Source organism: Myxococcus eversor, assembly GCF_010894455.1.
In the GTDB taxonomy this organism is placed as follows: Bacteria; Myxococcota; Myxococcia; order Myxococcales; family Myxococcaceae; genus Myxococcus; species Myxococcus eversor.
Genome location: NZ_JAAIXY010000010.1, coordinates 26,024 through 236,839, shown reverse-complemented (window position 1 = coordinate 236,839; position 210,816 = coordinate 26,024). Strand labels below are relative to the sequence as shown.

General features: G+C 68.1%; 170 protein-coding genes and 5 pseudogenes. 100 read left to right on the top strand and 75 right to left on the bottom strand.

Annotated features, from left to right (window positions below; all coding sequences use genetic code 11):
• The 3 genes and pseudogenes from G4D83_RS21820 to G4D83_RS47260 form a co-directional block, all read left to right on the top strand.
• Window positions 1-540 (top strand): serine hydrolase (locus tag G4D83_RS21820; RefSeq protein ID WP_240356490.1); only part of this gene is annotated, 540 nt, incomplete at its 5' end.
• Window positions 541-549: 9 nt separating this feature from the next.
• Entirely contained in the window at window positions 550-732 is a 183-nt protein-coding gene (locus tag G4D83_RS46295) for a hypothetical protein (protein ID WP_240356489.1), read from the top strand.
• Window positions 733-934: 202 nt separating this feature from the next.
• Window positions 935-1,009 (top strand): annotated as a pseudogene (locus G4D83_RS47260) (DUF5953 family protein); the annotation flags it as partial.
• A gap of 16 nt (window positions 1,010-1,025) precedes the next feature.
• On the opposite strand, the gene G4D83_RS21815 reads toward G4D83_RS47260, so the two are convergent.
• Both G4D83_RS21815 and G4D83_RS21810 read right to left on the bottom strand, forming a co-directional pair.
• Window positions 1,026-1,715 (bottom strand): hypothetical protein, encoded by a 690-nt coding sequence (locus tag G4D83_RS21815; protein ID WP_163866732.1) that lies wholly within the window; start codon window positions 1,713-1,715, stop codon window positions 1,026-1,028.
• Between the two features lie 64 nt (window positions 1,716-1,779).
• Entirely contained in the window at window positions 1,780-2,232 is a 453-nt protein-coding gene (locus G4D83_RS21810; protein ID WP_163866731.1) for a hypothetical protein, read from the bottom strand.
• A 348-nt stretch (window positions 2,233-2,580) separates the two neighbouring features.
• Between G4D83_RS21810 and G4D83_RS21805 the strand changes: the two genes are divergently transcribed.
• Window positions 2,581-5,790, top strand: coding sequence for a serine/threonine-protein kinase (locus G4D83_RS21805; RefSeq protein ID WP_240356488.1), 3,210 nt, complete (start codon window positions 2,581-2,583; stop codon window positions 5,788-5,790).
• Here G4D83_RS21805 and G4D83_RS21800 read toward each other — a convergent pair.
• Window positions 5,771-7,045: an ADYC domain-containing protein gene (locus G4D83_RS21800; protein WP_163866729.1), complete on the bottom strand. Its 1,275-nt coding sequence runs from the start codon at window positions 7,043-7,045 to the stop codon at window positions 5,771-5,773. The two genes, G4D83_RS21805 and G4D83_RS21800, sit on opposite strands and share 20 nt — an antisense overlap.
• A 358-nt stretch (window positions 7,046-7,403) precedes the next feature.
• On the opposite strand from G4D83_RS21800, the gene G4D83_RS21795 reads away from it, so the two are divergent.
• From G4D83_RS21795 to G4D83_RS21765, 7 genes are all read left to right on the top strand, one after another.
• Window positions 7,404-8,675, top strand: coding sequence for a sigma 54-interacting transcriptional regulator (locus G4D83_RS21795; protein ID WP_240356487.1), 1,272 nt, complete (start codon window positions 7,404-7,406; stop codon window positions 8,673-8,675).
• A gap of 1,166 nt (window positions 8,676-9,841) precedes the next feature.
• On the top strand, window positions 9,842-11,227 hold the full coding sequence (locus tag G4D83_RS21790) for a sigma 54-interacting transcriptional regulator (protein ID WP_163866727.1): 1,386 nt from the start codon (window positions 9,842-9,844) through the stop codon (window positions 11,225-11,227).
• Window positions 11,228-11,245: 18 nt separating this feature from the next.
• Entirely contained in the window at window positions 11,246-12,355 is a 1,110-nt protein-coding gene (locus tag G4D83_RS21785) for an ADYC domain-containing protein (RefSeq protein ID WP_240356486.1), read from the top strand.
• A complete protein-coding gene (locus G4D83_RS21780) occupies window positions 12,352-16,101 on the top strand; it encodes a bifunctional serine/threonine-protein kinase/formylglycine-generating enzyme family protein (RefSeq protein ID WP_163866726.1) in 3,750 nt (1,249 codons plus the stop codon). The genes G4D83_RS21785 and G4D83_RS21780 overlap by 4 nt, the downstream gene beginning before the upstream one ends.
• 177 nt (window positions 16,102-16,278) lie before the next feature.
• Window positions 16,279-16,713: a hypothetical protein gene (locus tag G4D83_RS21775; RefSeq protein WP_163866725.1), complete on the top strand. Its 435-nt coding sequence runs from the start codon at window positions 16,279-16,281 to the stop codon at window positions 16,711-16,713.
• Window positions 16,714-16,941: 228 nt separating this feature from the next.
• Entirely contained in the window at window positions 16,942-18,087 is a 1,146-nt protein-coding gene (locus tag G4D83_RS21770; RefSeq protein ID WP_240356484.1) for a serine hydrolase domain-containing protein, read from the top strand.
• A gap of 609 nt (window positions 18,088-18,696) precedes the next feature.
• Entirely contained in the window at window positions 18,697-20,034 is a 1,338-nt protein-coding gene (locus G4D83_RS21765) for a hypothetical protein (protein ID WP_163866724.1), read from the top strand.
• A gap of 284 nt (window positions 20,035-20,318) precedes the next feature.
• On the opposite strand, the gene G4D83_RS21760 is transcribed toward G4D83_RS21765, so the two are convergent.
• The 3 genes and pseudogenes from G4D83_RS21760 to G4D83_RS47250 form a co-directional block, all read right to left on the bottom strand.
• Window positions 20,319-21,599, bottom strand: coding sequence for a hypothetical protein (locus G4D83_RS21760; RefSeq protein WP_163866723.1), 1,281 nt, complete (start codon window positions 21,597-21,599; stop codon window positions 20,319-20,321).
• Between the two features lie 83 nt (window positions 21,600-21,682).
• Window positions 21,683-22,018, bottom strand: a complete 336-nt coding sequence (locus G4D83_RS47255; protein WP_420826652.1) for a transposase — start codon at window positions 22,016-22,018, stop codon at window positions 21,683-21,685.
• A pseudogene (locus G4D83_RS47250) lies at window positions 22,012-22,638 on the bottom strand (ISL3 family transposase); the annotation flags it as partial. The gene G4D83_RS47255 and the pseudogene G4D83_RS47250, both read right to left, overlap by 7 nt.
• Between G4D83_RS47250 and G4D83_RS21745 the strand changes: the two are divergent.
• Window positions 22,637-23,119 carry a GNAT family N-acetyltransferase gene (locus tag G4D83_RS21745; RefSeq protein ID WP_163866720.1) on the top strand — a complete coding sequence of 161 codons (483 nt, stop codon included), beginning with the start codon at window positions 22,637-22,639 and terminating at the stop codon, window positions 23,117-23,119. The pseudogene G4D83_RS47250 and the gene G4D83_RS21745 overlap by 2 nt on opposite strands.
• 170 nt (window positions 23,120-23,289) lie before the next feature.
• Here the strand turns inward: G4D83_RS21745 and G4D83_RS21740 are convergent, their stop codons facing one another.
• Complete coding sequence (locus tag G4D83_RS21740) at window positions 23,290-24,774, bottom strand: tetratricopeptide repeat protein (RefSeq protein ID WP_163866719.1); 1,485 nt, start codon at window positions 24,772-24,774, stop codon at window positions 23,290-23,292.
• 858 nt (window positions 24,775-25,632) lie between these two features.
• On the opposite strand from G4D83_RS21740, the gene G4D83_RS21735 reads away from it, so the two are divergent.
• Entirely contained in the window at window positions 25,633-26,211 is a 579-nt protein-coding gene (locus G4D83_RS21735; protein ID WP_163866718.1) for a hypothetical protein, read from the top strand.
• 219 nt (window positions 26,212-26,430) lie between these two features.
• Here the strand turns inward: G4D83_RS21735 and G4D83_RS21730 are convergent.
• Window positions 26,431-26,982: pseudogene (locus G4D83_RS21730) on the bottom strand (hypothetical protein); the annotation flags it as partial.
• Between G4D83_RS21730 and G4D83_RS21725 the strand changes: the two are divergent.
• Window positions 26,981-27,124: a hypothetical protein gene (locus G4D83_RS21725; protein WP_163866594.1), complete on the top strand. Its 144-nt coding sequence runs from the start codon at window positions 26,981-26,983 to the stop codon at window positions 27,122-27,124. The pseudogene G4D83_RS21730 and the gene G4D83_RS21725 overlap by 2 nt on opposite strands.
• A gap of 508 nt (window positions 27,125-27,632) precedes the next feature.
• The gene (locus tag G4D83_RS21720) at window positions 27,633-28,118 is read left to right on the top strand and encodes a hypothetical protein (protein WP_163866717.1); all 486 of its coding nucleotides are present in this window, start codon (window positions 27,633-27,635) and stop codon (window positions 28,116-28,118) included.
• Between the two features lie 55 nt (window positions 28,119-28,173).
• Here the strand turns inward: G4D83_RS21720 and G4D83_RS21715 are convergent, their stop codons facing one another.
• A complete protein-coding gene (locus tag G4D83_RS21715; RefSeq protein WP_163866716.1) occupies window positions 28,174-28,773 on the bottom strand; it encodes a hypothetical protein in 600 nt (199 codons plus the stop codon).
• A 73-nt stretch (window positions 28,774-28,846) separates the two neighbouring features.
• A complete protein-coding gene (locus G4D83_RS21710) occupies window positions 28,847-29,065 on the bottom strand; it encodes a transposase family protein (RefSeq protein ID WP_240356482.1) in 219 nt (72 codons plus the stop codon).
• 418 nt (window positions 29,066-29,483) lie between these two features.
• On the opposite strand from G4D83_RS21710, the gene G4D83_RS21705 reads away from it, so the two are divergent.
• Both G4D83_RS21705 and G4D83_RS21700 read left to right on the top strand, forming a co-directional pair.
• A complete protein-coding gene (locus tag G4D83_RS21705) occupies window positions 29,484-30,404 on the top strand; it encodes an SGNH/GDSL hydrolase family protein (RefSeq protein WP_240356481.1) in 921 nt (306 codons plus the stop codon).
• Window positions 30,401-31,252 (top strand): NmrA family NAD(P)-binding protein, encoded by an 852-nt coding sequence (locus G4D83_RS21700; protein ID WP_163866715.1) that lies wholly within the window; start codon window positions 30,401-30,403, stop codon window positions 31,250-31,252. Before G4D83_RS21705 ends, G4D83_RS21700 begins: the two co-directional genes overlap by 4 nt.
• Window positions 31,253-31,256: 4 nt before the next feature.
• On the opposite strand, the gene G4D83_RS21695 is transcribed toward G4D83_RS21700, so the two are convergent.
• From G4D83_RS21695 to G4D83_RS21685, 3 genes are all read right to left on the bottom strand, one after another.
• The gene (locus G4D83_RS21695; RefSeq protein ID WP_163866714.1) at window positions 31,257-31,862 is read right to left on the bottom strand and encodes a TetR/AcrR family transcriptional regulator; all 606 of its coding nucleotides are present in this window, start codon (window positions 31,860-31,862) and stop codon (window positions 31,257-31,259) included.
• Between the two features lie 154 nt (window positions 31,863-32,016).
• The gene (locus G4D83_RS21690) at window positions 32,017-33,753 is read right to left on the bottom strand and encodes a hypothetical protein (RefSeq protein ID WP_163866713.1); all 1,737 of its coding nucleotides are present in this window, start codon (window positions 33,751-33,753) and stop codon (window positions 32,017-32,019) included.
• A 266-nt stretch (window positions 33,754-34,019) separates the two neighbouring features.
• Window positions 34,020-37,322, bottom strand: coding sequence for an Ig-like domain-containing protein (locus tag G4D83_RS21685; protein WP_163866712.1), 3,303 nt, complete (start codon window positions 37,320-37,322; stop codon window positions 34,020-34,022).
• 151 nt (window positions 37,323-37,473) lie between these two features.
• Here G4D83_RS21685 and G4D83_RS46285 point away from each other — a divergent pair.
• The 4 genes and pseudogenes from G4D83_RS46285 to G4D83_RS21670 all read left to right on the top strand — a co-directional run.
• Window positions 37,474-37,608: pseudogene (locus tag G4D83_RS46285) on the top strand (IS3 family transposase); the annotation flags it as partial.
• A 287-nt stretch (window positions 37,609-37,895) separates the two neighbouring features.
• Window positions 37,896-39,266: a hypothetical protein gene (locus G4D83_RS21680; protein ID WP_163866711.1), complete on the top strand. Its 1,371-nt coding sequence runs from the start codon at window positions 37,896-37,898 to the stop codon at window positions 39,264-39,266.
• Between the two features lie 240 nt (window positions 39,267-39,506).
• A complete protein-coding gene (locus tag G4D83_RS21675; RefSeq protein ID WP_240356480.1) occupies window positions 39,507-41,216 on the top strand; it encodes a DUF1592 domain-containing protein in 1,710 nt (569 codons plus the stop codon).
• Window positions 41,213-42,637: a DUF1552 domain-containing protein gene (locus G4D83_RS21670; RefSeq protein ID WP_163866710.1), complete on the top strand. Its 1,425-nt coding sequence runs from the start codon at window positions 41,213-41,215 to the stop codon at window positions 42,635-42,637. The genes G4D83_RS21675 and G4D83_RS21670 overlap by 4 nt, the downstream gene beginning before the upstream one ends.
• Before the next feature lie 57 nt (window positions 42,638-42,694).
• On the opposite strand, the gene G4D83_RS21665 is transcribed toward G4D83_RS21670, so the two are convergent.
• On the bottom strand, window positions 42,695-44,023 hold the full coding sequence (locus tag G4D83_RS21665) for a M12 family metallopeptidase (RefSeq protein WP_205522682.1): 1,329 nt from the start codon (window positions 44,021-44,023) through the stop codon (window positions 42,695-42,697).
• A 465-nt stretch (window positions 44,024-44,488) separates the two neighbouring features.
• Here G4D83_RS21665 and G4D83_RS21660 point away from each other — a divergent pair, with 465 nt between their 5' ends.
• The 7 genes from G4D83_RS21660 (at window position 44,489) to G4D83_RS21630 (ending at window position 52,636) form a co-directional block, all read left to right on the top strand.
• Entirely contained in the window at window positions 44,489-46,885 is a 2,397-nt protein-coding gene (locus tag G4D83_RS21660; RefSeq protein WP_240356479.1) for an FG-GAP-like repeat-containing protein, read from the top strand.
• A 175-nt stretch (window positions 46,886-47,060) separates the two neighbouring features.
• Window positions 47,061-47,615 carry a dihydrofolate reductase family protein gene (locus G4D83_RS21655; RefSeq protein WP_163866708.1) on the top strand — a complete coding sequence of 185 codons (555 nt, stop codon included), beginning with the start codon at window positions 47,061-47,063 and terminating at the stop codon, window positions 47,613-47,615.
• A 133-nt stretch (window positions 47,616-47,748) separates the two neighbouring features.
• On the top strand, window positions 47,749-48,870 hold the full coding sequence (locus G4D83_RS21650) for an epoxide hydrolase family protein (protein WP_163866707.1): 1,122 nt from the start codon (window positions 47,749-47,751) through the stop codon (window positions 48,868-48,870).
• Between the two features lie 13 nt (window positions 48,871-48,883).
• On the top strand, window positions 48,884-49,576 hold the full coding sequence (locus tag G4D83_RS21645) for a helix-turn-helix transcriptional regulator (RefSeq protein ID WP_163866706.1): 693 nt from the start codon (window positions 48,884-48,886) through the stop codon (window positions 49,574-49,576).
• Window positions 49,577-49,874: 298 nt separating this feature from the next.
• Window positions 49,875-50,609 (top strand): hypothetical protein, encoded by a 735-nt coding sequence (locus G4D83_RS21640; RefSeq protein WP_163866705.1) that lies wholly within the window; start codon window positions 49,875-49,877, stop codon window positions 50,607-50,609.
• 42 nt (window positions 50,610-50,651) lie between these two features.
• Window positions 50,652-51,326, top strand: a complete 675-nt coding sequence (locus tag G4D83_RS21635; RefSeq protein WP_163866704.1) for a hypothetical protein — start codon at window positions 50,652-50,654, stop codon at window positions 51,324-51,326.
• On the top strand, window positions 51,323-52,636 hold the full coding sequence (locus tag G4D83_RS21630; protein ID WP_163866703.1) for a nitrilase-related carbon-nitrogen hydrolase: 1,314 nt from the start codon (window positions 51,323-51,325) through the stop codon (window positions 52,634-52,636). Before G4D83_RS21635 ends, G4D83_RS21630 begins: the two co-directional genes overlap by 4 nt.
• A gap of 108 nt (window positions 52,637-52,744) precedes the next feature.
• On the opposite strand, the gene G4D83_RS21625 is transcribed toward G4D83_RS21630, so the two are convergent.
• Window positions 52,745-53,395 (bottom strand): TetR/AcrR family transcriptional regulator, encoded by a 651-nt coding sequence (locus G4D83_RS21625; RefSeq protein ID WP_163866702.1) that lies wholly within the window; start codon window positions 53,393-53,395, stop codon window positions 52,745-52,747.
• Window positions 53,396-53,732: 337 nt separating this feature from the next.
• Between G4D83_RS21625 and G4D83_RS21620 the strand changes: the two genes are divergently transcribed.
• A complete protein-coding gene (locus tag G4D83_RS21620) occupies window positions 53,733-55,664 on the top strand; it encodes a c-type cytochrome (RefSeq protein ID WP_163866701.1) in 1,932 nt (643 codons plus the stop codon).
• A gap of 304 nt (window positions 55,665-55,968) precedes the next feature.
• Here G4D83_RS21620 and G4D83_RS21615 read toward each other — a convergent pair whose 3' ends face one another.
• Genes G4D83_RS21615 through G4D83_RS21605 form a run of 3 tightly spaced genes read right to left on the bottom strand, consistent with a single transcriptional unit; the run spans window position 55,969 to window position 63,823 of the window.
• A complete protein-coding gene (locus tag G4D83_RS21615; protein ID WP_163866700.1) occupies window positions 55,969-57,168 on the bottom strand; it encodes a cytochrome P450 in 1,200 nt (399 codons plus the stop codon).
• Complete coding sequence (locus tag G4D83_RS21610) at window positions 57,165-58,679, bottom strand: condensation domain-containing protein (RefSeq protein ID WP_163866699.1); 1,515 nt, start codon at window positions 58,677-58,679, stop codon at window positions 57,165-57,167. The genes G4D83_RS21615 and G4D83_RS21610 overlap by 4 nt, the downstream gene beginning before the upstream one ends.
• The gene (locus G4D83_RS21605) at window positions 58,676-63,823 is read right to left on the bottom strand and encodes a non-ribosomal peptide synthetase (protein WP_163866698.1); all 5,148 of its coding nucleotides are present in this window, start codon (window positions 63,821-63,823) and stop codon (window positions 58,676-58,678) included. The genes G4D83_RS21610 and G4D83_RS21605 overlap by 4 nt, the downstream gene beginning before the upstream one ends.
• 233 nt (window positions 63,824-64,056) lie before the next feature.
• Here G4D83_RS21605 and G4D83_RS45595 point away from each other — a divergent pair, with 233 nt between their 5' ends.
• The 3 genes from G4D83_RS45595 to G4D83_RS46895 are packed head-to-tail and all read left to right on the top strand — an operon-like array spanning window position 64,057 to window position 65,278.
• Complete coding sequence (locus G4D83_RS45595; RefSeq protein ID WP_205522680.1) at window positions 64,057-64,206, top strand: hypothetical protein; 150 nt, start codon at window positions 64,057-64,059, stop codon at window positions 64,204-64,206.
• Between the two features lie 21 nt (window positions 64,207-64,227).
• Complete coding sequence (locus tag G4D83_RS46900) at window positions 64,228-64,746, top strand: CapA family protein (protein ID WP_275902386.1); 519 nt, start codon at window positions 64,228-64,230, stop codon at window positions 64,744-64,746.
• Window positions 64,721-65,278, top strand: coding sequence for a CapA family protein (locus G4D83_RS46895; protein ID WP_275902384.1), 558 nt, complete (start codon window positions 64,721-64,723; stop codon window positions 65,276-65,278). The genes G4D83_RS46900 and G4D83_RS46895 overlap by 26 nt, the downstream gene beginning before the upstream one ends.
• Before the next feature lie 27 nt (window positions 65,279-65,305).
• Here the strand turns inward: G4D83_RS46895 and G4D83_RS21595 are convergent, their stop codons facing one another.
• Entirely contained in the window at window positions 65,306-65,758 is a 453-nt protein-coding gene (locus G4D83_RS21595; RefSeq protein ID WP_163866697.1) for a DUF1801 domain-containing protein, read from the bottom strand.
• A gap of 407 nt (window positions 65,759-66,165) precedes the next feature.
• On the opposite strand from G4D83_RS21595, the gene G4D83_RS21590 reads away from it, so the two are divergent.
• The 3 genes from G4D83_RS21590 (at window position 66,166) to G4D83_RS47245 (ending at window position 67,514) form a co-directional block, all read left to right on the top strand.
• On the top strand, window positions 66,166-66,735 hold the full coding sequence (locus G4D83_RS21590) for an imm11 family protein (RefSeq protein WP_163866696.1): 570 nt from the start codon (window positions 66,166-66,168) through the stop codon (window positions 66,733-66,735).
• A 120-nt stretch (window positions 66,736-66,855) separates the two neighbouring features.
• Window positions 66,856-67,149: a hypothetical protein gene (locus G4D83_RS21585; protein ID WP_163866695.1), complete on the top strand. Its 294-nt coding sequence runs from the start codon at window positions 66,856-66,858 to the stop codon at window positions 67,147-67,149.
• A complete protein-coding gene (locus G4D83_RS47245) occupies window positions 67,047-67,514 on the top strand; it encodes a helix-turn-helix domain-containing protein (protein WP_420826647.1) in 468 nt (155 codons plus the stop codon). Before G4D83_RS21585 ends, G4D83_RS47245 begins: the two co-directional genes overlap by 103 nt.
• On the opposite strand, the gene G4D83_RS21575 is transcribed toward G4D83_RS47245, so the two are convergent.
• Entirely contained in the window at window positions 67,468-68,034 is a 567-nt protein-coding gene (locus G4D83_RS21575; RefSeq protein WP_163866693.1) for a DUF1993 family protein, read from the bottom strand. The genes G4D83_RS47245 and G4D83_RS21575 overlap by 47 nt on opposite strands.
• 161 nt (window positions 68,035-68,195) lie before the next feature.
• Here G4D83_RS21575 and G4D83_RS21570 point away from each other — a divergent pair, with 161 nt between their 5' ends.
• Window positions 68,196-68,939, top strand: coding sequence for a hypothetical protein (locus tag G4D83_RS21570; RefSeq protein WP_163866692.1), 744 nt, complete (start codon window positions 68,196-68,198; stop codon window positions 68,937-68,939).
• A 652-nt stretch (window positions 68,940-69,591) separates the two neighbouring features.
• On the top strand, window positions 69,592-69,798 hold the full coding sequence (locus G4D83_RS21565) for a hypothetical protein (RefSeq protein WP_163866691.1): 207 nt from the start codon (window positions 69,592-69,594) through the stop codon (window positions 69,796-69,798).
• 34 nt (window positions 69,799-69,832) lie between these two features.
• On the opposite strand, the gene G4D83_RS21560 is transcribed toward G4D83_RS21565, so the two are convergent.
• Window positions 69,833-70,438: a TetR/AcrR family transcriptional regulator gene (locus G4D83_RS21560; protein ID WP_163866690.1), complete on the bottom strand. Its 606-nt coding sequence runs from the start codon at window positions 70,436-70,438 to the stop codon at window positions 69,833-69,835.
• 89 nt (window positions 70,439-70,527) lie between these two features.
• Here G4D83_RS21560 and G4D83_RS21555 point away from each other — a divergent pair, with 89 nt between their 5' ends.
• Window positions 70,528-71,436 carry an oxidoreductase gene (locus tag G4D83_RS21555; RefSeq protein WP_163866689.1) on the top strand — a complete coding sequence of 303 codons (909 nt, stop codon included), beginning with the start codon at window positions 70,528-70,530 and terminating at the stop codon, window positions 71,434-71,436.
• A 329-nt stretch (window positions 71,437-71,765) separates the two neighbouring features.
• Window positions 71,766-72,695, top strand: coding sequence for a hypothetical protein (locus G4D83_RS21550; RefSeq protein ID WP_163866688.1), 930 nt, complete (start codon window positions 71,766-71,768; stop codon window positions 72,693-72,695).
• 244 nt (window positions 72,696-72,939) lie between these two features.
• Here the strand turns inward: G4D83_RS21550 and G4D83_RS21545 are convergent, their stop codons facing one another.
• Window positions 72,940-74,118, bottom strand: coding sequence for a metallophosphoesterase (locus tag G4D83_RS21545; RefSeq protein ID WP_240356478.1), 1,179 nt, complete (start codon window positions 74,116-74,118; stop codon window positions 72,940-72,942).
• On the bottom strand, window positions 74,115-74,537 hold the full coding sequence (locus tag G4D83_RS21540; RefSeq protein ID WP_240356477.1) for a putative quinol monooxygenase: 423 nt from the start codon (window positions 74,535-74,537) through the stop codon (window positions 74,115-74,117). The genes G4D83_RS21545 and G4D83_RS21540 overlap by 4 nt, the downstream gene beginning before the upstream one ends.
• A gap of 34 nt (window positions 74,538-74,571) precedes the next feature.
• On the opposite strand from G4D83_RS21540, the gene G4D83_RS21535 reads away from it, so the two are divergent.
• Window positions 74,572-75,477, top strand: a complete 906-nt coding sequence (locus tag G4D83_RS21535) for an AraC family transcriptional regulator (protein WP_163866687.1) — start codon at window positions 74,572-74,574, stop codon at window positions 75,475-75,477.
• 51 nt (window positions 75,478-75,528) lie between these two features.
• Here G4D83_RS21535 and G4D83_RS21530 read toward each other — a convergent pair whose 3' ends face one another.
• Entirely contained in the window at window positions 75,529-76,128 is a 600-nt protein-coding gene (locus tag G4D83_RS21530) for a hypothetical protein (protein ID WP_163866686.1), read from the bottom strand.
• 36 nt (window positions 76,129-76,164) lie between these two features.
• Window positions 76,165-76,989, bottom strand: a complete 825-nt coding sequence (locus tag G4D83_RS21525) for a helix-turn-helix transcriptional regulator (protein WP_163866685.1) — start codon at window positions 76,987-76,989, stop codon at window positions 76,165-76,167.
• A gap of 286 nt (window positions 76,990-77,275) precedes the next feature.
• Here G4D83_RS21525 and G4D83_RS46890 point away from each other — a divergent pair, with 286 nt between their 5' ends.
• Window positions 77,276-78,727 (top strand): zinc-dependent metalloprotease, encoded by a 1,452-nt coding sequence (locus G4D83_RS46890; RefSeq protein ID WP_275902383.1) that lies wholly within the window; start codon window positions 77,276-77,278, stop codon window positions 78,725-78,727.
• A 212-nt stretch (window positions 78,728-78,939) separates the two neighbouring features.
• Here the strand turns inward: G4D83_RS46890 and G4D83_RS21515 are convergent, their stop codons facing one another.
• Window positions 78,940-79,515 carry a hypothetical protein gene (locus G4D83_RS21515; RefSeq protein ID WP_163866684.1) on the bottom strand — a complete coding sequence of 192 codons (576 nt, stop codon included), beginning with the start codon at window positions 79,513-79,515 and terminating at the stop codon, window positions 78,940-78,942.
• Window positions 79,516-79,730: 215 nt separating this feature from the next.
• Between G4D83_RS21515 and G4D83_RS21510 the strand changes: the two genes are divergently transcribed.
• The 3 genes from G4D83_RS21510 to G4D83_RS21500 all read left to right on the top strand — a co-directional run bounded on the left by G4D83_RS21510 (window position 79,731) and on the right by G4D83_RS21500 (window position 83,167).
• Window positions 79,731-81,179, top strand: coding sequence for an FAD-binding protein (locus G4D83_RS21510; protein WP_163866683.1), 1,449 nt, complete (start codon window positions 79,731-79,733; stop codon window positions 81,177-81,179).
• Window positions 81,180-81,297: 118 nt separating this feature from the next.
• Entirely contained in the window at window positions 81,298-81,594 is a 297-nt protein-coding gene (locus G4D83_RS21505) for a hypothetical protein (protein WP_163866682.1), read from the top strand.
• 106 nt (window positions 81,595-81,700) lie between these two features.
• Window positions 81,701-83,167 carry a hypothetical protein gene (locus G4D83_RS21500; protein WP_163866681.1) on the top strand — a complete coding sequence of 489 codons (1,467 nt, stop codon included), beginning with the start codon at window positions 81,701-81,703 and terminating at the stop codon, window positions 83,165-83,167.
• Window positions 83,168-83,244: 77 nt separating this feature from the next.
• Here the strand turns inward: G4D83_RS21500 and G4D83_RS21495 are convergent, their stop codons facing one another.
• Complete coding sequence (locus G4D83_RS21495; protein WP_163866680.1) at window positions 83,245-84,114, bottom strand: alpha/beta fold hydrolase; 870 nt, start codon at window positions 84,112-84,114, stop codon at window positions 83,245-83,247.
• 133 nt (window positions 84,115-84,247) lie between these two features.
• Here G4D83_RS21495 and G4D83_RS21490 point away from each other — a divergent pair, with 133 nt between their 5' ends.
• Window positions 84,248-85,279 carry an AraC family transcriptional regulator gene (locus tag G4D83_RS21490; RefSeq protein ID WP_163866679.1) on the top strand — a complete coding sequence of 344 codons (1,032 nt, stop codon included), beginning with the start codon at window positions 84,248-84,250 and terminating at the stop codon, window positions 85,277-85,279.
• Window positions 85,280-85,306: 27 nt separating this feature from the next.
• On the opposite strand, the gene G4D83_RS21485 is transcribed toward G4D83_RS21490, so the two are convergent.
• A complete protein-coding gene (locus tag G4D83_RS21485) occupies window positions 85,307-86,086 on the bottom strand; it encodes an SDR family oxidoreductase (RefSeq protein WP_163866678.1) in 780 nt (259 codons plus the stop codon).
• A gap of 211 nt (window positions 86,087-86,297) precedes the next feature.
• Between G4D83_RS21485 and G4D83_RS21480 the strand changes: the two genes are divergently transcribed.
• Together G4D83_RS21480 and G4D83_RS21475 are read left to right on the top strand one after the other, a co-directional pair.
• Window positions 86,298-86,681: a winged helix-turn-helix transcriptional regulator gene (locus tag G4D83_RS21480; protein WP_163866677.1), complete on the top strand. Its 384-nt coding sequence runs from the start codon at window positions 86,298-86,300 to the stop codon at window positions 86,679-86,681.
• A gap of 93 nt (window positions 86,682-86,774) precedes the next feature.
• A complete protein-coding gene (locus G4D83_RS21475) occupies window positions 86,775-87,134 on the top strand; it encodes a YciI family protein (protein ID WP_163866676.1) in 360 nt (119 codons plus the stop codon).
• Window positions 87,135-87,469: 335 nt separating this feature from the next.
• Here the strand turns inward: G4D83_RS21475 and G4D83_RS46270 are convergent, their stop codons facing one another.
• Window positions 87,470-87,628 (bottom strand): hypothetical protein, encoded by a 159-nt coding sequence (locus G4D83_RS46270; protein ID WP_240356476.1) that lies wholly within the window; start codon window positions 87,626-87,628, stop codon window positions 87,470-87,472.
• On the opposite strand from G4D83_RS46270, the gene G4D83_RS21470 reads away from it, so the two are divergent.
• The gene (locus G4D83_RS21470; protein ID WP_240356475.1) at window positions 87,627-88,907 is read left to right on the top strand and encodes an SH3 domain-containing protein; all 1,281 of its coding nucleotides are present in this window, start codon (window positions 87,627-87,629) and stop codon (window positions 88,905-88,907) included. The two genes, G4D83_RS46270 and G4D83_RS21470, sit on opposite strands and share 2 nt — an antisense overlap.
• Window positions 88,908-88,915: 8 nt before the next feature.
• On the opposite strand, the gene G4D83_RS21465 is transcribed toward G4D83_RS21470, so the two are convergent.
• Entirely contained in the window at window positions 88,916-89,632 is a 717-nt protein-coding gene (locus G4D83_RS21465) for an SDR family oxidoreductase (RefSeq protein WP_163866674.1), read from the bottom strand.
• Between the two features lie 61 nt (window positions 89,633-89,693).
• Here G4D83_RS21465 and G4D83_RS21460 point away from each other — a divergent pair, with 61 nt between their 5' ends.
• The gene (locus G4D83_RS21460; RefSeq protein ID WP_163866673.1) at window positions 89,694-90,596 is read left to right on the top strand and encodes a LysR family transcriptional regulator; all 903 of its coding nucleotides are present in this window, start codon (window positions 89,694-89,696) and stop codon (window positions 90,594-90,596) included.
• A gap of 150 nt (window positions 90,597-90,746) precedes the next feature.
• Entirely contained in the window at window positions 90,747-91,547 is an 801-nt protein-coding gene (locus tag G4D83_RS21455) for a hypothetical protein (protein ID WP_163866672.1), read from the top strand.
• A 91-nt stretch (window positions 91,548-91,638) separates the two neighbouring features.
• Here G4D83_RS21455 and G4D83_RS21450 read toward each other — a convergent pair whose 3' ends face one another.
• Window positions 91,639-92,241: a TetR/AcrR family transcriptional regulator gene (locus G4D83_RS21450; RefSeq protein WP_163866671.1), complete on the bottom strand. Its 603-nt coding sequence runs from the start codon at window positions 92,239-92,241 to the stop codon at window positions 91,639-91,641.
• Window positions 92,242-92,373: 132 nt separating this feature from the next.
• Between G4D83_RS21450 and G4D83_RS21445 the strand changes: the two genes are divergently transcribed.
• A complete protein-coding gene (locus tag G4D83_RS21445; RefSeq protein ID WP_163866670.1) occupies window positions 92,374-92,787 on the top strand; it encodes a nuclear transport factor 2 family protein in 414 nt (137 codons plus the stop codon).
• Between the two features lie 147 nt (window positions 92,788-92,934).
• Here the strand turns inward: G4D83_RS21445 and G4D83_RS47240 are convergent, their stop codons facing one another.
• A complete protein-coding gene (locus G4D83_RS47240; protein WP_163866669.1) occupies window positions 92,935-93,672 on the bottom strand; it encodes a PPC domain-containing protein in 738 nt (245 codons plus the stop codon).
• On the opposite strand from G4D83_RS47240, the gene G4D83_RS47095 reads away from it, so the two are divergent.
• Entirely contained in the window at window positions 93,574-93,807 is a 234-nt protein-coding gene (locus tag G4D83_RS47095) for an aromatic-ring hydroxylase C-terminal domain-containing protein (protein WP_420826651.1), read from the top strand. The two genes, G4D83_RS47240 and G4D83_RS47095, sit on opposite strands and share 99 nt — an antisense overlap.
• 308 nt (window positions 93,808-94,115) lie before the next feature.
• Entirely contained in the window at window positions 94,116-95,594 is a 1,479-nt protein-coding gene (locus tag G4D83_RS21430; protein ID WP_163866668.1) for an FAD-dependent monooxygenase, read from the top strand.
• Between the two features lie 45 nt (window positions 95,595-95,639).
• Here the strand turns inward: G4D83_RS21430 and G4D83_RS21425 are convergent, their stop codons facing one another.
• Window positions 95,640-96,491 (bottom strand): NmrA family NAD(P)-binding protein, encoded by an 852-nt coding sequence (locus G4D83_RS21425; protein WP_163866667.1) that lies wholly within the window; start codon window positions 96,489-96,491, stop codon window positions 95,640-95,642.
• Window positions 96,488-96,916 carry a nuclear transport factor 2 family protein gene (locus tag G4D83_RS21420; RefSeq protein WP_163866666.1) on the bottom strand — a complete coding sequence of 143 codons (429 nt, stop codon included), beginning with the start codon at window positions 96,914-96,916 and terminating at the stop codon, window positions 96,488-96,490. The genes G4D83_RS21425 and G4D83_RS21420 overlap by 4 nt, the downstream gene beginning before the upstream one ends.
• Window positions 96,917-97,009: 93 nt before the next feature.
• On the opposite strand from G4D83_RS21420, the gene G4D83_RS21415 reads away from it, so the two are divergent.
• Complete coding sequence (locus G4D83_RS21415; RefSeq protein WP_240356474.1) at window positions 97,010-97,975, top strand: AraC family transcriptional regulator; 966 nt, start codon at window positions 97,010-97,012, stop codon at window positions 97,973-97,975.
• Between the two features lie 100 nt (window positions 97,976-98,075).
• Here G4D83_RS21415 and G4D83_RS21410 read toward each other — a convergent pair whose 3' ends face one another.
• From G4D83_RS21410 to G4D83_RS21400, 3 genes are all read right to left on the bottom strand, one after another.
• Entirely contained in the window at window positions 98,076-98,921 is an 846-nt protein-coding gene (locus G4D83_RS21410; RefSeq protein ID WP_163866664.1) for a C-type lectin domain-containing protein, read from the bottom strand.
• Between the two features lie 317 nt (window positions 98,922-99,238).
• Window positions 99,239-100,174, bottom strand: coding sequence for a serine hydrolase domain-containing protein (locus G4D83_RS21405; protein WP_163866663.1), 936 nt, complete (start codon window positions 100,172-100,174; stop codon window positions 99,239-99,241).
• An 83-nt stretch (window positions 100,175-100,257) separates the two neighbouring features.
• Entirely contained in the window at window positions 100,258-100,791 is a 534-nt protein-coding gene (locus G4D83_RS21400) for a hypothetical protein (protein WP_163866662.1), read from the bottom strand.
• Between the two features lie 282 nt (window positions 100,792-101,073).
• Between G4D83_RS21400 and G4D83_RS21395 the strand changes: the two genes are divergently transcribed.
• Window positions 101,074-101,502 carry a YciI family protein gene (locus G4D83_RS21395; protein WP_163866661.1) on the top strand — a complete coding sequence of 143 codons (429 nt, stop codon included), beginning with the start codon at window positions 101,074-101,076 and terminating at the stop codon, window positions 101,500-101,502.
• 50 nt (window positions 101,503-101,552) lie between these two features.
• Here the strand turns inward: G4D83_RS21395 and G4D83_RS21390 are convergent, their stop codons facing one another.
• Entirely contained in the window at window positions 101,553-102,581 is a 1,029-nt protein-coding gene (locus tag G4D83_RS21390) for a hypothetical protein (protein WP_163866660.1), read from the bottom strand.
• A gap of 283 nt (window positions 102,582-102,864) precedes the next feature.
• On the opposite strand from G4D83_RS21390, the gene G4D83_RS21385 reads away from it, so the two are divergent.
• The gene (locus G4D83_RS21385; RefSeq protein ID WP_163866659.1) at window positions 102,865-103,449 is read left to right on the top strand and encodes a hypothetical protein; all 585 of its coding nucleotides are present in this window, start codon (window positions 102,865-102,867) and stop codon (window positions 103,447-103,449) included.
• A 164-nt stretch (window positions 103,450-103,613) separates the two neighbouring features.
• Here the strand turns inward: G4D83_RS21385 and G4D83_RS21380 are convergent, their stop codons facing one another.
• Window positions 103,614-104,771, bottom strand: coding sequence for a serine hydrolase domain-containing protein (locus G4D83_RS21380; protein ID WP_163866658.1), 1,158 nt, complete (start codon window positions 104,769-104,771; stop codon window positions 103,614-103,616).
• Window positions 104,772-105,054: 283 nt separating this feature from the next.
• Here G4D83_RS21380 and G4D83_RS21375 point away from each other — a divergent pair, with 283 nt between their 5' ends.
• Window positions 105,055-105,504 carry an ATP-binding protein gene (locus G4D83_RS21375; RefSeq protein WP_163866657.1) on the top strand — a complete coding sequence of 150 codons (450 nt, stop codon included), beginning with the start codon at window positions 105,055-105,057 and terminating at the stop codon, window positions 105,502-105,504.
• The gene (locus G4D83_RS21370) at window positions 105,492-105,839 is read left to right on the top strand and encodes an STAS domain-containing protein (RefSeq protein WP_163866656.1); all 348 of its coding nucleotides are present in this window, start codon (window positions 105,492-105,494) and stop codon (window positions 105,837-105,839) included. The genes G4D83_RS21375 and G4D83_RS21370 overlap by 13 nt, the downstream gene beginning before the upstream one ends.
• Before the next feature lie 83 nt (window positions 105,840-105,922).
• On the opposite strand, the gene G4D83_RS21365 is transcribed toward G4D83_RS21370, so the two are convergent.
• Window positions 105,923-109,015 (bottom strand): hypothetical protein, encoded by a 3,093-nt coding sequence (locus G4D83_RS21365; protein ID WP_163866655.1) that lies wholly within the window; start codon window positions 109,013-109,015, stop codon window positions 105,923-105,925.
• A gap of 211 nt (window positions 109,016-109,226) precedes the next feature.
• Between G4D83_RS21365 and G4D83_RS21360 the strand changes: the two genes are divergently transcribed.
• Window positions 109,227-110,123 (top strand): LysR family transcriptional regulator, encoded by an 897-nt coding sequence (locus G4D83_RS21360; RefSeq protein ID WP_163866654.1) that lies wholly within the window; start codon window positions 109,227-109,229, stop codon window positions 110,121-110,123.
• Between the two features lie 73 nt (window positions 110,124-110,196).
• Here G4D83_RS21360 and G4D83_RS47405 read toward each other — a convergent pair whose 3' ends face one another.
• Together G4D83_RS47405 and G4D83_RS21350 are read right to left on the bottom strand one after the other, a co-directional pair.
• A complete protein-coding gene (locus G4D83_RS47405) occupies window positions 110,197-110,832 on the bottom strand; it encodes a putative quinol monooxygenase (protein ID WP_240356473.1) in 636 nt (211 codons plus the stop codon).
• Window positions 110,833-110,994: 162 nt separating this feature from the next.
• Window positions 110,995-112,191, bottom strand: a complete 1,197-nt coding sequence (locus G4D83_RS21350) for a hypothetical protein (protein ID WP_240356472.1) — start codon at window positions 112,189-112,191, stop codon at window positions 110,995-110,997.
• A 603-nt stretch (window positions 112,192-112,794) separates the two neighbouring features.
• On the opposite strand from G4D83_RS21350, the gene G4D83_RS21345 reads away from it, so the two are divergent.
• On the top strand, window positions 112,795-114,489 hold the full coding sequence (locus G4D83_RS21345; protein ID WP_163866653.1) for an LVIVD repeat-containing protein: 1,695 nt from the start codon (window positions 112,795-112,797) through the stop codon (window positions 114,487-114,489).
• Window positions 114,490-114,609: 120 nt separating this feature from the next.
• Here G4D83_RS21345 and G4D83_RS45575 read toward each other — a convergent pair whose 3' ends face one another.
• Window positions 114,610-114,759: a hypothetical protein gene (locus G4D83_RS45575; protein WP_205522678.1), complete on the bottom strand. Its 150-nt coding sequence runs from the start codon at window positions 114,757-114,759 to the stop codon at window positions 114,610-114,612.
• Entirely contained in the window at window positions 114,756-114,908 is a 153-nt protein-coding gene (locus G4D83_RS45570; RefSeq protein WP_205522677.1) for a hypothetical protein, read from the bottom strand. The genes G4D83_RS45575 and G4D83_RS45570 overlap by 4 nt, the downstream gene beginning before the upstream one ends.
• A 230-nt stretch (window positions 114,909-115,138) precedes the next feature.
• On the opposite strand from G4D83_RS45570, the gene G4D83_RS21335 reads away from it, so the two are divergent.
• Window positions 115,139-116,284 (top strand): acyltransferase family protein, encoded by a 1,146-nt coding sequence (locus G4D83_RS21335; RefSeq protein WP_338041937.1) that lies wholly within the window; start codon window positions 115,139-115,141, stop codon window positions 116,282-116,284.
• A gap of 134 nt (window positions 116,285-116,418) precedes the next feature.
• On the opposite strand, the gene G4D83_RS21330 is transcribed toward G4D83_RS21335, so the two are convergent.
• Window positions 116,419-117,777, bottom strand: a complete 1,359-nt coding sequence (locus tag G4D83_RS21330; protein ID WP_163866652.1) for a GON domain-containing protein — start codon at window positions 117,775-117,777, stop codon at window positions 116,419-116,421.
• 284 nt (window positions 117,778-118,061) lie between these two features.
• Between G4D83_RS21330 and G4D83_RS21325 the strand changes: the two genes are divergently transcribed.
• Window positions 118,062-119,657, top strand: a complete 1,596-nt coding sequence (locus G4D83_RS21325) for a sigma 54-interacting transcriptional regulator (protein WP_163866651.1) — start codon at window positions 118,062-118,064, stop codon at window positions 119,655-119,657.
• A 54-nt stretch (window positions 119,658-119,711) separates the two neighbouring features.
• Window positions 119,712-120,284, top strand: coding sequence for a hypothetical protein (locus G4D83_RS21320; RefSeq protein WP_163866650.1), 573 nt, complete (start codon window positions 119,712-119,714; stop codon window positions 120,282-120,284).
• A 6-nt stretch (window positions 120,285-120,290) separates the two neighbouring features.
• Here the strand turns inward: G4D83_RS21320 and G4D83_RS21315 are convergent, their stop codons facing one another.
• On the bottom strand, window positions 120,291-123,899 hold the full coding sequence (locus G4D83_RS21315) for a serine/threonine-protein kinase (RefSeq protein WP_163866649.1): 3,609 nt from the start codon (window positions 123,897-123,899) through the stop codon (window positions 120,291-120,293).
• A gap of 134 nt (window positions 123,900-124,033) precedes the next feature.
• Here G4D83_RS21315 and G4D83_RS21310 point away from each other — a divergent pair, with 134 nt between their 5' ends.
• Entirely contained in the window at window positions 124,034-125,125 is a 1,092-nt protein-coding gene (locus G4D83_RS21310; RefSeq protein ID WP_163866648.1) for a hypothetical protein, read from the top strand.
• A gap of 86 nt (window positions 125,126-125,211) precedes the next feature.
• On the opposite strand, the gene G4D83_RS21305 is transcribed toward G4D83_RS21310, so the two are convergent.
• From G4D83_RS21305 to G4D83_RS21290, 4 genes are all read right to left on the bottom strand, one after another.
• Complete coding sequence (locus tag G4D83_RS21305; protein ID WP_163866647.1) at window positions 125,212-126,465, bottom strand: serine hydrolase domain-containing protein; 1,254 nt, start codon at window positions 126,463-126,465, stop codon at window positions 125,212-125,214.
• Window positions 126,466-126,715: 250 nt separating this feature from the next.
• The gene (locus tag G4D83_RS21300; protein WP_163866646.1) at window positions 126,716-127,075 is read right to left on the bottom strand and encodes a DUF1048 domain-containing protein; all 360 of its coding nucleotides are present in this window, start codon (window positions 127,073-127,075) and stop codon (window positions 126,716-126,718) included.
• Between the two features lies 1 nt (window position 127,076).
• Window positions 127,077-127,406, bottom strand: a complete 330-nt coding sequence (locus G4D83_RS21295) for a PadR family transcriptional regulator (RefSeq protein ID WP_163866645.1) — start codon at window positions 127,404-127,406, stop codon at window positions 127,077-127,079.
• 138 nt (window positions 127,407-127,544) lie between these two features.
• On the bottom strand, window positions 127,545-128,516 hold the full coding sequence (locus G4D83_RS21290; RefSeq protein ID WP_163866644.1) for a LysR family transcriptional regulator: 972 nt from the start codon (window positions 128,514-128,516) through the stop codon (window positions 127,545-127,547).
• Between the two features lie 57 nt (window positions 128,517-128,573).
• Here G4D83_RS21290 and G4D83_RS21285 point away from each other — a divergent pair, with 57 nt between their 5' ends.
• The 3 genes from G4D83_RS21285 (at window position 128,574) to G4D83_RS46260 (ending at window position 130,558) form a co-directional block, all read left to right on the top strand.
• A complete protein-coding gene (locus G4D83_RS21285; RefSeq protein ID WP_163866643.1) occupies window positions 128,574-129,443 on the top strand; it encodes an aldo/keto reductase family oxidoreductase in 870 nt (289 codons plus the stop codon).
• Window positions 129,444-129,667: 224 nt separating this feature from the next.
• Window positions 129,668-129,799, top strand: a complete 132-nt coding sequence (locus G4D83_RS46885; RefSeq protein WP_255203136.1) for a hypothetical protein — start codon at window positions 129,668-129,670, stop codon at window positions 129,797-129,799.
• A gap of 111 nt (window positions 129,800-129,910) precedes the next feature.
• Window positions 129,911-130,558, top strand: a complete 648-nt coding sequence (locus G4D83_RS46260; protein ID WP_240356471.1) for a hypothetical protein — start codon at window positions 129,911-129,913, stop codon at window positions 130,556-130,558.
• Here G4D83_RS46260 and G4D83_RS21275 read toward each other — a convergent pair.
• Window positions 130,507-131,136, bottom strand: a complete 630-nt coding sequence (locus tag G4D83_RS21275) for a DUF2306 domain-containing protein (protein WP_240356470.1) — start codon at window positions 131,134-131,136, stop codon at window positions 130,507-130,509. The genes G4D83_RS46260 and G4D83_RS21275 overlap by 52 nt on opposite strands.
• A 199-nt stretch (window positions 131,137-131,335) precedes the next feature.
• On the opposite strand from G4D83_RS21275, the gene G4D83_RS21270 reads away from it, so the two are divergent.
• Entirely contained in the window at window positions 131,336-132,466 is a 1,131-nt protein-coding gene (locus tag G4D83_RS21270) for a M12 family metallopeptidase (protein WP_163866642.1), read from the top strand.
• A 472-nt stretch (window positions 132,467-132,938) separates the two neighbouring features.
• Window positions 132,939-133,217, top strand: a complete 279-nt coding sequence (locus G4D83_RS21265) for a hypothetical protein (RefSeq protein ID WP_163866641.1) — start codon at window positions 132,939-132,941, stop codon at window positions 133,215-133,217.
• Between the two features lie 20 nt (window positions 133,218-133,237).
• Here G4D83_RS21265 and G4D83_RS21260 read toward each other — a convergent pair whose 3' ends face one another.
• Window positions 133,238-134,146, bottom strand: a complete 909-nt coding sequence (locus G4D83_RS21260; protein ID WP_163866640.1) for a LysR family transcriptional regulator — start codon at window positions 134,144-134,146, stop codon at window positions 133,238-133,240.
• A 91-nt stretch (window positions 134,147-134,237) separates the two neighbouring features.
• Between G4D83_RS21260 and G4D83_RS21255 the strand changes: the two genes are divergently transcribed.
• Window positions 134,238-135,116 carry an aldo/keto reductase family oxidoreductase gene (locus G4D83_RS21255; protein ID WP_163866639.1) on the top strand — a complete coding sequence of 293 codons (879 nt, stop codon included), beginning with the start codon at window positions 134,238-134,240 and terminating at the stop codon, window positions 135,114-135,116.
• Between the two features lie 49 nt (window positions 135,117-135,165).
• Here G4D83_RS21255 and G4D83_RS21250 read toward each other — a convergent pair whose 3' ends face one another.
• Window positions 135,166-136,332 carry an FAD-dependent oxidoreductase gene (locus G4D83_RS21250; protein ID WP_163866638.1) on the bottom strand — a complete coding sequence of 389 codons (1,167 nt, stop codon included), beginning with the start codon at window positions 136,330-136,332 and terminating at the stop codon, window positions 135,166-135,168.
• A gap of 107 nt (window positions 136,333-136,439) precedes the next feature.
• Between G4D83_RS21250 and G4D83_RS21245 the strand changes: the two genes are divergently transcribed.
• The 9 genes from G4D83_RS21245 to G4D83_RS21205 all read left to right on the top strand — a co-directional run bounded on the left by G4D83_RS21245 (window position 136,440) and on the right by G4D83_RS21205 (window position 148,413).
• Window positions 136,440-137,111: a TetR/AcrR family transcriptional regulator gene (locus G4D83_RS21245; RefSeq protein ID WP_163866637.1), complete on the top strand. Its 672-nt coding sequence runs from the start codon at window positions 136,440-136,442 to the stop codon at window positions 137,109-137,111.
• Between the two features lie 207 nt (window positions 137,112-137,318).
• On the top strand, window positions 137,319-137,636 hold the full coding sequence (locus tag G4D83_RS46255; protein WP_240356469.1) for a zf-HC2 domain-containing protein: 318 nt from the start codon (window positions 137,319-137,321) through the stop codon (window positions 137,634-137,636).
• Window positions 137,611-138,420 carry a protein kinase domain-containing protein gene (locus G4D83_RS46250; protein WP_240356468.1) on the top strand — a complete coding sequence of 270 codons (810 nt, stop codon included), beginning with the start codon at window positions 137,611-137,613 and terminating at the stop codon, window positions 138,418-138,420. The genes G4D83_RS46255 and G4D83_RS46250 overlap by 26 nt, the downstream gene beginning before the upstream one ends.
• Before the next feature lie 1,163 nt (window positions 138,421-139,583).
• On the top strand, window positions 139,584-141,149 hold the full coding sequence (locus G4D83_RS21230; RefSeq protein ID WP_163866636.1) for a pyridoxal phosphate-dependent decarboxylase family protein: 1,566 nt from the start codon (window positions 139,584-139,586) through the stop codon (window positions 141,147-141,149).
• On the top strand, window positions 141,146-142,930 hold the full coding sequence (locus tag G4D83_RS21225; RefSeq protein ID WP_163866635.1) for an IucA/IucC family protein: 1,785 nt from the start codon (window positions 141,146-141,148) through the stop codon (window positions 142,928-142,930). Before G4D83_RS21230 ends, G4D83_RS21225 begins: the two co-directional genes overlap by 4 nt.
• Window positions 142,927-143,514: a GNAT family N-acetyltransferase gene (locus G4D83_RS21220; protein ID WP_240356467.1), complete on the top strand. Its 588-nt coding sequence runs from the start codon at window positions 142,927-142,929 to the stop codon at window positions 143,512-143,514. The genes G4D83_RS21225 and G4D83_RS21220 overlap by 4 nt, the downstream gene beginning before the upstream one ends.
• A complete protein-coding gene (locus G4D83_RS21215; RefSeq protein ID WP_163866634.1) occupies window positions 143,511-144,947 on the top strand; it encodes a lysine N(6)-hydroxylase/L-ornithine N(5)-oxygenase family protein in 1,437 nt (478 codons plus the stop codon). The genes G4D83_RS21220 and G4D83_RS21215 overlap by 4 nt, the downstream gene beginning before the upstream one ends.
• Window positions 144,944-146,533 (top strand): MFS transporter, encoded by a 1,590-nt coding sequence (locus G4D83_RS21210; RefSeq protein ID WP_163866633.1) that lies wholly within the window; start codon window positions 144,944-144,946, stop codon window positions 146,531-146,533. The genes G4D83_RS21215 and G4D83_RS21210 overlap by 4 nt, the downstream gene beginning before the upstream one ends.
• Entirely contained in the window at window positions 146,530-148,413 is a 1,884-nt protein-coding gene (locus tag G4D83_RS21205; RefSeq protein WP_163866632.1) for an IucA/IucC family protein, read from the top strand. The genes G4D83_RS21210 and G4D83_RS21205 overlap by 4 nt, the downstream gene beginning before the upstream one ends.
• Before the next feature lie 81 nt (window positions 148,414-148,494).
• Here G4D83_RS21205 and mxcH read toward each other — a convergent pair whose 3' ends face one another.
• From mxcH to G4D83_RS21175, 6 genes are all read right to left on the bottom strand, one after another.
• On the bottom strand, window positions 148,495-150,978 hold the full coding sequence (gene mxcH / locus G4D83_RS21200) for a TonB-dependent siderophore myxochelin receptor MxcH (protein WP_217911006.1): 2,484 nt from the start codon (window positions 150,976-150,978) through the stop codon (window positions 148,495-148,497).
• Between the two features lie 113 nt (window positions 150,979-151,091).
• The gene (locus tag G4D83_RS21195; RefSeq protein WP_163866631.1) at window positions 151,092-152,642 is read right to left on the bottom strand and encodes a PepSY-associated TM helix domain-containing protein; all 1,551 of its coding nucleotides are present in this window, start codon (window positions 152,640-152,642) and stop codon (window positions 151,092-151,094) included.
• Entirely contained in the window at window positions 152,639-152,914 is a 276-nt protein-coding gene (locus G4D83_RS21190) for a hypothetical protein (protein ID WP_240356466.1), read from the bottom strand. Before G4D83_RS21190 ends, G4D83_RS21195 begins: the two co-directional genes overlap by 4 nt.
• The gene (locus G4D83_RS21185) at window positions 152,911-153,240 is read right to left on the bottom strand and encodes a hypothetical protein (RefSeq protein WP_163866630.1); all 330 of its coding nucleotides are present in this window, start codon (window positions 153,238-153,240) and stop codon (window positions 152,911-152,913) included. Before G4D83_RS21185 ends, G4D83_RS21190 begins: the two co-directional genes overlap by 4 nt.
• Before the next feature lie 61 nt (window positions 153,241-153,301).
• Window positions 153,302-154,540, bottom strand: a complete 1,239-nt coding sequence (locus G4D83_RS21180) for an MxcI (protein ID WP_163866629.1) — start codon at window positions 154,538-154,540, stop codon at window positions 153,302-153,304.
• Between the two features lie 162 nt (window positions 154,541-154,702).
• Window positions 154,703-154,834 carry a cadherin-like domain-containing protein gene (locus tag G4D83_RS21175; protein WP_163866628.1) on the bottom strand — a complete coding sequence of 44 codons (132 nt, stop codon included), beginning with the start codon at window positions 154,832-154,834 and terminating at the stop codon, window positions 154,703-154,705.
• Between the two features lie 32 nt (window positions 154,835-154,866).
• On the opposite strand from G4D83_RS21175, the pseudogene G4D83_RS46880 reads away from it, so the two are divergent.
• The 4 genes and pseudogenes from G4D83_RS46880 to G4D83_RS21155 form a co-directional block, all read left to right on the top strand.
• Window positions 154,867-154,974 (top strand): annotated as a pseudogene (locus G4D83_RS46880) (PEP-utilizing enzyme); the annotation flags it as partial.
• 22 nt (window positions 154,975-154,996) lie between these two features.
• The gene (locus G4D83_RS21165; RefSeq protein WP_163866627.1) at window positions 154,997-155,575 is read left to right on the top strand and encodes a TMEM175 family protein; all 579 of its coding nucleotides are present in this window, start codon (window positions 154,997-154,999) and stop codon (window positions 155,573-155,575) included.
• Between the two features lie 349 nt (window positions 155,576-155,924).
• Entirely contained in the window at window positions 155,925-157,415 is a 1,491-nt protein-coding gene (locus G4D83_RS21160; RefSeq protein WP_163866626.1) for a glycoside hydrolase family 5 protein, read from the top strand.
• 190 nt (window positions 157,416-157,605) lie between these two features.
• Window positions 157,606-157,980, top strand: coding sequence for a hypothetical protein (locus tag G4D83_RS21155; RefSeq protein WP_163866593.1), 375 nt, complete (start codon window positions 157,606-157,608; stop codon window positions 157,978-157,980).
• 50 nt (window positions 157,981-158,030) lie between these two features.
• Here G4D83_RS21155 and G4D83_RS21150 read toward each other — a convergent pair whose 3' ends face one another.
• On the bottom strand, window positions 158,031-159,731 hold the full coding sequence (locus G4D83_RS21150) for a discoidin domain-containing protein (protein ID WP_163866625.1): 1,701 nt from the start codon (window positions 159,729-159,731) through the stop codon (window positions 158,031-158,033).
• A 221-nt stretch (window positions 159,732-159,952) separates the two neighbouring features.
• Here G4D83_RS21150 and G4D83_RS21145 point away from each other — a divergent pair, with 221 nt between their 5' ends.
• On the top strand, window positions 159,953-161,059 hold the full coding sequence (locus tag G4D83_RS21145; protein ID WP_163866624.1) for a helix-turn-helix transcriptional regulator: 1,107 nt from the start codon (window positions 159,953-159,955) through the stop codon (window positions 161,057-161,059).
• Between the two features lie 49 nt (window positions 161,060-161,108).
• Here the strand turns inward: G4D83_RS21145 and G4D83_RS21140 are convergent, their stop codons facing one another.
• Window positions 161,109-161,669, bottom strand: coding sequence for a DapH/DapD/GlmU-related protein (locus G4D83_RS21140; protein ID WP_240356465.1), 561 nt, complete (start codon window positions 161,667-161,669; stop codon window positions 161,109-161,111).
• Window positions 161,670-161,747: 78 nt separating this feature from the next.
• Window positions 161,748-162,299 carry a TetR/AcrR family transcriptional regulator gene (locus G4D83_RS21135; RefSeq protein ID WP_163866622.1) on the bottom strand — a complete coding sequence of 184 codons (552 nt, stop codon included), beginning with the start codon at window positions 162,297-162,299 and terminating at the stop codon, window positions 161,748-161,750.
• Between the two features lie 104 nt (window positions 162,300-162,403).
• Between G4D83_RS21135 and G4D83_RS21130 the strand changes: the two genes are divergently transcribed.
• Window positions 162,404-163,318: an NmrA family NAD(P)-binding protein gene (locus G4D83_RS21130; protein WP_163866621.1), complete on the top strand. Its 915-nt coding sequence runs from the start codon at window positions 162,404-162,406 to the stop codon at window positions 163,316-163,318.
• A gap of 36 nt (window positions 163,319-163,354) precedes the next feature.
• Here the strand turns inward: G4D83_RS21130 and G4D83_RS21125 are convergent, their stop codons facing one another.
• Window positions 163,355-163,588, bottom strand: coding sequence for a hypothetical protein (locus G4D83_RS21125; RefSeq protein WP_163866620.1), 234 nt, complete (start codon window positions 163,586-163,588; stop codon window positions 163,355-163,357).
• A gap of 158 nt (window positions 163,589-163,746) precedes the next feature.
• Between G4D83_RS21125 and G4D83_RS21120 the strand changes: the two genes are divergently transcribed.
• Window positions 163,747-164,082 carry a putative quinol monooxygenase gene (locus G4D83_RS21120; RefSeq protein WP_163866619.1) on the top strand — a complete coding sequence of 112 codons (336 nt, stop codon included), beginning with the start codon at window positions 163,747-163,749 and terminating at the stop codon, window positions 164,080-164,082.
• Between the two features lie 116 nt (window positions 164,083-164,198).
• Window positions 164,199-164,573 carry a hypothetical protein gene (locus G4D83_RS21115; protein ID WP_163866618.1) on the top strand — a complete coding sequence of 125 codons (375 nt, stop codon included), beginning with the start codon at window positions 164,199-164,201 and terminating at the stop codon, window positions 164,571-164,573.
• Between the two features lie 96 nt (window positions 164,574-164,669).
• Here the strand turns inward: G4D83_RS21115 and G4D83_RS21110 are convergent, their stop codons facing one another.
• Together G4D83_RS21110 and G4D83_RS21105 are read right to left on the bottom strand one after the other, a co-directional pair.
• Complete coding sequence (locus tag G4D83_RS21110; protein ID WP_163866617.1) at window positions 164,670-167,219, bottom strand: response regulator; 2,550 nt, start codon at window positions 167,217-167,219, stop codon at window positions 164,670-164,672.
• A gap of 1 nt (window position 167,220) precedes the next feature.
• Window positions 167,221-167,967: a sensor histidine kinase gene (locus G4D83_RS21105; protein WP_163866616.1), complete on the bottom strand. Its 747-nt coding sequence runs from the start codon at window positions 167,965-167,967 to the stop codon at window positions 167,221-167,223.
• A gap of 347 nt (window positions 167,968-168,314) precedes the next feature.
• Here G4D83_RS21105 and G4D83_RS21100 point away from each other — a divergent pair, with 347 nt between their 5' ends.
• Window positions 168,315-168,743: a response regulator gene (locus G4D83_RS21100; protein ID WP_163866615.1), complete on the top strand. Its 429-nt coding sequence runs from the start codon at window positions 168,315-168,317 to the stop codon at window positions 168,741-168,743.
• A gap of 55 nt (window positions 168,744-168,798) precedes the next feature.
• Entirely contained in the window at window positions 168,799-171,459 is a 2,661-nt protein-coding gene (locus tag G4D83_RS21095) for a GAF domain-containing protein (protein ID WP_163866614.1), read from the top strand.
• A gap of 40 nt (window positions 171,460-171,499) precedes the next feature.
• On the opposite strand, the gene G4D83_RS21090 is transcribed toward G4D83_RS21095, so the two are convergent.
• Entirely contained in the window at window positions 171,500-172,243 is a 744-nt protein-coding gene (locus G4D83_RS21090) for an SDR family oxidoreductase (RefSeq protein ID WP_163866613.1), read from the bottom strand.
• Between the two features lie 190 nt (window positions 172,244-172,433).
• Between G4D83_RS21090 and G4D83_RS46875 the strand changes: the two genes are divergently transcribed.
• The 3 genes from G4D83_RS46875 to G4D83_RS21080 all read left to right on the top strand — a co-directional run bounded on the left by G4D83_RS46875 (window position 172,434) and on the right by G4D83_RS21080 (window position 176,849).
• Window positions 172,434-172,568 (top strand): hypothetical protein, encoded by a 135-nt coding sequence (locus tag G4D83_RS46875; RefSeq protein WP_255203130.1) that lies wholly within the window; start codon window positions 172,434-172,436, stop codon window positions 172,566-172,568.
• Between the two features lie 122 nt (window positions 172,569-172,690).
• Window positions 172,691-173,437 carry a hypothetical protein gene (locus G4D83_RS21085; RefSeq protein WP_163866612.1) on the top strand — a complete coding sequence of 249 codons (747 nt, stop codon included), beginning with the start codon at window positions 172,691-172,693 and terminating at the stop codon, window positions 173,435-173,437.
• A gap of 508 nt (window positions 173,438-173,945) precedes the next feature.
• On the top strand, window positions 173,946-176,849 hold the full coding sequence (locus G4D83_RS21080) for a PQQ-dependent sugar dehydrogenase (RefSeq protein ID WP_240356464.1): 2,904 nt from the start codon (window positions 173,946-173,948) through the stop codon (window positions 176,847-176,849).
• A 61-nt stretch (window positions 176,850-176,910) separates the two neighbouring features.
• On the opposite strand, the gene G4D83_RS21075 is transcribed toward G4D83_RS21080, so the two are convergent.
• Window positions 176,911-177,735: a helix-turn-helix domain-containing protein gene (locus G4D83_RS21075; protein ID WP_163866610.1), complete on the bottom strand. Its 825-nt coding sequence runs from the start codon at window positions 177,733-177,735 to the stop codon at window positions 176,911-176,913.
• 133 nt (window positions 177,736-177,868) lie between these two features.
• On the opposite strand from G4D83_RS21075, the gene G4D83_RS21070 reads away from it, so the two are divergent.
• The 3 genes from G4D83_RS21070 to G4D83_RS21065 all read left to right on the top strand — a co-directional run bounded on the left by G4D83_RS21070 (window position 177,869) and on the right by G4D83_RS21065 (window position 179,564).
• Window positions 177,869-178,606 (top strand): SDR family oxidoreductase, encoded by a 738-nt coding sequence (locus tag G4D83_RS21070; RefSeq protein ID WP_163866609.1) that lies wholly within the window; start codon window positions 177,869-177,871, stop codon window positions 178,604-178,606.
• 86 nt (window positions 178,607-178,692) lie between these two features.
• A complete protein-coding gene (locus G4D83_RS46240; RefSeq protein WP_240356463.1) occupies window positions 178,693-178,833 on the top strand; it encodes a hypothetical protein in 141 nt (46 codons plus the stop codon).
• The gene (locus G4D83_RS21065) at window positions 178,830-179,564 is read left to right on the top strand and encodes a DUF3592 domain-containing protein (protein ID WP_240356462.1); all 735 of its coding nucleotides are present in this window, start codon (window positions 178,830-178,832) and stop codon (window positions 179,562-179,564) included. Before G4D83_RS46240 ends, G4D83_RS21065 begins: the two co-directional genes overlap by 4 nt.
• A 3-nt stretch (window positions 179,565-179,567) precedes the next feature.
• Here the strand turns inward: G4D83_RS21065 and G4D83_RS21060 are convergent, their stop codons facing one another.
• Entirely contained in the window at window positions 179,568-180,380 is an 813-nt protein-coding gene (locus G4D83_RS21060; protein WP_338041935.1) for a helix-turn-helix domain-containing protein, read from the bottom strand.
• Window positions 180,381-180,483: 103 nt separating this feature from the next.
• On the opposite strand from G4D83_RS21060, the gene G4D83_RS21055 reads away from it, so the two are divergent.
• On the top strand, window positions 180,484-181,266 hold the full coding sequence (locus G4D83_RS21055) for an SDR family oxidoreductase (protein WP_163866607.1): 783 nt from the start codon (window positions 180,484-180,486) through the stop codon (window positions 181,264-181,266).
• 80 nt (window positions 181,267-181,346) lie between these two features.
• A complete protein-coding gene (locus G4D83_RS21050) occupies window positions 181,347-182,381 on the top strand; it encodes a DUF3592 domain-containing protein (RefSeq protein ID WP_163866606.1) in 1,035 nt (344 codons plus the stop codon).
• A 42-nt stretch (window positions 182,382-182,423) separates the two neighbouring features.
• On the opposite strand, the gene G4D83_RS21045 is transcribed toward G4D83_RS21050, so the two are convergent.
• On the bottom strand, window positions 182,424-182,678 hold the full coding sequence (locus tag G4D83_RS21045; RefSeq protein WP_163866605.1) for a hypothetical protein: 255 nt from the start codon (window positions 182,676-182,678) through the stop codon (window positions 182,424-182,426).
• A gap of 83 nt (window positions 182,679-182,761) precedes the next feature.
• A complete protein-coding gene (locus G4D83_RS21040) occupies window positions 182,762-183,484 on the bottom strand; it encodes a TetR/AcrR family transcriptional regulator (protein ID WP_163866604.1) in 723 nt (240 codons plus the stop codon).
• A gap of 121 nt (window positions 183,485-183,605) precedes the next feature.
• Here G4D83_RS21040 and G4D83_RS21035 point away from each other — a divergent pair, with 121 nt between their 5' ends.
• Window positions 183,606-184,475: an SDR family oxidoreductase gene (locus G4D83_RS21035; protein WP_163866603.1), complete on the top strand. Its 870-nt coding sequence runs from the start codon at window positions 183,606-183,608 to the stop codon at window positions 184,473-184,475.
• 82 nt (window positions 184,476-184,557) lie between these two features.
• On the opposite strand, the gene G4D83_RS21030 is transcribed toward G4D83_RS21035, so the two are convergent.
• The 5 genes from G4D83_RS21030 to G4D83_RS21010 form a co-directional block, all read right to left on the bottom strand.
• Window positions 184,558-191,709: an RHS repeat-associated core domain-containing protein gene (locus G4D83_RS21030; protein ID WP_163866602.1), complete on the bottom strand. Its 7,152-nt coding sequence runs from the start codon at window positions 191,707-191,709 to the stop codon at window positions 184,558-184,560.
• Window positions 191,710-191,941: 232 nt separating this feature from the next.
• Complete coding sequence (locus tag G4D83_RS21025; protein ID WP_163866601.1) at window positions 191,942-192,511, bottom strand: hypothetical protein; 570 nt, start codon at window positions 192,509-192,511, stop codon at window positions 191,942-191,944.
• Window positions 192,512-192,562: 51 nt separating this feature from the next.
• Window positions 192,563-194,236, bottom strand: coding sequence for a DUF6923 family protein (locus G4D83_RS21020; RefSeq protein ID WP_163866600.1), 1,674 nt, complete (start codon window positions 194,234-194,236; stop codon window positions 192,563-192,565).
• Between the two features lie 272 nt (window positions 194,237-194,508).
• A complete protein-coding gene (locus G4D83_RS21015; RefSeq protein WP_163866599.1) occupies window positions 194,509-196,479 on the bottom strand; it encodes a TonB family protein in 1,971 nt (656 codons plus the stop codon).
• 203 nt (window positions 196,480-196,682) lie between these two features.
• Window positions 196,683-197,771, bottom strand: coding sequence for an alkene reductase (locus tag G4D83_RS21010; RefSeq protein WP_163866598.1), 1,089 nt, complete (start codon window positions 197,769-197,771; stop codon window positions 196,683-196,685).
• A 158-nt stretch (window positions 197,772-197,929) separates the two neighbouring features.
• Between G4D83_RS21010 and G4D83_RS21005 the strand changes: the two genes are divergently transcribed.
• On the top strand, window positions 197,930-198,535 hold the full coding sequence (locus tag G4D83_RS21005) for a TetR/AcrR family transcriptional regulator (RefSeq protein ID WP_163866597.1): 606 nt from the start codon (window positions 197,930-197,932) through the stop codon (window positions 198,533-198,535).
• A gap of 561 nt (window positions 198,536-199,096) precedes the next feature.
• A partial coding sequence (locus G4D83_RS21000; RefSeq protein WP_163866596.1) for a non-ribosomal peptide synthetase occupies window positions 199,097-210,816 on the top strand: 11,720 nt, incomplete at its 3' end.

Here is a 210,816-nt window from a genome sequence, read left to right as displayed (position 1 = left end):
CACACCAGCGGCATGCCGGGGATGTTGCCACTGCAAGTGAATGAGGTGTTGAGGGACTTCACTGCGCATGCCACCCCGGCAAAGCTCAATGCCGCCTATGCGGACTACGGGCAGCCGCGGTTCTGGCAGGACCTGCACACCGTCAGCATCAAGGGCCCGCTCGGCAAGGACTATGCTTACTCGAGCGCCGGCACCGAGTTGGTCGCGCACACCCTCGAGAAGATCCACGGGGCTCCCTACGAGTCGTTGCTCGCGGAGTTCCTGGCGCGGGAAGCCGGTATGCACGACACGTGGCTGCGCCTGCGTGCCCAGGACGCCAACCGCCTGGCTCCTGGCTACCACAGCGACAACCCGGTCGGCACCACGCCGATGCCTCTCCTGCCCTGGGGCGCGGCGGGAGCATTGAAGGCGACGATGCCGGAGATGGTGAAGTACTTGCGCTTGCAGTTGAGCAACCATCCCGCGGTGACAGAGTCACACAAGCCGCTGGTGCGCTTCGCGGAGGACTTCAGCATTGGCTATTTCTGGAACATCGGCTAGAGCAGCCAGTTGGGCACCCACTACGTGCATCACGGCGGCGTGCCTCGCGCGCAATGCTATCTCTACCTCGTGCCGAAGTATCAGTTGGGGGTGTTCATCATCACCAACCAGAGTGGCGATGCGACCGCCAATGCCATGGAACGCGCGCTGGCGCCCCTCTTTGACAGGGTCGAATCCATGCAGGGTCGCTAGCACGGCGAACAACAGGGAGTGAGTACGCGTCGAGCCCGCGCAGACTTCTCTCAGCTCGACAAGTCGTCGGAGAGCATGTGGAGCAGGGAGGCCGCGCGCAGGTTCCCAGCCCCCTCGCGGGAGGTGGGCCTGCTCACTCGGTCGCGGCGCACGGCCTCGGGGGTGGGTCGTATCGCTCACCGATGCGCCGCTCGACCTCGACAACGCTGCTCACCTGGACGCACTCCCGCGGGCCGATGAGCGCGTCCCTGAGCTCGGCGGGCGCACAGCGCTTTGACGTTGGTTCGTGGTGACTACTGGAGGGCCTGCGCGTCATCGCCCCCTGGGGAGAGCAGCCTCTCCATGGGGAGCTCCACTCCCTCTCGCGCCAGGTACGTGATGGTGACGACCTTGTTGTCGGTCGAATCCACACCGCGCACCGTCACGAACGCCGCGTTCCACACCTGCCGCTCCGGAGCCATGAAGGCCGTGCGCACGAAGTTGAAGGACTGCTCGTTGTCCCCATGTTCCGTCTCGATGCGGCACAGGCTGGCCCGGCACTCGATGGACCTGAGCTGCGAGGGGTCTGGCAGCGCGGCCCTCACGCCGTCCTTCGCTTGCCGCTCGGCGCTCCGCGCCCACGCGGTGTCGAAAGGCTCGTCTCCGAAGTAGGCCTCGAGGCGCTGTCTCACCTCCTCCGTGGAGGCGGACGAAGGGGCGGGCGTCCCCCCAGCCTTGGGTGTCGCGGCGGCGAGCTCGGGTGTCGAGGCAACGGGCTCGGGTGCCACGGGCGAGGGGACGGGGACCTCGACGCGCGCTTCACGGAGACGGGCGGGCGGCGTGGGCTCGGGCGCGGAGGCCGGCCCCTGCCTCGCGGTCGCGAGCGGCTCCGCCATGGAGGCGCGTCGAAGGAGCTCGTCCCTGTCATGCCGCTGCTGGAAGAACATCACGGTGGCGCACGCGCAGGCGAGGGCGCCTCCCGTCAAGAGATGTCGGGGCTTCATGGTCATGACCTCGGTGGAGGGAGCCGCCGCTCCCCGAAAGCCGGGGAGCGGCGGCTCGACGGGACTACTGGTACCAGTAAACGCTGTTCACGCGTCCGCCCGGGTTGAGGTCGCACGCGAGGTTCAGGGTGCCGCCGACAGGCACGTACACCGGGCCGAGCGCGACGCTCACGTTGGCGCCGAAGCTCGGGAGGTAGGTGACGGGCACCGACCACATCTGCGTCGCATCACGGCTGAGCGCGAAGAACCGGCAGCCGACGTTGTTGGCGGAGCTCGCGCCATAGGCATTGAAGGTGACCCGGTAGTTACCGGAGTCGTCGACCTGGAGCGGGTAGAACAGCCCGACCGTCCTGGGGCAGTTGTTCGTCTGCGTGGTCCACGACTCGCCCAGGCAGGCGCCATCCGCTTGGAGCTGGGGCTTGCCGTGCCACCCGGAGACGGTGCGGGCACTGGCGGTCCCCGCCACGCTGCCGAGCACCACCGCTGAAGCAATGAGGATCCTCTTGTAATGGGCCATCGGTTCGACTCCTTGGAGTGAAGGTGCTTCGAGGCGTGTGAGAGTGTTTGCCGGAGCCGGCCCCTCGGCTCGGCGGCATGAGCGTGGAGGTGTGGAGTCGGTGCTTCGGTCGTGAAGGCCTCTCCATACGTCCTCGTCGGATGCATGGCTTTGCAGCTCACATGCCGTTCCAGTCGCCGCGCTCCTCGGACGCATCTGCCTCGGAGCGCACCTGACCGAGGCCCAGGAAGGCACACCACGGACACAGCGCCGCGCGGTGCCAGGCACACCGTTTCGCTGTGTCGGATGGCCGGGGGCCGGGTGTCTGGGTAGACCATCATGGGCTACCATGACGGGAGGGGGGAAGCCGTGGACGATGACCGGGACGTCACGCCGGAGGTGGCACAGCTCACCGTGGGGACCAGCCTCGTGCCGGACGGCTCGCCCGGAGCGGGGTCGGGCCCGCTCCACGGAAACGCTTCCGTGGGGCACTACACGTTGCTGGAGCTGCTCGGCCACGGCGGCATGGGAGAGGTCCACAGGGCCTGGGACAGGCGGCTGAGCCGCACCGTCGCGCTGAAGTTCGTGCGAGGCGCGGACCCGGACCGGGTGATGCGCTTCCTGCAAGAGGCCCGGATGCAGGCGCGAATCGACCATCCGAACGTGTGCGCGGTGTACGAGGTCGGTCATGCGGAGGGCCGGGACTACATCGCGATGCAGCTCATCGAGGGCCAGCGGCTCGACCAGGCCGCGGCGGGGCTGTCGCTCCCGGAGAGGGTCCAACTGATGCGAGAGGTCGCCTCCGCGATGCACGAGGCGCATCGGCTCGGCGTCATCCACCGCGACCTCAAGCCGGGCAACATCCTGGTGCGACGGCAGGAGGACGGGCGCCGCGCCCCGGTGGTGATGGACTTCGGTCTGGCGCACGAACCCAGCCTCGAGCAGGGCATCACCCGGTCGGGCGCTGTGATGGGCACCCCCGCGTACATGTCACCGGAGCAGGCCCGAGGGGAGACGCGGGCCGTCGACCGGCGCTCGGACGTCTATTGCCTGGGCGCCACCCTCCACGAACTGCTGACCGGCGCTCCTCCGTTCTCGGACAAGACGCTCGTCGGCACCCTCAACAAGGTGCTCCACGAAGAGGCGCCGCCCGTGCGCACGCTCGTGCCTCACCTGCCCGGCGACCTGGAAGTCATCGTCCTCAAGTGCCTGAGCAAGGACCCCGGGCAGCGCTACCCTTCGGCGCGAGCCCTGGCCGAGGACCTGGGGCGCTACATCGACGGAGAGCCCATCCTCGGGCAGCGCCCGGGGCCGCTCTCCCGGCTATGGCGCCGCGCGCGCAAGCACCGGACCCTGGTGGCGAGCTCCGCCGTGTCACTCTCGCTCATCCTGGTGCTCTCGGGCCTGGGCATCACGTCCAGGTGGGACGCGCGACAGGCTCGACTGCAATCGGAGGGGCGTGCGCGGATGGCCGAGCAGCTTGGCCAGCAGGTGAAGGACCTCGAGTGGTTCCTGCGATTCGCATACACGGCCCCCCTGCATGACACCCGTCGAGAGCAGCAGCTCGTGCGCGAGCGCATGGCGCGCATCGCCGCCTGGCCGCACACGCTGGGGGCACCGGGAGATGCGCTCGTCCAGTACGCGCTGGGACGTGGCCATCTGGCGATGCAAGAGCTGGAACAGGCGCTCTCCGCGCTGACGCGCGCGAGGAGGCTGGGGCTGGACTCGCCAGAGCTCCATCATGCGCTGGGAAGGGGCCTCGGCGAGCGCTACCACCAGGAGATGGAAGCGGCGCGGCACGGGGGCGACCCGGCGTGGGTCGCGGCGCGGCAGCGCGCCCTCGAAGAACAGTACCTCCGGCCAGCGCTCCAGTCGCTCGAACGCAGCCAGGTGCTGGAGCTGGAGTCCCCCCAATATCTGGAGGGATTGATTGCCTTCTATCGCCACGACTACGACGCGGCGGCTCGGGCGGCGGCCCTCGCCGAGACCCAGGCGCCGTGGCTGTACGAGGCCCGGAAGCTCGCGGGCGACGTGGCCCACGCGCGAGCGATGGAGCAGTTGGAGCGGGGCCACTACGACGCGGCCCGCTCGGGCCTCCACGAGGCCCGCCGCCTCCATGAGCGCGCCGTGGAGCTGGGACGCAGTGACGCCCGGAGCTACGAGGCGCTGGCGGAGGTGGGGTTGCAGGAGGCGGAGTTGGACCGGCGCGAGGGGCAGTCTTCCGGGGCTTCGCTGCAGAGGGCCCTGTCCGCGGCGGAGCAGGGTCTCCAGGCCGCGCCGTCTCGCGGGGCTGGCTACACCCGGAAGGCCTTCATCCTCCTCAATCGGTACCGCGCCGCGAACCCGGGCGGTGAAGAGGTGGACCCGAAACGACTCCTCACCGACTGCATCGCGACCGCGTCGCGCGCGGTGGAGTTGTCTCCCCTGGACGTCCAGGCACACGACATCCTGGGCGTCGGCTATTTCTTCCGGGGGCTCCAGGCGTCCTGGGAGGGAGGAGACCCCGAGCCGTCCTGGCGCGAGGCCATCTCCCGGCTGGGTCGGGCCCTCGAACTCCAACCCCAATACCCCTGGGGACTCAACGACCTGTCGCTGGTGCATCGTTGGCGAGGCAATCGCCAGCGCGAGCGCGGTGAGGACCCATCCACCTCCTATGCCGAGGCGGAACGCCTCCTGCGTCTGGCCGTGAGGTACGACCCGAAATACGTGTTCGGGTACTCGAACCTGGCGGAGCTGTACAACGCGATGGCGGCTCAGCGGCTCGCGCGGGGGATTGATCCGGAGCCGGAGGTGCGAAAGGCCATCGCGGCGGGTGAGGCAGTGCTCGCCATCAACGGCAACTACCACTCCGCGCTGAACAAGCTGGGGCTCTCGGAGCTGCTTCGCGTGGAGTACCTCGTCGCCTCGGCGGCGGATGCACGGGCTCCGTTGGCGCGTGCCGCTCGCTGGTTCGAGCGCTCGCTCGGCATCAATCCGACCTTCGCGCGGACCCACTTCTTCCTCGCGACAGGGCACGTGTTCGCGGCGACCCAGGCCGTGGTGGAAGGTCGCGCCCCCGATGTCGCGCTCGAGGCGGGCCGACATGCCCTGCGGGACGCGACGCGAGGGGATGCGAGCTGCGCCGACTGTCAGGTCCTGAGCGCGCGGCTGGCGCTCGTGGAGGCCACCTGGGTACGACGCAACGGCGGCTCCGGACTCCGACTCCTCCAACTCGCGCGCGCCGAAGCGAGGAGCGCGGTGGAGATACAGCCCTACAACGACTCCCACCAGGAGCTGGCGAGGGCCTGCCTGCGTCTGGCGGAAGCGGTGTCTCCCCGCGAGGCCCCTGGCTTCATCTCCGAGGGCCTCGCGCAAGTGGACCGGGCGCTCACGCTGGACCCGAAGCTGGCTTCGGCTCATGCCGTCCGGGGAGGGTTGCTGTTGCTCGAGGCACGGCTGGCACGCGCGGAGGCGGCGCGCGCCGAGCATCTGCGTCAGGCCCGCGAGTCACTGGTGAAGGCCCTCGTCTTCAATCCACTGCTGCGGCGGGAGTACGCGGAGGCGCTCCGCGAGGCGGGGCTCAGTCCGGCGCCGGGGTGAACGTGCCCGTGGCGAGTTTTCCCGTCGGTGTCCATGTGGGCGGCCTGGCGCAAGGCGGCACACCGAGCATGCCGGCGGGCGGGGCGATGCCGGGGACCCGGCGGTTCTCGGGGTTGAGGCAGACCGCGCCTTGGGGACTCCAGAGGGCCTCCAGCGTCCGAAGCTCTTCGACCTGGTTGCTCGCGTCCCTCCCCAGTCCGAACTCGTCGCGCTTGTTGATGCGCGTGCCATTCCGGGTGTAGCTCTTGAGGTCTCCGCGGCCGACGAAATACGCGGCGCGCTTGGCCTGCAGGCACGAGCCGAAGAGATGGCCGCGAAGCGTGTCGTAGACGCCTGTGTCGGGGTTCCAGGGGGCGTAGCCCCAGTCGAGACAGCTCACGATGGCCCCCGACTCACAGCCGATGGTGGTCCACGTCGGGACGGGCTCGACGGCTGCGTTCACGCTGTTGATGCGCAGCCCTGGCAGGAAGGAAGTTGCGTCCCTGTCGGAGGCGATGACGCCCCCCAGGTCGCAGTGATGCACCCAAGTCCCCCTGGCCTCCCGGTAGAGGACGTCATAGCCGCGGACCCGGGTCGAAGCCCCGAGGCGGGGCGTCACCGCCACCTCGAAGGTCGCCGCTCTTTCGGGCCCGCCGTCATCGGCTGGGAGCGAAACCCCGAGTCTCAGCCGGTGGAGGTCCTCGTCTTGAAGTTGAAGAACCTGGGTGTCGGTGCAGGTGCTGGACATGGGACAGTAGTTCACGGTGAACCGGGTGCCCTCCGCCTGGATGCTGTGAATCCTGACGGACTCGCCTGTGCCGGATGTCCGGGGATTCTGTAGCACTCCCGTCACGGTGTATCCGCCGAGCAGGTCGCCGGGCGTGCTGGGGACTCGGCCCATCAAGCGGACAGAGGGGCGGGGTGCGCTGGCCGAGGCCGGGATGTTCGCGAAGGCTTCGGGACAGAAGCGGGGTCTCCCATTCACCTGGAAGCAGTAGGTGCCGCCCTCGACGACGAAGATGCCCAGCCCGTTCGTCTCCGGAGGTCGGCAGCTGGGTTGCCCGGTCGGACATTCCCATGGCGACAGGGGTATGGCTTCCGGGGGGAGGACACAGGTCTCCGAGCGGCAGTCCCGGACGGGCAGGCTCTCGTTGAGGTCGGGCTCTCCGGGGGGCGTGGGCCTCACGCAGGACTTGCTCCCGGGGAACAATACACAGCACCCGCTGACCCCCATGGCCAGGAACAGCATCACCACGTACTGGAGCCTTGCGCTCACTCGCGAGCCGAGTCCGGGAGGGCGGAGGCACTGCTTCGTTGTCATTGCCAGTCCATTCATCGTGCGGCTTGTATAGCGAACGTCGTGCCAGAGCGGGCCGCGTGAACAGGGTTCCCCGCGCCGCGAGGAGTCTCGATGACTTGCGAAGCGACGCGGGCCCGCGGTGGTGGAGCGAGGGTCCGTGGCACAGGAAGAGGCACCGCCTGACGTGTGCCCGTGGCACAAGCGTATGATGGCAACCATGGAACGGGAACTGGAACGGTCGACGGTGCGCTCCAGCAGGGATGTCGCTGGCGCTCATGCGAGCGATGCGGCTCGTGTCCCAGGGCTGCTGCGCCTCTTCGGAGGAGGCCGGGCAATGGCCGTGGCGATGCCCTCGAGTGGGGAGGTCCTGGAGTTGGGGCGAGGCGCCACCGCGCTGGGTGAGGTCCAGGACGCGAAGATGTCGCGGCGTCATGCCCAGGTCCGCTTCGATGGGCGGAGCTTCTGGGTCACCGACCTGGGCAGTCAGAATGGCACGTTCGTGGACGGTGAGGCTTTTCCCAAGGGGACGGTCCATGAGGCGAGGCGTGTGGTGCGCATGGGGGACTCGCTCTTCGTTCCCTGCCAGGACCTACGGCCGTTCCAAGCCGAGGGGGTCCAACTCGTGGAGGGGTTCGTGCGGGGGCCGGCGATGCAAAGGCTGCTCGCGGAAGTCTCCCAGGCGGCCAGTCTTGGCTTTTCGCTGCACATCCATGGGGAGAGCGGTACTGGCAAGGAAGGCGTGGCGCGCACCTTCCACTTCCACTCTCACCGGCGAAGTGGCCCTTTCATCGCCGTCAACTGCGCGGCCATTCCCCTGAGCATCGCGGAGCGACTGCTGTTCGGCGCTCGGCGGGGAGCGTACTCAGGGGCCGACGTGGACGCCCCGGGTTACCTCCAGTCCGCAGATGGAGGCACCTTGTTCCTCGACGAGGTCGTGGACCTGGACCTGTCGGTCCAGGCCAAGCTCCTGCGGGTACTCGAGAGCAGGGAGGTGCTCCCGTTGGGGGCTTCGAAGGCACAGCCGATAGACTTGCAAGTCTGCTGCGCCAGCAACAAGGACCTGCGCGCCCTGGTGGCCAACGGGCAATTGCGCGAGGACCTGTACTTCCGCATCGGCCGACCGGAGGTCACGCTGCCGCCGTTGCGCCAGCGCCCCGAGGAGATTCCCCTGCTGCTCGAGCAGGAACTCCAGCGGTTCTCGCCCGGGATGGGCCTGCACGTCTCGCTGGTCGAGGAGTGTCTGCGGAGGCCCTGGCCCGGTAACGTCCGCGAGTTGCTGGTCGAGCTGCGCGGCGCGGTACAAGCCGCGCTCATGCAAGGCGCGTCTCGTGTCGAGGCACGTCATCTCGGTCCTGGCGCCGGAGCGAGCTTCGGGCCGGCCTTGTCACGGGCTCCCGAAGCGCAGCGAGAACCTCCTCGGCAGCGGGCGCCATCGAAGGCAAAGCCCCTGCCTCCCGACGAGCGTGCCCGCATCGAGCAGGCCCTGCTCCAGAACGGAGGCAACGTGACCGCCACGGCGCGAGCGCTCGGCATCCATCGCACGCAGCTCCGGAGGCTGCTCGAGCGCCACGCACTCACCCCTCCCGATGCGGACGAACAGGAGTGAGTCAGGGAGACGGCCGCCCACCTCGAAGGCTCTATCGACGGAGGGGCGCTGGGGCCGGATGCATCCTCCTCTGCTCATGAAGAGGCTTCGGCTGGAGCCGAAGCGGCAGGACGATGGGAGCGCTCCACTTCGCGGCATGAGGGAGGCTGCTCTTCCGTAGGGCTGCTGGGGCGCGGTGCTCGTGGACTCGCGAGGATGCATGGAAGGACTGGCCGGGCAGGCGCTCACCCCACCCGCCAGCCGCGTTTCCTCCAACTGTCTCTGGGGTGTGCGGACCGCCGTCCTGACTGCTCCGACTTGCGGTCCGCTTGGCCGACCCCGCTACGAACAGCTTGGGTGACCCGCCTGCGATCCATTACCCCGGTCCGTCACAACCCGGCGGGCTCGGTGGGCCTCGCGCGCTGAGACAGAGCACTCGAATCGGCAGCGCGACGGCCCTCCTGTATGCAGCCTTCGACTGCTTGTCTCCACCTGTAACGCTGACTGGTAGCGTCTCGGAATGAAAGCCATCTGTAGCGTCGTATCCGCCACCCTCTTCAGCGTGTCTCTCTCCTGCGCCCACGCCCCCGACCGTGGCGCCTCGAAAATGCCCGGTGAGGGTCAATCACGGAAGAGAGCCGAAAGCATCTGCCGAGTGCCATCGATGCCCGCGGAATTGAAGCGGGAATGGCCGGGGCTTGAGTACCCCCTATCCGGAAGCGCTCCTGTCGTGTCGTGCAACGACAATCAAGCAAAGTTCGAAGAAGGATACCGCTTCAAGCTCTTCGCCTCCCCCAATAGCGATGTGAGACTTGATTATCTTGGAACACCCGAGGAAATGCGAAATGCGTGCTGGAATGCCTGCATCGAGCAGCAGAAGGTCTGCCACAAACGCTTCGCTGTCGTGGCAACATGTTCGCGCTTTCAAAGGGCTGCCCGGTGCACCGTCACAGCACTCGAGAAGCTCTGTGATTCCCAGCTCCGCGACTGCAAGAACTCCAACGAGGCCCCTTTGGATGATTCCTGCACCACATACGGCGAACCCTGACAGTCCGCGCTGGCCTCCGGTGAGGCGCGGCGCTCCCTCCTACAAGGCATCTTCCCAGGTCCGCAAGGCCTGTAAAAATACGGCAAATCCAGCTCTTTCCGGAAGGCCATCACCTGCCATATGACAGGCATCGGCCCCGATGACCGACGACACCCTCAGCGCCGAACACGCCCCCTCGTTTGAAAGTGGAACCGGTGCGGCGACGCTCTTCCTTGCCTATACGCGCAACGCGTTCATCGAGGATGAGCGTCATGGGCTTGGCGGCGGCGCGACGCTCCTGGGGCGTGGCGCCCCCCTCTTCCCCCGGGTCGCCCTGGACGACGCCCGGCTCTCCCGGGGCCATGCGCGCATCGAACACGCCGGGGGGACCTGGTTCGTGGAGGATTTGGGAAGCCACAATGGCACCCATCTCAATGGACGACCGCTCACGGGACGCGCTCCCCTCGCGTGGGGGGATGTCCTGCGAATGGGGGACACGTTGTTTGTCTTCGCCGAGCCCTCCGAGGCCCCCCATGACGAACACCCGGTTGACGGACTGGTGGGCAGGAGCGCCGCGCTGACGCGGCTCCACCGCGACCTCGAGCGGGCGGCGCGGCAGGTGCAATCCGTGCTCATCCTGGGGGAGACCGGGACGGGCAAGGAAGTCGCCGCGCGCGCTCTCCATGAACGAAGCGGCCGAGAGGGGCCCTTCATCGCGCTCAACTGCGGAGGCGTCGCGGAGAGCGTGCTGGACAGCGAGCTGTTCGGGCATGTGCGCGGCGCGTTCACGGGCGCCGCATCCGCCCGGGACGGTCTTCTGCGCGAAGCCCATGGGGGCACGCTGTTCCTGGACGAGTTGGGTGAGATGCCGCCCATGCTCCAGGTCAAACTGCTCCGCGTGCTGGAGACGCGGCGGGTCCGCGCCCTGGGAGGAACGCAGGAGGTCCCCATCGACGTGCGGGTGCTCGCGGCCACGCACCAGGACCTCGTCTCCCAGGTGAATGAGGCCGCCTTCCGCGCGGACCTCTACGCGAGGCTCGTGCAATGGCGCCTCCTGATGCCCCCCCTGCGCGAGCGCCGCGAGGACATCGCGCCCATCGCGCGCCACCTGCTCGGACGCATGAAGGCCGAATCCCGCCCCATCGACGTGAGCCTCGCCGAGGCGCTGCTCCTGCACGACTGGCCGCTCAACGTGCGAGGCCTGCTCAACGTGCTCTCCATCGCGGTCATCGCTTCAGATGGCGGGTCGTTGAAGTGGGGCGTGCAGGTGGAGCATGAGCTGGAGGCGGAGCGGCGGATGCGGACAGCCCGGCCCTCCACGCAGCCGTCCGTGGCGGAGGTCTCCTCCCAGCCTCCTGCTCCGCGTCCGGCGCGCGCCGTCGATTCCACCCCCCAGGAGTTGGAGACCCACCTGCGCGCGCACCAGGGGAAGGTCGCCGAAGTGGCCCGGCACCTCGGGTGCTCGCGGCAGCAGGTGTATCGGTGGATCGAGGACTTCGGACTCGAACTGGACCATTACCGCGCGCCCCCGCCGCGCCTCAGCTGAGACTTCCCAGAGGGTCCCATGCGTTCTCTCCTCCCCCTGACGATGATGGCCTGGATGGCGACGCTGAGCGCCGGGGACTGCGTTGCGCCCATGGCCTTCGAGCCGCGGGCCCAGGAGTCCCGCGAGGCCCCGCTCCCCCAGCCCGAGCACGTCAATCCTCAGGCACCCGGCCTTACCGGCTGGACCGGCGTCGATGGCGGCAGTGTCTTCTTCCAGAGACAGTTCGACGGAGGCGTCAGCGACTGGGTGGGAAGCGATGGCAGGGCCTATCAAATCCGCGAGAGCCCCCCCGCGGACCCGTGCCTGCCCGCGCTCCTGAAAGACGCGGGCGCCCAGCTCAAGCTCTATACCGTCACCGATGTCGTCCTGAAACACAACGTCTGCGCGGGCCAGGGCTACGTCACGCGGAACCCCCAGGAATGCTCACCGCCCACGAGCCACTTCTATGAAGGGAAGGCGGTCGTCATTCCCGGCTGCTGGATGCCGGATGGAAGCTTCAACGACGGAGGCGGCGACACGCCCTGCTTCACGGCGAGCTGCACGACGGGCGCGGTCGGCGTCTGCGCGCACTGGGGCTACCTCCCCAACCAGGAGTGGGATGGCGGGCCCCCGCTCGCGCGGCTGTTCCAGGCGTGTGTGCGGGCCGCGCGCGCCGACTACAACGGCGACGGAGAGCCCTTCACGTGCCAGGGCACCTACGTCGACTTCGTCGATGGCCATGGCATCCAGACCCAGGACACCTTCTCCGGAGGGCTTCCGCCGTTGCTCTTCGAGGCCGCCTGGAATGAGCACGGCGCCCTGCCCTTCGGCGTGACGCCGCACGGGGAGAGCTGCGTGCGGCCGCGTTACGCCCCCACCCTCCTCTCGAAAATCCGAGGGGCGCCAGGAGCCCCGGTGAAGGCCAGCTACGACTGCCGCCAACCCGGTGACGTGGGGACCCCCTTGAAGGACTACTTCGACGGGGGCGTGCCCTTCCTGCTGCTGACCCAGACCTGGAAGAACGAGTACTGCGTCACGGACGATGGAGCGGGTGGAGGGCTCCGCACCCAGTGCCCCGTGTGCACGGGGGAGCCCCTGGGGCCAAGGACCTGTCATGGGGGGAGCTGCGTGCCCCCTCTGTTGCCTTGAGCGCCCCCACGCCAGGGGGTTGGGAGCCGCCCCCGGCCTTCGACGAGTACCGCCTCATCCGCCTGCTGGGCCAAGGAGGAATGGGCCGCGTCTACCTGGCCGAGGACACGGCGCTCCAGCGGAGAGTCGCCATCAAGTTCATCGGCGCGGAGCGGTCCGGCCCGGGACAGCGGGACCGGCTCTTCGCCGAGGCCCGGGCGCTCGCCCGCCTCCGCCACCCGAACGTGGTGACGGTGTACCGGGTCTCGGAAGTGGGCGCCCAGCCCTATCTGGTGCAGGAGTTCCTCCCCGGCGTCTCCCTGCGGGACCTGGACACGCCGCTCCCGCCGGAACGAGTCCTCGCCATCGCGCTGGGACTGGGACGGGGACTGGCCGCCGCGCACCGCGCCCATGTGCTCCACCGCGACATCAAACCGGACAACGTCATGGTGCTCCCGGAGGGCGAGGTGAAGCTCGTCGACTTCGGGCTCGCGCTCTCCTGGGCGGCGGAGCAGGCAGACGCCGCGGCCAGGGCCACGGTCCCCCTCGCCGGCACCCATGGGTACATGGCTCCGGAGGCGCTGCGTGGCGAACCGCCCGGCCCCCGGGGAGATGTCTATGGGTTGGGAATGGTGCTTCACGAGCTGCTGGAGGGCCATCGCCCCTTCGACACACCCACCGCGAGCGGCGCGGTGGACGAACCGGGGACGCCCGAAGCGCGTCCTCCCCGTCTGGAACCCTCCGGAAGCGGGCTCGGCGTCCGCCTGCGCGCCGTCATCCTCCGGTGTCTCGAATACGATCCGGCGCGGCGCTTCGCCTCCGCCGACGCCCTGTGCGCGGAACTCGAGCGTCTGAACGAGGACCGCGATGCGGCGCCGGTTCCTCCCGGCAATCCCTATCGCGGGCTGCGGGCCTTCGACGCGGAGCACCGGGCCGTCTTCTTCGGACGTGGCGCGGAGGTCCGCGCCATCCATGAGCGGCTTCGCGCCCAGGCGCTGGTGCTCGTCGCGGGGGACTCGGGCGTGGGCAAGTCCTCGTTGTGCCGGGCGGGCGTGTCGCCGCTCGTCATGCTCGCGGGGCTCGACGACGGCTGTGCGTACACCGTGCTGCCGCTCATGCCCGGGCGCCGGCCCTTCACGGCGTTGGTCGCCGCGGTGGCGGGACGGCTCGGGCTGTCCGAGGAGACACTGGCGGCCCAGGTGCGGCAAGAGCCCGCGGCGATGGCCCGGACGCTGCGCGCCGCCGGGCCCACGCGAGGCACCCTGCTGTTCATCGATCAGCTCGAGGAGCTGTTCACCCAGAGCGAGTCGGACGAAGCCGCCGCCTTCACGCAGGTGCTCGGGCACCTGGCCATCCTGGCCCCAGGTGTGCGCACGCTGGCCACGGTGCGAGGCGACTTCTTCACCCGGCTGGCGGCGCTGCCAGGGCTGGAGGATGAAGTGGCGCGCGCCCTCTTCCTCATCAAGCCGCTGGGCCCGGAAGGGACGCGCGAGGCCGTGGTCGGTCCGGCGCGCGTGACAGGCGTCGCGTTCGAGACAGAGGCCCTGGTGGACACGCTCGTGGCGTCCTCCGCCCACGCTCCGGGAGGACTGCCGCTCCTCCAGTTCACGCTCGCCGAGCTGTGGGATGCCCGCGACCGGGCGAACCAGCGCATCCAAGAAGCTTCGCTGGAGGCGCTCGGGGGCGTCGTCGGAGCCCTGGGTCGTCACGCGGACGGAGCGCTGGCGGCGCTGGCACCCGAGGCGCGCCGGGCGGCTCGCGACCTGCTTTCGCGCCTCATCAGCCCGGAAGGCGCCCGGGTCCGACGGACCACCGGGGAGCTGGGTGCGGAGACCTCCGCGAATCGCATCGCGCTGGAGGCCCTGGTCCGGGCGCGGCTCGTCGTGGTGAGGCAGGACGGTGAGGCGCACGTCCACGAGGTGGCGCACGAGGCGCTGCTCCAGGGTTGGTCCACCCTGCGCGGATGGCTCGAAGCGGCCCGGCAGGAGCGGCAGGTGCTCGAACGGGTGAGGCTCGCCGCGGCAGGATGGGAGCGCGCGGACCGCGCCACCTCGGCGCTGTGGAATCGGCGTGAACTCGACGCGGTGACCGCGGCGGGCGAGCTCGCGCTGACGCGGCAAGAAGTGGCTTTCCTCAAGGCCTCGCGGAGGGCGCTCCGGCGCTCCTTCGCGCGGCGCCTGGGGCTGGGGCTGGCCCTGCCCCTCACCGCGCTGGTGGCGGGAGGCGCGGCTTGGATGAAGGGCCGCCACGCGCTGGAGCGCACCGTGCAGGAGCACCTGGATGAAGCCCGGGTGTCTCTCACCGAAGCCCGCGCCCACCATGCCGAAGCGGAGGCAGCGCGCGCGGACACCTTCCAACGCCTGGACGCGCGTGGGGAGCGCGTCCTCACCGGCGCGCTGGCCAAGGCAGACGCAGGGGAACCCGAGGAGGCCTGGACCCAGGCACGAACGAGCGATGGCCTCGCGGACGAGGCCTACCAGCGCGCCACGCAGGCACTCGACACCGCCCTGCTGCTGGACGGCTCGCGGAGGGAGGCCCGCGGACTCCTCGCGGAGGTCCTGACCGGGCGCATGGAGTTGGCGGAGTGGTTCTTCCGTCCCGGACAGCGGCGCGAAGCCCTGCGCAGGCTGGCGGGCCTCGATGACGACGGTGACGGGCGACGCAGGCTCCTCGCTCCGCCGGTCCTGGAGCTCGCCACGGAGCCCCCGGGAGTGGAGGTGCTGCTTCAGCGTGACACGGGCCTGCCCGGAACACCCAGACTGTCCGAAGGCATCTCCCTGGGCCCCACGCCCATCGCGTCGCATGCACTCGATACGGGCCCGGGGTCCTATGTCCTCACCTTCCAGGCACCGGGCCTGACGCGCGCCGTCCTGCCGGTGGTGTTGTCATCGGGAGAGCGCCTCCAGGCGCGCATCCCCCTGCCGCGGTCGGCCGACATCCCGGAGGGCTTCGTCTACATCCCGCCGGGCCGTTTCCTCTTTGGCAGCAGCGACGACGAAGCCCTGCGACGCGAATTCCTCCAGGCGCCCCCGCTCCGGCCGGTGATGACCGAGGGTTACCTCATCGCCCGCCATGAGGTGACGTTCGCCGAGTGGCTCGCGTTCCTCGATGCATTGCCACCGGACGAGCAGCGGCGACGGACGCCCGGCGTGAGGTCCACGGCCGGCGCCCTGGCGCTCACTCGGGAGAAGACGGGCTGGCGGCTCATGCTCCAGCCCACGCAGCATCCCCTCTCCGCGCGCAGCGGCGAGCCCATCCACTACCCAGGCCGCACGCACAGGGCCGTGCAGGACTGGTTGCGGTTTCCCGTCTCGGCCATCTCGCTGGAGGACGCGCGGGCGTACCTCGCGTGGCTGGACCGCTCCGGGCGCGTCCCGGGAGCCCGGCTGTGTTCCGAATACGAATGGGAGCGCGCGGCACGTGGCGCGGACGCCCGCCTGTTTCCCATGGGCGACCTGCTCGCGCCGGACGACGCGAACTTCGATGAGACCTATGGCCGCCAACCGCTGGGCTTCGGTCCCGACGAGGTGGGTGCCCACCCTGCTTCCGCCAGCCCCTTCGGGGTGATGGACCTGGCCGGCAACGCCATCGAATGGGTGCAATCGGTCCGCGCGCCCGGAGAGGCAGTGGCCCGCGGAGGGTCCTGGTACTACGACCGCATCTCCAACCGCTCCAACACCCGAATGCCCAACGAGCCCTGGCTGAGGGACATCCGCGTGGGCCTCCGCGTCTGCGCGCCCGACACGGGTTCGCATCACGCCCCGTGAGGTGACTGGAGCCGTCCGCGTCCGGACATGTCCGGACATGTCCAGGACAGGCGCCCGCACACGACCGCGCCACCACCGCCCCCGCGGACACCCCCTCCGTGCGGGCTGGCACAACGCGTGCTCAAGGGGAGGTCCGAGCCCACGCAGGGCTCCTCGACCCCCAGAGAGGTTTCACTCATGCAGCAGAGCAAGCTCTTCGGCCTCCTCTTCGTCCTTCCGATGCTGATGCTCAGCACCTCCGCCCACGCCTTCGACATCAATGGAACGTACAAGTCCGAGAACGGTGAGTTCGTCCTGAACATCACCCACTCCAGCGATTTCGACGGCTCCTTCAGCGGGACCTACGACACCTACTTCACGCCAGTCGGACCGTTGAGCATCCCCGTCTCCGGGACCTTCCATTTCGTCCACAACCCCGACGGGAGCCTGGTGCCGCTCGCCCTCGAATTCTCCGCGGTGACGCGGCCTGGTGACTGGTCCTATGTGCTGGCGGACTCCTGGTCGGGCATTCTCACGAAGCCCGGCGTCATCTCCGCGACGGGCGTGAGGTCCTACCTGCCCGCTGGAGGCACGGGCGTACTGTCGAGCCTCGGAACCCATACGTTGCAGTAACGCTTCAAGTCTGCCCACCACAGCCCCATGGGATTGAAGCCATGCGCTGTGGGTGGGCAGCTGGGGTCCTCACGATGCTGGATGGGAGGGTGGCGGCGGGAATCAAGTCGAGGTGACACCGAGAACTTCTCGTGTTCCAGGCTATGCGCATGAGCCGGTGCTACCGCGAGGGGGCCTCGCGTGTCTGGCTCCGACCTGGGGGGGCGTGCGAGAGTGCCCGTCCCCTTTATGCGCCTGATGAACAAACGCTCCGTAGCCATTGCTGGAATGATGCTGGTGCTGGCCGCTTGCAAGACGACGGGCCCTGCACCCGCCCGCGATATCCCCACGGCAATGAACCAGGCCGCGACGACCCTGCTGCGGTCACGACTGCTGCACGCAACGTCGATCGCCGTGGTCTATCGCGGCGAGGAGTTCATCCTGCATCGGGGTGAGCTGGAGACCGGCAAGTCCAATCCGCCCGATGATTCGACCCTCTATGAGATAGGGTCGGTCAGCAAGACCTTCGTCGGACTGCTGTTGGCAAACGCTGTCCTCGAAGGCAAGGCGACCCTCGACGACCCGATACAAAAGTATCTGCCGTCCGCCTATCCGAACCTTCAGTCAGACGGCGGGCCCATCCGTCTGCGCCACCTGGTCACACACACCAGCGGCATGCCGGGGATGTTGCCACTGCAAGTGAATGAGGTGTTGAGGGACTTCACTGCGCATGCCACCCCGGCAAAGCTCAATGCCGCCTATGCGGACTACGGGCAGCCGCGGTTCTGGCAGGACCTGCACACCGTCAGCATCGAGGGCCCGCTCGGCAAGGACTATGCCTATTCGAGCGCCGGCACCGAGCTGGTCGCGCACACCCTCGAGAAGATCCACGGGGCTCCCTACGAGTCGTTGCTCGCGGAGTTCCTGGCGCGGGAAGCCGGTATGCACGACACGTGGCTGCGCCTGCGTGCCCAGGACGCCAACCGCTTGGCTCCTGGCTACCACAGCGACAACCCGGTCGGCACCACGCCGATGCCACTGCTGCCCTGGGGCGCCGCGGGAGCTTTGAAGGCGACGATGCCGGAGATGGTCAAGTATTTGCGCTTGCAGTTGAGCAACCATCCCGCGGTGACAGAGTCACACAAGCCGCTGGTGCGCTTCGCGGAGGACTTCAGCATTGGCTATTTCTGGAACATCGGCCAGAACAGCCAGTTGGGCACCCACTACGTGCATCACGGCGGCGTGCCTCGCGCGCAATGCTATCTCTACCTCGTGCCGAAGTATCAGTTGGGGGTGTTCATCATCACCAACCAGAGCGGCGATGCGACCGCCAACGACATGGAACGCGCGCTGGCGCCCCTCTTCGACAGGGTCGAATCCATGCAGGGTCGCTGACGCTCCGACGGCTCGCCATGGCCGGAACGGCTGCTCGGCTTGAGCTGGAATGCGTGCTCACCTTCACCGGAATACGCATGGGGGAGTCCAACGCTCATCCCCTATGAAGATCAGACCCCTCAGATCACGTCAACCGTGCCCTGGGTTAGCCCAACCCCCGAGGGCGCGCGACACATAGACTGGCATTCCTTGGCGGTGAGGCGGAAGCGGGAGATCAGGAGTGCCGCAGCGCTCCGAGACATGCCATCCGATGACAGGTGTACATCGTAGGTGAATGAAGGATGACTCCTCGAGCAGGGCCGGACCTGGACATCAATCACATTCTCACTCAAGCTCCGAACCTTCCCATCCCAGGAGCATTCAATGAGAGGAATCTCTTCATCGGTCCTCGCGCAAACACTCGCGCTCGTGACCATGCTGACGACATCCAGCGCCCTCGCACAGAAGACCATTACCTACAACAGCTCGAGCGGACTCTCGACCGGCATTTGTAACGTCTTCAATCTCTCGACGCCTGCGAAAATCAACGACATCGTTCATTACTCGGTCTCTGGAGGGGCCAGATTCAACGGCAGCGCTGTCATCCTCGAAGCTCAGTCAGGAAACACCTTGGCCTCGAACCTGGGAACGGCCTATGCCCTCAAGGTCGGCTTCAAGGCCGGACGCAAGTACACCCTCGCGGTGACTGCGTCGAAGACCTCGGATGATCCTGTGTCCAGCCCCCATCTCAGCTTCTCCGTGCGCACGTCGCTCCCCGCGCCCGCTGAGACTCAACCCTCGGGCTGCGGGCCCGTTGGACAGGAGTACTGGGCGATGTTGCTGAATGACGTCGTGGGGGCAACCTACATCAGCTCGGCAACCACCAAGGACTACTCCCTCACCGAGTGGACCGCCAGCGAGGACCTGGACTACCTCTTCGTCCTGGCGACCCAGGGCTCCAACACGAAGTCGACGCAGGTCTTGATCAGCAAGCTCTCCATCACGGAGACCCTACCTCCCGTGTTCTCCCTCACCCCTGAGTCCGTCGCCCTGGCGTGTGGGGACACGTCTGCGCGAACCTTCACCGTGAACAACCTCGGAGGAATCCCGAACGTCACGGCGTACGAGTGGGACCTCGGCTCGGCGAGCAATGGCTGGCTCCATCAGGGCGGACCCGCACCGGCCACGCTGACGACCTCCGAAGCGTCCCTCACGTTGACTCCCAGCTGCGGCGCCGCTCAGTCGGGCATCTCCGTCTCGGTGAAGGCAGGGAGCACCACTCATGGGCCCTATCGGTCCAGCGTCGCCAACTCCGGCTACCCCACGATGGCCATCACAGGCCCCGACATCCTCTGCGCCGCGACCCCCCAGGAGTATCGAGTCACCGGGCTGCCCTGTGGCGCTTCCGTCATCTGGAGCTCGAGTGACGCGACCCTGGCGACGGCGACCACCCTTGGCAACAACACCGGGACGCTCACGCGAGGCCCTCAGATCGGCGATGTCGACCTGACCGCGACCGTCTCCGGCGCCTGTGGAACCACGACCCTCACTAAGAGGGTCCGTTCTGGCCCCTACTCGTTGACCCGGCCCTACGGAACCCTCACTTTCGAGACCAATGCCGGCTCCTACAAGACGGTGGAGTTGGTGACCGGGACCGACTTCCACGGCTGGACCTACGGCACGAATGGCTTGCTGCTGCGCGCCTCCGTGACCCGCCCAGGCATTAGCGGGTATTGGCTCCTGAATGAGCCCACGGGCTCGAGCGCCGAGGTCTTGTCGTTCCAAACGACGGATCTAGGCAGGACCGCCATCGTGCGATTCAACCCCTTTGCGCCCGGGGACAAGTTCGTCAGCATGACGTTCTACACGACCGCCAATGGCTGCGGCAGTGGCGGCGCCAACAGCCACTGGCTCTTCTACCGAGGAAGCAGCGGCCTCGCGCCGGCGGGCACGTCTCCCCCCCGGTGACGAGTGGGGCGCAGGTGTGCCTACCCAAGACTCGGTCGCTGCGTCATGGACGCGTCAAGGCCGCCTTCGGCAGTGCGTCAATGCGAGCGAGGCGCGCACGGTCGTCGGTCTGCCTGGTGCCTGGGTCGACGATGCGAAAGGGCGGAATCATCTTTCGTCGAGTGGCTGAAGCCAGCTCCGGCTGGATGGATGCGCCTATCGCTAGTCCACGCCCTTCCCCAACTGCCCAGTGAGTCCCCACGACACCTACAGCTGATGCACCAGCCGCGTCTGCTGGACTCATTTCAACGGTCGAGGAAGCGCCGAACTCGGTCATCGGAATACAGCCAGACAGCCGGCGCTTCCTGGATGGAGATGAGCTGGCCCTGACCGTCAACCGCCTCCCAGGCGAGCTTCAGAGTGAGCCACTGCCCCGATGGGGTGAGGAAGTCGTAGTCCCAGTCCTCTGTCCGGTGGAACGTCCCGCCTATTTCTCGCGACGGACTCAGCACATCGTCTGGCGAGCCCAGCAGTTGGAGGACCTCACCGGCCGACATGTTCTCGTGTAGCGCCGCCGCCCGCGCGCGCCGGTCTGTCACGGGTGCCAGCATGGGAAGGCGACACTCGTCGTCCCCACCATCAAGGAAATGGTACGTCGCATGGCCTTCGGGCTGAAGCCCCAGCACCCGGAGGGCATGCTGGACGACGGGGCGGAATGTTTGCCTTTCAAGCCACGTCGAGTACCCGTCGCCGAACGCGAGGCTGCTCTCGATAGAGTAGGGGCGGTCCACCTCCTCCCAGCGCCGGAGGTGCGGCACGCACGACTCGATACGATGCACACCCACCAGATGGAGCCCGGCCACGATGCGCCCCAGTTTCTCCTGCGACGCATCCCTCACAATCTCTGCCCGTCGCTCCGTCAGCTCCGCCAGCAGCGACTCCACGCCGCGCCGCTCCGCATCATCCAGTTCGCGGGAGAGCGCGGGCCACTCGGGGGTATCCTCCCCAACGAGGGCTGCCCCGGAGAGGTCGAGAACGAGGCGCTGGCCCATGGACGTCCGGCAGACGAAGAGCGACAAGCCCTCGCGTGAGTGAAAGTAGGACCACGAATTCCGGGCCCAGGTATCCCCCTCGGCAGGCCCCGAGTCGTAGTTGCGTGCCCGCCACACTCGCCCACGGGGCTCATGCGCTTCCCAGTCTTCCAGTTCCGCATTCCCACGGATGACGCGCACCCGGAATACCTCGCGCCCGGACGGCTCGACAGCAACGACCTGAGGAGGGAAACCGTGCAATCGGAGAACCACCCAACCGTCATCCGACACCCACAGGCCCAGGGGCGGCAACTCGCCTCTCCCCTGCCTCCGCACCCAGACGACACGCGGCTCCGCAGCCCCGGGCACATGCTCGACTAGCCGGTAGCCGAACCCACACTGGTCCTCGCGGTACTTGGCGAAAGAGTCGTCCTCCAACCGTGCCCCCCCGTCTTGGTGGCGGTCCATCCCCCAGTTGTGAGAGGAGCGCGCCTCCAAAGTGAACCGCCCCTCCGGGGACATTGCGGCACGGTCGCGGAAGACGATGATGGACACGGCCCCACTCTACAGCAGCCGCCGGGCACCTTGGGGCGTGGCCCGGTTCAGTGGCTCTCCCGCACTTCGTATGGACCGTAGGCTCAGATGGTGAGCAGCACTCGGCGGCGGAACAGGTCGAAGTTGGCGCGGCCATACATCTGACGCTTGAGAAGCTTGAGCTTCGTGATTTGGTCTTCGGCCTGGGCGTCGCGCCAGGGAGTGGTCAGCGCTGCCCGGACGGCAGCGCCGTCCTGTTCGAGGCCCTCCGCAAAGGTTTCCACCGCGCTGACTTCGCACGCACGCGCCTCGCCCAACCACGCTTCGAAGGACCTGCAGGACCTCGTTGGCCTTGCTCGGTGTGACGACGTGCGGGAGGAGTGTCTGCGCTCGAAACGGCTGGTAGCGCTCGAAGGCGGAGGTGAGCGCTGGTCATCCAGCTTTGCATCATTTGCCGTCCATTCAGCAGCAAGTGCCAGCGGTCCGCTACCTGCTGGGCCTCTGGAGCGCCCAGTGCCGCTGCTCGTGCGTACTCAGTCGACCGGTCTCTGGCGATGACTTCCACGCCGGGGTGCTGGTGCAGCCAGGTGCTCACCGTGTGAGTTGAGCGGTCTGGCAACACGTCCCGCACGCAGTGCGCTTCCAGGTCGACAAGGATGGAGCCGTAGGTGCGCCCCTTGCGCAGCGCCCAGTCGTCGAGGCCCAGGACGCGAGCGGGGCTGGGAGGAGGCAGAGGAGCACGGCGAATCAGCCGCAGGAGGGTACCGGGACTGGTGGGCATGGCCAGGGGTTTGAGCAGCCTGGCCCCAGCCTCTGCTCCGGCTGTGATTGCAACGGCGCACTGCGTGGTGGCCAGCCGCCGTGTCCGCTGAGCCTGAGCGGCCAGCAGGCGCACCGGCCGCTCCGCGAACGTGCGGCGGGAGCAGTCCGGGTTTCGGCAGCAGAAGCGCCGCACACGCAACTCGAGTCGCACGACCAGAGAGGAACCACACGAAGTGCGGGAGAGCCACGGAACCGGAGCACGCCCACACGGCCCTTGCCCGCGGTAGACTCCCGCCATGCTCATCAGGAGAGCCGAAGCCGTTGATGCCGCGGGCATTGCAGCCATCATCCTCCCCACCATTCGCGAAGGCACCACGTACGCGCTCGACACGAACATGAGCGAAGCGGACGCGCTGGCCTATTGGATGGGGCCGGACAGGGAGACGTTCGTCGCGGAGGAGGACGGCGTCATTGTCGGCACCTATTTCATCCGTCCGAACCAGGCCGGTGGCGGACGGCACGTCTGCAACTGTGGCTACATGACCAGCGCGGCCGCGCTGGGCCGAGGCATCGCGCGTCGTATGTGCGCGCACTCGCTGGAGCATGCGCGCGTGCGTGGCTACCGCGCCATGCAGTTCAACTTCGTCGTCAGCACGAACACGCGGGCCGTGAAGCTCTGGCAGGCGCTCGGGTTCGACATCGTCGGGCGGCTGCCGCTCGCGTTCCGGCATCCCACCGCGGGCGACGTCGATGCATGGGTGATGTACCAGCAGCTCTGACGCGCCTGCTCGATACTTCGTGGACCTGTGCCTACCCAAAACTCGGTCGCTGCGTCATGGACGCGGCAAGGCCGCCTTCGGCAGTGCGTCAATGCGAGCGAGGCGCGCGCGGTCATCGTTCTTCCTGGGTCGGCAATGCGCGAGGCGGGCTCGTGGCACCAGACTGCGGCTCAGTGAACCAGGCGCTGGCCGGTTCCCGAGTGGAGCAGGACCCGCGCCATTGCCGCGGCGACCAGGTTTCCCCCAGGCTCCATGGCCTCGTGGATCATCCTGTCCCGGTCCGCCGAAGGCGCGGCATCGGCCGCGGACTCGATCAGCAGACGCGAGCGGATGTCTGGCTCCTCCGCCTGTGCCAACCCCACCTCGAGCGCCTCCCGTGCCTCGTCCTTCCGGTCGAGCGCCGTGAGCTGCCGGCCCAGTTGCAGTTGAAGCTCGGGCACTCCCGGTGCCTCGCCGATGGCCTGGCGCGTGAGTCGCAACCGGTCCTCCGCGCCCAGGTTCGGAAGCTCGAGCGTGCGCATCACGGTGAAGGCCCCGTATGGAATCCTTCCGGCGGCGATTCCAGCGGCCAGCCAGCGCTCGGCGCGACACCGGTACCAGCCCGGCGCAAGCGCCTCCACCTCGTCGTACCAGGCCACGGCCTCGCTCGCGCGCTGGAGGTGGAGGAGCGTGACGGCCCCTTCGTAGCGGGGCTCGGGCGAGTAGGAGTCGATACGCCGTGCCTCCTGGAAGAGCTCAAGCGCCTCCCCGTAGCGGCCCTCCCCGCCCAGCTCACGGCCTCGCTCGACCAGGGCCGTGGTGCGCGCCAGGTCGAGTCGATTGCGGCAGAAGATGAATTGCAGCCTCCCCTCAATGAGCGCGGGCAGCTCGTCCAGTTCGAGGGTGACGCTGTCGAGTTGCGCCACCACCCGATTGAGCGGCTCACCGGCCCGGACGATTTCGGCGACGTTCCGGATGCGGCGGGCCCGCGAATCCTGGCCCACCTGCTCCAGCGCCACCGCGAGTTCCCTGGCCACGCCTGCCGCATCCCCTCCCTGTCCCAGGTAGCGGTGCGCCTCGAAGCTGTTTTCCAGGTAGACGACGACGCCCTCGTTGTCACCGGCCCTCCGGCACAGGTCAATCGCCTGCCGGAAGAGCGGAAGCGCGGTCTCCGCCCGGCCCTCCTGGTAATGACACGCGGCCATCTGCCCGGAGGTCATGGCCTTCATGGACTCGGCGTTTCCTCCCGACAGGCCCTGGATTCGCTCCGCCTCGGGAGTGAGCAGCGATAGCGCACCTTCGAAGTCCAGCCCGCGCATGAGCGTGTTGGCGCGCTCCCGTGTCTCCTGCCAGCGCACGATGGCGTTATCGGCGGGAGTCCCCATCATCCGCTGGAACATTTCGGGCCGGTTCCGAGTCTGCGCGAGGCACTGAGCGATGCCGATGAGCCCCTGGCCATAGCGCTGGAGGTGTGTCGGCTCCTTGCGGACGCTCTCGGGAACCGTCAACCAGGCAGGGTAGTGCTCGAGGAGCAGGGCTTCGTGCTCGGCACAGAGCCGGATGAGCGCGGCGTCATCCTGTGATTGCACGGCATCGAAGAGGAGCTCGCGCACAGCCTCGGGCGAGGTGGGTGCCGGCCTGACCACGCGACCGAAGAGGCGATTGAAGAGGCCCATGAAGCAAGGATACGCGAGCGAGACCCTTTCACGACACTCCGATGCACTTCTTTCCTCCCCGTGCCGACCCAACCTCGGCCGCTGCGTCCTGAGCGCGTCACGGCCTTGTCGAACCGTGCGTCAATGCGAGCGAGCGAGGCGCGCACGGCAGAGGCGACAAACTTCCTGACACAGGGGGGGTAGCTGGCCCGCCCCTCACATCAGCGCGAGATCCGTCGAACGCATACGGTACACGCTCTCAGCTCGTTGCCAAAAGGCCACAGGACGGAGGGGCCACGCGCCCCTCGTGGGAGGAAAGAGCGAGCTGAATGGCACTGTGTTCGAGTCCTCCGACTTCCTCCGCATCCGATGGGCCTTCACCGTCCCGAAGGCCCGAGCGAAATTCCGCTACTCTCCGACAGATTTCACCCTGTCGAAAGACTACGCGGTGAAGGTGACGGACTGGCGCGCCGTCCCGAATGGGAGCGACTGGCGGCCCGCCCCGACGTACGACCTGAAGCGGTACGGAGTCTGGGCAAAGTCAAACATCCGGGCCCCGGCGTCCTCCATCCCACACCGACACCGGGCCTTCTTTGACAGAGGTTGCCGACTCCCTATCCAGGTGTCAGGATTCACAATCCGTGAAGGAGAGGGTTTCCGGCAGGACCCGCCTGAGGCATCCGACCTGGAAACCCAGAGGAGAACCCCGTGAAGAGAATCCGATGGAGTGTCGCCGCACTGCTGCTGGGCCTCGTGGGTTGTGGAAGCATTGAGGAGGAGGCCCCCGCCGACGCGCTCCGAACGCAAGCAGCCACGCTCCGGAGCTGTTCGAGCGACCTCAACTGCAGCAGCTATTGTCAATGTCGAAGCGGCGCCTGCGTGCCGGCGGACGTGATCCCCGGTCCGCCTCCTCCCACCATCGACTGCGACGCGCCGCCCCTGCGAACCTGCTCCACGGGCGCGGATTGCATCACCGGCTGTGGATGCCAAAGCGGCGTCTGCACCAGGAACGTCCCCTCGTCCAATGCCAACTGTCTGCTGGTGCCCCCGGACGCCTTCGAAAACGACGACACGCACCTCACTGCCTCCGCGTACGGGGCGCCGCAGCTCAAGCACACCTTCCACCGGGTGGGCGACGTGGACTGGATCCTCGTCTACACGCCGGTCGCCCAGGTGATGACAGTGCAGGCCTACAACGTGGGCTTCTATCAAGGGCTCCGTGTGGAGCTCTACGCCTACGATTACAATAACCGCACCCTGGGCGCGCGGCTGGCCAGCGGCCAGGGGCCTTCGTGTGATCCGTTCTATCCCCAGTGCCGCAACGTCACCATCACGGGTAATGTCGCGGCCCAGGGCGCCTACGTGGTGAAGGTGACCGACCTGCGCACTTTACCGCAGGGGGACTACGATACCCTCACCCCGGGAAACGAGCCGCGGTACGACCTGCGAATGTACTGACCGCCCCGCCTTCGCTACCGCGTCAGAGGCGGAGCGGCACCTCTTCAGCCGTTCCGCCGATGAGGCGCTTCGCGATGGTGAGGGAGAAGCCCGCGCGAGCAAGCGCTGCCAGCTCCCACTGGCGGTTGTCCGCGAGCTTGCCGACGCTTCCTGGCTCCGCCAGCTTCTGCCTCGCCCATTCCTCGCCCGGATGCTGCCGTCAGGCTCGAATACGCCCAGTCAGGTCCGGTACCGCTCCGCTTCATGGAAGAACTGCGTGAGCGAATAGTCCAGCAGCGACTGGCGGGACGGCAGGTACCGGCGAGCACGGAGGAAGGGCAGCCAGATTCGCTTGCCCACTCGCACCTGGGACGCTTCCATCTTCTGCCTCAGCGCCCACGTCCCTCCCAACCGCCGAACCAGCATGCCCCCTTGGTAGGCGCCTGACGCCGGTATCGTGTGTCCGTCGAGGACGTCGCGCGTGTAGCGCTCGGGAAAGTGGGTCTTCCAGAAGTGGCAGTCGAGGTCCGTCAGGAACTCAGGCGTCTCCTTCATGATGGAGGGCACATCCATCTGAAGCACGGCCACGAGACCTTCGGACAAGTCTCCGTAGGATTCGAGGACGCGCTCCGGATTCGACACGTCCGAGAGATGGGCGACAGGGAGCCACTCTTCTTGCACAGGAGGCCGGAAGGCGTTGAGTTCGGCAATCTTCCATTGTCGCTCGCTGATGGCGAACTCGTCCAGCAGTCGCGAGAGGAACGGCGCCACGTCGGGGTGGAAGCGCGGCGTGAAGCTGATTGCTCCACACCGCCGGGGCCGCAAGCGCAAGGCCACGCAGGATGGGTGCAAGCTGCGGCGCTACACGCGACGCTGGAAGGTGGAACGCTTCTTCGCGCGGCTCCACTTCTTCCGTCGCGTCGTCACTCCCTGACACAGGGAGAGTCCTCCGCCGGGACGTTCGGCGGCACATGAAGCTGATAGGTCCTCGCGCCATTGAGCCAATCGCCTCTTCCGTCCTGGAAAGCGGCCGAGCACTGCGAGCCAGCGCCGACGACTGGTAGCGAGGCCGCCGCGCTCGCGCTCGTGGCCTGATAGGTGAGAGGTCAGCACGCGGAGAAGGCCGCCTGCGGCGCTGACTGGCGCGCTCTTTGGACATGGGCGAAGTGGGTGGTGCTGTCCCTGACACCACCCACTTCGCAGGCATGACAGCACCTGACGCAAGTCAGGGCTGATCTGGCCGTTAGCAAGGGGCATCCTCAGATCAAGCCGCCACAGCCAGCCAAGACCTGGCAAGCAGACGGACTCGAGGACCTCATCCCGCTGTCCACCGGACAATCTTCACATCAACCTGAATTGATGGCTATCCAAGAATTTCATAGAAATCATGTCGCTGCCATGGTTGGCGGTCACTCGCATCCAGTACTTGAAGGAGTCTCGACATGAGGAATCGCACTGCTCTGCTGGGATGGGTTCTTGCCGCCGCGTTGGGAGGCGCCTGCGGTGCTGGCGGAGATGAACCCTCCACCCCGGAGTCCATGGGAACCACCGAGTCGTCGCTGGCGCCCGTTGAGCTCAACCAGGCTTCTGGAAGCTGCGACTTGGGGAACTACGTCACCATCGGCTGGGACAGGGGAGAATACGGCAGGGGATCATACAACAAGGCCACCGACAACTTCTGCATCTGGGATGAGAGGGAGGACAGCATGCGCGTCGGCGTCCACTGGAAGCTCGGGGACGGCTCCCGCCAGGGCATCTGTTACTTCACCGGCGGGAATGGGAACAGCGGGCGATGCAACAAGGATCTTCCCGAAGGAAAGCATCTGGACATGCGCATCGGTCGCTGCAATGGCAGCATCTACCCTTGTAACGCCCCCTCTGGCGCCGGCTGGCAGTGGGACCCCTCGGACAGTGGCACGTCGACCTGACCGGGCATGAGCACGGGCTGGAGGGTGCGTGGCATCCTCCAGCCTGGCGGCTGCGTCAGTCGCAGTGAACACGGAGGACGTCGACACTTGCCACTGAATTCTCGACGCCAAAACCCGCGGACAGATCCAGGCACTTCCCTGCCGAGGGCTTGGAGTAGACGGGACCGGCGTAGGTCGTGAACTGGCCAAAATCGAAGTCATCCCAGCTGCCGGACGTGCTGGAGACCCGGATGGAGACAGTGCGGTTCATCTTCACGCCGCAGTTGGTGTAGCACTCCGCTACGCCGCAATTACGCGTCCCGTTGTAATAGAGATTGTAGTGACCCTTCACGGCCCCCTTGTTGTTCTTCATCGGGTACGTATCGATGAGGCGGTAGCCAGCACCACACAGGTTGGTCGCCGCCTGCTGGACGCTCCCATTGGAGACTGCGGTCTCCGCTTCCTGCTCCTCCGGTCCGCAACCGCTTGTCACCAGAAGGCAAGCCGTGGAGAGGGAAAGGATCGCTGCGAGGGCATTCATTCTCATGGAGATTTCCTGAAGGAAGGTGGAAACCTGATCATACACATACCTCATGACTTCCAAGAAAAATCCCTGACGCGCGAGCCGTTCGGCTGCATCGTCAACAGTCCATGCTTTTGCAAGTCCTGGGTTCATGGCGAGGAGCCTGTGCCTACCCCAAATTCAGTCGCTGCGTCATGAGCGCGTCAAGGCTGCGTCAAAACGCGCGTCATGACGTGAGCAATTCGCATGACGAGCCATGGGTCTTCCCTTCCGTTTGACAGAGGTCCGGGTTTCGGCAGCAGAAGCGCCGCATGCGAAGCTCGAGTTGCACGGCGCTCCCTGCGGCGGGCAGGTCCGCCGGACGCCGGACATCGCTGCCATGCACCCAGGTACTGGGCGTCTGGCAGGAGGGACACCGGGCACCAGTGCCCTCCAGGTGAACCATGAGGACAACGTCCGTAACACCGCCGCGCGCCCCCCGCTCCACGCGACAGCCAGGAAGGAAGTACAGCGTTTCCATGCCCAGGGTGTATTCGCCCTGTTGGCCGCCTGCTGCGTCTCCCTATGCCTCCGAGGGGGACCACACGAAGTGCGGGAGAGCCACCAATGAGGGTGCCGCTCAAGGCCCCGAGCTCGATGTCGAGCCCGAGGCCTGCCTTGTCCCCGAGGGGACGCGCACGGCATGAACCAGAGCGGTGTCCCGCACCTGATCGCCGCGACGGCCAAGGACCTACGTCTCATTCCCCAGTGACGGCGGATGGCCTGACTCTCACGGGCCTCCACGAGCACGACCACCGCGCGTGTGGGCGTGGAACCTGAGCAAGTCACCCGCCGCCGCGTAAGGAAGGAGTCATTTCAAGGGTTTGGCCGCGGGGCAACGCGAGCTGACCGTGCGGCCCCTGTCCGGTACCTCTATGCATCCCCAATCACCGGAGATGGAGCACATGGAATGGTCCACTGGACAGAGGCGCTGGCTCGTGAAAGTCCTTCAACCGGAGAGGACCGTCTCGTCGCTTCCGGGCGGCGGCAAGGTATCCGCCGAGACGTGCGCCGCCTTGCTCGGCCTCGAGCCGGAGACGTACCGCGCCGAACTCGCTCAGAGCCAGAAGGGCGCAAGAGAAGCCGCACAGGGGCTGCTCGCGGAACCCGAGTTCAGCCGGATGCTGGAAGAACTACCGTTGCGCAAGCGCGCACGCATTGTCACGTTCGGCGACAGTCACACGGCGGATCCTCAATCCTGGGCGGTCATCCTCCAGGAGCTGGTGGCTGCTCAGCGTCCCCATGATGAGGTCTCGGTCGCCATCAACGCTGTAGGCGGTGAGACGACCACGCATGGGTTGGTGCGGATAGGGAACGCCCTCATCCAGGCGCCGGATTGGCTCATCTTCTTCATCGGCGTGAATGACGCGCGGACTCAAGGCCCGAACGCGGGCAAGACTCTCGTTGACGCCCGTGAGACCGCGCGCAACCTCGAGGAGCTTCGCTCCCGTGCCGCACAGGGGACGCAGGCACGTCGCCTGTGGATGACGCCTCCCCCGGTCCTTGAGGAGCGCGTGGCGAAGCACTGGGGGCTGTCCCGCTTCGGAGTCCACTTCCGCAACGAGGACGTCCGCCGTGTCGCGGAGGCCATCCGTGCCCTCGAGGAGCCCACGGTCGACCTCTTCGCGGCCTTCGGCGCATCTCCACCGCCTGAGCTCTTCACGGAGGATGGCCTGCACCTTTCGCTCGCCGGTCAGCGAATGGTCGTCCTTGAGCTCATGCGAACCTGGAGCCGCGCTCAATGACATTCCTGGTGACTGGCGCGACAGGTCATATCGGCTCTCTCGTCACCCATCGCCTCATCAGAGGTGGGCATCGTCCCCGCGTCTTTGTCCGGGATGCAGCCCGAGCACGGGCGCTGTTCGGCGACGAGGTGGACATGCACGTCGGCGACCTGGCCAGGCTAGGCCCCGCGCTACGGAAGGCACTCGCCGGCAGCGACGGCGTGTTTCTCCTCAACAGCGGGCCACGCCTCGCCAGTCGGGACCGAGCCGTCGTTCAGGTCGCCGTGGATGCGGGTGTCAAACACATGGTGAAGCTCTCGACGCTGGACGTCCGGACCGGGGTGGGGACCGGCCCATGGCACGCGCGCGGCGAGGACGCGGTCCGGCAGAGCGGTATGCCGTACACGTTCATCCAGTCAGCCGCTTTCATGTCGAACGTGCTCGGTTGGGCGCAGTCGATTGCCACGGAGGGGGTCCTCCGTTCCTCTACCGGGCAAGGGAGGAGCGCCTTCATTCATCCCGACGACCTCGCCGACGTCATCACCCACGCACTCACGACGGGCGAGCACATGGGAGAGTCACTGGTGGTCACCGGACCCGAGGCGCTGAGCTACGCAGCCATGGCGGCCAGGATTGGCGCTGTCATTGGGAAGAAGGTCCGCTACGAGGAGCTCTCAGACGAAGAAGCCCACGAGGCCGCACTCAGATACGGGGGTGGCCGGCGGTATGCGGACGCTCTTGTGGACATCTGGCGTGCCATCCGAGAAGGCAGACTGACGACTGTCTCTGACGGCGTTGAGCGGCTCCTCGGCCGCAAGCCCCTCGCCTTCGACCGCTGGCTCAATCAGAACGCCGAAGCCTTTCAGTGAGGAGTCATGGCCGGTCCAGGAAATGGAGGACCGTCCGGATGACTTCGCCCTTGGCGCGAGCAACCGTGAAGGGAGGGCGCGCCTGGGGCACGGCGTGTACCAGCGACTCGACCAGGTGAGGCATGACGAACAACATCCGGTCGCCCGCATGCGGGCGGGACGTGCCGACCTCGGGCGATGGAATCACCCGCTCGAATGCCATCTGAAGGGCTTCCTTGAACCCGAGCGAGGAAGCCGGGACCGCGGCGGAGACCATCTCGTGGAGCTCCGGTTCTACGATGTGGGCATCCACCAGTCCTTCCACCAGGCAGGCCGCGAACTCGTCGAGGGTGCTCGAGGCGCATTGTGCGACGGCACGCTCCATTCTGTGCTTCACATCCTCCACATGGCGCTCATGAAGCGCATTGAAGATGGCCTGCTTGTCCGGAAAGTACTGGTACAGAGAGCCGATGCTGACCCCCGCCACCTCCGCGATGCGGTTGGTGGTGACCGCTCCTGCTCCGTGCCGCTTGAGCACCCTGGGGACGGCATCGAGGACGGCCTCCACCGTCTGCCGCGAGCGCTCCTGCCGCGGCTGGCGGCGACTCTGCGTGCTCTCTTCGTTTTTCATCCGCGGACCTGTTCAGAAACTACCACGCCAGGGACGGCTCAAGCCACGGAGGCGGGGGACTCTCACCGCGCTCATCACGTCATTTGTGCTCAAGCAGGAGAAGGGACCTGTCTGAGCGTGCCGTGCCCCGCCTGTCGTGGGGGCCACTTCAGAGTCAGAGAAACGGCGCCCAGAGCGAGGGCCCCACGGTGTTTCGAGAGAGCCACTCGGCGGCCCCCCCTCCTCGTACTCGCTCGTAGTCGGGTGGGCTCAACGGAACCAGGAGCAACAAGCGAACGCCGGGGCCTCCGCCCATCTCCACCTGGCCCCCGTCCGCGAGCACGAAGCCCCCCATCCCCCGCTCATGATTCGGCGTGGCCACCGTGTCGCACGGCTTCCACCCGACGGTCGACTCATGCACGCCGCTCGCGACACCACCGACGAACCGCAGCAGTTCGAAGGAGTGGTCCGGCAGCCACGCCCCAATCTCCACGCGCGGACAGTCCACGCACCCGGCATCCCCCTGGGCGAGCCGCCCGAAACCATTCGTGACGAGGAGAAAGCCCTGGCCATCGTGCCGCTCGCGCACCTCGACGGAGTGAGGAGTCACATCGGGATTGTTCGAACGGACGTCGACCCGGAGCTCGCTCGGAAGCAGCGTGTCGAGCCCCCGGTCGAACAGCGCCTGATAGGCATTGAGCGCGAGCCTGGCGTCCGGCTCGCGCCAGGCCAGCTCCGGGTGTTGCTCCTCCTCCGGCACGAGCACCAGCTGCTCTCCGTCGTCGGACACCTCGTAGGAGATGACATCCGATTCCCACGAGATGTCCAGCGGCCATGCGCCCACGCGGAGCCGCAAGGGCACATGGAGGTGCTCCCCCGCCCGCAGCTCCCGGTTCTCTCGAATCATGCGGTACGCGGCGAAGAGGACCGCTTCATGTCGCCGCTGCCTGCTCCATGGGTCATCGGCCTTCACGGAGACGGCGACATCGGGGAGGCCAAACACGTCCATGCCGAACGTGCCATAGAAGGTCGTACCCTCGTGGGTGAAGGGCCCCACGGCCAGCCAGGCACTGAAGGGACGGCACTCGTCGTCGTCCAGCTCCCCGAGCATCCTCACGAACTGCTCCGCCGGAACGACGAGGTTCCCCGCGCGGTGCAGCACCACGCCCGAGCCATGTTCCAGGAGCCATTGCGTCAGCATGCTGAGCTTGCGCGCTTCGCCCTTCGGAGCCCACACGTCCCACGCGTTCCCCACGATGAGCCGCTCCTGGCGATGCACTCCTGGAAGGCCGATTCCCAGCCCGATGAAGGCGCACCCGAAGTCGAAGTCCTCCGGCACGTCGGTCGTATCGAGCCCCTCCGTCGGAAACGCGCCACGCCCCGCATAGGTGAGGAACTCCGTCCCCTCGACGAGGAAGGACAGGTCGCGCTCGGTCCTCAACGCGAAGCCCTCGGGCAGGCCCCGCTCCCGCGCCCACGCCTTGAGCGCGAGGTTTCCCTCGGGTAGCGGCGTCCGCAAGAGCACCGTGACGCTGGCGAGGCTCCGAGCCGCCGCGGCGGCCGCCGCGACTCCCTCCACGCGAGCCGGCAGACCCAGGCGCTCATCCCTCGCGGAGAGCAGGCCGTCATAGCTCGGGTCAGCGGAGTCCAGCGTGACACGACTCGCCCGCCAGGCACCGAGGCGCTCGGACACCTCCTCCAACAGGACGGACGCGCCGACGACGGGTACGAAGTCCTCGCATGCGGTCCTTCCGAACGGCAACTTCTCACCACTCTCCAGTTCCAGCAGACCCACTTCGTCCGCGAGCTCGAACGAGAGGATCCGCGCCTTCGCGGGAACCCTCGGGGCCGGAGGCAGCTCCACCGCGGGCGCGGTCTGCCTGGGTTTGAAGAAGCGATCGAAGAGTCCCATCGTGTCCGTCCTCGACTCCAAGCCTTCCGGCGTCACCCATCGCGAAGGCTCGCCGCCCGGCGCGCACGTGCCAGTCTCGCGGGCTGACGATGTAGCCGAGAATCGATTGAAATTGCCACTGTGCCGTACCCAGACGCATTCAAGGCGCGGAGGGTGAAGCGGACAATGGGCCCGAACGTGGTGAAGGCGGCGAGGGCCGCGCGCCCCCCAAGCCCCTCGGCCGGCAACCATGCGTTGCCGGCCGAGGCGGACGCCCGAATCAGTCGCTACAGGTGACAACTCAGATACTGCGCCGTGGTCGAAGCCGTGTTCACGGCGCAGAACAACACCTTGCTGGCGGTGTTCCCCCAGGAGTCCTTGACAGTGACTGAGAACGGCAGGTCCGTCTGGATGGCCCCGGTGCCCGAGATGCTCCACTGATAGGAATAGGGCGCCTGGGTCAACGTGACGTTGAAGCCGGGAATCACCCCTCCTGAGAGCACGACGGACTGGACGCCGCGGGGGTCCGCCACCGTCCCCGCCGAAACGAGGTACGAGCGGCCCGCGCCGAACACCGTGAGGTTGTACGAGGGCGGCGTGTTGTCCGCCGTCACCGTGCGCGTCTCCGGCGCACTGGAGACGCCATTGACGTCGGTGCACTGGAACAGCACCGTGGAATCGCCGTCCACCCGAGCCGTGGTGTCGACCACGAACTCGTAGGGCGCGGTGGTGTCCAACTGGGTGACGAGACCATTCTCACGCAGCTCCACGTGGTGCACGCCCTCCGTGTCGGTGCACTGCACGGTGAACTTCGGCTTCTTCGGCTGGCTGTCGTCCCGGGTGATGGCCGTGATGACCGGCGGGGTGAGGTCCTTGATGAACGCCGTCTGGAAGTTCGCCGGGTTGCCGCACGCATCACTCACCAGGGCCTGGAAGGTATGCGCGCCCGCGGCCATGGCATCGCCGAACTCCAGGACGAAGCTCGGTGTCGTGGGCTCCGCCACCCGGTTCCCATCCACGTACAGCGCATACGGATACGTCAGGCCGCAGCCGTCGGAGACTCCCACGGTCAGCCGCACCAACGAGCCCACCTGCGTCTTCGTGAAGGTCACCTGGGGCGGACGACGGTCGAGCGGCGCCCCCCAGGACGTCGTGCCCTTGTTGCCGAAGACGTCCGTCACCTCCACGATGAGGTTGTGGGCCAACGGGTCGGTGGGCGTGTAGCTGGCCTGGTACGTCGTCGCCGCGTTCGTCCGCGTGGCGAACACCAGGCCGTCCACCTTGAAGTCCACCCGCGCCACCGCCGAGGCGTCCGTCACGGTGACGTTCACCAGGAAGGGCGCCTCGTCGCCGGAGCCCACCGTCATCGCCACGGTGGGCGGCGTGTTGTCCACCTTCAACGCGTGGTGGAGGACCGTGACGTTCATGTACTCGTCGTAGGCGCGGATGTTCAGGTCGTGGGTGCCATCAGTCCAGGTGGAGGTGTCCAGCGTGGCCACGTAGGGCGGGACGAACAACCCGACCAGGTATTGGCTGCCATCGGTGAAGTCCACGATGCGGATTCCAGCGGGGTCCGTCGCGGTGACCGAGATGCGAGGTTGCTTTGGTGCGCCGGAGACGATGAAGGATGCAACGGGTGGAGCCTTGTCCAGGGAGACCGTCACCATCCGGGTGGCCAGGTTCTGCCAGTAGTCCCACGCCTGCAACTGGACGGTGTGGTTGCCACTCGCCAGGGCGGCGCCTGGCAGCGTCTGCGTGAACTGCCAGCCGGACAGCGTCTTGATTTGCGTGCCGCCGTCCACCACCAGGCGCGGCGCGGTGGTGTACTGCCCTGGGACTTCCGCGTCGGTGATGGTCCCCGTGCATTCGATGTCCTGGAGCACCTGCCGACAGCTCAGCGTGGTCTGCGGCGGCACGGAGTCCGGCTTGAAGCCGACGTTGACGGCCGCGAACGCCCGGGCCACGGCCAGCATCCGGGGTCCTCCCTGGACGCCGTCGCGCGAGGTCGCCGCCGCGAGCGCCGCCTGGCGGGCCTGCACATAGTCCGTGCCCACGGGCATCAGCTGCACCGCGAGCGCCCAGATGCGCAGCGCCTCCGTGGGGCCCACGCCGGTGAACCCCTCGGGAACCCGGGGGCAGTACCACGCGCTCGTGGACTGGGTGCCACAGCCATATGAGAGCAACAGGAACATCCGACTCAGCGGGCCCGCGGAGTGGTGCTCATCCTCGAAGCCGATGCCGTCGAACCACTCCTTGAACGGGGGCGACAGGAGGTCGCGGGACGCGGTGCCCGTATCTTCCCCCACGGTGAGGTTCGACGCCTTCACCACCACCCCGTCGATGTTGGTCGACGACGGCGAGATGCGCCTGGCGTCCCGCAGCAGCTCGGTGACGAAGCCGAAGATGTCCCCCGTGCCCTCGTTCAACCCGCTCTGCTCCGAGCGATCAGACGGAACGTCCGCGGGGTCCCCCGCCAGCTCCCGGGCGAAGAAGTCATGAGCCAGCTCATGGGCCACGATGTCCGTGGTCGTCATCGGGCTCTTGGGATTGGCCGTGAGGCTGCGATAGCCGAACCCCACGGCGGGCGAACGTGCACTCGGGTAGTAGAAGGCGTTCTCCGCTTGCACGTGCAGCCGGACTTCGAAGCCCGCTTTCCCAGCCGGGCCATTGCGCCCCAGGAAGGTCTCGTAGACGGACCACGCCAGTCCCACGGCGTGGTAGGCGTCCACCGCCGCCGTCTCCCCATTGGCGCTGAGGGTGCCAGCGCCGCCATAGCGCAGCCCGTCGCCGAAGGTCGAGTCCGCGCTGAGGTACTGCTCGTAGCCAAAGCTCCGGGGCGGCACCCGGATGAGGCCGACGTACTCGTTGTTGTATATGTCGGTCAGCCAGGAGGCCGCTTCCACGGAGTCATACAGCACGGAGAGGGTGACCCTGCCCGCGTAGTAGCCGTTGCCGATGCCCTTCCGGCGTGTCTGGGTCGCGGCGGTGCGCTCGAGCGGTGCCAGGTGCAGCACCTCGCCGGAGCGGGCATCCACCTGCGCCATCCAGCGACGCCGGAAGCCTCCTTCCTCTCCATCGGTGAAGAGATTCACCCGGTAGACGAGCCGCAGCCCCGTCACCACCCGCTCGAAGTCCTCGGCGTTGCGCGCGCCGGTGAAGCTCGGGGCGGCATCCTTGCGCAACCGGCGCTCTTCGCGGGGCAAGAGCACGAGCCGCGAGGACTCCACGCTCGCGGTGGCGTCCCGCATGGCCGCGAGGGCCGCGTCCCGGGCCTGGGCCTCGGTGAGCCGGGCCTCCGTCTCCACCGCGCTCGTGGCCTCGAAGCGGACGTTGGAGAGCAGGGCCTGCCCCTGCGACGTCTTCGCCTCCAGACCCCAGATGGGGACGCCCCGGAAGTGGAGCGCGTGCCGCACCCCCTCTCCTTCTGGGACTACAGACACCTCCCGCAGGTCGAAGCCGCGCTCCACCGCGAGCCGCTCGACCCGGGCTTGCGCCGGAGCCTTGTCAGGCGCCGGTTCTTCCGGCGACGTCGGACCACAACTTGAAACAATCAGAAACAGGCCGCTGAGCAGCCCTTGGCGCAACCGCATGGCACTTCCCCCTCTGTTGCTGGGGACAAGTGTCCCCATGTATGGGATTGCCTGAATGTTTCCGTTCTGGCAACCCCGTCCACGGCGTGACGCGGCCCGACAGGGTGCCGCATCACTTCGCACGAGAGCGGGTCGTGACCCACCTCTCCCGCGTGAGTCCGCGAAGGCTGCCTTGTTCGAGTTCATCGAGGTGTTCCACAACCGCCAGCGGCGGCACTCCGCGCCTGGCTCCGTCAGCCCTGTCGGGTTCGAGAAGACCGCCTCACAGGTGCCGCTGGCTGCTTGACCCTCCTGCCCACCCAACCCGAGCAAGCGCAACTGCTGGTGCGCTGGGAGAAGCCGCGAGGACACCTCTCTGGGAATGCCGCGCCTCGCGGTGGGCATCATCACCTGATTCCGCACGCTCCTCCCGAGATAGGCTCTAAGCTCCAGGATGTTGGCCCCTCAATTGCTTTGGGCCGAGGCAGCCCCCCGTCTCGTCACTGGAAGCCGAGCACCCATGCGTTCCCGTCCCTTCGTCCCTGTCCTCCCGGCCGCTTCCACCTCGTCTGTCCGCCCCAAGGAGGTGGCCCTGTGAGCCGCATCGCGGGATGGGTGTTGCTGGTGCTGGCGCTGTTCGTGTCGTACCGCCCGGCCGAGGCCGCGCAGGCGAAGAAGACGCAGGCGCAGAAGAGCAAGGTCGCGGTGCTGCGCCCGGAGGGCCGCCAGGCGGATGCGCTGCGCAGGGTGCTGACGCAGGAGCTGGGCAAGAAGGGACGCGGGCGAGAGGTGCTGCCCGCGAAGAAGGTGGATGCCCAGGTGAAGCTCATCCGCGGCGGTCCGAAGACGGATGAGCAGCGGCAGGCGCTGGCGAAGAAGCTCGGCGCGGACGTGCTGGTCCTCGCCTCGGTGAAGGGGACGAAGCGCTGGGACGTGGAGGTCCGCGCCTACTCCGGCAAGGACGGCACCCTCCTCGCGGAGGAGCGTTGGGACGTCCGCACCCAGCCCGCCTTCCCCGACGTACGGCGCGAGCTCGAGCCCAAGCTGGGCGCGGCCCTGAAGGCGGGCCCGGAGCAGCGCCTCCCGCCCGCCGCCGTCACGCCTCCGACGCCTGTCTCCGAACCGGAGGTCGCGCCCCCTGCCCCCATCGCGGAGGCACCGCGCCCGGCGGTGGTGAAGCCTCCCCCGCCCACCGTGAAGAACGACGAGCCGCCGGTGAAGCCCGAGCCGAAGGCAGCCGGCCCTCTCAACCTGGACGGCCCCATCCTGGAGGCGCTGCTGTCCGGACAGGGGCTGTTCCGCCGCTTCAACTTCTCGGGCAACAACGCCAGCGAGCTGCCCGACTACAGCCTCAACAGCGCCGCGGCGGTGAGCCTCGCGGTGAGCTACTTCCCGCTCTCCCACTTCACGGATGGGGTGGTGCACAACCTGGGTATCGTGGCGCGGGGCTCACGCTCGCTCGGGCTGTCCACGCGGCTCCCGGATGGCTCCAGCTACGGCACCACCGCGCAGCTCCTGGAGGGAGGCCTGCGCTTCCGCCTGCCGCTGCGGTGGCTGGAGGTCTCCGTGGGCGCGCTGTACGGCACCCACTCCTTCGCGATGGAACTCCCGCCGGAGAGCACCTTCGCCCTGCCCGACGTGGACTACCGCTTCGCGCACGTGGAGCTGGGCCTGCGCAAGGCGCTCACCGAGCGATGGGCCATCGCCGCGCGCGTGGGCTACCAGCACGTGCTGAGCGGCGGCGAGCTGTCCTCGGACGACTACCTCCCGGAGCTGAGCGGCTCCGGACTCGATGGCGAGCTCGCCGTGGAGTTCGCCCTGACGCGCATGCTGGGTCTGCGGATGGGCGGAGAGCTGCGGAGCTACTCCTTCACCGCCGACGCCGCGGAGGGAGCCCCGGTCTTCGCCAGCGGCGCCAAGGACCTGTACTTCAGCGGTCAGCTCGGCGTTTACCTGCGGCTGTAGCACCGGCGCATTGAGGGGGTCTGTCCCCCACGCATGTGGCGCCTCCTCCACACTTTCGCGCGAGGCCCGCACGAAAAGTCGGGCCTGATGAAACGCGGATGCACGCGTGACACGAGTTTTTCAGTATCCGTGTCATCGGGCCATGTGACCGACGCGCGTGCGAGTCACGGCTACATTGACAGGAACGCGCAATCCATCCGATTGCTATGTCTCCCAATCATGGAGGCCCTCGTGCCGAGGATGCGGTCACAACGGTTGTCACGAGAGCCAGTGGAGCGGGGACGGTGGTGGCGCCCGGTGGTGCTCGGGCTGGTCTTGAGCGGGGCTGCTGGCTGCGAAGGAACCATCTCCAACCCGGAGGGCCCCGGTGGAGGGCCCGGCCCCGGCACGCCCACCGTCATCGAGAAGCCAGCCCCGTCGGTGCGGATGGCGCGCCTGACGCACGTGCAGTGGACGAACAGCGTGCAGGAGCTGCTCAGGCTGGACGCACCGCCCACCCCGCTGGCGGGCACCTTCCGCGCGGACCCCGCCCAGAGCGGCTTCCTCTTTGACAACGATGCGCGCGCCCTCTCCGTCGACGAGGCCCTCTGGGGCGCCTACCAGCGCGCCGCCGCGGAGCTCGCCGGCCAGGTGACGACGGACGCGACGAAGCTCGCGCGCCTCTTGCCTCCGTCGGCCGCCACCAGCGAGGAGCGCGCCCGCGCCTTCGTGGAGTCCTTCGGCCGGCGCGCGCACCGGCGCCCGCTGACGTCCGAAGAGGTGGAGAGCTACCTCGGGCTGTACCGCAAGGGACCCCAGGCCTACGCGGACATGGCGGCCTTCGAGGGTGGCATCCGGCTGGTGCTCGAAGCCTTCCTCCAGTCGCCCCACTTCCTCTACCGCGTGGAACAGAGCACCCAGGCCGTGCAGGACAGGGTGCCGCTCGACGACTACGAAGTGGCTTCGCGGCTGAGCTACGGCCTCTGGAGCGCCATGCCGGACGACGCCCTGTTCGCCGCCGCGAGCGAGGGCACCCTGCACTCCCGCGAGGGCGTGGCCACACAGGCACGGCGCATGCTCCAGGACGCGCGCTCGAACAAGGTGGTGGAGGCCTTCCACCGCACCCTCTTCGACGTGCCCCGCTACGCCGCCATCCGCCCCTCCCTCACTCGCTACCCCCAGGTGTCCGAGCGGCTCGGGGAGCACGCGGCCCGGGAGACGACCCTGTTCGTCCAGGACGTCGTCTTCTCCCGCAAGGGCGGCTACAGCGACCTGCTCACCTCGCCGGCCACCTTCGTCAACGACGAGCTGGCGCGCGTCTATGGGCTGAGTGGCACGTTCACCGCCGACTTCGTCCCCGTGACGCTGGACTCGCGCGAGCGCAAGGGCGTGCTCACCCAGGTGGGCTTCCTGGCCGCGCACGCGACGTCGGTGGACCCGGACCCCATCCACCGCGGCGTCTTCGTGTCCGAGCGCATCATCTGCCGGAAGATTGGCGCGCCGCCGGCCAACATCCCGCCGCTGCCCGCCCCCCAGGGCCGCACCAATCGCGAGGTCGTCGCCTCGCACACCGAAGCGCCCGGGTCCGCGTGCGCCAGCTGCCACTCGAACCTCATCAACCCGCTCGGCTTCCCCTTCGAGAACTTCGACGCCATCGGCGGCTACCGCACCACGGACAACGGACATCCGGTGGACGCCAGCTCGACTCCCAACATCAACGGAGAGAGGGTGCCGGTGCGCGACGCGCTCGACCTGGCGGACGCACTCGCGGCCAATGAGTCGGTGCATGCGTGCTACGCGCAGCACTGGGTGGAGTACCTCCACGGGCGCCCGCTCTCCCACGAGGATGGGCCGCTGGTGGAGCGGCTCGGAAAGCGGTCGAAGGCGGGCAACCTGTCCATCGTCGACCTCGTCGTGGAGGTCGTCACCAGCGAGGGCTTCGTGAATCGCCACCCGGAGGAGCTGCCATGAAGCTGAGTCGCCGGATGGTGTTGAAGGGCCTGGGCGGGACGATGCTGAGCCTGCCGTTTCTCGAGGGGCTGATGCCGAGGACCGCCCGCGCGGCGGACTCGGGGGCACGGCCGTACGCCATCTTCTTCCGGCAGGCCAACGGCGTCGCCTCGGCCCAGACGACGTCGGAGCTCGGCGCGGAGCCGGAGCGCTTCTGGCCGCGCACCCTGGGGGCGCTCACCGCGGAGAGCATCGCCGGGCGGGCCGTGGGCGTGCTCGATGACCACCGCGCGCACCTGCTGCTGGTGCGCAACGTCAACATGAAGGACTACAACTACGGGGACGGCCACGCCCGCGGCGCCATGCAGGGGCTGACCGCGCGGGGCCCCGTGGTGGAGGGCGCGGGCGGCGGCTCCGAGTCCGGAGGCGAGTCCATCGACCACCGCATCGGCCGCGAGCTCAATCCGCAGCAGCGTGACTCGCTCGTCTTCTACGCGGGCCGGCGTGGCGGCTGGCTCGGGGGGCCCTGCCTCTCCTACCGGAGCAGCAACGTGCGCCGGGCCGCGCTGCATGACCCGTGGAATGCGTACCAGACGATGATTGGCGGCCCGGGAGGACTGACTCCCGAGGCTCGCGAGCAGCTCCTCGTCCGGCAGCGCAGCGTGAATGATTTGGTGAAGGCCCAGCTCCAGGCGCTCCAGCAGCGTCCCGAGCTGAGCGCGTCAGACCATGAGCGCCTGGACCTGCACCTGTCCAATGTCCGGGACCTGGAGGTCGCCCTGAGCTGCCGCATGCGCGCGGACCAGGAGCTCCTCCTCCAGCAGCAGGCGCCCGGCTATGACAGCACGGACGGCACCGAGGTGCTCGCCACCGCCAGGCTGCACATGGACATCGCGGTGATGGCGATTGCGTGCGGCACCAACCGCGCGGCCGTCATCCAGGTGGGCAACGGCAACGACGGCGACACGCGCTACCGCGACCCGGGCACGGGGCAGTTGATGGAGAACTTCCATTACGTGTCCCACCGTCGCTCGTCGCACGACGCCAGCGGCGGCATCATCACCGGCTCGGACCTGCTGCATCACCACGTGGACGTGCAGTTCGCGAGCGCCTTCAAGCACCTGCTGGACCGGCTGGTGGCCTACCAGATGCCGGACGGAAAGCGACTCATCGAGCACGGCGTGGCGGTCTGGTACAACGACCTGGGCAACGGGCCGGCTCACTCGGCGCGCGATGTGCCCTTCGTCCTGGCGGGGAGCTGCAATGGCTTCCTCAAGCAGGGCGTCTACGTCGCGGCGTCGGGCGGCGGCAATCCCAACCACAACCGGATGCTGAACACGATTGGCACCGCCGTGGGGCTGAAGAACGCGGCCGGTGGAAACCTGGACGACTTCGGCGACCCGGCGCTGACCAAGGGCGTGCTCTCCGAGCTCATCGCCTGAGGGGACGATTGCGCCCTGCTCCAGCGTCCGGCGCTGGAGCAGGCCCTCCCCCGTCCCTCAGTAGAAGGTGATGGTGAACTGCTCCCATTGCCCCACGGATGCGCCGGCGGCATACACCCCGCCGTCGCCACCGTTATCGGCATACAGGTAGCGGGGGTTGAGGAGATTGTTCGTCGACAGGGCCACGGTGTCTCCGGTGCCGATGGTGAGCAGGCCCGTGCCGGCGATCTTCGAGATGCGGAAGGTTTCATAGCTGCCAGGCGCCGTGGGGGTGGCTGTCACCTCCGCGCCGCCACCGTTCACGGCCATGACGTAGTTGCCGTTGACCGTCTGCAGGTGGATGAGGTCGCCGGTCTGCAGTTCGAAGCCGTTGCGGTCCACCAGTTGGAACTTCTCCCAGGGACCCACGGCGCCACGATTGGCGTTCACCGCGCCGCCGCCGCCGCCCTCGGCCACCACGTAGTGGCCGCGCAAGGCGCGCAGGGAGATGGTTCTCGAGTAGAGACGCGCCACGGTTGCCGCGTCCGTGATGCTCAGCGCATCGCGCTGCCCGATGGCCTGCCCCCCCAGTGGCTCGATGGTGGGGAGCCCATTCTTCGAGAACGCCGTCCTCGGGTAGTGCATGATGGAGCCGTAGTCATAGGCGAGGATGTCGTCACCGTCGGCGATCTGCTGGTTGAAGTTCTGCTCATAGCCCGCGGTGATGTTCTCGGGCCGGACGAGCACGTAGGTATTGCGGTCCTCGCGCGACTGCTCGTGCCACAGCCCCAGGGCGTGTCCGATTTCATGGATGACGTTGCCCGTGCTGCACCCGGCCTCCAGCCACACCCCTTGCCTGCCACCAATCCGTCCCACGTTGGAGCTGCACCCGGTGCCCGTCTGGAAGTTGACGTAGTTCGGATACAGCGCCGCGTTGAGCACGGTGCGTTGCACGAAGCGCAGGTGCGTACGCTGTTGCCAGTGAGTGATGGCGTCCGTGATTCGCACCTGGTTTGGCACAGCCGCGTCGATGGTGTAGGGCACCTCTGAGTTGGCCCAGCGATAGTTGGCTCCGGTGATGGCCACGCCCTGGGCGTGGACTCCCGGGGCGTCGAGACCTCCCCGGGCCTTCACCTCGCGCACGCGCGCCTCCATCTCCTCCACCGTGCCGAGAATCATGTCTCCCTCGAGGATGGCCAGTCCATCCACCTCGGCGTACTTCACTGGCACCAGCTTCCCTCTCGCGGCATTCCAGGTGTAGCCCTCGCGAACCGGGGCGCCAGCCGGCACCCGGGCCATCTCCGGGTCCAGGGCGGGACGCGACTCCAGTCCCTCACCACAGGCGGTGAGCAGCAGGCTGGGGATGAACAGTGCAACCAGCGCGGACTTCAATGTGCGTCGAAGCATGGTGCCTCCTTTCCGGAAGGCATTCCGGGAAACAGGAGACAACCACATCAGTCTGACATTTGTCGTTTGAAATAGAGAACCCTCATCAATTCGTGACTTGCCCCGGCGCAAGGGAGCCAGCAGAAGGCGTGGGAGGCATTTCAGCGCTTTTTGGGGCTCCAAGCATCTGCGCTCCTGGGACCTACAAGCGCTGTCGGCGGTGCGGGGCCCCTCTCCATCATGGCCCGTCGATTGCCGTGAGGGCAAATGCATCTCATGGGCATTTTGTCCATGGCCCTCGAATGCTTGTCGGCTGGTCGCCGGAGAATCTCGCGAATCCGTCTGTTGCGCGCCGAGCAATTGGGAGTAAGGAATGGCGTCGTTCATTCCATGGGGGGGACGTCCATTCCGGGCTTCAGCCTGCTCCTCGGAGAGAGACACTCAATGCAAAGCCGTCCTGGTGCGCTGTGGTCGTGGGGACTCGGCGTGACGCTGGTCTTGTCGCTCGGAGCATGTGGTGTGGAGTCCCTTCCTCCCGCGGATGAGGTGCCGCAAGAGGACAACGGGGCGGTGACGAGTGAGCCGCTGGAAGCCTCCTTGACGTGGGACCCGTATGCGGATGCTGTGGCGCCGGGCACCAATGCGGCGGTGCTCAACGCGAGCGCGGCGCTGGGCGCGCCGGACGGGCATGCCGCGACCCTGGTGGGCTTGCTCAACGCGGCGCTGGTGCTGGACCTGGGTGCGGGCGAGGAAGGCACCGGCGACCTGCGTGTCTATTACAAGGGCTTGTCATTGGCGCTGGTGGCCCAGGTGGACTTCCTGAAGGCGGATGGGACGCTCATTGGCTCCAGCTCGCTGCACCTGGTGGAGCTGGGCCTGGGGACGCATGTGGCGGTGGCGCTCTACCCGGGAAACAAGCCCTATCGCTACGTGCGCCTGAGGGGCGCGGTCGCGATCTACCTGGTGGACGCGGTGGAGACGTCGCTGCGGGCCATCTGTGGTGATGGGGTGCTGGGCGGATTCGAAGTCTGTGACGACGGCAATCAACTCTCTGGCGACGGCTGTAACAGCGTCTGCCAGGTGGAGCCGGGCTACACCTGCACGGGACAGCCGACGGTGTGTACCGACATCGACGAGTGCGCCGCCGGTACCGACAACTGCGACGAAAACGCCTCCTGCACCAACAGCGGGGGCTCCTTCACCTGCGCCTGCAATGCGGGGTACGAGGGCGACGGCGTGACCTGCACCGACATCGACGAGTGCGCCGCCGGTACCGACAACTGCAGCGAAAACGCCTCCTGCACCAACAGCGAGGGCTCCTTCACCTGCGCCTGCAATGCGGGGTACGCGGGCGACGGGGTGACTTGCACCGACATCGACGAGTGCGCCGCCGGTACCGACAACTGCAGCGAAAACGCCTCCTGCACCAACAGCGGGGGCTCCTTCACCTGCGCCTGCAATGCGGGGTACGAGGGCGACGGGGTGACTTGCACCAACATCGACGAGTGCGCCGCGAGCCCCTGCCTGAACGGTGGCGCCTGCATCGACGGCGTGGGTAGCTACACCTGCAAGTGCGCGCCCACCTACGAGGGGAACATCTGCCAGTCTTGCTCCGGCACCCTCGCGGACTGTAACGCGAACTCGTCCGACGGCTGCGAGGTGAACGTCCAGAGCGACGCCGCCAGTTGCGGCGCCTGCGGCATCGTGTGCTCGACGGGGCAGATCTGCTCGAACGCCACCTGCCAGGCCATCCCACCCGGCCAGGTCCCCGGCACGCCGGTCAGCTCCCCCGCGAACCACAGCCCGCTGGCCCCGGCGGTCGCCGATGTGAATGGCGACGGCAAGCTCGACATCCTGGTGGCCAACGCCGAATCCGGGTCGACCCAGACTCCCTCTGGCTCGCTCTCCGTCTTCCTGGGCAACGGCGACGCCAGCGTCCAGTCGGAGGTCAACTACGGGAGCGCCTCGCTCTCCAGCAACGCGGTCGTGGCCGTGGACGTGGACGGCGACGGGTGGCTCGACGCCGTCACCGTCGACGGACAGACCAACCTGCCCCTCATCAACGGAAACATCAGCGTCTACAAGAACCTGGGCTCGAGCGCGCCCGGGACCTTCGGCGCGCCGACGAGCTTCACCACGGGCACCCCGGGCTCCGTCCACCTCTGCACCGGTGACTTCGACAACGACGGGGTGGCTGACATCGCCACGACCAGCGTGACCCAGAACCAGGTGAGCGTGCTCTTCGGCACCGGCGCGGGCAACTTCGGCGCGCCCACGTTCATCGGCATCCAGAGCACCGGCGGCGCTCAGTCGAGCATCGCCTGCCGTGACCTGAACAGCGATGGCTTCTCCGATATCGTGGTGACGAGTCCCGCCAGCGCACGCCTGTCGGTCCTCATCAACCAGGGAGACGGCACGTTCGCCGCACCCGTCGCCTACAGCAATTCCGCCAGCGGCCAGACGGCGGGCATCGCCTTCGGCGACGCCAACGGCGACGGCACGCTCGACATCCTCTCGAACGGCGCGGCCGGCCGGTTCCTCTTCTACTTCAGAGGGAACGGCAACGGCACCTTCGCGAGCGGCGCTCAGTCAACCGCCGCGACCAATACGGCCGCCAACTCGGCGCTGGGCGTCGTGGCCGGTGACTTCAACGGCGATGGCAAGCTCGACGCCTACATCCTCGTGACAGCGGCCTCGGGCGGCGTCCGCCCGATGACCGGCAACGGCAGCGGAGGCTTCACCGCGGGCACCGTCGTCACGACCGGCGCCTCACCTGGCCTCAACGCCATCGCCACCGCGGACATGGACGCGGATGGGTACGCCGACCTCATCCTGACCAACAGGGGCTCCGGCACAGTGACCGTGGTCCCCAACGGACTCTAGGTCGCTGTCCGCGATGGGACGGTGTGCCCTGATTTCAGCGCGGTCTCGGTAGGAGAATCGGTGCGCCGCGTCCTTCGCGCGCGGCGCACCGAAAGTCGCGCAGCCGCCTGACGGGCATTGCGTCGCTGGCTCGGACTGCTGCGCGCTGGGCGCGCTTTGCGTAGAATCCCACGCCATGAACCTCCTCACTTTCGGTCTCAACGTCACTTTGGACGGGTGCATCGACCACACCCAGGGCATCGCGGACGACGAACTGCACGACTATTGGACGCAGCTCATGGATCAGAGCGGTGCGATGCTCTTCGGGCGCACCACCTACGAGCTGATGGAGGAAGCCTGGCCCGCGGTGGCACACGACGAAAAGGCGCCGCGCGCGATGCGCGAGTGGGCACAGAAGCTCGAGGCGAAGGCAAAGTACGTCGTGTCAGGCTCGCGGAGCGACTTTCCGTGGCGGAACACAATCAAGGTGGAGGGTGACCTTCGCGAGGCGATCTCCGCGCTGAAAGCGAAGACCGAGCGAGGTGTCCTCGTCGGAGCGCCCAAGCTCGCGACCGCGCTCGAGGAGTGGGGACTCATCGACGAGTACCGCATCGTCGTTCATCCCGTCATCAGTGGCCGCGGGCCGACGTTGTTCCATGGCCTGTCGAGTGCGCGGCAGCTCGAGCTCCTTTCGACGCAGCGGTTCAAGTCCGGCGCGCAGGCGCTCCACTTCCGTCGCAAAGCGGGATGAGCGTGGAAGGACCCGAGCGCTTCACCAGCGGCTGACTGTGCGGCGGCGTCGGCTGGGCGAGCGTGTGACTGAACACTGCTGACACGCCCTGTCAGCACACCTCGGGCACAACCTTGGGATGCACAAACGCACGATGAGCCCATTCACCCTTGCCATTTCCGATTCCGAGCTCGCCGACCTTCGGGCGCGGCTGAAGGCCACTCGCTTCCCCGCGGCGGTCGAAGGCGTCGGCTGGGACGATGGCACCGACGCTGAGCTGCTCAGGCGGTTGGTCACCCACTGGGCGGAGCGGTTCGACTGGCGCACCGCCGAGCAGCGCCTCAACGCGATTCCGCAATTCATCGAGGAGATCGATGGCGAGCGGGTTCATTTCGTTCATGCGCCGGGTCAGGGCGAAACCCGCGTTCCCATCGTCCTCGCCAATGGCTGGCCATCGAACTTCGTCGAGTTCCTGCCTCTCATTCCGCTGCTCACCGCCGAGCGAAACGGGGTGTCGTTCGACGTCATCATTCCCTCGATGCAGGGCTTCGGCTTCTCGGGCCGGCCGACGAAAAAGGGCATGAACATGAGTCGCATGGGTCATCTCTGGGCCGAGCTGATGACCCGGCTGGGCTACGAGAAGTTCCTCGTTGCGTGCTCGGACCTGGGCTCCGGGGTCTGCTTCAGCCTGGTCCGCAACCATCCCGGCCGTCTCATGGGTGCACACTACCTCAACGTCTTTTCGGGGTACCCGCGGCCGGAGGCGCCGACGCCCGAGGAAGTGGACTACTTCCGGCGCGTCGACCTGTGGACCCTCACGCAGGGCGCCTACATCATGCTTCACGGAACCAAGCCGCAGACGCTCGCCGTCGGCCTCAACGACTCACCCGCGGGCCTGGCGTCGTGGATCATCGAGAAGTTTCACGGCGGGAGCCTGCTGCGGGACGGCCGCCTCGAGTCGGTCTATTCGCTCGACGACCTCTGCACCCTGCTCTCGGTCTACTGGTTCACCCAGACGATTGGTTCATCGGTTCGGCTGTACAAAGAGGCCTTCGCCGATCAGGAACTGCTGATGCCGATGCCCCGCCACGACGTGAAGCATGGCGTGCTGGTGCCCGCCGACGTCGACAATCCCGCGCCGCGCGCCTGGGGTGAACGGCACTTGCAGAACCTTGTCCACTGGACCGAGGCGCGGCAGGCCGGGCACTTCCCAGCACTCGAGGCTCCGGCGCACTACGCGGCCGATATCCGGGCGTTCCATGACACCCTGAGGTGAGCCGCGCGCACGCATGGACAAGACCGAACGCCTCTTCGCAGTCATGGACGCGCTTCGCCGGCACCGCCGCCCCGTCACCGCGGCGGCGCTGGCCGAGGAACAGGGGGTTTCCGTGCGCACGCTCTATCGCGACGTGCGGACGCTCATCGGTCTTGGCGCGCCCATCGTTGGCGAGGCGGGCGTGGGCTATATGCTGAAGCCGGGCTTCTTCCTGCCGCCGCTGATGTTCACGGCCGAGGAACTCGAGGCGCTGGTGCTCGGCTCCCGCTGGGTCGAGGCCCAGCCGGATGCCGGCCTTGCCGGGGCGGCGCGCAATGCGCTGGGGAAGATCGCCACCGCCTCGCCGGACGATCTGCGCGACCGGATGAACGACACCGGGCTCTGGCCCATCCTGATGCGCGGCGGGTCTGCGTCCGTCCCGGTGCTCGGCCTCGTGCGCCGGGCCATTCGCGAAGAGAAGGCGCTCCTCATCGTGTATGCCGACGAGAAGGGCCAGCCGAGCCAGCGCGACATCTGGCCGGTGCAGCTCGCGTTTCACGAGGGCAAACAGCTCGTTGCCGCCTGGTGCTGCTTGCGCCAGGCCTTCCGCCATTTCCGCGTCGACCGCATCACCGCGGCCTCGGCGACCGAGGCCCGCTACGGCCGCCAGCGGTCCGTGCTGGCGCGGGAATGGCGGGAGGAATGGGAACGCCTGTATCCCGACTGAATGCAGCCACCTCCTTGAGTCGCCGTTCCTTGCGCGTCACCCCGCCTGGTTGGGTCGGCCTCGAATGGGGGGCTGCCGCCGCTGCGCGGCACTGGATGAGCAGTGGGGGTTGTAGCGCCGGATGTCACGGATAGTGAAGCTTTGTTGCGGCGGACGCAACACCGGCACCAGCGTAGCGACACGGATTTAGAGGGAAGCCAGAGATGGCCTGGTTCCTGCCTTCACGGGGAGTGCAGTCACCATCGCACCCCGCCTCGAGCCGGGTGCGAGTTCCCCACAGCAAGAGGAGTGTCCCCACATGTTTCATCCGGCTGAGTCACACCAGGGTTCTTCCAACGGACTGCGCGCGGTAACGCTCGCGATGCTCGCGGTCTTCACCGTTCAGATCGGCTGCAGCCGTGCTCCCGAGGCCAACCCGATGGCCAAGGCGCGCGAGGCCCTGGCCGCGAACATCGTCTTCAGCGCCGTGGAGCCCGCGCAAGTCATCGACGGGAGCCTGGAGCGGTTTGGCCGGCTGGGCATCGCGATGCATGACGAGGTGCCCCGCTTCATGAACTTCGTCCTGCGGCAGACGCTCGTCCGCGGCACGGAGGACGCCGTCCTCGAGGTGATTGACGAGAAGACCGGGGAGCGCACCCTCTACACGGTGAACAACGAGACGGGCGACGCCTGGGTCCACCATGAAGGCGGCAAGCTGCACATGGTCTTCAACGCGGACAAGACCATCCAGGTGGGAGACAAGCTGGCCGCCAACGAGCAGGAAGCGGCCGCGATTCTCCTCGATACCGGGGAGCTGGAAGCCGTCTCCGAGTACTCCCTGTTCACGATGATTGAAGTCATCAGCAAGTACCTGCCCGAGGACCATAATGGGAAGGGCGGCGCCGCGGCGGTTGTCACCCTCATCGCGGTGGGCGTCTGGTACGTGGGCTCCACCGTCGGCTGCTCCCAGCAGTACAGGCGGAACGGCTGCAAGCTCACCGGGCTGAGCAACTACTGCCGCTCGTGGTGCGCCTCGTATTGGTGCCGCTGCTAACACAGGCCTCCCCGTGTTTCGAGCCAGGAACTGGAACCGTCCATGACTGTGTTGGTAAGGCACTGGCTTCTGGCCCTGCTTCTGGGGGCCTGCGCGTGTCAGCAGGCCCCCGGAGTGCAGGAGCGCGTCGTGGCGGTCTACTCACGAGCGGATGTCGCCGAGTTGCAGCAGTCGCCGTGCTCCGATGACCGCTGCCCGCATGTGGCCCTCGAGGACTTCTCCTGTCCCTCGGGAGTGAGGGCGGAGGTGCTCGTGCTCAGCGGACACAGCCTGCCGCCGAGCTATCTCAACGCGTCCCCGGAGGACCTCGCGCGGGTGGCTCGGTGCTATCGCCCGGACCTCATCGTCCTGGATACCTGCTACGGCTTCTCGACGCCGCTGCTCACGGCGCTCGCGGAAGAGGCGCCGGGGGCCTGGGTGCTGGGCTCCACGTACAAGCTGCCCCTGGATGGATTGCTCTATGACGAGGGCTTCTTCCAGGCCGGGAGCCCCGAGCAGCGCGCTCGCTTCGTCCGTACGCGCTCTGGCAAGGCGCTCGAGTTGTGGCGGTTGGACGCGAAGGCCATGGACACGGCCCTCGAAGAGGTGTCGCGCTGGGAGCCCGCGGTGCTGGAGGCCCGGTTGGCGCGCAAGCACCCCAACCTCGTGAAGGTGGAGCTCCCGGGGGAGGCCACGGCGCTGGTCCCGGTTCCGCCGGAGAGGTTCCGGAAGCGATGAGCCTGCTGCTGGCCCTGGGCTCGGGTGTCGCGCTGGGCGTCGCCTTCCTGTGGACGTGGGCGCAGCCCTTGGCCTGGGTGGGCATCGCGCTGCTGGGGTGGTCGCTCCACCGCGCCAACGGCTGGCGCCAGTCCGCCGCGGCGCTGCTGCTGGCCGCGCTCGTGCGCCAGGGCGTGGCCTTGCACTGGTGGGTGGGGACGGCGGGGTTCTACACGGCCCCCTGGCTTCCTCCGCCGTTCATCGTGGCGTTTCTGGGCTGGACGGCCACCGGGGCGCTGTCCCAGGTGCCGCTGCTGGCGCTGGCGGCGCTGCCCGTGAAGCGGGTGCCTCCCAGGTATTGGTTGCCGGTGGGATGGGTGCTGGGCGAGGCGGGAGTGGAGGCGTGGAGCGGCTTCTCCATGACGCACGTGCTGCATTCCCAGTGGATGCTGCCGCCCATCCTGAGGGCCGTGGGCTTCGTGGGGTGGGTGCCCACGCTGGTGCTCTGCCTGCTCGCCGCCGTGTGCGTGGGAGAGGCCGTGGCCCTGCGCTCGCGCCGCCTGTTGCTGCCGGCCGTGGTCGTCATGGTGGCCCTGACCGCGCTGCCCCGGCTGCCCGTGGCGGACGATGCGCTCCAGGGGACGGGCGTGGTCCACATGGCCTCTTCCGTGCGGGTGCCGAAGTCGGTGCCCGAGGCCACGGAGCGGCTCATCTGGCCAGAGTCCACGGTACGGGGGCTCCAGCGGGGGACCGAGGGGCGTGTGTCACGGCCGGAGGTCCTCGAGGCCTTCGATGCGCGCCTGCCGGTCCCCGCCATCGCGGGGCTGACGCTCCGAACGCCCGAGGGTTTTTTCAACGCCGCCGCCGCCTTTGATGCGGACGGGCGTCTGCGGGAGACCCGAGGGAAGTCCATCCTCGTCCCCATCGGCGAGCGCTCCATCTTCGGGCTTCAGGGAAAAGGGGAGCCGCTCGTGGCCAGCCAGGCCAGGCCGCTGCTGTCCCTCGCGGGGCGGAAGGTGATTCCGCTCATCTGCTACGAGGCCTTCAGCCGCGCCACCGCCTTGCGTGGACGGGAGGCGGGAGGAGAGCTGCTCGCGGTCCTGGCCAGTGATCTGCCCCTGGCTGGAAGTCGCTTCGCCGTGGACCAGGCCATCGGCGGCGTGGTGATGCGGGCGGTGGAGCTGCGGCTGCCCGCGGTGCGAGCCTCGCTGGGAGGCATCGCGGTGGTGGTGTCTTCCGACGGCCGCGTGCTGGCGCGGAGCGCACCGGGGACGAGCGGAATCCTCACGGTGTCCCCGCCGCCGCGGATGGCGGAGGCCACGCGCGAGTAGGCACGGTCCTGAAGTCTCAGGCGCCCCCCAAGGGCGAGTGGGCGTGTTGACGGCCGCCATGGAGGACGCGGAACGCCTCCGCGCGCTCCTTGGGCGCCTGGGCCTGAATCAGCGCAGCGGCAATCCCAGCCGCATGGCCAGGAATGAAATCATCACGTCGGCCGCGGCCTGGGTGTATTCGTTCGTCATGCGGCCATGAAGGTAGAAGGACATCCGCAGGCTCGCGGTGCCGAACTCCACCGCCAGCGCCGCGATGTCCGGCGACCCCCGCGGGATGTCGATGCCGCGCGTCGCGAGCAGGCTGCGCGCGCGCATGCCGAGGCGCGCTATCGTGGATTCGAGCGCGTGAAAGCTCACATCGGAGACTGGCCCGGTCAGCAGGACGACCTGCGCCGCCGGATGCGTGCGGTAGAAATCCGCCGCGGCTTGAACCATGCGCGTGATCTGTTCCTGCCAGTTCCTGGCCCCCGCGAGGCCTTGGGCATAGCTCGACAGGTGCGCTTCCAGCGCCCCGAGTTGGCGCTCCGCGAGTTCGTTGAGCAGGGCTTGGGGGGTCGGAAAGAACTTGTAGATCGTCGAGCGAGGGTACTCGAGACGTTCCGCCAGCGTCGGGATGGAGAAGGCCGAAAGCCCTGATTCGAGCAGCAGTTCCTCCGCCGCCTGGAGCACGGCATCGACCCGGACCTTGGCGCGCTGCTGCTGCGGCTTGCGCGCCACGAAATCTGGGTTGGGGGCGGATTGACGCGCACCGTCAGTCATTGCACTGGACTCCATTGCGTTCGTCGCGGACTCGAAGTCGGCGGAGCTGGTTCTTGCAGGCCAGGGCTCGCTCGACAACCCAGCGATAGAGGCCGTGTCGTTCCTCTGACTCGACGCCCGGACAGGCACCCGCCCAGCCCTGGCTTTCGCAAGAGGCGATTAGGCGACAAATGTCGCCTACGACACTTTCGCGACAAATGTCCCTTTCCGGGGCGCGCGGAAAAGACGCTCATACCCCGCGTGCGACTCGGAAACTGACGTCTCCGAGCACGCGCCCACCCGGTCGGACCGAGGCCCCATCCGACCGACCCACAGGAATGTCAGCAGGAGGGACGTCATGGCGGCACGTCTGACTCGAAGCGTTCTCGTCGCGATGTTTTTTGTCTGTGCCGGCAGCACACCGGCGGCAGCTCAATCGGACCTGCTCGGCAGCAAGCGTGGAGGGCACTACTGGTTCGAGTTCTGTACGGGCAAGTCCGATACGACGCTTTTACCGCCCGACCCACGCTCACTCGTGACGCCGACGTCGAACAAGAACGTCGTCTTCAACGTGGGGTGGAACTCGTGCATGGACCGGACTCCGCTGACGTGTGGCGAGCTGCGGTCGACCCACGCGGCGGGAGGGCGGCTGCTCGGCGGAAACGGAAACCCCGACGCCGGCTGGGAGTTCAGCGGCCATTCCGCCTGGAGTCTCTGGTCGATGTCGGCGTCCCAGTACAACGCGCTGTGGCTGAGGTGGGGGCTGCCGTTTCGCCCTTCCGACTTCGACAACCTCGCCGCCGAGCGCTACGGCAGCCCGCTCAGCCCGCAGCGCAATCCGTATCCTCTCCCGTTCGAGGATCCGAACCGCACGAACGGTGGCTCCGGCCAGCTACCGATGGCACTGACCCAGACACGCAACTCCGACGGCTCGTGGAGCGGACAGATTGGCGTCACGTGTTCCGTCTGTCACAGCGGCCAGATTGGCAAGGCAAGCGACGGCGCGGGCCTGGGGGGGTTACACGGCACCAACGGCCTCACCGATGTGACGCTGTTGTTGAGCGAGTTCGGAGGCCTCAACCCCGCCTTCACCCTCGCCTCCCTGAACCGCATCCGCGGCACGGGGAACATCACCAACTTCCAGCTCTTCGCCCTGCTCACCATCTTCGATCCCGACGGGACGATTCCCGGCGTCTTCCTCAATCCGGAGATCTGGGCGGCCGGCTCGACTGGCACGGAAGACCCGCCGAACTGGTGGAACCTCGGGCACCGTCCGGTGAAGTTCTTCGACGCCGGGATGAGCAGCGACGCCACGCGCATCGAGCTCTCGTGGTACATGCCGGGCGCCGCACTGCCGAACTACCAGGACGGCTACGACTGGATTCTCGCCAACGAGTACCAGGCGAACACCTGGATGCTCGGTCTGAAGTCGCCGGCCTACCCTCTGCCGGTCAACACGACGCTCGCGGAGCAGGGGGCGCTCCTGTTCCACACGCTCAATCTGTGGGCAGCGAACCGCAACAACCCGGTCGCGAAGCCGCAGCAGGCCGGCAACGGCTCGTGCGCGAGCTGCCATGGAGCCTACGCGCCGCGCTACGTGAACGATCCGAGCTTCCTCGCCAATCCCTTGTTCGAGGGCATGGCGGCCAACGTCACGCCCATCGACGTCATCGACACCGATGAGGCCCGGCTGCTCGCCAACGACGGAGCCGTCGAGACCCAGGCCAGGTACAGCTTCTTCGGGTACGAAGGTCAGGATGGGTGCGCCGAAAAGTACAACATGATCGGCTATCTCGCGCAGCCTCTCTACGGCATCTGGGCGTCCGGTCCCTACTTCCACAACGGCTCGGTGCCTGACCTCTGGAGCTTGCTCAAATCGTCGGACCGCCCGCGCATCTGGCGTCGCAAGTCGAAGCCGCAGAGGTTCGGCGTCGTGATGGGATTCGAGACCGACCTCGCGAAGGCGTATGACCAGTCCAAGGTCGGGTGGAAGTACGACACGGTTCCGTGCAGCAACCTGACCTTCTCGCCGTTCAACCACTGCAATCCGTGGGATCCAAACGAGACGCCGCTCATCGAGAGCGGGCTGTCGCTGCTGTACGGCAACGGCGCGCTGGCCTGGAACCTCCTCGGCAGCATCGTGGCTCCGACTTTCTCGAACTCGGATATCGAGGATCGCAAGATCTACAACACCCGGATGTTCAGCCAGTCGAACTCGGGCCACACGTTCACCGACGTGCTGACCGATGCGGAGCGCACCGCGCTCATCGAGTACATGAAGACGTTGTGAGCCCTCTCCCGGAGCGTGGCGGGGATTCGCTCGCCACGCTCCGGCGCACTTCATCGGCGCCAGGAGGGGAGGCAAAGAAGCCCCCTGTGTCAGGGATGTTGTCGCCTCGGCTGACGTGCCGAGCTGACCACCCGAAGGGGCGAGTGCAGGCGGTTGCAGTGCCGTACACAGACGCATTCAAGGCGCAGCTGTTGAAGCGGATGATGGGTCCAAGCGCGGCGAGTGCTGCGACACTGGCCCAGCAGGCGGGAGTATCCCAGCAGACGCTGTCGCAGTGGTTGCGTGCGGCGAATAGGAAAACAGGTCACCAGGTCAGCGGCAGTTCGTGCACGCCGAGCAGGTTCTCATCCTTCTTGAAGCGAACCTCCTCCAGCGGCACGGCCAGCCGCGACGTGGGGATGCGCTGGAACAGCGTCTTGAACACCACCTCGAACTCAATCAGAGCCAGCGCGCGCCCCGTGCACAGGTGGATGCCATGGCCGAAGGCGAAGTTGCGGTGCGCCTCCCGGTGGAGGTCCAAGCGGTCCGGCTCCTCGAAGACCGTCCCGTCACGGTTGGCGGAGTCCGGCTGCGCGAGGACCCCCTCCCCGGCGCGAATGAGCTGGCCGCCCACGGTGACATCCACCGTGGCGACGCGCTGCCGGGCGAGATGAGAGACATTGACGAAACGCAGGAGCTCCTGGACCGCCGCGGTGATGGCGGCGGGGTCCTCCAGCTCACGGAACTTCCCGAGCTGCTCGGGGTGGAGCAGCAGCGCCAGCGTCCCCAGGCCGAACATGTACGCGGACGGCCCATGCCCGGCGTAGTACAGCGCGTGGAACAGGGAGGCCGCGTCCGGAGGGCTCAGCCTTCCCGTCGCCACCTGCTCCGTGACGACGCGACCGATGAGCGTGTCGCCAGGCTCACGCAGGTTCGCCTCCACCAACCGCAGGAAGAAGTCATCCAGGGCCATCAGCGCCGCCCTCGCCTCCTCGCGGGAGGACGCGCGGGAGCCGACCGTCCTACTGAGGACATGCAAGTCCTCGGCACCGTCCTGGGGCACGCCGAGCAAATCGCCAATGACTTGCAGGGCCACGGGGAGCGCGAACGCCGCCATCAGGTCCACGGGTTTCGGGCCGGCCAGCATCGCGTCGAGCGCCGCGTCCACGGTGGCCTGGATGCGCGGCCTCAAAGCTTCCATCCTCCGGGGCATGAACTCCTGCACCAGCATGGCCCGCTGGGCCCGGTACTCCGCATCGGGGCGAAGGAAGAAGGCCAGCGGCCTCCCCTGCCGTGCCGCCGCCGCGGGCGACAGGTGCGGGAACCCTGGCAGCGTGGAGTCCGCGACCAGCCGGGGATCTCCCAGGACCGCCAACACGTCGTTGTAACGACTCACCAGCCACGGCGTGTCTCCGTCCCACAACCGCACGGGGCAGACCGGAGCATCCTGCCGCAGCCGCTCGTATTCAGCGGGAGGCTCCAGGGGAAGGCTCCAGTCCTTGGGGAAGGGATAGGAAGGGCTCATCGGGATGCTCCTGTTCGCTCGAGCCGGGCAGCAACGCCCGCCACGGTGGGGTGCTGGTACAGCTCGCGCAGGCTGAGGTCCTGGCCCATCTCGCTCCGGATGCGGACCGCGACTTCGACAAGCTGCAAGGAATGGCCGCCGCGCTGGAAGAAGTCGTCGTCCGGAGAGACCGAGTCGACCTTCAGCACGTCAGCGAAGATGCGGCGGAGGTGTTCTTCCCCCGTCCCCATCGGGGAGCGCGGAAGCGATGTCCGCGCATGATGCGTCGCGGTCCGCAAGATTTCCTCGTAGGCCGCGAGCAGCCCCTCGATGAAGGCGGGCTCGAAGAGACTCTCATCGAACTCGGCCCACACGGTGTACGCGCCGTCGGAGCGCTCCTCCACCCGAAGGGTGAGTTCGAATTTCGCGGAGGGGAGGTCCAGCAGGGGCTCCGTCACCTCGCAGCCGTGCAATGACAGTGCTCCCGCCGTGCCCGCCGGATGGTAGACGAAGTTGACCTGGACGACGGGAGACCGCGTCGGGTCTCTCGGCGGGGCCAGGTCCGCGACGAGCTGCTCGAAGGGCAGGTCCTTGTGCGCGTAGGCCGCCGCCGTGGCCGCCGCCACCCGGGTGAGCAGCTCGCGAAGGTCGGGGTCGCCGCGCAGGTCCACTTGGAGCACGACGGTGTTGACGAAGAACCCGAGCACCCGCTCGACCTCGGGCAGGTCCCTGTTGGCCACGGCCAGTCCCAGCAGCACCCGCTCCCGTCCCGCACGGTGCCCGAGCACCATGCCGCAGGCGGCGGCCAGCACCGTGAACACCGTCTGACGCTCGGTGCTCGCGAGGGCGCGCACACTGTTGGCGACGGCGGCGGGCAGCACCCGGTGCATGCGCCGTCCCCGCCCCAGCACGGGACGCGGGGAGACAAGGTCCAGGAACAGGGGGACACCCGACAGCTGCTCCCTCCACCATTGCGACAGCGCTTCACGCCGCTCGGCGGTGAGCTGCTCGCGCTGCCATGCGGCCCAGTCCACGTACTGCACGGGCAGCTCGGGCAGAACGGCGGAGTCTCCCAGGAGCGCCGCCCGGTACACGAGGGCCAGCTCCTCGGTGAAGACCTGGAGCGATGCGCCGTCCGCCACCAGCAGGTGCACGGCGAAGACGAGCACGTGCGTCCGGGGCTCCAGCCGAATCACGGTGAGCCGCAGCAAGGGACCGTGCTCCAGGTCGAACGGCCGGGCCGCCTCCTCGTGCGCGTGTCGCAGGGCCTCGGCCTCCGTCGCGACCTCCAGGAAGCGGACATGCCCCTGCCCTTCCGCGGACACCTGCTGCTGCGTCCCCAGCGGGAAGACGGTGCGCAGCGGTTCATGTCGGGCCACCAGCACGTCCAGGGCCTCCCGCAGGGCTCGTGGGTCCAGGGGCCCCGTCACGCGGTGGCAGCGAACGGTGGCGTGGGCCGCCCCGGTGGGGTCCATCCGGTGCAGGAAGCACAGTCGCTGCTGGGCGAACGACATCGGGAACGCGGTCGTCATCCGCGTGGCAGCCTCTTGATGAGGGGCTTCGCGACGGGGGCCTCGGCGAGCGCGTGGGCCAGCTGCGCGATGGTCGGCCCGGTGAGAATCGTAGCGAGCCCGACCTCCCGTCCCACCATCCGGCTCAGCCGGGAGGCCAGCCGCATCGCCTGCAACGAATGCATGCCGAGCGCGAGCAGACTCTCATGGACATCCACCCGGCTTGCGCCCAGGAGCTCGGAGACCACCGCCGCGACGCGGACCTCGGCCTCGGTCCTCGGCGCCGTGTAGGGCGCGTCCGGGCGCCGGTCGGTCGCGGGCAGCCGCGAGTGGTCCACCTTCCCGTTCGGAGTCAGCGGCCAGGACTCCAGGACGACGACCTCCGAAGGCACCAGATGCGCCGGCACCCTGCGCGCCAGGTCCTCGCGCACGGCCTGCGCCGACACCGGGGTCGCCGACCCGGCCACGACATAGCCCACGAGGCAAGGCTCCCCCCCGCGCGAGTCGACACGCGCGAGGGCATCCACCACGCCGGGATGCGCGGCCAGGACGGCACGAACCTCGGCCAGCTCCACCCGGACGCCACGGACCTTCACCTGTTCATCACGGCGGCCCAGGAACTCGATGACGCCTCCGGGCAGCCACCGGGCCAGGTCCCCACTGCGATAGAGCCGCGCACCCGGATGTGAGCCGAAGGGGTCCGGCACGAACCGCTCGGCGGTGAGGCTCGGCTGGTCGCGGTAGCCCCTCGCGAGACCGGCCCCACCGATGCAGAGCTCCCCCACTGCGCCCGGCGGAGCCACCTGCCCGTGCGCGTCGAGCACCACGAGGTGCGCATTGAACAGCGGTCGCCCGATGGGCACGTGGGTCGCATCGGGGTCGAGCCCGTCGTCGAGCCGGTGTCCGCTGGCCATGACGGTGATTTCCGTGGGGCCGTAGCCGTTCGTCAGCTTCTTGAAGCCTCCGCGCTCGAGCGTGCGGAACGCCTCCAGGGGGAAGACATCCCCGCCCACCACCACGCGGTCCAGGGCGGCGAAGGCCTCCGGCGCGTCGGCCGCCAACCGGGGCAGCACCACGGGGGGAATCACCGCATGCGTGATTCGCTGGTCGATGAGACAGCGGGCCAGCCCCGGCACGTCCCAGCCCGGCGGCAGGAAGTGGACCGCGGCGCCGTTGAGCAGCGCGCCCCAGACCTCCAGCACCGAGATATCGAAGGTCACCGACGCCATCGCCAGCATCGTCTTGCCAGGACCCAGGTCCTCGGCCAGGGCCGTCCGGTACAGCAAGGACACGACCGACTGATGCTCGATTTGAACGCCCTTGGGCTTGCCCGTCGACCCGGACGTGTAGAGGACGTACGCGAGGTCCGACTGACTCCCCTCCGGCAGCGGCGGCCCGGACGACGCCGGGGGCATCTCATCCAGCACGACAGTGGGCAGGCCGTTGAGCCGACCCGCCAGCGCCGCCGTGGTGACGAGGGCATGGGCCCCGGCCTCCTGCATCAGCGGCTCCAGCCAGGCCGGAGGAGCGACTGGGTCCAGTGACAAGAAGGCCGCCCCCGCCATGAGGATTCCCAGTTGGGCCACGACCAACTCCGCCGAGCGGGGGATGCACACCGCCACGAGCGCCCCACGACCGACGCCCAGGTCGCGCAGGTGGTGCGCCAGGTGCTCCGCCCGACGCGTCAGCTCGGCATAGGTCAGCACGCCGTCGGCGGACCTCACCGCGGGGGCGTCGGGCGCGCGGCGGGTCCACCAGGCGAACAGCTCGGTCACCCGGTAGCAAGGAGCCTCCTGGCGTGGGCCCACGCTGACGAGCGCGCGCCGGTCCGCGTCGTTCATCAGCGACAACCTGGACACGCGGGTGTCCGGCGCGTCTGTGATGGAGCGCAAGAGCTGCTGATACGCGGACAGCATGCCGGTGATGAAGAAGTCCTCGAAGAGGTCGGAGTCGAACTCCCACGAGAGCAGGATGCCGCTCAGGGAGGAGCGTGGACTGGAGCGCACGGGGGCCTCGGACCGGGGAATGCTCACCACGTCCCCGCCCAGCCGTTGGATGTGCCCCGGTTCGGAGTAGAGCGGCACCGCGACGACGGACAGCTCGAACTTGGCCGAGCCGTTGCCCAGTCCCTCCACGAAGGAGACGTCGAGGGGTGACGCGTCGAGCGTGCCCACCGACGAGTCGTGGAAGTTGAACATCGTCTGTATCAACGGGTTGAAGCCACCCTGATGCCGCGCGGGCGACTGCGCGAAGATCTGCTCATAGGGCAGCTCCTGGTGGTCATAGGCCTCCAGCGTGGTGCGCCGCATCCTCGCCAGGAACTCCTCGAACGAAGGGTCGCCGTCCAGCCGGCCCCGCAGCACGACGTTGTTGATGAACATGCCCAGCATGCCCTCGGTGTCCTGCCAGCGCCGGTTGGCGACCGAGGAGCCGACGAGCAAATCCCGCGAGCCGGTGTACCGGTGCAGGAGGACGAAGTACGCGGAGAGGAGCGTGGTGAAGAGGGACGCGTGGTTGCGGTCCGCCAGGGACTGGAGGCGGCGCGCGAGCTCTCCGTCCAGCTCCACCCGGGGCGCCACCCCACGAAACCGTCTTCCGTTGGGAGCAGCACGGCGGGGGAGCTGGAGCCGGGTCTCCGCGCCCTCCAATTCCTGACGCCAGAAGCGGCGCTGCGCCGCTGCGGCCTCGGTCCCCACCCACTCCCGCTGCCAGCGCGCGTAATCGTAGTACTGCACCGCCAGCGCGGGGCGCCGCACCTGGCCGTGGCGGACATGTTCGGCGTAGCCGTTGAGCAGCTCGCGCACGAAGACGTTGAAGGACCAGCCGTCATGCACGATGTGGTGTTCGACGTGCACGAAGAGGTGCTCCTGCGCACCCAATCGCAACAGCCGCCAGCGGAAGGGCCGGCCTTCGGCGAGCGCGAACGGGGCCTGCACCGCGTCCCGGACGGCCTCCGCCACCCGGGTGGCCAGCAGCGCCTCGTCCACGCCGCTGAAGTCCTGGAGGGAGAGCTCCACCTCCCACGGGGCTTCCAGCTCACACCGCAGCTCTCCATCCACTTCGGGGAAGCGGGAGCGCATCACGTCGTGGCGACGCACGATGTCGGAGAGGCTCGCCTGCAGCGCGGCGAAGTCCAACGCACCCGCCAGACGGAACACCGCCTGCGTGTGGTAGGCCCGCGCGTCCGGGTTGAGCTTGTGCATCAACCACACCCGCTCCTGGCCAAACGAAGGCGTGAGCGCCATTCCCGCGCCGCCGCTCCGAGGGCCCAGGTCCACCCCACCTCGCGCCTCCTGCAAGCGCGCCGCGAGCCGGGCCACCGTGGGGGCCTGGAGCACCTCGCTCAACTCCAACCGCGCGCCCATCACACGCTGCACGCGGGCCACGAGCTGGGTGGCGAACAGCGAGTGTCCTCCCAGCTCGAACAGGTTGTCATCACGCCCCACCCGCTCCATCCCGAGCAGCGCCGCGGCGATGGCCGCCAGCGCCACTTCGCCGGGCGACTCGGGTGGCTGGTAGTCCGTCCGCTCCGCGCGTGGGGGGCGAGGCAGTCGCGCCCGGTCCACCTTGCCGCTGGTGTTCAGGGGCCAGGCCTCCACCACGACCACGACATCCGGCACCAGGTAGCCGGGAAGCCTGCGTCCAAGCTCCGCGCGCACCACGTCGCCGGACAGTGCTGCTCCGGTGGCGGGCATCACGTAGCCCAGCAGGCGCTCCCGCGTGTCGTCGATGAGGGCGACCGCGTCCCGCACGTCCGGCAGCGCGGCCAGGGCCGCTTCCACCTGGCCCAGCTCGATGCGTGCGCCGCGAATCTTCACCTGGTCGTCGCGCCGGCCCAGGAACTCCAGTGTGCCGTCCGGCAACCACCGGCCCAAATCGCCACTGCGGTACAGCCGCCCTCCCGGCACCGGACCGAACGCATCCGGAATGAACCGCTCGGCGGTCAGGGCGGGCCGCCCCAGATACCCGCGCCCGACACCCTCCCCGCCAATGCACAGCTCACCCGGCACCCCGTCGGGGACGAGGCGCAGTTGCTCATCGAGGATGACCCCGTGGTAATTGGAGAGGGGGCGGCCAATGGGCACGCGCTCCCCCTCCACGGCGTGCACCACATGGAGCGTGCTGGCCACCGTCACCTCCGTCGGGCCATAGCCGTTGACGAAGCGGTGGTGCGCGCCCCACTGCCGGGCCGTCTCCGGAAGGCACACATCCCCGGTGCTCATCACCACCTGGAGGTCGGGGAAGCCGCCCGGTTGCAGCGTGCGAAGGACTGTCGCGGGCAACACCGCGTGGGTGATGCGCCGGTCCACCAGCACGTGGGCCAGCGGCGCACCGGAGAGCGGCGACGCATCCAGCGTCTCCAGCCGGCCTCCGTTGGACAGCGCCATCAACAGGTCGAACAGGGAGGCATCGAACGACGGGTGGAAGAACTGCAGCACCCGCGTGTCCGGCCCCAACGCGCCCAGGAAGTCCCGCTGCGCATGGAGGAGGTTGGCGACGCCGCGATGCTCGGTCATCACCAGCTTGGGCTCGCCCGTCGAGCCCGACGTGCAGATGATGTAGGCGAGGTCCTCCGGGACCAGCGCCGTGTCCTCCACGGCCGTCACGCCGGAGCCCACGTCGGCACAAGCATCCAGGAAAGGCACTCCCGGCACCTCGCTGGCGGGCGAACCCACCACGAGCGCCGCGCCGACCCTGCGAACGATGTCCTCGCGCCACACCTGGGGATGTGACGGCGCCAGGGGCAGATAGGCCGCACCCACGCGCCAGACGGCGATGGCGAGCTCGACGAAGGCAGGGCCCCGCTCCAGCACCACCGCGACCACGTCTCCGCGCCCGATGCCCCGGGCCCGCAGGCTGGCGGCCAGGGCACACGTCCGCTCCTCCAACCGCGCATAGGTGGTTTCAGAGCCACCCTCCGAGAGCGCGACGCGGTCGGCATGCCGCCGGCACTGCTCGGCGATGACGTCCACCACCGAGCGCCACGGTCCATGGTCGACCCTTGCGCCCCGCACGCGGGCAGCCTGCGCTCCGCCATCCAGCACCCTCCGCGCCTCCTCCGGGGTGTGGCCCTCGAGCGCCCAGGGACTCTTCAGACGGAGGCTGGAGAGCAGGCGTTCGTACTCGGTTCCTGTCACCAGGGCGGACGGGGGCGTGGGGGGCAAGGGAGCTCCTGGAAGCAATGACATACCTCGCGGCTGCCGCGCGGAGGGGCCCTCCGGCACAGCTCGCTCCCCCGGAGCCCTAACACGCGAAATTCCACTGCGACAGACTTGAATGGAACGGGCCCTGGCCTCATGGACGCCCGGGCATTGTCCTACAGCGAATGAGCATCCGTGGAACCCTCCTCTGGTAGAAGGCGCGAGGAACGCATACGCGCAGGATGTAGGAGTGCACCGTGGCCTCGAACAACATCGCGCATCCCCCTGGACTCGGGCTGTCGCTCTTCGCCGTGGGCGATGTCTTCGTGGACCGCGACGACCCGGCGACGGCCTTCCACTCCGCCCGCGACGTCCTGCGCTCCGGTGACGTCGTCTTCGGCAACTGAGAGGGCGTCTTCAGCGACGGCATCCATCGTGCCCCCAGCGCCGGCTCGACGCTCACGGCGCCCGCGGCGAACGCCGCCCCATTGGCCAAGGCGGGCTTCGACATCATGTCATTGGCCAACAACCAAAGTCTCGACGGGGGACATGCCGCGCTCTTGTCCATGCGCCGGACATTGGCTGACCTGGACATCGCCACGGTGCGCGCGGGCGCGAATCTCGCGGAGGCCACCGCGCCCGTGTATCTGGAGCGCAATGGAACACGGCTGGCCTTTCTGGCCTTCAGCTCCGTCTTTCCCTACGGCTATGAGGCGCGCCCGGGTGTCCCCGGTCTGGCTCCCTTCCGTGCACACACCCGGTACACGCCCGTGGATCTGAACGTATGGAATCCGGGCATGGCCCCCGTGGTGAGCACCGAGCCGCTGGTCGAGGACCAGAAGGCGTTCATCCACAGCCTCACCGAAGCCACGCGCGAAGGCAGACATCGTCGTCGCCAGCTTTCACTGGGGCGACTCCACCGTGCCGTATTCGCTGACCGACCATGAACGACGGACGGCCCGGCTCGCCATCGACCACGGGGCCGACGTCGTCGTGGGCCACCATCATCACATGCTCCGCGGTGTCGAATTCCATTCCGGAAAGCCCATCTTCTACGGCCTGGGACACTATGTGTTCGACCTGCCGAACCTGACTGAGCGCCTCGCGAAAGACGGTTACCTGGGCGTGGGACGGCCGGAAGAGATGGCGGCCTGGGCCCGCAAGTTCGGCGAGTACATGATTCGCCCCCGGGAGGGCTACCCCCTGCTGCCGTTCCACCCGGATTCGAGGCTGACCGGCGCGGCGGTGATTCACATCGCGCCGTCCGGGCGCATCTCCGCCGGCTTCCTGCCCGCGGTCATCAATCCGGCCAACGAGCCGATACACGTGTCCGCGGACAGCGACGAAGGCAGGCGGGTGGTCGCGTATCTCGAACGCTGCTGCGCGGCCGAACAGCTTCCGACAAGGCTGGCCACCCCTCGGCCCGACTCCGGACTGCCCGCCTCGTGCGTCGAGTTCGTCTCGACCTCAGCCGACTGAGCCATTGAGACGTCGGGCAGCTTGTTCCTACTCGTACTTCTCGTTCATGTGCGTCCACGAACGCGCGGCCAGTTCGCGCAGCACCTTCTGGTCCACGTCGGCGAGCTTGTTGATGTAGAGGCAGCTCTTTCCGTTCTTGTACTTCCCCAGCTTATCCATCAGCGGATCGGACGCGAGGAGGTCCGGCACGATGTAGAGCACGGTCGCGCCCTTGCGTGGGCTGAAGGCAATCTTCGGCCAATCCGCCTCACCCATCGTGTTCGTCAATTTGTATGAGCCATAGCCGATGATCGACGCCCCCCACATCGCGGGCTTCTCGCCGGTGACCTCGCGCAGCAGCTTGTCAATCGCTTTGGCGTCCGCGCGCCTGGCATCGTCATCGACCGTGGCGATGAATTCGGCGACGGAGGCCTTGTTCTTCTGCGTTTTGACCGGCGCCTTCTTGGCTGCGACCTTCTTGGTTGCGACCTTCTTGGCCATGAGCGTTCCTCCCGACTCGGACACCTCACGCTACGCAATCGCGCGCGGGAGCGAAAGCGTCAGGGGCGCGGCGCACCCGTGTGCCTACCCAAGATTCGGTCGCTGCGTCATGAGTGCGTCATGACGTGAGGGATGCGCATGATGAGCCGCTGGGTCCTCTCTTCCATTTGGTAGGATGGGCGGGAACATGACGTCCGCTCCCTCCAGCACGCCCCCTGCCCCCACCGCGGCTCCTCGGTTGACGCGAGGCAAAGCCGTGGTCGCATCGGGGGTCCTCTTCGTCGTGTCCTGCACGCTGCCCGCCATCGTCGCGTACAACACCGGGACCCGGGAGACGGAATCAACGTGGGGCGTGTCCATCCATGCCTCCCCAAAATTCGGCGAATGAGGTCGTTGGGAAATCCACCATGCGGACTCGATACTTCAGGCTCAACGAAGCGGTGCGGCCCGGTGACTGGTCCCTGAGCCCCCTGATGGACGGACAGGGCAAGGAACTGGAAGACATGGCGGAGTTCACCTCGGGACGGCCTGTCCAGGCCCCTGACCTCCTGAAGCTTCAGGTTCGAGAGCAGGGGCGTCGGCGCGACTTCAACCTGGCGGGCGCCGGCAGGATTCCCGTGATCCACCAGAGGATGGCAACTCACCTCGCGGAGTATGCCTCCCTGGAAGTTCAACTCCTGCCCGTGAAAGTCAAAGGCGGCTCAGGTGAGTACAGTGTTCTCGTGGCCAAGAAACTCATCCGGTGCATCGATGACAAGGCATCGCAAGAGATACAGGCCTGGAAACCAGAGGATGGGCAACCGGACAAGCCTGGCCACTACCGCAGCGTCATCGGGATGCGGATTGACCCCAGGAAGGTCGGCCACTTCCAGGTGTTTCGCATCTGGGGTTGGTCCGACGCGCTCATCGTCTCGGAGGACATCAAGGGGCTCCTGGAGAGAGCCAAGGTCACGGGAGCAGACTTCGAGGAAGTCTGAACTGGAGTTCGTGAGTCGCGCTCAGGCTGGGGATGCAGGCGGGCGAGGCCCTCTGGCCTCCGAGCGGAATGTGCTAGCTTGAGCGGCGAGCACAACCCTGAAGCTCGACTCGGAGACCTCATGCAACTGAAGCGTTTCGCTCGAAGCGTGGTTGTCGTGGCAGGACTGATGACGGGTTGCGGTGGAGAGGTCGTGGGAGTGGACGAGCCCTCCCAGACCGACTCTCGCGAGGACGCGTTGGTTCCCTGCGGCAATGAAGAGTACCAGCGACTCTTCTACAGTGAGCCGGAGATGCGCAATGTCGTGGGCGAGTGGTTGTGCTTCTGCGGCGAGAACAACCGGTGGACGTATGGGCACGCCACGACCTATTCCATCTACACCTACCGGAACTCCTGCGATGTTCCGCTGAAGTGAGCTCCACGTCTTTATCAGCAGTCAGCAAAGACAAGGCCTCGGAAATCGAAGTGCGGGAGCCGCGGTCCGTGCTGCGCGAGAGCGGCTGGGACCTCAAGGCCGCCGCCAGCCGGTTGGGCATCTCCCGGGCCTCGCTGACTCGATTCACCGCATCAATGCTCCCGGCCAGGTCCTGGCCGTCGAGAACGTCTTCAACCCCCGGACCGAGGCGCTGCCGGCGAGCGGCGCCTGCGGCGGGAGCGCGGACGACTGGGTGGAACTTCTCGTCCGCCACGAAGGCCGCCGCCCGTGTACTCAGCGCTGAGCGGGTGGCGGAGTTCAACTCAACGCGTCCCCCCAGTTGCCCAGAAAGTCGCCCATGGTGAGTCTCACGCCTTGGTTTCGCAAGATGCCGTAGGCGGTGGTCACATGATAGAAGAAGTGGGGGATCGCGAATGCGATCAGGAACTGGCGGCCACTGGAGCGCATCGAGCCACGGCGGTGCTCGATCACGATTTCTCGTTCGAGGCCGGCTTCGAGGTCGCCTGGCGAGAGCTCTCGAAGAGAGGCAATCGTCGCATCGAGCCGCTGGTGCAGATCCGCGAAGCTCTTTGCATCGTTCGCGGCCGGCACCCGAGGCGCACCCAGCAACTGCGCGATGGCCAACCTGGCTCCCTCCGCGGCCCAGTGGACTTGAGCGGCGAGCGTGTACATGTGCAGGTCAGCTGGCGCGTGACTCGCAACGCCGTGCATGAGCCCTTCCGCGGCGAGTCGCGCGTCCAGCAACGCCGCTTCACCGCTGCCACTGGCGGCGACATGGGCTTCGGCCTTCGCCAACTGCGTTTTCAAGTTGGCCAGTCCGCGGATGAACAGGCCAGCAGATAGGTCGTAGGCGTTCAAAGACATGGCCCACCCTTCACCACATCAATGCCACCAGAGTCAATGCGAGGGCCCGGGACTCGTGGTCGCCTTCGACTGGTTGAGGCCGTGCTCGCTGCGAGTCAAAAAAAGACTCCCACCCTTGGCGTGTGTCGTGCCATTGAGGAGTCTCTTCCAAGGAGAGTACCGTGAACGTCTTTCGTTGCGGCATTGCTGTCATGGCGTTGTTCGTCGTGGCCTGTGGAAACGTGGAGGAGGCACCCCAGTCCACGAGCGAGTCGGAGATCCTGTCGGAGCAGGAAGCGGAGCTGCGGGCCTGTGTCGGCACACTCGATTGCCGGACCAACTGCAGGTGCACCGATGGCGTCTGCGTCCCGGGAGGGTTCAACCCGCTTCCGCCCCAGAGCCACTGCGATGCCGCACCCGTGCGGGCCTGCACCACCGGGGCCGACTGCACCACCGGCTGCAACTGCACGGGCAACGTCTGCGTCAGTGGCGGGTTCAGCCCGCCTCCCAACTGCCTGCTCGCGCCTCCGGACTCGTACGAGAACGACAACTCCCACACCACGGCCTCTTCGTACTTGGGAAACCCTCAGCTCGGGCACACGTCCCACCGTGCGGGGGATGTGGACTGGGTGCTTGGAGCCACGAACATCAACCAGTTGATGACCGTGGAGGCCTACAACCTGCGCTACGACGTCAGTCTGCGCCTGGATGTCTATGCGTACGATTACCCCACCCGCACCCTGGGCGCGCTCCTCACCAGCACCAGCACGCTGGTCTGCTCGGACCTCACGCCCACCTGTAGGACGTACCGGACGGCCGTCAACGTGACGCCTGGCGTCTATGCGGTGAAGGTCACGGACGTGCGCAACATCCCCGCGGGCTCCGACTGGCGTCCCACCGCGGGGTATGACCTGAAGATGTACTGAGCCACGCTCCATCCCGAGGACGACACCCGCCGCGCTACCGTGGGCCACCCGGCCCACCCGACACCCAGTCAGGCCCGGCGGGAACTCGTGCAACCGCAAGCAGCCTGATGACTCCCCATCTGGTGTCTCCACAATCAGGTGGGGCACATCCGACACTGCCTTCGTCGGACGGGTTGAGGAGGGTATCTGCCGCACGAAGGCAGCTTCCATCGCGACCGCCCGCGGCGAGAAACTTCTCGTTTGAAGGGCACCTGACACGGATTCGATGAACGCGTGATAGGTCTGGTCAGAGGGCGCACCCCACTGCCAGCTCTGAAGCGAAGGACTGTAGGTGATTGAGCGTGCGGCCCTTCTATCGAGCAGTCAACCCCTACGACCCGAGAGGTTCCTCATGCACGACCGCCGCTTGATGATCGCAGTCCTTCCGACGCTTGCAATGCTCCTGGGAGCATTGGCTCCCACCCAAGCGCTGAGTCAAACCTCCTGTTCCATCACTTGCATTGCGGGCAGCTGCTCCGCGAACGGTCCAAACTGCAGCTGCAGGTGCAATCTCCTTTTTGGGACCCCGATCTGCAAGTCGTCGGGCGGCTCGGGTCAGCAACTGTCCCAGTCACAAACGTTGGACCTCGTGACGGCACAAAGCGAAGCATTCATGCTCGCCATTGACGTGACACTTGCCGACAAGCCTCAGGTGGGGCAAATCCATCTCGCCATCGACAAGGCCCAGAAGGCGAACGACACCGGAGACTTTCAATCCTATCGCGTGGCAATCGATGAGTTGGATGCCGCTATCTACTCCTTGAGCGCCGAGGATCAGCAGAGCGTCCATGCGATCATTGGACAGCTCGTTGGCAAATGAGCACCTGGTCCCCTCGGCACTGAGCGCCGAGCGGTCAGCCGCCGTCGACGAGGTCCTGGAGCATGGCCGCGAGCATCGCGGCCGTGGCCGCGTCCAACGTCCCGGCGAACGGCTTCATCGGCACCATGCTCCGGAAGGTCCACACGCCACAGAAGAGAGCGAGCAGCAGCGCCGCTCGTGACTCCGCCTTCGGGGGTCCCAGCCACTGGGCGAGCGGGCGCGTCAGCCGCTCCTCCAGCAGCGTCGTCACGAGGTCACGCACCTCGGCGTCCCCCGCCGACAGCAGCAGCATCGCCAGCGTGTCCGCCTCGGGCACGGGCTTGCTCATCAGGTACTGCACCACGTGGCGGCCGAAGTCCTTCCGATCCGCCGCGAAGAAGCCCGACAGCCCCACGTCGTGCCCGATGGCTTCCCGGAACAGCTCCTTCTTGGAGCCGAAGTACCGGACCACCAGCGCGGGCGTGACACCCGCCGCCGTGGCGATCTCCCTCATGCCCGCCTGCGCATAGCCCCGCGTCGCGAAGGCCATCCGCCCCGCTCGCAACAGGTCCGCCCGCGTCTGCTCCGCGTCGCGCTGCCTCCCCGCGGCCTTGGGGCGGCGGGCCGGGGACCTGGTGGTGGATCGGCGTCTGTCGGTCATGGGCACGAAGTAAACGAGTGTTGACAAAAAATACCCCGGCCCACAACCTTGGCAAGTAAACCATCGTTTACTTTCTACGAGGTGGAGCCATGAAGAAGAACTGGAGCACTCGGGACATCCCCCGGATGGAGGGCAAGACGGCCATCGTCACGGGGGCGAACAGCGGCATCGGGTACTTCACCGCCCTGGAGCTGGGGCGGGCGGGGGTCGAGGTCATGGTCGCCTGCCGGGACGTCCAGAAGGGGCAGGCCGCGCTGGAGCGGCTGCGCGCCGAGGCGCCCGAGGCGAGCTTTTCGCTGGAGAAGTTGGACCTGGCGAGCCTCTCCTCCGTCCGCGCGTTCGCCGAGCGGGCGCGGACGGCCATGCCGACGCTCGATCTGCTGGTGAACAACGCGGGGTTGATGGCCGTGCCGAAGCGGCAGGCGACGGCGGATGGCTTCGAGCTCCAGTTCGGAACCAACCACCTGGGCCACTTCGCGCTGACGGGGCTGTTGATGCCAGCGCTGGCCGCCAGCCGCTCGCCCCGCGTCGTCACGGTGAGCAGCACCGCGGCGTACTGGGGGAAGCTCGACCTGACGAACCTCCAGAGCGAGAAGCACTACTCGCCCATGGGGACGTATGGGAACTCCAAGCTCGCCAACCTGTTGTTCATGCTGGAGCTGGACCGGCGCGCGGGCGCGACGGGGCTCATCAGCACGGCGGCCGAGCCGGGCGCGAGCGCCACGGGGCTCCAGAAGCAGGACTTCGTCGCGCGCCTCACGCGGCTCTTCGGGCAGTCGGCGGCAGGGGGCGCCTTGCCCTCGCTCTACGCGGCGACCATGCCGGACGTGAAGGGGGGCGACTACTTCCACCCCGGTGCTCGCTTCGGCCTGGTCGGGCCTCCGGCACCCTCGAAGTTCCCCAAGCGCGCTCGCGATGAGGTGACGGCACGTGCGCTCTGGGAGGCCTCGGAGCGGCTGACGGGCGTGTACTACCCGTCGTTCGCCAAGGCGACTTGATAGGGCACCGGGCGCTGCGGGCTCGTGGCACAGGCGGAAAGAACCAGGCACACGGAGGCACCGGTGAGGCAGGTTCGAAGGATTGAAGTCGTCATGGGGTGGCCAGGGACCTGGATTGCATGGGGGGAACGCCCTACGCGCTGAGGGGCCAGGCCCACGAGGCGACCAACGAAGCGTGAAGGCCCCATCCCCTGGAGCAAGACACTGTCGCACGAACATCGGCCCCCCTGGACCTCGGGGCATGAGGACGCGGAGCGCGGCCGGACGACAATTCCTTTCGTGCAGGCGTCCGGAGTCTGCGTCCCCCCATTTCCGTCCGAGAGAGTCCCATGCCCAGCCGAATTCCCAAATTGAGCAACCCTCCCACGTCGCCCAGCTACCGCCCGCCCAACAACAACGCCGCCCCCCACACCGGGCAGCCGGCGAACCCAGCGCCCCAGCGGACCCAGGGCCCACCCAACCGTCCCGCCGCCCCCTTCCCCCAGGGCCCCGCGCCAGCCATGGCTCCGGGGAACGCGGCCCCACCGCTCCGGTTGGACAACACCGCCGCCCTCACGCACGGCGTCCCCCCGGGGTTCGTGGGGAGTGCCCTCGATAACGGCCGCCTTGGTTCCGCCTATCACCGTGAGGGGCCCAACGGGCGCTACCACCGCCCCGCCGACACGCGAGGAGGGGGCGCCCTGGGGGTCTACACCCGCGCGCAGGGTACACAGCAGGACGGCTGGCAGGCGCAAGGCTACGGTGTCGGTAGCAATCCGAACAATGTGCAGATGGTGCTCAGCCCCAACCTGCTCCAGAACAGCAACAGGTGGCGCGCCTCGACCACCGACAACGGCGGCCGGGTGCCTGGCTCCAGAGTGGCGGACCAGGCCGGCCTGCCCGCGGGCAATCCCCTCCAGCGCTCGCCACTTTGGTCGCGGCAGTCCGAGGCCTCCCGCAACGACAACTTCAACAGGACGGTGAATGGCCCCAATCCCTCCCACAACAACGAGCAACTGCACTGGCAGCACATCCCCCTGCAGGGCAACCTCCGGGGGATGGTCACGACGTCCCAGGACTCCTTCGATACCGTGATGCGGCAACCCGGGGCATTGCGCAGCGGGCTGCGACTGCCCGGTGGCCCCAATGGCATCCAGGGCCTGGGGTACGTCAACGTCGGCAACGAGCGAGTCCCCGTCGTACAGACCGCGCCCAACTCCTCCCAGGCGAGCGCCCTCCGCCACGCGGGCATCTCGGATCCAGAAGGCAAGGTGCGGTAGGTCCGGACGCCACACCGGCCCGGCCAGCCTGGAGCGATGCCACCACCGGAATGGGTGGCTGGCATCGCTTCAGCCAAAGCTCTCACTGGAGGAGCAAAGACGCGGGAGGCAGTGGAGGCCCCTCCCGAATCATCGAAGGAGGCGCGCGAGCGCACTCCGAAGGTCGGCGACACATCGGGCCTCGGAGGCTGTCGGTACCGTTGCGTTTCCAAGACGAGACTCAAGCCGCCGCATGGGCATCTCGTCAGACTGCTCGCAGGACGAGCTGTGTAATCTCCGCGGGAGCACCGAGTCGCATGGGAGGCCCCGAGAAGCCCGTGCCGCTGCTGACGTAGACCCAGGTCTCGCTGAACCTGGCGAGCCCGGCGACCACCGGTTGCCCCAAGCGCAGGAGCCAACCCATCGGCCACATCTGCCCTCCGTGGGTATGCCCCGACAACTGCAGGTCGACTCCGTGCCGGACAGCTTCGTGGATGGCCTTGGGCTGGTGCGCCAGAAGAATCAACGCTCGGCGCGTGTCCCGACCCGCCACGGCCCCTGGGAGGTCTACCCGGTGGCCGATGTCGAAGTGGGCGGACTCGTAGTCGTCGATACCCGCCAGGTGAAGAACCTGCCCATCGCGCTCCAGCTCCACGTACTCGTTGCGCAGGACTCGCACACCGAGCTGGCCGAGGTGCTCACACCACCGACTCGCATCCGCGTGGTACTCGTGATTGCCCGTGACGAAGTAGGTGCCGTGGGTGGAGGAGAGGTTCGCGAGCGGCGCGACGTGCCGTGCGAGGTCTTCGACGCTTCCGTCCACCAAATCCCCCGTGATGGCCACGACGTCTGGAGCCAGCGCATTCACCGTCCTCACGACGTGCTCGACGAAGTCCCGCCCGATCATCGGCCCGATGTGCATGTCCGACAGTTGAACGATGCGCAGTCCATCGAGTTCGGGTGGCAGCTTCTTCAGCGGCACCTCCACCCGCTTGACGCGAACCCTCCGGCCTTCTCGAAGTCCCCAGCCGCTGGCGACCAGAGCGGCCGTCACCGCGACCAACGCGCTCATGCGCGCCAACGCCTGCCGGCGGCCCACATCCATCGGTTCGGAGCCCATGAGCGGGAGAGAAGCGCCGACCCGCAGCACGTCCACCACCACGAGCGACATGAGCAACAGCGTGGACACGCCAATCCACACGTAGACCGGCGTGAGCCACCACACCGACCATTCGGGAGAGACGAGGCGGCTCGCGAACACACCCACGGGAATACCGACGGCGAGGATGACCAGGCTCCAGGTCAGCGTCCATGCGGCCGGCTTGGGGAGACCGACATCCCGGACCAGCCGCACCCACAAGTAATAGTGCTCGAATGCGAGCCATCCAACGCCGAGCAGGAGAAACCCGCTCAGCGACGTCCATGCCTCACCGAGCTTGCTCATGCCGACCGGGCCAGTGCGACCGCTCCCGCCTCGAGCGTGCCGCCGACGGGCACTTCGTCCTGATACTGCGCCTCGCCTGTGACGAGCGGGGCGAGCCTGGCGATGAGCGCCTGGGACCGCGGGCTCGAGAAGTTCGCGGCGTGCGCCTCCTTCGTGGTCCACCCCTCCGTGACGTGGACGACGTCCGGGTTGCTCGCGGAGCGCCCCACCCGATAGAGGACGCAGTCCTTGTTCGTGACAAGGCCTGTGTCACTCACCGCAGTGAGCAACAAGGCCACCAGCTCATCGCCTCGTCCCGGGGCAGCAGTCATTGTCGCCCGGAACCCGAACGTTGCCTTCATGTCGACCTCTTGGATTGCCGCGATTCGCGCGGCGTTGATGGTCCCAAGGTACGCGCGGCCGACCGGACGCTCCACCATGCGGGGTCCATATTTCTTTTGTTAGAGTCCGGCCATGACCGACCCACTCACGGAAGTCATCACCCTCCTCCAACCACGCGCCGTCTTCTCGAAGGGCATCAGCGGAGCGGGCCGCTGGGGGGTTCGCTACTCGGAATTTGGTCAGCCGAGCTTCAGCGCCGTGCTTGAAGGGAGCTGCCGACTCGCTGTCGACGGCCAGCCCGTCCTCACGCTCCAGGCAGGCGACTTCGTGCTCATGCCGGCCACGCCGGGCTTCACCATGTCCGGCTTCGAGCCGGTGGTGCCCGAGCGCATCGACGCCAAGGCGGCGTCCTCTTCAAAGGGTTCGAGGGGTGAGGTGCGCTACGGCACGCGCGGCGGCCGTCCCGACGTGCGCACGCTCGGCGGCTACTTTGTCTTCGACTCACCCGACGCGGCCCTGATGGTGTCGTTGCTGCCGGCCCTGGTGCACGTGCGCGGCGTGGAGCGGCTCTCGACGCTGGTCCAACTCGTCCGCGACGAGGCGAGCGACCAGCGCTCGGGCCGTGAGCTCGTGCTCACACGTCTCGTGGAGTTGCTGCTCATCGAGGCGCTGCGGTCGACCGCGAGCGACGACGCGCCTCCGGGGCTCCTGCGCGGCCTGGCGGATGCGCGGATCGCCCCCGCGATACGGCAGATGCACGCCCACCTCACGCGGTCATGGACGGTGGCACAGCTCGCGAAGAGCGCGGCGCTCTCGCGCTCGGCCTTCTTCGATCGCTTCACGCGCACCGTGGGCCTGCCCCCGATGGAGTACCTGCTGGACTGGCGGATGGCCGTTGCGCGGGGGCTGCTCCGCCGCCGGGAGTTCGCCATCAATGAAGTCGCCGAGCGCGTCGGGTACAGCTCGGCGAGCACCTTCACCACGGCGTTCAGTCGGCGCGTGGGCCAGTCTCCGGGACGCTATGCGCGGGCGAGCTAGGCGGCCTGCCCCCGCGGAAGCGGGCCGTGCCGCCTCGAGAGGTGCCTGCGCCTACTTCGCCCCGCTGGCCGCCGCGTCGACCCGCGTGTCCTCGGCAATCCAGTTCACCTCCCAGGTCTTCCCGCCGTCTTCCGAGAAGGCCTGCTCGAAGCGGACTGAATCAGGCGTCACGTCCGAGATGACGAAGCGCACCAGGATGGCGCGCCCGTCGAGCCGCTCCTGGGCGTAGAACTCACCGCGTCCGTCCTTGAACTCGCCCACGGTCGGCACGGCGAGGGTGCCATCGCGGCTGCTCGCGAAGTGCAGGCTCCACTGGCGCGTCTGAGGGTTGTACAGGCGCAGGTTCAGGCCCTCGAAGCGCCCACCCTCCCCTTCCGCCACGAGTTCCACGAGGTTGCCGCGGCCGTTCCACACCTTGCGCACGACGGTGGTGCCCTTCATCTCCACCCAGGTGTTCGAGCCCGTCAGCGGACGCAGGCGCCGCTTCAACTGCGTGCGCCAGGTGCCAATCTCGAAGTCGAAGTCGCGCTGGCCATCGCGCCGGGCTGGCGCGGAGGCCGCGCGCTCCTGGGCAAGCCCTGGGAGCGGGGACAACGCGAGTACGGGCAAGCAGGCGAAGAGCAGCGGCCGGAGCAGGTGGAGGGGGTTCATGCACGCGAAGCTAGAGGCGTGCGCGCCGCCCCGCTGTCAGGAACCTGCGCGGACCCGCTGCAGCTCCGCACGCAGGCGCGCGGGGCTGCTGCCCAGCACCTGGCGCACGCTCTGCGAGAGGTGGCTGTGGTGCGAGAAGCCCAGCTCCAGCGCGAGCCGCGCGAGGTCCCGCTCGCCCTCCGCGAACCGCTGCAGTGCCGTGAGCACCCGCAACTGGCGGCGGTAGGCGCGCAGGGACAGCCCCGTCTCCGCGTGGAAGAGGCGCATGAGGTGGAAGGGCGAGCAACGGGCCTCCCGCGCCACGGTGTCGAGCGAGAGGTTCGCCGAGAGCTGGGCCGCGAGCAGCGCGCGCACGCGTCCGACCGTGCGGCGTCGTGCGCCCCGGTCTCCGCGCGCGGGGGCCTCCGCGCGCTGCCTGGCCGAGGCGGCCACCTCGAGCAACGCGAACACCGACTCCTCACGCGAGAGCCGGTCTCCAGCCGGGTCGCGCAGCGCGGCACACACACGCGCGTGGCGCAGGTGCACCGCGGCGCTCAGCCCCAGCTCCGGATGGTCCGGGCCACGCCGTCCCCACAGCTCGTCGAAGAGCGAGGGTGCGAGCTTGATGACCGTCGCATCGTCTCCCTCCGCGCCTGGATGGCCGACCCGGTAGTCCACGCGCGGGTGGTGCAGCAGCGCGGTGCAGGGGTCGGCGACGAAGCGCCGAAGCCCCCGGTGGTAGCTGAAGCAGCCGCGGCGCAGCAGCACCAGGTGTCCCGGGTCCCCGCCCCGCTCCTCCGCGGGCCCCGCGCGCGGATGCCGGCAGCGCGAGTCGAGCACGCGGAACTGCTCGGACTCGAGGAGGGTCAGCAGTTGGGCCATGGGTCTCCACCATCCTCCCTCGCGGGGCGCGTGGGAAGCCCGCCGGCGGGCCCACGCCTCGCGCACGGCGCGCAGGCCCTTCGCCAAGTCCAGCCGCCAATGATTGGGAGGTCCAGGAGCACCTCCCCGAGGCAGGGGGTACTCAGAGGAAAGAGAGACAGGAGTCCCCGTAGAGTCTCGCGCTCCTCGACGGGCAAGCCTCCGCACGCACGGGCGGGGAGGACGTCGTTCCGCCGAGGACTCCTCCACCCCACGTGCGCAAGAGAAGAACATGCAAGGAGTCTCCATGATTGCGAGAAGTATCGTCCTGGCAGCGGGATGTGCGGCCCTCGTGTTCGGGTGTGCCGAGCCACCTCAAGAGACACAGGAGATCGTCGGCAACCTGGTCAAGGCGGGCTTCCCCGCCGCCGACATCATGGTCGTCGAAGGGAAGGTCTACGTCGGGCGGGACGCCGAGGTGTCCCTGGCGGCGTCGCGCGAGATGCTCCAGGCCGGTGACACTCCCGAGGAGCAATACCGGACCACCAACCTCGTCAGCTCGTCGCTGGCGAAGATTTGCATCAACGGTTCGACGTTCACCGGTGCGTTCAGCACGGCGCTCGATCTCGCCATCCAGAACTACGACGAACTCCCCCTCACGTTCGCCGTGGGGCGGGCGCCGAGCGCTGACTGCGGTTTCACCATCAATGCCGTGATTGACCCGAACATGAATGGCGGCGTCGCCGGGTTCCCGTCGAACGGTAATCCGTATGGGCAGATCACCATCGGTGGCCAGCTCAGCCAGTACGGCGTGGATGTCATCGAGCACGTCATCACGCACGAGATTGGCCACACCCTCGGGTTCCGCCACTCGGACTACTACAACCGCGGCATCAGTTGCGGCAGTGGCGGCAACGAGGGCGACGCCGGCGTCGGCGCGATTCACATCCCGGGCACGCCGACCACGGCGGCTGTCGGCGCCTCCATCATGAACTCCTGCTTCCGCTCGGTGGAAACGGGTGAGTTCACGTCCGGCGACATCACCGCGCTGAAGGAGTTGTATTCCCCGCCCCGTCCCGATGGGTACCTCGTCGGCGACTGGGAGAACGACGGGCGGTCGAACCTGGCGACGCGATTCGGCCCTTGCGTCTTCATGGACACCAACTTCGACGGTGTCGCGGATCGCACGCAGTGCTTCGGCAATGGCGGGAGCGAAGACCAGTACCTCGTCGGCGATTGGGACGGTGACGGCCGGTCGAACCTGGCCGTCAGGCGCGGCAGTTGTGTCTTGATGGACACCACCTTCGACGGTGTTCCGGAGGCCACGCAGTGCTTCGGCAATGGCGGGAGCGAAGACCAGTACCTCGTCGGCGATTGGGACGGTGACGGCCGGTCGAATCTCGCCGTCAGGCGCGGCCGTTGCGTCTTGATGGACACCAACTTCGACGGAGTTCCGGAGGCCACGCAGTGCTACGGCGATGGAGCGAGCGAAGACCAGTACCTCGTAGGCGATTGGGACGGTGATGGCCGGTCGAATCTGGCCGTCAGGCGCGGCAGTTGCGTCCTGATGGACACCAACTTCGACGGTGCCGCGGATATCACGCAGTGCTTCGGCAATGGCGCGAGCGAAGACCAGTACCTCGTCGGCGACTGGGACGGTGACGGCCGGTCGAATCTGGCCGTCAGGCGCGGCGGTTGCGTCCTGATGGACACCACCTTCGACGGTATTCCGGAACGCACGCAGTGCTACGTCCGCTGAACCCAGCCATGACAACGCGCCTGCGCGCCCGCGGGTGAGGCGCGCACGGTCGCGCGGTGCATGTCATGGAGACGTGGGCGGAGCCGCCGAGGAAACTGCCTGGCGTCGAGGTTCGGGCACCTCGTCTCCTCCGCCCACGCACTCCTGGAGCCGCATCCAGGTGGAGATGGCTCGCGCGACGCCGCGGCCATCCGCGGCCGCGAAACGACCGGTCAGGCGAAGAGCGGTTTGCCTTCTTCCATCGCTTCGCGGATGTCACTCGCGCCGATGCCTTCTTCACCCTCGATGAGGGAAGGATGGAGGATGCCCTTGACCGAGCTCGCTTCCTTCGGTGAGAAACCGAAATAGCGCGGCTTCTGCACCTCCGTACCCTCGTCCTTGGCCCGCTTTTCGGCCTCCTCCGCGTACTGAGAGAACGCGTGGTAGCTGCTCTTCCCGACGCGGAGCAGCCGCGCCTGGGGCTTCTGGCCAATCTCGAAGAGGCCATCCCCCGAAGCCTCGAGCCAGCTCCCGGCGCGCAGCACCTCCTTGACGGCGAAGTGCGCGGGCTTGCTGAGGGTGGTGACGAGCAACCCCTCGACGTGCATCGATTTGCCGACGTAGAGCATCGCGTCCACGCCAACGAATGCCTGTTGACAGAAGATCGACCCTGTCACGAACAGCGCCCCGTAGAAGTCGCCCTGGATGAAGAAGAGCGGGCCGTTGACGGTGAGGTCACCGTCGATGACGTGCAGCGTGACGTCCTCGTCGTCGGCCGCACCAAAACTCACGGGGCCGTCGATGACCACGTCGCCCTCATGGACGAGGTAGTGCGCGGGCTCCTCGGGGAAGACCTCTCCGAGGCCGTCCTCGCTGATGTCGTTGATCGTGTACTTCGCGCTCGCGTCCTCGAAGGGGAGCTCGCTCCACTCCAGTTCCTTATGAGATGAAGCCCGAGGGGAGGGGGCAATTGTTGGGGGCAGCGGCGGCGGGATAGAAGTCTCCGACGCAGAAGGAGGAGTGAATGTCGAGTCGAACCGTCTCCCGGAGGACGTTGCTCCAAGGTGCGTTGGTGGCAGTCGCATTCAATCCCATGAGCCGGAGCTGGGCCTCCACGCTGGAGGCTGGCGCGGTCTCCCTGCCGCCGCTCGATGGCGAGTTGCTGATGGACACGACGTCGCGGACCGCGGCCTCGGAGGACTTCGGTCACATCCTCCACCGCACGCCGTGGGCAGTGCTCGTTCCCGGTTCGGTGAAGGACATCGTGGCCATGGTCCGCTTCGCGCGACGCCAGGGCCTGAAGATCGCCGCCGCACGGGGCCTCGGTGAGAGCCACAGCACCTTCGGACAGTCCCAGGTGACGGCGGGCATCGTCATCGACATGTCCACGCTGTCGACCATCCACGAAGTGGGCGAGGACAGCGCCTGGGTGGATGCGGGCGTCCGGTGGCACGAGCTGCTCCAGGCCTCGCTTCCCAGCGGCAAGAGCCCGCCGGTGCTGACCGACTACATCGAGCTGAGCATCGGCGGGACGCTGTCGGCGGGGGGCATCGGCGGGCAGGCATTTCGCTGGGGCCTCCAGGTGGACAACGTCCTGGAGATGGACGTCGTCACGGGTCGGGGTGAGCTCGTGCGGTGCTCGCGCTGGCGTGAGCGGCCCCTGTTCGACGCCGTGCGCTCGGGCCTGGGCCAGTTCGGCATCATCGTGCGAGCGAGGGTGCGGCTCGTCGAAGTACCGCCCCGCGCTCGGACGTACATCGCGCTGTACAACGACCTCCACCGCTTCATGGAGGACCAGCGGCGGCTCATCGAGGACGGTCGCTTCGACTACGTCGAGGGCTCCGCCGTCGCCTCCAACGGGGGCCGGGCGTATCAGCTCGAGGTGGTGAAGTACTTCACCCCGGGCGCGGAGCCGCACGATTCGAGACTGCTCGCGGGCCTGGGCTACGAGCCGGGAACGCTCCAGGTGAGCGACGGCAGCTACTTCGACTTCGCCAACCGGCTTGCTCCCCTGGTGGAGCTGCTCAAGCAACTCGGCGTCTGGGGCTTCCCCCATCCGTGGCTGGACATGTTCGTCCCCGCCCGGTCCGCCGAGTCCTTCGTCCAGGAGGTCCTTTCGCAGACCACCGAGGCCGACATGGGGCAGGGGCCCATCCTCCTCTACCCCTTCCGCGCCTCGGAGCTGACCACGCCCTTCCTGCGCATCCCCAACGACAGACACGTCTTCCTCTTCTCGCTGCTGCGCACCGCCATTCCACCGACGCCGGAGAACGTCGCGGCCCTCGTACAGAAGAACCGCGTCATCTTCGACCGGCTCACGGCCATCGGCGGGAAGCTCTATCCCGTGGATGCCGTGCCATTGAGCACCGCCGACTGGCGCCGCCACTTCCACCCCGCCTGGGAGCGGTTCGAGCACGCGAAGCGGCGCTACGACCCGGACCGCATCCTCACTCCGGGACAAGGCATCTTCTGACTCACGTGACGTCAGGAGGCGCACCAGAGGTCGGCTCGGCTGCACCCAGACAGAGGGGCAGCCCTTCCGAAATTCCGGCTCGCGTGAATAAACCGGCGCGCCCCGCGTCAGGCGAGTCATGCGCCCACTCCTCCTCACACTCACGGCCCTGCTCTTCTCCGCGTGTTACCCCCATGCCGAAGTCACGCGGGTCCAGCTCGCGAAGCAGACCCCGTTCCACATCGTTCAAATCGACTCGACGTTCGTCTACCTCATCGACCCGCGCACGGAGACCTGCTTCCTGCTCGCGGGAGGCAGTGAATCCTTTGGAATGACGCACGTGCCCTGCGACAAGCTCAAGAGCAACGTGCCGGAGGCGGCGCCCTTCATCGCGTGGGTCCCCGACGCGCCAGCGGCTCCGGTGGTCGCGCACTGACACCCGGGTCGAAGTGTCTGCCTTCGCGCACCGACATGCGCTCCAAGGCAGTTGCTCCGTATCCTGGTGGCTCCCACCGTGTCCTCCTGGCGTTGAAGGGAGTGACATGCATTCGAAACATGGCTTCGCCCTGGTGTGTCTGGGATTGATGGGGTGCGCGGAACCGGACTCGGCGCCCGATACCGTCAAGGCCCAGGCCTGCGCGCCGGGCGTCGCCCAGCGGGTGAAGGTCGTCATGCCTCCGGGCGACGACCCGCCCTGGGACGAGCCCGCGCCCGAGAATCTGGTGGACGCCCAGGGCACCCTCTACTTCGCCGTGAACCTACGCGATGGCCGCGGCGCGCTGTGGCGCAGCGACGGCTCGGACGCGGGCACCTTCCCTGTGAAGTCCTTCCCGGCGGTGACACCCCTTCGGAACAGGGGCCTCGGCGGCCTGGTCCCGGTGGGCGGCCAGGTCTTCTTCCGGGTGTGGACGCCCGACACCGGCAACGAGCTCTGGGTGAGCGACGGCACGGAGGCCGGCACCCACCTGGTGGCGGACCTGATGCCGGGGGCGGCGGGCTCCTCCCTGTTCCTCCCCACCGCGATGGACGGCGCGCTGTCGTTCTTCCGGGGCGTCCCAGTGGGGGGCGGGACACAGGTGGAGTTGTGGCGCTCGGACGGGACGGCCTCGGGCACGGTGCGGGTCGTGAACCTCGGGGTGCTCGCCGCGCTCCAGGGGCCGAGCCTGAGGGTGGGCGGCGCCCTGCTCTTCTTCCTCGTCGGGCCGGGCAGCGGCACCGCGCTGTGGCGGACCGATGGCACGGCCTCCGGGACCTCCTTCGTCAAGCGGCTGGACGCCGAGGGAGTGCTCCTGGGTGACGTGAGGAGCGAGGACAGCGGAGCCCCGGGACTGTTCACGCTGCTCGACGGCCCCAACACGGAGGTGTGGAAGACGGATGGCAGCCCGGCTGGCACCGTGCGCCTGGACGCGTTCAGCCGGAGGATGCGGTTGCTCGGGGCGCTGGGGTCTTCGGTGTATCTGACGTCCGCGGATGAGACCACGCGGCGCATGGGGCTGTATGGCCTGTCCCTCGCTGGCGGAGGAAAGACCACCGTCAAGGTGCTGCCCAATCCCTACGCGGGCATGGAGGGGACGACACCCTATCTGCAGAACACGGCCAGCTCCGGCGGACGGCTCTACTTCTCCATGGCCATCGGCAGCCCCTTCCCCGGCCCCGCCGCGCTGCGCGTGGGCCTCTGGGTGACGAATGGTACCGCCGCGGGGACGGTGCAGCTCCCCGTGGAGCTGAGCATCTCGGAGTATTACTGGTCCCCGCTCTACGCCACGGGCATGGGCGCGGTGCTCTTCGGCGGGGCCACGTCGGCCGCCTCGTACAACGAGCCCTGGGTGACGCGGGGCACGGCCATTTCCACGGGGCAGGCCGCGAACATCTCGGGAGGGTCGTCTCCCCAGGGCTTCGCCCGCGTCGGGGAACGGGTCTACTTCAGCGCGAAGGACGACACGGCCGAGCCCCAGTTGTGGTCCCTGCCCGCCGACCTCGCATGTCCTCCGGGCCCCGCTCTGGAGTAGGCGCTCGCCCCGCGCGTCTTGGTGACGCGGAACTTCCAGGGGAGCGTTCGTCGGAGAGGAGCACCTGCCTCTCGAAATCAGTGTCCCCCGAGGAACTCCGTGAGCAATGGAGCCACCGCGTCGGGACGCTCGTAGTGGGGCAGGTGCCCGGCTTCGTCGATGACGTGGAACTCCGCGTGAGGCAGGGCCGCGCGGACCTCTTCGGCGATGTGCAGGGGCGTGATTCGGTCGTCGCGGCCCCACAGCAGCAACGTGGGTACGCGGCGCTCGGCCACACGGTGGAAGACAGGTGCCGCGGTGTGGATGGCCATGTGTCGCAGCGTCGAGAGCAGCGCGTGGCCGAATCCCTCGATGCGCGTGGAGGGTAGGAAGCGGGCCTCGAGCTCCGCGATGAGCTCGGGGCGGCGTGAATAGTTCGGCAGCCGTGCTCGCAGTTGCCGCTCGCCCATCACCGCGAAGAGGACGTCCCCCAGCACGGGCACGTGCATGAGCCGAACCCCTGGCGACAGCTTCGTCCCGAAGCCATCCGGTTCGATGAGGCACAGGCTCCGGACGCGCTCCGGATTCCGGTCCACGTACTGCACCGCCAGCAGCCCGCCGAAGGCGAGTCCCACCAGGTGCACGGGCGCGTGGAGCCCCAGCGCGGCCAGCAGCTCCGTGAGCTGCCGTTCAAACAGCTCCGGGCCGTATCTCACCTTCGGTCGGTCCGAGTCCCCTCGGCCAAACAGGTCATAGCGCAGCACCCTGTGGCCCGCGCGCACGAGCGGCTCGACCAGGGGCTCCCAGACGAACAGCGGCAGTGTGGCACCGGGAATCAACACCACGGCGGAGCCTCCCTCGGGGCCATCCAGCAGGTAGTGTGTCTGCCCATGGCTCAGGGCGATGAATCGCCCAGGGGCCTCCGCCCGGAGCCGCGCGTCGAGGGGAATTGACGAAGGGGTTCGCATGGCCAGTGAGTAGCGCCGGGCCCCATGGCGCGGAAGGGACCGCTGGCGACGAAGAGGGGACCTCTCGCGCCACCTTCACGCGCTTGAGCCGGACCCTTGTTGTGCGTAGCGTCCGGACGACGAGGGCATCGCCATGGCCACCCCCATTGTCTCCACGAGATTGCCCCGGCTCATCCTGGACACAGTCGCCGCGAAGGGCGCGAACGCCGACGCCCTGGCTCGCGGTGCCGGAGTCGACCGGACACGACTGACGGACGCGCACACGCGAATCGCCCTGCCTCGTGGCCACCTGCTCTGGGAGAAGGCGGCCGCGGCTGTCGGCGACCCGCACTTCGGGCTCCATCTGGCCACGACCTTCCAGCCCGGCCAGTTCGACCTCTTCGATTATCTGTGCCGGACCGCAGCGACCCTGGGCGCGGGGCTCCACCTCGCGAGCCGTCACTTGCGGCTGTTGCATGAAGGCGCCGAGCTCCAGCTCGCGATGTCGGAGCGCCGCGCGACGCTCCGCTACCGCTGCCCGCACCGCCCCGCCGGGCCTGGACGACAGGAGGCGGAATTCACGCTCGCGCGGCTCCTGACCTTCGCGCGCGAGGCCACCGGACAGCCGTTGATTCCCATCCATGTGGGCTTCACCCACGCGGCCCCGCGTGGGCAGGACGTCCTCGCCGAGGCCTTCGGTACGACGCGGCTGGCCTACCGTCAGGAGTCCTGCACGCTCACGCTGCCCCGAGACATGCTCGCCCTCCCCTTGCGCCATGCGGATGACGGATTGCACGCCCTGCTCCTTCGCCACGTGGACCTGCTGGCGCGCGAGGCGACACGCCCCGTGGGCTGGCGTGAACAGCTCCAGGCCCAGGTCGAAGAGTCCCTGGAGCGAGGAGAGCCGTCGCTCGCCAGCGTGTGTGCGCGCCTGGGCATGAGCCCACGCGGACTCCAGCGCCGACTCAAGGCCGAGGGGCGGACATTCCGCGAAGTGACCGGGGACGCCCGCCTGGAGGAGGCCCGCCGCCTGCTTGCCGACGACTCGCTCAACGTCGCGGGTATCGCGCGGCGCGTGGGCTATTCGGATGCACGGGCCCTGCGACGCGCCTTCCAGCGCTGGACAGGGATGAGCCCGGGGCGCTACCGGAGCCGTGCTCGTGAAGTCCTGCCGGATTGCTCATGAATCCTGCCTGATCCTGCAAGGCGCCCCTCACGCCGTGGGCACCGTCCCGCCGTCGATGACGTACTCGGTGCCGGTGATGGCTCCCGCGCGCGGCGACGCGACGAAGGCGATGAGGTCGGCGACCTCATGGGGCCTGGCGGGCCGCCCGATGGGGATGCCACCCAGCGCCCTCATGATGAGCTGCTTGCCGCCCTCGTAGTCGGTGCCCGCCTCAGCCGCCAGGCGCTCGGCGAGGGCCACGGCCGCTTCGGTCTCGACCCAGCCCGGAGAGACACGGACCACGCGCACGCCCTTCGGGCTGACCTCCTTCGAGAGCGACTTGCTGTAGGTCGAGAGCGCTGCCTTCGCGGCCGCGTACGCGGTGGTGGACTCGGGCAAAGGCAGCTCATGCTGAATCGAGGTGACATGCACGATGACGCCCGAGCCCTGCGCCAGCATCCACGGCAGCAGGGCCCGGTCGATCCGGACGGCGGCCATCAAGTTGAGGTCGAGCTCTTTCTTCCACTCCTCGTCACCGAGCGCGGCGAAGCCACCGGGCGGTGCCGTCGAGCCGCCGAGCACGCTCACCACGATGTCGATGCCGCCGAGGTGCGCGAGCGCCTCGCGCGCGACCTGCGCACACCCCTCCGCGGTCGTGGAATCGGCCGCCACGTAATGCACTCCGTCCGCGTCGCTCGGCACGGAGCGCGCGGTGGCGACGACGCGAGCGCCTGCCTCGCGCAGCGCGGTGACCACCGCTGCGCCGACGCCCTTGGTGCCGCCCGTGACGAGCGCGCGGAGTCCTTTCATTTCCAGGTCAAAGCTCATGGCATGCTCTCCAGGCAGGTGAGGAGGTCACCGCTCACGGCGAAGCGAAGCGTTCGTCCAGCGCGACGGCGCTCTCAGCCGCCAGCAGGTCGGTCGCTTCGCGGGCGAAGAAGCTCGACATGGGCGAGCCACCGGGCCGATGTCGATGGCCTCGTTCGCATGGCCACATCTCTAAGATGTACATTTCGGATGCACAAGAACGCACGAAAAGGTGGGGTACACACTTCTGGGTAAGCATGACCTGCATACGCCCGCGACAGCGGCCAGCGGCATCGAGGACGCCATCCAGATGCTCGAGGGGCGCTGGAAGCTGGTCATCCTCTTCCACCTGTTTGGAGGGAAGACGCTGCGCTTCTCCGACCTCGAGCGCGCCATTCCCGCCGTCTCGCAGAAGATGCTCGCCCAGCAACTTCGCCAGCTCGAACAGGACGGCATCGTCACACGCACCGTCCACGCGCAGGTGCCGCCCAAGGTCGAGTACCACCTGACCGAGTGGGGGCAGTCGCTTTGCCCCGCGCTCGACGAACTCCTGTCGTGGGCCGAAAAGCGGCCGACACCAGGACGGCGCAAACGGTCAGCGCCCAAGGGTCAGTGACGGACAACGACGAGAGTTGTTCCGGGCAGGAAACGCTTCTGCTCGAAGGGCGGATGGGGGACGCTCTGGAGCCACCCACGAACGGAGCGCGTGATGACGTACATGTTGTTGATCCTCGAGGAGGGCAAGCGCAAGCGGAGCCGGACGCCCGAGGAGGGGAATCGCGAGATGGAGCGGATGGTGGGCTTCGTCGAGGGCCTCAAGTCCCGCGGTATATTCAAGGCCAGCGACTCGCTCCGGTCCGTTTCCGAAGGGGTACGGGTCGAAGTCCGAGACGGCCAGCGCACCCTCCGCGATGGCCCGTTCGCCGAATCCAAGGAGATTGTCGGGGGCTACGTCCTCTTCGACTGCCCTACCCGGGCAGAGGCGCTCATCATCGCCAGCGAGTGTCCCGCGGCCGAGTGGTCGACGGTCGAGCTGCGTGAAGTCGGCGTCTGCTACGAGGAAGACTGAAGCACCGTCGATGAACTCAGGGAGAGAGTCCAGGTGAGGGCGCGGCGCGCCCTTCGTCGGCCGGCACCTGGACGCGCCCCGAGCAGCGTGCCCCCGAATCTCCTGACATCGCCACCGGCGTCCTCCACGGCGGCATCCGCCACTCGGACATCCTCGGGGTGCCTCCAGAGAAAACGCCGCGCGCAGGCGAAATAGCTCGCGCTGAGAGTTCGTTGCTTGAGGGTGGGCAACCGGCCACAAGTGGGATGACCTGCCCGCCCCCGCGCGCACGGCCACCTGGAGCCGTCTTTCCCTCAGGGAGTTGAACGCATGAGCCGCCTGGCATCCCCCTCCCCTCAGCCACGTGCGACGACATGCCGAGCTGGCGCACGCACCTTGCGCATGCGGATGCTCTCGCTCGCGGTGATGGGAACCACCGCCAGCCTTGCCGCCTGCGCCGCGCCGTCCGCACTCACCGTGTCTCCGGCCGGGGTGCCCGCGTTCAGCGAAGACATGCTGTCGCCCGAGTTCTGGATCCGCCGCGCGCCGTCTCCCGACGAGGTGCTGCTCGATGCCGACCAGGTGGCGGCGAAGCGCATGCTCGCCTTCGGTCCGGATGGCGGCCTCGTCGACTTGAAGCGCATTCCGACCACGCTGACCCGGGCGCAGGTGGCCGGCTGGGTCACGGATGCGCGGCAGACGCCCATCCAGGCGGCCATCGACGAACAGGGCCGGCCGGTGACGGAGGCGATGCTCGAGGAGCCGCGCCAGAACACCGCTACCGAGCACATCCCCGAAGCCTCCACCGCGCGCTACGGCCTCAGCGTGCGGCGCACGCCCCTGCGCTCACTGCCGTCCGACCGGCGATTCTTCGCGGCGGAGAATCAGCGCGACTACGAAAGCCTGCAGGCCGGCAACCTGTTCCCGGGCGAGCCGGTGGTCATCGCGCACCACAGCGCGGACCAGCAGTGGCTGTTCGTCCTGACGACCCAGGGCCCCGCGTGGGTCCGGCGCGCGGATGTCGCGGAAGGCACCGCGGACACGGTGTTCTCCTACGTGGCGAAGGCGCCCGGACGTGTCGTCACGGGCGACCAGGTGCGCACCGTCTTCACGCCGGAAGCCCCCGCGGTGTCCGAGCTGGAGCTCGACATGGGCGTCACACTGCCTCGGGCCGACGTGGCCCCCGGCGAGCCCGTCAACGGCGCCAGCAGCTATGCGTCGTGGCCGGTGCTGCTGCCGGTGCGCGAGCAGGATGGCACCCTGGCCTTCCAGAGCGCGCTGTTGCGCCGCACCGCCGACACCGCGCCGGGATATCTGCCGATGACACGCGCCAACATCCTCCGCCAGGCGTTCAAGTTCCTCGGCGAGCGCTACGGCTGGGGGCACCAGTTCAATGCGCGCGACTGCAGCGGCCTGACCAGCGAGGTGTACCGCGCCCTGGGGCTGATCCTCCCGCCCAACTCCGGGATGCAAGGCAGGAGCGCGGCGCTGAACCACCGCCTCTTCACGGCGAAAGACTCGCACGCCGAGCGGCTGCGCGCGCTGGCCGAGGCGCAGGTGGGTGACCTCATCGTCGTTCCCGGTCATGTGTTGATGCTCATCGGCCACGTGGATGGTGAGCCCTACGTCATCCAGGATGTCCCGTTCGCCGTGTTCAAGGACCCCGCCACGCAGCAGCTCCGCAAGACGAAGCTGAACCAGGTGTCCGTCACCCCGCTGCTGCCGCTGTACGCCGACGACACGACGCTGTACGTGGACGCGATGACGAGCCTCGTGCACGTCACGCGGCCGTAGTCCCGTGCTCAGACCAGGGGATGGCCACCATCCACGCGCAGCACCTCGCCAGTGGTGAACCCATTGCTCATGAGGAACAGCGCGGCGTGGCCCAGGTCGGTGGTCGTGCCCATGCGCCCCACGGGGAGCCGGCGCGCGTGCTGCTCGAAGACCTGGCCCTTGCCGTCACCCGCGATGGCATCCCAGACGGGGGTGTCAATCCAACCCGGCGACAGGGCATTCACCCGCACTGGCGCGAGCTCCAAGGCCCAGGCGCGCACCGCGGACTCGATGGCGCCGTTCACCGCCGCGATGACAGAACCGTTTGGCATGGGGCGCACCGAGGCTATCCCCGTGGTGAAGACGAGTGAGCCGCCGGGCTGGAGCCGGGCATGCCTGGCGACATGGAACGCCGCCATGAGCTTGGAGTCGAAGATGCGGCGCGCGGCGGCGAAATCCATCTCACGGATGCCGAGGTAGCGAGCCTCCACCGCCGTGACGACCACGTGGTTCACGGGCGGAAGCGACTCGAAGAGCTGGCGCACCGCGTCCTCTCGTGTGACATCCGCCGACCAGGTCCGAACGCGGCCCGGGTTGTCGAGCAGGGCAGCGGCTCGAGCCAGCTTCTCGGGGGAACGGCTCACGAGCGTCACGGAGGCGCCTTGCTCCAGCGCTGCCTTGGCCACTCCGAAGCCGATGCCAGAGGAGCCTCCCACCACCACGACATGTTGTTGTTCAAGGGTCATGGCCCATGACTACCGCGTGGCCCGGGTTGCAACCACGGGACGATATGAAAGGCTCCATCCCATGAATGGAATGATGGTCAGCGAGAACCTGAGCCTCTTCGTGGCCGTGGCTCGGCAGCTGAGCTTCGTGGAGGCCGCGAAGCGACTGGGAATTCCCACCAGCACGGTCAGCCGCAGGATTGCACTCCTGGAGGAGACGCTGGGGACCCGGCTCCTCCAACGCACCTCGCGGCGCGTGGGATTGACGCAGGAAGGGACTCGGCTGCTGGAGCGAGCAGGTCCGCTCCTGGACCAGCTTGGGGAGGTGCTCGACCAGTCCGTGGACCGGGAGGAAGAACCCGCCGGCAGGCTGCGGGTGACGGCGCCCGTGACGTCTGGAGCCCAGCGTATCGCCCCCTTGCTGTTCTCCTTCGCGGCCCGGCATCCGCGAGTGGATGTGGAGCTGACGCTCACCAACTCCGTGGTGGACCTGGTGGAAGAGGGGTTCGACCTCGCCTTCCGGGTGGGTCCCATCCGGGACGCCGAGCTGGTGGCGCGGAGGCTGTGGAGCATCGAGTCGGTGTTCGCGGCCTCCCCGCGCTTCGTGCAAGACACCTTGAAGGGACAGACTCAACTGACCCGGGAGGCGCTCGAGAAGGTGCCGGCGGTGATGACGTTGCCTCGCGGCGTGTGGCGCCTGCGCCGCCGTGACGGCGGAGTGGAGGAGGTCCGTCCAACGGATGTTCGCGTCACGGTGAACGACCCGCGGGTGGCGATGGCGGCCGCCCAGGAGGGCCTGGGCGTGGTCAGCGCGCCCAGGGAGATGGTCGACCCGCGTGGCAAGGCGCTCGTGCCGCTCACCGTGAAGGGGCGCACCCTGGAACCGCGAGAGCTGTTCGCGGTGTATCCCTCACGGAGGCAGCTCTCCACGCGGGCACGCCGGGTGCTCGATTGGGTGATGAAGCACGGCGCGGGGCGGCCATGACTGGTGACGCCCCGCGCTGGCACTTCCATGACCCGCGAGGCCGCGGCGCCTCTTCGCGGCCCTGCACCCACGCGCCCCGTCGACAGGCTCGTCTCTGTTCGAGCGTCCTCGTCATGCCGCTCCACGATGCCCCTGGGTTACGCTGCCTGGATGTCGATGCATGAAATCGAGGACATGGTGGAAGCGGCGGTGCGGGTACTCGACCGGCGGGCGCCACCCGGCGACATGGCCCCGCGCAGTCAATTCGCTCGGCTCTTCAAGTTCCAGGGGGAGTGCGACTGCTCGTTCACCCACTTCCGGGTGATGGACATCCTTCTTGCTCGCCGCTTCACGTACCAGTTCGACGTGGCCGACCACCCCGACCATGCGACGCGCAGCGGGTTCTTCAAGGGCATCAAGCGGTTCACGTACCTCCACGACAATCCCTCGGACGAGACAGACGAAGCAGAGGGCGAACGCAGCCCGGTTGCGGGGTACATCGAGCCGCCCCACCTCTACTGTGACGCCGGCAGCTCGCTGTGGCGCCGCATGGTGGATGCCGGGAAGCTGACGGGTCCGGATGCCGAACCGCTCGTGGCGCTCTCCCTCATCAATGTCGTGGAGGAGGTCATGCTGGGCGCTGAAGCAGCGGGCGATACCGAGTTGATAGCGATGTGGTTCAACCTGGGGCCGTCGACCTTGTTCGGAGACATGTTCACCCGCCAGATTCGCAAGGGAGAGCTCATCGCGAGGAACCCCTTCACGGGCACGGACCTCTTCGCCACGGAGGACTTCGTCGCATCAGGCCGCTTCAGCCTCGAGGAGCTTCAGGCCACCCCTCAAGCCGTGCGTGTCCGCGACCTCGTGCGCCGGACCCGGGCGCTCTCCACCGAGCTCGCCTACGATTGGCGGCCTTCGGAAGAGGTGCTCGCAGGCAGCCCCGCCCATGCCTGGTGGTGGGAAGGACTCTGAGTTCTCGCCCCACGACATCTGCCCATGGCCGGACGCCTCGCTGGCTCCGGCCCCGGGGCTGTCAGGGCCTCTGTCCGGCGAGGGATTGCGGTCAACGTTTCGCGGTCCGCCGCATGCCGTCGAAGAGAAGGGTGAGCGCGCGCTGGCGGAATGGTTTGCTCCACTCATCCGTGAGCGCTTCCTGGCAGAGGGCCGCGAGCAGGGCAATCAACTCGGCGGGGCGCAGGTCGTCGCGGACGGTGCCCGCTCTCTGGGCGCGTTCGAGCAGCAAATCGATGCCGGGCCGGAGGCGGGCCAGCGCATCGCCGACGCGGACCTGGACCCCGGTTTCGGCGAGTCGGGCGAACACCGCCCTGTTTCGGGCGCTGACCTCCATGACGCGGGAGCAGAACTCGAACAGGGCGGTGACCGCGTCCTGATTGCCGACCATCTCATCGACCTCCGTGATGAGTCGGTCCAGCAGGTGCATCACCACGGCTTGGAGCAGCTCGGGTTTGGTCGGGAAGTGCCGGAACACGGTCCCAATCGCGACGCCGGCCTGCGCGGCCACGGCCTCCGTCGAAGCAGACGCGCCCTGCTCCGCGAACACGGCCTCGGCCGCATCCAGGATGCGCGCGCGATTGCGGCGGGCATCCGCACGAACAGGTTTTTCACCCGCACCACCGCCCGCGGGCGGCCCACCCTCTCGCGCCATCAGCCGTCCCTTCCTTGCGAAAGTGAGTCAGACTCACTATAAATCCTGAGTCACACTCATTTTACCCCAGGAGGCACGACCATGTCACAGTCGGCGACGGGAGCCGCGAGTCCTCTCACCATCTACCGCTGCATGCAGGAAGCCCTCCTTGGGGAAGGCGCGACGCTCCTCCCAGCGGAGCTGCTGGCCGAGGATGTCGTGGTCGAGACCCCGTTCTCCCCTCCGGGCATGCGACGCCATGAGGGCCGCGAGGCATGGCTGGCGTTCTACCGAGCCAGAAGCGCGGTCCTGCCCGTGCGTTTCGAGCAGTTCCGCGAACTGGCGACGCATCAGACCGGCGACCCCGAGGTCCTCGTCGTCGAATACGAGCTGGCTGGGACGGTCACCACCAGCGGCCAGCGCGCCTCGGCGACCCTCATCGGCGTGCTGCGGGTCCGCGACGGACGGATTCAGCACTGGCGCGAGTACCAGGACGTCCTGGCGATCAGCGAGGCGCTGAAACTCACGCCCGAGGACCTCGGTGGAGCCGGCGCGTCCTCGCTGTAGCGCTCGGCCGCCCATGCTCGAGGGCAGTGCGGAGCAGCTCCGTCGAGGAGGACGCCAGGAGCCCATGAGCACCCGTTACGTCCCCTCGAAGAGCCTCCCCGAGACTTCCGTGAGACAGCGCTCACGGAAGCCCGGGAGGTGGGGTCGCTACCGGAAGCTGGGCAGCACCCACAGGTTGTAGCTGTTGGCGGCCAGGGTGAGGCTGACGAAGTACGTCCCCGGCTGCGGGTTGGCGAACGTGCACTGCTTCAGGTTGCCAGTGCCCGTCGTCGCGCAGTCCAGCGTGGCGCCGTCCACGGCACGGCCGCCGCGCTTCACCTTCAGATTCACACTCCCCGTCCCGTGCTCGGTGGCGAACCACAGCGTGCTCTGACCGGGAGGCACCTCCAGCTTCCACTGCTTCTGCGAGTACCGCGGCCCCTTCTGTCCCGAGAGGGAGACGTGGGACGTCAGCGCGGGAAGCTGCTCACCCGGCGTCATCGCGTAGGAGGCGCGCAGGATGGGCACCGACGCGCCCGCCTGGTCCCGCACCGCCGCGTACCAGTCCCCGGCCTGGGGTGAGGGGATGCTGCATTCCTGCCGGACACGGCCCGGCTTCACGGACGCGCAATCATAGGCGGTGGACGTCGGCAGACGAGGCGGCCAGTTGTTGACCGTGGCGCCATGGCCCATGTGCGGCGGCGTCTCGGGCGCGGTGTAGTCCGCGGTCAGGGTGGTGTCCGTGTACGGCGAGCGCCCCTCCAACCGGATGTACCAGGTGCCTCCCTCCGGACGCTCGATGTCGCAATAGCCCGAGCAGTCGTAGCTGGTGGACGTGGGCGCGGAGCCCCGCTTCGCGTAGAGCCACGTCTTGCCTGTGCTGACCGCGTTCGATACGTGGCTCACGACGCCAAGGAGCGCCGCGGTCTGTCCGCGCTGCTCGTGCGCCCTGACGGCTTCGTCGCGTGGGCGAGTGATACGACTCCGCATCCCGATGAAGTCATTCGAGTCGCGTCGAGGTGGTTCGCGGCTCGCTCCTGACCTGGTGCTACCTTCTCGGCTCGTACCGCATCGCCACCGCCCCCGAGCCGAACTCCAGCCGGCTCACCCGCTTCAAGTCGACACGCTTCGAGAGCCCCGCGAACAAGCTCGGCCCATGGCCCACGACAAGGGGGCGCCTGGCAACGGGGCCACTTCATGCGGTGCGTCAGTGCGAGAGAGCGAGGCGCCACGGCAGCCCTCCCCTTCTCTCCACTGCCAGCAAATGCCAGACCCCGGGTATTGCCGCAAGCCCCCCCGGTCATGCTCCACCCTCACCCGTTTCACTCCAGAAGCAGGAGGGCGAAGAGATGCATCCGAACGTGGTGACACAGCACGAGGTGGTGATTGCTGGAGGGGGCCCGACCGGGCTGATGCTGGCGGCGGAGCTGGCGTTGGCGAAGGTGGACGTAGCCATCGTCGAGCGGCGCGCCGGCCAGGAGGTCGTCGGCTCGCGCTCTCGCGGACTGCACGCGCGCAGCCTGGAGGTGCTTGATCAGCGCGGGGTCGTCGAGCGCTTCGTCTCTCAAGGGAAAGCGGTCCAGAACGTCGCGTTCGGGCAGGCGCCCCTGGACCTCAGCGACTTCCCGACGCGTCACAACCATGGGCTCGCGCTCGTGCAGGAGCGCTTCGAGCGCATCCTCGCTGAGTGGGTGGGCGAGCTGGCGGTGACCCTCTACCGTGGGAACGAGGTGACGGGCTTCGCGCAGGACGACACCGGCGTCGATGTCGGACTGTCCGACGACCGTGCGCTGCGGGCGAAGTACCTCGTCGGGTGCGACGGGGGGCGCAGCCTCGTCCGCAAGGCGGCGGGCATCGAGTTCCCGGGGTGGGACGCGTCCATCAGCTACCTCATCGGCGAGGTGGAGATGGCCGAAGCACCCGCGTTCGGCATCCGCCGGGACGAGAAGGGCACCTACGCCATGGGCCCGCTGGAGCACGGACGCGTGGGCGTCGTGCTGAGAGAGGAGCGCGTCGTCACGGGCGACGCGCCGACCCTGGAGACGCTGCGAGAGGGGCTCGTCGCGCTCTACGGGTCGGACTACGGCCTGCGCGGCGCCACGTCCCTCTCCAGGTTCACCGACATGACGCGGCAGGCGGCGTCCTACCGCGACCGGCGGGTGCTCCTGGCCGGCGACGCGGCCCACGTGCACTCGCCGATGGGCGGCCAGGGGCTCAACCTCGGCGTGCAGGACGCGGTGAATCTGGGATGGAAGCTGGCCCAGGTCGTGCGCGGCGTCTCGCCGGAGACCCTGCTCGACACCTACCAGGCCGAGCGGCATCCCGTCGCGGCCCGTGCGCTGCGGAAGACCATGGCGCAGACCGCGCTGAGCCGCGGCGACGCGCGGATGGACGCCGTGCGCGAGACGCTGGCGGAGTTGCTCCAGATGGACGGGCCCCGCAAGCAATACGCGGCGATGTTGTCGGGGCTGGACATCCACTACGACCTGGGCAACGGACACCCGCTGCTCGGGCGCCGCGTGCCGGACCTCGACCTGGTCACCGACGACGGCCCCCGGCGCGTGTTCCACCTGCTGCACGACGCGCGGCCGGTGCTGCTCGACCTGGGCGAGCCCGGCACGCTCGACATCTCTCCCTGGGCGGACCGGGTGCGACGGGTTGTTGCTCGCTACACGGGGGCGTGGGAGCTCCCGGTGTTCGGCGCGGTCACCGCGCCCGTCGCGGTGCTGATTCGACCGGACGGACACGTCGCGTGGGTCGGCGAGGGCACGGACCAGGGTCTGCGTGAGGCCCTGACCCGATGGTTCGGGCCGCCCCGTTCGACGTGACACGTTTCGCTCGCCGGAGCGGACTCCACCCGACAGCCTGTCGTGTCACCGCCAGACGTCGGCGTGGGCCTGGGCGAAGGCTTCGAATGTGCGCGGAGCCCGCCCGGTGACGCGCAGCACGGTGTCCGTCACGCGGTCCTCGGCCCCCTCCCGGATGGTCATGTCCAGGCCCACGAGCAGGTTCGCGTAGGCCTCCGGCATGCCCGTCCCCTCCTGGATGTGCCGGCGTACCTCCTCCGGGCCCGCATGCACATGCCGGATGGGGCGACCCGACACCCGGGACATCTCCGCCGCGATGTCGTCGTAGCTCAGTGCCTGGGGGCCGGTGATGACGTGCGCGGTGTCATGGGAGGGCTCATCCGCGAGCGCGCGGACGCCGACCGCCGCGATGTCCGCCGCGTCCACGAACCCGACGCGCCCCTTGTCCGTGGAGGTCATCAGCATGCCGTCGCGCCGGACGCTGGCCCCGTGCTGGTTCTGGGGGTTGGAGAAGTTCTGCATGAACCACGACGGCTGCAGCACGCTCCACTCTGGTGCGTGCTCGCGCAGGAAGCGGTGCACCTGTCCCAGTCCCGGGCTTCCCTCCGCGATGGCGGAGGCGCCGAGCAGGACGACGCGCCGCACGCCCCTGGCCAACGCCCGTTCGATGAACGGAATCATGAAGAGGGATGGGTCCACCATCGCGGTCACCAGCAGGTACATCCGGTCCACGCCGTCCACCGCGGCGTCGTGGGAGGTGGAATCCGTCCAGTCGAAGCGGACATGGTCGGTGGAGGGAAACGGAGGTGTCGTGCTCCGCGTGGCGGTCCGCACCCGGAACCCCTCCGAGGCCAGTGCTTCCGCGATGGGACGTCCCGTGTTGCCAGAGGCGCCGGTGACGAGGATGCGCGGCTTCATGCCTGCTCCTTGCCGAAGGTTCCCGCCGGCGCGGCCAGGGGATTCCAGTACTCGCGGTAGCGGACGATGCGCCCCTCGCGGATGTGCAGGCGCATCACGTAGTCCTGCTCGTAGTGGAAGTGTGACGGCAGCAACGTCGCCGAGCCGTGGACCTCCATCCATCCGACGTTCGGGTCGGTGGTCGGGTAGCGCTGGACGTCCGTGAAGGTGAGCCCCTGGAAGCGCTGGGTGATGGGCTCGAAGTAGGCCCGGATGGCGTTGATGCCCTCCAGTCGGGAAGGCATGCCGAGCGAGGGCGCGTAGGGGAACTCAACGACGGCGTCCGCGGCGAACAGGCCCAGCCAGCGTTCGACGTCCATGCCGATGAGCGCGAGGTGCGCGTCCATGAGGCGGGGCAGGTCCGAGGTTGAAACGGCGAGGTCCATGGGAATCTCCATCAAGGGGTGGACCTAGAATGTGCATGCCGTTATGGACGCTCAATGTCACTGCGTCCAAAAGAACTGTCAGAGCGTCCAGCGATGCCAGACGAAAAGACCGACGTGGTTTCCGATGTACTGGAGACGCTGCGGTTCAAGACGCTGCTCTTCGGTCGCTTCGAAATGGGTGCGCCGTGGGCGATGCGCCTGCCCCGCAAGGTCAATGCATCCTTCTACGTGGTGGCGCGGGGAGGACTGCGCCTCCAGGTGGAAGGAGTGGCGAAGCCAGTGTTCGTGTCCGCGGGTGACGTGGTGCTCCTGCCTCGCGCCACCGCTCACGTGCTGGATGACGGCTCCCGGAAGGTTCCTCGGGACTTCATCACCCACCAGCAGCTCCGGGCTTCGTCGGGCACGGCCGTCCGGCAGGGAGGTCCGGGCGCGACCACCACGTTGATCACCGGCTGCTTCCAGTTCGGTGTGGACCCCACGCACCCGCTGCTGCGGGCATTCCCGCCCATCATCCACCTGTCCACGCAGGAGTCCGGCAGGACGCCGTTGCTCGCCGCCACCGTGCAGTTGCTCTCCGCGGAGACCGCCGCGCCTGGACCGGGAAGCGCCCTGGTGGTCGGCCGTCTGGCGGACGTGCTGCTGGTGCAGGCGCTGCGGGCCCAGGCGCTGCTCGCGCGGTCTGGGGAGGCGGGGTGGAAGGCGCTGGCGGACCCGGCCATCGGGAACGCACTGGCCCTGATGCACGAACAGCCCGGCACGCCCTGGACGGTGGAGCGGCTGGCCTCGGCCGTGGGCCTGTCGCGCTCCGGGTTCGCCGCGCGCTTCCACTCGCTGGTGGGGGAGACGCCCCTGAACTACCTGTCGAACTGGCGGATGTCCCGCTCCGCGCGGTGGCTGCATGAGTCCGACGACAGCCTGGAGGCCATCGCCGAACGCGCTGGCTACACGAGCGCGCCCGCCTTCAGCAAGGCCTTCAAGCGTCGCTGGGGCGTGGGACCCGGCGCGTATCGGCGGACGCCCACACCGAATGAAGCATTGCGGGCGCCGCTCGACACATAGGCGACCCTCGCCCTCCGGCCTCCTCCGATGACAAGGTTGGGAGCGGAGGGCATGAGAAACCCAGCCACAGGCCTACAAACCGGGCTTCTTCAACAGCCTGCTAGTTTGAGTAGGAATACGCCACGACACCGCCGCAACTACTGCTCGAATAGCAACCCGCCTTGATGACATAGTTTCCCGACGTCGGAACAACTATCGAGATGTTCGATGCCGTTCCGCATGCCCCGCTGATGTCGTCGTTGCTCGCGACCTCTTGTCCATTTGGGCCGTTGATTCGCAAATAGGTATCACCCACGTTGGATGCGCCGGCAACGCCACATGTTCCGACCACGAACAATTGCCCAGCCCTCAGATAGATTGAGTAGTTGCTGGTATTGACCGTCCCATTGGAGGTGCTCGACGCCGAGTATTCGAAGCGACCATTGCTGGCCTCGGGCACCTGGGCCTTTTCGCAGATGAACGGGAAGGTCCTGCCGCAAGGCCAGTCATTCCACTGCTCGGAAGTAATCGATGGCAGCCATTGATAGCGATCCGCGACGCAGTGCTCCCCACCGTCGTTGTTGGGCTCACCCGAAGCAAAATTCCAGTAATTGGAGGCCCCTCCGGACCAGACAAAGAAACCCTCTTGCCCCAAGTCGTTGAGCCCAATCCACCAGTTGTACAGACCCAGGCGGCTCTCGTGAGTCTGCAGAAAGCCCTCTTCGCCGACGTCGTTGAGCGTCACGAGCTCATAGCCGCTGACCTTGCAGATTGAGTTGGCTTCCTGCCAGGTCTTGGGAGTCGTCACGAAGAGATAGTCATGCCCACCGTAGACGATTGCCTGAGAAGAGACGCCGAAGTCCTCCACCGCCTGCTCGGGCTGCGGCCCAGTGCCCTCGCCGCATCCACCCCATGTGATTGCAGACAGCAAGACACCTGCACGGACTGCCATTCCCGCTTGGCCCATGACCCGATCCTCATTTTCGGAAACCGAAATACTTTCAATGCATAATCAAAACCTCCAGGCAAAGTCAATGAACGCCCATTGATGCCAGCCCCATTGCAAGGCAAATGGCAACTTTCAGCTGGAATGGACTATCCATGTGAGCGGCACCAGCCCTGCAATCGAGGAGCGCTCCATTTCGTCGCTGAAGTGGAAGTAGAAGGTCTCGATAGCTGCGAGAGTCGCGACACCTCTCGTGTCCTCGTCGCCGAGGACCTCGACGGTTCTACGACTTGCAAATGACACCTCAGGTCAGGCGGGCTGAAGGCACTTCCCCAACCTCAGCCCTCTTCACCAAGCGCGCGCAGCTCGAGCCCGAAGGCCGCCTCCGCCAGCCGCGCCACGATGCGCGCGTCCAGCGCGACGTTGCGCTCCAGCGCGGCATGCAGCCGCACCAGGTCGTCCAGCGTCGTGGAGAGGAACCCGGAGGGCACACCGTAGAGTCCTTGGGGCTCGGGGAGCATCTCCCGCCAGGCTCCCTTCTTCCACTCGTGGCCGGTAGCGAGGTTGCGCGAGGTGGCCGGGTAGCCCGTGTCCACCATGCCCACGGGGCCCCAGACGTCCTCGCGCATGAAGGTGACGAAGGGCCGGCCGCTGGCCGACTCCACCAGCCTGCCGACCACCGCGTAGTTGAAGTTGGTGTAGTCCGTGCGCGTGCCCGGGGCAAAGGTGAGCGGCACCCCGGCGTAGCCCGCGAGCGCCTCCTGCCAGGTCGCGGGTTGGCCGACCTTGTCCCCGATGCCGCTCGAGTGCGCCAGGAACTGACGCACGGTGATGGCGCGCCAGGCCGGGGGAAGCTCGGGCAGGTAGCGCGCGGCCGGCACATCCAGGCCGAGTTGGCCGCGCTGCACGAGTGTCAGCACGCCCACCGCGGCCAGCGCCTTGGAGAGCGAGCCGATGTGGAAGACGGTGGCGGAGTCCGGCCGCTCACCACCGCCCCGGCGCTTCTCGCCGTACCCCTTCTTCGCGACGACCATCCCACCCCGCACGACCGCGACAACGGCACCCGGCAGTTCCTGCCGTTGCATCTCCTCGGCGAGGATGGCGTCCATGCGCCGCTCGAGCGCACGGTCGAGCGCCACGGTGGGCTCGGCTCGCCGCGCGGCGGGCCCTGGCGCGGTGGCGGCCCGCCGGGTCTTCGCCGGATCAGCCCGCGAGTGCACCGGGACGAGGAGCAACAAGGCCAGAAGCGGGGCGGGGATGGCTGGAAGTCTCACGAGTCCACGAGTCCGTCACGACGGGGCACGGAGAACTCTTACACCAGGACAACCGCATGTGCCTGTACACGAGGGCCGCCGCCTCAATGAGGTGCCGGGATTGGCGCTGCGGACCGGGGGGTGGAAGCGGCGCCGACCATTCGCGTCGCGCCATCCTTGTCGACCTCCAGCTTCAAGCGCGGCTGCCCCTGAGCATCATGGAGGACGATGCCCGCGATGCCGTCCACCACGCCCAGGGTGATGCGCTCCTTCCAGTCGTGCCGGAAGGTGATGTTGGGCTGGCCCTGGATGAGGCTGACGCACATCGCCTCGTAGCCCTCCTCGCTGTCGAAGCACAGCCCGCGAATGCCGAGGGAGTCGATCATCGCAAGTCCTCCAATCTCATGACCAGACGGGTCCATGAACTGGAGGCCGTAGACCGTGACGGCGCGCTTGAGACCCTTCGGGTCGGGCAGGGGCGCGCCGATGCGGATGCGCGCCTGGCCGTGCTCGTCAACGATGTTCAGCTCGCGGACGGAGAGGGACTGCGCGGCGGTGGAGTGGCTGCACGCGCCGAGGAGCAGGCCGGCGGCGGTGACGACGAACGTCGGGAACAAACGGGAGCGGGAAGAGGACATGGGCGCATCACGATGAAGGACGCCGCCCTTCCGTGTTCCATGGCGGTTCCTTCCGTCCGTCATGGATGCGTCATCGCGCGAAGACTCCGATTTGCCCGCGCGGAGGTCCGGTGACCTTCAGCGCTCGGAGGCTCAAGCCAGGCTGGCAAGCTTGACGTCCGAGTAAAATCCGAGCGTTACGTCCTCCCTCGCTCGCGGCAAGAATCCGCATCGCGGATGTCGATCTCGCGGCGCACGGTTCGTCGCCTCGGAGAAACCCACCGAGTCACCAGGAGACACGCGATGAAAGTCATGCTGATGGTGAAGGCGAACCAGCAATCGGAAGCAGGCCAGAAGCCGACCGACGAGGCGCTGGTCGCGATGCACGACTTCAACGAGGAGTTGCGGAAGGCCGGTGTGCTGCTGGACCTCGCCGGCCTCACGCCGATGAGCCATGGCGCGCGTGTGCGGTACAGCAAGAGCCAGTGCAAGGTCATCGATGGCCCGTTCGCCGAAGCCAAGGAGCTGATCGCCGGCTACAGCCTGCTCGAGGTCAAGACGCTCGCCGAGGCCATCGAGTGGGCCAGGCGCGCGCCCTTCAGCCTCCTCGTGCAAGACGGCGAGGAGGTGGAGGTCGAGCTCCGGCCGCTGTTCGACCCGACGGAGTTCGACGTGCCAGGAGAGGCCGAGGAGCGTGCGAAGCGGCTCGGCGAAAAGCCCGGCACGACGTAGCCGCGGCACGGCGAGACAGACGCGCGGCGATTCCCGGTCCTCCGGCGGGGCTACAGGAACTCGTCCCCTGCCCCAGCCTCCGGCTCCTGTGCGGAGAGGAGGACCTTCCCGGGCCCCTGCTCCACGCGCAGGCCCAGGCCCATCGCCGTCAACTCCTCGAGCGCGGCGAGGGCCTCCATCACGGGCTGGACATCGGAGACCCTGGCAGGCACGGCGATGCGCTCCAGCCGCGAGCCCACCCGCTCCAGCAGCACGTGCGCGGGGAGTGCCTCGATGTATCGGCCATACAGATAGGCGGGCGCGATCAACTGCACGACTTCGGAGGGCGAGACTCTCGCCATGCTCGCATCGAAGCGCTCCTTCACCTCCTCCACCGAAGTCTCCTGACGCCACAGGCCCAGCAGGGAGCGCAGGAAGTCCATCAGCGGTTGCGACCGGGACGCGCCTGGCTGGGCCGAGGCGACCTCCAGCGCACGCTCGGCGCGGGCGGTGTCCGGCTCGACGAAGTACAGCGGCAGCACCTCCTCGCGGCCTGGAGTGTAGAGGGGTTCGGCCAGTCGCTCCGGCTCACCCGCGAACGAGCGCAGCGTCTCGGGTTCGAGCGGCTGACCCGCGAGCCACCGGCACCACAGCGCCTCGAGCGAGCCCGCGGCGAGCGACGCGCGGCGCAGCAGATGGGGGCGTACCTGCTCCACGCCTCCGAACAACAGGACCGTCACGAGGTCCTGGGCGGATGGCCCGTCGGGGAACTCGAGCGCATCCACCCCCGTCCAGCGCGCGTACCGTTTGCGCTTCAGGTCGCGCTGGACCTCGCTTGCCACCTCGCTCCACGCGGACCAGGGCACGCCGAGCGCCGCGTAGTCCTTCCGGAGTCCCTCGTCCGCGGGGGCCGAGACTTCGTTGGGGCGCTTCTTGAAGTCGGCCCGCACGCGCTTGAGCTCCTTCGCGAGCGCGGGCAGCTCCTCCGCCGGACAGCCACCCGTCAGGAGCCGGAGGCGGGAGACGGGCACGCCGGGCAGCTTGAGCAGCCAGGATTTGAACGCCGACCAGGCGGGTGCGGAGAGGTGTCGGATTTCCACGGTCTGTCCTCGTTCAGGCGCCAGGTCCGCTCCCCCGCGATGGGTCGTCGAGCCAGGTGGCCTGCTCCGTCATGAGTTTCTTCAGCTTGAACCATGGAGGCCTGCCGCAGAAGAAGGAAGAGCACCGGCACCCGTGCCTCCCCGAAATCCGGCCGAGCCATGCGCCCACCGCACCGCACCACGGCCTCGCGTGAATAAACCGGCGCGCCCCACGTCAAGGGGCCGCACTCGCCACCCCTCGAGTGGCCGTGGCCGGCCGGAGCCACCTCACGGTAGACTCCCCATGAAAAGACACCCCGTCGTTCTCGTCGGACTGTGGCTGGTGCTGTTGGTCCCTGGCCTGGTCCGCGCGCAGCCCCGCGCCTTCGACTTCTCTGGAGGCCGCCGGTCCTTGAGCCTGTTGGAGGCACGTGCGCCCCAGCCGCCAGGGCGCGTGGAGCACAACCGGCTGCGAGCGCAGGAGGTCAGCACCGGTGACGCCCAGGGAGACTTCCCCCTCATCCTCCTGCTGGTGCCAATCCTGGCCACGGGCGGCGGCGCGCTCTTCGGGGCCCTCTTCTGCGTGCCGTTCCTCCTGGACGGGCAAGCGACGGACTGCAGAATCCCGGTCGCCGTCGGCGGGGCCATCGGCCTGGCCACCGGGTTGGCCCTGCTCGGGATCGCCATCTTCGACCCCTCGGGACTCGACACGTGTACCGGGAGCGAGGTGGACTGCCCCACGGAGGAACCGCCGCGCGCCGGTGCACCGAAGAGACTCCAGGGACGCGAGGCGCACCGACGTGGAGGCTTCTCCCTTCCCCTGACGCTCACGCCGTCCGTCGGCATCGTCAACGACCGCGCCGTCGTGGGACTCGGCGGACGCTTCTGACACGGCCTCCGGGCAGGACGGTTGTCAGCGTTCGCCAGACCTCGCTTCCCCTGAAGCAAGGCGCGGGACATCCGGGCATCGGAAGACAGCCGCGAGACAACCGAAGGCATGCGCTATTGACAGGCGACTTCCGGAGGGACTCGGGCACCCGGTAGAACGCTCCGCTACTTCTTGCACGTCGTCGCCGCATCGACCTTGGCCACGTCGGCGCCCCACAGGCAGACGATGCGGTCCAAAGCCAGACCGCTGCGGGAGTTGCTGAAGAAGACGATGCCGTCGCCGGATTGCGGACGCATCAAGAAGTTGGCGCGGAAGCCCGCCTGGTTGCGTCCATCGTGACCGACGGCGGTGCTGCCGTCGCCGAGGCGTTCGATGAAGTGACCCAGGCCGTAGACCCCATCACCGGGCGCGCGCGGCGTGCTCAGCTCCGCGGGCGTGTACAGCTGGGCCAGTTGCGCCGGCGTCAGTGGATGCGCGCCAGCGGTGTTCGCCATGCCAGCAATCATCCAGCGGGCGAAGTCGCGGACGGTGGTGGTCAGCGTCGAAGGCGCTTGCTCGACGTAGTAACGCATCGGCACCGGCCTTCCCTCGTCGTCGTGTCCCTGCGCCGCGCCGGCCAGCACCTCCGGCGTCATGGCGACGCTGCTGTGTTTCATGCCCAGCGGCCGGAACACCAGCTCACGCGCCAGGTCCGAATACTTGCGCCGCGTGCTCCGCTCGATGGCCAGCTGCATCAGGGTGTAGCCGCCGCCGGAGTATTGGAATTTCACGCCGACCGGCGCGAACAGCTCCACCGCGCCGCGTCCATTGGTCTTCCCGGCCAGCGACTCCTCCAGGCTCGGCAGCTCCTTGAAGTCGAGCCAGCCTTGATACCCGCCCAAGGTCGTCCCCGCGGTGTGCGACAGCAGGCGGCGAATCGTGAGCAGGCGATGGTCGAAGTGGCTCTTCGCCAGCGGCCATGGAGACACCACATCGGCCACCGACTCATCCAACCGCACGCTCCCCTGCTCGGCCAGACGCATCGCCACCCAACTGGCGATGGGCTTGGCCAACGAGGCAGCGGCGAACACCGTGTCGGACGTCACTGGCACCTTGCCCGCGTGGTCCGCGAAGCCGAAGCCCTTCGCGTAGACCAGCTTGCCTCCGACAATCAGCCCCACGGCCGCGCCTTGGATATGGGCTTCTTTCATGAGGGCCGGCACTTCGCGCTCGATGACCTGGGCGAACGGCGGCGGCACGACGGCGGGCACGGTGCGGGGTTGGCCCTGGGCCCGGGCGAGAGACAGCGGAAGGATGAGGGTGAGCAGGAGCTCGGCACGCATGGGCGTTCCTCCGAAGGTGGGTACGGAGAAGAGGATGCGGTGGCCGGCGCGGCGCGTGGGGTACCCATCGCCCAACGTCTCACAGCGTCGCCGGAGTGCGCGTGTCCGCGTGGACCCCACGGGTCGCTGCACACCAGGACGGTGGACACTGAGTCATTCTCTCCAGCCAACTCCTGAAATCCGATAAAGCGAATTTATTTGCGAAAGAAGACATTCATGGATACTCCCAATGAGGCGGTCGGTTGGCTTTCTCACGACCGCGCGTCCACGGCCCTGGATACACATGTTTCTGAAGCTGTCTGGAGAAAGCCGCCTCACCTTCATCGGTGACGTCACCACGGCCACGCGAGCCTTCTTGCGGGAATCGGGCTTCCCGGATGCAGTCGCTGAGCACGTGGAGCTGGCCGTGGCGGAGGCCGTGGCCAATGCCATCCAACACGGGAATCAGAGCATCGAAAGCCGACATGTGGAAGTAATGCTCGTCTCGCTGGCGGACCGGGTGACCATCTCCGTCCGAGACGAGGGAACCGGCTTCGATGTCTCCGCGCTTCCGGACGCGCTCGACCCGGCACACCGTCTCAAACTCTCGGGCCGGGGCGTGCTGCTCATGCGCGCGCTCATGGACACGGTCGAGTTCTCGCTCGCTCCCGAGGGAGGCAGTGTCGTTCGACTGTCAAAGCAGCAGCCCGCAGCACCCACCACACCACAGGAGAAAGACCCATGTCTGAGTTGAAAATCAATGAGCGGCAGTCCGGCGGCGTGACCATCCTCGACCTCGCCGGGAAGATCACCATTGCAGACGGGGCGCCCGTCCTCCGTGGCACCGTTCGCAACGCGCTGGAAGGCGGAAAGAAGAACCTGCTGATCAAACTCACCGATGTGACCTATCTGGACAGCAGCGGACTGGGTGAGCTGATCAGCTCCTATACGACCACGAACCGTGAGGGCGGCAAGCTCAAGCTGCTGAGCCCCTCTCGGAAGATCGAGGACCTGCTGATCATCACCAAGCTCATCACCGTCTTCGAGGTCTTCGACAACGAGCAGGAGGCATTGAACAGCTTCAAGTAGCCCTGGACCGGCCGTCAGCGGTGGAGCCCTGTCCTCCAGGGCCCCATCCGCAGCTCCATGAATGCCGCTCGATTCGGGAAGTGTTACCCCCGCAGGACTCGCAGCTCCTTTGCTGAGCCAATCGCGGGATCCCCGAACACGTTATCCGAGGCGGTGATGTTCCCCGACACCCCGCCGACCACGTTCCAATTCGTGCCGGTGCCGAACGCCACCGTCGTCGGCTCGTCTCCCACGTTCGCCGTCTCCCCTTCGCCGCAGACCTTGTCGAAGTCCTGCGGGACGTTGTACTGGGTCCGGTTGGGGAAGCCGACCTGCCGGTAGTAGCCCTTGTTCGTGGTGCCAGACCCCGGGTCGCCGAAGGTGGCGGTGTTGAAGGTGACGGCGCCCGTCAGCCCCGCGATGAAGCGGTAGTGGCCATTCGCGCCATAGGCCACATCGCAGGGCCCTGGCAGGTTGAAGGTCGCGCCGTTGCTGACGACCCCATTGAAGGTGGCGATATCGTATCCACCCGGCAAATCCCTGGGCACATTGATGGGCGTGTTCGCGCTCGGCCCCTGGTCCCACCCGGTGACGACGAACAGGAAACGCGTGGGCAGCGACTGCTCGTAGAGCAGCAAATCGTCCGCCGACGTGGTGCCCGCCAGCATGCCCAGGTTGGGCTGCGCCACCGGGGACGTGAACTCCCCGTGGGCCGCCGCATCGCTCAAGGACTGGAGGTACCAATCCCGAGCGATGCTCGGGAAGTACTTCAGCTCGAGCGCCCACAGATACGCCTCCTTGAGGAAGTAGAGCCGGGCCGACATGGATTGCGTCGGCGCGAGCGTATTCAGATACGTGTAGAGGCCCACGCCGCTGGAGGCGTTGCTCGTCGAATCGCGCGTGAAGGAGAAGGAGAAGTCCAACGTTCCACCCAGGTACGTCTCCCCCGAGGCGGAGAGGCCGCCGTTCTCACTGCCAATCTCCGCCGTCTCGACGAACCCCGCATAGACGTTGACGTCCAGGTGGACGCCGAAGCCCGTGGTCGTTCCGCTCGACACCCGGTACTGGCCGTCGCAGACCGAGCTGCCGCTCATGGCGAACTTGAGGTACTTCTGACCGTTGAGGTCCGTCTTGGTGCCGTACTTCCCGATGACGGCCGTGACGTAGTTGTGCCCCGTGTAGAACGTGCTGAGGTCGGTCCCATCCGGAGCCGTGAAAATCTGCTGAATCTCCGCCGGTGTCTTTCCGGCGGCCCCCAGCCTCCTCACGCACTCGGTATACAGCTTGAACATGCGGTCGTTGATCGCCTCCGCTGTATAGGAGTCGACCATGCCCGGCGTGCAGGCGTAGGTGAAGAAGTCTCCAGCGATGGTCTCATCGGCATCGTCCGAGACGACGGGCCAGTGGGCCACGACCAGGGGCGCCGGGCTGAAGTTGGCGTCGTGGTTGAAGTTGAGGTTCGTCGCCGTCCCGTACTGGGAGCGCAGCCAGAACAGGGACCGTCCGAAGTAGCACCCGTAGGGACGGACCAGGTAGGGAGACGCGTCATCGAGCGGGAAGTACGGATGACGGTAGGCCTTCGTCGCCACCTTGATGCTCTGGGCCGTGAACTTCCCGTCCTGCCACGCGAAGCGTCCGGAGGCGCCAGCCTTCGCGGTGATGCCCCAAGCGACTCCCGTCTTGTAGCCCCCGAACGGGCCCGTGGCGGCCGTATCTCTCGAGGAGTACTGGATTCCCAGGCTCGCGGAGAGTTTGATTTCATTCAGGACGATATCTTCCTGAGTGGTGTTCATCTCATAGTCAAACAGGTTCCAGTCGGCCATGCCGTCGGGGCTGGCATTCCCCCAGACCTCGGGTGCCGGGAGGGGCATGGGGAATGGGTCGCAAATCGCCGTCAGCACGCGCTTGCCGGCGTTCTGCTGGGTCGGCGGGTGGAGCATCGTCTGGAGCTTGAAGTCGCCATACTTCAGGGACGACATCTGGATGGGCGAGCCCGGCGAATTCGAGCAGCGGACCCAGGCGAGCCCCAGGATGATGGGGAGGGTGGCGGAGTCCTCGCTCGACGTCTCGGGGACGAGGCCGACCGAGAAGCACATCGAGAGGGGCCCCTCCGTGTCCTCGGTCGCCGAGGTGAAGATCTTGCCGAACTCCGTCCAGGTGGGGGCGGCCGAGGAGTCAATCTGGCGCAGCGGCCGGATGTCTGGAATCACGGCGATGGAGATTTGATGACTGGCGTTGGAGTCGGCGAACAGGGCGACGAGCCGTCCAGCGGGGTCCACCGCCAGGCTCATGCCCGAGGCCTTGCGGCTCTTGACCGATGAAGGCCACGAGAGGAGCATGGGCGATTGCGCGGGAGTCGCGTTCGCGTGGCACGCGGTGTCCAGCGTCCAGGAGAACGTGGTCGTGGTGGAGTGGTTCTCGTCCCACAGCGCCGCGATGACACAGTTGACGGAAGGGCTGGTGGTGGTGGCCCCCGGCTGGGTGACCAGGATGGTGCGCAGGTCGAGGTTCGAGAGGTTCGAGGACGTCTGGCTGGGGCTGGTCGCGGGGGCCGTCGTGTACCAGGGCGACACCCCGGGAGACCAGTCGTTGGTGATGGGATTGTAGTCGTTGACATCCAGGACGAGGTGGCAGACCTGCAGCGCGTTGTGAGCCGAGTCCCAGACGAGGTAGTTGACGAGAATCTCCGTCTCGCCCTTTCCGGCGCAGGCCGACACGCCCTTGGAGAGGACCTTCACGGTCGTCTTGCTGCCACCGGTTGTGGCGGGCGGCAACGAGAGCTGACACCAGTCCGTCTTGGAGCGGGTGTTTCCGGGGACGATGCGGACCGCGCACAAGGCGTTGTTCTGGGTGTCAATCCAGAAGATGTAGACGAGGTCGCCGAGCGAGACCACGCCGATGCGCTTCTCGGTTTCGAAGGCGAGAGCGGACTGCGTCGAGTCCTTCTCGACGGTGAACGGGGTCCAGGGGTCCAACCGGCTCGGATTCCCCGAGGTGCGGCTGAGGTAGGCGACGGTGGACGAGCTGAGGTAGCCCTGGAGCATGTCGTCGTCGTTGACTCCCACCAGGGCCAGGGAGGGGCCGGTCTGGATGAGACGGAACTCTCCATCGTCACCGACGACATCAAACGGCTCTTCAACGGGGATGCTGATGACAGGGGTGGGCGTGGGCGGGACCTGCGCTACCGTTGAAGGCATGGCTGTTCCAATCCGTCGAGGAGAGAGTCGTTCCACGGCTGCATTAGCAACAGCGGGGCCACTCATGGAGGGGGCCCATTCGAGGAGACCTCCGAGGTTTCTCGCTCGGGCCGCGGCGGCTGCGTCCAGCGCGGACGCGGCTGCGTTCCTCCGGATGCGGGGGGGCACGCTCGGGTTGCCTGCCCTCGAATGAAGAGCGAGCCTGCGCCCCATGGAGATGCATCAGGTCCGGTACTTCCTGGCGGTGGCGGAGACGCACAGCTTCACGCGCGCGGCGGAGCGTTGCCATGTGTCTCAGCCCACGCTGACCGCCGCCATCAAGAAGCTGGAGGGCGAGCTGGGAGGGCCGTTGCTGCTTCGTGACAGGAGCGGCGCGAAGCTCACGCCCCTGGGCCGGCAGGTGCTGCCCCGGCTCCAGCGCATCGACGATGAGAACCGGAGCGTGGCGCTCATCGCGGAGAACCACCGCCGGTTGAAGCAGGTGCCGCTGCGCGTGGGCGTGCTGTGCACCATCGGCCCCGCGCGGTTGGCCCGCGACCTGGCGGCGTTTCGCGCCGTCGCGCCCGGCGTGGAAGTCGAGCTCCGTGTCGGCACCCGCGACACGGTGGTGCGGCAATTGGAGGAAGCCGAGGTGGACCTCGTCATCACCCACGCCGCCGCGCCCATGCCTGACTGGTGCGTCGTCGCGCCGCTCTACGAAGAGCGCTACCTCGTGGTGCTCCCGCCCGGACATCGCCTCGCCGCGTGGGACACCGTGCCGCTGAAGGAGCTGGCCCATGAGCCCTACGTCGACCGGCTCGCCTGCGAGATGCGCGAACAGGTCGGCGCGCTGTGCACGTCCCGCGAGGTGGTGCTGTACGCCAGCTATCGCACCGAACGCGAGGAGTGGGTGCAGAGCCTGGTCGCCGCGGGCGTCGGCTTCGCCTTCATGCCCGAGCATTCGTTCCTGCCCTCGGCGAGCGCCACCACCGCGCGTCCGCTCGTCGAACCGGCGCTCCAGCGCACCGTGTCCCTGATGCGCTCGGGAGACAGGACCGCGCCACCGGCCGCGAAGCTCTTCTGGCGCACGCTGATGGAGAGCGCGAGGCGCACGCGTCCAGGCGCCTGAAGGGAAACGGGCGAGGGCCACCCCTGCTGACGGTGTGCCCTCCACGCCCGCGGCCCTTGGGGCCGGAGGTCGCTCAGCGCTTCACAGCGAGCACGTCCACCTTCTCGATGGACGGCGGCCGTGAGAGCAGCTCCGGGGCGTTGGCCATCAAGGCAGCGGCGACCTTGCCACTCAGATGCGCCTGCCGACCCGCTTCGTCGGGGAAGGTGTCCACGATGCCGAAGGTGGTCGGCGAGAGCCTCAGGGCATACCAGTGCAGCGTGGCCGGCTCGTCCCGAACGATGGGCAGACCGCCCTCCAGGAACTTCTGGACGTCGGCCTCCTTGCCCGCCTTCGCCTCCAGGAGCACGACCAGGGCCCGTTTGTCGGACGCCTCCGGAGTGCCCTGGGCCTTGGTCGCGAGCAGGTCCACCTGCTGGAGGGACGGCGGCTGCGAGAGCAGGTCCGGCGCCTGTGCCATCAGTGCCGCGGCCACTCTTCCGCCGAGGTGCGCCTCGCGGCCAGCCTCGTCCGCGAAGGTATCGAAGATGCCGAAGGTGGTCGGACCGAAGCGCAGCGCGAACCACTGCGCTGTCGCCGGCTCTGCCTGGACCACGGGCAGACCGCCCTCCAGGAACTTCTGCACGTCGGCCTCCTTGCCTGCCTTCGCCTCCAGGCGGACCAGCAGGCCCACGTGAACGTTCTCCGCCTTCTGTGATTGCGTCGTCATGGATTCACCCTCGTGCGCGTGCAAGTGGTTGGCGGATGGGCTGGACTGCGTTCAGGGCGCCAACCCGGCCGCGATGGGTCCACATATAGACCTCGCTTCCGGCCACCGTGAATCCCTTGGCGTCAATGGATGGATAGTCATCACCTATGGGCGAAAGCCGGCCTACAGTCCTACCTGCAACAGGAGGAGGAACTGCGAGAAGGAATCCGTGCCCTCCCCCAGCTCCGGATAGTGGTCCCAGTTGAGGACGGCTCCCACCGGGCCGAAATGCAGGTCCACGAGGAGCCGCAGCCCCGGCCTGACGTCGGGAAGCACCTGCACCGGCACACCCAGGCCGAGCCCGAGGCTCGGGATGATGGCGACCTGGGGCGTCGCATACTGCGAGAGGGGCGTGAGGACGAGCTGCTTGTGAAAGTCCGTCTCCGCCGAGAACGAATGCAGGAAGGCCTCGGGCGCGGCGAACTGGTAGCCGAGCCGCGCCAGCAAGCGGATCCCGTCCAGGCTCCGCAGGCCCAGGCCCAACTGCACACCGCCCGGAGTCCACCACGGCACGGGCTTCGTCAGCGTGACGTTGAGCCATTCGGGCGCGCTCGCCGCCGTGAGGTGCCGCTCCGCCACCACCTGCGAGCCCTCGTGCCGAAGCCGCCAGTCCGTGGCCACCGGAGCTGTCCGCGCGGATGCGTCCGGACTGCTGCCCACCTCCCATGTGGAAGGGACCCGCACGGTGACGTGCAGCTCGGGGTTGCCCGCCCAGGTCCGGATGGGGCCCAGCAGATAGTCGATGTCCCAGTGCGTGGCCCGCGCCGGTCCGGGAGACAGCAGCACATGTCGCGCCTTGATGGCGGGCCACACATACCCCGATGACAGGAAACGCCGCTCGAGTCGCACCACACCGCGAACCACCAGGTCCCCTTCTTTCCCGGGCGGAAGCGTGAGCGTGAAGCCGAAGCGCTGCTCGAGCCGCCGGAACGTATTCTCCGGTGGCGACCGCACAGGTGCGGTCTCCCCGGCTCCGGACGTGGGGCCGCTGGGGTCGACCTGCTCTTCCGTCACCGGGAGAGGCTCCTCGTCGAATCGGACGCTCACCTCATGCGTACGGAGTCCCAGAAAGGCGGCATCGATGACCTCCACCTCGGAGGTTCCATTGCGCAGCCGGTAGCGCGCCTCGAAGCGGCACGCGGCCTCGCGCTCCGCCTCCGCGCAATCGAAGTCCAGCTTCTCGCCGAGCACCTCCGAGCGCGTGCGCGCGAGACCTGGCGACAGGGTGAAGGCCGCTGGCGTGCGCGTGGATGCGGCCACGTTGGCGGCGGCGGGCAATGCAGCGAGGACACAGATGAAGGAGGCGAGGTGGGGCGACATTGGCCGTCATTGTCGCTCAAATCCAAGGTCTGGCATCAGGTAGAGACGGAGGCCAGCGCAAGGCGAAGCGCCACACACGGGCCTGGCGATTCGTCTTTGCCTTGCGCGACCGTGGCGCTCAGGTCGCGAGCACATGCACTCCATCTACCGTGGTTCGCCTCCCCAGCGGTGTTTGTCTATCATCCCGCGCCATGCACTTGTGCCCCTCCCGGCGGCCCGTCTCCCGCGCGCGCTCCGCCTCTCGCTTTCCCAGGTGACGCTGAGCGCGGGCGGATGGATCCTCCCGAAGCTGGTTGAGTACGCCGAAGGGCCCTACATGAACATTCCATTCATCCCCGATGAGGGTCCCCTCCCAATGCTCACGATGGGCGTGGGCGTCCTGGAGGGGAGGGGCCGTGCCGCCGCGAGCCGCGGTCCAGCCGTCGGGCCGCATGGCCTGCAAACACGAAACCAGAGAAGCCCAGCGCACGCGATTTCCCACCGCGCACGCCCTGTTCCCCTCCACCGGGCAAGTATTCCCACGGGCAGAGCGAACTCAAAGGGGCAGCCGCTTTGATCCTGATGCCCGCAATGATGCGTGGCATCCCCCCTTGAGGTCTCCCGATGCTGTCTTCCCCTCGCCCGTCCTGGGTGCTCTTCGTCACCTGGGGACTGCTGCTCTCCGCGGCTCCAGGCTGCCGCGACTCGCCCCAGCCCACGCCCGATGCAGGCGTCCCCGAGGATTCGGGCACTCCCGACGCGGGGCCGCCCGACGCCGGGACGCCGCCATGGGACGGCACGTACACCGTGCTGGAGGAGCTGGGAGACGCCACGGGTGACCCCGGCGTGCTCTCGTCCTGCGCGCTCGTACCTCAGGTGGGCGAGAGCCCCGCTGGAGGCTGCCTCGACCCGGCCATCTTCGACCTGTCCGCCTGCGACTCCCCCACGCTCGCCAACGTCCCTCGGGACGGCCTCTACCATGTGCGGCTGCGCCAGGAGACCGCGCTGGCGGACGGCGGAGTGGCGGGCTCGTACTACACCGTGACGATGGGCCTCGTCGGCGACGGCGGCCCCAGCAGGTTCTTCTACGCGCCCGTCACACGCGAGGAGCGCGACGCGGACAGCCTGCTCCTCGGCACCCACAACCTGACCCGGGACGGGGGAAGCACCACCACCGTGCTGGCGGGATGTGAGGCCCCCAGCAACCGCTACTTCACGGGCTGCTTCGCCCGGTGCGTCAACGGTCGGGTGGTGCAGCGGGCCACCGCCGACGCCCACCGCATGCTGTGGCGCGAAGGCGAGGTCGAGTCCTCCGGCGGCCTTTCGCTCGTGTCGGAGACGTACGTCGCGCAGGGCACCCCGCTGGACATCTTCGTCGCGAAGAACCACGCCTACGTCGTCTCCGCCAATGCGTACCTTCGTCCTGGCAAGCCGGGCGGCATCACCGTCTTCGACGTGACGGACCGGCGCAACCCCGTGCTGAAGAAGGTCATCAGCCTCCCCGACGACCAGCTCTGGAACAGCGTGTGGGTCAAGGAGAACGCGCTGTACGTCGCCAGCCAGGACACCGGAATCGTCGTCTTCGACATCTCCAACCCGGCGGACCCACGGCTCGTGCGCCGCGTGCCCTCCAGCGCCCCCTTCGCCGTGCACACCGTGCTGGTGGATGGGGACCGCCTCTACGGCATGGGGCTCTGGCCCTCGAGCAACACGCTCGTGTTCGATGTGTCCACGCCGCTGGAGCCGGTGCTGCTGCAGCGGCTCGCGCTTCCCCTGGTGGGCCCCTACGACGGGGCGCATGACGCCTTCGCCTACCAGGGCAAGCTCTACATCAGTCACTTCGAGGGTGGACTCAAGGTCGTCGACGTCGAGAACCCGAACGACCTGAAGCTGCTGGGGACCTACACATACCCAAACACCACCGCCCATCACAACGCGGTGGGCACCTTCGCCGGGCGCACCCTCGTCTTCGAGGGCGGTGAGAACCATGGCGCGCACCTGCGCGTGCTGGACGCCAGTGACCCGGCGCACATCGTGAAGATTGGCGAGTTCAGGCTCCGGCCCACCACCTCCATCCACAACATCCTCCTGGTGGGCACGCGCCTGTACGTCGCATGGTACCAGGAGGGTGTGCGCGTGCTGGACGTGTCCAATCCCACGCAGCCCCGGCAGGTGGCCTATTACAATACCCACCGCGAGACGGACCCGGGGCGCACCGACGACGTCTTCGAAGGCGCCCTCGGCATCCGCGTCCCCGGCGACGGCTACGTGTACATCGTCGACACGTCGCGCGGCCTGCTCATCATGAACGAGCTCTAGCCCGGCATCCGGGGCGGCGCGGCCACAGGAGGCCGTGTCGTCCCGCCTTTGGGTTCCCAGCCCAATGGAGTCCCGCCGCCCGCGCATGCGAGTCGTCGACGTCGGGCGTCTGGGTGACGGCTAGCGTCCGCCGTCACGCTCGGAGGGGTCGCTCGCGGGCTTCGAGGCAGGAGCTGCTCCGGCGGCCTGCAAGATGAGGTTGGCGATCTCCTCCGCGTGCGTGATGAGCGACAGATGTCCTGAGTCGAGCTCGATGGTCGTCGCCTTCATGCGCTGGCGAGGAATCGCTCGAGCTCCGTCGCGGTCGTCCTGTCCTGCTTCGAAACCGCGTACCAGGAGGGCTTCGTCCTCCACGCGGCCACCGTCGTCTTGCCGGAGAACAGCGCATCCGATATCCGCCCTGCGGGGGCGGCAATCACAGCGCGTCTCAGTTCGCGACCCGACAGCGCGAGGCGGCACGGATGCGGCTGCGGGCGAATCCGCCGGGGAGGCCCGCCCTGGCGTGCGCCAGAATCACGGCGTCCCGGCTCTCCCCGCATTCCCGAAGGCGAGACCTGACGAAGTGCATCCGGGGCGCGGGATTTCGTGCCGCACTCCTGGCGAGGTCCCCTAGCATCCAGCGCATCCCCACCGCTGAGAGCCGACTCCGCTGAACGCCACCGAACCGCGCCACCTCGCCGGCCTGGACCTGCTCCGGGGCCTGGCCATCGTCATCGTCGTCCTCTTCCACTACCCGCGCCCCGACGGCCACGAGACCTACCGGATGCTCGCCAACTTCGGATGGACGGGCGTGGAGCTGTTCTTCGTGCTGAGCGGCTTCCTCATCGGCTCGCAGCTCCTGGAGCCGGTGGCGCGGGGCGAGACACCCTCCCTGAAGCGCTTCTACCTGCGGCGCTCGATGCGCATCCTGCCGCCCTATCTCATCGTGGTGGCGCTGTACCTCTTCGTTCCCGCGTGGAGTGAACGCCCCGTGGAGACACCCGCATGGCGCTTCCTCACCTTCACGCAGAACTTCGGACTGAGCCTGAACGGCTTCTCTCACGCGTGGTCGCTGTGCGTGGAGGAACACTTCTACCTGGTGCTGCCCCTCTGCGTGCTCGCGCTGCGCGGGCGCGTCCGGGCACCGCACCTCCTCACGGGCGCGGTGGGTTTGATGGTGGCAGGCATGCTCCTGCGGGCCGGCCTGTGGCAGCGCCACTTCTCCATGCTCGGGCCAGATGAAGCCGGGTGGCGTGGCTACGACACGCTCCTGTACTACCCGACGTATGCGCGGCTCGACGGACTGACGTGTGGCGTATTGCTCGCGGCGCTGCGCGTCTTCCGGCCCGCGGCCTGGGAGCGGTGGACACGAGGGGCCCGCGCCGGAGGCCTGGCGTTGGTGGGAGTCGCTTGCCTGGCCAGCGTGTTCTGGCTGAACGAGGAACACTTCCGCTACCTGGCCCACACGATGCTCGCGTTCCCCCTGACGTCGGTGGGCTACGCGGCGCTGCTCGTGGCCATGGCGGGCCCCACCGCCTCGCGCGTGTGCGCCCGCATCCCCGGCGTGAGGACCTTCGCGGTGCTGAGCTTCACCGTCTATCTCACCCACAAGGCCGTGCAGCACGGCGTCCGTGTCGCGCTGGAGCCCTATGGCCTGGACACCTTCCACCCCGCCACGCTGCTGGGTGGCGCCGTAGCGGTGCTGCTCGCGTCACTCGCGCTTCACCACGGCGTGGAGCGGCCCGCGCTGAAGTGGCGCTCCAGGCTGGAGACCCGGCTCGCCCACGAGCCTTCGCCCCAAGCCGCGACCCGCTAACCCCACCGGGTGGATGCGCGCATCTTCCCCCATGCGTTGCATTCCAGCGCATGGCCCACGCCCCTCATCAGCGCGCAAGAGCGGAGCGCCGAGGCTGAGGGGGTGAGCCTCGGGCTCCAGGCGCGACAGGACTTCTAGGGGGTGTAGACCAGGGACAGGTGCTCGTTGGTGCCGTTGAGGGGGTCGGTGAAACCGTAGACCGAGTTCCAACCGCACCAGCCGCCCCCTGTCAGGTTGAACACCTGGGCGTTGATGACCTGGGTGTTTCCGACCGGCACATAGCCACTGAGGGCGAAGGGGTTGCTCGACACGCTGAAGGAGGTGCCTCGCAGGTCGAGATTGGCCATGCCCGAGGCGGTCCCATCACAGGACATGGCCGTGGCGTACGGCATCGAGTTCACCGGGACGCTGTTGCCGTGAAGGAGCCCCCCCGTGGAAGTGGTGAAGGTCCGGTCCGTGATGACCACGTACAGGTTGAGTGGATCGATGCGCAACCTGGAGTAGGACGTGCGCACGCTGATGCCTGGAGAGGCGCCCCCAGCGGTGTACTGGGAGTAGTTGGAGGCGCCCACATTCCTCAACACCAGGTAATCGAGGGGCGTGCCAGCCATGTTCCGGCACCACACCTGCCAGGGCTTGTTGGGGTTGCCATTGATGTACAGCGTGTATTCGTTATCCCCCGAATAGCCATAGGCGTCCTTGAGTTCCTCGCATGACCTGGGCTTGTTGTGCGTGAGCTTGAGTTGCAACAGGCCGCCGTTCTGGTTGGAGGGGTTGCTGATGCCGGTGAGCGAGTTCCAGCCGCACCAGCCGCCCCCCAGCATGTCGACGACCTGGTCCGACTGGCTGTAGTTGCTGGTGCCAGACGGAAGATACCCCCCGAGGGAGAATTGGTTGGTCGCCACGCTGAAGGGGGTGTCGCGCAGGTCGAGGTTGGCTGCGCCTGCGGCGCTCCTGTTACAGGACATGGCCGAGGCGTACGGCATCGAGCTCACCAGGGAGCCCATGAAGTAGAGCCCTCCCGTGGAGGAGGAGAAGCGCTGGTCCGCGGTGTTCACGCGCAGGGTGAGGGGGTCGATGCGCAGCCTGAAATAGGTCGTGCGCACGGTTTCTCCAATCGTTTCCCCGCCGACGGTGTACTGGGAGTAGTTGGAGGCGCCCGTCTGTTTCAGCGTCAGGTACTCGGTGGGCGTGCCGGCCATGTCATGGCACCAGGCCGTCCAGGGCTGGAAGCGATAGCCGTTGAAGTACAGCGTGTACTCACCATCCCTCGCCGAGGGATTGGCGTTCTTGACCTGCTGGCAGGTGACTGGAGTGCCCTGCAGGTCCTGCGGCGCGAGGGCGGAGAAGGTCTCTTCGTTGCCCGACTCCCCTGCCTCGCCGCAACCCGTGCTCAGCGCGACCAGGCCCATGAAGACGGCCCCGAGCCCGGCGCCAAGACGAGGACGCCGTGCGACGGCGGCGGAGAGGCGCGGCTTCTTCCAGGTACGCATGATGGGACTCCTTGGAGAGACGGCAGACCGCGGAATGCAGTCGGGCGGCGCATGAGCAACGCGGATGCCACGCCGTGGAAATGGGGCCCGCGAGGAGCGTCCCCGCCAGCGTCCCTTTCAGGAGGCACTTCCACGCGTCGAGCCCACGCCGCCACGTGTGGACCGTCGTCCTGCTCGATTCGCTCCGACGGGCCGGGTCGGCAGTCACCCTGCTTCGTGAGAGGAACGAGCGGAGCGGGCCGAAGTAGAGTCACGGCTCCCGCGGCGGTCCCCTCTGGAGTTTCATGCGCGAGCCCCCCTTGGAGGACTTCTCCACGGCGAACGTTCCCGAGTCTGGCGAGGAGTGGCACCCTCGCGGCGCACCGCTCCTCACGGCGCTGACCGTCGTCTCGCATCCCCAGCCCCACCGCGTGGGGGACCGCGTGCTGCTTGAGGCGCTCGCCGCCGGCCGCGAGGTGGAGCTGTCCCGCAATGCCCCGGCCTTCATCCCTCCTGGCTCGGCCCTGGGTTCGCATCTGGCCGACCCATTCATCAGCCGCAAGCCGCTGGTCCTCTCGCCCGGCCCGCACGGAGGCCTCCGGCTGTCACCGGCCGAGGGCGCCAAGGTCTCGCTCGGCGCTGAGCCGCTCCAGGGGACCTGGGAGCTGTCCTCCAAGGAGGTCGCCGCCGGGGTGCCGCTGGTGTTGGCTGGCCGCGTGGTGGTGCTGCTGCACCTGGCGGCGCCCCCGTCCCCCAGGGGCCAGGACATGCTGGGCATGGTGGGAGCCAGCGCCGGCATCCAGCGGGTGCGCCACCACGTCGAGCAGGTGGCGGACCTGGGAGTGTCCGTGCTCATCCGGGGCGAGACGGGCTCCGGCAAGGAGCTCATCGCCCGCGCCATCCACCAACGCAGCCCCCGGCGGCTGCGGCCCTTCGTCAGCATCAACCTGGGTGCCATCCCCCGGGAGCTCGCGGCCTCCGAGCTGTTCGGCGCACGCAAGGGGGCCTTCACCGGCGCGGTGAAGGACCAGGACGGCTTCTTCCAGGCGGCCCAGGGCGGCACGTTGTTCCTGGATGAGGTGGGCGAGGCGCCCCCCGAGGTCCAGGTCATGCTGCTGCGCGTGCTGGAGACAGGGGAGCTCTATCCGGTCGGCTCGCGCACGCCCATCGCCGTGGACGTGCGGCTGGTGGCCGCCACGGACGCGCACCTGGAGGAGCAGATTCGCGACGGCCGCTTCAAGGCGCCGCTCTTGCACCGGCTGGCCGGCTACTCCATCCGCGTGCCCCCCCTGCGCGAGCGGCCCGAGGATGTGGGGCCACTCTTCCACCACTTCGCCCGCGAGGAACTGGAAGCGCTGGGCGAGGCGCACCGGCTGAGTCCCGGGGACCCCTTCCGCGAGCCCTGGCTCCCAGCCCCGCTCGCGGTGCGCCTGGTGCGGCACGGCTGGCCAGGCAACCTCCGGCAGCTGCGCAACGTGGTAAGGCAGCTCGTCATCGGCAGCCGCGGCCAGTCCCGCCTGAGGCTCGACGCCCAGCTCGAAGAGGAGCTGTTCCCCGTCGGGGCTCCCCTCGTGGGCCGCCCCACCAGCGCGCCCTCCACCTCGGCGCCCTCCGCCTCCCGCCGCAAGCCCGCGGACATCTCCTCGGCGGAGCTGCTCACCGCGCTGCGCGAGGGAGGCTGGGACTTCCAGGCCGCCGCGGACCGGCTCGGCATCCACCGCACCTCCATCTATGACCTCATCGAGCGCAATCCCGACCTGCGCACCGCCGGAGACCTGAGCGTGGAGGAACTCACCCGGTGCTTCCACGCCTGCAAGGGGGACCTGGACGCCATGGTGCGCCAACTCGAGGTCTCCCGGCGCGCGCTGGGCCGCAGGCTCAAGGAGCTCGGCCTGGGCTGAAGGGCACGCTGGTCCAACCGTTGCAATTGAATCACTCAGGAGGATTGGACAGACATGAGCAGGAACGAGTCGAGGGCTTGGTTTCGTCGTTGGGTGATGGCGGGGCTGCTGGGAACGCTGGGATGCGGCGGGAGAAATGCCAGACCCGGGGACAGCGCCAACGGGGCAGGGACGGGGCCGGTCCGGCAATATTATTGCCCTGCCCTCAAGACCAGCGGTCAGACAGCGGTCGAGGTGGATGGCCTCGGCGACGTCAACCGCTGCGTCGACCCCGGGGGGACCATCACGTTCGACTCGAAATGCCAGGCCGCCACCTACGTCCTCTTCGCTGGAGAAATGACTTTCGACCTCTCCCAGCCGCAGCCGAAATGCCTCACCCTCGCCGATGAATGTCAAAAGAAGATGGGAGCCCTTGGGACCATCACCCTCGAGAAAGGTCAGAGCTGTCAGCTGACCCTCGCGCCAGGGGTCTCCTCCGGGCAGATCAAATTCGTGGGAAACACGGGCGGCCCTGGCTGTGCCCCCCAGGGGAGCGCGGCGCGTATCCCTCCCATGGACGTCATCATCGGCAAGCTGGAGGTAGCGACCTCCACGAATGAAGAGGAGGACGCCCGCGGGCCAAGGTGAGTCCCCTCAGGGCGCGGCCTGGGACACCGCTGGGGCCTGCCGCGCCCAGAGGTGCCCCAGGTGGGGGTTTCGCGCGAGCGCCGCGTCAGCCGCCTCCCGCATGCCGCCCCCCACCCGCTGTTCACCGGAGGCGGTCAGCCTCGCCTCCTTCACCCGCAGCAGGCTCGCGCGCAGCAGCAGCGCCTCCGCCCACTCCGGGCGCGCGATGAGCAGCGTGTCGGCCACACCCAACCCTCGCTCCAGCCACGGGCCAGGCGCCTGCCCCAAGGCCTCCGCCCAGAGGGCGCGCACCCGGCAGAATTGACCGAAAGCGACCTGGTGGTCCTGTCGCCCGGGCTTGAGCTGGAGCGCCTTCTCGAAGGCCCTTGCCGCTTCGTCGAAGGCTTCGCCCGCGGCCTCTCGCTGGCCGCGCGAGGCCAGCCAGCTCGCACGCACCTCGTGGACCCGCCCCTGGTACAGCCAGGCCTGGGCCTCCTCGGGATTGCGCGCGAAGGCCTCGCGGAGGGCCTCCAGGGCCTTTGCCAGCGCAGGGGACGGGTCGCGTCCGTGCTCCAGCGCGAACGTGGCACTCAGGTGGTGCGGCTTCGCCAGGTTGGCCCAGGGATGCGCCAGACCGGGCAGCAGCGCGAGCGCCTCGCGATAGGCCGTCTCGGCCTCGTGAGCGTCCGCCTCCGGATTCTCACCCATCAGCCACCGGTACAGGGCGCGCGCGGCGTGCACCTCGCCCAGGTTGTTCTGTCCATAGCCTTGCCTGGGGGCCACGGCGATGGCCCGCGCGCAGGCGCTCCGAGCACGCTCCAACAGGGGGAACGGGTCCCCTCCCCGGTCCCAGGCCTCCCGCGCCAGCTCCAGCAACACCGCGCTCTCCCCCAGGTGGAACTGGGGGATGCGCGCGTTGATGGCGATGCCACGCTGGTAGAGGTCCAGCGCCGTCTCCAGGTCCGGCCGGGCGTCACCGCCCTGGCGCGAGCGCCGGCCCGCCAGCTCCTGGTGGAGTTGGCCTCCCAGGAAGTACGTCACGAAGTTTCCCGGGTTGAGCGTCCGGGCCTTCTCCAGCGCGACGCGGGCCCCTTCCAGGTCTCCTTCCGCGTCGGGCGAGCTCGGGAAGGTGGCCCGCGACAGGTGGTTCGTTCCCAGGTTGAGCCAGGCATCTGGCAGCTGTTCGTTCAGGCGGATGGCCTCGCGGTAGGCCTGGATGGCCCGCCCTCGAGCGGGCAGCGGGTCTTTTCCCGTGGCCTCCGCGCGGTCGGCCTGGATGCTGAAGACCAGGCCGAGCGTGGCGTGCAGTTCGTAATCCCGCGCCTTCTCGGGGACGCCCTCCAGCGCTTCGATGGCCTGTCGCAGCGGCTCGCTGGGGTCCAGCCCCCGGGCCTCCAGCGCGCGGGCCTGGCGCCGCAGGCTCTGCCCCAGCTCCATGCGCGCCTTGACGGGCTCGGGGCGGAAGGCCAGCGCCTCCCTCGCGGAGGCCATCGCCTTCTCGAGGAGCGGCTCCACCGGCTCGCCCCGCATCATCCCGTGCTCCGCCATGCGGTTGTGGAAGCGTGCCTCCAACACCTTCGCCCGCGCGAAGCCCGCATCGGCCGCGAGCGCCCGCGCCACCGCCTCCAGGCCACGGGTGTACGGGGGCTGGACGTCTCCCTGGCCATACAGCTCCATCACCAGCGCGGTGTACTCCAGCCTCGCCAGCGCGAAGTGGACGTCGGGCACGCTCTCGGCGGTGGCGGCCGCGTCCGCGCAGGCCCTGCGTCCCGCCTCCAGGTCCGCGCGCGCGCCGTCCCGGTCCCCCGAATTCCAGCGCCGCGCGGCCCGCGTCTGGAGGATGTCGCCGCGCAGCAGGTGCGCCTCGTGGAACCACGCCCTGCGCCGTCCCGCCGGCTCCAGCCGTGCCAGCGCCTCGTCCAGCCGGTCCTCGTAGAAGGCGAACAGCGCCGCCACGTAGTCCATGGAGGGCACCTCCGCGCCCTCGCTCGAGCGCAGCCAGGTCAGGGCCGGCTCGCGGTAGTCGCGCGCCAGGGCCTCGCGGCGAGCCTGGCGTTGGGCGGCGTCCGGCAGGCGCTCCACGTCCAGCAGCGCCTCCTGGTACAGGTGTCCCAGCACCACCGCCAGCGCCCAGGCGACGCGGGGCTCGCGGTAGCCTTGCCGCCACGCGGCCTCCAGGTGCCCGCGCGCCGTGGCCTCCTCGCCCAGCGCCAGGAAGCCGCGCCCCAGGGCGTACTGGCCCGGTCCGGCGGCCAGCGCACCGGCGTCGCGCACCTCCCCCGCCAGCGCCTCCAGGTGCCCACGAAGCTCCTCGCGGTCCTCGCGCGTGTCGTGCATCCGCGACAGGCCGGAGTAGCGGGCCAGCGCCTCGACGCGCTCCACCTGCTCGGTGAAGCGCTGGGCCAGGCGTTCGCGGCGGGCGGCCTCCTGGCGGGTGTACGCGGCCTGTCCCAGCGCCGCGCCCGTCAGCACCATCGCCAGGCCGACGACGGTGGCGAGCACGCGGTGCTTGCGCAGCCGCTTGCGCAGGCGGTAGCCCGGCCCGGCGAGGCGCGCGCGCACGGGCTCTCCCGCGAGGAAGCGCTCCAGCTCCTCCGCCAGTTCGCGCGCGGAGCCGTAACGGGCGCCACGCTCTTTCTCCAGACACTTGAGGACGATGGCCTCCAGGTCCTCGGGGATGGCCGCATCCAGCGCGCGGGGCGGGCGGGGCTCCACGGTGGCCACGTTCGCGAGCACCTCCAGGGCATTGTCTCCGGAGATGGGGGCCCGGCCCGTCAGCAGGTGGTACAGCGTGGCGCCCAGGCTGTAGACGTCCGCGCGTCGGTCCAGGCGGGACACCTCTCCCCGGGCCTGCTCGGGGGCCATGTAGTGCGGCGTGCCCAGCACGGAGCCGGTGGCGGTGACGCCCTCCTTCCAGTCGCGCGCCAGGCCGAAGTCCATGACGTAGGGACGGAGGCGACCGTCCTCGGCGCGCTCCACCAGGATGTTGGAGGGCTTGAGGTCCCGGTGGATGAGCCCGGCACGATGGGCGGCATGGACGCCCTCGGTGATGTCGCGCAGGACCAGCACCTTCTGCTCCACGGTCAGCTCGGAGGCGAGCTGGTGGAGGGGCAGTCCTTGCACGTACTGCATGGAGATGTACGGGTGTCCCTGGACCTCGCCCACCTCGTACACCTTGCACACGCGCTCATGCTCCACGCGAGCCTGCGCGGACGCCTCGGACAGCAGGCGTCGCACCAGTTCGGGGGCGCCACCGAGCACGAACTTCAGGGCGACCTGGCGGCGCAGCCGTGGGTCATGCGCCAGGAAGACCTGCCCCATGCCGCCCTTGCCCAGGAAGCGCACCGGCTGATACCGCTCCCAGCCGGGCACCGGAAAGGCGGGCTCCGAGTCCGAGGGCTTCCCGAGGTGGGCGTCCTTGCCGTCCGACACGGTCGCATCGGCGTCATGAACAGGAGAGCGCGCGGCATGGACGCGCGGCGATGGGAGCTCCGCCGCCGAGAGCCGACCCTTCTCCGCGAGCAAGGCCAGGAGCCCGACCCCTCGACGCCGCGCCTCCTCCAGCAACGCGTCCGCCTCGTCCCGCGAGACAAAGCCCTCCGCCAGGGCGATACGGAGTTCGGCTTGCAGGTCCATGAGGACGCAAACCCTATCATGTCCGCTTGCCTTCGCTCGCCCCGGCCGCGACGACGTCGAGTGTCTCCTTTGACTCCGCGCCCCACCGAAATGAAGTCGACAAGGTCTCGACGCTCACGGGATATCATCCCCGCATGCGACTGATCGACTGCACGGAGTTGCTTCCCAGGTTCGCACCCGCGCCTCCCCGCGCGGCGTCCACGCCCCTGGCGAAGGACACCGTCCCGTACGTCCGGTTCCTCGCCTTCGAGCCACGGGGCTCGCTCCTGGTCATCGAGGCGCCCGGCCATGCCGACCAGCCCGGTCGGCTGCTGCGGCGCAGTGGCACCCGCCTTGAAATCGAGGCCGAGCTGACGGGCCCGCTGGGCCCCGGTGCGCTCTCGCCCAGCGGACGCTGGCTCCTCACGGGAGGCCCGCTGCTCGCTGGCCGAGCAGCCTGCTGCCAGTTGATAGACCTGGACACCTTCCAGGTCGCGCACACCCTGCCCGTCATGCGCCCCTTTGCATGGATTGACGACGAGCAGTTCATCGCACAGTCGCCGAACTGGGCGGAGACGTTCCGCGACGGAGACGTAGTCAAGACAGAGACACGCCGAGTGGACCCGGCCCTCGCCGCCGCCGTGCCTGCCCTGGTGACGCCGGAGCCGTCCATGGTGCGGGTCTCCCGGACCACCCTCGGGTGCCAGCCCTTGCTGCCGTCCCAGTGGCTCGATGAGGAGGTGTGCGCGGTCCTGTCGCCCGAGGGCGATGTCCTCTACACAGCCACCTCCTTCTCCCGCATCTCCGCGGTGCGGGTCGCCGACTCCCGCCTGCTATGGCAGCGCGCGCCGTCGCGGCTCGTCACCGAGGGCACCGTCGCCGCCATGGCCCTCGACCCCACGTCGAACTGGTTGATGACCGTCGGCGGAGGAGTGAGCCATGACATGCTCGTGTTGGATGCGGCGAGCGGCGCCGAACTCGCTCGCCACTCGTTGGGCACACTCGCACGCCGAGTAACGGGCGGCACGAACACCCGTGGCGACTCCATCTGTTTTCGCGGAGAGGGTCTGGGTGTGATTGGAACCAACAACGGCCTGGTCATCGAGCTCGGACACGATGGGCGATGGAGCGCGTACAAGGCCGGCACCCGCTCGCTTCGAGCCATCGCCTTCTCCGCCGATGGCACCTCCATGGTCCTCGGGGGCGCGGAGAAGAACCTGCGCGCCATCTCGCTCTCCGCGCGCTGAGCCGTCGCCTCGCGCCAGCCCACCGCGCGGACACGATTTCGCGATGGAACGCGCCGGACGAAGCTCCTGGTGAGTCGAGCAGCGCCTCAGTGTCGAGCCCCGAGGCAGGCGACGACGGCCGCGGCCAGGTTTGACGCTCGCGGTTCGCCGATCCGGAAGGACCAGAGGTTCGTGACGTAGCCGAAGCCGACACTGGCATCGGGGTCGGCGAAGCCAATCGAGCCGCCGGAGCCGGGATGGCCGAACGACCCGGGCCCGACGAGGGGCATCGGCGGGCAGGCTCGCCAGAACCCGAGCGACATGTTGAAGGAGCGGTTGGCCGGAACATCCAGTCCCGGCGGCAGCCCGTTCATCCTCGTCTTGTCGGTGTGGACGACGGTCATCTTCTCCACTGTCTCCGGATTCAGCAGCCGCACGCCGTCGACGTCGCTCACCGTGGCCGCATACATCCGCGCCAGCGAACGCGCGTCCGAGAACATGTTCCCGAAAGGGAACTCAGCGGCGCGAAAGGCACGCGTATTCATGTAGCCGCTGGTGTGGTCGAAGGCGCCGCCGAGCTGGCCGGCGCGGGCCTGGATGGAGTCCGGGCCCCACACGGCGTTCATCCAGGCGATGACCGTCTCCCTATCGAGGCCCGTGGTCTCAATCATCCCGGCGGTCATCTCCTCCAATGTGAATGGAGCGGCATACTCTATTTGCGCCACCCTCCCCTCTTGCGCCTCGGGCAGCCCTATCCAGGCGCGCAGCCCGAGCGGGGCGGCGACCTCGTCGGCGAAGAAGGTGCCGAGCGACTTGCCAGTGATTCGCCGCACGACCTCCCCGACCAGGAACCCGAAGGTCATGCCGTGGTAGACGTGCTCGGTGCCCGGCTGCCACTCCGGCTTCTGCGCCTCGAGTGCCCGGATGACCGGGTGCCACGCACAGGCATCCTCGAACGTCAGCGGACCGTCGACGACGGGCAGACCGGCCTGGTGTGAGAGCAGCCAGCGCACGGGGATATGCGCCTTGCCGGCAGCGCCGAACTCCGGCCAGTACTTGACCACCGGGGCGTCCAGCTCGAGTTCGCCGCGCTGTGCCAGCAGATGGGCGCAGATCGCCGTCGCGCCCTTGGTCGTGGATGCGACCAGCGCGAGGGTGTCTTCGTTCCATGGACGGTTCGCCTCGCGAGCGGCGAGGCCGCCCCACAAGTCGACGACGGGACGGCCATCCACGTAGACGCAGCACGCCGCGCCGACCTCACCAGGGGTCCCTTCGAAGTTCGCCCGGAAGACATCGGCCACCTTCCCCCAGCCGTCCTCGACGTGTCCGTGCACCACGGGTACGCGTGTCGTCTCCAACATGACTCACTTCCTTTGCTCTGTGAGAGGGTCTGAAACGCATTGCTTGTACAGCGACGCGACGCCTGCCCTCGTGCTTCGCGAGCTGGCGTCCCGGGTCTGTTGCTGCTCGTGTTTCAAGAGCGCGGTGAATCGCGACGTCGCAATGCCTGTCGGAGCCCTGGGGCTCGACGGCGTCCTTGCTCGGTTCTGGTGCGCTGACAGCGTGGAGTTCGTTACGAACGCAGCACGTGGGCGCCGTGCTGTGTCTGCATCAAAGGCCCTTCGCTTCTTCTTCGGCGGCGTGCTCGAGCGCGCGGGTCAGCCGCTCCCGCTCCCGGAGGATCCACTGCCCCTTCGGGTAGTTCCGGACGAACGTCTCGATGAACTCCACGGGGTCTTCCCCGACAACCTGGCGGATGGGGGTCCGGTTCGCCGCGCTCTGTTCGAACAGGTCGACGAGGTCCGCATAGATGGCGGTCCCGTCGCCTCCCGTCCCGAAATACATCAGGTACCGCTCCAGCGCCTCGACCGCCGTGCGATAGCTCGCGGGAAGTTGTTTCGTGCGCGCCTTGTACTGCCGCCACTGCGCCTTCTCGCCGATCACCTTCGAGATGAACCTTGAGATGAACATGTCATCTGCCTCCTTTTTGGAGTTGGTCGAGCCGTTCAGTGAGGAAGCTCCACGTCCGCCAGAACTCTTCGAGATAGGCCTGTCCCTGCGCGTTGAGCGAGTACACCTTGCGCGGCGGCCCCTTCTCGGACGGGACCTTCTCCACGCCCACCAGACCGCGCTGCTCAATCCTGACGAGCAACGCATAGACGGTGCCCTCGGCGATGTCGGTGAAGCCCATCTCCCGCAGCCGCGCCGTGATTTCGTAGCCGTACTCCGGCCGCAAGGACAGGATCGCCAGGACGATGCCCTCCAGCGTGCCCTTGAGCATCTCCGTCATCTGCTTGCCCACGAAACACTCCCCGAACTACTCAGCACTGCTGACTACCGGTACATAGTAACGCAGAATAGCGGCAGCGCAAGCCCCCTGGCGGGAAGGCATGAACGCCTTCACGTCGCTGACGTGCGGGCCGCAGACCGGACCACCGGGTCAGGACGGGACCATCGGCTCCGTGAGCTCGCGGACCGCGGCATCGAGCTTGGGCCTCACCGCGGGCGTCTGCCTGGCGATATCGAGCATCGCGGCGCGCACGAAGGCGAACGCCTCGTCCTCGTCCAGCGCGGCGGGCCAGAGCAGGTCCATGCCGCCGGCGGGATGCGCGAAGGGAAAGGGCGCGGTGCGAAGATGCGGCCGCTGCCGCTGGAGCTGCGCCGCGAAGGCCTCGGGCAAGGTCGCCACCAGTTCGCCGCCGTCGACGATGGCTCCAATCGCGCTGAAGCTCGCGACCGAGCACCGGACGCGTCGCTCGACGCCGAACCTGTCCTCGACCGTGCCGCGGAGGTCTCCGTTGAAGGAGACGATGACGTGCTCCTGCGCGAGATACGCGCGCTTGCTGGGTCTCGCGCCGAGGCGCACGTGGCGCGGGTCGAACAGGCAGACGAAGTGGCCACGGACGAGCGGCGTGCGCAGGATGCCGCGCGGCAGCGTGTCGATGACCGTGGCCGCGAGGTCGACCCGGCGGGTCGCCAGCGCATCGACCACCGTGCGGAACTGGACCGGCGTGCAGACGAGCCGCATCTTGGGCGCGTCGCGTCCGAGCCGGCGCAACAGCGGCGGCAGCAGCCACTCGTCCGCGAAGTCGGCCAGCCCGAGGCGGACGATTCGCTCGCTCGTGCGGGGGTCGAAGCGCGCCGGTGCGAGCGCGGCCTGGAGCATCGCCTCGAGCAGCGGGCGGACCTCGGTCACGAGGCGCGCGGCCCGGCTGGTCAGAATCACGCCACGGCCGTGGCGCGCGAGCATCGGCGTGTCCAACGACACGCTGAGCCGGGCGAGCGCCGCGCTCACCGCCGACTGCGTGAGGTAGAGCCCCGCGGCCGCTTTCGTGACCGAGCCCGTGTCGGCGACGGCGACGAGCACGCGCAACAGGTTGAGGTCGAGTTCCCTGGCACTCACAGCATTCATGATTGGCATTCATGCTATTTGCTAGTGTGAATCGGGGCCAGCGTTAGATTCGAGCCCATGACGAATACAGACACGCTCGGCGGTCGATTCACTTTCCCTGGCACATCGCTGACGGTGCACCGCATGGGGTATGGCGCCATGCAGCTCGCGGGCCCGCACGTCTGGGGACCGCCGCGTGATGTGGAAGCGGCCGCGGCGGTGCTGCGCGAGGCGATTTCCCTCGGCATCGACCACTTCGACACGAGCGACGCCTACGGGCCCCACGTCACGAATCAGCTCATTCGCGCCACGCTGCATCCGTATCCCAAGCACATCGTCATCGTCTCGAAGGTGGGTGGGCGGCGTGGCGAGGACAAGTCGTGGCTCCCGGCGCTATCGCCCACCGAGCTCCGCGAGGGCATCCAGGACAACCTGCGCCACCTCGGGCTCGACGCAATCGACGTCGTGAACCTGCGCATGATGAGCATGACGCCGACGGAAGGCCCTCTCGACAAGGAGCTCGCCGTCCTCATCGAGCTCAAGCGCGAGGGGCTCGTCCGCCACATCGGCCTCAGCAACGTGACGGCACGTCAGGTCGGGCAGGCGCAAGCGCTCACCGAAATCGTGTGCGTGCAGAATCACTACAACCTGGCGCATCGCGGAGACGACGCGCTCATCGACACGCTGGCGAAGCAGGGCATCGCCTACGTGCCGTTCTTCCCGCTCGGAGGCTTCACGCCGCTCCAGTCCTCGACGCTGTCGGAAGTGGCGAGCGAGCTGGGCGCGACACCGATGCAGGTCGCGCTCGCGTGGCTGTTGCACCGCGCACCGAACATCCTGCTCATCCCGGGCACGTCGTCGGTCGCGCACCTGCGAGAGAACGTGGCCGCGGCGTCACTCGCGCTGCCGGCGAAGAGCATCGCCGCGCTCGACGGAATCGCCCGCTGACAGCGATTCCGTGAGGGGCTGGCCGCCGGCGACCGACTTCATGGAATAACTCCTTCAGGATGAGGATTCACGGCGCATCGCCAGAGTGGATTCCCCCCTTCGCTCCGTGCGCGATTCAGCGCGGGCCCGCCGATGCGGTCAGGGGAACGGGGGAATGAGCCCGAGGGCATCCCAAGAATTTCCGGGCGATATGTCCTGAAGCGGAGGAGTTTATCAACGAGGCCGTGTGGGCGGGCGAGGCCGCGCACGACGACGAGACCGTGGCGAGGGCGCTCACGCTGGCCGAGGAGGCCCGGGCGCGGCTGGAGGTCCTGGGCGTCCGCGGCCAGCCGGAGCTCCAGAAGGTGCTCGCGTGACAGCGGAGTGAGGCGAAGCGCTGAGTTTCTTGGGACGGGGGAGAGCCTCCTCCCTCTTTCTCCTCGAATGCATGGGCGGCGACTCGCTGCCCCATCCAGAGGAGAAGCCCCATGGTGGCAGTGACAGCAACGGGTGGCAGTGCAGCGAAGGTCGATGCCGCCGAGGCGCAGCGCCGCGCGAAGGAAGCCCGGCAGAAGGCGGAGGCGGCACGCAAGGCCGCGGAGAAGCCGGTACAGAAGCCCGAGGAGGCCATGCTCAAGGCGAACACGACGGCCGTCGAGGAAAGCAAACCGCCGCCCTACAGCGAGAAGGACATCGCCAAGGTGAAGCCGACGAAGAGCGAGCTCGACTCGGCCTTCGAGGGCACCCGTCGAAAGGCGGAGCTGGAGAAGCTGCTGGGCCTGACGCCCCCGCCGCCGCCCGTGGAAGTCGTGCTGGGGCCGTTGCGGGACGCGGCGCCGGCGAATTCGTCCGAGGAGAAGAGCCCCTTCGAGAAGCCCTTCTGGCAGACGCACACGACACAGACCCGCCCCTGGCTTCACGAAGGGCCCGGCCCCCTGGGCGACGTGGGGCACTCTCAAGCGCCCGGCGGTGGCACCGTCACCGGCAGCCAGGGTCCCGGCGTCACCTGTCCCATGATGTCGAATGAGCAGGCGAAGTCAGACGGCATGCGCGAGACGACCTCGCGTCCAGGACCGAGGGCTCGTCATGAAGGCACGAGCTCTCGCGCCTGGAGCTGTCTGCGCGAGATGACGTAGGCCACGCCGAGGTTGGGAACCCAGCAGAGCCAGGCGACGAATCTGTAGGCCGCGATGAAGTCGCCCATGGCGTGAATCAGGACGGGCATCCAGAGTCTCAGGGTGACCGCCGCGAAACAGGCGGCATAGCTGTAGGTCATCATGAGCCGGTGCTCTTCGATTCGCCGGCGTTTGATGAGCCGATAGGCGGAGGCCGTGGTGGAGAGCCAGACGATGCCCAGGCTGATGAAGCCCGACGCGGCGACGACGCCCCCCGTGGCGAAGAAGCCGATGTAGACGCCAGCAAGTCCACTCAACAGGACTGCTCCGACGTAGACCTTTCCAAGGAGCCGGTGCGCCCCGGGGCGCTTGAGTCGCAGTCTCGTGACGAACTGGGTCCAGCCGACGGCCAGCGCGAGTCCTCCCAGGGCGATGTGCGTGTAGAAGGCCGCGTTCCAGACGGGGTCGGCCAGGAGTTCGATGCTCTTCGAGGCACGGAGCCCGAAGTTCGAGGCCGCGAGGAAGTAGCTCACGGGATACAGGCCCACGGCCAGACAGAGGGCGGCGAAGAGGACCCAGCATGCCTTGCTTGCCAACATGGAGACTCGGGGTTCGGAGTGGGGAGGACAGGAACAGTGTACGCCGCGGGACTTCCAGAGCCCCTACGCGGCACGGCTCACACGATTGCGGAGCAGGACATCCGCGGCGGCGCGACGGGCTGACGTGAGGCGTACTATCCAAAACCTCATCGCCCCTTGGCGAAGATTGGAGAGTTCCGTGTCTTTTTGCCGCTCCCTCATGGCCGTTTCCGTCCTCACGCTGCTCGCTGGCTGCCAGGTCGATGACGACGCCCATTCCTCCGAGGTTCCCGCAGGCGCGGGAACGCCCTCCACCTCTGGCGCGGTTGGCACCGGCTGGGCGGTCATCCGCGGCGAGCCCGCGCAAGTCACCTTCACGGTGCAAGGCGGCCGCGCCATCTTCGAGGGAGACATCGACCTGGGGCCGGCGGATGTGATTCCCACCCACCGCGAGGCACTGGAGCGCGCTCTCACGGACGGCGTGCAAGGCATGGGCAGCATCACCTACGCGAGCGGCAGCCGTTGGAGCTCGGGCAACGTGCCGTACGTCATCGACCCGGCCCTTCCCATGCAGTACCGGGTGACGGACGCCATCGCCCATATCGAGGCCAACAACCCGGGCGTGAACTTCTTTCCGCGCACCGCCGGGTACGCGGACTACATCTACATCACGCGAAACGCCACCGAGTGCAACTCACAGGTCGGGCGCGTCGGCGGCGGACAGGTCATCAATCTCGCGGACGGCTGCGGCACGGGCAGCACCATCCACGAGCTGCTGCACGCGCTGGGAATGTGGCACGAGCAGAGCCGCTGCGACCGGGACACCTACGTCGAAGTCCTCTGGGCCAATGTGCAGCCCGGGTATGCGCACGCCTTCAACCAGTACTGCGTCGGGTCGACGCCGAGCTCCGGCGACATCTATGACTACGATGAGGGCTCCATCATGCACTACCACCCCTATGCCTTCTCGAGGAACGGGGCGCCGACCCTCCGCTCCCTCCGGGGGAGGGAGTACCTCATGGGACAGACCTCTGGCATGAGCGCGACGGACGTGAAGACCGTCCGCTGGATGTACACAGACCCCGCTGTCTGTGGCGATGGCAGGTGCTATCCGGAGGAGAACAACCTGAGCTGCCCCACGGATTGCCAGCCGTTCTGTGGCGACTTCATCTGCCAGAGTGGCGAAGAAGGCGTGTGCACCGATGACTGCCCTCCCTGCGGCGACGGAATCTGCACCATCTTCGAACAGAACGGCTCATGCCTCGCGGATTGCGGCACCTGTGGGAACGGCATCTGCGAGGCCTCGGATTCGCAGGTCCTCATCTGCACTGATTGCTGGGGCCCTTTCTAACAACCCGTTGAAGGAGTCCGTATGCGCCGCTCCCTCCTGCTCTCCGCCGCCCTCCTGCTCCTGGCCACCTCCGGATGCAACGACTCCGACTCCGAGGACACCCCTGATTCTGGCGGCTTCGAGCTCCCCCCCGCCGGCGACTCCGGCTCCACCCCCCAGGTGCCAGCGTCCTCGTTCGCGGCGTGCTCCTTCTCCGAGAAGTGCACAGCCGCGCTCGAGCTTTGCTACGTCAGCCAGGAATGTCCCCCTGCCGTCCCCGAAGGGGTGGATGCCGGCACCTGCGCACCCGAGACAGGTGACCGCCTTTGTCATCGACGATGCAGCATCGGGCTCCCTTGCGGAGCCGGCGAGCGCTGCGACCAGGTCGGTATCGCGGAGCGTTCGGACCATACCGAGACGATCTCCCTCTGCTTCAACTGAGAGGATGTCCCTGTCTGGAACCCGGTCGCCACGCCACCGGAGCTTGTCCCCCATGAATCCTCCGACGTTCATCACCGAAGGTGGCTTCAACTGGTCCTCCCGGGGCTTTCACTACACGCTGTCTGACTTCGAAATCACCCAGACCCCCCTGACCGTTGTATTGCGCGAGAAGTTCGAGGCGACAACCGGGCTTGATTGCTCAGCCTTCTTCAGGGCCGGCAACTTTGTTCAGGGCGAGGCCATCCACATGATGGAGAAGTTCCTGGCTTCACCGAAGGCAAACGACTTCAAGCCTGGAGCCCGATACTTTTTCGCGCATCCGGTTGCATAGGCTTTGCGTCGTTACACCGGTCAGGAAGGCTCCGCCGAGGCCTTGATGAAGTCGACGAATGCCCGGAGCGGCGTCGGCACGAGACGCCGCCCGGGGTAGTAGAGAAACGGCCCGGAGAAGGACTGCCACCAGGGTTCGAGGATGGGCTCGAGGGCGCCCCGGTCCAGATGCGGGCGCAGCCAGTCCTCGAAGAGGTACACGATGCCGCAACCGGCGATGGCCGCGTCGACGGCGAGGTCGGTCGCTCCTCCGACCCGGACTATCAACGGCCCCGATGGTTCGACCTTGACGACCTCAGCGCCCCGCTCGAACTCCCACGACGTCATCGTCCCGCTCGGGAAGCGTCCGCGCAGACAGGCATGGTCGAGCAAGTCGCGGGGATGCAACGGACGACCATGGCGCTCGAGATAGGCGGGGGAGGCAGCGGCGGCGAAGCGCTGGACACGGGGCCCGATGGGCACCGCAATCATGTCCTGCTCCAATCGGTCATCGTAGCGGATGCCGGCGTCGCACCCGGCCGCGAGCACGTCGACAAAACTCTCGTCCGTCATCACCTCCAACCGGACCTCTGGGTAGGCCGCGAGGAAGGGCGGAACGATGCGGGGCAGAACCAGCCTCGCCGCGCTGACCGGCACATTGAGACGCAACACCCCCGCCGGCCTGTCTCGAAAGCCATTCACCACGTCGAGGGCCGCCTCCACCTCCGTCAAGGCGGGGCCGAGCCGCGCGAGCAACCCCTCGCCTGCTTCCGTGAGGACGACACTGCGCGTCGTCCGGTTGAGCAGCCTGACCCCCAGTTGGGCCTCCAGACGGCGCACCGCCTCACTGAGGCCGGACGCGCTGCTTCCGCTGCTGCGCGCCCCATCGCGAAAGCCTCCGGCGCGCGCCACCGCCAGGAAGGCATTCAAATCGCTCAGGTCGACCTTCATTGTTCGCCACTCCGCACAGCCCGTGCGGATTGTACCTGATTCTCGTCAGCCCGGCGGCGGCCTACTTTGCCTCGTCTTCAAAGGAGAGCGCATGTCCAGCATCGAGCAGGTCGGAACGTTCAGCCTTGGCGCGCGCCGCGTGAAGCGGCTCGGCTATGGCGCCATGCAACTGGCGGGGCCCGGGGTGTTCGGCCCGCCGAAGAACCGGGATGCGGCCCTCGCCGTGCTGCGCGAGGCCGTCGCGAGCGGGGTGGACCACATCGACACCAGCGACTTCTATGGCCCGCACATCACCAATCAGTTGATTCGCGAAGCGCTGCACCCCTATCGCGAGGGTCTCACCATCGTCACCAAGGTCAGCGCCAGGCGGGGTGCGGATGGCTCCTGGCTCCCTGCCCTTTCACGCGAGGAGTTGACCCAGGCGGTCCACGACAACCTCCGCAATCTGGGGCTGGAGGTGCTCGATGTGGTCAACCTCCGCAGCATGTTCAGCGTGCATCACCCCGCCGAGGGCTCTCTGGAGGCACCGCTCCGCGCGCTCGCCGACCTCCAGAAGCAGGGACTGATTCGGCACATCGGGTTGAGCAATGTCACGCGCACGCAAATCGCGGAAGGCCGCGAGATCTGCGACATCGTCTGCGTGCAGAACCAATACAACCTGGCGCATCGAGAGGACGACGCACTCATCGACGAGCTCGCCCGCGATGGCATCGCCTATGTGCCGTTCTTCCCGCTCGGCGGCTTCACCCCGCTGCAGTCGTCGACGTTGTCTGACGTCGCCGCGCGCCTCGGCGCCACGCCCATGCAGGTCGCGCTCGCCTGGCTCCTTCGTCGCTCGCCCAACATCCTCTTGATTCCCGGAACCTCATCCGTCGCCCACCTGCGGGAGAACCTCGCCGCCGCCGAACTCAAGCTTCCGGACGATGCGGTCAAGGCGCTGGACACCGTGGCGAGCATCGGCTCCGCCTGATTCCACCTCCCAAGCGGAGCTGGAGAGAACCCTGTCGTGTCGACTCCGGTCAGGGCGACGTGCCCTGCCGGAACGGCGTGGACGGCATCGTCGCGGAGCCGCCGGTCAGCAGGTCAATCAGCCCGTGCGGGGCGTTGGCGTCGTCGAAGCAGAGCGCGTGGACCTTCGCGGCCTCGACGGCGGCGTCCGCGCTCCGGATGAACAGGGCGGCTTCGTACTCGGCCAGCGCGGCTTCGAAGTCGCCCCGGTGCGCGGCCAAGGCCTTGCCGAGCTCGGCGCCGTCGTACATCGCCAGGTTGGCGCCCTCCCCGTCGGGCGGGTTCAGATGCGCGGCGTCGCCGAGAAGCGTCACCCCGGGCACGCGCGCCCACCGATGTCCGGGCGGGAGCGCATGGACCATTCGGAGGACGGGGGCGGTCTCCCCGTCGGTAATCAACGCGGTGAGCTCTGGCGCCCAGCCGTCGAACTCCGCCGCGACTCGAACCTTCGCCACCTTCGGGTCCGTGAAGTCGATGCCCGAAATCCACTCCTTCGGCCGGGTGAGCGCGACGTAGGTATGCAGGACGCCGTTCGTCTCACGGTGGGCGACAATCCCCTTGCCGGGCGCGAGCGCGTAGAGCGCCCCGCCGCCAACGACCTTCGCGCTGGCCGGGTGGCGCGCGTCGGCGTCGAGCAGGTACGTCTCGATGAACGAGGTGCCGACGTACTCGGGCTTCGCCTCGGACAGCAGCGGCCGGACCTTCGACCAGGCGCCGTCCGCACCGACCACGAGGCTCGTCGTCACGCTCGCCCCGTCCGCGAACGTCACCGTGTGCTGCCCTTCGCCGAGCGGGCGGATGGCCATGACCTTGCGCCCCCAGTGGACGGTGCCGTCGGGCAGCGAGTCGAGCAGGATGCGCCGCAGATCTCCACGATGCACCTCGGGGCGAACGCCGCCGCCGTCGTCGGGCTGGTCGAGCAGGACCGCGCCGTGCGGGTCGAGCACCCGCGAAGCCTCGCCTCCTGGATGGATGATTCGGCGGAATTCGTCGAACAGTCCGGCTGCCTTCAGCGCGAGCTGCCCGTTGTAGTCATGGATGTCGAGCATCCCGCCTTGCGTGCGCGCCTCCGCGGATGCATCGGCCTCGTAGACGGTGGCGGCGATGCCGTGGACGTGCAGGACACGAGCGAGCGTCAGCCCTCCGAGCCCAGCGCCAATGATTGCGATGGAAGTCATCGTGATTCCTTTCAAGGCGAAGGCCGCCCGGCGACGCCGTCGCGGCCCATGGAACGCCGTTCCATAACAACACTGGAACGCCGTTCCATTTCTGTCAAGATGGGGCCATGGGAACCACGAAGCGCGGCTCGGAACGACGTGAGGACGCGCTCTCACGGGAGCGAATCGTCGACGCGGCGATTGAGCTGCTCGACGAAGAGGGGGAGAGCGGGTTGACCTTCCGCTCGCTTGCCTCGCGGCTGGCGACGGGACCTGGCGCGCTCTACTGGCACATCGCGAACAAGGGCGAGCTGCTCGTCGCCGCCACCGATGCCGTCATCGCCCGCACGGTGGCCCAAGTCCCCGCCGTCGCCACCCCGCACGAAGCCATCCGCGGCATCGCGGTCGGCGTGTTCGAGACGATTGATGCGCATCCGTGGGTGGGCGCGCAGCTCTCTCGCGCGCCGTGGGAGACCCCGACGCTGAGGATATTCGAGCGCATCGGACGTCAGGTCCAGGCGTTGGGGGTTTCGGGCCGCGCCCAGTTCACGTCGGCGTCGGCGCTGTTGAGCTACATCGTTGGCGTGAGCATCCAGAATGCCGCGAACGGCCGCCTGTTCGAGCCGTCCGTGGACCGCGCTGACTTTCTCGACACGATGTCGGCCAGGTGGAAGCAGCTCGACGCCCACGAGTATCCCTTCACTCGGAAGGTCGCGGCCCAACTGCCCGGACACGATGACCTCGCCGAGTTCCTCGCCGGCATCGACCTCATCCTCGCGGGCATCGCGGCATCGCGCTGACGCGTCGCCGAGCGGCGCCCGGCCGACGGTGTCGAAGCGGGCGCAATCCTTCACGCACGCAATGCCACGTCAGGAAGTGCGTAAGGGCGAGTGAATGACAGACACCCCCAGTGCGTCCTCCGTTGGAAGGGGCCACGGCGCTCTCCTTGATGGTCAAACTCCCAAGACTTGACCAACATGTATTCCTAGATTTTCCCGAGGAGTCGTATGCGTGACCGAGTTCCCCCATCCACCCCGTCTGGCGAACCGGAACGCGTCACGGAATCGGCCCCCACGCCCTCATGTCCTCAGGAAGTGACGCTGACGGACCTTCTCGCCGGGCTGCTCTCCGAAGAGCACCGGGTCTCCGTCCTGGCGCACGTGGAAAGCTGCGCGGATTGTCGGTGGGGCCCTGGCGGCGGGGAATGGAACGGAGCTCCCACGGACGCCCTCCCAATCCCCGAGGCCGGGCGACAGGGTCTCCCGCTACGTGGTGACAGGACCCCTCGGGTCGGGAGCGATGGGCGTCGTCTACGCGGCGGATGACCCGGAGCTGGGCCGCCGGGTGGCCCTCAAGAGGCTTCGCCCCGAGGGACACCAACGAGACGACCTGCGGCAGCGGCTGCTGCGCGAAGCCCAGGCGCTCGCCCGACTCGCGCATCCCAACGTCGTCACCCTCCTTGACGTGGGTACCCATGGCGAGGCCGTCTTCCTGGCCATGGAGCTCGTGGAGGGAATCACCCTGGCGGAGTGGATGAGGGAGCCGCGTCCCTGGAGGGAGGTGCTCCGGGTCTTCATTGAAGCCGGCAAGGGGCTGGAGAAGGCGGACGCGGTGACGGTGCAGAACGCGCCCGAGTTGACGGCCGCCCTCGAGGGACTCACCGGATGCCGCGAAACCCCCGGGCTCACCAGCCGCCCTCCGCCTCCCGACGACCTGCGCCCCCGGGTGGAAGCGGCACGGCACACGCTGGCGCAGGCAAGGGCCCACAGCGTGGCTCGTCGCGCCCCCGAGTACGCGCTGCTGCGCGAAGACGCACGCCAGTTCCTCGTCGAGTCGCTCCGCAAGGCGGTGGCCGTGCTCCCAGAGCAGGAGCGGGCCCTGCTGCGCTTGCACCATTTCCATGGGTTCACGATGGACCGGCTGACGCTCATGTATGGGGGCTCGCGCTCCGGCGTCGCGCGCAGGGTCGCCGATGCCCGCGAGCTGCTTCTCGAGCGCGTCCGCATGGAGCTCGCGCCCCGGCTGAAGCAGGACCAGCTTGCCTTGGAGAGCCTCCTGGGACTGGTCAACAGCCGATTGGATATCAGCCTCCATGGAATGCTCGACTGACGCCTTCACGGCAGGTCAGTCGGTCAAGACTTCGTCATGCCACTTCGGACGCTCCCCGAGCCTTTCGGGGGGAAAGAGGAAATGGCCTGGCCCGCATCCCAAGAAATCCTTCGTCCCGCCCCCTGAGGCTCGCGCGGGCCACGGACGCGGCGATGGCCGGGTACTCGGTGGGTTCGGGAGTCGCTGGGCGCGACACCATGGCACACCACCCGTGAACCGCCGGACCTGTCGCGGAATCTGTCTGTGATTGCCCCGGGCAGAGCGACCTCCGGAGGAGTGGATCACATGTGCGGTTCCGAGCCCTGATTGCCATACCAGGGGCTTCGCGGTGCGTGACGGTGCGAGGAAGTACCCACCCCGCTGACGATATGTCTCGGACGTCGAAATACATATCGCAACACCCCAATCCTGAATGAAAGAGGTAGCGCCTGTCGGATTCATCGGGTATATCCTGATTTTGAATTTAACTCTCAAAATCACCGAATCCACGGAAAAATACAGATGGCGCGGCTCACGAAAGGGGCTGGCCGGCTCTGCATCGCGGGTTGGTTTGTCATCTTCGCCACGCTGCTCGTTACAGAGGGTGGGGAGGACGACTCCGCCATGAGGCAGGAGGCCACCACTCACTCCATGGCGAAAGGCAGAAGCCTGAGCCATGCGACGTACACCAGCGCGCACGCGTGCCCTCGGGACGGCCTCCACCGCGTCGCCTCGGGCCGGCTGTTCTTCGACGCGAGCGAGCCGGAAATCATCGCGATGTCACATCAGGGTGGCAAAGACAGTACCGTTGTCACCACCAACGAGGACGAGCAGGAATGGGCTCACCTCGCGGTCCCGCCCCACCCCCTCATCACCTGGGAGGACCTCCCACCGGTGGTGCATCCAGGACTGGAGCGGGTGGAACCTGACACAGGGGAGCCATTCCGACCTGGTTAGGGCTTCAACGCCCACGGCCCCCCATTCACCGCGCCTGCAGCGTGTCTGTCCACGCCAGGGCCGCATTGTGTCTCGAAACCGCCCCACGCCGCGGCATGTCAGGCCTCGGCCGTAGTGTGCCTGTGAGCTGAAACTCAGTCCCCGCGTGTCCACCCACGCAATGGCAGACGTGTGCCCAGACGTTGAAATCGATTCGCATTATCCAAGTCAACATAGAAGGAGCAGACATGCAGGCAGAGACTGAAGAAGGACAGCGGGTGCCGAACCTGGCACCCCACTGGCCCCGCCGCCCGTCGTCGGTGCTGGCGGGCTCTCGGGAGGGGCTGGCCGCGGTGTCCGCGGCATTGACGGGCGCGGTGGGCAGCGCGCTGGCCGTCGCGCGGTGGCCCCATGGTCCCCTCAGGGCGGGGACTCCGGCGGACATCCTGGCCGCGGCCACGGCGGCGCTGGGCGTGAAGGGCATCCCCGAGGAGGGCATCGGCACCGAGGCCGCGCTGGCCCGGGTCGGCAGGGTGCTGGTGGAGTATGGGCTCCACCTGTCGCATCCGCATGCGGTGGCACACCTCCAGCCGCCCCCGCTGGCGGTCGCCGTCGCCGCGGACGCGCTGGCCAGCGCGAGCAACGCCTCGCTGGACACGTATGACTCGGGGCCGTCGGCCATCGCCATGGAGCGCTGGCTCATCCAGGGGCTGGTGGAGCTGGCCGGGCTTGGCCATCAGGCCGACGGGGTGCTGACCCCGGGCGGTTCGATGTCCAACCTGCTGGGCCTCCTGCTGGCGCGGGACGCGGCGGCGCTGCGCCGTGGCATCGACACCCGTCGTCAGGGCGTGGGCACGCTGCGGGGGCCCGTCGTGCTGTGCTCGGAGCTGGCGCACTTCTCGGTCCACCGCGCCTGCGCGGCGCTCGGCCTGGGGGAGGACGCCGTGCGGCCCGTTCCGACCGACTCGCGCCGACGCATGAGGCCCGAGGCGCTGGCTACCCTCCTTCGGGAGCTGGGTCCGGAGCACACGCCGCTGGCCATCGTCGCCACGGCGGGGACGACGGACTTCGGCAGCATCGACCCGCTGCCGCAAATCGCCGCCATCGCCGCCGAGCACGGCATCTGGATGCACGTCGACGCGGCGTACGGCTTCGGGGCGCTCTTCTCGGAGCGGCTCGCGGGCCGGTTGGCGGGCCTGGAGCTGGCGGACTCCATCACCCTGGACCTGCACAAGCTGGGCTGGCAGCCCGCGGCGACGAGCGTGCTGCTGGTCTCCAACGCCAGTGCCTTCACCGCCCTGGAGCGCGAGGTCGCCTACCTCAACCCGGTGGACGACGCGGACGCGGGCTATGAGGGGCTGCTGGGCCGCAGTCTGCAGACCACCCGCAGGCCGGACGCGGTGAAGGTCGCCGCCACGCTGCTGGCGCACGGGCGCCGGGGCCTCGGGGAGATGGTGGATGCCTGCCACGACCTGGCCCTGCACGCCGAGAAGCGCATCGCGGCCGAGCCCGAGCTGGAGCTGGTGTCCCCCGCCGAGCTGACCACCGTCGTGTTCCGCTACCTCTGCTCCGAGGCTCCCGAGCGCGAGGATGAAATCAACGGCGAGATGCGCCGCCGGATGATGGAGACCGGGGCCGCGTTGATAGGGCGCACCTCGGTCCGGCTGGACGGGCCCGACTCACCGGAGCGGGTGTGCCTCAAGTTCACCCTGCTCAACCCCACCACGACCCCCGAGGACATCGACGCCCTCGTGGATGCCGTGCTCTCGGCCGGCCGCGCCTGCTCGCCCCGCCTCCAGAAGGGGGCCGCATGAGCGCCGCCCTTCCCCTGGACGCGGCTTCCGGAACGGACCCGCTGAACGACGCGGACCCGCGCCGCGCGGCGGAGCATGCCCACCTGGAAGCGCTGCTGCGCTGCTGGCTCGTGGAGACCCACACCCCGGTCCACCCGGGGCCGCTGCGCGTCACGCTGCCGAGCACCGGGCTCAGCCTGCGCACCGAAGTCACGCACTGCTCGCCGAGCGGGTGGCACCGCTTCGGGCCGGTGCTCCTCGAGGGCCCGGGCGGAGCACTCTCCCCCGCCGACCCTGTCCTCGCCGTGGCGCTGGTGGCCCAGGAGGCCACGCGGCGAGGCGGCGCGCGCCGTGGCGGCATTCCCTCGGGCCAGACGGCCGACCTCGTCGAGCGCACGGCCGAGTCGGTGCGCCGCGCGGCGGACTTCGTGGCCCACCGCCGCGAGCACCCGCTCTCTCCTCCCCCCGTGGATGGCTTCCTCGCGGCGGAGCAGGCGCTGATTCTCGGACACCTGCACCACCCGGCCCCCAAGAGCCGGGACGGGCTCTCCGCCACGGACAACGCGGACTTCTCCCCGGAGCTGCGGGGCTCGTTCCGACTGCACTGGTTCGCCGCGGCCCCTTCGGTGGTGTCGCACGACGCCGTCGTCGGCTCGCCCTCGCTCTCCGGGAGGGACACCGTGGCCCTGCTCGCGGACCTCTCGGAGCTGCCCCGACAGGACGGCCGGGTGCTGGTGCCGGCGCATCCCTGGCAAGCGCGGGACTTGCCGCGGCGGCCCAGAATCGCCGCGCTCATCGAGGCGGGCCTGCTGACGCCCCTGGGCGAGAGCGGGCCGCGCTGGTGGGCCACCTCCAGCGTGCGCACCGTCTACCGGCCCGACGTCTCGGTGATGCTGAAGCTGTCGATGGGCCTGCGGCTGACCAACTCCCGCCGCGAGTCCACGCGCACGGAGCTGCGCCGCGGGTTGGAAATCCACCGGCTGCTGGATGCCGGCTACGCGCGGGAGACCTTCGCCGCCCATCCCCGCTTCTCCATCGTGAGAGACCCGGCGTGGCTGGCGGTGGACGAGCCCTCCCGGGCGGAGGGTCCGGACGTCACCGGCCTGGACGTGGCGGTGCGCGAGGTGCCCGCCGGCATCGCCGACCTGCGCTGCCTCGTGGGGCTGGTGGCGCCGCGCCCGGGCCTCGGGCGCAGCCTGCTGGGGACCATGGTGGCCGCGCTCGGCGCGGGCGCCGCCGAGCAGTGGGTCGCCGACTACACGGACCGAGTGCTGGTGCCCATGCTGCACCTGTACGCGGCCACCGGCATCGGCCTGGAGGCGCACCAGCAGAACACCCTCGTCCAGCTCGATGCGAAGGGCCGCGTCACCGGCTCCGCGTTCCGCGACAACCAGGGCTACTACCTCGCGGCGTCCCACCTGCCCCGGCTGCTCGGGCTGCTCGGCGTGGACACGTCGACGCTGGCGGTGGTCGACGACGACATCGTCGACGAGCGGCTCTCCTACTACCTGCTGCGCAACCAGGCCCTCGCGGTCATCGGGTGCCTGGGAGTCGATGGACTGGGAGACGAGCGTCGGCTGCTCGCGGTGATGGCCGGGCGCCTGCGGGAGGCGCTGCCGTCGCTGGCCTCGGCGGGGCCTCGCGGAGACCGGCTGGCCCGCCGGTGGCTGGAGGCCGACAGCCTGCCCTGCAAGAGCAACCTGCTCACGCGGCTGCACGGCATCGACGAGGTGCTCGCGCCGCTGGACGCGCAGTCCGTCTACCTCGACGCGCCCAATCCCCTGCGCGAGGCGACGCGATGATGACCGCATCACGACAAGACGCCGCGGACGCCCACGTGCCGGCACCTCCGGTAGCACGAGTCACCGAGCCCTGGTCGCTCCGGCCCGCCAGCGTCACCGAGGACCTGGAGCGGGTGACGCGGTGGATGCACGCCCCGCATGTGGCCGCGTTCTGGAAGCAGGCCTGGCCCGAGGAGCGCTGGCGGGCCGAGCTGGAGCGACAGCTCGCCGCGGACCACTCGCTGCCGTGCATGCTCCATTTCGAGGGCGCCCCGGTGGCGTACCTCGAGGTGTACCGGGTGGTGAGGGACAGGCTGGCGGGACACTACGCCCAGCGGCCTCACGACCTGGGTGTCCACGTCGCCATCGGCGAGCTCGGAAGCACCGGGCGCGGCCTGGGCCGGGCGCTGCTGCGCGAGGTGGCCACGGGGCTGCTCGCCGCGGACCCACGCTGCACCCGGGTGGTGGCCGAGCCCGATGCACGCAACGCCCCGTCGCTGCGCGCCTTCACCGCCGCCGGCTTCCAGGTCGTCGGCCCCATCACCCTGCCTGACAAGACGGCCACGCTGCTCGTCTACCCCCGCTCCGAGGAGGACCTCCCATGACTGCCGTGACTTCCGATGCGCTCCCCCTGCACTCCGAGCACGACGTGGTCGCGGTCGGCTGCGGGCCGTTCAACCTCGGGCTCGCCGCGCTCGCCTCCTCCGTGGAGGGACTGGACCTGGTCGTGCTCGAGTCCCGGCCGGAGCTGCGCTGGCACCCGGGACTGATGTTCGACGAGGCCCTGCTCCAGCTGAGCTTCCTCGCCGACCTGGTGACGCTCGTCGACCCCACCCACCCGCTGTCCTTCCTCGCGTACCTGCGCGAGATGGACCGGCTCTATCCGTTCTACATCCGCGAGCGCTTCCACCCGACGCGCCGAGAGTACGAGGACTACCTGCGCTGGGCCGCCTCGAAGCTTCCCTCGGTGCGCTTCTCGCACCAGGTGGAGACGATTGACTGGGACGCGGAGCGCCAGCGCTTCACCGTGAAGGTGCTGCGCGGGGACGGCCGCCGGTTGTCCATGACGGCGCGCGATGTCGTCCTCGGCATCGGCACCGAGCCGTCGGTGCCCGGGGCGCTCTCCGCGCTGCCCTCCGACAAGCTCATCCACACCGGCCACTACCTGCACCGGCAGCCGGACGTGGAGGCCGCGCGTCACGTGACGGTGGTCGGCTCCGGGCAGTCGGGGGCCGAGGTCGCCCTGCACCTGCTGCAGCGCAACCTCGCCGGCGGGGCCGCGATGAGCTGGCTGACGCGGACGGTGTCCTTCGCGCCGCTGGACTACACCAAGCTGACGCTGGAGATGACCACGCCGGCCTACGTCCGGTACTTCCACGCGCTGCCCCAGTCGACGAAGGACCGGCTCGTCGCCGAGCAATGGCGGCACTACAAGGGCGTCTCCTCGGAGACGCTGGAGCAGATTCACGACCTGCTGTATCGGCGGGAGCTGGAGCGGGGGCTGGCCGACGTGGAGCTGCGCAGCGGCGTCGCGGTGGAGCACGCCTCGGTGAACGGCTCGGGCGACGTGGTGCTGCGCTGCCGGCACCTGGACACGAAGGAGACGTTCGAGCACACGACGTCGCTGGTGGTCGCGGCCACCGGCTACAAGCAGCGTTCGCCAGGCTTCCTGCGGCCCATGGACGGGCTGCTGCGCTGGGATGCGCAGGGCCGCTACCAGGTGCGGCTGGACTACTCGGTGGAGCTGGCACCCGAGGTGCGCGGACGCATCTTCGTCACCCACGCAGACCTGCACAGCCACGGCGTCGCCGCGCCCGACCTGGGCGTGTCCGCGTACCGCAACGCCACCATCCTCAACGCCGTCGCGGGACGCGAGGTGTTCACCCTGCCCCGGCGCACGGCCTTCTCCCGCTTCGGGCTCCCCGAGGCCACCGCGCGTCCCCGGCCCCACCCGCCGGAGCCGCGCCGGGTCGATCTGCCGGTGGTGCCCGACGACGTGGCGCAGCCCCGTGCCACGCGCGTCTCGGAGGCCTCATGAGCGCGGAGGCCCCCGCTGTTCCCGGCGACGTGCCGGAGGTCGACACGCCGGCGCGCATCGCCGCGCGGCGCGCGGCCGGATGGACCTTCGCGCTGGTGAGCGCGGGCGGAGTGGTGATGACGCTGGACGTGACGGTGGTCAACGTCGCGCTGGCGGCCATCGCCAGGGACCTGGGGGCCGGGCTGCACCAGGTGCAGTGGACGGTCTCCGCCTACTCGCTCGCGTTCGGCGCCCTGCTGCTCACCGCGGGCGCGCTGTCCGACCGCATCGGCCGGCGGAGCGTCTTCGTCGCGGGCATCACGCTCTTCACCCTCGCCTCGGCGCTGTGCGGCCTCGCGCCCGACGCCGGCACGCTGGTCGCCGCCCGGGTCGCCCAGGGACTCGGCGGCTCGATGGTGTTCGCTCCCGCGCTCGCCCTCATCGCCGCCGTGTATGAGGGCGCCGACCGACGACGGGCCATCGCGACCTATGCGGCCATCGCCTCCGCCGCGGGCGCGCTCGGACCAGTGGTGGGCGGCGTGCTCGTCGAGCTGGTCGGCTGGCGGTGGATATTCCTCATCAACGTGCCCATCGGCGTGGCCGTCGTCGTGGGCGCACTGACCCGGATGCCCGCCCTCAGGCCGCAGGACACCCAGCGGAAGCTGGACCCGCTGGGGGCTCTTCTCGCCATCGGAATGCTGCTGTCACTTCATTACCCCCTCGTGATGGGGCCAGACGTCGGCTGGACTTCGCCCCGCGTACTCATCCCGGCGTGCGTGGGAGTCGTCCTCCTCGTGGCCCTCATCGCGAGCCAGCGCCGGCCCGGCGCCATGCTGGACCTGGAACTGCTGCGCATTCCCGCGCTCTCGGGAGCCGCGGTGCTCGGGTTCCTGGCGCGCATGTCCAGCCTGGGCGTGCTCGTCTTCACCACCCTGTGGCTGCAGCGCGCGGCCGGCGGCTCTCCCCTCCAGGTGGGGCTGCGGCTGCTCCCGCTGACGGGCAGCCTGCTCGTCGTCGGCATGTTCATGGCGCGACTGCAGGCGCGCTTCTCCGCCGCCCCGCTCGTCTCCAGCGGCTTCGCCCTCCAGGGCGCGGGGCTGGGACTGCTGGCCCTGGGCGCGGCCGTGCCCCAGGCGCAGTGGGCCCTGAGCTTCGCTGGATTGGTGCTGATGGGAGCGGGCGGCGCCGTCCTCTTCCCACCGCTGATGGGCGTGGCGGTCGGCGTGGTCCCCGCGGACCGCGCGGGGATGGCCTCGGGGCTGACCAATGCCTGCTATCCCCTGGGAACGGCCACGGGGGTGGCGCTCTTCGGTGCCGTGTTCTCCTCGCGGCTCGGCGCCACCCTCTCGGCCGGTCCGCTCCCGGCCGAGGCAGCCCTGCACACCCGCACCGCCGTGGAGACCGGGCAGTTCGACGCCGTCGAGCCCGCCCTCGTACCGCTCGCCCACGCGGCCTTCGCCAACGCCTACCTCGCGGTGTGTCTCGCCGCGGCGGGCGTGTGTCTGGGGGGCGCCGTGCTCGCCCTCCGCGTCCTTTCCCACCCGGCGTCCCGGGCTCTGCGCCCGGCCGTCCGTGAGCCGTCCCTTTCCTTGAAGGAGTCCCCGTGAAATCCCACAACGAAGCCCTGGACCTCAAAACCTCCGTGACGCGTCTTCCCACCGCCGCGAGCCCCGCTCCCGACGAGCGCGGCGACCACCCGGTGCCAGCCCTCGCCGAAGTGGGCCCCGCCGCCTGGCGCGAGGCCAACCGTCGGCTCCTGGCCAAGGCCCTGGGCGAGTTCTGTTTCGAGGAGATGCTCAAGCCCGTCCAGGCCGGCGAGGGACGCTACCGGGTCGACCTGGGGAGCGGGACCTCCTATGTGTTCTCCGCGCGGCCAGGCGCCTTCGGGTGGCTGAAGGTGGACCCCGCGTCCATCACCCGCAGCGCCACCAGCATGCTCGGCAACAGCATCGCCGAGGCGGCCTGGGACGCGTTGCAGTTCCTGACGGACTCAGCCTCCACCCTGGGCACGGACCCGTCCACGCTGGCCACGTACTTCAACGAGCTGTCCTCCACGCTGGCGGTGGATGCCGCGCGCATCACCCACGGGGGCCACACCGCCGCGGAGCTGCGCGCCGTGGGCCACACGGAGCTGGAGTGCCACATGACGGGGCACAACTGGCTGGTGGCGAACAAGGGCCGGGTGAACTTCACCGCGTCCGACGTGCGCCGCTACGCCCCGGAGTCTCGCCAGCCGGTGCGGCTCTTGTGGGTGGCCGTGCACCGCGGGCTGGCGGAGTTCCGCGGGACGTCTGAGCTGTCCGAGCACGCGGTGCTCGCCCGTGAGTTGGACGAGGCGACGCGCAGCCGCTTCACCCGCGTGCTCACCTCCGCGGGGCTCTCCCCGGAGGCCTTCGTGTGGATGCCCGTGCACCCGTGGCAGTGGGAGCAGGCCGTGCAGGTGCTGCACGCCGCGGACGTGGCGCAGCGGCGAATCGTGCCGCTGGGAGACAGCCCCGACCTGTACCTGCCGGGCCAGTCCATCCGGACCATGGCCAACATCACCACGCCCGGCCGTTACGACGTGAAGCTGCCACTGAGAATCGTCAACACGCTCATCTGGCGGGGGATTCCACCGCACTGCACCCTCGGAGCGCCCGTCGTCACCCAGTGGCTCAAGTGCCTCCTGGAAGGCGACGCCTTCCTCGCGGAGACGTGCCGCACGGTGTTCCTCGGAGAGGTCGCCTCGGTGACGGTGCGGCACCCGTACCTCTCCAAGGTGGCGGACGTGCCGTACCAGCACCTGGAGACCCTGGGTTGCATCTGGCGCGAGCCGGTGGCCGCGCGGCAGGCCCCGGAGGAGCGGGTGCGCACGTTCGCCTCGCTGCTGCACGTGGACGGCCAGGGCACGGCGTTCGTCGCGGAGCTGGTGCGCGCGTCGGGCCTTGGCGCGGAGGCGTGGCTGCAGCACCTGTTCGACACGCTGCTCATCCCGTTGATGCACGTGCTCTATCGCTACGGCATCACCTTCAACCCGCACGGGCAGAACACGCTGCTGGGCTTCGACCAGAACGATGTTCCCCACCGGCTGTACCTGAAGGACTTCGTCGACGATGTCTGCGTGTCCTTCACCGATGTCCCCGAGCGGGGCCCCGAGCCCGACGGGCATGACCACGTGCTGCCGCGCAAGCACCCGTCGGTCATCCGCCAGCACGTGGTGGACCAGGTCTTCGTGGGGCACTTCCGTTATCTCGCGCCGCTGTGCGAGGAACAGCTCGGCATGCCCGAGCAGGCGTTCTGGCGACAGGTCCGGAGGACCATCCTGGGCTTCCACCAGCGCTTCCCCGAGCTGCGCGAGCGCTTCGCCGAGTACGACCTGCTGGTCCCCGAGATTCCGCGCTACGCGCTCAACCGGGACCGCCTCGTCGTCACCCGCTACACCGACCGGGCCCTGCGCCACGCGCTGTATCCGAACGGGACGCTGCCCAACCCGCTCGCGCACGACTGACGCGTGCCACCCCTCTCCCCCGCGCCTTCCGTGGGCGGGGGAGAGGGTGCCTGTCGAACAGGTGGCGCGGGCCCTGCTTCGTCAGAAGTCCGCCGTCACCTTGAAGGACAGCGAGCGGCCGGGTCTCTGGACGCCAAAGAAGTCATAGGTCTTGGCGTTCGTGAGGTTCAGCACCTCCAGCGTCCCCCCCAGCGTCGGTGAGCCCTCCCTGACATAGGAGAGGCCCAGCGAATGGGTGAGCTGCGCGTCGATCTGCTGCTTGTACTCGCGCAGCCCCTGGCTCTCCCATCCTCGGAAGAAGCCGTGCACGTACCGCGAGGTGAAGCCGAGGGAGGCGAAGTCACCCGGCAGCAGGAGCGCGCGGCGCTGCACCCGGGCGGAGAAGTTCGCGAAGAGCCAGGGACGGTTCGGGATGCGGTCTCCGTCGAAGGCCGCGAAGGCCCCCTGCCCGCCCGCATTGCGGAAGTCCTGCCACGTCCCGTTGGCATCCACCGCCACCCAGTCACCGGGCGACGTCCATCCCGCGGAAGCCTCGACGCCCAGCGAGCGCGCCGCGTACACGTTCTGGTAGCTCAGGGTGGTGTCGTTCCCCAGCAACACGATGAGCTGGTCGGCGAGTCGCGCGAAGCCTCCGACGCTGCCCCGGAAGCTTCCTACTCCGGTGCGCCAGTCATCCAGGGTGAGCTCCAGATTCGCGTTGTGGCTCACCTCGGGCCGCAACCCCAGGTTCGAGAGCACCAGCACCCCATCGCCAAACAGCTCGTCCGGGCCGGGAAGGCGCGTGGCGTATTCATACGAGAGCTTGGCCAGCAGCCCATGCGGGAGGAACCACCGCAGGCTGTCGCCCACCCCCAGACGCTCGCTGGCCTGGTCGTGCTCGCGGAAGACGCTCCCCGGGAGCACCTCCTCCGAGGCCGAGCGCATGGCGTAGCCCTTCACGAAGGCCACGTTCTTGAGCACCCCGTCACCCAGGATGAGCTCGTGCTCCAGCCCACCCACCAGCGTGAGCAGGTCCCGCTGCGCGCTGAGGGGGTCGCGCTGGTCCGTGCCCTGCTTGAGCCGATCCTCTCCCTGGCGCGTCACGAAGGTGGGGGCCAGCGAGAGCCGCAGTTGCTGGGCCGGGGAGACCGCGTAGCCGGCATGCAGGCGCGCCAGGACGCTGTGCTGCCAGAGCACCTGGTCCGCCGGCGTGACGCCCAGCTCTCCCGGCTGGCGCCGCTCCACGCCCTTGTTGCCGTACCAGTCGTAGACGGACATCGCCATGTCCCGGAAGTCCGTGTCGCGCCGGCTGTAGCCCCCCACGCCGTCCAGCCGCAGCTTCCCCGCGAGCAGCCCGCCCTGGGACCACGTCGCCAGCGCTCCGTAGCTCGACTCGGCGGAGCGCGCCTCGCCGTACGGCACCGTCATCACCACGTTGTTCTGCAGCTCCTTCCGGGCGCGCGTGCCGAACACGCGCAGGGAGAGGCGCTCCGCGAAGGGCCGCTCGACGACGCCGACCTCCAGCCCGCCACCGGCCGCGGTGAACCCATCATGGAAGCGCGGCACGCGAGCCGCCTGGAGCCGTCCCCTCTCATCGGCGACCTCCACGTCCACTTTGTAGTCGTTGCGCGCCAGGTCCCCGAAGACATGGCCCTTCACGAAGAGGCCGCTGGTGCCCGCCGTGTACTGTCCCGACGCGGTACCGCGGTACGTGCCGAAGGACCCCGCCTGCAGCGAGACGGAGGCCCCGCTCGGCTCGTCGCCGTCCGAGGAGACCAGGTTGACCGCGCCGCCCAGCGCGTCCGCCCCGAAGCGCACGGGCACCACGCCCCGATAGACTTCCACGCGCTCGAGCAGGTTGACGGGCACATTCGCGAGCCCCAGCCCGAAGCCCGCCAGCTCCAGCGGAACCCCGTCCAGGAAGAAGCGAACCTGCTCGCCGGAGAAGCCATTGAGCGAGAACCGGCTGGCGGAGCCGAGCCCGCCGGTCCGCTGCACGCTGACGCCGCTGTTGCGGCTGAGCACCTCACCCAGGTCCGCGGACTGCTGACGGGCCTCCTCCAGCTCCACCACCCGGACCGCCTCCGCCGAGAGGGCGCGCTCCTCGCCCTTGCTCAACTGACGGCCCGTCACCTCGATGGTGGTCTCCAGATTGAGGCTCTCGTCGAGCACCGCGTCCAGCTCCGTGCGCTCACCCGCCGCCACCTGGATGCGATAGGCCTTCGCCTCACAGCCGGGGACATAGGCATGCAGCTCGTAGGAACCGGGGGCCAGCCCCTTCACCTCGAAGCGCCGCTGCGCATCGAGTCGCGGCGTTTGGGACTTTCCATCCGGCGCGAGCAGCAGGACCTCGGCCTGGCCCAGGTCCCCGCCCTCGCACGCGGACAGCCGCCCCGCGAGCACTCCCACCGTCGCGCGAGCCTCCGGGGCGGGCGCTGGCACCGCCGCGTCCTGCGCCACCGCGGGAGAGGCCACGGTCAGCGCCAGCAGTCCCACGGCTCGAAAGGCGCCCCCCAGGCGCGACAAGGAGCGGACCCAGGAGGTGGAGCCCTTGGCCCCGACCGGAAGTTCAACGAGGAAGCGCATGGTGCCTTGCATGAAACGCGAGAAGAGTCCGCGCGCCGCGAACGACGAGAGAGCGCTGGAGCAGACCGCCCGCGACCGCCACGAGGGACGTGTACGCAGGGGATGAAAGACAGTCACGACCCCTCATGCGCCGGAATCGACAGCGGCGCCTGGGCGGACCTGGGGTCGCGAGGGGCGATGCGCCCGATGGCCCAGGCCGACACCAGGAACATGGCGCCCAGGAGGGCCAGCCCCACGTCCGCGTAGAACATGTAGGGCGAGCCCGTGGGGTCGAACACCCGTCGGGCATTGCGCCAGGCGTCCAGCCAGGGCAGCAGGAGCAGGATGCCGCCGGAGACGGCCAGGAGTTGCTGGGCCCACGCCCTGGCGCGTGGGTACGCGAGCGCCCCCAGCACGCAGGCGCACCAGCTCCCGAAGAAGATGACGTGCTCCCAGTGGGGCCGGCGAGGCAAGGTGTCCGGAAGCAACTGGTTGGCGAGGAACGCGGCGGCGAGCGCGAACGCGGCGCCTCCACAGCCGCCCGCCGTGAAGCGCGCGAGGAGGATGTCCACCCGGCGCATCCCACGGGCTCGCCGCTCCAGCCACACGAGATTGCCCGTCACGACGCACAGCGCGCTGAAGATGCCCAAGAGCGCGTAGGCGAGCCTCAACCCCATTCCCGCGTAGAGCCCGGAGTGGAGCACATACGCCGCCTCGAGCAGCCGGGCCGTGGCACCGGGCCCTCCCGCCTGGCGCACGTGCAACAGCTCCCCCGTCCGGGACACGCGAACGGTGGTGAACTCGTGGAGCCCCTGGCGGGCATGGCCCCGGACATCGACATACCCCGAGGCATCCCCCAGGTTGCGCATGGAGAAGCGGTAGTGCCGGGCGTCCGGAAGCGCGGCGCGCGCCTGTGCCAGGACCGTGGCCACCCGGGGCGCCTCGGAGACCTGCCCGGAGGACTTGGGGCCTCGCGGATAGCCGATGCTCGCCAGTCCCGCATCCAGATTGCCGTCGAAGGCCGTGCGCACCATCACCGGCTGGAGGACCGCGGCGTTCAGACAGATGATGGCCGCCGTCCAGGCGATGACCGCCTGATAGGGCAGGCCCACGCTGCCGAGCACCTTGTGTAGATCCCCCCACGTGGTCCGCAGCGCCTCGCGCGGGCGGAAGCGCACGAGCTCCTTGCGGAAGCGGCCCACCTGGATGACGAGCCCCGTGCCCACCACCAGCAGCAGCACGATGGCCACCAGGCCGGCAATCAACATGCCGCCCGGAAGCGGATAGAGGAAGTGCGCCAGGAACAGGAAGTAGCTCAGGTCGCTGCGCTCCGGGGCCTGCTCGCCGGAGCGCGGGTCCACCCACACCGCGGTCTGCGCGCCGCCCCCACCCTTCCACTCGAGCCGAATCCAGGGCGAATGGGGCGCGGGCAGGTCCACATCCAGTTGGGGGGGCAGGTCCTTGCCCACACGCGCGTCCAGCCATTGCTGCAACGTGGCCAGCGCCTGGGCCTCGTCCGCGACCGCGGGCGCCCTCAAGCGCGGCTCCTGCCAGGGCATCAGCTCGTGACGGAACAGCGAGACGACGCCGAGCAGGAACATCCCCACCAGCAGGACCGAGGACGTCGCACCCGCCCACGCATGCGCCTCCCAGAGGACGCGGTACGTCCCGGACTTGAGCCTCATGTGAGCGCTCTCCAGAGGACGAGCAGCGCCGCCGCGCTCGTCACCCCGACGCCGGTCCACGCGCGGGCCGCCGACCGGGCCAGGAGGGCCGCGCACGGGGCGGCCGCCATCAACGGGATGACGACGATGCAGGCGACCAGGTAGCGCACGTCCGACGAGGCGGGAATCACCGCGGGCAGGGCGAGGCAGACGAGCAGCGCCGCCAACGGGGCGCCCAACGCGGCGGCCAGCACCCAGCTCACGCCCAGGTGGCGCCGCGCCCCGGCACTCACGACATGCGCTCCAGCACGCCCATCAGCAGGCCCACCGGGAGCAGCAGCGCCATGGCCCAGACAGGTCTGCGAACCAGCGGGGAGAGGACGGCCAGCAAGGTGCCCGACGCCATGATGTAGGCCATGGCCGAGCCCAGGGCGGCCCCCGGAGTGACGGCCCCCCACAGGGCCGCGGCGAGCCCCCCGAGGATGAGCGCCAGGCCCCCTCCCTTCAGACACCCGAGCGCGCGCGGGGAGTCCGGCCATCGCCCCGTGTGGCGACACCACCATGCGCCATAGAGGCACATCACCCCGAGCCAGAGCAGCGTGGGAGCCAGCATGTCCATACACGAGACCTCGTGCCCTTCGAGGCCGCGCGCGCGGGCGAGCACCCGCGCGGCGGAACCCTCAGCGGATTTGAGCGACGTCCAGCACGAAGCCCGGGAAGGACACGCTGGGCCTGGGGGCGCCGGATGACAGGTCCATCAGCGTGGAGGTGGAGTAGTCCGCCGCGCTCTGGCTGACGAGGAAGCTGGAGCCGGTCGTGAACGTGAAGCCGCTGTAGGCTCCGGGCTCCGCCTGGACGCGCGAGGGGTCGCGAAGCGTCGCGAAGGGCATCTGCCACCAGCTCCAGCCCTTGCTGTACCACTCGCTGTAGGTGGTGCCCGGCGCCGTCGGAGTGATGGTGGTGTCCGCGACCTGGAGCCAGGCGGTGCCCGACTCCGTCACCGCGATGATGGAGCCCACCTTGTTCGGTCCGAGCGCGGCGGCCGCGCTGCCGACGAAGTCCGTGTCGAAGGCCCGCCGCCCCGGGGAGATGCGCAGGAAGCAATCCTGCTGACCGGCTTCCGCGGTGCCCTTGACCGCGTAGCCCAGACCATTGATGACGCCGCTGAAGAAGTAGAGCGTGTCACCCTGTCGGGCCGTCTTCGAGAGGTCGCGGCAGCGCGCGTCCTCGGTCCAGCTCAGCGCATCCGTCGCCGTGTCGATGCGAACGAGCACCGTGCCGGGAAGGACCGAGTCGTACGTCGACGTGGACCAGCCCACCGAGAAGAACGCCTCGCCCTCGCGGCTGGCCCACTGGCTCAGCCCGGTGACGTAGCCCTGCTTGATGAACTCCCGCGGAAGCGACAGCGTCCGCTCGATGGCCATCTCCGTCGGGTTCCAGACGATGATCTGCCCCTGGGCGTCGTCCTTGTAATACGCCTTCGTGGCGCTCACGAAGTGCACGGCCTGGGCGCCCAGCCGGCTCACGCCGAGGTTCTGGAACGAGAGACTGGCGCCCGCCACCAGCGTGCCATCGCGCACCTCGTAGCGGGTGATGGTGGGAGACTCGCCGGAGCCGATGGCGAAGAAGCCCACGCCCCGCGCCGCGAACAGACGCGGACGGCCCGGCAACTCCAGCGAGCGCGCGTAGTCCAGCGTCCTGGCTTCGGACAGGGAGTCGACCAGGCTGAAGTAGTTCATCCGGCTGCCGTTCGTCTCCACGGCGGAATGCACCAGGTACAGCGAGCCCTCCTCATTCCCATCCGGGCCGGGGGGAGCAGGAGTCTTTTCATCTCCGCAGGAGACCAGGAGCAGGGCGGCGCACGCCACGAGCCCCCACGAGAAGCTGCCCTTACCAAGCCTCAGTGCTCCGCGGCGCATCGCTCTCTCCTCGAACGGGACCGGCTTCTCGGCGCTGTCCGTCAGCGCGGCGGCGTCCCGTCGATTTTCGGCCTGAAATTGACATTCAGTATCAAAATCAGCGTAGGACCGATGGAGTAGCCCGCCCTCCCGGCAGGTGTCAAGCCACGAGGGGCGGTGGGTTCATGGGTTGACCGTGACGGTCACCCTCGCGGTGCTCGTGCAGGCCCCATCACTGGCCGTGCACTCGAGCGTCGCCGTCCCGGTGAAGTCCGCCTCCGGGGTGAAGATGACGGTGCCGCCCACGAGCGGCACCGAGCCATGCCCTACGCGGCCCCGGTGGGACGCCCCTGTTCGTGGCCATCAAAGGCCTGGTGACGGAGGGAGGGGGCCTGATGACCCATGGCGCGGCGCTCGCACGGGAGGACGGCTTGCCGACCGTCGTGGGCGTGGTGAATGCCACACCGGGGGAGTTGCATGGACAAGAACCGGCTGGAAGCGTTCAGCGACGGCGTCATCGCCATCATCATCACCATCATGGTGCTGGAGCTCAAGGTGCCGCACGGCACCGAGCTCGCCGACCTGCGCCCATTGATTCCCGTCTTCCTCAGCTATGTGCTCAGCTTCATCTACGTCGGCATCTACTGGAACAACCACCACCATCTCCTGCACACCATCGACCATGTCACCGGCGGCGTGCTGTGGGCGAATCTGCACTTGTTGTTCTGGCTGTCACTCATCCCCTTCACCACCGGGTGGATGGGTGAAAACCATTTCTCGTCCGTGCCGCTGGCGCTCTACGGCTTCGTGCTGCTGATGTGCGCCTTCGCCTGGTGGATATTGCAGACCTGCATGGTGAGGACGCAGGGCAGGACGTCAGCACTGGCGCAGGCGGTCGGCCGCGACTTCAAGGGCAAGATTTCGCCGGTGTTCTACCTGGTCGGCATCGTCAGCGCCTTCTTCAATGAGTACTTCTCCGAGGCGGTCTATGTGCTGGCGGCGCTGATGTGGCTGGTGCCTGATCGGCGCTTCGAGAAAGCCACGCATGAAGGTTAGAGCATCCCACTGCGCCCCTGCTCGCCATTTACACACCCATGGGAACGCGCTCGTCGGGTTGAGCCCGCTGGAGAACAATCGTTGTCATTGACGGGAAACGAGCAGTTGCCGCTGAAGATGTGGTCGCTAAATCAGCGTCCAACTGCAGGGGGCCCGAATGCGACGACCACCGGTTTCGCGGAAGTGTCTTTACGTTCTGCTGGGTAGCATCTTCACCCTGGGCGCCGCATGTGGCCCGCCTTCGAGCGACGAAGCGGACCTGACCAGGAGCGAGCCGCTCCCGGAAGCAACCGCGTCAAGCACAGCCGGACTGCTGCTTCTGCCACCGCTGGACACTTCCTATCAGACGGTGCTGTATGACGATGCCGTCACGCCGGGTTGGAATACCGGCTACAGCTGGGGCAACGTCACCCTCGCTTCGACGACGAGCACGAAGGCCTACGGCACCTCGTCGATGCAGGTCACCTCCGGCGCGGATAGCGCCCTGGCGTTGGGCGCTGAGGGCCAATCGTTCTCGACCAATACGTACAAGGCCGTGAGCTTCGCCATCCGTCCGGGCAACGCGAACCTCGCGGCCATCAAGAGCCTGAGGCTCATCGTGAGCCAGGAGGGCGAAGATGGAAACGCGGGCGTCGCCATTGGCAACTCCGCCAACCCGACCTTCGACTCCCTGGGTGTGGGTGACTGGACTCGAGTCACCATCCCGATGAGCGCGCTCAAGGGCTCGCTGACGACCTTCAACAAGCTCACGCTCCAGAGCGCCTCCGCGGTGGCCTACGGGGTCGATGGAATCGCGCTGGAGAAGCCCCCGGGGAAGACCTATCCCACGGGCGTGGCCTATCGCGGAATCAACCGCGCGGGGATGGAGTACGGCAACGACTGGGACGGTTGGACAGGACAGACGTATTACGAGATGCCGTCATCGACCCAGATCTCCGCGGAGCTCGCCTACTACAAGGGCAGGGGCTTCAACCTGATTCGTCTGCCCATCTCCTGGGAGCGCATCCAGCACACACTCAATGGCCCGCTGGATACGGACTATTCGAACGGCATGATGAACTACATCAACCTGGCGACAGCCCAGGGCTTCACCCTGGTACTCGACCTGCACAACTACAACCGCTATGCGACGGGCGCGTTCAATGCCGCGGGAAACCAGACCACGAACTACGTCCAACGCGTCATCGGAGACGGGACGTTGACCGTGGCCCATCTCGCCGACGTCTGGACGAAGCTCGCGAATCTGGTGAAGACGAACCCCCAGGTCATCCTGAACCTCATGAACGAGCCGCATGACCTCCCGATGACTTCGGCCACCTGGTTCTCCGGCATCCAGACGGTGATGAACGCCGTGCGGGCGACGGGGTCGACCCAGTTGATTCTCGTCCCCAACACGCGCGGGTCGGACGTGGGGCACTGGCACACCTGGGCTCCGGGCGGAGGTCCGCTCGACTCAGTCGCGGCCCTGTCCATCACGGACAGCGCCAACAACCATGCCTTCGACATGCATTCGTATTACCCGGAAGGCTACGGCAGCAACGATGAGTCGTCCTACGGCGCGCAGCTCACGGCCGTCACCCACTGGGCGAGGACCCACGGCAAGAAGCTGTTCTTGTCCGAGATGGGTATCGGAATCCACCAGTCCTACGCGCAACCCCAGATAACGAACGCGCTCACGTTCATGAACAACAACAGCGACGTGTGGATCGGCTGGTCTCCGTGGGACCTGACCACCTGGCAGCTCACCACCAACAATCATACGGCGGACTACACGACCAACGGGCTCACGCCGATGAACTGGTACGCCGCCTTCCTGACCGCGAACTTCCTCGCGTTGTGAGTGAGCGACGGGGAGACGGCGGCGAGCCGAATCCCGAGGAAAATCGCGGGTCAAGGAGGGCCTGACCCGGGGTCGGGTCGTCTCGCCGGGAGGGCCGCGGTCGATTTCATGCAACGGTGTCGCCCGGCCTGTCTCCTCCCGTCAGGAGGGGGGTGCTCATGCGCCCCCCATGACTCCTCGGGAGGACGACATGAAGGCGACGGCGGCGTACCTGGTGCTTCTCTCCATGCTGGTGGTGGGCTGTGGTGGCTCGAGCGACGACGATGGGGGCGATGGGGGCGGGGACACCCAGTCGTTCCCGGAGACCCTTGAGTGTGGCAACACCCGTTGCAAGCGCGCCACGCAATACTGCGCGACCGTCGTCACCGCGGACACGACCCATCTGTGTCTGAACAAGAAGGAGAGCTGCAAGGGCTGCGAGTGCGTGGACCTGGAGACGGACCTCACCCTCCAGACCGGGCGCCAGGACTGCACCCCGACCGCCCGGCTGGATGTGTATTTCTCCTGCGCCTATTACGATGACGTGGACTACATCAAGACCTCCTGCACCGTCCGCGCTCGATAAGCGCACCAGGTGTCCCCGCCCGAGGAGCCGCGGGGACACCCCACCGCGGCTCAGTTCTCGTAGACCTCTACCTCGTTGATGCGCACGTACCCTGGCTGCGCAACGGACCCGAGGTGGCCAAGAATCCTCAGCTTCGAGGTGGTGATGGCCGTGGAGGTATGGGTGGTCCGCGCCAACGTGTTGTTGCGGACGACGTGGAGGGTCTCCCAGGCGCCCCCGCTCCAGATCTGGATGCTGAACTCCTGAGGGGCGCCATTGTCGCTCATATAGAGCTCGATGCGCCGGAAGGTGCGCGGGCCACCAAAGTCCAGCTCCACCCACTGCGGGAGCCCGACGCCCCAGGCATTCGTCCAGCTCGTGTCGCCGCCAATCACAGTACTGGGATTCCCGTCGTTGACCCGGGACGGGGCATAGCAGCCGCTCGGGCAATATGACGAAGACGCCGAGGTGCTCGCGGCGAGCGCCAGATTCTCATGGGTGTTGTAGAGCTCTATCTCGTTCACGCGGACATACCCTGGCTGCTTGGCGGAACCCAACCGCCCCAGCAGCCGCACGCGGCTGGTGACGACAGGCGCGAAGGAGTGGATTCTCTGCACCTGCGTATTGCCCGTGACGTTGGCCACCGTCACCCAGGCGGAGCCATTCCAGGCTTCGAGCAGATAGGACTGCGGGACACCGTCACTGCTGCCGACAACGACGGCCTGGTTGATGACGTGAGGCCTGCCGAGCTCCACCTGAACCCACTGGGGGAGCGGCGCGCCATTGGCATTGGTCCAGCTATGGAAGCCGTTGAGCGTGCTGTCCAGCGAGCCGTCGTTGATCCGATTGGGTGAATAGCAATGCTCGCCAGCGCTGGTGCAATAGGTGGATGACGCCGAGCTGTTCCCCATCAGCGCCAGGTTCCCACTCCCGGGCCCATAGAGCGCCCGGACGCCAATCCGGTCGCGCTGCGTGAGGTGCAGATCGACCGCATTGGTGCCCACGCACGGCGGATAGTGCATCACCGAGTCCGAGTCATAGGGCGTGAGCGTCCGCCAGTTGCTGTCCTCGTAGCAGAGGCCACTGTCAGGGCGCGTGTACTCATGCCGCAAGCCCAACGTGTGTCCCAGTTCATGGCGCAGGATACCCGCCAACGTATAGGGCGGGATGCTCCCGAAGGCGCTGACGTCGATGAGGATGTTGCGGCTCGCGCGGACATCGTCAGGGAAGAAGGCGCGCGCCAGATAGCTCTGGCCCACGACAGGGTTGACATCAAAGACCACATTGGGATTGCTCGCGTTGCAGACCCCATCCTCGTCCGGGACATGGATGAAGTTGACGTCGGCCGCGCTCTCCCAGGCATTCGCCGCGCGCGCCATGGCCTCCACGGCCCTGGCATGAAAAGAACCGAAGCTGCTGCTCACGCAGTACCGGAGGTCGAGCTTCTGGGTGCTGCTCCAGGTCGCATCCACCCCCCCCACGTTGTGGACGATGAGGGCGCCGGGTTTCGAGAGGCCGTCGTAGTACTCCCGCAGCTCCTCGAGGTCCGACATCGGCATGTCGCCATCGACGATGTAGATGCCCGTGTCCGGCTCGCGATACGTGCTCCGCTCGAACGCCTCGAAGCCGAGCCGGTGGGCGCCGACAGGCCCTTCGTCCAAGGCCTCTGGAGCCACTCCGGCGCCGCATCCCGCCGACGCCAGGAGGGTCATGAGCCGCAAGGCCTTCGAGCCCCAGACACTTCGCTTCGACTCCATCCTCTTCATTCGCATGAGTTCCACTCGACCCCTTGGACAGGCATGATGCGCTCCTCTGGACGAGCGCCTGGTGATTCCCAGACCGGAAATGACTCCCACGGCGACCCAGAAATCGATGGCATGCTGCTCCGAGGCCCTTGGGGCCAGGAAGAAGCTCGCGGACCGTACGCGAGCCTGTTGGGGGCGGGCATCACCCATAGGGGTGAGGCCCTTGATGCCAGACGTGGAGGAAGGACATGCGCATGAAGAACCCGCCGGATTCCATGCAGGGGGAGCAGGTGCTCTTGGAAGTGATGACAGCGCTGACCAGCTCGCTCGACTTGAAGGAAGTCTTCTCGGAGTCCTACGGAATTCTGTCACGTGTGCTGGCCGCGGACTTCGGAGGGCTTTGCGTGTCCAGGCCAGGGACGCCCGGTCAATACGACTGGCCAATGGTCCGCGACATGCCCCAGGCCTTCTTTGACCGCTACCCGGAGATTTCAGACGAGTGCTTCGTGAGCTTCGCGGTGATGCAGCGGCCCAACACCGTGCTGCGAGACACCGAGATGCTGTCGCGTCAGGAGATGTGGAACAGCGCCATGTATTCGCTCTGCCTGGAGATGGACATGCGCGTGGAGCGCGTGATGTCCGTGCTGCTGGACATGGGCCTTGGCTGGCACAGCGGCTTCACCCTGTACCGGGAGAACCGGAAGGCCTTCTCGGAGCAGGAGCAGGCCTTTCTCCAGCGCCTGACACCCATCCTGGCGAGGACGGTTCGCAACTGCCTCATGCTGGGAGACCTGGTCCGTCAGGGAGACCTCTTGGAGCAGCTCTTCCGTCACACAGGGCTCGAGAGCATCGTGCTGAGCCCTCCCACCACCGAGCTGATGCGCACCCCTCGCTCCACGGCGCTGCTCCATCGCTGGTTCCCCGATGCGCCCTGTGGCCGTTTCGGCCTGCCCCTGGTGCTCCTGGATGCGCTGGAGTGGCTCAGTCGCTCCGGACAGCGGATGCTCGCCGGCCAGGACGTCCTGACGTTCCGGCGGCCGGGGCGAAGCTTGAAGGTGACCTTCCTCCGGTTGCCAGCCCATCCCGGGAGAACGCCCTGGGCGCTGTTGTTCCAGGAGGTGTTTCATGGGGCTCAGGTTCCCGCCGAGTGGCGCAAGCGGCTCACCCCCCGCGAGCTGGACGTGGTGGAGCGCGTCTTGAATGGTTGGGACAACCAGACCATTGCTGAAGACATGGGCAGCTCGTTGAACACATTGAAGACGCACCTGAAGCGGGTCTTCGTCAAGCTGGCCGTGCCCAGCCGGTCCAAGCTGATCCTCCTCGCTCAAGAACGGAGCGCCGAGGTCGCGGGATGAGCCGCGGGCCGCCCTCGTGGGCCACCCCATGCGAGGTCGGAGACTCGAATCACCACCGCCGGCGAATGGTCGCCTTGGCGCCGGTCACCAGGCTCGCGGCGGGCACGTCGTCGACGACGACCGCCCCGGCCGCCACCACCGCGTCGCGCCCGATGCGGACTCCGGGCATGATGGTCGCGCCCGCGCCTATCCACACGTTCTCCGCCACGTCGATGGGCGCGCCCGTGAGGTACAGCCGCCGCTCGCCCGGGTCGACCGGATGGCTGACGGTGATGAACGTGGCCTTGGGGCCAATCATCACCCCTTCGCCCAACCGGATGCCGGCGTAGTCGAGGAACGTGCAGCCCTGATTGATGAACACCCGCTCGGCCAGGTCCAGATGGAGGCCGTGGTCCGTGTAGAAGGGCGGATAAATCGTGGCCCGCCTCGGGAGCGGTCTGCCCAGGATCTGCTCGAACAGCGCCGCCTTGCCGACCTCGTCCTCGAAAGGCAGGAGGTTGAGGCGCGACGTCAGCCCGGTGACTTGCAGCACCCGCCTGCTCATCGCCGCGAACTCGGAGCTGAAGACCCGCTCCCCGCTCGCGACGGACTCCGGGCTGTGGATGCGCATGAGACGCTCAAGAGGCATTCGACGAGCCTCGCTCCCGCTCCGCGCTCACGTCCAGCGGTGTCTCCCCACGCTCCTCGTTCACAGCTGGATGCCGGTGAGTGCGAGGCGCAGCACCCGGCGCGCGGTGAGCGGGTCGTCTTCGTTGGCGACGGCAATCGCATTCGCCAGCCGCATCAGGTCCTCCGTGGTGGCGCCGGCCTGAATCGCGCCCGCCGATGAGGCCTTCTCCACCAGGACGCTCAACACGTCGCGCACCATGTCCGTGCAGCAGATGTCCTCGGCGGAGAGCCCCTCCGGCCCCGTCAGCAGCGCGGCGGCGAGCCCGCGATGGGTGGAGGTATGGACCGTCAAATCCTCGAGCCAGGTTGCCAGCTCGGCGGCGGGCTTCTCGCCTGGCTGGCGGATTCCCCTCGCGCAGAGCTGTTCGACACCCTCCCGGAAGACCACCTCCAACAGCGCCTGCCGCGACGGGAAGTGCCGGTGCAGCGTCGCGGAGCCCACCCCCGCCTTCCGGGCAATCTCCTCCAGCGACGCCTGCGCGCCATCCCGCGCGACCAGCTCCGTGGCGGCCGCGACAATCCTCTCCCGGTTGCGTCGCCCATCCGCGCGCAATGGCTTCACGTACTCCACGGCACTCCTCTCCTCGGGCACCCTTCCTTGACAAACGGGGGGGCCCTCCGTATTTGACCATGAATCTAAACGGTGGGGTCCCCCACTTACAACAGGAATAGCCCATGAGCAGCCAGAAGACCGTCCTCGTCACCGCCGCCACGGGGCGCCAGGGGGGCGCCACGGCTCGCGCCTTGCTGGCCGAAGGCCACACCCCGCTGCGCGTGCTGGTGCGCGATGCGGAGGCGCCGAACGCCCGGGCCCTCGCGGCGGCGGGCGCGGAGGTCGTCATCGGGGACCTCGACAATCCCGCGTCGTTGCGCGCCGCCTGTGCAGGGGCGCGGGCGGTCTTCTCGATGCAGTCCCCCATCGTCTCGGGGTCGGGGATCGACTTCAGCAAGGAGGTCCAGCAGGGGAGGAACCTCGTCGAGGCCGCGCTCGCCGAGGGTGTCGAGACGTTCGTGCACACCGCGACGTCCGGCGTCGGAAATCACCGCGACACCGAAGGCTGGGCGGAGGGACGCTGGAAGTCCCACGAGGTGTACTGGGAGAACAAGCTCGCCACCTGTGAGCTCGTGCGCGGCGCGGGCTTCCGGCACTGGACCCTCCTCCTGCCCTCCACCTTCATGGACCACGCCATGTTGGACCCCGCCGGCTTCGTCGACCAACGCCTCCTCGTCACGGTCATCAAGGAGGATCGGCCCATCCCGTTGATTGCCCCGGAGGACATCGGCAAGGCCGCCGCGGCGGCCATCCAGCAGCCCTCGAGGTTCCACGGCGTGACGCTGCAGCTCGCGGGGGACCTGCTCACGCTTCCACGAATCGCGGAGATTCTCTCCCGCGTCGACGGCAAGGAGTACACCGTCCAGTCGGGCACCGTCGAGGAGGCCATCGCGGCCGGGCTGCATCCCGGCGTGGCACACGGCGTGACGTACATGAACGTCGCGCCAGTGCTGGCACGGCCCGAGCTCGCGCGTGCCTACGGCCTGGCGCCCATGAGCTTCGAGACCTGGGTGAGGCAGCGTCGCGGGTTGAGCTGACAGACGGGACCTGCTCGGGCCCAGGTCGCCGCGTCATCAGCAGGTCTTCGCGAGGACCGGGCCGAGCATCTTCAGCAGCTCCTCGGGCGCCTCGGCGGCCCAGGCGGGTGGAATCTCCACGTATTCGTCGCGCAACACCTTCACAACGTGTCCTGGAACACCACGCAGATGACCGTCCTCCAGGGCGTCCAGGAGCACCTGCTCCACCTTCTGCTTCTCGTGCGGCTCCGGACCCACGGTGAGGCCGTGCTTTGGGAGCGTTGGACGCACCTCTTCCGGAGCCTCGCAGCCACGAATGAGTACGCAGTCGACATGGGACATGCGGGGAGGATAGCCCGGCTGCGTCACCGGAACCCGAGCGACTTCGAGTTCGCTGAATGGTACGAGGAAGACCGCCCCTCGAAGCACGGCCCGCGGAGGAGAATCGCATGAGTCTCATGGTGCTATGTGAGTTCAAGATACCGACCTACAGAGAGGCGACGTTCCTGCGGGTGGCGCGGTCATTGGCCTCCGCCGCGGCGACCGAGCCGGGAACGTTGCGCTACCAGTGGTTCGTCACGCAGAAGCCGGGTCACTACTCCATCATCGAGGAGTACGTCGACGCTGACGCGGCCGAAACGCATAACAACCATGTGGAGCCACTGCTCCGCGAACTCTTCGCGGTGGCGGAACTGGTATCGGTGTCATTCTACGGAGAGCTCAACCCGTACTTGCGCGCGTGGATCTCTGGCCGCGAGGGAGTCGCGGTCAACATGCCCTTGTGACGTCGCCCGTGATGAACTTCGACATGAGCCATCTGAGAATGAAGAGGGCCTTGCGCCATGGCCGACCGCCGGCGCCGCCCTGCTCCGCGCCCTGGCCTTCAACCTGACCTCTGGACATGCCTGCCAAAGAGACTCGAGTACTCCTCGACACCATCGATTTTCTCGCCGTCAACACACAGTCAATTCGCCTGCGCGACCAGCATCATCAGGTGCACGCGGGCATCGCGCTGCTCGACCGGCACCAGCTTTGGCGCCCCGTCGGAGCCAACGCCAGGCGTGCGTCCGCGGCAATCGTTGGCGTTCTCGTGCAGACCATCTACAACTTGTTCGGCGACGCCCACAACGAGCCGCGCCTGTTTCGCCTTGCCGACAAGCAATGCGGCAAGGAGTGCGCGCGCATCGTCGAAGCATTCCAGTTGCAGCGCCACCGTCGGGTCAAGGAGTTCTGGACCTACTCTCGTTCTGGCCTCAACAAGCCGATAGCCGACTGATTCGCACCGGAAAGGCAGGAGTCGCCACTCGGGCGCTGCGTCCGGAGCGCGCCGCGGCCCAGGCACGCTGGAGCCAGACCCCGTGCGGCCACCCGCTCAGGCGGGGGTGTTTCGCACACGCTCGCCCCATGGGGCCGTGCGTCCGGTCAGCGCGGCCAGCACGCCCACCAGCTCCGCGGGCTCGATGGGCTTGGCCACGTGCATCTGGAATCCCGCGAGCAGCGCCCGGGCGCGGTCCTCCATCCGCGCGAAGGCCGTCAGCGCGATGGCCGGCGTCTGCCCTCCTTGCTCCGGAGGCAACGCGCGCAGCCTGCGGATGAAGGAGTACCCATCCTCTCCAGGCATCCCGATGTCCGACAGGACGACCTGGGGCTGGAACCGCCGCAGTTGCTCCAATCCCTCCCGGGCACTGGCCGCGGTGACGACCTGGGCCATGCGGCTCTCCAACATGACGGAGAGCAGCTCCCGGGCATCGGGCTCATCGTCCACCACCAGCACCCGCAGCCCCTCCAGCACGGTGATGGGCAGCGGCGGCGCGCCCAGACGCGCCGTGGCATGGAGCGCGGGCACGCTTCCCCGGAGCTGTGACGCCGTCGCCACCGGCAACCTCAGGCTGAAGCGCGCGCCCTGCCCCTCTCCCTCGCTGAAGGCCTCGATGACACCTCCATGCAACTCCGTGAGGTGCCGCACGATGGCCAGTCCCAACCCCAGCCCCCCGTGCTTCCGGGTGGAGCCGCCGTCGGCCTGCCAGAAGCGCTCGAAGATGTGCGTCAGGAAGGCCTTGGGGATGCCCTGGCCGTTGTCCCGCACCTCGATGACCACGGCATCCTCCACCCGCCGAAGGCTCGCGGTGACCTGACCGCCCCGGGCCGTGAACTTGATGGCATTGGAGAGCAGGTTCCAGACCATCTGCTGGAGACGGTCGGCGTCACCGCTGATGGGCCCGGTGTCCGGGTCCAGCTCCGCGTGCAGCGACACGCCCTTCGTCTCGGCCGCATGGCGCACCGAATCCAGCGCGGCCTCGATGAGCTCGCGGGGATTCACCGGCCGGACCTCCAGGCGCATCTTGCCCGTGATGATCCTCGAGACGTCGAGCAGGTCCTCGATGAGCTGGGTCTGCACCATGGTGTTGCGCTCCACGGCCTCCAGCGCGCGTCCGTGTTTCTCCGGAGCCAGTTGCCCCGAGCGCAGCATCCGCGTCCAGCCCAGCATGGCCATCAGCGGGGTGCGCAGCTCGTGGGAGACGGCGGCGAGGAACTCATCCTTCGCGCGGTTGGCCTGCTCGGCCATCGTGTGCTCGGCCTTGGCCATCTCGAAGAGCCGGGCATTGTCGATGGCGATCTCCGCCCGACGCGCCAACTCCTGCACCAGCGCCAGGTCCCTCGCGGTGTAGCGGCGTCCGGGCCCGAGGGCGCAGATCTGCAGGGCCCCGAAGACCCGCCGCTGCGCCCACAGGGGAACGACCATCCACGAGCCCGGCCGGAGCTGCTCGTCGGAGCCTGGCCTGTCCAGCGGGCCCAGCGCCTCCTGGACCACCTCGTCGGTGGGCTCGGACACCAGCTCGGGCTCCCCCGTGCGCAGCACCCGGGCAGGGCCGCGGTCCGCCGTGGCCAGGGGAGGATGCGTCCGGTGCAGCTCGCGCAAGCGCGGCACGCGCGAGGCATCCGCGTGGGCGACCATCACCTGGCGGATGGGCCCGTCGTCCTCCTGGAGATAGACGGCGCACCAGTCACCCAGCCGGGGGATGAGCAGCGTCGAGAGTCGCTCGAGCGTGACGGACATCTCCAGCGAGGCGGTCAACAGGGCGCTCGCCTCCGCCATGAAGCTCAGGGTCTCCGAGGCGCGCTTCTGGTCATCGATGTCGGTGCACGTCCCCAACCACTGGATGATGCGACCATGGGCATTGCGCAGCGGCAGCGCCTGGACGAGATGCCAGCGGAAGGTGGCATCCGCGTGGCGCCGGATGCGGAACTCGCTCTCGAACGCGGCGCCCGACAGGAGGCACTCCCGCCACCGGGCGATGCAGCCTGGGAGGTCCTCCGCGTGGAAGACGTCGGGCGGTGGCACGTCCACGCGCGCGCCGCCGGCCTGCGTCCCCAAGGCGCGCAGGCCGGTGTAGTCGTACCAGCGTCGGTTGAAGTAGTCGGGAATGCCGTCCGCTCCAGCCGTCCAGACAATCTGCGGCAGCGCCTCGGCGAGCGCCCGGTGCTGCTGCTCCGCCATGTGCAACCGCATGGCCTGCCGCAGGCTCTGCGTCAGGTGCTCGGCGGACAGCTTCGCCTTCGAGATGTAGTCGGAAGCCCCCGCCTTCATCAGCTCCACGGCCGTCTGTTCGCTCCCCTGCCCCGTGAGGACGATGATGGGCGAGTGGGGCCCCATCCTTCCCAGTTCGCGAAGAACCCAGAGCCCGTCTTCCGCCGGCAGGTGGAAGTCCAGGAGGATGACGTCGAAGGACTGCGCCTTCAGGCACTCCAGGGCCTCGCGCCCGCTGGTGGCCTCCACCACCTCCGCGGCGAGCCCTCCCTTGGACAGGAGCCGCTGGACCAGGAGCCGGTCCACCTCGTCGTCGTCAACGAGCAGCAGCTTGAGCGTCTCGTTCGCGTCCGGAACGTCCAGGGACGTGGGAGGAGCCGAGTCATCGCTCATGTCACTCCCTCCTCGCGTCAGGCCAGGTGAAGTGGAAGGTGGCGCCATGGCCCAGGTCCGACACGACGCCCACCTGACCTCCCCGGCTCTCGACGATTCGCTTCACCACGCACAACCCCATTCCAGCCCCCTCGACCTGGTCGCGTGCGACGAGCGTCTGGAACGGGCTCCAGATCTTCTCGTGATGCTGGGACGCGATGCCCTGACCATTGTCCGTCACCCGGAACTGGGGGACGCCCCTCACGCCCACCACCTCGACCCGCACCCGGAGGTCGTCGCGGCGCGCATGCTTCGCGGCGTTGGAGAGGAGGTTCATCAAGACCTGTTGGAGCGGAAGCCGCTCGGTGGTGAGGATGGGCATCGCCGGACCGAGGTCCAGCCGGGCCGGACTCCCGGCCGTGAGCTGCGCCATCAACGCCTGAAGCAAGGCACCGACGTCCACCGGCTCGGGTGCATGGCGCCAGCGCGTCGCGCGGCTGTATTCGAGAAGCCCCTCGAGCAGGGTCTCCAGCCGTCGCACGCGCCCCCGCAGCAACCCGAACTGTCGGCGCGACTCGGCCCCGAGCTGGGGAGTCAGGTCCTCCTCGAGCCACTGGGCCAGGTTGGAGATGCCACGCAAGGGGGCCTTGAGGTCGTGGCTGGCCACATAGGCGAATTGCTCGAGGTCGGCATTGTTCCGCTGCAACGCTTCGCGGAGGGCTTGGACTTCCGCGAGGAGCTGGTCCTTCGACTTCTGGGAGTCATCCATGAAGAGATATCTGGCGCGGGCCGCGGCGGCTCACCGCGATACATCCGTCACACGACGGCACTCAAGTTAAGGCATGGGATGCGGTGGGCTTCGCGGGTTTCGTGCGGAGCGCGGGTTGAGTCTTGAACAATGGCTCCCGAGCCCCCTCGGAGCACAAGCGCCCGGAGGCGCTCGCCGGCCCGGTCACCCATCGGCCGGGCAGGGCTCCACGGCACCTGTCAGGAAGGGAACAGGACGGCTCGAGACGTTGCCAGGGACAAAACGGTGGACGCTAGAAGGGTGCCCCCTCGGGCCCCCCGAATCGAGGCGCGCCCCCCGCGGGCTCAACAGGACTGGATGACGCACCCATGGTCGGCGACAAGAACGACAAGACCCTGAACATCCTCCTCATCGAGGATGACGAGGTGGACGTGATGAACGTCCGCCGGGCCTTCCAGAAGAACCACATCGCCAACCCGCTCTACGTGGCCTCCAACGGGCTCGAGGGGTTGGAGGCGCTGCGCAACGGGACGGTCCCCGAAGGGCGCCGGCTGGTGCTGCTGGACCTCAACCTGCCGAAGATGAACGGCATCGAGTTCCTGCGGGCCCTGCGCGCGGACCCGGAGCTGAAGGCGACCTCGGTGGTGGTGCTGACTACGTCGGCCAACGAGCGCGACAAGATTGACGCCTACAACCTCAATGTCGCGGGCTACCTGCTCAAGCCGGTGACGTTCATCAGCTTCGTGGAGGTGATGGCCACGCTCAACAAGTACTGGACCCTGGTGGAGATGCCCTGAGCCGCCACCGCGCCACGGTGGCCGGGCGGAAGTGCGATACCCAGCGATGCGAGACATGAATCACAGCGACGTCCTCGCGGAAGCGGCGCCCTCCCTCGACGCCCCCTTTCTCGCGGGGGATGGAGAGATGGCCCGCCGGATGCGGGAGTTCGACTGGGCGAGCTGCCCGGTGGGCCCCGTGGAAGAGTGGCCGCAGAGCCTGCGCACGGCGGTCAGCATCTGCCTGGCCTCGCGCCATCCCATCGAAATCTGGTGGGGGCCCGAGTTCGCGCGTTTCTACAACGACGCCTATCGCCCCATCCTCGGCGTGCACAAGCACCCCCAGTTCCTGGGCCGCCCCGGGCGCGAGTGCTGGGGGGAGATCTGGGACGTCATCGGCCCGATGCTCGAAGGGGTGCGCGCCACCGGCAAGGCGACCTGGTCGGAAGACTTCCCGTTGATGATGACGCGCAACGGGTACCTGGAAGAGACCTACTTCACGTTCTCCTATGCGCCCCTCTGGAACGAGGATGGGAGTGTCGGAGGAATCTTCTGTGCCTGTGCCGAGACGACGCCGCGGCTCTTGAGCGAGCGACGGCTCCGGCTCCTGCGCGCCCTGGGGGCACAGACGGCCGCGGCGCCGACCGCCACCGTGGAGGAGGCCTGCGCGCAGTCGATGCGGACGCTCTCCACGGGACAGCACGACGTGTCGTTCGCGCTGATGTACCTGCTCGAGCCCAATGAAACGGAGGTGCGCCTCGCGGCCACCCTGGGCCTCGAGGAGGGTGGACCTTCGAGCCCCGCGCGAATCGAACTCAGAGAGGGGGAAGTCGGCCTCTGGCCCTTCGCCGAGGTCGCCCGCACGCAGCGCCCCGTGCGCGTGGCCTGCTCCGAGCCGCTCGGACCCTGGCCTGGGGGTGGGTGGCCGGAGCCGGCCCGGGAGGCCATGGTGCACCCGCTGTTCCGCTCGGGAGAGAACTCGCTCCAGGGCTTCGTCGTGATGGGCGTCAGCCCGCGCCGCCTGCTGGATGACGCCTACCGGGACTTCTTCGACCTCGCCGCCGGTCACATCGCGACGACCTTGTCGAGCGCGAAGGTCTATGAAGAGGCCCGCGCGAATACGCGACATGCGCAGCTCGGAGCGGACATCGGCGCGGCGCTGACCAGCCTGGCCTCGCTTCACGAGCAGCTCCGGCGGTGCTGTGAGGCGCTCGTGACACACGTGGACGCGGCCTTCGCCCGCATCTGGGTGCTCGACCCGCCGGGGGGCATGCTCGAGCTCCAGGCGAGTGCCGGACTCGATACCTCTCTGGAGGGCGCACACGGCGGGGTGCCAGTCGGCGTCCTGGAGATTGCCCAGACCCGCGAGCCGCACCTCACGAATGACGTGCTGAACGACCCGCGCGTGGGCGACCCCGCCTGGGCGGCGCACGAGGGGATGCGGTCCTTCGCCGGCCATCCGCTCATCGTCGACGGCAATCTGACGGGGGTGCTGGCGCTGTTCTCGAAGAAGGCGCTCGCTCCGGAGACGATGGTCGTCCTGGCATCCGTGGCCAACTCCATCGCGGTCGGCATCGAGCGCAAACGCGTCGAGGACGAGCGGACGCTGCTGCTTGCCCGGGAGCAGGCCGCGCTCGCGGAGGCCGAGCGGCAGCGCTCGCGCCTGGAGTCTCTGTTCATGCAGGCCCCGGCGGGCATCTGCGTCATGCGCGGGCGCGACCATGTCTTCGAGTTCGCGAATCCGCGCTACGTCCAGCTCATCGGAGATCGCGACATCGCGGGCAAGCCCGTGCGCGAGGCACTGCCCGAACTGCATGAGCAGATTGTTCCGTTGCTCGACCGGGTGTACCTGACTGGAGAGCCGTTCTTCGGGAACGAGTTGCAGGTCCCGGTCCTGCGCCAGGGCGTGGTCCAGGACTGCTTCTTCAACTTCATCTACCAGCCCATCTATGACTCCTCCGGAACAGTCGAAGGCATCGCGGTGGTCGCCTTCGAGGTGACCGACCAGGTCCGCGCCCGCCAGCGCGCGGAGCGGCTCCGCGAAGAGCTGGAGATCACCAACCAGGACCTCGACCAGTTCGCCTACGTCGCGTCGCACGACCTGAAGGCCCCGCTGCGCGGCATCTCCAGCCTGTCGGAGTGGATTGAAGAAGGGCTCGCGGACACGATGACCGAGGAGACGCGCGGGCAGATGCGCCTCCTGCGGGGGCGCGTTCACCGGATGGAGGCGTTGATCAACGGCATCCTGAGCTATTCGCGCGTCAGCCGGATTCGCGAGAAGCTGGAGACGGTGGACGTGAGGGTGCTGCTGATGGAGAGCCGCGACCTCCTCGCGCCCCCCGCCGAAGCGACCATCGTCGTCGGCGCGGGGATGCCCACGCTCCAGGCGGAACGGGTGCCGCTCCAGCAGGTGTTCATGAACCTGATGAGCAACGCCCTCAAGCATGCGGGAAGGACGGACTCACGCATCGAGGTCACCTGCACCGACGCGGGGGCCTTCCACGACTTCACGGTGAAGGACAACGGCCCTGGAATCGATCCGCAGTTCCACGACCGCATCTGGGGCATCTTCCAGACCCTGGAAGCGCGCGACAAGGTCGAGGGAACGGGGATTGGCCTGTCGGTGGTGAAGAAGATCGTCGAGACGCGAGGTGGGCGCGTGGCCGTGGAGTCCACGCTGGGAGCCGGGGCGGCGTTCCACATCTACTGGCCCAAGCGGCCCAGGGTGTTCGAGTAGCCCCGGTCCACGCCGGCTGACGCACCCGCGCCAGGCCCGCTCACGCCGACCGGGCCAGCGCGACCGCGTCGGGCCCCGCTGGGAAACGGAGCGTCCCCGACGTGTCGTTCGCGGCGAGCCAGACGCCTTCGGCCACGTCGGACTCGCGCGTCACCGCCGCCGGCTGCCCGAAGGCGGCGAAGATGCGCTGCGCGAAAGGCGCGTACGGCTCGGGGAACAGCCCCTCCATGCGGGCGCTTCCGTTGCTCGTGAAGCGGGTGCTCGGGCCATAGCCCGGCTCGACGAGTTTCACGCGCAGGTTGAAGGCTTCGAGCTCGAACGCGAGCGACGCGGTGAATCCCTCGATGGCCACCTTGCTCGCGGTGTACACGGCCACCAGTGGCATCGGCGCCAGCGTCGCGCTGGACGTCACGTTCACGACCACGCCCGACTTGCGTGCGCGAAACTGGGGCAGCACCGCCTGCGTCATCGCCATCACCCCGAAGACGTTGGTCTCGAACACGTCGCGCACCGTGGCCATCGGCGTGGCCTCGAAGGCACCCATCAGCCCGAGGCCCGCGTTGTTGACGAGCACGTCGATGGGCCCGCTCGCCTCCAGCGCCGCGGCGATGCTCTCGGGCTTCGTCACGTCGAGCGGCACCACGCGCAGCCGGTCCGAACGCGGGAGGACGTCCTCGCGCGGCGTGCGCATGGTGGCGACCACGTTCCAGCCCTTCTCGTGGAAGTAGCGCGCGGTCTCGAGTCCGTAGCCAGAGGAACAACCCGTGATGAGCACCGTCTTCATGTCGACTCCTGGGGTGGCCGCGATTCGCGCGGCGTTGATGGTCCCAAGGTACGCGCGGCCGGCAGGACTCTCCACCATGAGGGGTCCACATTTCTTTGGCGAGAGTCCAGCCACGGGCCCCTCCCCTCAACTGGAGGGGTATGGGTTGCCGGATGCGAAGCGGTGCCAGGAGTGCGGGGGCGTCGTTGGGATGCGGACGTGGCTTCCTCCCTACCGGGTCGAGCCGCGGCTGAACGGAGCCGCGCCCGGCGACTTCATCCAGTCCAGCGGCGCCGGCTCGGACCTCATCATCTCCGAGCGCTTCGCGGACGCATTCCGTCCCTGACGTGTGGAATCGGAGGCCCCCGTATGCTCGCGCTCATGCGAAGACACCTCTGCTTCGGAGCCGCCCTCCTCCTCGGACTGTCGGCCCCCGCATGTCGAACGAGCCACCCCACGGCCGCGCAGATGCCTTGCGAGCTCACCGAGCAGCCCACGGAGGTCATCGCGGTGGAGGGGAAGCCCCTTCCCGGCGAGCGGCATGAGGTCTTCGACTTTCCCGACACCCCCGCGTGGTGGGCGGACGCGCCCGAGGACGCGGAGCGCCAGCGCTACCGGGAGGCCCTGCGCACCCGGCTCGGCGAACCCGCGCTCGTGCAGCGCGCCCTCCTGGAGCGCTCGCAGGCGCGCTTCGCGGCCCGGAAGGACGTCGCCCGGCGCGAGGCGGAGAACAGCGCCCGCGTGCTCGACGGGAGCGCCGGCGCGGTCGGCCCCAGCTCCTGCCTGGAGTGGAGGCTCTTCCAACGGCAGGCCCGGCGCTTCCCCATGCTGGAGCACCCCACCGAGTTCCACGCCTACGTCCTGCGCGGCCCGGAACGGGTGCGCGTCTATTTCTCCGGCGCGGACCACGTGGGAGGAAAGCTCCGGTCAGAGGTGACGGAGCGGGTGGCCCAGGACATCGCGCGCGGCTTCAGGCTGGTGGCCCACGTCCACAACCACAACTTCATGTTCGACCGGAAGCCAGGGGACCGGATGTGGACGACACCCGAGACAGTGGATGACATCGGCGGCGGCGTGGCCCCCAGTCTCAGCGACGTCCAGGCCTACCGGAACCTGCGTGAGTCGCTGCGGCTCGAGGCCGCGTGGGTGACCAATGGCCTGGAGACAGGCCGCTTCTCCGCCAAGGACTTCGACCTGTTGTCCGCGTGGGAGTGACGCCCCGCGCCCAGACCTGCTGGAGCCAGGCAAGGACTCACTCCACCGTCGAGCGTGTCCGGCTCTTGTCTGCTGGAGCGGTCAATGATTGCCATGATGGCATCAAGAGCCACCTGCTCCTTGTCCTTCATCACCTTGTGTGAGCTGCCCGTGGCGAGGATGTACGTCCGATTGGGATGGACGCCCTCGAACCTCTCGTCGGGCAGACATGACTCTGTCACCTGCTCGTGACAGAGCCCTTCGCATCACTCGCCTTCTTCCTTGGGTTCAAGGTTCCAGCAGCACACGACGGAACCGCCTGTCTAAGTGCACGCGCCCTTACATCCAAGAATTGAGAGACTTGATATGTCGCTCAGACAAACAGGTTTTCGATGTAAAACCGGACAGCACCACCACCAGCGCTCACGCAGTCCCTGGGCCGTGTGAGCCTGTTCAACCGGGAGAAGCCGCGATGCAATCACAGGTGAGAACGAGTGTCAGAGCGTGGGGCCCCAGTCCGCGCATCGTCATGTGCGCGGTCCTCGCCCTCGTCGTGGGCTGCTCGATGGAGTCGCCGCCGGAGAAACCGGAGCTCGGGGATGCTCGCGCGGGCGCGGTCGTCCAAGACGCCAACTTCGCCGACTCCGTCTTCGTCGGTGGCCTCTCGGGGCCGACGACCATGACCTTCGCGCCCGACGGGCGCCTGTTCGTCTCGGAGAAGAACGGCTCGCTGCGCATCGTCCAGAACGGCCAGCTCCTGGCGACTCCCTTCTTGACGCTCGCGGTGGACACCGGCAACGAGCGCGGGCTGATGGGCGTCGCGTTCGACCCCAACTTCGCCAGCAACAATCATCTGTATGTCTATTACACGTCCGTCGCGGGCAGCATCCACAATCGAGTCAGCCGCTTCACCGCCAACGGCAACGTCGTGGTTCCCGGAAGCGAGCTGGTGCTCGCCGACCTTCCGACGCTCGACGCCGCCAATCACAACGGCGGCGCGGTCCGCTTTGGCCTCGACGGCAAGCTCTACGTCTCCGTCGGAGAAAACGCGGTCTCTTCCAACTCGCAGAGCCTGAATACGCCCCTCGGGAAGATGCTGCGCTTCAACTCGGACGGCACCATTCCCACGGACAATCCGTTCTATGCGACGGCCACCGGGCTGGCCAAGGCGACCTGGGCCATGGGGCTGCGCAACCCCTTCACCTTCGACGTCCAGCCCGGCACGGGCATCCTGTTCATCAACGACGTGGGCGAAGGCGGCTGGGAGGAAATCAACCGCGGCGTGGCCGGTGCCAACTACGGCTGGCCGATGACGGAAGGCTACTTCACGAACCGCCCGGGGCTCACGCCGCCGTTCTTCGCGTACCCACATGGCTCCGGCACGGCCTTCGGCAACTGCATCGCCGGCGGGGCCTTCTACAACCCACCGGTCTCCGCGTTTCCCAGCGCGTACGTCGGCCAATACTTCTACGCGGACTTCACCAACGATTGGATCTCCCGCATCAACCCGAGCACTGGCGCGACCTCGCTGTTCGCGACGACCGTCCCGGGGCCGGTGGACCTCGACGTGGGGCCGGACGGCGCCCTCTACTACCTGGCGCGCAACGCGGGCCAGGTGGGTCGCATCGCCTACACGGCTTCGCTGCCGCCGAGCATCGCGCAGCAACCGGCGAGCACGTTGGTGTCGGTCGGCACTCCGGCGACCTTCACGGTGTCCGCGAGCGGCGAGCCGCCGCTCACCTATCGGTGGCAGCGCAATGGCGTGGACATCGCCGGTGCGACTTCGACGAGCTACGTGCTGAACGCCGCGCAGCTCGCCGACAACGGCGCGCGCTTCCGGGTGGTCGTGACCAACGGGATTGGCTCGGCCACCAGCACCGAGGCGGTGCTGACGGTGACGTCCAACAAACCGCCGGTGGCCACGATTGTGACGCCGGCCGTGGGCGCGACCTACACCGCGGCGACCGACCTGCTATTCTCCGGCTCGGCCAGCGACCTGGAGGATGGCGCGCTGCCGCCGAGCGCGATGACCTGGAGCATCGCCTTCCATCACGATACCCACACGCATCCGGCCATGCCCGATACCACCGACATCACGAGTGGAAGCTGGCCCATCCCCAACATCGGCGAGAGCTCCGCCAATGTCTGGTACCGCTTGATGCTCACGGTGCGCGACTCCATCGGACTCACCCACACGGTGTATCGCGACATCCACCCCGTCACCGTACCGCTCAGGGTGACCAGCGTGCCGAGCGGACTCCAGGTATTGATGGACGGGCAACCGTTCGCCGCGCCGCACGATACGACGGGCGTGGTCGGCGTCATGCGCTCGGTGGGCGCCGAGTCGCCGCAGTACTCGAACGGAAAGTTCTACGCGTTCTCCTCGTGGTCCGACGGCGGCGCGCGAATCCATGCCTTCACCACGCCCGCCAGCGCGGCCACCTACACGGCCACGTTCACGGAGACTTCGGGCGGGAGCTGCTACCAGATTCAAAGCGAGCGCAGCGACAAGTGGCTCACCGTCGACGTCGCGGGCAAGGTCGTCGCCGGCAGCGCGACGCAGGCAGGAGGGCAGATCTTCCAGCTCGTTCCGAACGGCGCGAAGTACAAGCTCAAGGGCTCGGGAGACGCGTTCCTGACGGTGGTGACCAATCAGCTCGCCATGAGCGCCAACTTCGCCAGCGGGGAGTCCTTCACCCAGATTCCCTGCGGCTTTGGCGCGCGCACGCGGGTTGGATTCCAGGCGTCGGCGGGGAGCGCGCCGCATTGGAAGGAGACGACGCCGGACGGGCCCATCCAGAGCGGTGACGGCGGCAACGGCGGCGCCTGCAACCCGGCCGATGCGGGCACCTGGGAGGGCTTCTACCTCGAACCGGTGAGCTGCCCTGGGGGCGGCACCGGCCCCGTGTGCGGCAACGGCACCGTCGAGAGCGGCGAGCAGTGCGACGATGGGAACACCCAGCCGGGCGATGGCTGCGATGCGACGTGCCGCATCGAGACCAGCGCCGCGGGCTGCTTCCGCATCCAGAGCGAGCGCAGCGACAACTGGCTCACCGTCGACGGGGCGGGCAAGGTGGCCGCCATCAGCACGACCCAGGCGGGTGGCGCGGTCTTCGAGCTCGTCACGAGCGGCACGAAGTACAAGCTCAAGGGAGCGAGCGGCGCGTACGTGGCGGTGGTCGCGGACCAGCTCACCGTGAACGCCACGCTCAGCACGGCGGAGCCGTTCACCCGCCACGCGTGCGGCGTCCACGGCGGCCGCAACCGCCATGGCTTCGAAGCGTCGACGGGCACCGCGCGCAACTGGAAGGAGAACACCCTCGCCGCGCCCATCCAGAGCGGCAACGCCGGCAACGGGGGCATCTGCAATCCCGCTGACGCGGGCTCGTGGGAAGGCTTCTACCTGGAGCCCGCGACCTGCCCCGGTGCCTGACGGACCAGCGTCATGACTCGCGGCCGGGCCATCAGGGTCCGGCCGCGGGTGAACCAGGTCGTCACCGCACGGAGCGCGCGAACTGTCCCGGCGTGAGCCCGACGATGCGCTTGAAGTGCCTGTTGAGCTGGCTCTGGTCGTAGAACCCCACCTGGGGAGCAACGGACGAGGGAGACCTCCCTTGGGTCAGGAGCCCCATGGCCCGGGAGACGCGCAGGTGGGTGAGGTACGCGTAGGGCGGCATCCCCACCTCCTCGCGGAACGCGCGACACAGATGGAACTTGTCCAGGCCCGCATGTCCGGCCAGCGCGTCCAGCGAGATGCCCTCCTCCAGGGAGGCATGCAACACCTCGAACGCCCTGCGGACAGACCGACTCGAGTGCCGCATGGGAGCGGAGGGCGACGCCCCGAAGCAGCCCACCAGCGCCGAGAGCGCCTCGATGGCCGCGGTCTGGAGCATCAGGGCGCTGGAGGAGGGCCTGGGCCCCTCGTCGGTGAACAAGGCATGGAGCCGGACGAAGGGCGCGGCGGCGGGGAGCTCTCTCGCGAGCTGGGCGTGAAGCAGGCGGGAGGAGGCTGGCAGGCGCATTCGCTCTCGCGCCTCGGCGACGAGTGCCTCGTCGAAGGCAAACACCTGGAAGCACGCGGGCCCATCACGACGGAGGTCTCGATAGACGTCTCCACGCTGCTTGATATCGAGGGTCCCCGGCGTCGAGTAGCGGACCTCCCCATCACACGTCCACTCCGCTCGCCCGGCGTACGTCATCATCACCGAGTAGCGCTCCTTCACCGCACGCCACAGCCGCCCATCGGTCCTGTAGCGCACCACTCGCAGGCCCGGCACTTCGGGAGGGAAGAAGGCGCGGATGGACAGCGGAGAACCCACGCCCCAAACCTAACCCGGCCCGCGCCTGGCGCTTGGGCGTTCTTGGCGGAGCATCTCCCGCCAACAATGCCCAAGCCCGCCCTCCGCCCGTGCCCTACGTATCCCTCCTCTCTTGAAGCAGGAGGCTCTCCAGATGTCGGGAATCGAAGGGAAGGTGGTTGCCATCACCGGCGCCAGCAGTGGAATCGGTGAGGCGACAGCACGGCTGCTCGCCCAGCGGGGCGCGAAGCTCGCCCTGGGCGCGCGAGGCCTCGACCGCCTCGAAGCGCTCGCGGCGAACATCACGGGCACTGGCGGAGAGGCCCTCCATGCGCGCACGGACGTGAGGCGACGCGAGGACGTCTCCCATCTCGTCGAGCTGGCGAACCAGCGATACGGCAGGCTCGATGTCCTCATCAGCAACGCCGGGGTCATGCCCATCTCTCCACTCGACGACCTGCGCGTCCAGGACTGGGAGGACATGGTCGACATCAACATCAAGGGTGTCCTGTATGGCATCGCCGCGGCGCTGCCGCTCTTCCGCCGGCAAGGCTTCGGGCACTTCGTCCACACCGCGTCCTCGGCGGGACATCGCATCGTCCCGAACCAGGCCGTCTATGCCGGAACGAAGTTCGCCGTGCGCGCCATCTCCGAGGGCCTGCGACAGGAAGCGGGCGACAAGCTGCGGGTCACCATCATCTCACCGGGGGTCACCCGGACGAACTTCGCGGAGCACGTGTCGAACCCCGAGGTGAAGGCTCAGCTCGAGACGATTCGAGAGCAGCTCGCGATGCCTCCGGAGGCGATTGCCCGCGCCATCGCCTTCGCGCTCGAACAACCCGCTGACGTCGACGTCAGCGAGATTCTCATCCGGCCCACGGCCCAGAGCTGACGGCCCTGCGCGCGTCAACGAAGACGCGTGGTGGCGTCCAGCACCTCGCCGAAACCCGATGCCCCGGTCCCCTGTAGACAGGGGCCATGTCTTCTCGCCCGGGCTCGTCCTGCTTGTTTCTCGTGTTCGTGTTGCCGTGGACGGCCCTCACGGGGACCGCTGACTCCTTCATCATCTCCACCATGGTGCGCCAGGTACAGGTGACGAGCTGGCCCTCCGGCTGGTGAAGCGCTACCCCGTCGGCGCCAGCGTGCCCGTGTACTACCGGCCAGGGCAATCCTCGGAGGCGGTGTTGGAGGTGGGCCTGGATAGCTCGGAGCTGTTCGTGCTCTTGGGTCTGATGCCCTTCAACCTGATAGCGCTCTGGCTGTGCGCCTTGATGATGTGGCCCTCGAAGCCAGAGCCGCTCGTGTCTCCCTTCTTCCGGGAGGAGGGCAGCGAGTGCGTGACGCTCGATGCACCGTCGCCCATCAGGAGGACGAGCCTGGCCTTGGGAGTCTCCGGAATCGTGTGCTTCGCGCTCGGGGGACTCACGGGCGGGTTCTCCGCACCGCTGCCCGTGGGCGTGGGGGCCTGGGGGCTCGTCATCGCCTGCGGAGTGTTCGCCGCGCGAAAGGCGCGCGCACGCCTGAAGGCCGGGCACCATGACCTGCGCCTCCACGCCCAGGCGAAAAGCCTCTCCCTGCCGCCCTTCTCCGCACGCAAGCACCGGCTCGACCTGCGGTGGCGCGACGTGCTGGCGCTCCGCATCGTCCCCCAGCTCCGCACGCCCAAGGGGAAGGACGTGAGCCTCTACCGACTCACCCTGGAGGTTTCCACCGCCCACGGAGGGGAGCACCAGGAAGCCATCGCGGATTTCTCCCGCCAGGAGGAGGCAGAAGCGCTGGAACACTGGCTGCGAAAGCACCTCAAGCTGGGTGAGACCGCTCCGGACGAGCTGCGCTCCGCTGGAGCGTGAGGCTCATCTCCCTGCCGCGTCGTGGAACCCGGCCTCCGCCTCGCCAGGGCCGAACCGCTCGCCCGCGCGCTTCAGGAAGGTTCCCGGTGTGAGCCCGATGAGCTCCCTGAAGTCCGCGATGAGGTGCGACTGGTCGTAGTAGCCCGCCTCCGCGGCGATGCGACCCCAGTCCTTCGAGGTCTCCGCCAGCCTCACGGCGCGCCGCAGGCGAACCGTCCGCGCGAAGTCCTTGGGCCCGATGCCGATGCTCTCCGTGAAGGCACGACGAAGATGCCGCGCCGTGACGCCAAGTCGCGCCGCCACGCGCTCCACTCGAACCTCGTCGCCTTCGAGCAAGCGAACCGCGCGGCGAGCCAGCCGTGCCGAGGCAGGTTCGAAGGTCTGGCGGGTGCGAAGGGCCATCGACTGGGAGAGGCGGTCAAGCACCTCCGGCAGGCCCCGCGCCGCGAGGAGCGCATGGCAGAGGTCACTGCCTGAGTGACCCCAGAGGTCTTCCAACGGGACGATGCGGTCCGTCAGCGCGCTCGCTCCCACGCCCAGGAGCGGCGCCGACCAGCCAGGCTTGAACTGAAGGATGACCGCGCGTGCGTCACCGGTGACGTTCTTGAACAGCGCCCGCGTTCGGGGGCCCGCGACGCACACATCCCCGCGCCGCCCCTCGTCGAACATTCGAATGACCAGGGTCGTTCTCCCGTCGGGCAGCCGTGCGAGTTGGCGGGCGCGTCCAGCGACGGACATGACAACGCGAGCGTCTTCGACGAAGCGGGAAAGAGAGAACGTCGAGGCGACGGAGTCGATCGTGCGCGGCACCCGCATACTCTCGCGCGGGCACCTCGTCCGTTCAAGCCGGCGCGGAGCAACCGTGAAGATGTCCGGTCCTTCCAATCGGAGGACGGCGGCGGCGGGTACAAGGGACAGCATGAGCCCTCGAGATTTCGCGGACCGCGTCGTGGTTGTCACTGGAGCGAGTGGAGGTGTCGGAGCCGCTGTCGCCGAGGAGCTCGCGCGACGGGGCGCATCGGTCGTACTGGCCGCTCGGCGCACCGGTCCGCTCGAAGAAGTGGCCAGGCGCTGTGGGAACCAGGCCCACGCCGTCGTCGCCGATGTGACGAAGCGCGACGACGTGCGGCGCATCTTCGATGAGGCCGTCGCGAAGTTCGGCCGCGTCGACATCTGGATCAACAACGTGGGTCGAGGCATCGGCCGCCCGCTGCTCGAAATCACCGACGACGACGTCGACGCGATGATTCGCGACAACGTGAAATCGGTGCTCTACGGCATGCAGGTCGTGACGCCGCATCTCCAGGCGCGTGGCACGGGCGCCATCGTGAACGTGTCGTCGCTTCTTGGCCGCACCCCGCTCCCTCCGCGCGCCGCCTACGCCGCGGCCAAGGCCGCGATGATGTCGCTCTCCGAGGCGTTCCGCATCGAGCTCGCGGGCTCGCACCCTCACCTCCGCGTGGTGGTCGTCTACCCCGGGCGAATCGCGACCGACTTCGGCCAGAACGCGCTGGGGCAGCGCATGATGGACAGCGGGAAGCTCCCCGCCGAGGTCCTCGCGGCCATCGGCGGCGCGACACAGACGGCGGAGGAGGTCGCTCGGGTGGTGTGCGACGCGGCCCTGAACGGCCGGGGTGACGTCTATACGCAGCCGAATGCGTTCGCGCGCGTACGGGAGTACCTGGAGAAGCAACCAGGTTGAGGTTGCAGTTGCGTTACGCGGCCCCCCCCCGGCGACAACGGGCCTCCTCTTGTTCCGGAGTATCCCTGTAGAGTGAGGTCATGTTTGCTCGCCTGGGCTCGCTCTTCTTTTTCCTCGTGTTCGTGTTGCCGTGGGTGACCATGACGGCGGCCTTCGACTATCTCGCCGCCTCCAACCTGGTCAGACAGGCACGGACGGCGAGCTGGCCCTCCGTGCAGGGCACCGTCATCCGGAGCGAGGTGACTTCCGTGCGCTCGAACAAGAGCACCAATCATGGCCTGAAGCTGGCCTACACCTACTCCGTCGACGGGCAGAGCCATGAGGGCAGCACCGTCCAAATCACCGAGTCGATGTCGGGAGACCGCGGGGTCGCGGAGGAGCAGATGGCACGCTACCCCGTCGGGGCGAGCGTCCCCGTCTACTACCAGCCCGAGCAGCCCTCGGAGGCGGTGCTGAAAGCGGGCCTGGACAGCTCGGAGCTGTTCCTGTTCATGCTCATGACTCCCTTCAACCTGATTGCGTTCTGGCTGGGCCGCGCAGTGGTGGGTTCCTGGAAGTCGGAGCCACCGCTCTTGTCCACCTTCGCCCGCGAGGACGGCAGCGAGTGCGTGACGCTGGAAGGGCCGTGGACGGCGGCACTGGTGTCCCTGGTCCTGTTTGGCTCCGCCGTGGTGTGCTTCCTGCTCACTGCGGGCACCATGGGCCTCGACGCACCGCTTCCCGTGGGTGTGGGGGCCTGGGCAGTCGTCATCGCCTGCGGTGTGTACGCCGGGCGGTGGTCGCGCGCGCGGGAGAGGGCCGGGCACTACGACCTGCGCCTCATCGCCCGGTCTCGAAGCCTCTCCCTGCCGCCGTACCTCAAACGGAGGCACCGGCTCGACGTCCGGTGGAGCGACGTGCTGTCACTCCGCGTCGAACCCCAGCTTCGCAAGCCCCCGGCGAAAGAGGTGGGCAGCTACCAGCTCACACTCGAGTTCTCCACCGGCGACGGCGAGGTCCGCCAGGAAGCCATCACCAGTTTCTACCAGCAGGACAAGGCAGACGCGCTGGCGCACTGGCTGCGAAAGCACCTCAAGGTGGGCGAGGCCGTTCCGGAAGAGCAGCGCTCCGCCTGACACGCATGACCCGCTCCCAATCACATCCCAAGGAGCCCGGGGTCAGGGGCTCTTCTTGAGGAGATAGCGGAGGACCGAGGTGAGGCCCGAGAAGCGGAACGACGGGTCGATGTATTTTTCGAGGACGTAGAAGGCGAAGTAGTAGGCGCGGCAGGAAGCCCAGATGGCGAGGATGAGCAGCACCAGGGTCCGCCAGTCCGGCAGCTCCATGAGGATGAGCGCGGACGCCACGAGGCCGATGAGGACGAAGAGGATGGCCTTGCCCCACATCCATCGGTGCGATTGCAGCTCGCGCATGCGCGAAACCTAACCCAGGCCATTCCCTTGACGCAGCAGGAGCGCCCGCGGCCCCGCGTCGAACGCCGCGCCGGACTCCTTCGTCACTCTGCGTCCGCGATGCGCTCGAGCAGCTCGCTCAACAACAGGCTTTCGCCCTTCGAGAGCACACGGAGCCGGGCGACGGACGCACGCAGGGCCGTGGCCACCGCGCGGACCTCCGCGTTCGCCGGGGTCACCGCCTCGCTCGTTATCGCGGCCACGGCCGCCTCGCGCGCGGCGTCAGCGAGCCCGAGGTCGCGCTGGCCTTCGGGCTGGGCCAGGAGCGTGAGCACGGCCCCGGTGCCCATCGCCGACACGAGGCCGACCGCCCGCTCCTCACTGACCCGCAGCCTGCCCGCGAGCGCGATGTTCCGGATGCGGCGCCGCAGGACAGCCTCCCCGTCGCCCTGGGCGGGCGATTGCGACAACAGTTGAGGATCACTGCTCATGAGCGCGAACAGGCCGGGATGACCGAGGCCGAACGCGACGTGCATGTCCCAGCCATCGCGAAAGTCCTGGAGCGGGTCCGGGTGCGGCCTGCGCTTGGACTTCGCCGACACGTAGCGCGTCATCTCATGCTCGATGACGGCCGCCAGGAGGCCGCGCTTGTCTCCGAAGAGCCGGTACAGCGTCGGAGCCTGCACCCCCGCGGCGGAGGCCACGGCGCGCGTGGTCGCGGCATCCGGGCCTCCGGAGGAGATGAGCTCGGCGGCGGCCTCGATGATGCGCGCGCGCACATCGGAGCCATCCGCGTCATCGGCGGCGAACTTCTCGCGGTCCGTCATGGGACGGAGATAACACGCAGCCCGATAGCGTCGCTAATGTCGAGTTGATATCGGCGCTAGCAGGCCCTATGTTATCCATGGAAACGAAAATCTGTTTCCACTGGAATCAAAGGGGCGTTCGATGATTGTGGTGACTGGAGCGACGGGGCAGCTTGGCCGTCTCATCGTGGAGAGCCTCGTCACCCGTGTGCCGGTGGACCGGGTCGCCGTCAGCGTCCGCGACGTGGGGAAGGCCCAGGAGCTGGCGGCGCGTGGCATCCAGGTGCGCCGCGGTGACTTCGCGGACCCGGCGAGCCTCGCGCAGGCCTTCGAGGGGGCATCCCAGGTCCTGCTCGTCTCGTCGAATGCGCGGGCGTATGGCGGCGACACGCTCGCCCAGCACCGCGCCGCCATCGACGCCGCGCGGTCCGCGGGCGTCAGGCGCATCGTCTACACCAGCCACATGGCGGCGAGCCGTTCGTCGGCGTTTCCCCCCATGTTGGACCATGCCGAGACGGAGCAGTTGCTGAGCGATTCCGGTCTGCGGTGGACCGCGCTTCGCAACGGCTTCTACGCGTCGAGCGCGATGCTCCTGCTGGCGAAAGGACGGGAGACAGGCGTCTTCGAGGCGCCCGCGGACGGAAAGGTCTCCTGGACCACGCACGCGGACCTCGCGGAGGCAGCGGCCGTCATCCTGGCGAACGAGGGGCAGTACGACGGCCCGACGCCGCCGCTCACGGCCGCGCAGGCGTTCGACTTCGAAGAGCTGTGCGGCATGGCGTCGAGCGTCCTCGGGCGCCCGCTCCGTCGAAGCACCGTGTCAGAGGACGAGCTGCGCGCGAAGCTCCAGGCGTCCGGCATGCCCGCTCCCGGAGTCGACATCTCGCTTGGCCTCTACCGCGCGAGCCGCGCTGGCGAGTTCGCGGCCGTCGACCCCACCCTGCGGAAGCTGCTCGGGCGCACGCCGACGGGCATGCGCGAGGTGATTGCCAACGCCATCACAACGACCTGACGCTGGGCCCGGCACGTTGGAGGCGCTGATTCCTCCGCGTGCCGGACCCTTATCGCCCGTGGGGCCTGTCAGCCTCCGTGACTCAATGCGAGCGGAGGATCCAGATGTTCGAGTAGTTCTTGAGATTCACTTCGACCCAGGGCTTCGTCGCGTCGACGAAGTAGACCTTGCCGCCGCTGAAGACCGCATTGAAGGCATGGCCCTGCCCCGTGGATTTGAGCGCACCCGACACGATGGCCTCGCTCCCCTCCCCCCAGGACTTCATGGCCTTCGTGACGGCCCGCCTGGTCGCGGTCTCCACCCACGTGCTCTTGAAATAGGCCGCGAGGAAATCCGTGGCCATCGGTTCCCCGTCGATGGCCGCCATCGGAACACCCCTGCGGGTGGAGTGGAGGGCGATGGCGTAATAGCCGCAGTTGCCCCTGCCCCTGCACGACTTGATGAACACCTCCGTGGCCTGCGCACGCAGCTCCGCCGCGACGTTCCCCTGGGGCGCCCCCTTGGGCGACGGCACCATGAACGAGCCGATCATGCCGACCAGCGACCCCAGCAGGCGGTACTTGCCATTCGCGTCGCCGGACGTGCTGGGCCCCAACCAGGTGTTGCGCATGTTCTGGGTGCAGCCCGGACACCAGAAGATGAAGTTGTCGCCCACGCCGGCGGAGAAGCTCGAAATCTTGTCGAGCCGGGCGTTGTAGGCGGCGACCGCGGCTTCGGCGCCCTGCTCCGTATTCGCGATGAGGATCAACGCCTCCTCCACCGTGGTACCCGCCGCGGCGAGCGAATCGAAGCTGTACGAATCGTCCATCACGATGCCGGTCAACGCGATGATGGAAGTCCGCAGCGCGAAGCCGCCCACCGTCTGGGCGCCCGAGGGCCCCAGGGAGAAGGTGGCGGTGGGCACCGGACGGTAGGCCGACTGGGGATTCGCGTCGTCGGGGGAATCGTTCAGGGACTTCACGATGTAGAGGTCGGGGTCGTTGATGACGCTCGGGCCTCCTCCCGGAACATCACCCCCTCCTCCACCGCCGCCGCCCTGGCACTCGCCGCCGCCGCAGGGGTCCAGCCCGGTGGGGTCCGACAGGTTCAGCGGGTCGTTCATCGCGAACGCGTAGGGATTCGTGGTGGCCGAGGTCCGGGGGACGGTGAGCGGATCTCTACTCAGGAACCGCCCCAGCGCCGGGTCATAGAGGCGCGCGCCGAGCTGGCTGAGATTGAACGGCGCGAGCGCGTCTCCCCAGTTCCACTGACTGCTCGTGTAGAGCAGCGTGCCCGGCTGCGCGGAGCCGGTGGACTTCGCCTCGCCAAACGGCTGGTAGTCGATGTCCTGGACGAAGATGCCCTTGAGGTCGGTCATGAAGCGGGCCCCTCGCGTCTCACCGAAGTGGAAGACCCAATCGTCACCCGCGCCCCGCCGGGTGGCCACGATGCCGCCCGGTCCTGGAATGTGGCGGGTGACGAGCTCCGTCTTCACGCCGCCAATCTTCTGCTCCTTGCGCTCGATGAGCCCGCCGAGCTTCCACTCGGCCTTCGCATCCGCGCTGGCGACATTGAGCTCCATCTTCCTCACGGAGCCGAAGGCGCCGTAGCGGAAGACGGCGGTCCCCGGAGGCCCCTCGATGGAGCGCACGTCGCCTGACGGCGCGTAGGTGACGCGGCGCCAGCCCGTCCGCGACGTGTAGTCAATCACGTTGCCCTGCGAGTCATGCCCCACGTTGCAGGGAGAGGAACCCGCGCTGGTGTTGTAGCCGATGCGGCACAACCTGTCCCGGTCGACGGCGCCCACGCTGATGGCGACGTCGCTGGTGCCCACCAGGTCGTTCTGGTTCACGAGGTTGCCGAGCGCGTCGTAGGTGTACTGCCAGTTCGTCAGCGTGGTGCTCCCGTCGGTGCGGAGCGAAGACGCGAGCCTGCCGAGCGCGTCATAGCCCACGTTCGTCTTCGGTCCCGAGGCCGCGCCATCCACAATCTCCCGGCGCGACTTCTCGCGGCCCATGGCGTCGTAGCCGAGCATGATGATGCGACGGGAACCGAAGCTGGAATGGACCGTGGCCTCGTTCAGCAGCCGGCGCCCCACGTCGGCGTAGCTCGCATCGACGCGGACCGCGTCATCGGCGTGCGCCGACTCGCGGACTCGGCCGAACACGTCCGTCACCTTCGCCTGATAGAGCTGATGGGTGCCGGCGCGGTCCGAGTAATGAATGGCATTGAGGCGGCGGGCGGAGTCGTAGGTGTAGTCGACCCACTCCTCACTGAAGCCCGTGTCGGGCAGATAGAACGCCAGCGACGCGAGCGAGCCGTCACCATGGGCCCAGGACTTCTGGACGTAGGTGTAGCCCACGTCATCGGTGTAGACCTGCGCCTCCTGCCGACCCAAGGCGTCGTAGCTGTAGAAGACGCCTCCCGTCGGAGAGAGGACCGTCGACAGCCGGCCCAGGAGGTTCCTCGGGGTGACGAGACTGGTGGGGCTCGAGCCCGTGTCGTAGAGGAAGTCATTCACCGTCTCGGAGTCCACCGTGCCGTTGACGCGTTGTTCCTGATGCGTGAGGCGACCCAGGGCGTCGTAGCGGCTGACCACGAGCCGAGGGCCCGTCGGTGCCGAGATGGATTCATTCCAACTGGTTTCGAGCGGCTCGCCCCAGTTGCTGTACTTGACCGTCTGTGCGGTGGTGTCTGGCGCCGTCCACTGGATGCGCTGGCCGAACGAGTCGTAGGCCCAGGTCCATTGCACCGGAACCGTGAAGGTGGCGGGGTCCTGGTAGCGGGTCATGCTGGTGAGCTGCCCCAGCCGGTCATGGGTGAAGGTGGCGTACTCCAGCCGGGAGCTGCTCTTCCACGTCGACCGGGAGAGCAGCCGCCCCGCGCCCGTCATCGTGGCGGACTTGATGACGCCCGCCTGGGGACTGGTGGACAGCAGGGACGCGGCGTCGCGGACACTGTGGGTCTCCAGGTGGTCCGCGAACGAGCGGGAGTAACACGCGGGGTAGCGCTCCGCGGCCTCATCCGTCACGTTGCTGTAGGCCTGGGGCCCGTGGCCGCGAATGACACACAGGGGTGTGCCATCGACGTTGAAGAAGTGCGTGGTGCCGTAGGCGGTCGCTCCATTCTGCGAGGTGGGGTACGGGTCGGCCTCGAACACCACCCGCCCGAGGGCGTCATAGGTCTTGGCGCCGGAGATCATCACGTCATTGCCGTAGCTGGCACCCAGTGAGCCCTCGGTGCGACGCGAGCGACCCAGCTCGTCCAGATACTCGATGGCGACCTGACCGGTGGCGCTGCCCTCGGTGCCCGAGGGGACCGCGTCGATGAAGGACTTGTGGACGACCCTCCGGCCCAGTGGGTCTCCGCCGGTGAAGCCCAGGAAGCTCGTCGTCGACCGCACGCCAAGCGCTCCACCTGGAGGAGTCATCGTGGTGCGCACGACCCGGCCGTAGCCGTCGAAGTCCGTCCCCAGGCGGGTCTGGTTGGGGTCCAGCGTGCTGAGCGTGTCGAGGGTGAAGGGGTCGAGCGTCGCGATGGAGCCAAGCGCTGGGACTCCCGTGGCATCCACCCGCTGGCTCTCCTGGGCGAGCCCGAAGGTGTCGTACGTCAGGGTCACCTTGCGGACGGCGCCGTCCTCGCGCACGCGGGTGACGATGGAGGGGTTGCCCGCGGCGTCGTAGCTCGCCGTGTATTCGAGCACGGTGTTCAGAAGTGCCCCGGTGTTGACGTCGCGGCGCTCCCTGCTGTGGGAGGTGAGGTGTCCCGCGGAGACGGAGCCCGAGGTCAGCCCGTCATAGAACCAGGCCTCGGAGGCATAGGTGGGCAGGCCAGGCCGGAGGCAGTTCCAGAAGCGGCGCGACATGGGCGCGTGAAGCACCCGAGGGCCCGTTCCCGTCGGCGCGGCGTACTTCGTCTCGACGCAGATGTCGTCATCGCCCTGGTAGGCGTCGTTCAAGTGCTGGACGGTGATGACCCGGCCGTAGTCGTCGACGTCGAGCGCTTCGGAGCGGGTGACGACGTTGTTGGCGGAAGGCGGAGCGGCCTGGCCCCGCCAGGACTCGGCGCTGCGTTGATAGATGAAGCCACGAGAAGAGCAGGTGTCGTAGCGATTCGTGTTGGCGAGCCAGGACGCGAGGAAGTCGAGCGGATAGGCCATCTCGAAGCAATCCAGGCCCTGGTTGGTGTTGCCCGGGACAGGGGTCTCCTCGAAGAGCTTCGCGGTCCATTCGAAATGCGTGCCGCCGACCCGCCGGGGGCTGGTGGCGACATCGGTGGAGAGCAGGCCCCACGCATCCGTGGCGACGCCGGTGAGGAGGGTGATGTCGCGAGTCTTTCCAGCCAGCAGGTAGCGGCTGAAGCGGGCGAGCTTGGAGGTCTGCGACAAGGCAGGGAGGGGATACGTGTCGGTGATGGTGGCGTAGCCCTCCTGGCTCTTCTCCGTGGGGGCGCGCACCACCACCGAGCGCTGGTAGGCGGGAAGCGTGAAGGCCTGGAGCGCCGAGTCGTACATCAGCTCGGCTCCACCATAGGCATACAGCGTGGGGGACAAGTCTCCTCCGAGCCCGAGCGTTCCCCCGGTTCCCACCGAGGTGACGACGATTTCGGGGAAGGGCACCTGGTGCTTGGTGGTGCCGTCCTGCTTGGCGGAGCGGTAGCTCACGCCGGTTATCGCGCCATGGCCGTTGTCGACCTGCACGATGCGGCCGGCCTCCGGCTTGCCAGGGCGGCGGCTGGGGCCGTAGAGCTCATAGACATCCAGGCTCGCGCCGTTGAGGCGCACCACGTCCGGCTTGCCGTCGCCGTTGATGTCGTAGAGGCCGCTGGTGGTGAAGGACTTCAGGCCGTCACACTGGTCCGTCACACTGGACAAGGTGAAGCCGCTGCCCTCCACCTCGATGGTCACCGCCGGGAGTGCGAAGCCGGCGCCAGTGCCGATGGCCACGGTCCAGGTCGAGCCACTGACGGAGACGAAGTCCGGAATCCCATCACCGGTCAGGTCTCGAAGCCCCGTGTTCATCGCCGCGCCAAAAGTCGTGGCGCCAGGCGGGGCGGGGTTCGGCGCGACGCAGGTGGTGTTCTGAGCGGTCTTCTGGACGGAGTAGGGCCCCGGGAGCGTCAACGTCACGGGACTGAAGCCGCGCCCCGTGCCGAGCCTGACGGTGGTCCTGTTGTCGAAGCGGTCGAGCAGGCCGTCACCGTTGACTTCGGCGAGGCCGCAGATCACCGACTGGGTGTCGCCCGTGGTCGTCCAAAGGCCCACGCCACACTCCGTGTTGGCCAGGAGGGTGATGGGGGCGGAGAAGACGGGGCTGCCCTCCTCGATGGCCAGGCCGTAGAGATTGAGCACGGCCTCGACCTTGTTGCTGGTGTCCTGGAGCGGCCGGACCCAGATTCTCCGGGGGGCGTTGAAGACCTGGTTCGGAGTGCCGGGAATGGACGGGAACGAGGGAACCACGTCGACGCGCGATGAATTGAAGACGAAGTCGGGAAAGCCGTCACCGTTGACGTCCTTCACCTCCCAATCCGTGTATGTCTTTTCCGCGTCGGCGCTGAGTTCCCCCGAGGGGGCATCGGGGTTGTTGCATTCATGCGTGGTGTAGCCCTGGGGGTATTCGGTCCAGCCGGTCCCCGCGATGAACTTCCAGCAGGTTCCGACGACGCGCTCGCGACCGCTGAACCGGCTGGAGAGGGGCAGATAGTTGCCGGTGAGGTTGTGACCTCGGTTCAGCAGATGGGTGTAGAGATTGCCGATGCTGAAGGAGCGGCGCACCCACGTGACGCCGGAAGGTCCGGCGCCGGGCGTGTTGAGATAGATGACCCAGCGCCCGGGTTCCGCGGCGGCGTCGATGAGGTCGACGCGGCCATCGCCGTTGACGTCGATGGCCTGACGCCAGACCTTGTCGATGTTCACCGCGGCGCTGCTGTTGGCGAAGCGATTCTGGGTGGCGCTGCGTGTCTCGAAGGCACCCGTCGTCAGGACGGTGTCCGAGAGCTGGGCGTTGAAGGTGCCCGTGCCCAGGCTGATGGTGGAGGAGGTGGCGGGTCGGTTGACGGCCACCCAGAGCTTGCCGTTCTTGGGGTAGACGAGGTCGGGAAGGCCATCGCCGGTGACGTCGGTCAGGCTCTGCCAGGTCGCGGAGCCGGTGCCGGCGGCCACGGGGGGCGCGAAGGTTCCGTCCCGAGCGGTGGCGGAGATGCGCGTGGCGTCCGGCCCGGCGGGCAGCGAGACAATCTGGGTCTTCTTGAAGGCGAGCTTGTTGTTGGTCGTCGCACTGCCGTAGCCAAAGGCCACGACGGGGAGGGCCACGAGTTCCTCCGGGGTGCCCTGGCGGCCGTACATCTTCACGCTGCTCAGGCGTTGCTGCCGGGTGTCGGCGTCCGGCTGATAGGTGAAGGCATAGGAGTGAAGCCTCTGCTTCGAGCCGGTGCAGGTGTCGCGACTCTCGACGTCCAGGCGCTCCAGGATGCGCATCCGCGTCAGCACGCGGTCGCCAAGCAGGCTCAATGACAGGGGCGACGTCGCCGAAGGGCCATAGTTGAGGCCCACCTCGTGCTTGTAACAGTCGGACTGGGGATGGCGGTTGTAGGAGACGCGGCGCAGGTCGAGAGAGACCGCGTCTCCGCCCGGGACGAAGACGGTGGAGACGTCGTAGTCGAGTTTGACGGCGGTGCCGTCGGCGCCGGTGACGGTGCTGAGCAACCAGAGACCGGAGCCCGCGAGCTGGGAGGGCTCGATGAAGCTCCAGGTCCGCCCCCGCCCGTCGTACATCACCCAGATGCCGCCCTGCTCGCGCAGGACCAGGTCGGCGGCGTCATGGCGCGCGACCCAGGTCTGGTCTGTCTTCGGGAACAGGCTGATGGCCTGCCCCTGGAGCATGAGGGTGACCTGCTCGCGTCCCGCGGGAGCGACATTGCTCCCCATCTGCGGCTTGCGGTGGGCATAGCCCGTATCGCGGCGGATATACGAAAGGGGGATGTCCCAGCCCACGCCCGCGGCGCCAGTGCCCTGGGCTCCGGAGCGGATGGCCAGGGGGACGGGCATGCCGCCTCGCGCGGCCGGCAGGTCGAGTGGAACAGAGGCCACATAGCCTCCCGTCAGGTTCACCATGCCCGGCTCGGCGCCGGTATCGGAGGCGCGTCCCGCGTAATGGCCTCCGGTGGGTGCCAGTTGCGCGGCCCCCATGACAGGCACCACCACGATGACAAGTCCCACGGCAATACACAGCCAGGACGTCCGGCCCGTCCACTTCATGCGGCCCCCTCGATGTGACAAACGTGCTCCCCAAGAGCACGACCCGTGCGGGTCAATACACGGAAAGTGGATTCATGGGAAGACCCGGGGGCGAGGCCCAATCCCTCTCAATGGCTTGCGCGTGAGCTCGCACGTATCGGGGCTGCTGGCCGGCCGTGGAATACACGAACGGCCGGCCCCTCGGAAGAGGAGCCGGCCGTCCATGAATCCATCCACCAGGCTCAGCGGTGCGTCAGAAGGCCACCGCCGTCATGGGCAGCACCAGCATGTCACCCTTGCGAGGGCTCACGAGGGAGCGGGCCAGGTCCACATGCACCACCGCGTGCTTGCGTGGAGCCAGGAGGGCCCGGGTGACCTCGAACCGGACGGGTACGGTGCGGACATCGAGTGAGCCCATCCGCGAGCCGTCCTCGAAGGCACCGTACTCGTCGAAGCGGACGACCACCTGGGCCGAATCCACCCCCGGCGGCAGCGTGAAGTAGCCCACGAGGCCCGCGTGGTCCCGCCTCGCGAGGTCCATCACCGTGGCCTTCATCTCCACCGGGAGGAGCTGGCCTCCGGCCGACACGGTCATGCTGTCCACGTTGACGAAGGCGCTCTCGTACGAGTGGTTCCCCACCCCCAGGATGCGGACCTCGAACTGGTTCTCCTTGTCGTTGGGTTGGAAGTCGTCCGCCCGCGCCGGAAGGAACCCACCCGACGGAGGGACCTCCGCCTCTTCGCCCGGCGCCTTCTCCTCATTGCAACCCGCGAGGACCAGCGCCCCCGCCACAGCCGCCATCCACAGCTTCCCGCTCTTCATATGGGTTTCTCCAGAATCTGAATGTTTCGATGGGACGACTCGAACCGGTGCTTAGAGGCTGCCCTTGGGCTCGACGGCGATGCTGAGGGCATGCGACGCCGACGCCGGGCCTCCGTTGAAGGACATGGGCAGCGCGCGTCGAGCGCCCTGGTCGTTGAGGGCGCGCAGCGCGTTGAGCTGCGCCTCCATGTCCTCGCGAGTGCCGGAGTCCATGGCGCTGCGGGCGCGAGCAATCCCGGTCGTCATGGCCGCGCCGAAGAGCCGCTCGTTGCAGGTCGCGGTGAGCGACTGGCGCGCCAGCTTCACGAGCAGGGACTGCTCCTCCGTGCGAGGCACCCGCCGCTGCGTCGCGGCGGGGCTCAGCCACAGGACGCCCATGGCCTCTTCCATGCTCCGCACGACGCCCACCTTGCCCAGGTCGATGTCGCCCCCCGTGGCGAGGCACGCGGACAGCGCCTCCTCATGCGTCTTGAAGTACCCCTCGTTGCGGGTGGTGTTCTTCGCCTGCACGGAGGACGGGAACGGGCATGAGGCGAAGTTCTCGTTGCCGTTGAGGCTCACCGCGCCCTTGGCGGCGACCGTGAAGGCCCCCGTCGTCAGGTTCACGGTGTAGAGCGTGTTGACCGGGTGGACCAGACCCGTCAGGTCGCTGCCATAGACATAGAAGGTGCCCGCGGCGTCGAAGGCCGCGGCGGTGGCCGTGAAGTAGAGCGCCGGCAGACCGGTGAGGCCATCCGGCGGCCCGATGGGCCCGAAGTCGGTGGTGTTGCCCGTCGCCGGGTCGAACCGTGTGAGCCGGTGGGTGGTGTCGTTATAGCCATACACCAGGTTGTCAATCGGGTTCACCGCGAAGTCGAGGAGGACCGCCAGGCTCGGAGCGGGGCCGCTGGAGATGACGGTGCCGGTGGACAGGTTGATGCGCGCGTACGTGGGGATGAGGCTGGAGCCGGGACCGGCGTAGACGAGGTAGGTCCCGTCCTGGAGGACGGTGCCCGCCCGGTACGTGGAGAGGATGTTCAGCTCGGGCAGCGGGCCCACGGTGGTGACGACGCCGTTCGCGTCGATGCGCACGAGCGACTTGCCCAGCAGGGCGTTGTCGATGGCATAGATGTAGCCATCCAGGTGGTTGAAGGCCGTGGCGCCGTAGAACATGCTCGCGTTGGCCAGCGGCGTCAGGGCCGCGGTGGCGGGGTCCATCTCGCTCAGTCGGGTGTTGGGGAGCCCCAGGCCGCTGTCCGAGTAGTACAGCGTGTCGTCGCAGGTAAACCTGTTGTCGGGCATGCAGTTGACCCGCACGCTGCTCTGCGCGGTACCGCTGTCCCAGGAAGCCGCGAACGTGTTGGTGAACGACGCATTGGGAAGCGGGCCCGGTGTCGTCGGGTCGTCATCCGCATTGCCCAGGGTGATGCAGTCCTCGAAGCTGCTGATGGTGCCGTTGAAGTAGGAGATGAGGTTGCCATCCACGGGCACCGACTGCGGAAGCGGAGGGGTGAACGTCCAGCCGTAGGGCGCCAGCAGGGGGTCTGTCGCGGTCAACAGCGTCGAAGGCAAGGTGGGATGGGAGTTGAGGGCGACTGTCGTGACGACCACCGTCGTCGGGTACGACGTGACGTCGAGCGTCTGACGCCCGTTGACGAGCTTCAAGACGACGAAATCATGTGCCTGCGCCGCGCCCCCCACCATCACCGTCGCCGCCGCAATGGCAGCTCTCCATGACTGATGCATTTGCCGCTCCTTCAGAGCACGGAATCCTCCCATATTGGGAAGTTCCGTTCTCTCCCGTTACACCTGACGTGCCATGACAGGGAACGCTGTTTCCCATCAGGAATTGAATAGACAAGCAGGTCCGGCGGTACGACAAACGCAACATCACGACACCTCGTCGAACCACGGCGTCGAAGATTTGTCGGACATAACGTGCACGTCGCACGTTTCTTTCAATGGAGCGGGGCTCCGCTCCAGTTGAGTGGCGGACGACGCCGGTGCGGGGAGGACGCTCAGGGTCGCAGGCGGAAGGGAACCTTGACCACGCGGTAGACGGAGACGGGCCGCCCTTCCAGCATCGCCGGCTGGTAGCGCCAGGTGCGCACCGCGCGCGTCGCGGCGGATGCGAAGGGCTCATCGCCCCGCATCACGGTGACGTCTCGCACCTCCCCGAGCTCCGTGACGACCAGTTTGAGAACGACCAGCCCCTCTCGCCCCACCGCACGCGCGTCCTGCGGAAACTCCGGCTGGAGGTTCCCCGCGAGCTCCACGGGGGGCTTCGCGTTCTCTGGCAGTTGGATGGGCCCGGAGGTGGGGGATGCCCGGGCGGGCGCTCCCACCCCGGTCCTGGACGGTTCCGATGAAGGCTTCGCGTCGGCCGGGGCATCCAGGGGCATGGGGGCACTGAGCGAAGGACCCGTCATCCACTCGGAGGCGCCGGCCGCCTCCGCGCCGACGGCCGACGCACCCGAGCTCACACGGCCCCCGCGCTCGCGCTGCAGCCGATGGTTCAAGAGCACCTGGCCTGAGCCCCCCGCGAGCACGCGGTCCGAGCGGTACCCCTCCCGTACGAACGTCAGCTCCGCGGTGGCCATGCCACCCGCGTCCGGCGGCAACTCCAGCACGAAGGGCGTGGTGCCCCGCTCCACGCCCATCCAGAGGACGCGCGCGCCCTCCGGCTGGCTGGAGATGTGGAAGCGCACGGACCGAGGAGGAGGCGGCGCCACCTTGGCGGGAGGCTCCTGGCGCACCGGCGCGGCCGGAGGCGCTGGGACGAACACCGGCGCTGATTCCACGGGCATGGGAGGACGGCGTGCACCGAGCAGGTAGGCCCCGCTCCCGCAGACGACCAGCGCCCCCAGCGCCGCTACGCTCACGATGGCCTTGCGGCGGAGGCTCGGACTTGAAACGGCGGGACGGAGTGGGGAGGACTCGTCCAGGCTGATGTCCAGCACCAGGGTGCCCTGGGCGCCGCTGGGGGTGGATGGCGTCGACAAGGCAACGGGAATGCGGGTGGGCGCGGTCAGGCTCTCGCGAGGGCCGGTATCCGTCGCGCCGGCGGTCCCCATGCCCGTCACCGCGCGCAGGGCCTCCAGGAGCGCATCCATGGAGTCGTAGCGATGCGTGGGCTGCTTCTCCAGACAGCGGCGCACCACGGCCTCCACGGACTCGGGAAGGGCCAGGTCCGGACGCACCGCCTGGAAGCGGGGTGGCGGCTCCTTGTGATGCGCGAAGATGAGTTCCAGCGGGTCCTGCATCAGGAAGGGGGGGCGCCCCATGAGCATCTGGTACAGCAGCACGCCCAGCGCGTAGACGTCACTGCGGGCATCCGCGAGGTTGCGCGCCTGCTCCGGGGCCATGTACGTGGGCGAGCCCAGGAACATGCCGCCCTGGGTGATGTCCGGCACCGACAGGTGACTTTCGCCTTGCACGACGAAGGGCTTCACCAGACCGAAGTCGAGCACCTTCACGTGGTCGCGCTCGGCGCCCCCCTCCTCCGCCAGCAGCATGACGTTGGCGGGCTTCAGGTCGCGGTGCACCACGCCGAGCCGGTGCGCTTCACGCAGCGAGCGACACACCTGTTGGGCGATATCCACCGCGCGCGGCCAGTGCAGGGGCCCGGCGGCCAGGTGCTCCGCCAGCGTGCGCCCCTCCAGATACTCCATGGCGATGTAGAAGGTCCCGTCGTCCGTCTTCCCGTAGTCGATGATGGTGACGGTGTTCGGGTGGCGGAGCTTCGCGGTGATGCTCGCTTCGAGGAGGAAGCGTCGCTGGAACTCCGGGTCATTGGCGGTGGGGAACGCGGGGCTCAGCACCTTGAGCGCCACCATCCGTTCGAGCGGGAGTTGCAGGGCGCGATACACCCGCCCCATGCCCCCGGCGCCCAGGGGCGCCAGGATTCGGAAGCGCTCGTGGAGCACCTGGCCGAGGAGCGGGTCCACCAGCGAATGAGACGAGGTCGAAGGGCGCGGGTCGGTCTGCATGGCGAACACCTGCGCCAGACCGTCGCATGCAGCCGTCACGGCGGCGTGCCGTCCACATCACGTCCCGGCCAACACCCCGTCACGGCAGTCCGGATGACGAACCCCTCAGGACACCGTCAGGCGCGGCGTGACGCCGCACGGGTCGCGGGCGAGTTCGAGCCCGTCGCATGCACCCTGAGCGCTTTCAACTCCACGCAGCGGGCTCAAGGCGCGAGCGGATAGTCCGTGTAGCCCTTCTCGTCGGGCGTGTAGAACGTCGCGAAGTCGGGCTGGGCCAGCGGCAGGCCGTCGCGCAGGTGCGTCGGGAGCCGAGGGTTCGCGATGAACGGGCGGGCGAATGCGAACAGGTCTCCATGCCCCGCCGCGAGGTCGGCTTCGGCGCGCGCACGGTCGTAGCCTCCCGCGAGGATGAGGGTGCCCCCAAAGGCCTTGCGAATCTTGTCCTTCACGCTCGCGGGCACGGTCGGCATGCCCAGCCCGGAGTGGTCGACCACGTGCATGTAGACGAGGCCGAGCTTCTTCAGCTCGCCGGCGAGCGTCTCGTGCAGTTCCTCCACCTGGACGTCGTCGGAGCGCAGGCCGCCGCCACTGCTGTAGGGCGACACACGGATGCCCAGCCGATCACCGCCGATGCGCGCGGCCGTGCGCTTCGCGATCTCCACGGCGAACCGGATGCGGTTCGCCACGCTGCCACCCCACTCGTCGGTGCGCTGGTTCGCGGCGGTGTTGAGGAACTGCTCGATGAGGTAGCCGTTCGCGCCATGCAGCTCGACACCATCGAAGCCCGCCTCCATCGCGAGCTCCGCCGAGTGCGCGAACTCCTCGATGGCGCGTTCGACCTCCTCCGCCGTCAGCGCGTGGGCCACGGGAACCGGCAACTGGCCCTTGCCATCCACCCACATCTTGCTGTCCCACTCCACCGCCGACGGTCCGACCATGCGCGCACCGCTCGGCAGGTTGTCCGGGTGCGTGACGCGCCCCGTGTGCATGAGCTGGACGAAGATGCGCGACCCCGCCGCGTGGACCGCGTCGGTCGTCTTCTTCCAGCCCGCGACGTGCTCCGCGTTGAACAAGCCCGGGATGCGTGCGTACCCCAGGCCGTCAGGCGACGGCGACGTGCCCTCGGTGATGATGAGGCCCGCCTCGGCGCGCTGCGCGTAGTAGCGGGCCATCAGCTCGTTGGGCACGTTGCCAATCGCGCGCGAGCGCGTCATCGGCGACATCACGATGCGGTTGGCGAGGGACACGCGTCCCAGCGTGTAACGGGAGAAGAGCGTCGAGGTCGTCGTCATGGTTCTCTCGGGGAGCAGGGGAGGTGGCCGCCGTTCTCACCGCCAGCGTCGACGGTGTTGCGGTAGACCTTCCCGGGGCACATGTTCTGGAAGCTTTAGTTTCTTTCCGGAAAGAAATAAACTCCGACCCACGGGTTGTCAAGGCTGCGAGCGCTGTCATGGGAAGACCTAGGGAAGTCACGGATGAGCAGATCCTCGTCGCGGCGCGGCGCTGCTTCCTTGAACGCGGCGCGGGCGTCTCGGCGGCCGATATCGGGCGCGAGCTCGGGGTGAGCCACACGACGCTCTTCAACCGCTTCGGCTCGAAAGAGGGGTTGATGCTCGCGGCGCTCGGCCCGACCAAGGAGATTGAGTGGGTGGTGGCGCTCGACAAGGGTCCCGACAAGCGCCCGATTCGTGAGCAACTCATCGAGCACGCGAAGGTGATGTCCCACTTCTTCCAGGACCTGCAGGCGGGTTTCGGAATCCTGCAGGCCGCTGGCATCGACCCCGGAAAAGCCCACCGTGCGTGCACGGGAGAGTCAGGGCCAGAGCAGGCGTACCGCGCGCTGGTGTCGTGGCTCACTCGCGCCCAGCAGCAAGGGCGGCTGGCCAGGTGTGACGTCGGCACGCTCGCTTCGACGATTCTCGCCGCGCTCCAGGGCTGGGCATTCACGGCCCGAATCTGCGGCGGGCCGGCGCGCGCGGCCGCGAGCGGCGACTACGTCGAGCGCTTCATCGACGTCCTTTGGAATGGCATTGGCAGCCGGACGCCCTCCGCTTGATTCGCGGAATGGCGGAGCTGCTCGCCTGGTCCTCCGCACGAGGTAACCCGCCGGAATCAGGACCTCTCACACGGGGCGGCGCGCTATCGTCACCCTTCCGGGGCAGGGAGGAATTCCACGCAATGGGAAGGGGCACTCGTTCGAATCACTGACCGTGTGCCCCTCTGGCAACCACGGCAGAAGCCCCCGCCATTCCCGCGCCCCCTTGGTCGCCCGGAAAGTCCCACATGCTGAGATTCTAGTGCGTGCCCAATTTTGGAGAATCTCCAGGACAATGGGATTGTGCAGGGAGCATGTCCGACATCCTCGACACTCCCAGCAGCCCCCCAGACAGACTGTGTCTCGTATTGCAGCGCCTCGCGCGCATACCTGAATACAGCTGTTGACATGTTTCACTGGTGGCTCGACCACCGAGTGCCTCAGCCAGGACGTCAGCCATTCGTGCGGCAGGATTGGTGACGCAGCCCGGCCCCTTCTATCCCGTGACGCCGCATCGACAGCATGTCGGGCGGCAAGTGCTCGCGCCACCTGGTCCCCCCAGGGTTGGCGCTCGGAGTCTGTATGAGCGGTGGGAACAAGAACCTCGAGAAGCTCACCCCCAAGCAGCGCGCCCTGTACGAGCTGCTCCTCAAGGAAAAGAAGGGTCAGCTCCAGGACGCGACCACCAAGGCGGTGGAGCGGACCATTTCGCGCCGGGAGGACACCGGGCCCGCGCCTGCCTCCTTCTCCCAGCAGCGACTGTGGATCGTCGACCAGCTCGAGGGCGGTCGCGCCTTCGCCTACAACGTCCACATCACCGTCCAGTTCACCGGCGCGCTCGACATCGCCCTGCTGGAACGGTGTGTGAATCAGGTGGTCCGGCGCCACGAGTCACTGCGCACCGTGTTCGCCGCGCGCGAGGACGGCATCCCCGTGCAAGTCGTACTGCCGGAACTGCGCCTGCACGTCCCGGTGGAGGACGTCTCCCACCTGTCGAAGGAGGAGCAGGACGTCGAGGTGGAGCGGCGCACCAGCGAGGAGTCCCAGCGGCTGTTCGACCTGGCGCGCGGGCCGCTCCTGCGCGGCAAGGTGCTGCGCCTGGGCTCCGACAACCACGTGGCCCTCGTCACCATGCACCACCTGGTGACGGACCGTTGGTCCCTGGGCGTCTTCGTCCGCGAGCTGATGGCCTTCTACGCCGCGGGAGTCACCGGCCAGTCGCCCGAGCTGCCGGAGCCCGCCATCCAGTACTCCGACTTCGCCGTCTGGCAGCGCGAGCGCATGCAGGGCGAGCGGCTGCGCACGGAGCTGGCGTTCTGGAAGCAGCACCTGCGCACCCTGCCCGCGCCGCTGGAGCTGCCCACCGACAGGCCTCGCCCTCCCGAGCAGACGTACCGAGGCTCCCGCCAGTTCGTCACCCTCCCGGTCTCCCTCACGCGCACGCTCAAGGAGATCAGCCAGCAGGAGGGGGCCACCCTCTTCATGACGTTGCTGGCCACGTTCCAGACGTTGATGCACCGGCACTCGCGGCAGACGGACATCACGGTCGGCTCGCCCATCGCCGGCCGCAATGTGCCGGAGCTGGAGTCGCTGATCGGCTTCTTCGTCAACACGCTGGTGCTGCGCAATGACCTGGACGGCAACCCCACCTTCCGCGAGCTGCTGCGTCGCGCGAAGGACGTGTGCATGGCCGCGTACGCGCACCAGGAGCTGCCCTTCGAGAAGCTGGTCGAGGAGCTTCAGCCCCCGCGCGACTTGAGCCGTCACCCGCTGTTCCAGGTGATGTTCAGCTTCCAGAACACCCCTCGACAGGACCTGTCGATGCCGGGGTTGCGGTCCACGTATCTGTTGGTCGACCCGGGCTCGGCGAAGTTCGACCTGCTGCTGGAGCTGCGCGAGGACCGGCCGGACGAAATCTTCGGCTGGCTCGAATACAACACCGACCTCTTCGACGTCGCGACCATCCAGCGGATGCGTGGGCATTTCTACACGCTGCTCGGAGCGGTGGCGGAAAACCCAGACACGCGGCTGTCCGAGCTGCCCCTGCTCACCCAGGAGGAGCAGCTTCAGCTGAGCTCCGACTTCCAGGGCCGACAGGACGACTTCCCACGAGACGTGTGCCTGCACTCGCTCATCGAGGCCCAGGCCCGCCGCGCTCCCGACGCGGAAGCCCTCCGTTTCGAGGACGAGACGCTCTCCTACGCGCAGCTCGACTCACGCGCGAACCAGCTCGCCTGGCACCTGCGCTCACTTGGCGCGCGCCCTGGCTCTCTCGTCGGTGTCTCGCTCGAGCGCTCGCTCGACCTCGTCGTCGCGCTGCTCGCGGTCCTCAAGTCCGGCGCCGCCTACGTCCCCTTGGACCCGGCGTATCCGCGCGAGCGGCTCGCCGGCATGCTCGACGATGCCCAGGCTCCCGTCATTCTCACCCAGCAGCACCTCCTCGCGAGCCTGCCGCCCTCCTCCGCGCGCGTCCTCTGCCTCGACTCCCAGTGGGATGACGTCGCCGCGAGTTCCTCCGACGCGCTGCCTCTCGTGGCCGGGGCCGACGCTCCCGCCTACGTCATCTTCACCTCCGGCTCCACCGGCCGCCCCAAGGGCGCCATCAACTCACACACAGGAATCGTCAACCGCCTGCTGTGGATGCAGCAGCAGTACGCGCTGACGCCTTCCGACACCGTCCTCCAGAAGACCCCGTTCTCCTTCGACGTCTCTGTCTGGGAGTTCTTCTGGCCCCTCATGACGGGCGCGCGCCTCGTCCTCGCCAAGCCCGGCGGACACCAGGACCCCGCCTACCTCGTCCGCCTCGTCTCCGAGCAGCGCGTCTCCACCCTCCACTTCGTCCCCTCCATGCTCCGCGCCTTCCTCGAGGAGCCGGGGCTGGAGGCTTTGTCTTCTCTTCGCCGCATCATCTGCAGCGGTGAGGCCCTGCCCGCGGAGCTCGTCCGCCGCGCGCATGCCGTCCTTCCCTCCTCCGCCGAAGTCCACAACCTCTACGGCCCCACCGAAGCCGCCGTCGATGTCTCCTTCTGGCATTGCGCTCGTGGCGACTCCCGCCACTTCGTCCCCATCGGCCGCCCTGTCTCCAACACCTGGCTCCACGTCCTCGACCCCTCCGGCCGCCCCACGTCCGTCGGTGTCCCGGGTGAGCTCTTCATCGGCGGCATCCAGGTCGGCCTCGGCTACCTCAACCGTCCCTCCCTCACCGCCGAGCGCTTCCTCCCCGATGCCTTCTCCGGCACTCCGGGCGCCCGCATCTACCGCACCGGCGACCTCGCTCGATGGCTGCCTGATGGCTCTCTCGAGTACCTCGGCCGCGCCGACTTCCAGGTCAAGCTGCGTGGCTTCCGCATCGAGCTCGGTGAAATCGAGGCGTCACTCCTCGCCTTCCCCGGCGTCTCCGATGCCGTCGTCGTCCTTCGCGAGGATGCGTCCGCTCCCCGCCTCGTCGCGTACCTCGTCTCCTCCGCCGAGCTCGACCTCCAGGCCCTGCGCGCTTCCCTCTCCGAGCGCCTGCCCGAGTTCATGGTGCCCTCGGCCTTCGTGTCACTGCCGGCACTGCCCCTCTCTCCCAACGGCAAGGTCGACAGGCGCGCGCTGCCGGCTCCGGAGCTGAAGTCGCGCGACGCGGGAGATTTCGTCGAACCCCAGACGCCTCGTCAGCAGGCGCTGGCCTCCATCTGGACCGAGCTGCTGGGCGTGCCGCGCATCGGCCTGCGCGACAACTTCTTCGAGCTGGGCGGAGACTCCATCCTCGCCATCCAGGTCGTCGCGCGCGCGCGTCAGGCCGGCCTGCATCTGGCCGCCAACCAGCTCTTCCAACACCAGACATTGGAAGCGCTGGCGCGCGTGGCGCAGGAGCAGGGTGGGCCACAGGTTGAACAGGGCCCGGTGCTCGGCACCTCCCTCCTGACGCCCATCCAGCTCGACTTCTTCGAGAAGGAGCTCGTCGAACCGCATCACTTCGCCCAGGCCTTCATGCTCGCGTCGAGCGAGCCGGTGGACATCCCGTGCCTGGAAGCAGCGCTGCGCTCCGTCGTCGCCCACCACGACACGTTGCGCCTGCGCTTCACGCGCCGACAGGATGGCACCTGGCTCCAGGAGTTCACCGGCCTGGAGGCGCCTGTCCGCCTGGAGCAGGTGGACCTCTCCTCCGTGCCCGACGCGGAGTTGCCCTCGGCCCTGGAGTCAGCGTCCACTCGCCTCCACGCGAGCCACAGGCTGGATGAAGGGCTGCTCCTGCGTGCCGCGCTCTTCAACCTCGGCGCCGAGCGAGGCTCACGGCTCCTGCTGTCGGTGCACCACCTGGGCGTGGATGGCGTCTCCTGGCGCACGCTCCTGGAGGACCTCGGCGCGGCGTATGTGCAGTCGAGACAGGGCCGCCCGGTGGCGCTGCCTCCCAGGTCCACGTCCTTCAAGGCCTGGGCCTCGAAGCTGAGCGACTTCGCGCGCACCGAGGAAGTCGCACGGGAGCGGACCTGGTGGCTCGAAGAGGGGCGACTCGAGGTTGCCTCCATTCCCAGGGATGGCGCGGGCGGTGCCGCTTCCGTGGCCTCCTCGCGCACGGTGGAAGTCTCCCTGGACGAGGCCCAGACGCGGCTGCTGTTGCAGGAGACTCCGTCTGCCTGGCGGGCGCACATCAACGACGTGCTGTTGACGGCGGTGACCGACAGCCTCACGCACTGGATGGGCCAGCCTCGCCTGCGCGTGGAACTGGAGGGCCACGGTCGCGAGCCGTTCTCCGACGACGTGGACCTGTCTCGCACCGTGGGCTGGCTCACCACCCTGTATCCCGTGACGCTGGATGTCTCGGGCACCACCAGCCTGGGTGACCGGCTGCGCGCGGTGAGGGACTCGCTGCGGCGCCTTCCTCGCAAGGGCCTGGGCTACGGCCTGCTGCGCCACCTGGTGGACGAGGAGCATGCGAGGGATTTGCGCGCGCTGCCTCATGCGCAGGTGCTCTTCAACTACCTGGGCCAGTTCCACCAGTCCGGTGGTGACGGCTCGGTGCTGAATCCCTTCACCGCGACGCGCGAGCCCCTGGGCACCCTGCGCGCTCCCGATGCGGCGCTCTCCCACCTCTTGGAGATCAACGGCTACGTCTTCGAGGGCCGGCTGACCCTGGTGTGGACGTACAGCGAGGCCGCGCACCGGGAAGAGACCATTCAATCCCTGGCGGAGCGGTGCCTGCACACGCTGCGGAGGCTCATCGACGAGCGAGGCTCCGACGACGCCCGCCGCTTCACGCCCACCGACTTCCCCCTGGCAAGGCTGTCCCAGCCGGTGCTCGACCGCGTGCTGCCAGTGGGGACGCTGGCGGACGACCTCTATCCGCTGTCGCCCTTGCAGCAGGGCATGCTCTTCCACACCCTCACGGCCCCGGGCACCGGCGTCTACGTCACGCAGTTGGCGTGGACCTTCGGCGGCGCCGTGGACATGACCGCCTTCCGTCGCACCTGGGAAGCCGTCATCCAGCGTCAGCCCTTGCTGCGCACGTCCTTCGTCGCCGAGGGCGCCGCCGAGCCGCTCCAGTGGGTCCACCCGGAAGCCACGCTCCCCTGGGAGGAGCACGACTGGCGCGGAGTGGATGAAGCCGAGCAGCGAAGCCGCTTCGAGACGCTCGTCGCCGAGGACCGTGCTCGTGGCTTCGACCTGCGCGCGCCACCGCTGCTGCGCCTGACGGTCATCCGCACGGAGGAGCGCGCGTGGCGAGTCCTCTGGACGCTGCACCACCTCATCGTGGATGGCTGGAGCCTCGGGCTCCTCTTCCAGGAGCTCTTCACCACCTACGAGCAGGTTCGCTCCGGTCGGCGCCCGTCCGGCAGTGGGGCGACCTCCTTCCGCGACTACATCGCCTGGCTCCAGCGACAGTCGTTGGAGCCCGCGGAGCTCTACTGGCGAAAGACGCTGCGCGGCTTCACCGCGCCCACGCCCCTGCCTGGCGCCCTGCCCCGAAGCCCGAATGCGGTGCTCCGGCGTCAGCACCTGAACGCCTGGCTGCCCGCTCAACTCACCGCGGACCTCCAGGCCTTCGTCCGCCAGCACCACCTCACCCTCAATGCGCTGGTCCAGGCCGCATGGACCCTGGTGCTCTCACGTCACACCGGTGAGAAGGACATCGTCTTCGGCGCCACCACCTCGGGTCGCTCCGCCGAGGTCTCCGGCATCGAGAACGCCATCGGGCTCTTCATCAACACCCTGCCCGTTCGCATCTTCGTCGACGACGACACCACCGCGCTCTCCTGGCTCCAGCAGCTCCACACCCAGCAGTTGGAGCTGCGCCAGTTCGAGCACACACCACTGACCCATCTCCAGCGGTGGAGCGACGTGCCGCGTGGCACGCCCCTCTTCGAGTCGCTCTTCATCGTCGAGAACTTCCCCGTCGACGCCGCCATCAACTCGGCCAGCGCCGACCTGGGGATTCGCGACTTCAGCGCGCGTGAGCAGGCCGATACCCCGCTGGAGGCGTACGTCATCCCCGGGGATTCGCTGGAGCTGCGCCTGCTCTTCGATGCCGCGCGCTTCGAGCCCTCCACTCCCGAGCGCCTCCTTCGCCACTGGGGCGCCGCGCTCCAGGCCCTCATCTCCAGTCCCGACTCACGCCTGGGGGCGCTCTCTCTGCTGACGGGCGAGGAGCGCGAACAGGTCCTTCGCTCCTTCAACGCCTCTTCACGCGACTTCGACCCGTCCTGCCTCCATCTTCAATTCGAGGCACAGGCCGCGCGCACCCCCGACGCCACCGCGCTGTCCTTCGGTGACGTCTCCGTCTCCTATCGTCACCTCCGCCAGCGCGTCCTTCGGCTCTCCCACCGACTCCAGTCCCTCGGGCTCCGTCCGGACGCTCCCGTCGGTCTCTTCGTCCACCGCTCCGCCGACATGGTCGCCGCCATGCTCGCCATCCTCCACGCGGGCGGCGCCTACCTTCCCCTCGACCCCGATTACCCCTCGGACCGTCTCTCCTGGATGCTCCAGGACTCTCGCGCTCCGTTCATCCTCACCTCGCGCCACCTCCGCGACTCACTGCCTGCCTCGGATGCGCACGTCCTCCTCCTCGATGAGACGGGCGATGAGGAAGCACGGGCCCCCGGCAGCGCGGACGCGGTGAATCTGGCGTACGTCATCTACACGTCGGGCTCCACTGGCAGGCCCAAGGGCGTGATGGTGCCCCACCGCACCGCCGCCAACTTCTTCGCCGCCATGGATGACCGCCTGGGTTCCTCTCCCGGCACCTGGCTCGCCGTCACTTCCATCTCCTTCGACATCTCCGTCCTGGAGCTGCTCTGGACGCTCTGCCGCGGCTTCCACGTCGTCCTCCATGACGAGCGCGCCGCCTCTCGCCTCGGCACCGCGCTGACGCTGCCCGAGGTTCTCCGCCGCCATCCTGTCTCCCACCTCCAGTGCACGCCCTCCTTCGCGCGCGCCAGGGTGCTCGCCGCGGACTCGGTCGCCGCCCTCTCCTCGCTCCGATACCTTCTCGTCGGTGGTGAGGCACTCCCCGGCCCGCTCGCCTCTCAGCTTCGCGCCGCGCTCCCGCACTCCTCTCTCCTCAACATGTACGGCCCGACGGAAACCACCGTCTGGTCCTCCGCCCACTCCGCTTCTCCCTCCGACGAAGACGCCTCCACGCTTTCCATCGGCACGCCCCTCGCCAACAACCGGCTCTTCGTCCTCGACGCCTCGGGCCAGCCCTGCCCCATCGGCTCACCCGGCGAGCTCTTCATCTCTGGCGAAGGTGTCGTTCGCGGCTACCTCGGCCGCCCCGACCTCACCGCCGAGCGTTTCCTCCCCGATGCGTTCTCCGGCGTCCCCGGCGCTCGCCTCTACCGCACCGGTGACCTCGCTCGCTGGCGCCCTGACGGCTCGCTCGACTTCCTCGGCCGCGCCGACTTCCAGGTGAAGTTGCGTGGCTTCCGCATCGAACTGGGAGAAGTCGAGGCCGCGCTTTCACGCCACACCTCCGTCCTCCAGGCCGTCGCGGGTGTCCACCTCGATGCCTCCGGTGACGGGCGCCTCGTCGCGTGGCTCGTCCCTCAGCCCGGCCACTCGCTCGACTCCTCCGCGCTGCGCGACTTCGTCCAACGGCACCTGCCCGAGCACATGGTGCCGTCCCTCTTCGTCTCCCTCCCCGCGCTCCCCCTCACTCCCAACGGCAAGGTCGACCGCAAGGCCCTCCCCTCGCCGCTGAGCCAGAGCCAGCAGTCCGCGGTCCCCGACGACTCCGCGCCGAAGACTCCCCAGGAGAAGGTCCTCGCCGCCATCTGGTCCGACGCGCTGCGCGCGCCGCGTGTCACGCGCCAGGACAACTTCTTCGCGCTGGGCGGCGACTCCATCCTCTCCATCCAGATTGTCTCCCGCGCACGCAACGCGGGCCTCCAGCTCACCACCCAGCAGCTCTTCCAGCACCCGACGCTGGAGGCCCTCGCCCGGGTCGTGAGTTTCGAGGGCGGTGCCTGGGCCGAGCAGTCGGACTCCGCGCTGCTCGCGCTCACCCAGCGCACGTCGACGGACACGAAGGGCCATGAGTCCGCGGACGTCGTCCTGAGCCGGTTGAAGCAGGCCATCTCGGACCGACTGGTTGCCTCGGGCACGCCGGTGGAGGACCTCTATCCGCTGTCGCCCTTGCAGCAGGGCATGCTCTTCCACACCCTCGCGGCGCCGGGCTCTGGCGTCTACGTCACCCAGTTGACGTGGACCTTCGGTGGCGCGTTGGACCTGGATGCGTTCCGGCGCACCTGGGAGGCCGTCATCCAGCGTCAGCCCCTGCTTCGCACGTCCTTCCTCACGGGCGGCTCGCAGGAACCCCTCCAGCTCGTCCACCCTGGTGCGGCGCTTCCGTGGGAGGAGCTCGACTGGCGTGGAGTGGGGGAGGTGGAGCAGCAGTCCCGCTTCGAGGTCCTCCTCGCCGAGGACCGCGCTCGCGGGTTCGACCTGCGCACGCCGCCGCTGCTGCGTCTGACGGTCATCCGCACCGATGAGCAGACGTGGCGCGCGCTCGGGACGACGCATCACATGTTGATGGACGGCTGGAGCATGGGCCTCCTCTTCCAGGACCTCTTCGCCACCTACGAGCAGGTTCGCGCGGGGCTGGTCTGGGTCCGGAGGGATGCGACGGTCTTCCGCGACTACATCACCTGGCTCCAGCGTCAGCCGATGGAGCCCGCGGAGCTCTACTGGCGCAAGACACTGCGTGGCTTCACCGCGCCCACGCCGCTGCCCGGTGCCCTCCCCCACGACCCGGACGCGGCGCTCCAGCGTCAGCGCCTCCAGTTCCACCTGCCCGCCCGGGCCACCGCGGACCTCCAGGCCTTCGTCCGCCAGCACCACCTCACCCTCAATGCACTGGTCCAGGCCGCGTGGGCGCTGGTGCTCTCGCGTCACACCGGTGAGAGCGACATCGTCTTCGGCGCCACCACCTCGGGGCGCTCCGCCGACGTCTCCGGCATCGACCGCGCCATCGGGCTCTTCATCAACACGGTGCCCGTCCGCGTCCACGTCGACGACGACACCACCGCGCTCTCCTGGCTCCAGCAGCTCCACACCCAGCAGCTCGAGCTGCGCCAGTTCGAGCACTCGTCCCTGGTGCGACTGCACGGGTGGAGCGACGTGCCGCGCGGCACGCCCCTCTTCGAGTCCCTCTTCATCGTCGAGAACTTCCCCGTCGACGCCGCGGTGAACTCCGCGGGGGATGCGCTGGGCATCCGCGACTTCACCATCGTGGACCAGACGGACACGCCGCTGGAGGCGTACGTCATCCCCGGGGACTCGCTGGAGCTGCGCCTGCTCTTCGATGCCGCGCGCTTCGAGTCCTCCACTCCCGAGCGCCTCCTCCACCACTGGAGCGTCGCGCTCCAGGCGTTGATGGCTGCGCCGGATGCGCGCCTTGCTTCCATTGCCCTGCTGACGGGAGAGGAGCGCGAACAGGTCCTTCGCTCCGTCAACGGCAGGGCTGACCGCAAGGTCCTCCCAGTGCCGGCCCAGAGCGACTCGGGGACTCGCGACACCGCGCCGCGCTCACGGACCGAGGAGCAGCTCGCGCAGGTATTCGCGCAGGTGCTGGGCGTGGAGCACGTGGGGGCGACGGACAGCTTCTTCGCGCTCGGCGGCCACTCCCTGCTCGCCACCCAGCTCGTCTCGCGCATCCATTCCGTGATGGGAGTGGAACTCCCGCTGCGCGACCTCTTCGAGTCGCCCACCATTGAGCAGCTCTCCCGGCGGATTGAGTCGAGAAGCGGCGAAGGCACGGGGGCGGTGCGGCTCATGCTGCGCCCGGGCGCGCGCGACGGGGCCATTCCGCTCTCGTTCGCTCAGCAGCGGCTCTGGTTCCTCGACCAGCTCGAGCCGGGCAGCGCCGCCTACAACCTCCCCACCGCGCTGAAGCTCGAAGGCGTCCTGGACGTGGAGGCCCTTCGCGCCGCGCTGCATGCGCTCGTGCGCAGACACGAGGCGCTGCGGACGACCTTCATCGCGCGGGACGGTGAGCCCGTGCAGCACATCCACACCGAGCTCTCCTTGGAGCTTCCGGTCGTGGACCTGTCCTCTCTGGCCGACAATGCGCGCGACGACGAGGCGCGTCGGATGGCACGCGAGGAGGCCCAGCGCCCCTTCGACCTCGCGCGGGGGCCGCTGGTGCGCGCCTCGCTGGTGCGTCTGGCGCCTCGCCGGCATGTGCTCCTCGTGACGCTGCACCACATCATCTCGGACGGCTGGTCCTCGGCCGTCATGGTGAGGGAGCTGGGTGCGTACTACCGCGAGCTGACGGGAGGACCGCCCTCCGCGCTGGCTCCGCTGCCCGTGCAATACGCGGACTTCTCCCTGTGGCAGCGACAGTGGCTCTGGGGTGAGGTGCTGAAGCAGGAGCTCGACTGGTGGCGACAGCAGCTCGAGGGTGCCTCCCAGGCGCTGGAGCTTCCGACGGACCGGCCTCGCCCCTCGGCGCAGACGTACCGGGGCGCCACGCTGCCTCTCGCTCTGCCGCGCGAGGCGAGCGACGCGGTGAAGACGCTGGCACAACGCGCGGGCGCCACTCCCTTCATGGTGATGCTGGCGGCGTGGCAGCTCCTGCTCTCACGCTACTCGCGACAGGACGACATCTCCGTCGGCATGCCGATCGCCAACCGCCACCGCTCGGAGGTGGAGGGCCTCATCGGCTTCTTCGTCAACACCCTCGTGCTGCGGTCGACCATCGATGACCGCCAGTCGTTCCGCGCGCTGCTCGCCCAGGTCCGTGAGCACACGCTGGCCGCGTACGAGCACCAGGATGTCCCCTTCGAGAAGCTCGTCGAGGAGCTCCAGCCCCAGCGAGACCTCAGCCGCAGTCCGCTGTTCCAGGTCACCCTCACGTTCCAGAACACCCCCACCGAGCCACTGAAGCTCCCGGGGCTGGAGATGGAGCTGCTGCCTCCCCAATCGGAGACGGCGAAGTTCGACCTCGACCTGGGCGTCGAGGAGGTCGATGGAGTCCTGACGGCGGCGCTGACCTACAACACGGACTTGTTCGACGCGGGGACGGCGGAGCGGCTCGCGCGTCACTACCGGGTGCTGCTGGAGACCGTCACCTCGGATGCGGACCGGCCCATGCATGGGCTTGGGATGCTGACGGGAGATGAACTCGCGCGGCTCCGGACGTGGAACGACACCACGGCCGACCTTCCGCGCGACGTGTGCCTGCACTCGCTCATCGAGGCCCAGGCTCGCCGTACTCCCGAAGCGGAGGCCCTGCGCTTCGAGGACGAGACGCTCTCCTACGCGCAGCTCGACTCACGCGCAAACCAGCTCGCGCACCACCTGCGCTCCCTCGGTGCTCGCCCCGGCGTCCTCGTCGGGGTCTGCCTGGAGCGCTCGTTCGACCTCGTCGTCGCGCTGCTCGCGGTCCTCAAGTCCGGCGCCGCCTACGTTCCCTTGGACCCGGCGTATCCCCGCGAGCGCCTCGCCGGCATGCTGGAGGACGCGGACGCGCCCGTGCTCCTCACCCATGAGCGCTTGAAGGCCGTGCTCCCTCAGCACACCGCTCGCGTGCTGTGCCTCGACTCCGATTGGGACGCTGTCTCTCACCAGCCCTCCTCCTCGCCCGAGCTGCTGGCCGGTCCCGACGCCCTCGCCTACGTCATCTTCACCTCCGGCTCCACCGGCCGCCCCAAGGGCGCCATGAATGCCCACTCGGGTGTCGTCAACCGCCTGCTGTGGATGCAGCAGCAGTACGCGCTGACGCCTTCCGACACCGTCCTCCAGAAGACCCCGTTCTCCTTCGACGTCTCTGTCTGGGAGTTCTTCTGGCCCCTCATGACGGGCGCGCGCCTCGTCCTCGC

Excerpts from the sequence above, each read along its gene's own strand:
- G4D83_RS21285 (WP_163866643.1), top strand. The coding sequence starts at position 128,574 with ATGACGAATACAGACACGCTCGGCGGTCGATTCACTTTCCCTGGCACA.
- G4D83_RS21150 (WP_163866625.1), bottom strand. The coding sequence starts at position 159,731 with ATGCGAATGAAGAGGATGGAGTCGAAGCGAAGTGTCTGGGGCTCGAAG.
- G4D83_RS21210 (WP_163866633.1), top strand. The coding sequence starts at position 144,944 with ATGAGCGCGGAGGCCCCCGCTGTTCCCGGCGACGTGCCGGAGGTCGAC.
- mxcH (WP_217911006.1), bottom strand. The coding sequence starts at position 150,978 with ATGCGCTTCCTCGTTGAACTTCCGGTCGGGGCCAAGGGCTCCACCTCC.
- G4D83_RS21555 (WP_163866689.1), top strand. The coding sequence starts at position 70,528 with ATGAAGAAGAACTGGAGCACTCGGGACATCCCCCGGATGGAGGGCAAG.
- G4D83_RS21745 (WP_163866720.1), top strand. The coding sequence starts at position 22,637 with ATGCTCATCAGGAGAGCCGAAGCCGTTGATGCCGCGGGCATTGCAGCC.
- G4D83_RS21270 (WP_163866642.1), top strand. The coding sequence starts at position 131,336 with ATGGCCGTTTCCGTCCTCACGCTGCTCGCTGGCTGCCAGGTCGATGAC.
- G4D83_RS21345 (WP_163866653.1), top strand. The coding sequence starts at position 112,795 with ATGCTGTCTTCCCCTCGCCCGTCCTGGGTGCTCTTCGTCACCTGGGGA.
- G4D83_RS21475 (WP_163866676.1), top strand. The coding sequence starts at position 86,775 with ATGACGTACATGTTGTTGATCCTCGAGGAGGGCAAGCGCAAGCGGAGC.
- G4D83_RS21025 (WP_163866601.1), bottom strand. The coding sequence starts at position 192,511 with ATGAAGAGCGGGAAGCTGTGGATGGCGGCTGTGGCGGGGGCGCTGGTC.
- G4D83_RS21445 (WP_163866670.1), top strand. The coding sequence starts at position 92,374 with ATGCAGGAAGCCCTCCTTGGGGAAGGCGCGACGCTCCTCCCAGCGGAG.
- G4D83_RS21215 (WP_163866634.1), top strand. The coding sequence starts at position 143,511 with ATGACTGCCGTGACTTCCGATGCGCTCCCCCTGCACTCCGAGCACGAC.
- G4D83_RS46240 (WP_240356463.1), top strand. The coding sequence starts at position 178,693 with ATGTCTTCTCGCCCGGGCTCGTCCTGCTTGTTTCTCGTGTTCGTGTTG.
- G4D83_RS21260 (WP_163866640.1), bottom strand. The coding sequence starts at position 134,146 with ATGAAGGTCGACCTGAGCGATTTGAATGCCTTCCTGGCGGTGGCGCGC.
- G4D83_RS21620 (WP_163866701.1), top strand. The coding sequence starts at position 53,733 with ATGGCGGCACGTCTGACTCGAAGCGTTCTCGTCGCGATGTTTTTTGTC.
- G4D83_RS21250 (WP_163866638.1), bottom strand. The coding sequence starts at position 136,332 with ATGACTTCCATCGCAATCATTGGCGCTGGGCTCGGAGGGCTGACGCTC.
- G4D83_RS21145 (WP_163866624.1), top strand. The coding sequence starts at position 159,953 with ATGCGCATGAAGAACCCGCCGGATTCCATGCAGGGGGAGCAGGTGCTC.
- G4D83_RS21545 (WP_240356478.1), bottom strand. The coding sequence starts at position 74,118 with ATGAGCAAGCTCGGTGAGGCATGGACGTCGCTGAGCGGGTTTCTCCTG.
- G4D83_RS21315 (WP_163866649.1), bottom strand. The coding sequence starts at position 123,899 with ATGGACCTGCAAGCCGAACTCCGTATCGCCCTGGCGGAGGGCTTTGTC.
- G4D83_RS21715 (WP_163866716.1), bottom strand. The coding sequence starts at position 28,773 with ATGAACCCAGGACTTGCAAAAGCATGGACTGTTGACGATGCAGCCGAA.
- G4D83_RS21650 (WP_163866707.1), top strand. The coding sequence starts at position 47,749 with ATGAGCCCATTCACCCTTGCCATTTCCGATTCCGAGCTCGCCGACCTT.
- G4D83_RS21530 (WP_163866686.1), bottom strand. The coding sequence starts at position 76,128 with ATGAACCCCCTCCACCTGCTCCGGCCGCTGCTCTTCGCCTGCTTGCCC.
- G4D83_RS21305 (WP_163866647.1), bottom strand. The coding sequence starts at position 126,465 with ATGTTGGAGACGACACGCGTACCCGTGGTGCACGGACACGTCGAGGAC.
- G4D83_RS21740 (WP_163866719.1), bottom strand. The coding sequence starts at position 24,774 with ATGGGCCTCTTCAATCGCCTCTTCGGTCGCGTGGTCAGGCCGGCACCC.
- G4D83_RS21720 (WP_163866717.1), top strand. The coding sequence starts at position 27,633 with ATGAGGAATCGCACTGCTCTGCTGGGATGGGTTCTTGCCGCCGCGTTG.
- G4D83_RS21325 (WP_163866651.1), top strand. The coding sequence starts at position 118,062 with ATGCGCGAGCCCCCCTTGGAGGACTTCTCCACGGCGAACGTTCCCGAG.
- G4D83_RS21105 (WP_163866616.1), bottom strand. The coding sequence starts at position 167,967 with ATGGATGACTCCCAGAAGTCGAAGGACCAGCTCCTCGCGGAAGTCCAA.
- G4D83_RS21560 (WP_163866690.1), bottom strand. The coding sequence starts at position 70,438 with ATGACCGACAGACGCCGATCCACCACCAGGTCCCCGGCCCGCCGCCCC.
- G4D83_RS45575 (WP_205522678.1), bottom strand. The coding sequence starts at position 114,759 with ATGAAGGCGACGACCATCGAGCTCGACTCAGGACATCTGTCGCTCATC.
- G4D83_RS21130 (WP_163866621.1), top strand. The coding sequence starts at position 162,404 with ATGAGCAGCCAGAAGACCGTCCTCGTCACCGCCGCCACGGGGCGCCAG.
- G4D83_RS21310 (WP_163866648.1), top strand. The coding sequence starts at position 124,034 with ATGCGACTGATCGACTGCACGGAGTTGCTTCCCAGGTTCGCACCCGCG.
- G4D83_RS21090 (WP_163866613.1), bottom strand. The coding sequence starts at position 172,243 with ATGAAGACGGTGCTCATCACGGGTTGTTCCTCTGGCTACGGACTCGAG.
- G4D83_RS21410 (WP_163866664.1), bottom strand. The coding sequence starts at position 98,921 with ATGGGCCAAGCGGGAATGGCAGTCCGTGCAGGTGTCTTGCTGTCTGCA.
- G4D83_RS46255 (WP_240356469.1), top strand. The coding sequence starts at position 137,319 with ATGCGTGACCGAGTTCCCCCATCCACCCCGTCTGGCGAACCGGAACGC.
- G4D83_RS21330 (WP_163866652.1), bottom strand. The coding sequence starts at position 117,777 with ATGCGTACCTGGAAGAAGCCGCGCCTCTCCGCCGCCGTCGCACGGCGT.
- G4D83_RS21470 (WP_240356475.1), top strand. The coding sequence starts at position 87,627 with ATGCTGTCGCCCGAGTTCTGGATCCGCCGCGCGCCGTCTCCCGACGAG.
- G4D83_RS21045 (WP_163866605.1), bottom strand. The coding sequence starts at position 182,678 with ATGCGCGAGCTGCAATCGCACCGATGGATGTGGGGCAAGGCCATCCTC.
- G4D83_RS21195 (WP_163866631.1), bottom strand. The coding sequence starts at position 152,642 with ATGAGGCTCAAGTCCGGGACGTACCGCGTCCTCTGGGAGGCGCATGCG.
- G4D83_RS21120 (WP_163866619.1), top strand. The coding sequence starts at position 163,747 with ATGAGTCTCATGGTGCTATGTGAGTTCAAGATACCGACCTACAGAGAG.
- G4D83_RS21710 (WP_240356482.1), bottom strand. The coding sequence starts at position 29,065 with ATGGTTCACCTGGAGGGCACTGGTGCCCGGTGTCCCTCCTGCCAGACG.
- G4D83_RS21010 (WP_163866598.1), bottom strand. The coding sequence starts at position 197,771 with ATGACGACGACCTCGACGCTCTTCTCCCGTTACACGCTGGGACGCGTG.
- G4D83_RS21450 (WP_163866671.1), bottom strand. The coding sequence starts at position 92,241 with ATGGCGCGAGAGGGTGGGCCGCCCGCGGGCGGTGGTGCGGGTGAAAAA.
- G4D83_RS21525 (WP_163866685.1), bottom strand. The coding sequence starts at position 76,989 with ATGGCCCAACTGCTGACCCTCCTCGAGTCCGAGCAGTTCCGCGTGCTC.
- G4D83_RS21400 (WP_163866662.1), bottom strand. The coding sequence starts at position 100,791 with ATGTCCTCTTCCCGCTCCCGTTTGTTCCCGACGTTCGTCGTCACCGCC.
- G4D83_RS21055 (WP_163866607.1), top strand. The coding sequence starts at position 180,484 with ATGAGCCCTCGAGATTTCGCGGACCGCGTCGTGGTTGTCACTGGAGCG.
- G4D83_RS21535 (WP_163866687.1), top strand. The coding sequence starts at position 74,572 with ATGACCGACCCACTCACGGAAGTCATCACCCTCCTCCAACCACGCGCC.
- G4D83_RS21690 (WP_163866713.1), bottom strand. The coding sequence starts at position 33,753 with ATGGGACTCTTCGATCGCTTCTTCAAACCCAGGCAGACCGCGCCCGCG.
- G4D83_RS21810 (WP_163866731.1), bottom strand. The coding sequence starts at position 2,232 with ATGGCCCATTACAAGAGGATCCTCATTGCTTCAGCGGTGGTGCTCGGC.
- G4D83_RS21455 (WP_163866672.1), top strand. The coding sequence starts at position 90,747 with ATGTCGATGCATGAAATCGAGGACATGGTGGAAGCGGCGGTGCGGGTA.
- G4D83_RS21040 (WP_163866604.1), bottom strand. The coding sequence starts at position 183,484 with ATGACGGACCGCGAGAAGTTCGCCGCCGATGACGCGGATGGCTCCGAT.
- G4D83_RS21610 (WP_163866699.1), bottom strand. The coding sequence starts at position 58,679 with ATGACGACCGCGTTCCCGATGTCGTTCGCCCAGCAGCGACTGTGCTTC.
- G4D83_RS21110 (WP_163866617.1), bottom strand. The coding sequence starts at position 167,219 with ATGAGCGATGACTCGGCTCCTCCCACGTCCCTGGACGTTCCGGACGCG.
- G4D83_RS21185 (WP_163866630.1), bottom strand. The coding sequence starts at position 153,240 with ATGGACATGCTGGCTCCCACGCTGCTCTGGCTCGGGGTGATGTGCCTC.
- G4D83_RS21595 (WP_163866697.1), bottom strand. The coding sequence starts at position 65,758 with ATGGCCAAGAAGGTCGCAACCAAGAAGGTCGCAGCCAAGAAGGCGCCG.
- G4D83_RS21815 (WP_163866732.1), bottom strand. The coding sequence starts at position 1,715 with ATGAAGCCCCGACATCTCTTGACGGGAGGCGCCCTCGCCTGCGCGTGC.
- G4D83_RS21360 (WP_163866654.1), top strand. The coding sequence starts at position 109,227 with ATGGAGATGCATCAGGTCCGGTACTTCCTGGCGGTGGCGGAGACGCAC.
- G4D83_RS21770 (WP_240356484.1), top strand. The coding sequence starts at position 16,942 with ATGCGCCTGATGAACAAACGCTCCGTAGCCATTGCTGGAATGATGCTG.
- G4D83_RS21115 (WP_163866618.1), top strand. The coding sequence starts at position 164,199 with ATGCCTGCCAAAGAGACTCGAGTACTCCTCGACACCATCGATTTTCTC.
- G4D83_RS21030 (WP_163866602.1), bottom strand. The coding sequence starts at position 191,709 with ATGAAGTGGACGGGCCGGACGTCCTGGCTGTGTATTGCCGTGGGACTT.
- G4D83_RS21505 (WP_163866682.1), top strand. The coding sequence starts at position 81,298 with ATGCGCCCACTCCTCCTCACACTCACGGCCCTGCTCTTCTCCGCGTGT.
- G4D83_RS21685 (WP_163866712.1), bottom strand. The coding sequence starts at position 37,322 with ATGCGGTTGCGCCAAGGGCTGCTCAGCGGCCTGTTTCTGATTGTTTCA.
- G4D83_RS21005 (WP_163866597.1), top strand. The coding sequence starts at position 197,930 with ATGGGAAGACCTAGGGAAGTCACGGATGAGCAGATCCTCGTCGCGGCG.
- G4D83_RS21180 (WP_163866629.1), bottom strand. The coding sequence starts at position 154,540 with ATGCGCCGCGGAGCACTGAGGCTTGGTAAGGGCAGCTTCTCGTGGGGG.
- G4D83_RS21420 (WP_163866666.1), bottom strand. The coding sequence starts at position 96,916 with ATGGACCTCGCCGTTTCAACCTCGGACCTGCCCCGCCTCATGGACGCG.
- G4D83_RS21465 (WP_163866674.1), bottom strand. The coding sequence starts at position 89,632 with ATGACCCTTGAACAACAACATGTCGTGGTGGTGGGAGGCTCCTCTGGC.
- G4D83_RS21020 (WP_163866600.1), bottom strand. The coding sequence starts at position 194,236 with ATGCATCAGTCATGGAGAGCTGCCATTGCGGCGGCGACGGTGATGGTG.
- G4D83_RS21485 (WP_163866678.1), bottom strand. The coding sequence starts at position 86,086 with ATGAGCTTTGACCTGGAAATGAAAGGACTCCGCGCGCTCGTCACGGGC.
- G4D83_RS47405 (WP_240356473.1), bottom strand. The coding sequence starts at position 110,832 with ATGACGACGCAATCACAGAAGGCGGAGAACGTTCACGTGGGCCTGCTG.
- G4D83_RS21050 (WP_163866606.1), top strand. The coding sequence starts at position 181,347 with ATGTTTGCTCGCCTGGGCTCGCTCTTCTTTTTCCTCGTGTTCGTGTTG.
- G4D83_RS21385 (WP_163866659.1), top strand. The coding sequence starts at position 102,865 with ATGAAAAGACACCCCGTCGTTCTCGTCGGACTGTGGCTGGTGCTGTTG.
- G4D83_RS21775 (WP_163866725.1), top strand. The coding sequence starts at position 16,279 with ATGCAGCAGAGCAAGCTCTTCGGCCTCCTCTTCGTCCTTCCGATGCTG.
- G4D83_RS21675 (WP_240356480.1), top strand. The coding sequence starts at position 39,507 with ATGCGGTCACAACGGTTGTCACGAGAGCCAGTGGAGCGGGGACGGTGG.
- G4D83_RS21670 (WP_163866710.1), top strand. The coding sequence starts at position 41,213 with ATGAAGCTGAGTCGCCGGATGGTGTTGAAGGGCCTGGGCGGGACGATG.
- G4D83_RS21490 (WP_163866679.1), top strand. The coding sequence starts at position 84,248 with ATGGCCACCCCCATTGTCTCCACGAGATTGCCCCGGCTCATCCTGGAC.
- G4D83_RS46890 (WP_275902383.1), top strand. The coding sequence starts at position 77,276 with ATGATTGCGAGAAGTATCGTCCTGGCAGCGGGATGTGCGGCCCTCGTG.
- G4D83_RS21565 (WP_163866691.1), top strand. The coding sequence starts at position 69,592 with ATGCTCGCCATTGACGTGACACTTGCCGACAAGCCTCAGGTGGGGCAA.
- G4D83_RS21430 (WP_163866668.1), top strand. The coding sequence starts at position 94,116 with ATGCATCCGAACGTGGTGACACAGCACGAGGTGGTGATTGCTGGAGGG.
- G4D83_RS21085 (WP_163866612.1), top strand. The coding sequence starts at position 172,691 with ATGCCTTGCGAGCTCACCGAGCAGCCCACGGAGGTCATCGCGGTGGAG.
- G4D83_RS46250 (WP_240356468.1), top strand. The coding sequence starts at position 137,611 with ATGGGCGTCGTCTACGCGGCGGATGACCCGGAGCTGGGCCGCCGGGTG.
- G4D83_RS21425 (WP_163866667.1), bottom strand. The coding sequence starts at position 96,491 with ATGAAGCCGCGCATCCTCGTCACCGGCGCCTCTGGCAACACGGGACGT.
- G4D83_RS21645 (WP_163866706.1), top strand. The coding sequence starts at position 48,884 with ATGGACAAGACCGAACGCCTCTTCGCAGTCATGGACGCGCTTCGCCGG.
- G4D83_RS21320 (WP_163866650.1), top strand. The coding sequence starts at position 119,712 with ATGAGCAGGAACGAGTCGAGGGCTTGGTTTCGTCGTTGGGTGATGGCG.
- G4D83_RS21060 (WP_338041935.1), bottom strand. The coding sequence starts at position 180,380 with ATGCGGGTGCCGCGCACGATCGACTCCGTCGCCTCGACGTTCTCTCTT.
- G4D83_RS21635 (WP_163866704.1), top strand. The coding sequence starts at position 50,652 with ATGACTGTGTTGGTAAGGCACTGGCTTCTGGCCCTGCTTCTGGGGGCC.
- G4D83_RS46260 (WP_240356471.1), top strand. The coding sequence starts at position 129,911 with ATGGTGGCAGTGACAGCAACGGGTGGCAGTGCAGCGAAGGTCGATGCC.
- G4D83_RS21300 (WP_163866646.1), bottom strand. The coding sequence starts at position 127,075 with ATGTTCATCTCAAGGTTCATCTCGAAGGTGATCGGCGAGAAGGCGCAG.
- G4D83_RS21585 (WP_163866695.1), top strand. The coding sequence starts at position 66,856 with ATGCAACTGAAGCGTTTCGCTCGAAGCGTGGTTGTCGTGGCAGGACTG.
- G4D83_RS21460 (WP_163866673.1), top strand. The coding sequence starts at position 89,694 with ATGAATGGAATGATGGTCAGCGAGAACCTGAGCCTCTTCGTGGCCGTG.
- G4D83_RS21415 (WP_240356474.1), top strand. The coding sequence starts at position 97,010 with ATGCCAGACGAAAAGACCGACGTGGTTTCCGATGTACTGGAGACGCTG.
- G4D83_RS21500 (WP_163866681.1), top strand. The coding sequence starts at position 81,701 with ATGCATTCGAAACATGGCTTCGCCCTGGTGTGTCTGGGATTGATGGGG.
- G4D83_RS21275 (WP_240356470.1), bottom strand. The coding sequence starts at position 131,136 with ATGTTGGCAAGCAAGGCATGCTGGGTCCTCTTCGCCGCCCTCTGTCTG.
- G4D83_RS21245 (WP_163866637.1), top strand. The coding sequence starts at position 136,440 with ATGGGAACCACGAAGCGCGGCTCGGAACGACGTGAGGACGCGCTCTCA.
- G4D83_RS21590 (WP_163866696.1), top strand. The coding sequence starts at position 66,166 with ATGCGGACTCGATACTTCAGGCTCAACGAAGCGGTGCGGCCCGGTGAC.
- G4D83_RS21140 (WP_240356465.1), bottom strand. The coding sequence starts at position 161,669 with ATGCGCATCCACAGCCCGGAGTCCGTCGCGAGCGGGGAGCGGGTCTTC.
- G4D83_RS21575 (WP_163866693.1), bottom strand. The coding sequence starts at position 68,034 with ATGTCTTTGAACGCCTACGACCTATCTGCTGGCCTGTTCATCCGCGGA.
- G4D83_RS21070 (WP_163866609.1), top strand. The coding sequence starts at position 177,869 with ATGTCGGGAATCGAAGGGAAGGTGGTTGCCATCACCGGCGCCAGCAGT.
- G4D83_RS21080 (WP_240356464.1), top strand. The coding sequence starts at position 173,946 with ATGTGCGCGGTCCTCGCCCTCGTCGTGGGCTGCTCGATGGAGTCGCCG.
- G4D83_RS21630 (WP_163866703.1), top strand. The coding sequence starts at position 51,323 with ATGAGCCTGCTGCTGGCCCTGGGCTCGGGTGTCGCGCTGGGCGTCGCC.
- G4D83_RS21165 (WP_163866627.1), top strand. The coding sequence starts at position 154,997 with ATGGACAAGAACCGGCTGGAAGCGTTCAGCGACGGCGTCATCGCCATC.
- G4D83_RS21375 (WP_163866657.1), top strand. The coding sequence starts at position 105,055 with ATGTTTCTGAAGCTGTCTGGAGAAAGCCGCCTCACCTTCATCGGTGAC.
- G4D83_RS21495 (WP_163866680.1), bottom strand. The coding sequence starts at position 84,114 with ATGCGAACCCCTTCGTCAATTCCCCTCGACGCGCGGCTCCGGGCGGAG.
- G4D83_RS46270 (WP_240356476.1), bottom strand. The coding sequence starts at position 87,628 with ATGTCTTCGCTGAACGCGGGCACCCCGGCCGGAGACACGGTGAGTGCG.
- G4D83_RS21550 (WP_163866688.1), top strand. The coding sequence starts at position 71,766 with ATGCCCAGCCGAATTCCCAAATTGAGCAACCCTCCCACGTCGCCCAGC.
- G4D83_RS46875 (WP_255203130.1), top strand. The coding sequence starts at position 172,434 with ATGCGGACGTGGCTTCCTCCCTACCGGGTCGAGCCGCGGCTGAACGGA.
- G4D83_RS21290 (WP_163866644.1), bottom strand. The coding sequence starts at position 128,516 with ATGAATGCTGTGAGTGCCAGGGAACTCGACCTCAACCTGTTGCGCGTG.
- G4D83_RS21100 (WP_163866615.1), top strand. The coding sequence starts at position 168,315 with ATGGTCGGCGACAAGAACGACAAGACCCTGAACATCCTCCTCATCGAG.
- G4D83_RS21540 (WP_240356477.1), bottom strand. The coding sequence starts at position 74,537 with ATGGTGGAGCGTCCGGTCGGCCGCGCGTACCTTGGGACCATCAACGCC.
- G4D83_RS21230 (WP_163866636.1), top strand. The coding sequence starts at position 139,584 with ATGCAGGCAGAGACTGAAGAAGGACAGCGGGTGCCGAACCTGGCACCC.
- G4D83_RS21700 (WP_163866715.1), top strand. The coding sequence starts at position 30,401 with ATGACATTCCTGGTGACTGGCGCGACAGGTCATATCGGCTCTCTCGTC.
- G4D83_RS21510 (WP_163866683.1), top strand. The coding sequence starts at position 79,731 with ATGTCGAGTCGAACCGTCTCCCGGAGGACGTTGCTCCAAGGTGCGTTG.
- G4D83_RS21095 (WP_163866614.1), top strand. The coding sequence starts at position 168,799 with ATGAATCACAGCGACGTCCTCGCGGAAGCGGCGCCCTCCCTCGACGCC.
- G4D83_RS21695 (WP_163866714.1), bottom strand. The coding sequence starts at position 31,862 with ATGAAAAACGAAGAGAGCACGCAGAGTCGCCGCCAGCCGCGGCAGGAG.
- G4D83_RS21225 (WP_163866635.1), top strand. The coding sequence starts at position 141,146 with ATGAGCGCCGCCCTTCCCCTGGACGCGGCTTCCGGAACGGACCCGCTG.
- G4D83_RS21370 (WP_163866656.1), top strand. The coding sequence starts at position 105,492 with ATGTCTGAGTTGAAAATCAATGAGCGGCAGTCCGGCGGCGTGACCATC.
- G4D83_RS21790 (WP_163866727.1), top strand. The coding sequence starts at position 9,842 with ATGACCGACGACACCCTCAGCGCCGAACACGCCCCCTCGTTTGAAAGT.
- G4D83_RS21785 (WP_240356486.1), top strand. The coding sequence starts at position 11,246 with ATGCGTTCTCTCCTCCCCCTGACGATGATGGCCTGGATGGCGACGCTG.
- G4D83_RS21625 (WP_163866702.1), bottom strand. The coding sequence starts at position 53,395 with ATGACTGACGGTGCGCGTCAATCCGCCCCCAACCCAGATTTCGTGGCG.
- G4D83_RS21265 (WP_163866641.1), top strand. The coding sequence starts at position 132,939 with ATGAATCCTCCGACGTTCATCACCGAAGGTGGCTTCAACTGGTCCTCC.
- G4D83_RS21350 (WP_240356472.1), bottom strand. The coding sequence starts at position 112,191 with ATGTCGCCCCACCTCGCCTCCTTCATCTGTGTCCTCGCTGCATTGCCC.
- G4D83_RS21365 (WP_163866655.1), bottom strand. The coding sequence starts at position 109,015 with ATGCCTTCAACGGTAGCGCAGGTCCCGCCCACGCCCACCCCTGTCATC.
- G4D83_RS21615 (WP_163866700.1), bottom strand. The coding sequence starts at position 57,168 with ATGAGCCCTTCCTATCCCTTCCCCAAGGACTGGAGCCTTCCCCTGGAG.
- G4D83_RS21015 (WP_163866599.1), bottom strand. The coding sequence starts at position 196,479 with ATGCAGACCGACCCGCGCCCTTCGACCTCGTCTCATTCGCTGGTGGAC.
- G4D83_RS21795 (WP_240356487.1), top strand. The coding sequence starts at position 7,404 with ATGGCCGTGGCGATGCCCTCGAGTGGGGAGGTCCTGGAGTTGGGGCGA.
- G4D83_RS21640 (WP_163866705.1), top strand. The coding sequence starts at position 49,875 with ATGTTTCATCCGGCTGAGTCACACCAGGGTTCTTCCAACGGACTGCGC.
- G4D83_RS21220 (WP_240356467.1), top strand. The coding sequence starts at position 142,927 with ATGATGACCGCATCACGACAAGACGCCGCGGACGCCCACGTGCCGGCA.
- G4D83_RS21380 (WP_163866658.1), bottom strand. The coding sequence starts at position 104,771 with ATGCGTGCCGAGCTCCTGCTCACCCTCATCCTTCCGCTGTCTCTCGCC.
- G4D83_RS21395 (WP_163866661.1), top strand. The coding sequence starts at position 101,074 with ATGAAAGTCATGCTGATGGTGAAGGCGAACCAGCAATCGGAAGCAGGC.
- G4D83_RS21665 (WP_205522682.1), bottom strand. The coding sequence starts at position 44,023 with ATGCTTCGACGCACATTGAAGTCCGCGCTGGTTGCACTGTTCATCCCC.
- G4D83_RS21155 (WP_163866593.1), top strand. The coding sequence starts at position 157,606 with ATGAAGGCGACGGCGGCGTACCTGGTGCTTCTCTCCATGCTGGTGGTG.
- G4D83_RS21255 (WP_163866639.1), top strand. The coding sequence starts at position 134,238 with ATGTCCAGCATCGAGCAGGTCGGAACGTTCAGCCTTGGCGCGCGCCGC.
- G4D83_RS21035 (WP_163866603.1), top strand. The coding sequence starts at position 183,606 with ATGATTGTGGTGACTGGAGCGACGGGGCAGCTTGGCCGTCTCATCGTG.
- G4D83_RS21655 (WP_163866708.1), top strand. The coding sequence starts at position 47,061 with ATGAACCTCCTCACTTTCGGTCTCAACGTCACTTTGGACGGGTGCATC.